The organism is Frankia sp. BMG5.60 (assembly GCF_059428125.1).
In genome coordinates this window covers 6,965,711-7,196,396 of sequence record NZ_CM182091.1, presented here as the reverse complement: position 1 = coordinate 7,196,396, position 230,686 = coordinate 6,965,711, and the positions used below count along the sequence as shown (strand labels likewise).

Below are 230,686 nucleotides of genomic sequence, written 5' to 3'. Positions count from 1 at the left end.
CGCGTGGTCGGCCGTCCCGGCCTCCGCGTGGTCGATCTCGTCCAGCTCCTGCCACTGCGACCAGGGGGCGAACCAGCGCGGCAGGTTCGGCGTCACCGAACGGCGGCGTTCGGCGTGGTCGGTCCGGCGGAACCAGACCTGGCCGATCTCGTCGATGCTGACCACCCCGCCGGACGCCTCGTGATTGGCGCACCAGCCGCGAAGATGCTCGTAGGCGGCGTGGTCGAGGTAGTCGACGATAAGTTCGATCGAGACGGGCGCGCCGAGCGGGATCCGACCGAGGACGCGGGCCAGGCGCGGCAGCGACAGGAAGCTCAGCGTCCCCTCGACCTCCACCTGCCACAGCTCGCCGGAGCGCACCAGGCGGACGCTCGACCACAGGACCCGACGCAGGACCAGGCCGAGCGCGGTGACCAGCCCGAGCGCGACGCCCTGCAGCAGGTCCAGGGAGACGACGCCGACCAGCGTCACCAGGTAGACGGGCAGCTCGCCGTGTCGGCGGACATGGCGCAGGTGGGCCACGTCGACCAGGCGCAACCCGACGACGACGAGCAGGCCGGCCAGGGCCGCCAGCGGAATCCACTCCACGGCGAACCCGAGGAACAGTGCGAACGCCAGCACCCAGACGCCGTGCAGGATCGCCGAGGCGCGGGTACGCCCGCCGGAGATGACATTGGTCGAGCTGCGCACGATGACGCCGGTGACCGGCAGACCGCCGATGAGGCCGGAGACGAGGTTGGCCGAACCCTGGCCCAGCAGCTCACGGTCCAGGTCGGCCCGCGGCCCCCGCCAGCCCTTCGAGGTCGCGAGCTGGTCGACGGCGACGGCGGACAGCAGCGACTCCACGCTGGCGACGATCGCCACGGTGAAGATTCCCAGCGCGATGCCGGACCAGTCGCCGTGTGGGAACTCGGGCAGGGCGATCGAGTCGAACAGGGAGGCGGGCAGGTCGACGCGCGGGACGTCGAAACCGACGGCGGCGGCGAACGCGGTGCCCACGACGACGGCGACGAGGTAGGCCGGGATGCGGCGGACGGCGCCCGGGACGGCCTGCGGCAACCGCGGCCAGAGCAGGATCGTCGCGATCGTGACCAGGCCGACGACGGTCGCCGGGCCGTGCGGGCTCGTGATCGCCTCGGGTATCGCCCGGATGTTCTCCAGGGCGTGGCTGTCGGCCTTCCCGCCGAGCACGACGTGGATCTGGCCGAGGACGATGGTGAGGCCGATACCGCCGAGCATGCCGTGGACGATGGCGGGCGAGACGGCGAGGGAGGCTCGGGCGACGCGGCACAGGCCGAGCAGGATCTGCAGCAGGCCGGCGGCCGCGGTGATCATGCAGGTGACCCGCCACCCGTAGGTGTTGACAAGATCGGCGACGATCACGGTCAGACCCGCGGCGGGGCCGCTGACCTGCAACGGGGCGCCGCCGAGGGCCCCCGCGACGATGCCGCCGACCACCGCGGCGAGCAGGCCGGCCGCGACCGGGGCACCGGAGGCGACGGCGATGCCCAGCGACAGCGGCAGGGCGACGACGAAGACGACGAGGGAGGCCTGCAGGTCGGGACGCCACCCCGGGTGGGGGGTGGCCGCCCGCCGCGACCGGCGCGAGCCGCGCGGCCGGCTGGTCGGGCTCGCCTCGACGGGCGGCGAGTGACTGTGCCGCGACGGCGACGGCGGGGTGACCGGTGGGGTCATGTCCAACTCCTCGAGGATCGGCGCGATGGCTGGGGCCACCCGAACGGGCGGCCCGAGGGTGGCGTCGTAGACGATGCTTCTCGCCTTGGTCACTACCAGCAGTCGGCGGCGCACGACGCCCACCTGCTCTACCGCGGATGGTGACGGGGTTTGCACTGAACCCAACGATCCGGACGGCCGACGAGTTTCTTTCTGTGATGGTCCACCCAGTCGCGCGTAACCATTGGACAGCAACGCCCGGCGCTGTCCCAGGGATCGGGCGGACCACCGCTATGGGACATCAGGTATATATGCCCCAAGGCGGAACGTATGGGACATGGATGACGTAAGGCTATAGAAGTCGCCACCCTCGGCGGGTTCGCGCCGCCCGGAATGGGCGGGTCCCGATTTCTGTCGGAGGTGCGGCCCAGCGTCCGGGCCATGCCGCCAGGCAGGCGGGCCACCACCGGGTGCCCACCCGGCGACCGATCCGTCGCTGTCGCCCATACTTGTCGTGACATGGGGTGAGAATGTCGCCCCGGACGACAGTCTGCGCGCCCGCCGGGGCGCGGGCGGGGGACGTCGCGCATGCATCGTCGTGGCCGGCTCGCCCGGCTCCTGCTCGTGGCGGGGTTCGGCCTGCTGCTCGCGGCGTGGGTCGGCAGCAACGCGCCGGGCTTCGGGCCGGACGAGCCGGCGAACTTCGTCAAGGAGGTCGGCGCCGGCACCGGCCAGTGGTCGGGCACGCCGGGGCGACTCGCGCATCCGACGTTCGGCGCGCAGCCCGGGGCTGCGGAGCGCATCGACTGGATCAACCGCAACAGCCGGGTCTTCCGGCTGCCGGCCGGTCTCGACCCGGGTCGGGCCGGCTTCCCCTGCAACCTGTTCCGCAACTGGCTGTCGGTGAGCTGCCTCGACCGGCCGCACCCCCGCCCGCCGGCGACGCGGGCCCTGAGCTATGTCGGGACCTACGAGCCGTACGTCTACGCCGTCCCGGGCGCGGCGATGGCGCGAACCCACACGGCACTCGGCGCGCTCTACACCGGCCGGGCGGTGACCGCCGCCCTCGTGGCCGGGCTGCTCGCCGTCGCCGTCGCCGCGGCGTGGAACGGCCCGGCCGGCACGCTCTCCGTCGCCGGGGTGCTGCTCGCCGCGTCGCCCATGGTGCTGTTCATGGGCTCCGTGCTCGGCACCAATGGCATCGAGATCGCGGCCGCCACCGCGCTGTTCGCGCTGGTGCTGCGGATGGGTCGCGCGACGGGTCCGCCCCGCTGGGCCTGGCCGGCGGTGGGCGTGGTCGGCGCACTGCTGGCGCTGTCGCGACCCACCGGACCCGCCTGGGTGCTGCTCGCCCCGCTCGTCGGCCTGGTGCTCGCCCAGCGGCGCGCCCGTGGCGGTGAATCCCCGCCGGCCGTGGCGGGCGAGGCCGCCCAGGCCGGCGGTCGCCGACGCTCCCGCCGCGAACAGTCGCGGCGAGCCGACCCGGGAACCTCCCGGGACGCGACACGGTGGCTGGGCGCGGACCGGTGGCGGCGGGCGTGGCCGGTGCTCTGGCTGGGTCTGGTTGCCGGCGGCGTCGTGGCGACGGCGCTGTGGGAACGGGCCATGCAGCCGCATCCGGGGATCCGCCGGGCGCTGGTCGTCGAGGGGCTGCATCGCCTGCCCCACGACGCCGACGCCTGGGTGCGGCAGTGGGTCGGCGTGTTCGGCTGGGCGAGCCTGCCGATGCCCACGTACGCGTACCGGATCTGGTGGCTCGCCGTCGTCGTCCTCGCCCTGGTGGCGCTCGCCGCCGGCCCGTGGCGGGCCCGGCTGGGGTTCGTGGCCGTGCTCGTCGGCGCCGCGGTGGTGGCCGTCGGCCTCGACGTCGTGGTGCTGCGCCAGACCCGCTTCCCGGTGTACGGGCGCTACCTGCTGCCCCTCGCGGTGCTGCTGCCGCTCGCCGCCGGGGAGATCATCACCCGGCAGGCAGCACGCCTGCCGGGGGTGGTCCGCCGGCTGATCCAGGTCGCGGTGCCGCTGGCGGTCGCGGCGGTCCATCTCGTCGGGCTGTGGGCGAACGCCCGCTGCTACGCCGTCGGCACGGGCGGCCCCGTCTGGTTCCTCGGGCGGTCGCAGTGGAACCCCCCGGGCGGCTGGCCGCCGTGGTTCACGCTCGCCGCGGCCGGGACCCTCTGTCTAATCGGATTTGCCCTGACCGGGCTGCGCGCGGCCCCTGCCACGCCCCGGGCACGGACCGCCGGCGGGCCCGGCACCGGCGACCCCACCGTCTACCCGACCAAGACCGACGACGGCCGCGCCAGCGACGACGGCTACGCACGCGACGACGGCTATGCACGTGACGACCGCCGAGCCTCCGGCCCCGCGGCTTCGGCCCGGGGGGTATCCGGCGCGGAGGTGGCGGACACCACCGGCCGAAATGCCCCTGGGAAACCGACCGACCCCGGCAGGCAGCGAGCCTCCCCGACGGGCGACGGCTGAAGGCAGGAGTCAACGTGGACTACCGGACGATGAGCCATTCCGGCCTCAAGGTCTCCCAGGCGTGCCTCGGCGCGATGAACTTCGGCGCGGTCGGCCTCGCGTCCTGCGACGAGACCGAGGCCACCCGGATCATCAACGCCTTTCTGGATGCCGGGCACAACTTCATCGACACCGCCGACATCTACAGCGGTGGGCAGTCGGAGCAGATCGTCGAGCGTGCCATCTCCGCCCGCCGTGACGAGGTCGTCCTCGCCACCAAGGGGCGGCACCTGCTGCTGGTCTAGCGCCAGGTAGAGCCGGATAGCGCTGTATGATGGTGGCGTGAACCTCAAGGAGTGGGCGGCCGCGAACGGGGTCGGGTATTCCACCGCCCGCCAGTGGTTCCTGGACGGCAAGCTCCCGGTCCCCGCGCGGAAGGTCGGTGGGCTGATCCTCATCGACCCGCCCGCGCAGCAGGTCCCGGTAGAGGCGGTGGCCGTGTATGCCCGCGTCTCGTCGGCCGATCAGAAGCCGGACCTTGACCGGCAGGTCGCCAGGATCGTCACCTGGGCGGCCAGTCGGAACCTGGCTGTCGGCAGGGTCGTGACCGAGGTCGGGTCGGCGCTCGACGGTCATCGGCGGAAGTTCCTCGGCCTGCTACGTGACCCGGCTGTGACGACGATCGTCGTCGAGCATCGGGACCGGTTCGCCCGGTTCGGTGCCGAGTACGTCGAGGCCGCGCTGTCCGCGCAGGGGCGGCGCCTGCTGGTGGTCGACCCGGCCGAGGTCGACGATGACCTGGTCTGTGACATCACCGAGATCCTGACCTCGATGTGCGCCCGGCTGTATGGCCGCCGGGCCGCGGCGAACCGGGCCGCCCGCGCGGTCGCCGCGGCCACCGAGGCCGGCGAGTGAAGGCTCTGCAGGCGTACCGGTTCGCGCTCGACCCGAACCAGGTCCAGCTCGCCGGCCTGCGCCGGCACGCCGGGGCGGCCCGGTTCGCCTACAACTGGGGTCTGGCCCGGGTGAAGGCCGCGCTCGGCCAGCGGGACGCCGAGAAGTCCTACGGCCTGACCGGCGACCTTCTCACCCCGGTGCCGTGGACGCTGCCCGCGTTGCGCCTCGCCTGGAACCAGGTCAAGCGAGACGTCGCCCCGTGGTGGGACGAATGTTCCAAGGAGGCGTTCTGCGCCGGTCTGGACCAGTTGGCCCGCGCGTTGAAGAACTTCACCGACTCCCGGAAGGGCAAGCGGAAGGGCCGCCGGGTCGGTTTTCCCCGGTTGAAGAAGAGCGGGAAGGCCCGCGACGGCTTCCGCTACACGACTGGCGCCTACGGCCCAGCGGACGAGGCGTACGCGAAGCTGCCCCGGATCGGCCGAGTCAAGGTCGGCGAACCGATGGGCGCGCTCACCGCCCGCCTCGTCGACGGCCGCGCCCGGCTGCTCGGCGCGACCGTGTCCCGGACCGCCGATCGCTGGTTCGTCTCGTTCACCATCGAGGTCGAGCGCGACGTTCCCGCCCGGCCGTCGCGGCGGCAGCGCACAGGCGGCCCGGTCGGGGTCGACCTGGGAGTGAAGACCCTCGCCGTCCTGTCGACCGGACAGAGCGTGGCCAACCCGAAGCACTACCAGCGGGCCGAACGGAAACTGCGCCGGGCGTCGCGGGCCTACGCCCGGTCGAAGCCCGGCTCCGCCGGCCGCCGGCAGCGGGCCGCCGCGCTCGCCCAGGTCCAGAACCGGATCGCCGACCAGCGCCGCGATGGCCTGCACAAGCTCACGACCCGGCTCGCCCGGTCCCATAACGTGATCGTGGTCGAGGATCTCAACGTGGCCGGGATGGTCCGCAACCGGCGGCTCGCGAAGGCCGTCGCGGGCGCCGGGTTCGCCGAGATCCGCCGCCAGCTCGCTTACAAGACCGGCTGGTACGGCTCGACGCTCGTCGTCGCGGACCGCTGGTACCCGTCATCGAAGACCTGTTCCGGCTGCGGCTGGCGAAACCCAAGCCTGACGCTGTCGGACCGCACGTTCACCTGCCAGTCCTGCCGGCTGGTCCTCGACCGCGACCACAACGCCGCGATCAACCTCAAACACCTCGTCGCCGCCAGTGCGGTGGAGACGAAAAACGCCCGCGGAGCCGACCAGAAGACCCGCGCAAGCGGGCAGGTGGCTGTGAAACGGGAACCCGGCACCGCGACAGCGGGTCAGACCGGGAGCGTCACCCCGCAAGAGGTGGCTGCGTGAAGCGCTACGCATCATCTGGCGCTCTCATGCAACGGCACATGCCCGCCGGCCCCGGCCCGAACGGCCGTGGCTCGTCCCGGGTGCATCTGACCCGCGCCCTGGACGCGAGCCTGAGCCGGCTCGGCACCGACTACGTCGATCTGTACCAGGTGCACCAGCCGGACGACGAGACGCCCATCGAGGAGACGATGGCGACCCTGGACGGATTCGTACGCGCCGGCAAGGTGCGCTACCTCGGCTGCTCGAACTACAACGCCAGCCGGATCGTCGAGGCGCAGTGGGCGGCCGAGCGCATCCACGGAACGCCGTTCGTGAGCCTTCAGCCGCAGTACTCCCTCGTCGCGCGCGGCATCGAGGCCGAGGTGCTGCCGGTCTGCGCCCGCCACGGCATGGGGACCCTGATCTACAGTCCCCTGGCCGGCGGCATCCTCGCCGGGCGCTACCGCCGCAGCGGAGACCCGGACGCCGACACCCGCGTCGCCCGCCTGCGCGCGTGGGGCGCCCCGGCCGCCCGGCGCTTCGCCGACGGGATAGTCACCGACCGCGGGCTGGACATCGCCGAGGCGGTGGCCGGGGTCGCCGCCGAGCTCGACACGACGTCCGCGGCGGTGGCGCTCGCCTGGGCCGCCGCCCGTCCCGGCGTCACGTCGGTCATCATCGGACCGCGCACCTTCGAACAGTACGAACAGAATCTCGCCGGGTTCGGGATCACCCTGCCCGCGCAGCATGTCGCCCGCCTCGACGAGATCTCCGGTCCCGCGCCGGGCCCGCTGGACGGTCGGATCGTCGACCGCTGACGCGCCCTACCGGCAAGCCGGGCCGCCGGCCCACTGCGGCCCGGCGGGTCGGCGGGTCGGCGACGGTGAGCGGCGGCCGGGCGTCGGGGTAGACCTCCCCTTCAGAGATGGCCGGCGTCCGTCGGCTGAGGGTGGCCGGTGCTGAGCTCAGTGCGAGCGTGCGCGAGGGTCTCCTGGACGTGCCGTTCGATCTCGTCGGGGTCCAGGCCCAGGGCGCGGCCGATGTGCACGGACCAGACCTCGGAGCGCAGGTTGGTCTCGAAGTCCAGATCGGCGCGCAGATTCTGCCGGGTGGCCTCCCGGTTCTGACTGACCATGACGAATGTCGACAGGAAGATCGCCTCCAGGCTGACGATCATCGTGAGGAGTCCGAACGGGTAGCGGTCGAACACCGCGGCGTCGCCGAACACGCCCTCGTTGAGCAGGATCCAGCCGGCGAACCAGACGGCGTGGAGGTACACGAAGGGCAGTGACCCGGCGAACGCCGTGATCAGGTCCGCCGCGCGGTCCTGGGGGGAGCTCATCCGGGTGAAGACGACCCGCTCGTTGCGGATTCGGGCGCGCGGATGCGGACGGCCCTCCGTACTCGGACGTCGATGCTGATCATGGGCGTCTTCGGGAGAACTCATGCGCTCCATGCTGATGTCCGAAGGTCCGGGCACCAGCGCCGCCCCCGCAGCCGCGCGTGATCTCACCATCCCGGTTCCCTGGGAGCCCGAGCCCGAGCCCGCTCCAGGCTGCGGGGGGCGCCGTCGTGTTGCGGAGGGTCACGGGCACTCCTACAGTCCGGAGGTGCCTACCGGCCGCCGCGCGGGCTGTACCCCGTTCCCGGCCGACCTTCTCATCCGGCGGGCCCGGAGCCGGCCGATGCGCCGCATTCGCGCGACGGTCGCGCGACCGTCGCGCGATCGAGTGATCCGAAACGGAGCCAGATGATGAGCACCGTCAGTGGGCTGGACGCCGCGGACCTGGCCCGGGAACAGGCGGAGCTGCTACCCGACCGCCTCACCCTCGCCGCCGTCGAGATCAACCGCCAAGAGTTCGACCCGGACAACTTCCTGGTCAACTCCCCGGGCAGCAACGCCTCGGACATCGAGAACCACGGCGAACCGCAGATCGCCTACAGCTCCGGTTCTTTCGTCGATTCCATCGTCAACGGCTGGACCCAGGTGAACCAGTGGTGACGTCCATGATCGGTCGAATGGCCGCTCATAGGGCATCCGACCACCGGGTTTCAGGCCCCCGACGATGAGGCCAACGGACGTGAGCCGACGGCGCACCAGTCTCGTCGCACCTGCGGTGTTGCTCCGAGGAATATTCGGCCGTACACAGAGCAGGACGTGACACGCCCGGTGAGGATCCTCGCCACAACGTTTCAACGCCGCTAGCGTGCCACCCGTCAGAGCAGTCCCGCGGACTGGATAACGACGGGGGCGAGAATGCACGATGAAATTCAGGAAGGACTCGACGGAAAACGTCAGAAATTTCCGCTGGAGCAGGCGGAACTGCTGCCCGAGCGACTGACCCTGGCAGCCCTGGAGATCGGTCGGAAGGAATTTGATCCCACCTTCTTTCCGGTCAATTCACCCTGGTCGAACATGGCCCACATCGACGCGCATGGCGAACCGCAGATCCTCGGCGGGATTTTGCCGATCCTCATCTCGCTGGTACCCAGCATCAACTTCATATTCGAGATCAACAACTCCTGATCGACCTGCGACGGACGGCCGAGAATGACCGATATCCGCCCGCGGCCCACGCCCGGCACGGTGCCCGCCCGACCGTGCCGGGCCGACGGCCTGGCCCTGCTCGGCGAGTTCGCCGACTCCGGCCTGGACCGGCCGGTCCAGCTTGCCCGCCGGGGCGACGGCCAGGTCGTCGCGCTCACCGAGCTGCTCGCGCACATCCTGGCGGCGGCCGACGGCACCCGCGACATCGAGGCGATCGCCGGCCAGGTGGCCGTACGCAACGGGCGAGCGGTCAGCGAGGCCGACGTCGGCTACCTGATCGCCGACCGGCTGATGCCGCTGGGCCTCATCGCCGCCGCGGAAGGCGCCACCCCGACGCCCCGGGCGGCGGCGATGTTCACCCTCGCCGCCCGCCGGACCCTGCTGCCCGCGCCGGTGGTGGCCCGGTTGGGCGGGGTCCTCGCCGTGCTGTTCCGGCCGGCGGTCATCGCCGGGCTGCTCGCCCTGCTGGTGGCGGCGGACATCTGGGTGTTTCGCCGGCACAGCGTCGCCGACAGCGCGGCCGCGGTGCTGGCCACCCCGACGCTGATGCTGGCGGTCGTCGGGCTGGCCCTGGCCGGAGCCCTGGTCCACGAGTCTGGGCACGCCGCCGCCTGCCGCTACGGCGGCGCCCGGCCCGGAGTGATCGGCTTCGGCATGTACCTGGTGTGGCCGGCGTTCTTCACCGACGTCACGGACTCCTACCGGCTCTCCCGGCGTGGCCGGCTGCGCACGGATCTCGGCGGCATCTACTTCAACGGGCTGTACGCGCTGGCGCTGTGCGGCGCACTCGCGGTCAGCCACGCAGAGGTCCTGGTGACCGCGATCGTGCTCGCCCACCTCGACGCCGCCCGCCAGCTCGCACCGTTCGTCCGCCTGGACGGCTACTACATCATGGGCGACCTCGCGGGAGTACCGGACCTGTTCAGCCGGATGGTTCCGGCGCTGCGCTCGGCCCTGCCCGGCCGGCGCCGGCCGCCGTCCCCCGGGAAGCCGGCCGGCGGCAGCGCCACCCCGGCCGCCGGTGCCGGAGATGCCGGGCGGATCGGCGGGGCGGGGCCTGCCGGACCGGGCGGCGGCGCACGGTTGACCGGCCTGACCCGGCGGGCTCGGCTGGTGGTGACCGCCTGGGCGCTGCTGGCCGCGCCCGCGATTCTGGTCAACCTGGTGCTGCTGCTCGTGTCGGTGCCGTTCGTCGTGCCCCGAACCGCGCGGGCCGTCTGGGCACAGCTCGCGCCGGCGGGTTCGGCACTCGGTGGCGGGCAGGTGCTGACCGCCGTCGCCGACGCCGCGGCCGCCGCCGTCCTGGCGCTGCCCGCCGCCGGGATGCTGTTCGTGCTGTTCCTGCTCGGCCGGGCGGTGACCCGCGGCCTCGCCGCGCACCGACAACGCCGCCGCGGGCCGGGGGTGGGCTGCGGGCGCACCGGGCCGGATGGGCGCCGTAAGGCCGCCGCCGGTGGGTCGAAGAACTCCAGCGCGATGCCGTCCGGGTCGCGGAATTCCACTCAGTAGGTGTGCTGGGACAGCACGGCGGCGACCTTCTGCGCGCCGCCGAGATGCACTCGGGGCACCTCGAAACGCCACGCCGTCCCGTCATGAAGGTGAATCTCGAACACGCCGGCCACCTTTGCCTTGGTGAGCTGGGCGAGTCGCACGGCGGGCCGCGGCGCCGCCGCGATCACCGTTTCGGTCGGCTTCGGCCGGAAGGCGCCCCGTTTGGCGGCGAAAAGGATGACCTCACCGGGGAAGACACCGAGGTAGCCGATCTGGCCCCGGGTCAGCACCGCGCCGTCCGCGGAGCCACTCGCGGCCACGGCCGCGCCCACGGCGCCCCCGATCGCGCCGCCCACCGCCGACCGGATCATGCCCATCGGCTCGACGAACGTGCCCACGATCGCCACGCGGTGATTCGCCACAACAGCCCTCCCGTTTCTCGTCAGGTTCTCGTCCTGGTGCTCGCCAGGCCGGGGCCGCGCCTGGCGGCCGTCGCCGACCGGTTCCGACCTCGGCAGTCGTCCGTCAGGGCGTGCCGCGGACGTGCCACGGGTGTGCCGCCGCCGGTGCGTCGCGCTGACGACAGGGCGGTCCGCGGGCGCCTGGGCGTTCCTAGGATCGGCGGGAGTGGCCGCGTTCGGCCGCATCGGCAGGGGCCACGCTGGGGAGAGGGCGACGTTGGCACAGGACTGCGTGGGTTCCGCCGCAGTGCTGCCCCACCCCGCGCTGCCCCACCCCGTGCCGCTTCGCCCGGTTGCGCGTCCCGCGGCTGAGGACCCGGCCCAGGAGCCGGGCGAGCCGGGGGTGTTCGTCGGCCGCCGGGAGGAGTTGGCGCTGCTGGCCCGGCTCGCGGCGCGGGCGGCGGCGGGGCGGCGCCAGGTCGTCGTCGTCTCCGGCGAAGCGGGAATCGGCAAGACGTACCTGTGCGAACGGGCCGCCGAGCAGGCCGAGCAGGCCGAGCAGGCCGGTCTACGGGTCGAGTGGGGACGCTGCTGGCCCTACGGCGGCGCGCCGCCCCTGTGGCCCTGGCCTGGGGTGCTGGCGGCGTTGAGCGGCACGCCGGGCGGCCATCCGCTGGCCGAGGGGCTCGGCGGCGAGTCGGCCGCGCCCGAGCGGTTCACCCGCTTCCAGGCAGTCGCCGATCTGGTGACGCGGCGGCTGGCCGGCCGGCCCACCATGATCGTGCTTGACGATGTACATGCCGCCGAGGCCGACGCCCTGCTGCTGACCCGTTTCCTCGCCCGGGCGCTGGACCGGGTTCCGCTGCTGCTGGTCCTTACGCGCCGTCCCGACGACCAGGGCGACCCGGCGCTGGCCCAGCTCGCCGCCGACGTGGAGCGGGAGGCGACGGTGCTCGCCCTGCGCCGGTTCACCCTTCCCGACGCGCAGGACTATCTCGCCGCGCACGGCCTGCAGGACCTGCCGGCCACCGACGCTCATCCGGTCGGCTCCCTCGGCCCGATCGGCGACGACGACCCGATCAGGGATGGGTACCGTCCGGGACAGGACCTGGCCCGGACGGTGCTCGCCATCACCGGCGGCAATCCGCTGTTCGTCAGCCGGGTCGTCGCCCACGGCTCCCCGCAGGCGGGCCGGGCCGGCGTGGAGCAGGCGGTGGCCGACAGCATCGGCCGGCTCGGCGCGGACACTCGCCGAACGCTGGCCCTGGCCGCCGTGCTCGGCCGGACCGTGGCCGTCCACGACATCGCCGCGCTGGCCGATCGGCCCGTCCCTGCCGTCCTCGACGCTCTCGCCGACGCGCGACGGATCGGGCTCGTCGAGTCGGCGGGCACCGACCGCTTCCGGTTCGGGCACGACGTCATCCTCGGCGCCGCCGCCGCGACGCTGCGGCCACGGGAGCGTCTGGACGCCCATGCCGCCGCCGCCGCGCTGCTCGGCGGGTCGAACCGGGCGGACCGGCTGGCGCTGCGCGCCCATCACGCGTTGCAGGCGGCCGCCCGCTCCGTCGAGGATGCTCAGCGCGCCGTGGCCGCCTGCCGGGCGGCGGCCCGCTCCATGCGCCGCGGCTTCGACTACCAGCAGGCCGCGGCGCTGCTCGACGCCGCCGTCACCGTGTCCGATCCGTGGCCGGCCATGGCGGTACCGGCCGCGCTGCTGGTCGAGCGGGCCGAGGCGATCCTCGCCTGCGGCCGGCTGTCCGCCGCCCGCGACGCCTTCGCCCGCGCCGCCGAGGCTCTCGATGGAGCCGACGACCCGATCCTGCTGGCCCGTGCGGCGCTGGGCCTGGGCGGCGTCTGGCTCAACGAGCATCGCGATCCCATCAACCGTCGACGCGTGCTGGCCCTGCAACGCAGCGCCCTCGACGCCCTGTCCGCAGTCGTCCCCGCAGCCGGCGAGGCGACGGAGGGCGAGGCGACGGCGGAGGGCAAGGCGACGGGCTCGGGGACGGCGAGTGTCCCGACTCTGCGGCAGGTGGTGTCACTGCGGGGGCGGCTGGCGGTCCGACTCGCCGCCGAGTCGGTCTACGACGGCGCGACGCCCGCGCGAGCGCTGGCGGAGCTCGCGGCGATCCGGGCGACGGGCGACGCCGCGGCCCTGGCGGAGGCGCTGTCGCTGACCCATCACGCGATGCTCGGACCCGAGCACAACCCGGTGAAGCTGGCCCTCGCGCAGGAGCTGCTCACGGTCGCCGCGAGCAGCGGAGACGGCATGCTGGCGCTGCTCGGACTGCTGTGGCGGACGGTGGACCTGTTCCACCTCGGCGAGCCGCGGGCCGAGCGGTCGCTCGCCGAGCTGCGGGCGCGGGCCGACGCCCTGGCCTGCCAGAGCGTCCTGTACATCGTCGCGGCGATGGACGTCATGCGGCTGGTGCGCGCGGGCCGGCTGGCGCAGGCGGAGGCCGCGGCCGGCGCCTGCCTGCAGCTCGGCCTGGCCGTCGGGGACGCGGACGCCGAGGCGTTCTACGGCGCCCAGCTCGCCAGCATCCGCTGGGTGCAGGGTCGCGACGGGGAACTGCTCGACCTCGCGGCCGAGGCGGCTGCCTCCACGACGCTGGCCGCGGGCGACTTCGCCTTCGCCGCCGGCGCCGCGATGATGGCGGCCCGCGCCGGCCGGCTCGACGAGGCCCGCGCCGCGCTGCACCGGCTCGTCGCCGCCGACGGTGGGCTGGCCGCCCTGCCCACGTCAAGCAGTTGGCTGACCGGGATGGTCGCCGTCACCGAGGCCGCCTGCCTGCTCGGCGAGCGGGCGATCGCGGAGCAGGTCCGTGGGCTCGTGGAACCGTTCGCCGACCTGCCGGTCATGCCGTCGCTCGCCGTCACCTGCTTCGGCTCCGCCGAGCGGGCGCTGGGCCTGGTCGCCCTGGCGCTCGGCGACGCCGACGGGGCCGTGCGCCACCACGAACGCGCCGTGGCCGCGAACCGGCGCTTCGGCAACCGTCCGGGCACCGCCCTGTCCCGCGTCGACCTCGCCGCCGCCCTGACCGCCCGAGCCGGCTCCGGGGACCGGGCACGGGCGCGGACGCTTCTGGCCGCCGCCCACGCGGAGGCGGTGGCGATGGACCTGCCGGTCCGCGCCGCCCAGTGGGCCGCCCCGCTGCAGATGGCCGCCGCCTCCGCCGCCGACACCGACGACACCGACGCAGACGCAGACGACACCGACGCAGACGCAGACGCCGTCGCCGCCGCCTCCGCCGACACCGAGCCCGCCGACGCCGAGACGACCGCCGGGTTCTCGGCCCTGCCTGCCGAGACAGAGGCCACCGGTCGCACGGGAACGCTGACGCGCCAGGACGACGGGTGGACGCTGGCCGCCGACGGCCGACGGCTGTTCCTGGGGGACCTGCAGGGGCTGCGCCATCTCGCGGTGCTGTTGGAACGCCCCGGCGAGGGGGTGACGGCCCTGGCCCTCTGCGGCGCCGCCCCGTTCGACGCCGGCCACCACGAGGTGATCGACCGGCAGGCCCTGGACGCCTACCGGCGGCGGCTGCGCGAGCTCGACGAGGAACGCGACGACGCCGAGGCCGACGGCGACACCGACCGGGCCCGCAAACTCCAGGCCGACTGGGACGCCCTGACCGACCACCTGCGCACCGTCGCCGGCCTCGGCGGGCGCAGCCGGGCGTTCCACACCTCGGCCGAACGCGCCCGCACCGCCGTGCGCAAAACGGTCAGGCGCGCCCTGGACGCGATCACCGCCGCCGATCCCGACCTCGGCGCCGAACTGCAGGCCACCATCACCACCGGCCTGACCTGCCGCTACATCCCCGCGACCACCAACCCCCGCCGCTGGACCGTCCGCCGCTGACCGACACCGATTCGCACCCTGCCACGACCATGCCGAGGATCCCGGCCGCAGTCTGCGAGCGGTTCGTCGGACGACAGAGCGCAGGGGGAATACGCCCGTTCAGCGCACCTGCTCGGTGGGGCGGATGAGCATCTCGTTGACGGCGACGCGGCGGGGGCGGGTCACGATGTAGGCGATCGCGTCGGCGATGTCCTCCGCCTGAAGGTTCTCGACGTCGGCGAACACGCGCGTCGCCGTCTCGCGGATCTCCTCGCGCAGGTGGTCGGCGAGCTCGGTCACGGTCGCGCCGGGCTCGACCACCGACACTCGCACGTGCCGCTCGGTGACCTCCTGGCGCAGCGACTCGGTGAAGGCGTTCACGCCGAACTTGGTGAGGTTGTAGACGCCGGAGTTCGGCGTCGCCCGCCGGCCCGCCACGGAGCTGATGTTGACCAGGTCCGCCACGTTGCGGGGGCCGGAGTCGGCGGCGGTGAGCAGGTGGGGCAGCGCGGCGTGCGCGACGTACAACAGTCCCTGCAGGTTGAGCGCGACCATCCGGTCCCACTCCACGGTGGGGGCGTCGACGATCGGGCCCAGCAGCATGACCCCGGCGTTGTTCACGACGGTGTCCAGCCGGCCGAGTTCGACGACGGTCCGCTCGACCGCGTCGATCGCCTGCCGCTGGTCGGTGATGTCGGCACCGAGGACGAGCGCCTTCCCGCCCTCGCCCTGGATCTCGGCGGCGAGCTGCTCCAGCCGGTCCTTGCGGCGCGCGACGAGCGCGACCGCCGCACCCCGGCGGGCCAGCTCCCGACCGGTCGCGGCTCCGATGCCGCTGCTCGCCCCGGTCACGAGTGCGACGGTGCCGGTCAATCGATCAGCCATCATGTTCTCCTACGCCTGCCGGACGGCACGAATTCATGCTCGGCGAGGACGCTATTGCTTCGAGCGCACGCCAGGTCAACGCGTACAGAGACGCTGTGCGCCGAAAAGAGCCATGCGCACGTCACGTCATTGCGGGCGGCGGGCCTCGATGAGGAAGCGGGTGGTGCGGGCGGTGAACGGGCCGGTCGTGCGGATCCGCTCGTGCAGTTCACCGAGGCGCTCGCGGTACCGCTCGACGGTGAACCCGGGAACGATCCAGATCACCTTGCGCAGAAAATAGATGACGGCGCCGACGTCGCGGAACTCGGTGTGCAGCGACTCCATCCGCAGGTCGACGACCTCCAGTCCGGCGGCGCGGGCGGCGGCGCGCGCGCCGTCGGGATGGCGCCGGCCACGCACGGCGGCCGGCTGGGGCCCGAGGAAGTACTCGGACAGCTCGCCGACGCTGGCCGGGCCGACCTGCTGGGACAGGTAACCGCCGCCGGGACGCAGCACCCGGGCGATCTCCGGCCAGCAGGTCGCCACCGGGTGCCGGCTGACGACGAGGTCGAACGTCGCGTCGGCGAACGGCAGGGTGTGATCACTGTCCGCGGCGACGAGATGGACGCCGCGGGGGCGCAGCAGCGCCGCCGCCCGCGCGATGTTCGGCGGCCAGGACTCGACGGCGACCGTGCGCCGCGCCAGGTGCGCGACCCCGGCGAGCACCTCACCGCCGCCGGTCTGCACGTCGAGGGCCACGTCGGCGCGGGCCATCCGCTCGCCCATCAGGCGGGCATATCCCCACGACGGCCGCTGCTCGCTGGCCCGGCCGTCCAGCCAGGAGAAGTCCCATCCGTCGACGGACGCGGCCGCGGCCTCGTCGACCAGCTCCTCGAATCCGCGCGGCATCGCCCGATCGTGGCAGACCGGTCGACCGCTGACGACCGGGTTTCCGCCGGTCACCGGTCACGCCATGCAGCGGCCCACAACCACGACCCGGCCACGACCCGGCCACGACCACGGCCGGACCGGACCGGACCGGACCCACGAACCGGCGGTTCCGCGGTTCCGCGGAACCGCGGAACCGCGGAACCGGTGGCCGGTGGCCGGTGGCCGGTGGCCGGTGGCCGGTGGCCGGTGGCGCGGTCAGTCGCGGCGAAGTGCGGCGATCACCGGGGCGAACGCCTCCAGCGCCGGCTGCAGGACGGTGAAGTAGGTGATGCCGAACCGTTCCCGCAGGCCGCGTACCTGGTCGGCGATCTGCTCGACGGTGCCGGCCAGCAGCGCCGGGACCGTGGGGATCTCCTCGGCGCTCAGGTACGGCAGCCGGGGCGCCCAGGCCGCCAGTGCCGCCTCCCGGTCGTCGGTGACGGTGACATCCTGGAGGAGCAGGTTGCGCTCCACCTCGCCGGTCCGGTCGCCGGCGACCTTGTCGAAGAACGCGATCCGCTCGGCGAACGCGGCGCCGGACAGCAGCCGCAGGTTCGTCGGGTTCGCCGGGTCGACGGTGGCGGCGGTGAACGCGGCGATGTCCGCCCGGCGCGCCGCCAGGGTGAGCATCCGGTTGCCGTTGCAGCCGACGACCAGCGGCACCGGCCGCTGCACCGGCTGCGGCGCGCTGGCGGGGTCGCCCAGCGCGCCGTACACCGCGTCGATGACCCGCTCGAGGGTCTCGACGCGGTCCCGCGCGGTACCGAACGGGATGCCGGCGGCGGCGAACTCCTCGGCGACGTAACCCGTGCCGACGCCGAGCTCCAGGCGCCCCGCCGTCAGCACGTCGGTGGTCGCGACCTCCCGGGCCAGCAGCACCGGATTGTGGAAGGCCGCGTTGAGGACGAAGGTGCCAAGCCGCAGGCCGGTGGCGGCCCCGGCCGCGACCAGCGCGGGGAAGGGCGCGGGCAGCCCGAGGTGGTCGGGGACGAGCAGCACGTCGTAGCCCAGTTCCTCGGCCCGGCGGGCAGCCGTCGACCACTCCCCCGGCGCCGAGACCGCGAACATGTTCACCCCGAACCGGAACGGCCGCACGGTCGACTTCCCCTCTGGCGCGCCTGCCGTCGTCGCGCCGGTTCCCGGGGCTCCCGTCCGCGCATCCACACCGATCGGCAGCGTCACGATGACCCTACTGCGCCGACGGCCGCGACCTGATCGTCGTCTGCCGCGGGCCGACAGGGACATCCATCGCATCGCCGGCCGAACCGACATACAGCGGTCGGGCTCGGTGTTGTATACCGGCGTGACCGCGACCCGAGCCGCCCGGCTTCGACCATGGGCACGACGGCTGCGCGTCGCCGTCGCCGTCGCCTCCACCCCAGTCGTCCTCGCCGAGGCGCTGAGCTGGGTGGCGTCGCGCCAGCGGCGCGGCGATGGACGGGCCCACCCGGCGGGGCGGGGCGCTCAGGCTGTCATCGTCCTCGGTTTCCCGTCGACCCGCGCGGGCACGCTGCATCCACTCCAACGCTGGCGCACGGAGATCGGCGTGCGCTCCCTCGCCCCGGACGCGGACAGCCTGCTGATCTTCACCGGCGGCGGGCCGCCTGGCGCGGTGACCGAGGCACAGGCCATGGCCGGGTACGCACGGGACACACTCGGCGTGCCCGCGGCGAAGATCCGGCTGGAGACCGCGGCCCGCACCACCTGGGAGAACATCACGTTCGCGGTGCCGTTCGCCGAGTCGGCGCCGACGCTCACGATCGCCTCGGATCCGCTGCACGCGGCGCGCGGGCGGCGGTACCTGCACCGGCTACGGCCCGACCTTGCCGACCGGCTCGTGCCCGCCGACGACTACCAGGTACTCGACCACTGGTGGCTCAAGCTGCCCATCGCCGGCTACGAGATCGCCCGGGCGGCGCTGCGCGCGGCCCAGCGGCACGCACCGGCCACGCCGCCCAAGGCCCGTCGCCCTCGGGGTTCGTAGAGTCGCGCCTATGGCGCCACCGGAGGACTCCGTCCGGGCCGACACGTGGATCTGGTGCGTGCGGCTGGTCAAGACGCGCTCGCAGGCGACGGAGGCCTGTCGCGCCGGGCACGTCCGGCTCAACGACGAGCGGATCAAACCCGCGCACCTGGTCCGTGCGGGCGATGAGATCCGGCTCCGGCTCGCCGGGCGGGAACGGATCGTCGTCATCACCAAGGTGCTGCGCAAGCGGGTCGGGGCGCCGGTCGCGGCCGAGTGCTTCGTCGACCACAGCCCCCCGGTGCCGCGCGATCCGACCCCGGCGGTGGCCGTGCGCGACCGGGGCGCGGGCCGGCCGACCAAGCGCGACCGCCGGGTGCTGGAACGGCTGCGCGACCAGCCCCGCCCGCCGGGACCGCCATGACCGCCCGGGATGGCCTGACCGCCCGGCGGTCCCGGCCGCTCGACGGTCCGGCCGCCCGGCGGTCCCTGCCGCTCGACGGCCCCGGACGGTCAGGGGCGGCCCCGGGCGCGACGGGACGAATCATCTCCCGGCGGGCGGACCGGCCCGGTCCGGCCGGTCAGCTCAGGCCGACCGCGCCGCGCACAAGCCGCTGGATGGCCCGGACAAGGCGGTCGTCGCTCAGCCGGTAGTCATGCCGGAACGCCCTGTCGAACGCGTGCATGGACGTGAAGAACAGCACCGCGGTCGCCTCCACGTCCTCGACGTGGTACGCGCCGGCGGCGACGCCGGCGGTGAGCAGAGCGGCGATCGCCTCGACGAGGCGGTGATGGGCGGCGGTGTGGCCCAACTCCTGCGCGGCGGGACCCTCCCGGGTGTCCGCGTGGGCGCCGGGCAGATGCTGGAACAGCACGTCGTGCAGCCCCTCTTCGGCCCGGAAATGCTCGCAGCAGACCAGAACTGCGGCGTCGAGCTTGCCCGGCCAGTCCGACCGCTCGGCCGCCGCGGTCGTGACGTGCGCGGCGAACTCGATGGCGAACTTCTCCTGTAGCGCGAAGACCAGCCCGTCCTTGGACGGGAAGTACTGGTAGAACAGGCCCTTGGAGACTCCGGCCCGCCGGGTGATGTCGCGGCCAGGCAAGGCACCGGTCGCAGAACCACCAACCACAGAACCACCCCGGCCGCAGAACCACCGACCCAGGCGACTCATCTATGACTTCCCCGTTACCCGGGCATACGGGAACTACTGATCTCACCTTCGCCGACCCCACCGTCGCGGCCCTGCCACCGCCGCACCCGGTCCGGTCACCTCGGGCCGGCGCGAAACGTCAGACCATCACCGCCCGCCGCCACGGGCCCTCCGGCCTGTTCCGTTGTCCGGACGCGGCGTGCGGCAACCGATGTTCCAGGCCTCAGGGAGAACAATGGATCGGAAGTGGTGGACGCTGCTGGTCGTCTGCGGCGCCACGTTCATGCTGCTGCTCGACGTGACGATCGTGATCGTCGCGCTGCCCGAGATCCAGAGTGGTCTGGACGCCGGCTTCGCCGACGTCCAGTGGGTCATCGACGCATACGCGCTGACCCTGGCCGCGCTGCTGCTGACGGCCGGCTCGCTCGCCGATCTCTACGGTCGCCGCCTGCTGTTCACCATCGGGTTCACGGTCTTCACGGCGGGGTCGCTGCTGTGCGGGCTCTCCCAGTCGGCGATCATGTTGATCATCTCGCGGGGCGTGCAGGGCGTGGGCGGCGCCGTGCTGTTCGCGACGTCGCTGGCGCTGCTCGCCCACAGCTTCCGCGGTCGCGACCGGGGGATCGCCTTCGGGGTGTGGGGCGCGGTCACCGGCATCGCCACGTCGCTGGGACCCATCCTCGGCGGCCTGATCACCAGCGGGATCAGTTGGCGGGGCATCTTCCTGGTCAACGTGCCGATCGGGATCGTCGCCGTCGCCCTGACGGTGTGGAAGGTCGAGGAGTCCCGGCCGCCGGCGGCGCACCGCCCCGACTGGCCCGGTTTCGCGGTGCTCACCGCGGGGCTGGTCGGTGTGGTCTACGGCCTGATTCGGGCGGGCGAGACGGCCTGGTCGGACACCGGTGTCGTGGTCAGCCTGGGCCTGGGCATCGCGTTCCTCGTGGCGTTCGTCGTCGTGGAGACCAGGGTCGCGAACCCGATGTTCGACCTGTCGCTGCTGCGCACCCCGACGTTCCTCGGCGGGTCGCTGGCCGCGGTCGCGATGAACGGCTCGCTGTTCGCGATGTTCGTCTACCTGGTCCTCTACCTGCAGAACGACCTGGGGTACTCCGCGCTCGGGTCGGGCGTGCGGCTGCTGATCGTGAGCGCGGGCAGCTTCGTCGCCGCGACCGCGGCCGGGCGGCTGAGCAGCGTGGTGCCGGCGCGGTGGCTCATCGGCCCCGGTCTGGCGCTGGTCGGCGTCGGCCTGCTGCTCATGTCCGGCCTGGACGCGGGCAGTTCGTGGACGCACCTGATCCCGGGCTTCGTCCTGGCGGGCATCGGCAGCGGAATGGTGAATCCGCCGCTGGCCTCGACGGCCGTCGGGGTGGTGCCGCCGGCGCGTTCCGGCATGGCGTCGGGCGCGAACACCACGTTCCGCCAGATCGGCATGGCGATCAGCATCGCGGCCCTCGGCTCGATCTTCGCGGCCCGGTTGGAAAGCGGCATCAACGGTGCCCTGCGGGGGGTCCCGGCGCTGCGCGGGCAGGGTGGGCAGATCGCCGACACGCTGCGCCGCGGCGACGCCGACCAGCTCTTCGCCGCCACGCCCCCGAGCGCCCGCGGCCCGCTGGCCGGCGCGGTCAAGGCCGGTTTCGCGGGTGCGATCAACGACCTGCTCCTCGTCACCGGCGTCGTCGCGCTCGTGGGCGCGGTCTGCGCGCTCGCCCTCATCCGCCGCAAGGACTTCGTCGCCCAGGGCCAGGCTGACCCCGCTCCGTCCGGCCCCGCTCCGACCGGCCCCACCCCGACCGGCCCCACCCCGACCGAGGCCACCTCGACCGAGGCCACCTCGACCGAGGCCACTCCGACCGGTGACGCTCCGACCGGTGCCACCTCGGCCGGCGGCGGGCCGGAGGATTCCCGGGCGCCCTCGGCCGTCGGCTCCGAGCCGCGACCGGGCGGCTGATCGTTCCGGGGTTGCCCGGCGCCCGGCCGGACGACGGCCCGCTCAGCGGATGGGGTCGGGGATGACCGCGACCGGGCAGCGCGCATGGTGCACGCACTGGTGCGCGACCGAGCCCAGCAGCAGGCCGGCGAAGCCGCCGTGACCACGGGCGCCGAGGACGAGCAGCCGGGCGTCGGCGGCCGCGGCGAGCAGGCTCTGCGCCGGCCCGCCCAGCGCCAGCCGGGTGTCGAGGGTGACGTCCGCCAACTCCCTGTCCGCCAGCCTCTCGTTGGTCAGATCCCTGGTGGCCGGTCCGCTGGCGGCTGGTTCCCTGGCGGCCGGTCCCCGGGTGGCAGATTCCCTGGTGGCCAGTCCCCCGGCGGGCAATCCCCTCGTGACACAGTCGTCGAGGACGGCGTGAGCGGCCTGTTCGAGCGCCGCCCGGTCGCGGGCGGCGCGGTGACCGAGGGGCAGCAGCGGGGTGGGCTGCCAGGCGTGCACGACCCGCAGCGGTGCCGCGTGCAGCGCCGCCTGCCCGGCGGCCCAGCGCAACGCGGCCAGCGACGCCGCCGACCCGTCCACGCCGACGAGCACGGGCCGGTCGCCGTCGCCGTCGTCGTCCTCGGCGGTCTGGCTGTCCGCCCGGACGACGACGACTGGCCGCGTCGCCTGGTGCAGGCAGGCCGCGGAGACCGACCCGACCAGGTACCGGCGCAGCCGGCTGGTCCCCCGGTAGCCGACGACGATCACGTCTGCGCCCGCGCCGGCCGACAGCAGCGCCTCGACGGCGTCGGCGTAGACGGCCCGCTCGGTGACGGGCACCGGCCGGCGCGGGTCCTGGGTTCGCTGGACGCACTCCCGCAACAGCGCCAGGGCGGTTCCCTCGATCGTGTGGGGGCCCGGCGCGTAGGCGCGGTCGAGTACCTCGCGCGGGCAGTCGTCCGGCGTCCAGGCCAGGATCGCCTCGAGGCGGTCGCGGCGCAGCCACGCCTCCCGGGCGGCCCAGCGCAGCGCCGCGTCGGCGTCCCTGGATCCGTCCACTCCCACCACGATGCAGCCCGACACCACAAGCTCCAGATCCCCGGTTGCCGGCTCCCCAGTCTCCTTTCCAGGGTGCCCGCCGCGGCCCGGGCCGGCGAGTGCGCGGTGGCCCTCGCGGGCGATCCGAACGGCCCGCCGCCGGCGGTGCGTTCGGCCGTCGTCTCCTCCCCGTTCGGGGGATACCGTGCGGCCGCGGGGCCACCTCGACTGGCCCGATCGGGGCAGGCAGTCCACTCCCCCGCCCCGTCGGGCGGGGCGGCGGCCCGTCCGGGGCATGGTCCGACGACCCGGCCGGTGGCGCCGGCGTCCGCAACGGACGCCCTGGCAGCGAGGGGTGGCCGGCCGCCCGGGCCGGTCTGCGGCCGCCACGGCGCGGATCTCGCGGTAGGAAGTGCTCCACGATGTACGCCTAAGGTCCCTGGGCACCGGGGTGGGGCGGGGCCGAACATGGCAGGTGACGTGAGGACCCGCCGCAGGTCGACCCGGGGCGCGCTGAGGCCGACCGCGCAGCGGCGAAACGGCGAAGGGCGCGGCGGGCCGGGATGGCTGACCCGGTGCTCCGGCCGCCGGTCCGGCCCGGACTCCGGTCAGTCGACATGGTGGACAGGAGACTGCCCGATGAGGGTGCGCGAAGTGAGGACGACGCGGATGCACGCCGTCGAGGCCACGGGACGAACCGCGCAAGCCGAACAGGCCGGGCGTGCCGGGCGTGCCGGGCGTGCCGGGCGGACGCGAACCCCCGCGGAACCGTCCGCACCAACTCCGCGATGACGTGGCGCCCACCACGGACGGATGGCCCCCGTCGGGACCGGCGGCCCATCCTCGCCGGGAACGTCTCGGCCGCGATCCGGATATCGGCCGCCACTCGACGCGGATCGGTTATCGTCCTGGAAGCATGGAGTCCGAACGGGACCTCGCGCCAGCCGGTGCAGGGACCTCCGGGGCGGCCTACGGGCAGGCTTCCCCGTCAGGGTCGTCGGGAGATCTGATCTTCCCCGCTGTCGCTCGGCTCGAACTGGACGAGCTTCTCTCCCAACTGGTGGAGCGGGCCCAGGATGTGCTGGCCACCCAGGGCCGGCTGCGCGGCTTGCTGCGGGCCAACCGGATGGTCACCGCCGACCTCAGCCTCGACGTGGTGCTGCGACGCATCGTCGAGTCCGCCTGCGAGCTGGTCGACGCCCGCTACGGCGCGCTCGGTGTCATCGCCCGCGACGGTCACCTCGAACAGTTCATCCACGTCGGGATGGACCCGGGCCGCGTCGAGGCGATCGGCCGGACCCCCCGCGGGGACGGGGTGCTCGGCCTGCTCATCGCCGAGCCGGGGCCGGTGCGCCTCGACGACATCGCCGACCATCCCCGGGCCGTCGGCTTCCCCGCCGGGCACCCGCCGATGCGGGCGTTCCTCGGCGTGCCGATCAGGGTCCGCAACGAGGTCTTCGGCAACCTCTACCTGACCGAGAAGCGCGGCGGGCGGATCTTCACGGCCGAGGACGAGGAGCTCGTGCTGGCGCTCGCCGCCAACGCCGGCGTGGCGATCGACAACGCCCGCCTGTTCGGCGAGGCCCAGCACCGTCAGCAGTGGTCGCAGGCGTCGGCGGACATCACCCGGCACCTGCTCGCCGACGGCGACGACCCGTTGGAGCTGATCGTCCAGCGGGCCCGCGACGTCGCCCGGGCGGACACGACGGCGCTGGCCCTGTGCGACCCGACCGCGCGGGAGCTGTCCTTCGACGTCGCCGAGGGCGACGACGCCGACCTGCTGCGCGGCCAGCGGGTGCCGCTGGAGACGTCGCTGGCCGGGCGGGCGGTGCACGACCGGGCCCCGCTCGTCGTCGCCGATGTGCGCACGCTCGGCGGCTCCGAGATCGACAAGCTCGACGTCGGCCCGATCATGATCGTGCCGCTGATCGCCTCGCAGGTCACCTCCGGGGCGCTGATCCTCGGCCGGCGCCGCGGCGGCGTGCTGTTCAGCGACGAGGACCTCGAACTCGCCGCCGCCTTCGCCGCCCACGTCGCGCTCGCCCTGGAGCTGGCTCGCTCGCGGGCGGCGCGGGGCCGGCTGTCGCTGCTGGAGGACCGCGACCGGATCGCCCGCGACCTGCACGACCACGTGATGCAGCGTCTGTTCGCGGTGGCGATGGGCCTGCAGGGCCTGGCCGCCAGCGAGGAGCGGGCGGCGCGCGCGGAGCGGATGAGCACCTATGTCGAGGACCTCGACGAGACCGTGCGGGAGATCCGCCAGACGATCTTCGAGCTGCGCGGCCGGGCCACCCCGGCCACGGGCAGCGGGCTGCGGGCGCAGATCCTCGGGATCATCGACGACATGGCCGGGGCGTTCGGCTTCACCCCGCGGCTGCACCTCGACGGCCCCGTCGACACGGCGATCGACGCCGCCGTCGGCGACCACCTCATCGCCGTGGTGCGCGAGACCCTGTCGAACGCCGCCCGCCACGCCCACGCCCGCGCCGTCGAGGTGACGGTGGCCGTCGCGGACGGCCGGGTGAGCGTGGACGTGGTGGACGACGGGGTCGGCATGGGACCGACGACGCGGCGCAGCGGTCTGGCGAACCTGCGCGGCCGGGCCGAGAGCCTGGGCGGAACCTTCACCGTGGAACCCGGCCCCGCCGGCGGCACCCGGGTGCGCTGGTCGGCACCCACCGGCTGAGCCGGCGCGCCCGCCTCCGGGCTGGGGTGCCGTCCCAGGTCGCCCGCCGGAACGCCGCCGCCCCGCCCCTCCCCCTCGGGCGGAGCGGGGAAGGGACGGGGCGCGGCGAGATCGGCTGCGGGGTCGGGTGTCAGGCGCTGCCGCTGCCCGCCGCCGCGCCGGAGACGGCGGCCGCATCGGACTCGACCTCTTCGTCTGCGAACTCGTTGTCACGGGACTCGACTGGACGAGAACCATGGTCCCGGGGTGGGCCGTCGGTCTCGGTGACCCCGCTGGTGGTGACGCCGCTGGTGGTGACGTGGTGCGGGCGGGTACCGGCGGCGGCCTCGGCCTGCTCGGCCTGGCGGGCCGCCATCGCCGCGCCCTGCGCGGCCAGCATCATCGAGACCGGCTTGCCGCGCTCGGCCCGCAGCCGGTTGCGGCGGTTGAAGTACGGCCGGCCGATCGCGGTGAGCACGATGCCGACCGCCGCGTAGACGCCGATGACCGTCGCGCCCCGGCCGATCCCCGGCCCGGCGTCGTAGACGATGCCGCGCAGCACGTCGAGGACACCGGTGCCGAACACGTACGGGTGCAGCCACTTGAAGGGCTCCGGCACGAACGCGGCCGGGAACGCTCCGCCCGACGCCGGGATGTTGAGGAACACGAACAGGATGAGCGCCGCGCCGGTGACGAATCGGCCGATGAAGTACGACAGGCCGTTGACCACCAGGCCGACCGAGATCGTCGTCAGCCAGCCGAGCAGCCACAGCGACAGGAAGTGGCCGTGCACGGCGCCCACCACCGGACCGGCGAACAGCGTGCCGAGCAGCGAGAACACGAAGCCGGATCCGACGATCAGGCCGAGACGGACGTGGTGTTTGAGCGTCTGGCCCATCATCCCGATGAACATGCCGACCATGTAGCCGGCGATGGTCCAGACCAGTGCGATGTAGAAGCCCGAGGTGCCATAGGAGTCGTGCTTGGGCAGCGGGGCGAGGTCGTCGACGGTGAGGGTGGTGCCTTCGGCCGCCGCCACCGGGGCGAACGTCTGCTGGACCACCTCGGCGAGCTGGAACTGGGCACCGCTGGCGATGAGCAGCCGGGCCGGCTGGTTGGCCGCGCCGGGGGTGAAGGCCGCCGCCAGGTCGCCGTCGTGCACATCGCCGCGGGCGGCGTCGACCGAGCCCGCCACCGACACCGACAGCATGCCGTTGCTGGTGCCCTCCAGCCGCTCGGCGAGGGTCGCCGCCGCCGGGCCCGTCCCGACCACCGCGACCTTGATGTCCTTCGGCGTCGGCTGGTGGAAGGCGTTGATGTAGCACAGGCAGAAGGCGATGACGAAGACCAGCGGCAGCCAGAGCTGCAGGCCGATCATCTGGACCGGCGGCGAGAGCCGGGAGTACTGCCGCCGGAAGCGCATCCACGGGCCGAGCCCGGACGAGGGCGACCCGCTGGACGCCAGTGTCTCCGCAGTCATAGATCACTTTCCCGCGCGTGAAGACCGATGAGGGTTGGAGGTCCAGCAGGCCGGCCGCTGTGCCCGGGATGACGCCGGGGGCTCGGTTCGCTGGCAAGGTTCGACCGAAGGTCGCAGTGGAACTTTAGCCCAAAGATGAGACTCAGTCCAACATGTGAGTCGAGATACCAGATCTGGTATCCTCGTCCCGTGGTGAAGAACCCCGCAGCAACCCCCGCCGACGCCGCAACCCCCGCGCGGGGCACCGATCTGCGCAGCAGGACGAGGCGGGCGTTGCAGGCGGAGATCACGGCCGTCGCCTTCGACCTGTTCGACCGGCAGGGCTTCGAAGCCACGACGATCAACCAGATCGCCGCCGAGGCCGGCCTGTCGCGCAGCAGCTTCTTCCGCTACTTCGCCACCAAGGAGGACGTCGTCCTGCTCGGGGTGGAGGAACGCGGCCTGGTCCTGCGCGACGCGCTCGCCGGCCGCCCCGCGGACGAGACGCCGTGGCAGGCGCTGCGCCAGGCGCTCAACGCGATCATCGGGTTCAACGCCGAGAACCCCGAACGGGCCCTGCGGCTGTCCCGGATGATGGTCGACACCCCGTCACTGCAGGGCCGCCAGTTGCAGCGCCAGAACAGTTGGCAGCGGCTGCTCGCCCCCGAGCTCGCCCGGCGCCTCGCCATCGCGCCGACGGAGACGGCCGACCCGCGCCCACGCGCGCTGGCCTCGGCCGCGCTCGGTTGCTACGACGCCGCCCTGACGGTCTGGCGCGACTCCGACGGGACGGCAGATCTCGCCGCCCTGCTCGACCGGGCGATGTCCGTCCTGACCGACTGAGTCCGTTCCGACCGGCTAAGCCCGTTCCGACCGGCTAAGCCCGCTCCGACCGGCCGAGTCCGTCCCGACCGGCTGGCTGCGGCGGGCGGTCAGGGATGCGTGGGCACGCCGTCGACGGACACCGTCACGCGCTCGTCGTAGAAGCAGACCAGGCCGGCGATCCGGGCGCTCTCCGGCAGCGGGGTGCGGTAGGTCCACACGACGTCGTCGTGCCGCCGGCCGTCGACCTCCACCGAGAAGTACTCGGCGTTGCCCTTGTACGGGCAGTGCGTGCGGGTGTCCGAGGGGCGCAGCAGCTCCTGGCGGACGTCGACCAGGGGCAGGTAGTAGCGCGGCACCAGGCCGGTCTCGAACAGGATGACCGGGCGGTGGGAGTCGGCGACGACCACCCCGTCGATCTCGACCCGGACGTGCCGGGAGCTGGGCAGCGCGTCGATGCGGGTGTAGGGGCTGCGCGGGTGGACGTAGACGGGCTCGTCCTCCTCCAGCCAGCGGTCCATCGCCTCCCAGTCGAGGCGGACCAGGTCGCGCAGACCCTCCAGCGGGGACTGCGGGTACGCCCAGGCCGCCGCCAGGGCGGTATGCCCCTCGACGACCACGTCGTAGTAGACGGCCTCGCCGCGGCTCGGGGAGTGCTCCGCGCGGGCGGTAGGGACCAGCTCGGCGACCACGTCGGCCCGCGGCAGGTAGTAGGCCGGATAGTGCGGGTTCTCCCAGACCAGCGCCGGGCTGGTGGTGTCGACGACCAGCCGCCCGGCGAGGTAGGCGCGGACCCGCTTGCGCCCCTGCTCCAGCCGGACCCGGCCCCGCGCCTGCTGCGTCGTCATCGGATCGTCTCCCGTCGCCTCGGCGTGCTCGCGCCGGCCCCTGGCGGGCCCACCCACCGCCGTGGCGCGGGGCGTCATCAGGCGCTGTCAGGGAGAAACCAGCGGCGGACCGGGAGCCTTCCCGTGCCCCGGCCGGCGTGGGCCACGGCGCGCCGGGGCGGCACCGACGGAGGCGCCGGCGTTCGCGGGGAGGCCCACCCGGGCGGGCTGATCCGCCGCGGGGGTCGTGGCCCGTGCGGGTGGGGCGAACTCGGCGGCCAGCAGGGCGACGTCGTCCCCCAGCGTCGCCTCGGTCCAGCGCCGCAGGGCCGCGACGAGGTCGGTCAGACCCGCGTCGAGCCGACGCGCCGGCCCGAGGGTGAGTCGGGCGGCGGGCAGCACCGGGAAGAACTCCCGGGTCCGTGGGTGGCGGGCCTCGGCCAGGCCGTCGGTGTAGAAGAGGATCCGGTCGCCCGCGACGAGGTGGCTGCGCACGACGGTGGTGCCGGTCGCGCCCAGGCCGAGCGGGGTGCGCCGGCCGGTGGCGTCGAGCAGGCGGGGCGCGCCGCGGCGCAGCAGCACCGGGTCGGGATGGCCCCCGTTGACCATCTCCAGGCGGGCGCCATCGATCTGCGCGAACACGGCGGTGACGAAGTCCTCCGGCCCGCCCGAGCGGACCACCTCGGCGTCGAGGGCGGCCACGATCTCGCGGTCACCCGCGGCCCGGTCAGCGCCGCGGCGAGCAGCGGGCTGATCACCAGACTGCGCGCCTGCGCCGCGGCGAGCACGCCCGAACAATGGCGAGGTTGCGCCAAGTGACACGTCGACGGACGAAAATCCGCAATGGTCATCGGCCCCCGGATGCGCGAGTCTGGCGGGACGGTAGCCGGCGTGGCGCCGGGCTGTCTGCGTCACCGCACGTCGGGGCCCAGCTACTTCCGCCCGAGCGATCAGCGCCTCGACCGTCCCCCGGAGGGCACCACCATGCAGATCACCGCCGCCGTCGCGCACGCCAGTGGCGGCCCGCTGGGGATCGAGACGATGGAGCTGGACGACCCCCGCCCGGACGAGATCCTGGTCCGGCTGGACGCGACCGGGTTGTGCCACACCGACCTCGCGATCCTGGACCAGGTGCCGCTGCGATGGCCGGCCGTGCTGGGCCATGAGGGGGCCGGCATCGTGGTGCGGGTAGGGGCGTCCGTACGGGCTCTGGCGCCCGGCGACCACGTCGTTCTGGTCGCCGCCTCCTGCGGGGACTGCGCGAGCTGCCGAGGCGGCCAGCCGTCCTACTGCCTGTGCTACCAGACCCTCAACATGGGCGGCGGGCGTCGACCGGACGGATCCTGGACCCATCGCCAGCACGGCCGGCCCGCCTTCGGCAGCTTCTTCGGCCAGTCCTCGTTCGCGACGTACGCGCTGGCCACTGAGCGCAACGCGGTCCGCGTTGACGCCGACCTTCCCCTTCAGCTGATGGCCACGCTCGGCTGCGGGGTCCTCACCGGAGCGGGCGCGGTCCTGAACACGCTGCGGGTCCGGCCGGCGTCGAGCGTGGCGGTGTTCGGGGCCGGGGCCGTGGGGCTGGCGGCCGTCATGGCGGCGCGCATCGCGGGCTGCGCGTCGATCACGGCCGTCGACACCCGGCCGCAGCGGCTGCGCCTGGCCGCCGAGCTCGGCGCGGACCGGACCATCGACGCCGGCGACACCGACGCCGTCGCCGTCCTCGAGAAGTCCGGCGGTGTGGACTACGCCGTCGAGGCCGCCGGCCACGTCGCCGTCATGCAGCAGGCCGTCACCGCGCTGGCCCCGGGCGGTGAGGCGGCGCTCGTCGGCGTGACCCTCGGCCAGTCGGTCCGCCTCGATCCGACCCTGCTGCAAAGCCGCGGGCTGACGGTCCGTGGCACGCTGGCGGCCGGCCGGGGGTCGCCCGCGGACCTCGTCGGGCGGCTCGCCGGCCATTGGCGCGAGGGCCGGCTGCCGATCGAACGGCTCGTGACGGTCTTCGACTTCGCCGATATCGGCACCGTCGTCGAGCGGGCGCGGGCGGGCAGCGTCCTCAAGGCGGTGCTGCGCATGCCGCACCTCGAGTGACAGTCCCTCGCACCGGTTCCGGAGCAGAGAGCCCCCGATGAGGAGAGCCATGACCACTGAGACCGAGAAGAAGCGTGACATCACCGACCTCACCGACCTCACCGGGATTTTCGAGGCGCAGCGCCGGCATCGCTGGGTCACGAAGACGTCGACCGTCGAGATGCGCACCGGGCATCTCACTCGCCTGCGGGCGGCGATCACCGGTCATCTCGACGAGATCCGGGCCGCGCTGCACGCCGACCTGCTGCGCCCCCCGCGCCCCCGGGTCCCGACCGAGGTGGCGGCGGTGCTCGCCGACATCGACGACGCCGTCGCCCACCTCGCCGAGTGGACGGCGCCGACCCCGCTGACCCCGCCGCCGTACTTCGGCGCCGGGGCCGAGGAGTTCGTGCAGTACGAGGCCCGCGGGGTCTGCCTGCTGTTCGCGCCGTGGAACTTCCCGTTCGGCCTGCTGTTCCAGCCGCTGGTTCCGATCATCGCCGCCGGGAACACCGCCATCGTCAAGCCGAACGAGCTCGCCCCGGCCACCTCCGCCATCAGCGCGCGGATCATCCGGGAGGTCTTCTCCCCGGAGCACGTCGCCGTGTTCACCGGCGGGGTCGAGCTGGCGAACACGCTGCTGGAACTGCCCGTCGACCACGTCTTCTTCACCGGCAGCCCCGCGGTCGGGCGGGTGGTCATGGCCGGCGCGGCCCGCCATCTCGCCTCGGTCACCCTCGAACTCGGCGGTAAGTGCCCGGCGATCGTCGACGGGACCACCGACCTCGCGACGGCCGCCGCCCAGATCGCGCAGGCCAAGCACAGCAACGCCGGGCAGATCTGCCTGTCGCCGGACCACCTGTGGGTCCGGCCGGAGGTCCGCGACGAGTTCCTCCGCCACTACCAGGCGTGGGTCGACCAGAACCTCTACCGCGAGGGGAGCCTTGTGCCCGAGGCCCTCGGTCGGATCGTCGACCGGCGCAACCTGGACCGGTTGACCGGCTACCTCGACGACGCGGTCGCCCGCGGCGCGACGCTGGTCGGCGGCGGGACGCCGGATCCCGCCGGGACGGTCCTGCCGCCCGCGGTCCTGCTCGACGTGACCCCCGACATGAAGATCATGACCGAGGAGATCTTCGGGCCGATCCTGCCCGTGCTGACCTTCACCGACCCGGCGCAGGTCGTCGAGCATGTCCGCGCGGGTGGCAAGCCGCTGGCGATGTACGTCTACAGCGGCGACCGGGCCCTGGTCGACGCGGTGCTGGGAGGCACGTCGTCCGGCGGGGTCACCGTCAACGGCTGGGCGCTGCACTTCGTCGACAGCCAGCTCCCCTTCGGCGGTGTCGGCAGCAGCGGGATGGGCCGCTACCACGGCGTGCACGGCTTCCGGGAGCTGTCCCACGCCCGATCGGTGTTCGTCGCCGCCAGCGAGCCCCCACCGCCGGCGGCCGGCATGACGGCATGACGGCATCCCGCCGCTCAACGATCCCGCCGACCCCGTCGGCGGGCGGGATCGACCTGGTATCGACCCTCCCGACATTTCGTCATCCGGTGTCAACTTCGACGTAGGGTGACATCCACACTGTGCAAGCAGGACGTCAGGAGCGACCATGCGAGTCCTGGTCACCGGATCCCGAGGGAAGATCGGTTCACGCGTCGTCGCGCGCCTGGGCACCGACGGCCACCAGGTCACCGGGACCGACATCGTCGCCGCCCACTACGGGCCGCCGTTCGACCCCTACCTGCGCGCCGACCTCACCGACTACGGGCAGGCCATCGCCGTCGTCCTGCGCACCCGCCCCGACGTCGTCATCCACACCGCCGGCATCCCCGAACCCTCGCACGACCCCGGGCACGTCATCTTCACGACCAACACCCAGTCCACGTACCACGTCGCCGAGGCGGTCGCCCGGACCGGCGTGCGACGCCTGATCTACACCTCCAGCGAGACCGCCCCCGGCTTCGTCACCGCCGAACGGCCGTTCCTGCCCGACTACCTGCCCGTCGACGAGGACCACCCGCTGCGTCCCCAGGACGCCTACGGCCTGTCCAAGGCCCTCGGGGAGAACATCTGCGACGCGCTCGTGCGCCGCAGCGACGCCACCGCCGTCTCCGTGCGCCCCAGCCTCGTGCTGACCCCCGACGCCTACGAGACCGTCCATGCCGGCGTCGCCGCGAACGCGCGCCGGGGTGCGTTCAACCAGTGGTCCTACGTCGACGCCGACGACCTCGCCGACCTGATCGCCCTGGCCGCGACCGCCGACACCCCCGGCCACGAGGTCGTCTACGCCGCCCAACCCGACAACATCGCCGGCCGCCCGCTCGCCGAGCTCGCCGCCGAGGTGTTCGGCCCGGACGCCCCACCGCTGCGGGAGCTGGACCGTCCCGACTCCGGCGGCATCTCCATCACGAAGGCCCGCGCCCTGTTCGGCTGGAAGCCCGAGCGTTCCTGGCGCGACCACGTCAGCGACGGCGGCTGAGCCACCCACCAACACCCATCCGAAGAGGACATGACGATGAAGCACGTACGGCTGGGCCGGACCGGCCTGCACGTCTCCCGTCTGTGCCTGGGCACGATGACCTTCGGCCTGCAGTGCGACGAGGAACGCTCCCGGGCCATCCTCGACCGCGCCGCCGACGGCGGCATCACGTTCCTCGACACCGCGGACGTCTACCCGCTCGGCGGGACGGTGCAGACCATCGGGCGCACCGAGGAGATCATCGGTAGCTGGCTCACCGGCCGCCGCCACGAGGTCGTCCTGGCCACCAAGTGCGTCGGGCCCACCAGCACCCGCCCGTGGGACCGGGGCGCGTCCCGGCGGCACATCCTCGACGCCGTCGACGCCTCCCTGCGCCGGCTGAACACCGACTTCATCGACCTCTACCAGCTCCACGGCTACGACCCGACCACCCCGATCGACGAGACGTTGCGGGCACTGGACGACGTCGTCCGCGCGGGCAAGGTGCGCTACGTCGGTGTCTCGAACTACCTGGCCTACCAGCTCGCCCGCGCGCTCGGCCGCAGCGAGACGCTCAACCTCGTCCGTTTCGACTCCGCACAGCCCCGCCACAGCCTGCTGTTCCGCGAGGTCGAACGCGAGCTGTTCCCCCTGTGCCAGGAGGAGGGCGTCGGGGTCATCCCCTACAACCCGCTGGCCGGCGGACTGCTGTCCGGCAAGCACGACCGCACGAAGCCCCCGACCGACGGCAGCCGGTTCACCCTCGGCACCGCCGCCGACCGCTACCAGCAGCGCTACTGGCAGGAGCGGATGTTCGACACCATCGACGAACTCGCCGCCGTCGCCGCCGACCTGGGCGTGACCCTGCCGACCCTCGCGGTCGCCTGGTCGCTGAGCCAGCCCGCGATCACCGCGCCGATCATCGGCGCCAGCCGCCCCGAGCAGCTCGACGCCACCCTCGCCGCCGTCGACCTGCACCTCGACGACGCGACCCGTGAACGCCTCGACAAGATCACCGTCGAATACCGCCGCGGTGACGCCGGGATCTGACCGCCACCGGCGCCAACGACACCGATGGCCGTCCCCGCTGGCCGTCCCGATCTGTGTCCCGGGCCAGCCCGACGGCGACCCGTTCAGCGACCCATTGACGAACCCTTCGGCGATCCCTCTGACCACAAGGAGTGACGATGAAGGTCGGTGACCTGACCGTTGAGCCCGTCTGGGACGGCGACGCCCGGGTGCGAGCCCGCGACGTGCTCACCCCACCCGGGGGCGACGAGGCGCACTGGGAGTGCAACGCCGAGCACTTCACCGCCGCCGGCGAGTTCGAGATGGCGCTCGGCGGCTTCCTGATCCGCACCGGCGACCGGGTCGTCCTCGTCGACGCCGGACTCGGCCCGTTCTCCGCCCGCGGCTTTCACGGCGGCCACCTCCTCGACAGCCTCAGCGCGCTCGGCGTGCAGCCCGCCGACGTCACCGACGTGCTGCTCACCCACCTGCACGGTGACCACACCGGCTGGACCGCGCTCGAGGACCGGCCGGTCTTCCCCAACGCCACCTACCGCTGCCACGCCGCCGACTGGCACCACTTCGTCGACGGGCCGCAACCCGACCGGCGCACCGCGTCGAAGCTGGCGCCGATCACCGGACAGGTCGAGCTGTTCGACACCGACGTCACCCTCGCCCCCGGCATCGACGCCCGCCACGCCCCCGGCCACACCCCCGGATCGACGATCTTCATCGTCTCCAGCGGCGAGCAGCGGGCCATGCTGCTCGGCGACGTCGCCCACTCCCCCGTCGAACTCCTCGACGCCGGCTGGGAGGCCGTCTACGACGCCGACAGCCCGACCGCCCAGGCCGCCCGCGCCCGCCTCATCGACGAGATCGAGGCCGACGGCACCCCCGTCGCCTCCCCGCACTTCGCCGGCCTGCGCTTCGGCCGCGTCCTCGCCGGCACCACCAGCCGCCGCTGGCTCTACCTCGACCACTGAGACCACTGACGACCTTCGACCCCCGACGGCCTCGATCCACTGACGGCCTCGATCCACTGACGGCCTCGATCCACTGACGGCCTCGACCCACCGACGCCGATCGCGGTGGGCGGCCGGTTTTGACAGCGGGTCGCCGCTCATGGTCACGTGAGACCGCCATGGAGATCGGACAGCTCAGAGCCTTCGTCACCGTCGCCGAGGAGGGCAACGTCGGCCGCGCGGCGACGCGGCTGCACCTGACCCCGTCGCCGGTCAGCCGCAGCATCCGCGCGCTGGAGCACGAACTGGGCGTGGAGCTGTTCGCCCGCGGCCATCACTCGCTGACGCTCACAGAGGCGGGCCGAGCCGCACTGCCACGGATCGAGGCGGCGCTGCGCAGTCTGGAGGAGGCGCGCTTCGCCGCCCGCCAGGCCGCCGGCCAGCTCACGCCGCTGCGCCTGGGGTCCACCCACTTCGCGCCGCCGCACGTCGTCGACCGCGTCGTCGCGACCATCACCTCGTTCCTGGCCGGCGCCTCGTTCCCGCCCGGCGCCTCGTTCCCGCCCGCCGCCTCGTTCCCGCCCGCCGCCTCGTTCCCGCCCGGCGCCGCATCCTTGCCCGGCGCCGCGGACCAGACCCGAGCCCCGGCCAACCCGGCCACTCAGACAGCCCAGGCCACCCAGACAGCCCAGGCCACCCAGACAGCCCAGACCGCCCCCGCTGCCTCGGACCGAGAACTGGCGGAGCTGGTCCACGGCCCGTCCAGCGAGCTGCTGCCGACCCTGGCCCGTGGCGAGCTGGACCTCGCCCTGGTGCACCTGCCCGTCGACGATCCGTCACTGGACGTGCTGCCCCTGGTCACCTACCGATTCCGCGTCGCGATGCGCGCCGACGACGAGCTGGCGACCCGCGCCTGCCTGTACCTGGCCGACCTGCGCGACCGGGAGATCCTGCTGGCCCCCACCCGGCTGCAGCCCATCGCCATGCGCCGGCTGCAGGACCGGCTGGAGCAGGCGGGTCACGCGCACGTCGTCACCATGCGCGAGCAGGACCTGCTGCTGCTCGCGACCACCATCCGCCGATCCCGTCAGCTCACCCTGACCGGCTCGGTGCACTCCGGGCCCGCCGGACGGGTGTTCGCCGACCCGGCGTTCGCCCTGGTCCCGTTGGCTCCCGGCGAGATCGACTTCCAGCTCGGCCTGGTCTGGTCGCGCGCCACGGCCGCCCGTGATGCACGGATCACCGCCGCCGTCGACCACCTTCGCGCCGCGTCCCCGTCCCGGTAAGACCGCCGCGCCGCACCGCGTCGGTCCGGAGTCCATACGGTCCGATCCGCCGGTCGCTTCGCGCAGGCAGGCCGCCAACGCGTCGACAGACGTCACGGAACGCCGTCGTCATCGAGGTGATCAGCGGACGGATCCCGGCTGGCACCGCCCCCATCGCGCCACGTATACGGGGAATCTCCTCGACACCCCTCAAGGTAAGCCAATAACCCATACGTGTTACTTTCCGCACTACGTCGGACCCTGCCCGCAGGGCCTCGAGGAAAGGCGGGAAGTGACCGCACCGCACCTGCAGTACGACGCCGTGGACAGCGCGCGGGTTCTCCCGCCCCGGTTGGATCCGCGGGGGTCAGGACCCGGCCGGTCGGGACGTGGCGCGGGGCCCGGCGGGCCTCCCCCGCGGCGCCGGCGCGGGTTGCTGACCTTCCTCTCCCTCGTGTCCTGCTGCGTGCTGCTGGTCACGGTCGGCGGCTGGGCCGCCTACTCGTTCATCAACGGCAAGGTCAACCGCATCGATCTCGGCCTCTCCGACGGCGGCTCGAGCGGGGTGGGGGTGGCGAACTACCTGCTCGTCGGCACCGACAGCCGGGCCGGCACCGGTGGGGAGTACGGCGACGTCGAGGGGCAGCGCTCCGACACGACGATCCTCGCCCACCTGGACAAGGACGGGACCACGACGATGATCTCGTTCCCCCGTGACATGTACGTGACGATCCCCGAGTACACCGACACGAACGGCAAGCGCCACGCGTCGACGAAGGACAAGTTCAACGCGGCCATCTCCTCGGGTGGCCCGCCACTGCTGGTCAAGACCATCGAGAGCCTCACGGGCATGCAGGTGGACCACTACATCTCGATGGACCTGCAGGGCTTCAAGAAGATCACCGATGCCATCGGGGGCGTCGAGGTGTGCATCAAACCGTCGAACGCGCCACCCCAGCGCTTCCAGGACGACAACGGCCGGTGGCGGGTCAGCACGAACACCAACGATCCGATGAGCGGCTTCCGCGGAGGCCCGGGAACCATCCAGGTCAACGGGGACCAGGCGTTGGCCTTCGTCCGCCAGCGCCACGGCCTGCCCGCCGGCGACACCGACCGGATCAGCCGCCAGCAGCAGTTCATCGGCGCCATGTTCCACAAGATCATGAATGGCGACACGCTGTCGAACCCCATCAAGGCCGAGCGGCTGGCGTCGACCGCGGCGGGCGCGCTCACCCTCGACGAGCACACGACCATCGCCGACCTGCGCGGCCTCGCGACCCGCATCAAGGGCCTCACGAACGGTGGAATCCGGATGCAGACCGTGCCCACCCACGCCCCGACCCGCGCCGAGGGCGCCGTCGACGACATGGGCGACATCCGCCTGCACGGCACCCGCGCGTCGGTGCAGTTCTACCAGCCCGACGACCTGCTGCGGATCGTCAGCCCGCTCGGCGGCCGCATCGAGGGCGCCAGCTCCTCGGGCGACGCGGGCGCGGGCGCGGGCCCCTCGCTCGCCCCGGGCGCCACCGCGGCCCCGTCGCAGGTGCGCGTCACCGTCTACAACGGCTCCTCCCGTTCCGGCCTCGCCTCCCAGGTCACCAGCGCGCTGACCCGCAAGGGCTTCCACGCGCGCAACGCCGGCAACGCCTCGGCGCTCACCCACGTGACATCCCGGGTCATCTACGGACCGGGCCAGGAGGCCGAGGCGCGCACCGTCGCCGCGGCCGTGCCGGGATCGAGCGTGCTGGCCGACTCCAGCGTCACCGGCGTCCAGCTCGTCCTCGGCTCCGGGTTCACCGAGGTCGTCACGCCGGCCGTCTCGTCGGGCACCGGGACGTCCAGCGCCAGCCCGGCCCCAGCGGCCGGCGCCACGGCCGGCGACGCGACGGCCGGCGCCACCCCCGCCGTCCAGGGCCCGACCGCCCCGCCCGAGGCCCCCACCTGCACCTACTGACCGGATCCGGCTGACCGATCCGGCGCGGCGAGCCGATCGCCAGCTCGACGCCGACCCGCTGGCCGGCCGGATCACCGACGGAATTGCGGGAGGTTGTCGACGGCCCCACCCACGCGCACCGTCCACAACCTCCTGCAAGCGCTGAACCGCTCCAGAACCTCATCCAGTCAGGCCGCTCCCACACCGCGGCGGCGTAGCCGTGCCGGCACCGCCGGCGGCGCATCGACGCCGTCGCCGGGCCGCCACGCCGGGCATTCCCCGGACAATGGAAAAACCGTGGCCAGGCCACATTGACGATCGACCAAAAAAGCACCGACGATTACCCCGACAAGGTAATGACGACCGCCGTACCGGTAGTTCTTCCGCACCGGAAATCGCAAGCTGAGCACGGGGCCCGGTAACGGGAGTGCCCGGCGGCGGGGGTACTCGGCGGCGGGGGTACTCGGCGCGTCCCGCGGCGGCCGCGTCAGCGGCCGCCCACCGGGGACGGGTGCGGCACCTCGGAGGGCGTGAACACCCGGCCGCACTCGGCGGCGGCGACGAGGGTGAGCACGCCGTCGCGCCAGACGGGTCGCACGTGGTTGCGGGTGCGCAGGAGGTCCGACCGGCGGGGCTCCGCCTGCCCGGTGGGCACGACGACCCGGCCTACCGCGGTCTGCCCGAGCACGGTCTCCACCAGCACGGTGCCGCGCAGCCGGCCGACCCCCGGGTAGACGACGGCTCGCCCGCCCTGCCGGCCGGCGTGGTCCGCGACGGCCTGCGCGGCGCCGTCCGCGAGCTCGGAGGGGCCGATCCGCTCAGCCCCGCAGGCCAGCCCCACCGGCCCCGAGACCAGCGCACCGATGCCGAGGAACTCGACCATCGCCCCGGCCACCGCACCGGGCGCGCCGGCGCTGTCAAGCCCGCCGACCCGATGTCCCGCGACCCGATGTCCCGCGACCAGGTGTCCCCCGACCGGGTGCCCCCCGACCGGGTCTGCCCCGGCCAGGCCTAGCCCGACCGGGCCCGCCCCGACCAGCGCGGCCGCGGCGGCGCGTCGGGCCGCCGCCAGCTCCACGATCGCGAGCTCACCGGCAAGGTGCGCCACGCGCCGCCAGCTACCCGGCTCGCGCCACGTCGGCGGCAGCGCGAACGACAGGGCCACGTGTGCACTGCGCGCGCCGACGAGGTGGGTGCAGGCGACGGTGTCCCCGGGCAGGTCCAGTAGCTCCACCAGCCGGTGGATCAGCAGGTCGGCGTCGTGCAGGGAGGCGCAGCCGGCATCGACCCCGACGATGAGCGACCCGGTCATCGCGCGGGCGCCAGCACGGCGGGCGCCACGGTGTCGGGTCGCGTCGGCGCGCCGGCCACGGTGTCGGGCGGCGTCAACCCGCCGGCCGCGACGTCGGGTCGCGTCAGCCCGCCGGCCGCGGCGTCCGGGCCCGGACGCCGACGCCTACCGCGACGATCCGCTCGGTGCTCGTGATCCCCCATGTCGATCCTTTCGATGACCGCCGCGCCGCACGTGAGCATCCGGCGCGCCGAGCAGAGGGTGGCAGCGCCGGATGAACGTCCGGCCAACAGGAGAGGGCCACACCGTTGTGACCACATCCTTTTTAGTCAGAAAACGGCAATGCGACTCGCTCCGTAGCCCATCTCGGCTATGACAAAGAGGCCGTTCCTAGTCACCTCACCTTTTGGTCAGTAGTTCCACGGATTCCGCCGGCCGATGGGGGACCACGATCGGGGGGGCCGAGCCGGCGGCGCGCCACCGTGCGTCCGGTGGCACGCCCAGTCGGCACGCAACGCAATGGCGTCGCCGCGACACCGGGTGTTCGCTGGATCCGGTGCAGACGATCGAGCGACGGCTCGGCCGGCAGGAGGGGACTCGTCCCCGCTCAGACCTCCTTCCAGCCGAGCGGCCAGGCAGCCGCGCGCGGTTCCCACCGCCGGCGCCGCGAAGGGAGACCGCATGACCGGCCGAGCTGGGCCCCCCGGCGTGGACCTACCGCTGGCGGGGGTGCGGGTGCTGGACCTGGCGGACGGCCGCTGCGAGTCGACCGGCCGCTACCTGGCCGACCTCGGCGCCGAGGTGCTGCGGATCGAACCGCCGGGCGGCGCGGCGTCGCGCCGGGTGGGGCCGTTCACCGAGGACGGGACGAGCCTGTCGTTCGCGGTCCACTCGATCAACAAGCGCGGCGTGGTGGTGGACCTGACCACGGCGGCGGGTCGGGAGCTCCTGGGTACGCTGGCGGCGACCGCGGACATCCTGCTGCACACCGCCCGTCCGGACCAGCAGGCGGCGCTGGGCCTCGACCCCGAGGGCCTGCTGGCCGCCCACCCGGGCCTCGTCGTCGTCTCCATCACCGACTTCGGCCTGACGGGCCCGTACCGGGACTGGACGGGCAGCAGTGACGTGCACGTGGCGATCGGCGGCCTGCTGTCCCGGTCGGGCCTGCCCGGCATGCCGCCGCTGCTGCCGCCGGCGTTCCTGGCCGACGAGTGCGCCGCCGCGCAGGCCGCCTGGGCCGCGCTGGTCGCGTACACCAACCGGCTGGACACGGGGCGCGGCGACGTCGTCGACTTCTCGGTGCTCACCGCGGTCGCCCAGGTCCTCGACCCGGGCTACGGCATCTCGGGCAGCGCCCGCGCGGGGGCCACGGTGCGCGACCTCCCGCGGGGGCGACCCGACGCCCGCCACCTGTACCCGATCTTCCGCGCGGCCGACGGCTGGGTGCGGATCTGCCTGCTCGCGGCGCGGCAGTGGCAGGGGATGTTTCGCTGGCTCGGCGAGCCGGCCCAGTTCGCCGATCCGAAGTACGACAACATCGGCGCCCGCTTCGCCGCCGCCGGCGAGCTCTACCCGCTGATCGGGAAGCTGTTCGCCGAGCGCACCATGGAGACGATCGTCGCCGAGTCGATCGGGTTCGGCGTGCCCGCCGCCGCCCTGCTCGACGCCGCCGCGACGGTGGCCGGCGAGCACGTCCGCGCACGGGGGACCTTCGTGCCCGTCGAGGTCGCCCCGGGCGTGACGGTGCCCGTCGCCGATGGCCTGGTGGAGATCGACGGCGTCCGGGCCGGCCGGCGATACGGTCCCCCGCCTCTCGGCGAGTGCGACCCCGCGGTCCTCGCCACCACCGCAGCCCCCGCGACCGCAGCCCCCGCGACCGCCCCGGGGCCAGGCGCCGGCGTCCCAGGGCCGAGTGCCGGCCTCTCGGGGCCGGACACCGGACGGGCGGCCGACCCGGCCGGTGCGGCGGCGCCGCGTCATCCGTTCGCCGGGCTGCGGGTGCTCGACCTCGGCGTGATCGTCGTCGGGGCGGAGCTGGGCCGGCTGTTCGGCGATCACGGCGCCGAGGTCATCAAGGTCGAGAACCGGGCGTTCCCGGACGGCTCGCGGCAGAGCCGCAGCGGCGCGGAGATCAGCGAGAGCTTCGCCTGGGGCCACCGCAACAAGTCGAGCCTGGGGCTGAACCTGCGCGACCCGCGCGGCCAGGCGATCTTCCTGCGGCTGGCCGCGTCCGCCGACGTCGTGCTGTCGAACTTCAAGCCGGGCACGATGGAGTCGCTCGGGCTCGGCTACGACGAGCTTGCCCGGGTCAATCCGGGAATCGTCGTCGCCGACAGCAGTGCGTTCGGCTCGACCGGGCCGTGGAGCCGCCGCCTCGGCTACGGGCCGCTGGTGCGGGCCACCGCCGGCCTCAGCGAGCTGTGGCGCTACCCGGACCTCCCGGACGGGTTCTGCGACGCGATCACGATCTACCCCGATCATGTCGCCGGCCGGGTGAGCGCGGTGGCGGTGCTGGCGCTGCTGCTGCGCCGGCGGCGCACCGGCCGCGGCGGCACGGTGAGCGCCGCCCAGATCGAGACGATCTTCTACCAGATGGGGGCCGCGCTCGCCGAGGAGTACCTGCGGCCCGGGTCGGTCCGGGCGGAGGGCAACGACCGGCGTGGCGACGCCCCGCGCGGCCTGTTCGCCTGCGCCGGGGACGACGAGTGGTGCGTCGTCGACGTGAGCGCCGGCGGCGACGGCGACGGGGCGTTCGGCCGGCTCGCGGGCGTCGTGGGCGAGCCGCAGTGGCGGAACGACCCCCGGTTCGCCACCGCCGCCGGCCGCGACGCCCACCGGGCGGAGATCAACGCTGCCGTGGACCGTTGGACCTCCACGCGCACCCCGGCGCAGACCGCCCGCCGGCTGCAGGAGCACGGCGTGCCCGCGGGGCAGATGCTGCGGGTGCACGAGCTGCCGGCCGATCCGCAGCTCGCCGCCTGGCGCCTGCTCGTCGAGCAGGACCAACCCCAGCTTCCGCCGCCGCTGCTGACGCTGGGCGGCGAGGCTCACTACCGGGGCGTCGCCGACCCGCTCACCGGTCCGGCGCCGCTGGTGGCCGAGCACACCCGCGAGCTGGCCGAACGCCTGCTCGGCCTGTCCGCCGACGAGGTGGAAGAACTGGTCGCCGCGGGCGTGCTCGAAGCCCCGCGCACCGCCCTGCCCGTGCCGTGACCGGCACCGGCACCGGCACCGGCACCGGCACCGGGATCGGGACCGGGACCGGTCCGCAGCCGTCCGCCTGCGTCGTCGACCGTCGACCCAGGCAGAGTGACCAGTACGTTCGGCACGACCAGGAGATGTGATGAGCACCCTCGACGACCTTGATCCCGCGACGCCGGTGCTGATCGGGGTCGGCCAGCACGCCGAGCAGCCCGGCCGGCCCGGCTACGCGCGGCTGTCCGCGGTGGAACTGGCGGCGGCGGCGGCCCGACGGGCGGTCGAGGACGCCGGCATCGATCCGGCCGCGATCGACACGGTGGCCGGGGTGCGCCAGTTCGAGATCTCCGGCGCCCGGGCGAAGGCCCCGCTGGGCCGGTCGGACAACTACCCGCGCTCGGTCGCCGCCCGCATCGGCGCGCAGCCCGCGCGCGCCGTGCTGGAGGTCGTCGGCGGCCAGTCGCCGCAGCACCTCGTCAACGAGTTCGCCGCGGCGATCGCGACCGGCGCCGGGCCCGAGGTCGTGCTGCTGTTCGGCTCGGAGGCGATCTCCACCACGCGGGCGCTCGCCGACGCCCCCGACCGGCCCGATTTCACCGAACACGTCGGCGGCCAGCTCGACGACCGCGGCTACGGGCTCGCCGGACTGTCATCGCGCTACCACGCCACCCACGGCCTCGTCGGCGCACCCAGCCAGTACGCGCTGTTCGAGAACGCCCGCCGGGCGCGACTGAAACTGTCCCGCGCCGACTACGCCCTCGCCATGGGCGCGCTGTTCGCTCCGTTCACGAAGGTCGCCGCCGCCAACCCCTACGCCGCCGCCCCCGTGGAACGCGACGCGACCGAGATCGCCACCGTCACCGAACGCAACCGGATGATCGCCGACCCGTTCCCGCGGTTCGTTGTCGCCCGCGACCAGGTCAACCAGGGCGCCGCCGTCCTGCTCACCTCCGTCGCCGCCGCTCGCCGCCTCGGCGTCCCACCCGAGAAATGGATCTTCCTGGCCGGCCACGCCGACCTGCGCGAACGCGACCTGCTCGCACGCGCCGACCTGTCGACCAGCCCCGCCGCGGTGATGGCCGTCCGCCACGCCCTCGACGTCGCCGGCCGCACCCTCGACCAGATCAGCACCTTCGACCTGTACAGCTGCTTCCCGATCGCCGTGTTCAACGTCTGCGACGGCCTCGGCCTCGCCCCCGACGACCCCCGCGGCCTCACCCTCACCGGCGGCCTGCCGTTCTTCGGCGGCGCCGGCAACAACTACTCCATGCACGCCATCGCCGAGACCGTCACCCGCCTGCGCGCCACCGGCGGCCACGGCCTCGTCGGCGCCAACGGCGGCTCCCTGTCGAAGTACTCCGTCGGCATCTACACCACCACCCCCACGCCGTGGCGGCCCGACCACAGCGCCACCCTCCAGGCGGAGATCGACTCCTGGGAGCCCGTCGAGGTCGCGACCCACGCCGACGGCCCGGCGACGATCGAGACCTTCACCATCACCCACGGCCGCGACGGAGGCCGCACCGGCATCATCGTCGGCCGCCTCGACCGCGACCACCGACGCTTCCTCGCCACCACCGTGCGCGGCGACACCGACCTGCTCGACCTGCTGGCCGGCGAGTCCCCGTTCGGCGAACAGATCGTCGTGCGCGCCACCGCCACCGGCAACCGGGCCGCCGTCAGCCGCGCCGCCCTGACCGCCCTGCTACCCACCCGCAGCCCTGGTTTCCGCGACGGCTACGAGCACATCCTCGTCCGCCGAGACGGCCATCTCCTCGAAGTCACCATCAACCGGCCCGACGCCCGCAACGCGCTGCACCCCCCGGCCAACCATGAACTCGCCGAGGTCTTCGACGCCTACTTCGCCGACCCCGACCTGTGGGTCGCGATCATCACCGGTGCCGGGGACAAGGCGTTCAGCGCCGGCAACGACCTGGTCTGGACAGCCAGCGGCAAACGCGGCTCAGTGCCGCTGACCGGCTTCGCCGGGCTCACCAGCCGCCGGCACATGACCAAACCGGTCATCGCCGCCGTCAACGGCTACGCCCTCGGCGGCGGCTGCGAGATCGCCCTCGCCTGCCACCTCGTCGTCGCCGACACCACCGCCCGGTTCGCCCTGAGCGAGGTCCGTGTCGGCCTCGTCGCCGGCGCCGGCGGCCTGGTCCGCCTCCCCCGCGCGCTGCCCCAGAAGCTCGCCACCGAGATGATCCTCACCGGCCGTCGCCTCGACGCCGCCGAGGCCCACGCCCACGGCCTTGTCAACCGGATCGTGCCCGCCGGCACCGCCCTCGACGGCGCCCGCGCGCTGGCCGCCGAGATCCTCGCCGGCTCACCGACCTCGATCCGCGCCTCCCTGCAGATCATGAACGAGACCGCCGGGATCACCGACCCCCACGACGCCGTCGCCCACGACTCCCCCGCCATGGACGATCTTCTTCTCAGCGAGGACATGCTCGAAGGCCTCGCCGCCTTCGCCGAGAAGCGCACCCCCCACTGGCACAACCGCTGACCGCACTCAGCCGTTGGTGTAGGTCGGCGGGCGCTTCTCGCGGAACGCCGAGATCTGCTCGGTGTGGTCCCGGGTGAAGGCGGTCATGATCTGAGTGCGGTTCTCCAGGTCGATGCCGGCCTGCAGGCTGCCGACCTCGAGCTGGCTCCAGGCCACCTCCTTGGTCATCCACACGCCCATCGGGCTGTTCGCCGTGATCTGCGCGGCGATCTCCAGGGCGGCGTCGAGCGTCTCGCCGTCGGGGACGACCCGGCTGACCAGGCCGAGCCGCTCCGCCTCGGCGGCGTCGACGAGCCGGCCGGTGAGCAGCAGCTCGTGTGACCGCCCGGCGCCGATCAGCCGGGGCAGCAGCCAGCTCACCCCGATGTCGCAGCCGGACAGACCGATGCGGACGAACGCGGCGTTGAACCGGGCGGAGGTGGCGGCGACCCGGATGTCGGCGGCCAGCGCCAGGCCGAATCCGCCGCCCGCCGCCGGCCCGTTCACCGCGGCGATCACCGGCTGTGCGAGGTTGCGCAGCCGGGGGACGAGGGCCGCGATGGCCTGCTGGGTGTGCAGGCGGGCCTGCGGGGAGGCGTCGGCCTCGCCCGCCCGCTTGCCCGGCATGCTGTACAGGTCCAGGCCGGCGCAGAACCCGCGCCCGGCGCCGGTCAGCACCACGACCCGGCAGTCCTCGTCGGCGGCCACCTCGTCGAGGGCGCGGTGCAGGTCGCGGATCAGCTCCCCGGACAGCGCGTTGAGCCGCTCCGGCCGGTTCATCGTCAGCACCCGCACGCCCGGCGCGGGCTCGGTCACCAGCACCGTGCGGCCCTCGGCCTCGGTGTCCCGCAGATACAGATCGCCGTTGAGGTACACGGGCCCGCCCTTCGCTCGGATCGGCCGTCTCGGATCGGGGCGCCGGCGTCGCGCCTTCGGGCGCCGGGGGCAACGCCGGGTCAGGCGGGCCAGGCGGGTCAGCCCGTCGTCGGGGGCATCGGCCTCGGCCTGCTGGACTCGCGGTGGACGCGGTAGAGCGCCTCCTGGCTCAGGCTCGCGCCGAGGACGCCGTCGACGGTGTGGATCGTGCCGGAGTACAGCCCGCGTCCCCCCGCCGCCGAGCGGGGGACCAGGTCGAGCAGCACCCAGTCGTCCATCCGGATCGGCCGGTGGAACCAGACGGCGTGGTCGAGGCTCGCGCCCGAGAGAGCCGCGCCGCCGGGGAAGGCCGCGAGGCCGGTGAAGGTGTCCGACAGGTACGTCAGGACGCAGGCGTGCAGCAGCCGGTCGTCGGGCAGCGCGACGGTGCTGCGCGCCCACACCCGGGTGGGCCACCCGGAGTTCTCGTAGGGCTGCTTCGGCAGCCGGCCCTCGATCGAGAACAGCCGACCAAAGCGCAGCAGGTCGGCCGTGTCCGGGTCGCCGGTGTCGGGCATCGGGTCGACCTGGTGGTCGGCGCCGTCCTCCGGCACCTGGAACGACACCGACATGTTGAAGATGACCTTGCCGCCCTGGACGGCGACGACCCGGCGGGCGGAGAACGACCGGCCGTCCCGGTCCCGCTCCACCCGGAAGATCGTCGGCCGGGAGGCGTCCCCGCTGCGCAGGTAGTAGCCGTGCAACGAGTGCGGGACGCGCCCGGCGGGCACCGTGCGCCCGGCGGCGAGCAGCGCCTGGGCGGCGACCTGCCCGCCGTAGAGGGAGTACCGGTCCTCGAACACCGTCAGGGCCCGGTAGAGGTCCTGGTCCAGCTCCTCCAACTCCAACAGATCGAGAATCGAGGCCGTCGGCTCGGCCGGCGGCGGCACGCTGTTCACATTCGTCTCCTGCGTCAGCCGGCGGTGGCCAGGCCCCAGGCCTGTCTCACCTGGGCGAGGGTGGAGCTGCCCACGGCCGGTCCCATCTCGGCGACCCGCCCCGGGGTGCGGGAGAAGCGCGGCGCCGGGGCCGGGGCCACCTCGTCGCCCAGGTCGACGAAGACCTCCCGGGCGGCCAGGTGCGGGTGTGCGCGAGCCTCCGACCAGCTCAACACGGGCGCCGCGCAGGCATCGGTGCCGTCGAACACCTGCTCCCACTCCGCCCGGGTGCGGCTGGCGAACACGGCGGCGAACGCCGCGCGCATCTGCGGCCAGCGGCCGGCGTCGTCCTGGGCGTCCGCCCACTCCGGCAGGCCAAGCAGCTCCACAAGCTTGGCGTAGAACTGCGCCTCGATGGCGCCGACGGAGAACCAGCCACCGTCGGCGGTCTCGTAGACGTCGTACCAGGGCCGGCCGGTGTCCAGCATGTTCGTGCCCCGCGGCTCGCCCCACTCCTTGCGGGAGATCATCGACCACATCATCGCCGACAGCGAGGCCACCCCGTCGACGATGGCGCAGTCGACGACCTGCCCCCGGCCGGAGTCGCGGGCCTCGTGCAGCGCGGCGAGGATGCCGACGACGAGGTACAGCGCGCCGCCGCCGAAGTCGCCGACCAGGTTCAGCGGCACCTGCGGCGGCCCGCCCGCCCGGCCGATGGCGCCCAGTGCCCCGGTGATCGCGACGTAGTTGATGTCGTGGCCGGCGGAGCGCGACCAGGGACCCTCCTGGCCCCAGCCGGTCATCCGGCCGTAGACCAGCGCGGGGTTGCGGGCGAGCAGCGCGTCGGGGCCGAGGCCGAGCCGCTCGGTGACCCCCGGCCGGTAGCCCTCAATGAACACGTGCGCGGCGTCGAGCAGCTCCAGCAGGCCGGCGTGGTCGTCGGGGTTCTTCAGGTCGAGCGCGATGGAACGCCGGCCGCGGGTCAGCCAGTCGGGCTGCGTGCCCACGGTGGCCGGCTTGTCCACCCGGATGACGTCCGCGCCGAGCTCGGTGAGCAGTGTGGCCGCGAACGGCGCCGGGCCGATGCCGGCCAGCTCGATGACCCGCACGCCGTGCAACGGGCCGTACGCGGCCGCGGGAGTGGGGGTCGAGGTGTCGGGCATCATCGCTCCTTCGGGTGGATCGCACCGACGAGGTGGATCGCGGCTGGCGGGTTGATCACGACTTCGGGACGGATCATGACTTCGGGCGAAACAGGTCCTCCGCTCGGATCATGCCGTCCCCGCCCGCATGATGCCTGCTCAGCCGGCGGTGGGGACGCCGGAGGCGGCCGGCGCAGGGACGGCCGGAGCAGTTGTCCGAGCCCGCATGAGACGCCGGGCGATGGCGTGCTTGTGCACCTCGGTCGGGCCGTCGTACAGGCGGAACGCCCGAATGTCCCGGAAGATCATCTCGACGACGGTCTCGTCGGTCACCCCGATGCCGCCGAGGACCTGCACGCAGCGGTCGGCGACCTTGAACAGCTCCTCGGACACGTAGCACTTGACCTTCGACGCCTCGTGCCGGCCCTGCTCCCCCTGGTCGAGCAGCCAGCAGGCGCGCCAGATCGCCAGCCGGCAGTTGTCCAGCGCGATCTCGTTGTCCGCGAGCTGGAAGCCGACCCCCTGGTGTTCCCCGATCGGCCGGCCGAACGCCGTGCGGGTGCGGGCGTGCTCGACGGCGATGCTGTGCGCCCGGTCCGCCGCGCCCAGCCAGCGCATGCAGTGCGTCAGCCGGGCCGGGGTGAGCCGCAACTGGGCGTAGCGGAAGGCGTCCCCGACCGCGCCGAGCACCGAGGAGGCGGGCAGCCGCAGGTCACGGAGGTTCACCACGCCGTGGCCCTCGACATAGTTGCGGTCCATGGTGTTCATGACCCGCTCCACCTCGATGCCGGGCGTGTCGCCCCGGGTGAGGAACAGCGTCGGACCGCCCACCCCGTCCGCGCCGGGGGCCACCCGGGCCATGATGATCCAGGTCTGCGCGCCGTTCGCCCCGGTGATCAGCCACTTGCGCCCGTTGAGCACGTAGTCGTCGCCGTCCCGGACGGCTTCGGTGAGCAACTGGTTCGGGTCGGAGCCGGCACCGCCGGGCTCGGTCATCGCGAACACCGAGCGCGCGACGCCCTCGATGACCGGCCGCAGGAACTCCTCCTGCTGCTCCGGGTCGGCGATCTTCGCCAGCAGCCCCATGTTCGCCTCGTCCGGGGCGGCGCAGTTCATCGCCACCGGCCCGAGCGTCGACCAGCCGGCCGCCTCGTAGACCACCGCCTGCTCGACGTGGGTGAGCTCCCGGCCGCCGAACCTCTTCGGCGCCTGGATGGTCAGCAGGCCCGCCTTGCGCGCCAGGCCCACGAGGTCCTGGCGCAGCTCGTCGGTGGGGCCGTGCGCGGTCAGCCGCGGATCGCGCTCGAACGGCACGATCTCGTTCTCGACGAACGACCGCACCCGCTCCCGAAGATCCACCAGTTCCTGCGGCAGACTGAAATCGATCATGATTCTTCCCTGCGGTCTCGTCGGAATGTCTCTGGTGCGCCGGGACGGCCGGTACCGGGCGCGGCGGGGCAGGCCCCCGGGCGGTCAGGGGTGGGCGGCGGTCAAGGGTGGGCGGCGGTGAGGTCCGCCGTCCAGCCGAGCACGGCGTCGGCGATCCGCGCGAAGCCGGCGTAGCGCGGGCCGGCCACCGGATCGTCGGCGAAGCGCCGGTGGAGCTGCATCCAGGCGATCGCCAGCCGCAGCCGGGCCAGCGCCAGGTGAAAACCCAGCTCGGCCGGCGGTCGGCCCGCCGCGGCGAAGTAGGCCGCGGCGACCTGCTCGCGCCGCGGGAAGCCGGGTTCGAGCGAGGGCACCTGGCGCAGCTCGTGCAGGGCCGGCGGGTCGTCCGGCTCGATCCAGTAGGACAGCAGCACCGCCAGATCGAAAAGGGGGTCGCCGCGGGTCGTCATGTCCCAGTCGAGGACGGCGACCGGGGCGAGGGTCACCGGGTCGACGAGCATGTTGTCGAACTTGAGGTCGCAGTGGATCAGGCGCGCCTCGCCCGCCGGCACGTCGGCGACGGCGTCGCGCAGCCAGCCGATCACCGCCTTGGCGGCGGCCGGCAGGCCGTCGGGGTATACCGCGGCGGCCCGCCGCGCCCAGCCCTCCACCTGCCGGCCGAGGAACCCCCCGGGCCGACCGAGCTCGCCGAGCCCGACCGACGCCGGGTCCAGGGCATGCAGGTCGGCCATCGCCGCCAGCAGGGTCGCGGTCAGCCGCCCGGGGACCGAGCCGGCGCCGGGCGGCGTGCCGAGTCCAGACGGCACGTGCGGTCCGGGCGGCCCAGGAGGTCCGGGAGGCTCTGCCGCGGCGAGCGCGGGCGGCACGGTCGCGCCGACGGTGACGCCGTCGCGGTACTCCAGTAACTGGAACTGGGCGCCGAGGACGCCGGTGTCGGTGCAGAAGTGCACCCCGCGCGGGGCGAGCGGGTAGCCCGCGCCGAGCCGGCACAGCACCCGCCACTCGCGCGCCATGTCGTTGGCGCCCTCCGCCGACGGCCCGGGCGGCGGCCGGCGCAGCACGGTCGGGCTGCCGTCCACGGACACCAGGTAGTTGAGGTTCGCCAGGCCGCCGGCGAACTGCCGGGGGGCGACGTCGGTGTCCAGGTGCAGCCCGTGGCGGGCCAGCTCGGTGGCGAGCCGATCCCAGGGCTGGGCGACGGTGGCCTCGGGCGGGCGGAACCGCGGGTCGACGTCGGTCACCCCGCGTCTCCCGAGCCGAACACGTCGGACGCGGCGGACGCGGCGGACGCGGCGGACGCGGCGGACGCGGCGGACGCGGCGAGGGTGCCGTCCGCGGCGGGCGCGCCGGCGAGCTGGCCCCGGTTCCCGGCGACGATGCCGGCGCGGCGGCCGGCGACGCCGCCGGGGTCGAAGCCGCGGTCCAGCCACGCGGCGGCGGCGCGCGACTCGGCGGCCAGCGCCTCGGTGGTGCCCAGCCCCGCGATGGTCCGCGCGGAGGCGAGGAACGCCAGCCGGGTCGCCGGGTCCGACGCGCGGATGCGCTGGCCGAGGCGGTGGGCGGCGGGCAGCAGGTCGTCGTGCGGGACGACCTCGCTGACCAGACCCGCGTCCCGGGCGGCCACCGGGTCGAGGAACTCCCCGGACAGGCTCATCCGCAGCGCCCGACGCTCACCGACCGCCCGCGGAAGCAGGACACTCATTCCCCAGCTCGGCAGAACGCCGACCCGGGTGTGGGTGTCGGCGAACGCCGCCTTTTCCGACGCGATGAGGATGTCGCAGTGCAGTGCCAGCTCGAACCCGCCGGTGATCGCCGGGCCGTTGACCGCGCCGATCAGCGGCTTGCCGGTCGGCTCCCAGGGCAGCCCGGGCGGCAGTCCGCCGTCGCCCGGGCGGGTCAGGGCCAGGCGGAGGTTCTCGCCGCTGCCGGCCACCTCGCCGAGGTCGAGGCCGGCGCAGAACGCCGGGTCGGCGCCGGTGAGGACGATGACGTCGATCGCGTCGTCGGCGTCCGCCGCGGCGAGCGCCGCCCGCAGGGCGCGGATCAGCCGGGCGGTCAGGGCGTTACGCGCCTTCGGTCGGTGCAGGGTGAGGACGGCGACCCCGTCCACCCGCTCCACCAGGAGATCATCGGTGCCGGGATCGGCGTCGACCATGGCAGCTCCTCGTTCGGAAGGTTCGGATCTCGGGCGGCGGGCGCCCATCACAGCGGGGGGACCGCCGGCAGGTCCGGGTAGTCGGGGACACGCCCGCCCGCGCGCCCGCGCATCGCCTCGGCGACCTCGTCGGCCTGGAAGGCCCCGGTCTGCCAGGTCGCGATCTGGTCCAGCCCGGCGGCGACGTCGTGGTCGCGGGCGTAGAGCAGGCTCTCCTTGCTGCCCCACACCGCCAGCGGGCTGCGTTCGGCGATCTCGGCGGCGATCTCGCGGACCCCCGCGAGCAGCGCGTCGTGGTCGCCGAACACCTCGTTGACGAGGCCGAGCTCCCGAGCCCGCGCGGCCGGCAGGCGCCGTCCGGTGTAGGCCAGTTCCCGGGCCACCCCGGCCGGGATGAGCGTCGGCAGGCGCTGCAGGGTGCCCAGGTCGGCAGTGATGCCGATGTTGGTCTCCTGGACGACGAAGAAGGCGTCGGCGGTGGCGTACCGCAGGTCGCAGGCGGTGATCAGGTCGAGGCCGCCGCCGAGGCAGCCGCCCTGCACGGCCGCGAGCACCGGCATCCGGGCCCGTTCCAGCGCGGTGAAGGCGTCCTGCATCCGGGCGATCAGCCGCTTGCGGCCGGCGTTGGCGCGGGCCGGATCGCCGCCGGGCAGCAGGTCGGTGTGCTCGAACGAGGACAGGTCCATCCCGGCGCAGAAGTGCCGGCCGGTCGAGGAGATGATCAGCGCCCGCACGTCACCGGCGTCGCTGAGCCGCGCGACGGCGTCGGGGAACTCCCGCCAGAACTCCGGCAGCAGGGTGTTGAGCGCGGCCGGCCGGTTGAGCACGAGCTGGGCGACCCGACCGGCGACGTCGACCTCGAAGCAGCGGTGGCCCACGGCGGACTCCTTATCTGTGCAGCACAGCTCCCCGGCGGTCCGACGACGACCAGCCCTCGGGGCCTCCCGAATCCCAGTCCCGTAAGAGTAAACTAAGTATACTAACTTGGCGACCATCGCCGGAGGTTCGCGCGGGCCCGTCGACCTGCCGTGGCCTCGCCCGCACGGGGCCGCGGTCGACCGACTCCGGGGGCGTGGCGCGCGGCACGACCGCCCTGCCGTGAGGTGGCCGACGCCGGCGGCCACATCCCCGGGCTGCCCGCCCCCCGCGGCGGGGATGTGCCGCGGGGGGCGGGTGGGATCGGGGCCCGGTGTGGTCAGGACAGGACGTAGCCCCCGTCGACGACGATCTGCTCGCCGGTCTGGTAGCGGGACGCCTCCGAGGCCAGGTAGACGGCGACGCCGCCCAGGTCCGCGGGGGTGCCCCAGCGCCGACCCAGCAGCCGCGGCAGCGAGCGGGCGGCGAACTTCTCGTCGTCGAGCAGGTCGTCGGCCAGCGCGGTGCGGATGTAGCCGGGCAGGATCGCGTTGACCCGGATGCCGTCGCGGCCCAGTTCCACCGCGCAGCTTCGGACCAGGCCGGACAGCGCCGCCTTCGCCGTGCCGTACGCCTGGGTCCGCGCGAAGCCCCGGTTGGTCCCGATGATGCTCGACACCGCGACGAGGCTGCCCGGCACTGCGGCGGCCACCATGTGCCGGGCCGCGGTGCGGAAGGTGAGGAACACGCCGTCCAGGTTGATCCGTAACACGTGGTGCCACTGGTCGAGGGTCAGGTCGGTGAAGCGCATCGGCTCCCCACCGATGCCGGCGTTCGCGAAGCAGGAGTCGATCCGCCCGAACGCGCCGATCGCCTGCTCGAACGCGCCGATGACCTGCGCCTCGTCGCCGACGTCGCAGCGCACCGCGAGCACCCTGCCGCCGCGGGCGGCGACGGTCTGCTCCGCGGCGGCGTTCTTGCGCTCGTTCGTGCCGAGGATGACGACGTCCGCTCCGGCGGCGGCCAGCGCGTCGGCGATGCCGAGGCCGATCCCGCTGTTGCCCCCGGTGACGAGCGAGACCCGGCCACGCAGGTCGAAGGAGGCGACGGCCGCGGGGTCCGGGTCCGGGCTCGGGCTCGGGCTCGCCGCCGCGGCGGCGGGACGGGCGGTCGTGGCGGGCTGGCTCATCGGGTCGCGTCGAGCAGCAGCGGCCACACCGCCGGGTCGGCCTTCCAGGTGTCGTAGAAGGCCGTCCGGGTGTAGATGCCGCTGATCTTCGCGATGAGGCCCTTGCCGACCTCCTCCGGCGTGCCGACCACCGAGAAGGTGTGCAGGATCTCGTCGGTGATGAGGTCGGCCATGCCGTCCCACTCGCCGCGCTTGGACAGGTTGGTCAGTTCCGGCTGCAGGTCGCCCCAGCCGTGCACGTCGAGGACGGCCTTGTAGGCCGGGGTGGAGGCGTAGAAGGCGATCTGCTTCTTGGTCCCGAAGACCGCCGCCGCCAGCTCCTCCTCGGTGCGCCCGACCGTCACGAACGACGGCCCGGCGATCGCGAAGCCGTCCAGATCGGTCCTGCCGGCCTTGGCCCGCCCGCGCAGCAGCGCCGGGAGGGTGACCTCCTCCAGGTACTTCTTCGTGCTGAACGGGTGGACGAAGAAGCCGTCGGCCACCTCGCCGGCAACCTCGGTCATGCCCTCCCCGACGCCGGCGAGGTACACCGGCGGCGGGCCGTAGGAGTGCGGCGACGGCGCGAAGAACGGCGTCATGAGGGTGTGGGTGTAGAAGTCGCCGCGGAAGGCGAGCTTGGTGCCGTTCTGCCAGGCGTCCCAGATCGCCCGGGTGGCCAGGACCAGCTCGCGCATCCGGGCGGCCGGGTGCGACCAGGTCATCGAGAACCGCTTCTCGATGTGCGGCTTGATCTGCGAGCCGAGGCCCAGGATGAACCGGCCCTCGCTGTACTGGGCCAGGTCGTAGCCGAGGTAGGCCAGCGTCATCGGGGTCCGCGCGAAGGCGATCGCGATCGACGTGCCGACGCTCGCGGTCGAGGTCGCGTTGGTGGCCTGCAGCGTCTGCAGGAACGGGTCGTGGCGGGTCTCCCCCACCCAGATTCCGGCGTAGCCCTCCTTCTCGATGCGCGCCGCGCCCGCCGGCGTCGCCGCGAGGTCGTCCGACAGGTTTGCGTCGATCTTCATCCGCTCTCCTCCTGATGGCGGGGCCTGCCGACGACCGCCGCGCCCGTCTCATCATGCCGCCAGGGGCCGCCAGATGACCTGCTGACGTAGTTAACAAAGTGTTCTTTGAAGGCGCCGGACCGCGTCGCGACGTACGCACCCCCGAGCAACCGCGACGATCGGTACGGACAGCACCCGGATGATTCCAGGCAGTACCTCCGACCGGGAGCTGCACGCCACCGCCGGCCGATCGATCACGACCGCGACATCCCGAGACCCCCACCTCCAAGAAGGTTTACACAGTTTACTAGGTAGTCGAAGATGGCCGCGACCACCACGGGACGCGGCGTCGTCGGCCGACCGTGGCGGTCCGGCCCGCCCCGGCCGGGCGGACCGATCCCTTCCACATCCCGCCTCCCGGCGGGGGCCGGACCGCCTGCCGGCGGGGGCCAGACCACCTGCCGGCGATGGGCCGGCAGGCCCCCCGCGGCATCCGCGACCTCGCCGCATTACCTGATTCGCGGGTAGGACGAGAGTGCCATCGCGGGCGACCTTCGACACGCGCGGTGTCCATCTGGTTCTGCATCGGCACGGCCGGGCGCCGCCCGGCGCGGGCCGGCGCGCTGTCCGCGGATCGCGACGCGGCCGCCTGAGCAGGGAATATGCCACGCTTCAAGACCGGACCTCGGCGAACCGTCCGGCGGAGCACGAGATGCTAGCCCGCATCTGGATTACCGCGGGTAGCTGCCCCCGGTCGGACTTTCGGCCCTATTACTGGCCGCTCACCCACAAATGTAGGATGTTCATGTCGATCAGTTATCGACATCCGGGCCGGGGCGATTACCGGCCTCAATCTTCTCCGCCGAGTGGCTGCCAGACGTCCGCGCGGCCACAGATCCCATAATTCCGCGTTTCCGACAATCGGAGGACGACGGCGTGACCGACAACGCCGCGGCAGCTCAGCCGCTGCACGTGCAGGGTCGAGATGCGGTGATCGCCGCATCGCAGGGCGTGACCTGGCGCGACGGGGAGCCCCCGGACTACCACCTGTCCCACCAGACCATGCCGACGGAACGCTCCGTGCACCACGAGCCCGGCTCACTCGCCGACATCGTGGAGCGGGTCGTCCAGGTCTTCGAGATGGAGCTGTCCCACAAGAAGAACCCGTCCGAGTGGGTCAGCATGGTCGCCGACAAGATCAAGGTCAGCGTCAACGGCGGGCCCCAGGTGGGCAGCGCCGAGCTGGCCGAGCGGGGCAGCTACAACGTCCTGATCGGGGAGAACCCGTACTACTCGGCCAATGAAGAGTCCTTCGAGTCGTCCCACGACGTGTTCCATGAGGCATTCCCCGGGGGCTTCTTCTGGGAGGTCCTGGAGGTCTACTCGCCGCCGCCCGTGATCACCTTCAAGTGGCGTCACTGGGGCACCTTCAGCGGCCCCTACAAGGGAGTCGAGCCGACCGGCGAGCGCATTGAGATGTATGGCGTGACGGTGGCCCACGTGACCGACGACCTGCGCCTCACCGATACACAGCACTTCTACGACAACACCGATTTCCTGGGCCAGCTCGCCCGCGGTCAGCTCGCGCCCAACCCACACGCCCACCAGTAGGAACCGCACCGCCGGGCCCCGGCCGGGCGGCGCGGTTCCGCGGAACACCGCGAGCGAGGCGCCAGAGCCCCGGAGGCGTGGTCAGGTTCCGCGAACACCGTGATCGCCGGTGTGGGGGCGGGGACTCGGGGTGCGGTTGCGCGCTGGCCGCGCTGATGTCCTGCTGAGGGCTGCCGCCCTGCTGAGAAGCGGCTTGATCGGCGGCGCCGCCACGTGCGGCGCCGCCGATCAGGGCCGTGAGCCGGTCCTGGGCCTCTCCCGGGTCGACCCGCCACCGCGGGCCGTGCCCGCCTCCGACATCAGGGCTTCGGCGGCGAGTCGGCGGTCGCGGCGCCGACTGCGGCGACCTCATCGTCGGTGAGCTCCACCCAGGCGGCGTCGACGTTGGCGTCGAGATGACGGATCTTCGACGCGCCGGGGATCGGCAGCAGCACCGGTGAGCGACGCAGCAGCCAGGCGAGTGCGACCTGCGCGGCCTGCGCGTCATGCGCGGCGGCGATGGTGTCGAGCACCGTGCCGAGGCGCTCGCCGACCAGCACCGGCGCCCACGGCAGGAACGCGAGTCCGTCGCGCTCGCAGACGGCCAGCACCGCCTCGGCCGCCCGGTCTCCGGCGTTGTATCGGTTCTGCACGCTGACCACCTCGCCGAGCGAGCGGGCGAGCGCGAGCTGGTCGGGCGTCACGTTCGACACGCCGATGTGGCGGACCTTCCCCTCCCGTTGGAGGTCGAGGAAGGCCCCGACGGTGTCCTCGTAGGGCACCTGCGGGTCGGGGACGTGCACCTGGTAGAGATCGATGGCCTCGACCCGCAGCCGGCGCAGGCTCTTGTCGCATTCGGCCCGGATGTGCTCGGGGCGGCCCAGCGGCGGCAGGCTCGTCGCCCCCGGGGCGACCTTTCCCGGCCGGAAGCCCGCCTTCGTGGTGATGAGCAGGTCGTCGGGATACGGGTGGAGCGCCTCGGCGATGATCTCCTCGGACTCGCCGTAGCCGTAGATGTTCGCGGTGTCGATGAGGTTGACGCCGCGCTCGTACACCCGGCGGGTGAGCGCGACGGCCTCCGCTCGGTCGCGGACCCCCTCGGCGTTGCGGGCGCCGGAGATCCGCATCGCACCGAAGCCGAGGCGGCGCACGGTCTGGCCAGCCAGGCGGAAGGTGCCGGTCGTGGTGTCGTCGAGGATGCGGTGGGCCATGTCTCGATCACAAGCCTCTCGCTGGCCGGATGGCGGCGGGTCCCTGCGCTGTTCGCCCGACAGCGGCACCAAACGGGGCGATGTGGGACCGTACGTCAGGTGGTCGTGCACACCCCGCCATTAGAGCACTAAGTTAACTACCAGAACGTGGATTCCGGCCCGCCGACCCGCCCGCCCGCCCTCCGGGGCGACCGCGGCCGAAGCAATACAGTTTACTGTTTATACTTTTAGTCGGTCCATTCGTCGCGAGCCCCACCCGCCGACGACCGGGCCGCCGCAGCAGTTGGCCTGGCCGGCCCCGGGCCACCGTCCTTCGAGAGGAACTCACGTGCAGATCGCGGATTCAGTCGCAGTGGTGACCGGCGGGGCGTCCGGCCTCGGCCTCGCCACCGCCACCCGGCTCGTCGACGCCGGCGCGAGCGTCGTCCTGCTCGATCTCCCGAGCTCCAACGGCGCCGCGGTCGCGGAGAAGTTCGGCAGCGCCGCGCGCTTCAGCCCCGGCGACGTCACCTCGCCCGAGGACGTCACCGCCGCGCTGGATGCGGCCGCCGAGCTCGGCCCGCTGCGGATCGCCGTCAACTGCGCGGGCATCGGCAACGCCGCCAAGACACTGGGCAAGGAGGGGCCGTTCCCGCTGGAGATCTTCGAGCGGGTCATCCGCGTGAACCTGATCGGCTCGTTCAACGTCATCCGGCTCGCGGCGGAGCGGATCAGCAAGGCCGAGGAGACCGAGGGCGAGCGCGGCGTCATCATCAACACCGCGTCGGTGGCGGCGTTCGAGGGTCAGATCGGCCAGGCGGCCTACTCCGCCTCCAAGGGCGGCATCGTCGGCATGACCCTGCCGATCGCCCGCGACCTGGCCAACCTGAAGATCCGCGTGGTCACCATCGCCCCCGGCCTGTTCGACACCCCGCTGCTCGCCTCCCTGCCGGAGCCGGCCCGCATCTCCCTCGGCCAGCAGGTGCCGCACCCCTCCCGGCTGGGCTCTCCCGACGAGTACGGCCTGCTCGCCACCCAGATCATCGCGAACCCGATGCTCAACGGCGAGACGATCCGCCTCGACGGCGCGATCCGGATGGCACCCAAGTAAATCGGCGCACCCCGCCAGATCGGCGCACCCCGCGGATCGGCGACCCCGCAGATCGGCGACCCCGGCGCGGCACGTCCATGACGGCGACCCGCGCCGGGAACCGCCGGCCGCACGACCGTCCCTCACCTGTCACCGGGTGCGGTACGCGCGGCGCATTGCGGTGCGTTGCGCGCGGTCTCCGGACTTCGGACCGGGCAGAGCGCACCGCAGTTCACCCCGGGCGGACGAGATGCCCCCGGACGGGGCGGCTAGGTTCCCTGTCCCGGGGCGGGGACAGGCTGGCCGGGGCTGCGTTGGGCGGGGACGGCAGGGCTCGCCGCCCACCTCGGCCGCCGCCGCTGCGCCGGGCGTTCGACCAGGTAGTAGGAGCCGGCGGCGAGCGCCGTGCTCAACACGATCGCGATCAGGACCTGCGGCAGGCTGCCCAACCGGTCACCGAGCCTGTCCCGGACGGTACCGGCGACCGGGAAGTGCCACAGGTAGAACGCATAGGAGATCCGGCCGAACCAGGCCATCGGCGCGCTGCCGAGCACGACCGCGAGCGGCGCGTCGCGGCGCCGGTCGACCGAGCAGATGACCAGCCCGGCGAGCAGCGCGACACCGGTGAAGCCGCCCAGGTCCATCGCGGTGATCCCGTCGCCGGGCTGGGGAGCGGTGACGGCGAGCACCACCAGGGCAGCCAGCGCCAGCGGGCCGCCCACCGCCAGCAGCGTCCCGGACGAGGCACGCAGGCGGGCGGCGAGCCCGGCCAGCCACACCGCGCCGGCGAACCGCCGCAGCCGGGTGCCCCGTGGACCCGCCGACGTGGGCAGCTTCGCGCCGGCCCAGCCCCAGGCGGCGAGGCCGGCGCCTACCAGCAGCGCATCGGCCCGGGTGTCCAGGCCGAAGTAGATCCGGGGGTCGCTCACCCCGGCGGCGATGAGGATCTCTCGCCAGGCGAACACGGCGACGGCCGCGGCCGCGAGGATCGCCGGCAGCCGCCTCCGGGCCGCCGGGCGCCGGCACAGCAGGACCAGCACCGCCGGCCAGATCAGGTAGAACTGCTCCTCCAGCGACAGCGACCAGGTGTGGCCGAACCACGCGCCGCCGGAGTCGGGCCGGAACACCCGGTAGTAGTTGTTGACGTAGAGCAGCGAGGTGACCGCGTTGTCGAGGAAGTCCCACTGGTCCGCGCGGGTCTTCACCGCGACGACGAGCACCGCCCCGACCGCGACGAAGACCCCGAACGCCGGCAGCAGCCGGAAGGCCCGCCGCACGTAGAACCGGCCCAGCGAGACGGCGCCAGCGCGATCCCGCTCGGCCAGCAGCAGGCCGGTGATGAGGAAACCGCTGAGCACGAGGAACACGTCGACGCCGAGGTAGCCGCCGGACAGGGCGTTCATGTGGAAGCAGAGCACCGCGAGGACCGCGAGCGCCCGCAGCCCGTCCAGCGCCGGGTTGTACCCCATGGCCCCCCGCGGGACGCGGCGCCAACCGAAACTCCCACCGGCTTCGCCAACCGCCGGATCGACGCCGACGGATTCGGCAGCGACCGGCTCGTCCGGCGCTGAATCGGCCGAAACCGGATCGGCCGAAACCGGATCGGCCGAAACCGGATCGGCCGAAACCGGATCGAGAGCGACCGGCTCGACAGCCACCGGCTCCGCGATCCGTGCCTCGGCAGCCGGCGACGCGCCGGGCGAGGCCCCGGATTCAGACGTCATTCTCCCACCCCCACGACAGAACGATCTGGTTCGCGCGGGGCCCGCGGACACGGGCCGCCACGCCTACACGTCCACATCCAGGCAGCTCACTCGGCCCTGTGCTACGCGACACATGCGGACTCTAGTGGGATGCCGCCATGGAACGTGGACGGCTCGGGCGGAACACGTCCGAAGGGTCCGGCCAGGCCAATGGCAGGGGCGTGACGTGCCGGATCTGCTGGGCCGCGTCAGCTACCTCGACGCGGACGTCCGCGACACCGACCGGATTCCCCGATCATGGCGGATTCCGCTAAACCGCATCGCGCTGCCGGACCTCAGCCTTCATGATCGTGATGTGCCACGGAACCGGGCTCCCGACGCGGCGCCTGGCGCTGCGGCGACGGGCCACCTGCGGCCGCTGCGGGAACTGGCGGCAGCGCGGACAGACCGAGCATGCGGGCGATGAGGTGATCGCGGACACGGGTGGGGAGACAGGCGAGTACGCCGACGAGCCGGGCGTCGAGTCCGGCCGGGTAGTGCGGCCGGGGCCGGCGGGCCAGGGTGGCCCGGACGATCACCCGGGCGGCGGTCTCGGCGGGGGCACTGCGCTGGCGGGCGAGGGTGGCGGCGACCGCGTCGAGCTGCCGGCGGTAGAGCGCCACCCGGTCGGGTTCGGCGTCGGCCAGGGCGGTGGCGGCCGACGCGGACGCCCTGGCGAAGATCCCGGTGTCCATCGCGCCCGGCTCGACGACCACCACCCGCACACCCCAGGGCGCAAGCTCGACCCGGGCCGCCGCCGACAGCGACACCAGCGCGGCCTTGCTCGCCGAGACGGCGCCGAGACCGAACCTCCCACCGAGACCGAACCTTCCGCCGAGACCGAGCGTCCCGCTGAGCAACCGGCCGCGCCGCCGGAGGGCCGCCCGGGCTCCGCATCGGCGTGACCGGCGGGCCCGGCCAGGCTCCTACGGCCGTGCTGTGCCGGACATCTCGCCCCGAGTGCGGGCATCAGGCGTCCAGGCAGGCAAAAGTGGGATGGAAGGTCGTGCCGCGGGGCGCGCGGCCCGACGACGGGAGGCACACGGTGGCAGACGGGAGAGACGCCGGCAGCGCCGAGAAGTCGGCCGCGGAGCACCGCGAGTTCGTCGACCTCATCGAGGCGCTGCGCGTGGCCCAGGACACGATCACCGGCGCCAGCCCGCCCGAGGACGTCGCCCGCAAGGCCCGAGAGGGGCTGGAGGAGGTGACCCGGCTGCTCGCCCCGTTCACCGTGAGCGAGTCCGAGCAGCTCGCCGGCTACCTGATCACCGAGCCCGGCCACGCCCAGGCGCTCGCGCCGGCTCTCCACGTCGACGAGAGCAGCACCGAGCACGTGCGGGGCCGGCTGGTGCTCGGGCGCTACTACCTGGGCGGCAACGGCGCCGCGCACGGCGGCAGCATCCCGCTGTTCTTCGACGACGTGCTGGGCCGGCTGGCGAACGCCGGCGGGCGGGGCACCTCCCGCACCGCCTACCTGCACGTCAACTATCGCAAGATCACGCCGATCGGCCCGGAGCTGCTCGTCGAGGCTCACGTCGACCGGGTGGAGGGTCGCAAGCGCTTCGTGGTCGGGACGATCCACGACCCCGAGGGTGACCTCACCGTCGACGCCGAGGGACTGTTCATCGCGTTGCGCCCCGGCCAGCCCTGATCGCCCCCGCCCGCCCGGAGCACACCGGCTGAGCTGGGCTTCTGCTTCAGCCTCGAGGCGAGGGGGTATGCGTGCCTGCATGAGGCACGATCCCGTCGGGCGCCCCCGTCGGCCGGCCCGCCCGAGCCGGGGCGGGCCCGCCGCCGGAGCGAGCGGTGCCGCGTTCTGATGCCGGGTGGGCGGGTGCCGCGGCGCTGGTTCACCCCGCTGCTGCCGCTGCTGCCGCTACTGCCGCTGCTCATGCTGGCCGTGGTCGTCGGGCTGCAGCTCGCCAACCGGGAGTGGACCGTCCTGGAGCTGGCGGTGCTCAGCCCGATGCTCGCGGCCACGTTCGCCGGTCCCCGCCTCACCACGCTGTACGGGTTGCTGGCGATCGTCGCGGGGATCGCGCTGGGCCTGCACGACGACCTGTTCGGGCAGGCCGGCGGCGGCCCGACCGCCCAGGCGGTGCGTCTCGGCGGGGTAGCGGTCGGCGGCGTGCTCGCCGTGCTGGTCAGCCGGTACAACACCCGGCGGGAGACGAAGCTGCAGAACGTCACCCGGGTGGCGGAGGTGGCACAGCAGTCGATCCTCGCCGCGGTGCCGCGCTCGTCCGGGGGCCTGCGCTTCGCGGTGCGCTACGAGAGCGCCGCGGCCGAGGCGCGGATCGGCGGGGACCTGTACGAGGTCGTCGACACCGCCTGGGGCACCCGCCTGCTCGTCGGCGACGTGCGCGGCAAGGGCCTCGACGCGGTACGTATCGCCAGCCGGGTGCTCGGCTGCTTCCGGTTCGTCGGCCGGGCCGCGGACGACCTGCCCGCGGTGCTGGCGGGCCTGAACGACGAGGTCGCCGAGGTCTGCGGACCCGACGATTTCGTCACCGCGGTGGTCGGGCAGGTCGACGGCCGCCAGCTGCGGCTGGCCAACGCGGGCCATCCCGATCCGGTGCTGGTGCGCGCCGGGCGGGCGAGCCTGCTCGGCGTCACGACCCGGCTGCCGCCGTTGGGCCTGCTCACCGACGCCGCGGGCGCCGGCGGGGACGCCACCGGGGACGCCGACAACACTCTCGAGGTCACGTTGCGGCCCGGGGATCGCCTGCTGCTCTACACCGACGGCATCACCGAGGCCCGCGACCCGACGACCGGCCGCTTCTTCCCGCTGCTGCCCGCGGCACAGGCGGCGCTGTCCCGCGGCACGCTGGAGGAGTCCGTCGCCGACCTGGTGGACCGGGTGCGGGCGTGGACCCGCTCGACCCTGAACGACGACGTGGCCCTGCTCGCCGCCGAGCTGCCCCACCCGGCGGGCCGACAACGCCGCGGCCCGCCGGGTGGCTGACCACCCGCCGGGTTACCGATCCCCGCCGGGTGGCCGGTGACGGCCGGATCAGGGGGAGCGGGCGACAGCGCCGTCGCGGAACCGGTTCATCCGTTCGAGCCGCTCGTCGATCTCGTCGCGGAAGGCCGCCAGTCGGCTGATCTTCTCGTCGATCTCCGCGCGGAGCTTGAGGTACGCGGTCTCGCCCTCGGACAGCAGCCGCAGCCGGTCGCCGTCGTCGGAGGCGGCGTGGAACTCCACCCGGACCTGGGCGAGCCGGTCCTCGTAGGCGAGGATGGTCCCGATCTCGTCCAGGTTGAAGCCGAGCAGGGTCTGCAGCTCCCGGATCCGGCGGACCCGGGCGAGGTCGGAGTCGGCGTAGAGCCGGTTGCCGCCGGAGGTACGCCCGGACGGGGTGAGCAGCCCCACCTCCTGGTAGTACCGCAGTGCCCGCACCGAGACCCCGAGCTCCTGCGCGGCCTGGCCGATGCCGCACAGCTCCCGCGCCGCCTTCTTCGTCCCGTCCTTGTCACGCACCCCACGATTGTTTCTCACGTTCGCGCCAGGGCCGGGTGGCGCCTCCTCGTCGTCGACGGTGTTGCCCATCGCCTGTCAGGACCTCTCTGGGCTGGGATGTGCCGAGTCAGGGGCCGCCCGTGACGTTGGGCCGGCCCTTGACCTTCGGCGGGCCTCGCCGTTCGGCGGGCCTTGACCTTCGGCGGGCCTTGACCTTCGGCGGGCCTTGACCTTCGGCGGGCCTCCTCGTTCGGCGGCCCTTATCGTTCGGCCGCCAGCGTGCCGCCGTCCGCGGGCAGGGGGCTTCCCGCGCCGTCCTCCATCGCCGCGATGTCGCCGGCACCGGCCAAGCCCTCGCCGGCGTCCTCGATCAGGGAGTGGCGCGCGTGCGGGGCGCCCTTGCCGCGCAGCCAGGACAGCACCGCGCCGAGCGCGCAGGCGATGGCGGCGAAGTAGAAGGCGAGGTGCAGGCCGTCGCCGAACGGACCGGAGATGAGGTTCGGGAAGAACGTGTGCCCGGTGAGGAAATGGGCCTTGCTCGGGTCGAGGGAGTTCAGCGTGTCCGGGCCGAGGAGCTGCTCGGTCGGGTTGATGCCGAGGAACGCGGAGAACAGGCTGCCGATCGGCGGCAGGTTCGCCAGCTCGTGGGCCTTCGCCGGGTTGACGCCCTGGGCGCTGAGGCCGGAGAACATCGCGTCCGGCAGGCTGGAGGCGAGGCCCAGCACGATGACGGTGAAGAACACGCCGATGGACAGCACGCTGGCCGAGTTCTGGAACGTGTTGAGCATCCCGGCGCCGGCGCCGCGCTGGTTCGGCGGCAACGTGTTCATCACGGCGGTGGTGTTCGGCGCGGCGAACAGGCCCATGGACAGGCCCATCAGCAGCAGGATGGCCGCGAACGCCACGTAGTTGAAGTCGATCGGGATCACGTTGAACAGCAGGAACGCGACGGCCGTGAGGACCAGTCCGATGGTGGCGAACGGGCGCGCGCCGTAACGGTCGGCGAGCCGGCCGGCCACCGGGCCGGAGAGCAGGAAGCCGACGGTGAGCGGGATCATGTAGATGCCGGCCCACAGCGGCGTCCGCTCGAAGCTGTAGCCGTGCAGCGGCAGCCAGATCCCCTGCAGCCAGATGATGATCATGAACTGCAGGCCGCCGCGAGCGAGCGCGGCGAGCAGCGCGGCCAGGCTACCCATCGTGAAAGCCCGGTTGCTGAACAGTTCCAGCTTGAACATCGGGTCCGGCGAGCGCAGCTCGATGAAAACAAACCCGATCAGCACGGCGAGCCCGCCGAACAGGCAGATCAGCACGAACGGCTTGGTCCAGCCCATCGTGTGGCCGCCGTAGGGCTGCAGGCCGTAGATGATGCCGGTCAGGATCGCGATGAGCCCGATGGCGAAGGTGATGTTACCGGCCCAGTCGATCTTCGCGTGAGTGCGCACGCCGTTGTCGCGCAGCTTCAGATACGCCCAGACCGTCCCGAAGATCCCGAACGGCACCGACACCAGGAACACCAGGTGCCATTCGACCGGGGCGAGCAGGCCGCCCACCAGCAGGCCGAGGAACGACCCGGCGATGGCCGCGACGCCGTTGATGCCCAGCGCCAGTCCACGCTCGTTCTCCGGGAACGCGTCGGCGATGATCGCGCTGGAGTTGGCGAACAGGAACGCGCCACCGATACCCTGCCCGACCCGCATGATGATGATCCACAATGCGGCGGTCGTGCCGTGCATCCAGGTGACGGCCAGCAGGATCGAGAACAGGGTGAAGACCGCGAAGCCGAGGTTGTACATCCGCACCCGGCCGAACATGTCGCCGACCCGGCCGAGGCTCACCACGAGCACCGACGTGACCAGCATGAAGCCCATCAGGGTCCACAGGAAGTACGAGGTGTTCCCCGGGGCGAGCGGGTCGACCTTGATGCCCCGGAAGATGTCCGGGAGCGCGATGATCAGGATCGAGCTGTTGATCGTCGCCATCAGGATGCCGATGGTCGTGTTCGACAGGGCGATCCACTTGTAGTTGTCCGAACCGGTCACGGTGGGGACGTCATCGGCCCCGGGCGGCGAGGTGCCGGCGGTGGTGTCGGAAGTCGTCACGGCTGGAAGGCTAGTGCCTCCATCTCACGTCAGCGGTAGATGTGATGCGGCTCATAGTGGCCGCGCGCACAAACGGGAACCATCCGCTCACCGCCACCTCCGTCCCACCCCGCCTGACGTGCGCACGCCACCCGTGGGCCATGAATTCCGCGGTACGCGGTTCAGACCCCGGCCAGTGCGGGCTGGGCGGGGGATGCTGGTTTCCAGCCCAGGGCGGGGGCGACCTCGGTGGCGATGAGTTCGAGCGCCCGGATCGCCGCGTCGTGGTCGACGACCGCCGGGTTGAACTGGGCGATCAGATCCGTGGCAACCGGCAGTACCCGCTCCTGCCGCAACTGCGCGACGATCTCCTCCGGGTGGCCGTAGAAGGAGTGGAACCGGCGTAGCGCCTCGTCGGTGTCGATCCCCTTCGGGAAGGCGCCGTGTCCCTTCGGGAAGGCGCCGTGCTCGGAGAATCGTTGCGCGGCCGCGAGCACGTGCGGGCCGATCTGGGCCAGTGCGGTCCGCCGGTCGGCCGCGGGAAAGATGAACCGGGACAGCCCGATGCGTGGTGGGCGGGGCCGGTTCCACGCGGCGAGGTACGCGTCGGCCCAGGGCCGCTGCACGGTGTCGGTGGGCTCGTCGTAGCCGTAGGCGGCGCGGTTGAGCAGCAGGTTCGAACCCGAGGCCGCGGCGTACTCGGCACCCGGTCCGCTGAACACCCCCTGCCAGATCCGGTCGGTGAAGTCCCGAGCCGGTGGCTGGATGGTGAAGCCCGGCGCGCCGACCTCCTCGTTCGCGAGCGCCTTGCGCAGCACCGCCAACCCCTCGCTGGTCAGCTCGCGCCGGCGACCCACGTCCCGGCCGAAGGCCGCGTACTCCAGCTCGCTGCCACCGCTGCCCACACCGATCTCGACCCGGCTGCCGCTGAGCGTGTCGACGACCGACACGTCCTCGGCCAACCGGACCGGGTCCTCCAGCGGCAGGATCGTGATCGCGGTGGCGAGCCGGATCCGCCGGGTGCGCGCCGCGGCGAAGGCCAGGAACGTCCAGGGTGAGGGCAGCCCGCCGCCGCCCAGGGACACGTGGTGCTGGGCCACCCAGCCGACGTCGAAGCCGAGTTCGTCGGCGACGACGAACAGCTCCTGCGCGTGGTCGTAGGTGGACGCCAGGTCGCCCGGGCCCTGGACGTGGGTGAGGAAGCCGAGCCGGAAGCGCGGCGAAGCGGGGCCGTCGGTAGCAGGGCCGCCGAGGGCGAGGACGTCGGTCATGTTTCCACGCCTCTCAGGAACGGACGGACGCGCTCGTACCGGCCAGGTCGACGCCGGTCGCCACGGCGACCTTCGCCGCCGCAAGACCCTGGTCCACCGCAGGACCCTGGTCCACCGCAGGACCCTGGTCCGCCGCGAGGTTCCCGTCCGCCGGGGGGACCTGGCCGGGGATGGTGCCGATCACCTGGCCGGCGCCGAGGACGAGGTCGAGGACGGCGCCGGCGCCGGCGGCGGGAAGCGCGGCGCCGCGCCAGGCGACGTGCTGGTCGGGGCGGACCAGCACGTTGTCGGCGCCGTAGAGCGCACGCACCGCCGGGTCGGTGAGGTGGACGACCGTGAACGGCAGCGCTCCAGCGCGTGGTCGGCGATCCGCCAGTTGTGCCGGCGGCGCTCCTGGTCGTAGGAGTCCAGCAGCTCCTCGGGGGCCTGACCGGCGAGCACGGCGGCGAGCTTCCAGCCGAGGTTGGCCACGTCGCCGAAGCCCTCGCCGAGGTTGCCGCCGGGGGTGCGCACGTGGGCGGCGTCGCCGGCCAGCAGCACCCGCCCGCGGCGGAACGTCCGCGCGATGCGGGTGGCGTCGTAGAAGGTCGTCGACGAGACCAGTTCCAGGTCGAGCTCGAACCCGAAGGCGGCCTGGGCGGCGTCGAGCAGTTCCGCCTCGGTGGGGGTGTGGTCGAGGGGGTAGGGCCCGGCGTACACGCGCCACTCGCGGGTGCTCACCGCGGCGAGGAAGCCGGCGGCCCGCTGGTTGAACACGATGTTGGTGCCGCTGGGCGCCGGGCCGACCCGGTCGGAGATGTCCTGGGTGCGGACGATGAGCCGCAGCCGCTTCTCGGTGGCGTGGGCGCCGTCGCGTTCGATGCCGGCGAGCCGGCGGACGGTGCTGCTGCCGCCGTCCGCGCCGAGCAGGTAGCGGGCCCGGACGGTGCGAGGCACGCCGGAGGCGTCGGACTCCGGGAGCACGTCGGCCACGGGGAGCACGTCGGCCACGGGGAGCACGTCGGCCACGGGGAGCAGGTCGGCCACGGGGAGCACGTCGGCCTCGATCCGGTCGACGCTCTCCCGCAGCGCCACCAGCCGCCAGCCGCCGGCCACCCCGACGCCACGCCGGTCGAGGTGGTCGAGGAAGACCCGCTGGAGCGCACTCTGCGGACGGCGCAGCGCCTCCTCGGCGGAGTGGCCGCCGCCGGACGAGCCCGCGAAGGACGGGCGGCGGGGGGCGAGAAGCTCGTGACCGACCAGCGAGGTGACCAGCCGGATGCCCTGGTTCCACTCCGGCGGGAACGTCCATTCGTCGCGGATGCGCTGCAGCAGGCCCCAACGGCGGAAGTGCTCCACCGTGCGCGGGCTGTGGCCCATCGCGCCGGCCCGGACCAGCGTCGCGGCGCGGGCGCGGTCGACGACGGCGACCCGCACCCCCCGGGCGGTGAGCTCCACCGCCGCCGACAGGCCCACGGGGCCGGCGCCGACGATCAGCACGTCGACCTCGGTCGGCGGCGTGGCGGTGGGAAAGTGCACGGTGTGGACGTCGCGCCCACCCGTGGCCGAATAGGCCTGGTCCGCATCACCCAGGCTCACGGAGGCCTGGTTCGCCGAATACTCAGTCATGGTGGTCCTTCCTCAGGCCTGTGCGGCCGCGGTCTCGCGCTCGCGCGAGTAGCGGTTGACCGGGATCGGCAGGCCGAGGTTGTCCCGCAGCGTGTCGCCCGTGTACTCGGTGCGGAACAGGCCGCGCTTCTGCAGCGACGGGACGACGTCGGCGACGAATCGCTCCAGGTCGTCGTGGGTGCGGAAGCGGAGGTTCAGCCCGTCGGCCGCGCCGGTGGTGAACCACTGCTCGATCGCGTCGACGACGGTGTCCGGCGCGCCGGTGAACGGCGACGGCGCGTACTCGGTCACCGTCTCGACGACCTGCCGCAGGGTGAGCCCCTCCTCCCGGGCGTGCCGGACGATCTCCAGGCCGCGGGTGCGCCCGCCCTTCTCGGCCAGGTGCGCGAGGTCGGGGAACGGCGCGTCGAGGTCGTGCCCGCTGAAGTCGTAGGCACCGAAGCTGCGGCCGAGGAAGCCGAGCTTGCGGTCGAAGTCGTTGTCGGCCTCGAAGATGTCGCGCGAGAGCCGGTGCGCGTCGGCGTCGGTGGCGGCGACGACGGGGCTGGCGCCGACGAGGATGACGACGTGGTCGGGATCGCGCCCGAGCGCCGCGGCCCGCCGCTTGATGTCGGCGTAGTAGTCCTGCGATTCCGCCAGCGACCCCCCGGGGGCGTAGATGCCCTCCGCGACGTGGGCGGCCAGGGTGCGGCCCTCCTCGGAGACGCCGGCCTGGAAGATCACCGGCTGGCCCTGCGGCGACCGGTCGAGGTTGAGCGGCCCGGCGACCTTGAAGTGCTCGCCGACGTGGTCGAGGGCGTGCAGCTTCGTCGGGTCGAGGAAGAGGTTGCGTTCGACGTCGGCGGGGAAGGCGTCGGGCTCGTAGGAGTCCCACAGCCCGCGCACGACCTCGACCGCCTCGAGCGCCCGGCCGTAGCGGGTGCCGTAGTCGAGGTGCTCGTCCAGCCCGTAGTTGCGCGAGGTGCCGGTGTCGAAGCTGGTCACGACGTTCCAGCCGGCGCGCCCGCCGCTGATGTGATCCAGCGAGGCGAACCGGCGGGCGAGGTTGAACGGCGAGTTGTACGTCGAACTCGCCGTGCCGATCAGGCCGATGTGGCGGGTGTGGGTCGCGACCGCCGACAGCAGCGTCAGCGGTTCGAGCCGGCTGAGGTAGTGCGCCGGGTAGCCGGCGTTGATGAACTGGCTGTCGACGATGAAGTACGCGTCGAACAGCGCCTGCTCGGCGGTCTGCGCCTGGCGGATGTAGTAGTTGATGTCGACGCTGGCGTTGTTCGGGACGCGCGGGTCCTTCCACAGGCCGTGCTGGCCGGGGCCGCCGACGCCGTAGGCGCTCAGGGCGAGGTGGAGCGTGCGGGCCATGTCCGGTTCCCTTCCGACGGATGACGTCCGGCCTGGTCAGGGGTCAGGCCGGACCGGGGTCAGGCGTGCAGCAGAGCGCGCAGCGCGTCGCGCTCGGCCCGGCTGGCAGCGGCGGAGCGCAGCGTCGGCGCCGAACCGACGAGCAGCCGGGCGTAGGGGTGCCGGGGGGCGCTGATGACCGCGCGGGCGTCCCCCACCTCGACGAACTCGCCCTGGTAGAGCACCGCGACGCGGTCGGCGACGCCGGCGACGGACCCGAGGTCGTGCGAGATGAAGATCAGTGCGACGCCGGCGTCGCGTAGCTCCTTGAGGATCTCCAGGATTCCGACCCGGTTGGCGGAGTCCAGGGCGCTCACCGGCTCGTCCAGGATGATCAGCGCGGGCTCGGTGACCAGGGCGCGGGCCACCGCGACGCGCTGGCGCTGGCCGCCGGAGAGCTCCCCGGGCAGGCGACCGAACAGCTCGCTGTCCAGGCGGACGCGCGCGAGGTAGGCGCGCCCGCGCTCGATCGCCTCCTTGCGGCCCATGCCCTGGACGAGCAACGGCTCGATGAGGGACTCCTCGATGGGCAGGTCGGGATCGAGGCTGCGCAGCGGATCCTGGAACACGTACTGGACGACGCCGCGGCGACGCAGCGCGCGCCACTGCCGGGGGGAGTACCGGGACACGTCCTCGCCGTCGATGAGGATCCGCCCGCCGGAGGCCCGCACCAGGCCGAGCACCGCACGGGCGAAGGTCGACTTGCCCGAGCCGGTCTCGCCGATCACGCCCACGGTCTCGCCGCGGCTCACCGACAGGGAGACGCCGTGCAACACCCGGCGCCGACGCCGCCGCAGCCCGTAGTGGACCTCGAGATCGGCGACTTCCAGGACCGGCCGGCCGTCAGTGGACACCGTCCAGCTCCTTCCGCTGCTCGCCGACGACGGGGCCGGCGACGGGGCCGACGACGGCATCCGGTTCGGCATCGGGATTGGCGTCGGGGCCGCCCAGGTAGCGGTCCAGGCCGTACTGCTCGTGTTCGGCGATCAGCAGGCGGGTGTACTCGTGGCGCGGGTGGTAGAGCACGTCCGCGGTCGCCCCGTGCTCGACGACCTCACCCGCGCGCATCACCAGCACCTCGTCGCAGACCTGCGCGACGACGGCGAGGTCGTGGGACACGACGACGAGGGCGAGGCCGCGGCGCTCCCGCAGGTCGGCGAGCAGGTCGAGGATCTCGGCCTGCACGGTCACGTCCAGGGCGGTGGTCGCCTCGTCGGCGATGAGCACCTGCGGGTCGGCGGCGATCGCGGTGGCGATGAGGACGCGCTGGAGCATCCCGCCGGACAGCTCGAAGGTGTACTGGTCGTAGACGAGCTCGGGGTCGCGCAGGTGCACGGCGGTCAGCAGCTCGAGCGCGCGGCGGCGAGCGGCCCGCCGCCGCAGCCCGGACTTGACCTGGATGACCTCCGCGATCTGCACGCCCACCTTGAGGGACGGGTTGAGGTAGGAGGCGGGGTCCTGGAACACCGCGCTGATCGTCGACCCGCGCAGGTCCGTCCACTGCGGGGTCGTCAGCCCGGCGATGTCGCGGCCGGCGATCTCGACCGAGCCGGCAGACACGGCGAAGTGCGCCGGCAGGATGCCGAGGATCGCGCGGCAGGTCAGCGTCTTGCCGCTGCCCGACTCCCCCACGATGCCGACGGCCCGGCCGGGCCGCAGCTCGAACGAGACGCCGTGCACGATCTCGCGGTCGTTGACCTCGTCGCGGATCCGCACGTCGCGGACCGCCAGCGTGGGACTGGTTCTCGTCATCGGGCGGCGCCTCCGGCGGGGATCGGTTCGGCTGGGTCGAGGCGGCGGGCGCGCGCCCGGCGGCGGTTCAGCAGCGCGCGCCCCGCCTCCCCGGACACGTCACGGATCGCGTCGGCCAGCAGGTTGCTGCCCCACACCGTGGCCATGATCAGCAGGGCGGGGACGGCCGGGGCCCACGGCTGGTAGGACAGGTAGCCGAGGTCGGAGGCGAGCAGGCCACCCCAGGTCGGCGCGGGCGGCTGCACCCCGATGCCGAGGAAGCTCAGGCTGGAGACGACGACGAAGCCGATGCCGATGGTCTGGGCCAGCGCCACCGCGACGGGCGGCAGCACCTTCCCCCACACGTGCCGGCGCGCGATCCAGCCGATCGACGCGCCGGAGATCAGCGCCGCCTCGACGTACTGCGAGCGGGCGACCGCCAGCGTCGCCGCCCGCGCGACCCGGTAGAACAGCGGGGAGACGAGCACGCCGACGGTGAACATCGCCTGCGGGATCCCGTTGCCGAGCAGCGCGGTGACGGCCACGGCGTAGATGAGGAACGGCAGGGCGATGAGCGTGTCGGCGATCCGCAGCGTGAACCACTCGAACACGCGGCCGAAGTACACCGACAGGATGCCCGGGACGACGCCGACGGCCAGCGCTATCAGTGCGACCTCGACCGAGCCGAGCACGCTGGTGCGCGACCCGGCGAGCAGCCGGCTGAAGACGTCCCGGCCGAGGTAGTCCGTCCCGAGCCAGTGCTCCCAGGAGGGGCCGGCCAGGGTCAGTGCACTCGTCCCCAGCGGGTTGTGCGGAGCCAGGGTCGGGCCGAGGATCGCCAGCAGGGCAATCAGGGACAGGATGCCGACGGCGAGCCGGCCGGTCGGCAGCGCCAGGACGCGACGGACCATGTCACACCCCCCGCTGCGAGGCCGGGGTGATCCGGCCCAGGACGATGTTGACGATCAGGTTGAACGTGACGACCAGCACGATCGAGACGACGAGCACGCCCTGGACCGCCGGCACGTCCCCGGCCTGCGCGGAGTCGTTCGCGAACCGGCCGAAGCCCTGCAGTCCGAAGATCCACTCGGTGACCACCGAGCCGCCGATGAGCGTGGGGAACCGCCAGCCGAGCACGCTCAGGGCCGGTCCCAGGCCGTTGCGCAGCACGTGCCGGAAGAAGATCCGCCGCGGGCTGAGCCCGCGCACGATCGCGCCGGTCACGAAGTTCTCCTGATAGGACGCGATGAGACCGGAGCGAAGCTGGCGGGCGACGTCGGCCATCGGATCGAGGCTGAGCGCCAGCGCCGGCAGCAGGATGTGGGTGAACCACGGCCACGTCCCCATGCTCGCCGGCACGTAGCCCGCGGCCGGCAGCCAGCCGAGCCCGACGGCGAAGACGGTCACCAGGACGATGCCGACCACGAAGGGCGGCATCACCGAGAAGACCGTCAGGAAGCCCGTGATCGTCCGGTCGATCCAGGTGGTGCGGCGCACCGCCGCCAGGGTGCCGAGCCCGAAGCCGAAGATCACGCCGATGATCAGCGCCAGCGTCACCACCGACAGGCTGATGGCCAGGCCGTTGCTGATCAGCTCGGCGATGTTCGCGCCGTTGGTCCAGCTCGCGCCGAGCTGGCCGTGCAGGATGTTGGTGAACCAGGTCCAGTACTGGGCGAGGAACGGGCGGTCCAGGCCCCACTGCTGCTCGATGCGGGCGACCGCGTCCGGAGTGGCGCTCTCCCCGAGCTGGATGTGGGCGGGGCTGAGCCCGCTGAGCGCCCGTAGTGCGAAGGTCAGGAAGGTCGCCACCAGGAAGACCGGGACGAAGATCGCGACCGAACGGGCGAGGGTGACCAGGACGCGGCCGGCGGCCCGCCGCGCCCTGGCAGCGGCGAGCGCTGCGCCCGGGTCGGCAACGACCGCGTGGTCAGCCGTGCTCACCGCCATGGGTTGCCTCCTCTCTCTTCAGGCCGGATGGGCGTGGATGGGCGTGGATGGACGTTGGATGGACGTTGGGTGGACGTCGCGGGTGGGCGCAGGTGCGGTCGGGTCGGCCGACCCGGTTGGGTGTCAGGTCGGCCGACCAGGCCCGGTCAGTCGCCGATCGTCACGCCGGTCCAGTCGATGTGGGCGGGGTTGGCGGGCAGCGCGGAGATCGCCTTGTTCTTGGCGAACAGGTTCGGGCTGGAGTAGGTGAAGACGAGCGCCTTGCTCTGCAGGCCCGCGCGGGTGGCCGCCTGGAGGACCTGCGGGTAGTCCGGCGCGTCCAGCGGCGTCTGGCGGACCTTGGCGATCGCGTCCTCGAAACCGTCCGGCTCGTAGGGCGAGCTGAGGTTCAGCGGACCGTTCGGCCCGAAGTGCGCCGTGAGCGTCTGGACGGCCGAGTCACGCCCGGTCGTGCCGTACAGCGAGAGCGTCAGATCCTTGGCGAAGAAGGGCGTCGCCCAGTTCTTGTCGATCTTGATGGTGACGGTGATACCGACCGCCGCGAGCTGCGACTGCACGATCTCCGCCGCCGGGTCATCCGCCATGATGACCAGGTCCAGCTTGATCTGGCCCGGCTTGATGCCGGCCTGTTCGAGAAGCTGCTTCGCCTTGGCCGGGTCGTAGGGGTAGAGGTTCGCCGACTTCGGGTCGTAGGCGACGTAACCCGACGGGAAAGGCTGGTTGGTCGTCTTCCCGTACCCGAACGTGAGCTTGTCGACGAACTCCTGCCGGTTGACGGCGTAACGAACGGCGTCGACGACCTTGGGGTTGTCGAATGGCGCCTTGTTGATGTTCAGGCTGATGTTCGAGGCGTTGAATCCCGGCTGCACGAAGACGTCGAGCCCGGCCGCCTTGGCGGCCTTCGCCTGGCTCGGGGCGAGGTCGGCGAAGTTGTAGACGCCCGTCTGCAGGCCGGAGACGACCGTGGCCTTGTCGGGCGCCGAAACCAGCTCCACGTTGTCGATGTGGATGTTCTTGGCGTCCCAGTAGTTCGGGTTCTTCTTCAGCACGACCTTCGTGCCCGGAATCAACTGCGTGACGACGAACGGTCCGGCGCCGACCGGATGCTGGTCGAGCTTCGCCGGGTCCGCCGCGGCCTTGGGACTCGCGATCTGCAGCACGCGCTCACCGAGCAGCAGGGGGATCTGGTGGTCGACCTGGGTGAGGTGGACGACCACGTCCAGGTCGCCGCCGGTCGTGACCGACTTGATCGAGGTGAGGTCGCCGAACAGCGCCGAGTTCTTCTGCGACTTGGCCCGGTCGATGGCGCTCTTGACCGCCGCGGCGTTGACCGGGGTGCCGTCGCTGAAGGTCAGGTTCGGGCGCAGGTGGAACGTGATCTCGTCCCCGGTGCCGTTGTAGGCCCAGCTCTCGGCAAGATCCGGGACCGCGTTGCCCTTCGCGTCCGTCTTCGTCAGCGCGGCATACGGCAGGGCGAGGATGCGGAACTGGGCGCCGCTGCCCCCGACCACCGGATCCCAGTGCGTCGGGAAGAAGGAGGATGCCCACTTCAGGGTGGCAGTCTTGCCGCCTCCGCCTCCGCCGCCGGCGGCGGCACCGGCGCCGGAACCGGAACCGCAGGCACTGAGAACGAGGGCCGCGAGGGCCAGCAGGGCCCCGAGGACGGCGCCGCGTCTCGTGCGGCGGGCGGATGGCAGGTGTCGCTCGGAGGTCATCTTCTTCTTTCCCTGTTCGGACTTCGACGAATGTGCGGTGGTTCAGGAATTACGTGCGGTGGCTCGGGAGGAAAGTGCGGTGGTTCAGGAGACGAGCGCCGAGGCCGCGCTGTCGGCGGCCACCGCCTCACCGGCGGCCACTGGCTCACGGGCGGCCGCTTCCTCACCAGCGGCCACCGCCTCGCCGACGGACCGCTCCTGGCGGCGGGCCGCCGTGTACCTGTTCTCCGGAACCGGCAGGCCGAGGTTGCCGCGCAGGGTGGTCGACTCGTACTCGCTGCGCACGACGCCCCGCTCGCGCAGGATCGGCAGCACCTGGTCGGTGAAGCGCGCGAACTCGCTCGGCGCGTTCACGGTGATGTTGACGCCGTCGAAGCCGCCGGCTTCGAACCAACGCTGAATCTCGTTCGCGACGGTCAGGGGCGAGCCCACGAACGGCGAGCGGCGGACCCGCAACTGGTGCTCGACCACCTGGCGCAGCGTCAGGCCGTTGTCCCGCGCCAGCTTCGTGATCCCCTCCGCGTGGGTGCGGAAGCTGCGCTCGGCGATCTCCCCCACCTCGGGGAACGGCGCGTCCAGGTCGTACTGCGAGAAGTCGTGCCAACCGAAGGGCCGGCCGAGCTCGGCCAGGGCCCGGTCAAAGCTTCCCTCGCCGAGGATCGCGTTCTCCTTGGCCCGGGCCTGCTCGTCGGTGTCGGCGATGATCGGGGAAATCCCCGGAACGATGAGCAGGTTCTCCGGGTCGCGGCCCTTGGCGGCCGCCCGAGCCCGCAGCTCGGTGCGGAATGCCTGCGCCTGCTCGAGCGTCTGCGAGTGCGTGAAGATGGCGTCGGCGATGCTCGCGCCGAGATCACGACCCTCCTCCGAGTCGCCCGCCTGGAAGATGACCGGCTGACCCTGGGGAGTGCGCTCCAGGTTCAGCGGTCCGACCACGGAGAAGAATTCGCCGGAGTGATTGAGCGCATGCTGACGGCTACGATCGAAGAACACACCACGCTCTTTGTCGCGGGGGAAGGCGTCCGCCTCGTAGGAATCCCACAAACCCTGCGCGACCCGCACGTGTTCGATCGCTCGTCCGTACCGAGTCGGATAGTCGTAGTGCTCGTCGCGGCTGTAGTTACCCGCCGTTCCGGAATCGCCACTCGTGACGACGTTCCAGCCGGCCCGACCGCCGCTGATGTGATCGAGTGAGGCGAGGCGGCGGGCGACGTTGAAGGGCTCGTTGTAGGACGTCGTGATCGTTCCCACCAGGCCGATGTGGCGGGTGTGGACGGCGATCGCGGACAGCAGCGTCAACGGCTCGAGGCGGCTGAGGTAGTGGTTCGGCGAGTCCGCGGTGATGAACTGGCTGTCGACGATGAAGACGTGATCGAACCTCGCGGCCTCCGCCTCCTGGGCGCGGGCGATGTACCAGCGGACATCCACGCTGGCATCGCCCGGGATCTCGGGGTCCAGCCACGTGTTGTGCTGCCCCGGACCGCCGACGCCGAAGAGGACGGCGCCCAGTTTGAGCGTGCGAACAGGCATGGTGGAACCTTCCCGGTCTGGGGGCGAAGCGCGCACGACGACGGCGTCGTCCGTCGGGCCGAATCCGGTTCCGGACACGGCACAATGACGCGCTGGGCGGGAGAGCGCGCTGGGCTGAGGAGCTCGGTGAACTACGGGGGCGCGGTTGCGAACGGCGGCGCGCCGAACTATGGGGCGCGCTGAAGTACGCGAGAAAGGGCGGAGATAGCTACAAGGAAGGAGATAGCTACATCGCGTCGCCGGAACGGGCGACGGCTTTGGCTGCGGCGGCGCAGCGACCGATCAGGTCAGCGACAGAGCGCTGCCTGGCCACGGGCGAGATCCAGCCAACGACAACACGTGAGCATCACGGCCGTCGACTGGGTCATGGGGATGAGCATGCTGGTCCGGCGCCCGGATGTCCAACGACGCTTCGTTATGGCGATCAATCGCGTTCGGTTATGAATGTCCAGTACCCTGACCGACATGCGACGGATACTGGACATCGCCCCGCTGCGCAGCTTCGTCGCTGTCGCGGAGTGTGGCGGTTTCCAGCGGGCCGCGACGTCGCTGCACCTCAGCCAGGCGGCGGTGAGCCAGCACGTGCGCCGGCTCGAGTCCGCCACCGGGCGCCCGCTCGTCGAACGCCAGGGACGCGGCTCCCGGCTGACCCTCGACGGCGAGCACCTGCTCCGCCAGGCCCGCCGGATCCTCGCCATCCACGACGAGACGCTGCACGGCTTCGGCATGGAGACCGAGGAGACGGTCGTGATCGGCTCGACGGAGCATGCCGCGGCGCAACTGCTGCCCTTCCTCGCCGCGGCGTTGGAGCAGTCGCTGCCCCGCTACCGCATCCGCTTCCGCATCGACCGCGGCACCAACCTGCGCGAGGGGCTCGAGGCGGGGCGGATCGATCTGGCGTTGCTGCTCGGCCCGGCCACCGACCCGCGCGCCACGCCGGTCGGCGACCTGGAGCTGACCTGGTACTCCTCCCCCCTGTGGCGGCGGCCGGCGGCGACGCAGCCGATGCCCGTGGTCGCCTTCGACCATCCCTGCGCGCTGCGCACCTGCGCGTTGGAGGCCCTGTCGTCGCAGGCGATCCCCGCGGTGATCGGCGCCGAGGCGATCCAGCTCGCCGGCGTCCAGGCGGCCGTGGGGGCCGGCCTGGGCGTCGCCCTGATGGCCACCCTGGGGCAGACGCCCGAGGGGCTCGTCGCCCGCGACGACCTGCCGAAGCCCGCCTCCCTGCCGCTCGCCGTCTGGTCCCGGCACGGCCTGGCCGCGATCATCTCGGAGCGGGTCGCGGCGGCGTTGGGGGGGCTGCTCGCCGAGCCGGCGGCGGCCGAGTCGGCCGTCGAAAGCCGCCAGCTCGCCAGGAGAGGCTGAGGCTCACCAGGAGGGGCTCAAGGCTCACCAGGAGGGGCTCAGGCTCACCAGGAGGGGCTGAGGCTCGCCGTTCCAGGCCGAGACCCGGCAGCCGCCGCCCGCCCGCTCAGACGTGCGGGAGCACCTCGGCGGCGATCAGGTCGAGGTGGTCGAGGTCCGCCAGGTCGAGGACCTGCAGGTAGATCCGGCTCGCCCCGGCGCCGTCGGGGCCGAAGGTCGCGAGCTTGGCCAGGATCTCCTCGGGGGTGCCGACGAAGCCGTTGGTGCGCAGCTCGTCGACCTCGCGGCCGATGCGCTCGGCCCGCCGGGCGAGGTCCGCGTCCGACTTCGCGCAGACGACGACGTTCGAGGTGGAGTAGACGAGGTCCCCCGGATCGCGCCCGGCCGCCGCGGCCACCTCCCGGACCCGGGCGAACCGCCGCCCGACCACCTCGGCGGAGGCGAAGGCGGCGTTGAACTCGGCCGCGTAGGTGGCGGCAAGCTGCGGGGTGCGCCGCGGCCCGGCTCCCCCGATGATGATCGGCGGCCGGGGCTGCTGCACCGGCTTCGGCAGCGCCGGGCTGTCGGCGAGCCGGTAGTACCGGCCGTCGTGGGAGAACGTCTCGCCGGGCGGGGTTCCCCACAGCCCGGTGATGATCGCAAGCTGCTCGGTCAGCCGGTCGAACCGCTCCTCGACCGACGGGAACGGGATGCCGTAGGCGGTGTGTTCCGCCTCGAACCACCCGGCGCCGAGGCCCAGCTCCACGCGGCCACCGCTCATCGCGTCCACCTGCGCGACGGCGATGGCCAGCGGCCCGGGCAGCCGGAAGGTCGCGGAGGTGACGAGGGTGCCCAGCCGGATCCGCGAGGTCTCGCGGGCCAGGGCCGCCAGCGTCACCCAGGAGTCCGAGGGCCCAGGCGACGAATCACCCGGCCCCATCCGCAGGTAGTGGTCGGAACGGAAGAATCCGTCGAAGCCGGCGTCCTCGGCCGCCCTCGCCACGGCGAGCTGCCGCTCGTAGGAGGCGCCCTGCTGAGGCTCGATGAAGATGCGCAGATCCATCCGTCCACCCTGGCAAACAGGCGCCGGATCTGCGCGGCGGCCCCCCGGCCGGGAGGTGGGGTCGGACCCGGGCGGGCGGCCCACCGGTCGGTAGGATGATCGTCTAGGTCATCCGGGAGGCGGTGGGGCCGGACGGGGGCATGGCCCGCGGCCGGACGTGGCGAGGACGAGGACGAGGAGGTGGCACGGTGGCGGTCCCGGACGACCAGGACGACGAGCGAGAAATGATCATGGACGCCGCCTACCGGTGCCTGCTCGCGAGCGAGGGCGTCTCCGTGTCGATCACCGACATCCTGCACGCGGCCGGCCTGTCGACGCGCGCCTTCTACCGCCACTTCGCGTCCAAGGACAGCCTGCTGCTGGCGCTGTTCCGCCGCGACTGCGAACGCGTCACCGCCGAGCTGACCGCGTCGATCGCCGCGGCCACGACCGCCCGCGAGGCGTTGCGCCGCTGGATCGACGGCGTGCTGCACCTGATGTCGGCGGAACCCCGCCGGCGCCGCGCGCTGATCCTCAGCTCCGAGGAGACCCGCCGGGCCCGTGGTTTCGCCGCGGAACGGGAACGGTTCCAGACCGACCAGGAGACGGCCCTTGCCGCGATCCTGCGCCGGGGCGTCGAGGACGGCTCCTTCCCCTGGGCGGATGCGCGGGCCGACGCCGAGCAGATCCAGGCGGTGCTCGGCCGGGCCCTGGACCGCCAGCTCCTGTGCCCGCCGGCCGAGCGCCCCGCCGAGACGGCGGACCGGGTCGCCGACTTCGTCTTCCGCGCCCTCGGCGCGTCCGCCGGCCGGCCCGCCACCGGCGTGGGCTGAGCCCGCCACCACCCGCGGCTGCGTGCGACGGCCCCCGTCCCGGGCGCGGCACCCGTTGACAGCCGGGCCGGCGGGAACAATTTTCTGAAAAAGACGTTTTCATTTGAGCAGCCCCGGGCATGGCCACCAGCCGGGACGCGGCGGGCCCGTCGGATCATCCGGCGGGTGGGTCTCGTCGAGGCTCGGGAACGCACACCGAGAGGGAGGTGCATCCGCCGATGGCGACGATTCCCCTGCGGACCCTGCATCCGCGACACGGCATCCACGAACCGACCAGCGGTACGCCCGCCCGCGCGGCCGGCTCGGTCCGCCGCACCACCACGATCGACATGCTGCGCCCCGAGGGGTTCGGCGGCCCGCTGCACCTCGTCGGGCGGGGCCGCGACCTGCGCACCGCCGACGCCCGACCGGGCGGCGACGGGCCGGGCGGCATTGCCGCGGGCGCCGAGGTGCTGGGCGAGGCGAAGGTGCATGCCGTGGTGGACTTCGCCGCCGGGCGGGAGCTACGGCAGATCATCAGTGCCCCGGCGCGACCGGCGTTGGCCGGGCTGGTCGGACTCTCGGTCGCCGCGGGCTTCCGCGCCCGGCTCGACGAGGCCGACCCGGCCGTGGCCGCCGAGGAGGACCTGCTCTACCTGCTGCTGGACGACCTGCCCGGCGCGGCGCTCGTCTCCGGCCACGCCTACGGCGCCGCCGCGCAGGACGCGCGGGAGACCGGTACCCCGGCGATCCCGCCGATGCGGCAGGGCGACTACCGGTACGTCACGGACCTGTGCGCGGGTTTCGCCACGGGTGGGACGATCATGAACGAGGTCGAGGCGTTCGGCCGCTCCCCGGTGGTGACCGGTCCGGTCGCCCCGTCGCTCGAACGTCCCGGTGACCCGTTGGCCTGGCACGACACCCCGCCGCTGCCCCCTCACGGCATGCGCCGGGCGCGCCGTGTCGACGTCCGTCTCGACGGCTCCGCCGCCCGCGCCCACGTGGACGCCCTGTTCCGGGACTCCTACGTCCTGCCCGAGGGCGTGGCGACCGTCATCCACGAGTACACCGTGACCGCCGAGGTCGACACGGCCACGTCGACGTTCCTGAGCTGCGAGGCCACGCCCCGCGCGCTGCCGTTCGTCGAGTGCCCGGCCGCCGCCGCCAGCGCCACCCGGCTCGCCGGGATGCCGCTGGCCGGGCTGCGCCCGTTCGTACGCCGGACCTTCCTCGGGACGTCGACCTGCACCCATCTCAACGACACGCTGCGCGTGCTGGAGGACGTCCAGGCGCTGCTCGGCCCGCTGCGGGCCGGCTGAACGCGCTGGCACCGAGCACAGCGCCGACACCGACGAAAGACGGAGAAGGATCATGAGCGACAGCGTGATGTACGACTCGCCGACCGAGTTCCTGCACGAGGCCGCCAACTCCGGCGACCTGTGCGTGGCCCAGTCGGTGCGGCCGAAGGACGACGGGACGTACACCATGGCCTGCTCGTGCGAGCGGTGGACGGCGAGCGCGCCCACCATGGAGGAGGGTCTGCGGCTGGCCCGGATGCACACCGGCTCGCAGCCCTGACCCCTCGTCTCGCGGCGGAGCCGCACCGCGCGGTGTAGGGGGAAGTCATTGACGTCGTAGGGGTTCGTCGCGCCCGACGTTCCGGACTCGGTTCCGTCGCGTCCGATCTTGGTGTCAAGCCATAGGCGGTGCCCCAATCGGGGTCGGGCGCTGATCCTTGGGGTGGTGTGCGACTTCGATCGCGCTCTTCATGATTGGCGCCTACGTCTTCGTCCGCATTGCCGAGAGTGCAAGATCGCCGGCTAGAGACTCGCAAACAGCGCAGCCGGCAGCCAACCATCAGCTCTGCCCTAAACCTCTCTCGTGTCGTTGGCCGATCTCGCGGCCTGACCCAACCGTCCGGGGTCCTGGGCGGCGTCATCGCTCGCCGGTCGAACAACGCGTCTACTGGCGAGCAGTCGGTTAACGACGTCTTCCAGGACTTCCCTGGGGGTCGGGGCCCCCTCCCGGTCCGTATCGATGGAGCTGCCAGGCTGGAACAATCGGGCGCGCGCCGCGTGCGGGATCGCTTCGCGGAGGCGCCGGGCCAACGTAACCGGGTCGTAGCCGGGTTCGGTCGCGTCGACCGTCACATGCGCGGTTGCCCGGTCGGGGTTCACGAAGTCGACGATGACCATCACGTGGCCTCACCGTCCGGCGGAACATCCTGGACGAACACGAGCATGGTGGAATCGCCGCTGCTGATCCCCTCGACCAGGCGAGCCCCAGGCGCCACGTCGCCCAGGGCAAGCAAGATGTCGGCCAGTCTCACGCCCGTATCGACGATCGCCGTGGTGCGGCCGGCCGAAGTGTGGCGCACATTGACGCCCGGCATCGCCGGTGCCCGTACCGGGCGGGGTGCCTGTGGCAGCGCGTCCGGGCTGGGGGTCCGACGGCGGCTCCGTTGTCCTGTCACCGTCGCATCCCTACGTCTCCCTGGCCATGCATTCCGTCTGTCCTCCCGTTGCACGTCGAGGGCACCGGACACGCCCGCCTGCGGACAGAAGCGCGCCCGGTGCCGGTAGGCGCTCCGCCCGGGGGTTGGCGCTGGGGAAAGCTGCCCGGACGCAACGCCACACGAGCGTCACGCAGTACGACGGACACCGCTACCGCCCGCATGGGACGATCGGGGACGTCCTACGCCTACAGCGTCCCTAGGTGTCCCAGCGGAGTCAACATGCGAAATGAGCGTCTGTATTCGGCGTTACTGGCGAAGCATTGGAAGCATTCTGACTTTGCTGACGCCCTAGGGGTGGATCAGAAGACCGTGGAACGGTGGATCTCCAAAGGTCGCGTACCACACCGCCGGACAGCCATTGAAGCGGCGGCGCTACTGAAAGAAAACCCCGCCTATCTCTGGCCGAACCTTGGCAACCGGCCCGACCAGGATGGGAACCGTGGCGAGGTCATAACGGTCTACACCGAGCGAAGCGCAGTCCCGAAATCACTATGGCTCTCCCTCTTGGACCAGGCAAAGGAGAGCGTTGACATTCTCGTCTACGCCGGCCTTCACCTTCCCGAAGCTAATCCTAACTGGGTCCGGGAACTGCGCCGAAAGTGCGAGAGTTCGGTCTCGATGCGAATTGCCTTCGGCGATCCCGACTCCGAACAGGTGAAAATCCGGGGAGATGAGGAAGGTGTCGGCGCCGGAATGGCGGCCCGGATCAGGTATGCCCTGGCATGGTATCAGCCGCTACTCGGCTGCGAGAACCTGAGCGTCGGGTTCCATTCTACCGTTCTGTATAACTCGATACTCAGATTCGACGACGAGATGCTCGTCAACCCGCATGTGCTAGGGATGCCCGCGTTCCGTGCCCCCGTGCTGCATCTACGCAGAATCCCCGGTGGCCCTCTATTCGAGACGTACGCCGAATGCTTCGAGAACGTATGGAAGACCTGTCGTCCCTACGAAAAAGGAGAATAGACGTGCCTCGCAAGGACTACCTCAACGACCCGAACGCGCCCACCGCGAACAGCATCGTCGCCGCGGTTAGCGCCATCGTGACAGACGATCAGGGGGCGCTGCTACTCATTCACCGGACCGACAATAAGTACTGGTCCATCCCGGGGGGAGGGATCGAGCCTGGCGAGACGGTACGGCAGGCAACCGCCCGCGAGGTGAAGGAAGAAACGGGCATCGACATCGAGGTAACCGGCATCGTGGGGATTTTTTCGAACCCCGGTCATGTGGCGGCCTACGACGATGGCGAGGTCCGCCAAGAGTTCTCCATCTGCTTCACTACGCGCATGCTGGGCGGCGAGATAGCCACGAGCTCGGAATCATCGGAAGTACGCTTCGTGGCACCACAAGACCTAAGCGAGTACCAGATTCACGAGTCCATACAGGCTCGCATTGATCAGTACCTGACCGGAGGCGCGCCGTACATCAGCTAGCACCACCCGCCGGGCAGAGCGGAGCCGGGCCCCGTTTGTCCACTCGACTTCAAAGGTGGGCACGGTCCGACCTCCCGGGGCGAGTCAGCTCCCTTGGGGCCAGGTTGTCCCTCGGTCAGTGGGGTCAGCCGACGACGGCACGGTCACGCAGGTCCTTGATCTCTTCGTCGCCGTAGCCGAGTTCGCGCAGGATGGCCTCGGTGTGCTCGCCGGCCAGGCAGCCGCCCGGGCTGCGGGTGGCCGACCGGGAGAAGCGCACCGGCGGGCCCATGCGCAGGTGGTCGTCGAAGATGGGGCTCACGGCGGGCGAGGCGTACTCGGCGGCGAGGACCGGGTCGGTCTGGAGCTGCAGCTCCGCGTCCATCTCCGTGACCTGGACGCAGCCCACGTCGGCCGCGGTCAGCCGCTGTTCCCACTCGGCCGCGGGGCGGGTGGCGAAGATCCGGCCGAGTTCGGCGGCCAGCTCGTGATCGTGCTCGGCGCGCGCGGCGGCCGTGGCGAACCGAGGGTCGGCGGCCAGGGCGCCGGCTGCGAGAGCGCCGGCGGCCAGCTCGACGGCCGGATCCGCCGCGAGGGCGGTGACGAGTGACGCCCACTCCCGCGGTGCGGGCGCGGCGAGGAACACCCAGCCCCGCGCCGCCGGGTACATCCGGTAGAGCGCGTTCAGGCCATGCCCACCCTCGTCGACGACGGGCCGCGCCGGCCGGCCCTCGTACTCGACGACCTGTTCCATCAGCGCGTGCATCCCAGTCGCGATCATGGTGACGGTCATCGGGCCGAGGGGACGGCCGCGGGTGCGGGCCAGCAGGCCGAGCGAGATCGCCGAGGCCACGCCGAGCGCGGCGAGCCCGTCGGCCTGCAGGCTCGTCACCGCCGAGGCCGACCTGAGCCGCACGGCGGCGGATGTGATCTCCGCGAGCGAGCTGACGTTCGCGGCGCGCGGCGCCTCGGTCATCGCGATTCCGGTGGCCGCGCCGATCGACGGCGCATAGGCGGGCTTGTCCCCGAAGGGGCCGTCGGTGCCGTATCCCGGGGCGTTGACGTAGACGAGGTCCGGGTTGACCGCCCGCAGCGTGGCCGCGTCGACGCCGGCCCGCTCGGCGGCGCCGGCGCGGAACGCCTGCAACACCACGTCGCTGCGGCGGGCCAGCTCGTGCACGATGCGCCGGCCCTCGTCGGTGCCGAGGTCGAGGGCGATGCTCTCCTTGCCCTGCATGACCCGCACCGCGCCGAGCTCCGGGAAGGGCAGGATCCGGCGGATGGTGTCGCCCGCCAACGTCTCGACCTTGATCACGCGGGCGCCGAGGTCGGCCAGCATGGTCGTGCCGAACGGGGCCGCGAACATCAGCCCGAACTCGAGAATGGTGACCCCGGTCAGCGGCGGACCGACCGGCGCCGACACGGCGGGGCCGGCAGCCGGGACGGCAGCAGGCGGGGCGGCAGCAGGCGGGGCGGCAGAGCGTGGGGCGCCAGTGTGCGGGGAGGCGGAGCGCGGGGAGGCGGCCGAGGCGCGCAGTTCGGCGCCGTGTTCGTCCGGCCGGGGGGCGGGGCGCGGCGTTGACAGCGGGGCACTGTCGACGTGCACGAGGGTGGTGGGGCGGCGGACCGGGCCGTGCTCGGCGGTGTCGAGGACGACGACGCGGCCGTCATACCGGATCTGCGGATGGTCTAGCACGCCCGAGGCGACGTTGAACACCTCGGCGTTGATGTCCGGGTTGGTCGCGAAGACGTGCTGCCAGTCCGCGAGGGTACGCTCCCCCACCTTACGGATCATGATCTCCCAGAGCTCGGTGCGTAACTCCTGGGTCTCCAGGACGGGTAGGCCCGCCCACTTCGGATCGTCCAGCAGCGGCGTGAGACCGAACTCCGCCAGCATCGCCGCGAACAGGCGGGGCTCGACCTGGGCGAACTGCAACCAGTGGCCATCCCTCGTCGGCGCCACGAGCAGGGGGTAGATCAGCGCGCTGACCGGGTCGCCCGCCGGGGTGGTGGCCTCGACGGATCGGTAGGCGTCGGGAAAGCGCACCGCGACGAGGTGCTCGAACCAGCTCCACGTATCGATCATGCTGACCCCGCGGACCAGGTCGGCCTCCACGTGCTGGCCGAGCCCGCTCGACTCCCGCTCGACCAGCGCGGCCACGATCCCCTGCACGGCGGTGTGGGCGGCACCCCAGGTGGCGAAGGCGACCGAGCAGTACGCCGGGCCGGGCCGGGAGACCAGCCGTCGCTTGGCGTGGAACATGCCGAGCTTCGCCATGACCAGGGCCTCGTAGCCCTTCAGGTCCGCCCAGGGCCCGGACGAACCCCAGCCCGTGATCGCCACGCTGACCAGGCGCGGACTGCGCCGGGCGAGGTCGTCGGGGCCGAGGCCGAGGCGACGGGCGGTCCTGGGGCGCAGCGTGGTCACCGCGACGTCGGCGCCGGCGAGCAGCCCGTCGAGCACGGCCCGGTCGGCCGGGTGGCGCAGGTCCACGATGACACTGCGCCGGCCGCCGCCGACGGCCGGCCAGGCCGGCGAGCGGCGCAGCGGGCTGCCCCCCGGCGGCTCGACCCCGACGACGTCGGCGCCGGCGTCGGCCAGGAACTGGGTCGCCAGCGCCCCGGGCATCGTCGTCGACAGGTCGATCACCCGCAGTCCGGCGAGCGGCGGCCTCGTCGCGGACGCCGGGCCGTCCGACCGCGACCGCGACCGCGGCCCGGACAGGGACTCTGTGCTCATTCGGACTCCAGACGCAGCCGCGGATCCGGGGAGGATTACCTAGAACACATAGTGCGACATGTTAGGTAGATCACAGCAGGTGTCAAGAGTCGGGATCGGCGGGCGGTCGGCACCATGACTGTTGTCATGCGGGAGCGGTGACGCTCATGACTGGGACCGTCGGCGCGCGGCCGGGATCCTCGGTCCATGACGAGGAACCCACCGCCGCCAGGCGCGCCGCCGCACAGCGTGCAGCTCGCCGGCCTCCGCAAGCGGTACGGCGGTGTGCAGGCCGTCGACGGCGTCGATCTGGTCGTGGCCCCGGGCGAGGTGGTCGCCCTGCTGGGTCCGAACGGCGCCGGCAAGTCGACGACGATCGACATGCTGCTGGGCCTGACCCGCCCCGATTCCGGCGAGGTCCGGCTGTTCGGCCGCGCCCCGCGCCAGGCGTGCACCGCCGGGCTGGTCGGCGCGATGTTGCAGAACGGCGGGCTGCTGCCCGAGATCACCGTGGGGAAGATGCTGACGGCCGTGCGCGCCCTGTACCCCCGCGCGCTGCCGACCCGGGAGGTGCTGGCCCGCGCCGGGGTCGACGATCTCGCCGACACCCGCACCGACCGGCTCTCCGGCGGCCAGCGCCAACGGGTCCGCTTCGCCCTGGCCCTGCTGCCCGACCCGGACCTGATCGTCCTCGACGAGCCGACGGCCGCGATGGATGTGGCGAGCCGCCGGGCGTTCTGGACGTCGATGCGAGCCTGGGCGGCCGGCGGGCGGACCGTGCTGTTCGCCACCCACTACCTGGAGGAGGCCGACGCCTTCGCCGACCGGATCGTCCTGCTGCGCCGCGGCCGAGTCATCGCCGACGGCCCGACCACCGAGGTCAAGGCGCTCGTCGGCGGCCGGACGATCCGGACCACGCTGCGCGGACTGGACGCGGCCGGGCTCGCCGGGCTCGGCCGGCTGCCGGGCGTGGCGCGGGTCGAGGGCCGCGGCGACGCGGTCACGCTCACCTGCCCCGACAGCGACGCGGCCCTGCGCGCGCTGCTCGCCGCCCACCCCGCGGCCGAGGACATCGAGGTCGTCGGCGCCGGCCTGGAGGACGCGTTCGTGGCGCTGACCACCGACGACGCCGACCTCACCGACGCAGCGGCCGCGCCGCCCGCCGTCCCGGTCCCCGCGCGGCCCGCCACCGCCGGCCGGCAGGAGACCACCCGATGACCGGCAGCCCCGCAACCGCCTCCCCCACGGACGCCACCTCCGCCTTCCCCGCCGCCGTCCCCGCCCCCGCCGCCGACGCTGGCGGCACCCGGGACGCGGTGATGACCTACGTCCGCTACGTCCGGTCCGAGGTCACCCGGGTCTGGCGCAACACCCGCCTGCTGATCTTCACTCTGCTCCTGCCGATCATCCTGTTCGGCGCGTTCAGCTCCGGGAGCGAAGACGACCGCCTCGGCGACCTCGCCGTCGCCCCCTACATCATGATCAGCATGGCGTCGTTCGGGGCGATGAACGCCGTCCTCGGCAGCGCCGGACGGATCGCGACCGAGCGGTCCATCGGCTGGAACCGGCAGCTACGGCTGACCGCCCTGACCGGACCGCAGTACGTGCTGGCCAAGGCGACCACCGGCTTCACCCTGGCCGTGCTGCCGATCGTCGCGGTGTTCGTGGCCGGCGACGCGATGCGCGGGGTCCGGCTGTCGGCCGGGACGTACCTCGGCGCGGGCGCGTCGATCCTGCTCGGCCTGGTGCCGCTCGCGGCGTTCGCGATCTGGCTCGGCTACCTCGTGCGCCCCGAGAACATGCAGGCGATCACCGGTGGCGTGTTCAGCCTGCTGGCGCTGGCCGGCGGGATCTGGGTGCCGGTGGAGAACTTCCCGGGCTGGCTCGCCGACGTCGTGAAGCTGCTGCCCATGTACTGGTCGGCACAGGCCGGGCGGGCGGTGCTTGCCGGCGGCTGGATCGGCGCGCGCGGCCTGGTGACCCTGGCGTTGTGGACCGCCGTGCTCGGCGCGGTCGCCGGCCGCGCCTACCTGCGCGACCAACTCCGCGCCTGATCAAGCCCACACGGCCATCAAGCCCGCGCTCAATCGAGCCCGCGCTCAATCAAGCCGGCGAGGAGTGAGGAGGAAGGGAGAATATCTACTCTCCTCCACTCTCAACCTATAGCACACTAGGGGGCTTGCGGCAAGACCCGGGTCGTGCCGCAGAATCGCTGGCCGAGGCCGGAAGCTGCGGAAAAGGGGAGTCACGGAATGCGGGTGTTGTCGTCGACGACGAGGTCGCGCGGGGTCACGAGCCTCAGATCGGAACTGATGCCGTGAACCCCCTGGCCACCAGCGCGTTCGACCTTCCCGACCACCTCGGCCCCAAGGCCGACCCGAAGCTGATCGCCGGCGACGAGCGGCACTTCGCGGCCATCGCGGAGAGCCTCGAACAGTCGATCGCCGACCTGTCCGGCCGCCTCGACGCCGAGCGTAGGGCGCCCGGCGGCATCGGCCAGGCGGCGATGGACCGGGACCTGGAGATCCACCGGCTGACCGCTCGGCTGCGCACCCTGCGGCGGTTCGGGTTGGACCTGTGCCTCGGCCACATCGTCCGTGCGGACGACCCCGAGCCCCTGTATGTCGGACGACTCGGCCTCACGGACAGCGCCGGTCGTCGGCTGCTGCTCGACTGGCGTTCCCCCGCGGCGGAGCCGTTCTTCGGCGCGACCCATGCCAACCCGATGGGTCTGGCCAGCCGCCGCAGGTATCGCTGGACCCGCGGCCTGATCAGCGACTACTGGGACGAGGTGTTCAGCACCCAGGCCATCGCTGCGCGAGTGGCCCGGGGCCCCGCGTCGGACGGGTTCGACGGGCGCGCCGCGCTCGACGACCAGTCCGCCTTCATCGCCAGCCTGGCCGGCAACCGGTCGCCCCGGATGCGAGACGTGCTCGGCACCATCCAGGCCGATCAGGACGCCATCATCCGCGCGGGATCCGACGGCGCTCTCGTCGTCGACGGCGGTCCGGGGACGGGGAAGACCGTCGTCGCGCTGCACCGCTCCGCCTACCTGCTCTACTCCGATCCCCGGCTCGGTCACCGCCGGGGCGGCGTGTTGTTCGTCGGTCCGCACCGGCCCTACCTGGCCTACGTCGCCGACGTCCTGCCCGGCCTCGGCGAGGAGGGCGTGCAGACCTGCACCCTGCGGGATCTCGTCGTCGAGGGAGCCGTGGCAGAGATCGAGACCGACCCGGACGTGGCCGCGCTGAAGTCGTCCGCGAGCCTGGTGAAGGCGATCGAGACGGCCGTGCGGTTCTACGAGGAACCGCCCACCAAGCCGATGACGGTCACGACCCACTGGTCCGACCTCCAGCTGAGCGCCGACGACTGGGCCGAGGCGTTCGACGTACCGACACCCGGTACCGCACACAACGAGGCGCGCCAGGAGGTCTGGGCGGAGCTACTCACGATTCTGCTGGACTCCCACGAGGCCTCCCACGGCAGCGACGTCCCGGCCGACCAGCTTCGCAGGTCGCTGCTGCAGAACAGGCAGCTGCGGGCGGCCTTCAACCGGGCGTGGCCGCTGCTCGACGCGACCGACCTCGTCGCGGACCTGTGGTCGGTGCCCGCCTACCTGCACAGATGCGCTCCCTGGCTCAGCCGCGACGAGGTGCGGCGGCTGCAGCGCGGCGACGCCCGGGCCTGGACGGTGTCCGACCTACCGCTGCTGGACGCGGCGCGGCAGCGGCTCGGCGACCCGGCGGCAGCCCGGCGTAAGCGTCAGCGGGACGCCGCCATCGCCGCCGAACGTGAGCACAAGGCCAGAGTCGTCGACAACCTGCTCGAGGCCGACGACGAGTACGGCATGGGCCTGGTGACGATGCTGCGCGGAGAGGACTTCCACGACGTCCTCGTCGACGAATCCGCACTAGCCAGCGCCGACCCGGACCTGCTCGCCGGCCCGTTCGCGCACATCGTCGTCGACGAGGCGCAGGAACTTACCGACGCGCAGTGGCAGATGCTGCTGCTGCGTTGCCCGTCCCGCAGCTTCACCATCGTCGGAGACCGCGCCCAGGCCCGGCACGGGTTCACCGAGTCGTGGCAGGAACGGCTGACGCGGGTCGGGTTCGACCGGATCAGGCAGGCCGGTCTGACCATCAACTACCGCACCCCGGAAGAGGTCATGGCGCAGGCCGAGCCGGTCATCCGGGCCGTGCTCCCGGACGCCAACGTGCCGACCTCCATCCGCAGCAGCGGCATCCCCGTCGTGCACGGAGCCGCTTCGGAGCTGGGCTCGATCCTCGAAACCTGGCTCGCCGCGCACGCAGACGGGATCGCCTGCGTCATCAGCGCTGGTGACGTCCAGGACGCGACGTTGCGGACGACGCCCCGCATCCGGTCGCTGACCCCGGAGCTGTCGAAGGGGCTCGAGTTCGACCTGGTCGTCCTCGTCGACCCGGAGGCGTTCGGCGACGGCATCGAAGGAGCCGTCGACCGGTATGTCGCGATGACCCGAGCGACCCAGCAACTAGTCATCCTCCAGCGGACCGAGCAGGCTGACTAGGCAGGACCGACTGAACAGGCAGGACCGACTGAACAGGCAGAGCCGACTGAACAGGCAGAGCCGACTGAACAGGCAGGGCGAGTGGGCGGGTGAGGACGATGTCCGGATTGGCCGGCTCGGGCGCGGGCGGGGCGTCCCCGGCGGGGGCGCTGCGCCGCTGGCTGTTGCAGCCGGCGCTGCCGCAGCCGGCGCGCCTGGATCAGCGGGGCGGCCTCCACAGAGACCCCTGGCGGTGGCGCCGGGTCGCCGGCATCTTCCTGATCTATCTCGGCTACGCCGTCTCGGACATGTTCGCCCTGCACGATGGCGCCGGCGTCGTCGTGTTCGGCTGCGCCGTGCTCGTCGGGTTCAGCCTGCTCTACCTGTGGGCGGTTCCGCTGGTCGCCTTCCGTGGCCGCCGGGAGCTGCGGGAGCCGCTGCTGCTCGGTCTGGCCGCCTGCATCGCCGTCTACCTGCCGGTCGCCGGCGGCGGCGGCCTGGTGATGACGATCTACCTGGCCGTCGCCCTCGTCCTGCTGCTGCGCCCGGTCGTCTCCGTCCCGCTGATCCTCGTGATCGCCGCCCTCGACACCTGGCTGCCCGAGCACGTCAGGTGGTGGCATTCCCACGGTGAGCAGTGGTCGCTGTCCGGGCCCGTGCTGTTGGGCGCGGTGACCATGCTCGTCCGCGCCGGCGCGCGTAACCAGGTCGAGCTGTCCCGCGCCCATCGGGAGATCGAACGGCTGGCCAAGGAGCAGGAACGGCTGCGGATCGCCCGCGACCTGCACGACCTGCTCGGCCACGCGCTGACCACGATCACGGTGAAGGCGGAGCTTGCCTCAAAGCTCGCGGCCCGGGACCCGGCGCGCGCAGCCGGCGAAATGGCGGAGGTCGCCGCGCTCGGCCGGCAGGGCCTGGCCGACGTGCGGGCCACCGTCGCCGGCTACCGGGAGGTGAGCCTGGTCACCGAGCTCGCCGCGGCCCGGCAGGTGCTCGCCGCGGCGGGGATCAGGGCCGAGCTGCCCGCGTCCGTCGACGAGGTGCCCGGGGGCCTGCGGGAGCTGTTCGGCTGGGTGGTCCGCGAGGGCGTGACCAACGCGGTGCGCCACAGCGGCGCGCACCACCTTCGCGTCACCGTCGACGACCGCAGCATCGAGGTCGTCGACGACGGCACCGGACCCGCCGACGGCGCGGGCCCCGGCGGGGGCGCCGGCCTGGCAGGGCTTTCCGAGCGGGTCGCGGCGTCGGGCGGCCGGATCGAAGCCGGGCCCGCGGCCACGACCGGCCCCACGCCCGTCCCTCCACACGGCCCCACGCCCGGCGCCTCACGCGACCCCTCACGCGACCCCTCACGCGGCCCTGAGACCGACCCCATACCCGGCCCCTCACGCGGCCCTGAGCCCGGCCCCACGCCCGGCTTCCGGCTGCGGGTGGTCGTCGCGCCACCCGCCCCCGCGGACAGCGCGAACCTCGAGGTCACGCAGACAACCGGCGGCCCCGCGCAACCGGCCACGGCCACGGCCACGGCGCGCCGATGATCAGGGTTCTCCTGGCCGACGACCAGCATCTCGTCCGCGGCGCGCTCGCCGCGCTGCTCTCCCTGGAGGACGACATCGAGGTCGTCGGCCAGGTCGGCCGCGGCGACGAGGTGGTCTCCCAGGTCGGCGCGCTGCACCCGGACGTCGTGCTGATGGACGTCGAGATGCCCGGCATCGACGGGCTGGCCGCCGCGGCGGCGGTGCGCGCCACCGCGCCGGCGACCCAGGTCCTGATCGTGACCACCTTCGGTCGCACCGGCTACCTGCGCCGGGCGATGGAGGCCGGCGCGCTCGGCTTCGTCGTCAAGGACGCGCCCGCCGAGACCCTCGCCGCCGCGATCCGGCGGGTCGCCCGCGGGGAGCGGGTCGTCGACCCGACCCTCGCCGCCGCCACCCTCGCCGGCGGGGCGAGCCCGCTCACCGGCCGTGAACGGGACGTCCTCGTCGCGGCCCGCGACGGCGCGACCGTCGCCGACATCGCCAAGCGGCTGTTCCTCTCCGAGGGCACCGTGCGCAACTACCTGTCGTCCGTGATCGCGAAAACCGGCACTCGCAACCGGATGGAGGCCCTGCGCGCCGCCGAGGAGTCCGGCTGGCTCTAAGTGCCCGCAGCAGCGGCGGCCCCGCCCCCGCGAGGAGGCGATGTGCAGGGCAGCGGCGCCTCCTGTCTCTTCCACAGGGATAAATCGGACGCCGAACCCTGTGGAAGAACCATGAAGGCGCTCTCCCATGCATCCTGGCTGTGCGGCTTGGGTGGTTCCGGGGTGGTTCGACTGTCGGCCGGGCGACGGAGGATTGCGCTCACGGCGGCGAGGGCATGATCCTCGCCTGTGGCGTGGGCCCGGTCCCGCCGCGTTCGATCTGGAGGAGTTCGATTCCGGAACGGTTCGGTTCCGGAGGGGGACGATCCCGAACGAGGACGATCCCGGAGGGGGACGACGGCCGTGCTGCTTGCCGAGGACCTGTTGCTGCTCGCGCTCGACCCGGGCCGCGGGACTCCGGTGAACTCCTCCCGCGAGCCGCTGGGGGTCGCCCTGTGCGGCGCGCTCGTCGCCGAGCTGGGGCTCGCGGGGCTGGTCGCGGAGGACGGCCGGCGGCTCGCGCCGATCGGTGTCCCTCCCGCGCACCCGCTGCTCGCCGACGTCCACGCGGCGCTCGGCACGGTCCGCGGGCGGCGGGCGGCCGACCAGCTCCATCGCCTGGACGGGGCGGTCGGCGGGGTCTGGTCCCGGGGCGTCGACGGGCTCGTCGACACCGGGGTGCTCGGGCGCCGGCGTGACCGGGTCCTGGTCGTGCGGATCACCCACCACCCCGTGCTGCGCGGCGAGGCACGCGACGAGGTGGTGAAGCGGATGCAGGCGGCCGCGGCCGGCGACGGGCCGCTGGACCCGCGCACGGCCACCGTGCTCGCCCTGTCCGGGCCGTCCCGCCTGCTGGAGGTGGTCGCTCCGCAGCGTGCCGACCGCCACCACGCCAAGGCCCGCATCGCCGCGGCGACCGAGCAGACGCCGATCGCGCCGATCGTCCGGAAGGTCATCCAGGAGGCGCAAAACGCGGCGGCCGCCGCCGCGACCACCGCGGTCATCGCCAGCACGGCGTCGAGCTGATCGGGACCTGATCGGGACTGGAACTCTCCCCGCTCGCCCTGTGCAGTAACCCAGGAAGGCCACACGCCACACGGCCGCCGCACCGTCGTCGTCCAAAAATCTCACCCTAAAGTCATCATCCGACTCCCCTGTGCAATCTCTCATCAGGAGTGACGCCGGATGACGCATGCCCGTGGCGCCGCCGATCCCGGCGGTCGCCCCCGCCGATCCCACGCCGCCCGCCGGTCGGGGCGGCCCTCCGCCCGGGCCACCAGCGGGCCGGAGCCGGGCGGAGCAGTCGAGGTAGGTGGAGCAGCCGAGGCGGGCGGGGCCGGCGGGACAGGCGGGCTCGTCGCGCGGACCGTCTCCGCGGGCGTGCTCGCGGTGCAGGTCGTCGCCCTGCTCCTGGTCGGCACCTACGCGCGGCGAGGTCCGCGGCTGTGGGGATTCCCGTTCTTCTACTGGTACACGCTGCTGTGGCTCCTGCTCGGCGCCACCGGGATGGCCGGCTGCACCTGGCTGCTGGGCCTGGCCGCTCGACCCCCCGCCGAGGCGGGCGCCCAGGCCGGTCAGGCCGGTCAGGCCGGTCAGGCCGGTCAGGCCGGTCAGGACCGACGGGACGCCACCCGCCCTGACCGGGGGGACCGGTGACGCGGGGCGGCGCCGGGCTGACGCCGACCGGCGGTGCTCCGCTCGCCGCGCAGCCGCTTCACACTCCCTTCCACGGGGTGGAGTTCGCGGTGTTCACCGCCCTGTTCGCCGCGGTGGCCATCCTCGGTTTCGGCGCGGTCCGCTGGCGACGCACCGGGCCGGGGCCGCTGACGAGCCTCGACGAGTGGGGGCTCGGCGGGCGCGGATTCGGCTCGTTCGTCGCCTGGTTCCTCATCGGCGGCGACATCTTCACCGCGTACACGTTCGTCGCCGTGCCCGGCGCGATGTATGCGGCGGGCGCCGTGTCCGGCTGGTTCGCCGTCGCCTACACCACGATCGTCTGGCCGATGGTCTTCGTCCTGATGCCGCGGCTGTGGACGGTGGCGCACCGGCACGGCTACGTCACCCCGGCCGACCTCGTCCGCGGCCGGTACGGCTCGCGTGCGCTGGCCCTCGCGGTCGCCGTCACCGGCATCGTCGCGACCATGCCCTACATCGCCCTGCAGCTCGTCGGCATGCAGGCGGTGCTGGAGGTGATGGGCGTCGGGACGAACAGCGACAACCCGTTCGTCCGCGACCTGCCGATCATCGTGGCGTTCGGCATCCTCGCCGCCTGCACCTACACCGCCGGGCTGCGGGCGCCGGCCCTCATCGCGTTCGCCAAGGACCTGCTCATCTACGCCGTCGTGCTGGTCGCCGTCGTCGTCCTCCCGCACCGGCTCGGCGGCTTCGGCGCGATCTTCGACGCGGCCGAGCGGAAGTTCGACGCGGCGAACGCCGTCGCGGCCGGGGCCGGTCGGCCGGCGACGGCCGTGTTCATCCCCGGGCCGAAGGACTTCCTCGCCTACGGCACCCTCGCGCTCGGCTCGGCGATGGCGCTGTTCCTGTACCCGCACGCGATCACCGGCGTGCTGGCGACCCGCGGTCGGGAGGTCATCCGCCGCAACACCACCGTCCTGCCGCTGTACTCACTGCTGCTGGCCTTCCTCGCGCTGCTCGGCTATGTGGCGATCGCCGCCGGGGTGCACACCACGAACCCGCGCCTCGCGGTGCCGCTGCTGTTCGAGCAGGAGTTCCCGGCATGGTTCACCGGCATCGCGTTCGCCGCGGTCGCGATCGGCGCGCTGGTTCCCGCCGCCATCATGTCGATTGCGGCGGCGAACCTGTTCACCCGCACCATCTACGTCGGGCACCTGCGGCCGGGGGCGACGGCGGCCGAGCAGACCGCCGTGTCGAAGGTCGCGTCGCTGCTGGTGAAGGCCGGGGCGCTGGTGTTCGTCCTCGGTCTGGACACCCAGAACTCGATCAATCTGCAGCTCCTCGGCGGGGTCTGGATCCTGCAGACGTTCCCGGCGGTCGTCCTCGCCCTGTGGCGGCCCCGGCTGCACCGGCGGGCGCTGCTCGCCGGCTGGCTGGTGGGCATGTGCTACGGCACCGCCGAGGCGTACGCGCAGCACAGCGCGGCCGCCCGCCACTTCGGCGGGTCGCTGGCAACCGTGCCGGGGCTCGGCCACGCCGGCTACATCGCCGTGACGGCGTTCGCGCTCAACCTGGCCGTCGCCCTGCTCGGCACCCTGGTGCTGCGCGCCGTCGGCGTCCCGAACGGACCCGACGAGACCGCCTCCGCACCCGACGCCGACGACCCCCACACCACCGAACGCGATGCGAACGCACCCGATGCGAACGAACCCGATGCGAACGAGCCCGGCGGGACCGTGCCCGAGCAGTCCCGTCAGGCGGTGGAGGTCGACGGCTCGCCGCCGTCGTAGGTGCTGATCTCGATCAGGTTGTCCTCGGGGTCGCGGACGGTTCGACGTCGGCCACGGTCAGCACGAGGTGGTCGATGCGGTCGATGTGCATCTCGGTCCGCCTCCGGAGTTAGCTGATCCCACGGCCACCGTAGGTCCGCTCACGGCGCCCGGCTGGATCATTGTCCGGCGCGGGTCACCACACTCTCGTGCAGGCTCAGTCTGGGCACCGTCGCACCGCACCGGTGTCCGAGCCCTGCTCCTCCCCGCCCACCCGAGAGGACCAGCCATGTCCGTGCTCGACGACGCGCGATCCCTGTCGGACGATCTCGTGCACCTGCGGCGTCGCCTGCACCGCGAGCCGGAGATCGGCCTGGATCTGCCGCGGACGCAGGACAAGGTGCTCGCCGCCCTCGACGGGCTCCCGCTGGAGGTCACCACCGGCCGCGGCGCGAGTTCGGTGACCGCCGTCCTGCGCGGCACCGGCGAAGGAGCGGGTCCGGGGCACGCGCCGTCGGTGCTGCTGCGCGGGGACATGGACGCGCTGCCGGTGCAGGAGAGCGCCGGGTTCGACCACGCCTCCACCGTCGAGGGCGTGATGCACGCCTGCGGCCATGACCTGCACACCGCCATGCTGGTCGGCGCGGCACACCTGCTCAGCGCGCGCCGCGATCGGCTGCCCGGCGACGTCGTGTTCATGTTCCAGCCCGGGGAGGAGGGCTGGGAGGGCGCGCAGCAGATGATCGACGAGGGGGTGCTCGACGCCTCCGGGCGGCGGGTGTCGGCGGCCTACGGGCTGCACGTGTTCTCCGCGGCGCTGCCCCGCGGCCAGTTCGGCGGCCGGACGGGCGCGATCACCTCGGCGTCCGCGATGCTGCGCGTCACCGTGCGCGGCGAGGGCGGGCACGGCTCGATGCCACACCGCGCGCACGACCCCGTCATCGCCACCGCCGAGATGGTCCTCGCCCTGCAGACGATGGTGACCCGCCGGTTCGACGTGTTCGACCCGGTGGTGCTGACGGTCGGCGTCCTGCGGGCCGGAACCCGGCGCACCGTGATCCCCGACGAGGCGTACTTCGAGGCGACCGTGCGCACCTTCTCCCCGGGCACCGACGAGCTGGTCGAGCAGGCCGCTCGCCGGCTGCTGCGGGGCATCGCCGACGGGCACGGCGTCACCGCGGACGTCGAGTTCGTACCCGAACGACCGGCGACCGTGAACCATCCGGCCGAGACGGCGCTCGCCGCCCGCGCCGTCGCCGAGACGTTCGGTGAAAGCCGCTACACCGACCTCGCGCACCCGCTGGCCTGCTCGGAGGACTTCTCCCGGGTGCTGGCGCAGGTGCCCGGCAGCTTCGTCGCCATCGGCGCGACCGCCCCGGGCGCCGACCCGCACACCGCGCCGTTCAACCACAGCCCCCGCGCCCGGTTCGACGAGACCGTCCTGCCCGACGGCGCCGCGCTCTACGCCGAGCTCGCCACCCGCACCCTCGCCGCCGCCGGCACCCCGGAGCCGGACCCGCGCCCCGGCCCGGCCCGGCGCTGACCCAACGGCGGGGTCTCCACGCCGTTGGGGCTGGAGTCCGGCCCGGTCGGCCGCTGAGGGGCCTCGACCCGCGGCGACGACGGAGACCACGTCTCTGCCCGAGCACCTCTGCCCGAGCACCTCATCTCGGCACAATGTCCGGGGCCGATCGCCGACCCGTCGCCCGGCTGTCACCGCGGCGTACCCGGCGGCCGCGCCGGGAATGGCACAGCCCGTGCCATCATGAGGCCGTGGGATTCGCGGGCCGCCCGACCGGCCGCCCCGACCACGCACCGACGACGAGTGCCGACGATGCGTACCGACGATGCGTACCGATGATGAATGAGGATTACAGATTGAATGATCGGGTGATCTCCGTGGTTCGGGACTATCTGGTCGCGTACCCGGCGGAGGCCGAGGGGCTGATCCCGCTGCTCGACCTGGCGGCCACCGCGGCGCCGGTCACCGCCCGCACCACCCTGCCAGGCCACGTGACCTGCGGGGCGATCGCCGTGGACACGACATTTCGTGTTCTACAGGTCCGCCACCGCACCCTCGACCGCTGGCTTTTCCCGGGCGGGCATGTCGACGACGACGATGCCACCCTCGCGGCCGCCGCCCTGCGGGAGCTCGCCGAGGAGACCGGCGTTCTCCCCTCGGCGGTCCGGCCCCTGCGTAATCTCCCGGTCGACATTGACGTCCATGCGATTCCCCAGAATCCGGAGAAGGGCGAGCCGGAACACACCCACTATGATTTCCGGTTCATTTTCCAGATCCTGCGGTCCACGGGTCCGGGCACGGTGGACCTGCGCCTCGACGAGGTCACCGACCACCGGTGGATACCGGTGTCGGATCTGGGCGGACCCACCGGGGCGAGAATCTCCGCCGTGCTTGCCGGCTGACCTACCGCGTCGCGGTCGTCCGCCCGCGCTCGTCCGCCCCGCGCACGTCCATCCCGCCGTCGCCCTGCCCGCCGGCGCCGCCCGCCCGGTCCTCGAGGGCATGCTGGGGAGGCTGGGCATGCCGGGGAGGCTGGGCATGCTGGGATGCCTGGGCATGCTGGGGATGCCGCCGCGACCACAGCCACCGGCCGCCCTCGATCGCCACGGTGACCGTCCCCGCCAGCCCGAACGCGAGCAGGAATCCCTTCCACGGCGCGTCGGTGAAGGTGGACCCGCCCACGAAGCCGAGCAACGCGTTGTAGCCGCTCCAACCGAGGGCGCCGACGGCGGCCGCCGGAACGAACCGCCGGTAGTCGAAGTGGGTGGTGCCGGCCACCAGGGTGGTGGCGGTCCGGCCGCCCGGCACGAACCTGGCAGCGATGATCAGGGTGACGCCGCGGCGGTCGAGGGTTCGCCGGGCCCAGTCGAGCGTCCGTTCCCCACGAGGCCCCCGGACGACCAGGCGGGCGACGCGCTCGCCGAACAGGCGCCCCAGGCCGTAGGCGAGGTTGTCGCCCGCGAACGCCCCGACGGCCCCGACAACCATGATCAGTAGAAGGTTGAGGTCGCCGGAGCTCGCCAGCACCCCGCCGGTGATGACCATCGTCTCGCTGGGGACGACCGGCAGGACCGCGTCGAGCAGGCAGATCCCCCAGACCAGCAGATAGGTCCACCAGGCACCGGACATCGCGTCCACAAGTTGGTCGAACACAGCATGGGTCGTTTCCCGCCGGAGCCCGCGCAATCCGGCTGGGCGATACCGGTCACGACCTTCGCCGCCGGAGACGACCGGGTCAGCGAGGGCTCTGCCCGCGGAAGGCCGGCACGTGGTCCGCGACCCAGGTGGCGAAGGTCCGCGCCGGGCGGCCCGTGACCGCGGCGACGGTGTCCGACACCGCGACCGGCCTGCCGTCGCTGTCCGCCTGGTACCGCAGCAACGTGTCGACGATCCCGGGCCAGGCGGAGGGGCCCATCTGGGCCAGCATCCGAGCCCGTGCCTCGTCGAGCGAAAGGGCCTCGAAGCGCAGGGGGCGGCCGATCGCCGCACCGATCACCTCGACCTGCTCACGCGCCGTCGACGACTCCGGGCCGGTGAGGGCGTACCGCTTCCCCTCGTGACCGGGTTCCAGCAGCGCGCGGGCGGCCACCGCGGCCATGTCCCGCTCGTGGATCGGCGCGGAGTGGGACTCGGGATACGCACCGCGCACCACGCCCTCGGCCCGGATCGACGGCGCCCAGGCCAGCGTGTTCGTGGCGAACGCCCCGGGCCGGACGAAGGTCCACGCCAGCCCGGACGCCGCGATCGCCTCCTCCACCACCACGTGGCGGTGGGCGATCGGGGTCGAGGTGTCGGGATCCTCGGCCGACAGCGAGGACAGCAGCACGATCCGTTCGACCTTCGCCGCCGCGGCGGCGTCGAGGAAGCCGTCGATGCCCGCCGGTTCCGCGTAGAGGAACACGGCGGTCACGCCGTCGAGCACCGCCGGGATCGACTCCGGCCGGGCCAGGTCGGCCGCCGCGACCTGCACCCCCGCCGGCACGTCCGCCTGGGCCGGATCCCGGCTCACCACCCGCACCGCTGCGTCCGCGGCCAGCAGTTCGTCGATCAGCGCGCGGGCGACCGACCCGCGCCCACCCGTCACCAGAACCGTCATTCGCCCTCAGCCTCCTCGCGGTGCACGGACTGATCCATCCTGTCGGTCCGCCCCGATCCGGCATCCGGCATCCGGCATCACGCTCGGCGACCATCGCCACCTGACGTGCCGCCGGATCCGCCATGACCGTCAGCCGAGCCAGTCCTCGTCGGGTCCAGCCTTCACGATGAAGTCCTGTTCACGTCCATCCGACGCGCCGGATGACTTTGTCCGGTGGACACTGTCGAGTTCCGCATCAAACCCGCGGCGTTCCCGGCCGGCGCGGACACTGCCGTCGAGCCGTGGGTCAACGGAGTCCCCCTGCGGGATCTCGCCCGCGCAGTCGAGCTTCCGTTCGTCGAAGCGTGGGCTGTCACTGCGGAGACCCAGGTTGCTGGCCGCTGACCGCCGACATTGTGCTGACCCCGAGACGGTCGGGTGGCAGCATTTCCGAAACGGTCATCGATCCTGGGACCTCCATGCTCTCGGGCCCTTCCGGTTCGCCGCCTCGGACTACCTGGCCGCCCTTGACCGGACCAGCGACGGGCCCGATTCGACCCGGTGACGGACGGGACGCCCGGCACTGTCCGACGAGGTCTCCGCGCGGCAGGACGCGCCCCTGCGGTACTACCGTTGCGGCCATGGTGCGGCCGGCTCCCGTAATCGTGTCGAACGGTGTGGTGGCGCCCGCGGAGGCGGAGGCGGTGCTGCGTGGTCAGGGCCTCGACCCGCAGCGCTGGTCTGCCGGCCCCGCCGCCTGGTTCGCCGCGCATACCCACCCGGAACACAAGATCCTCGTGTGCGTGGCCGGGGAGATCACCTTCTTCGCCGGCGACGAGCGGTGGCCGATGGCTCCGGGCGACCGCCTCGACCTGCCGGCCGGGACGCGCCACGAGGCGTCGGCCGGCCCGGCGGGCGTGACCTGCGTCGAGGCGTTCCGAGCCGACTAGAGCCGATCAGCGGCCCAGGCATCCGCGGGTCCCGAGAAACTCCGTCGGCGCGTCGGCCGCGAAACCAGACGACGACATCCCGTTCCCTCCCGCCGAACGCGCGCCCCGGCCGGGTCAGGCAGCGCGGTCGGGTGGCGTGGGCGTCCAGATTCCGGCGTGGCGCTCGAGGACGACGGGAACGAGGCCGAACGGATCCGGGTGCAGGCGGCGGGTGAAGTCCATCAGCTCCAGCCGCAGGGGGTCGAGCCTCAGCAGCACGAAGTCGTCCCCGAGCGGGCCGGCGGGGAAGAAGGCGGCCAGCCCGTCCTCCCACTTCGCGGCGCGCTCGCGCTCGTCGTCGACCACGCTGACGGTCGCCGAGACGCTCAGGTACGCGAAGGCCGCCCGGTCCTCGACCGCGTACGCCACCCGGCTGTCGGGGTTCGCGGCGATGTCTGCGACCTTGCGGGAGCGCGGGCTGGTGCCGATCCACACGGTGAGGTCGTCGGTCACGGCGAGATGCTGGACGAGCCGGGCGTGGGAGGCGACCCCGTGGGAGGCGACCCCGTGGGAGGCGACCCCGTCGTGGGCGACCCGGCCGGACGCCTCGCCGCGAGCCGCGGCGCCCACGGTGGTCAGGAAGCCGTAGGGATTGCGGCGCAGCAGGGCCTGCGCCGCCGCCAGGGCCTCCTCGACGGGCCCCGCCCCGGGCGCGGACTCGGGAACGACATCGGGCATGGGACGGACGATAGCGACCGGCCGGGGCAACCACCCCGGCGCCCCGATCATCCCGGATCGGATAGCGTCCCGGTGGTAGGTACGGTTCCGTCCGGGCCACGGTCGGATCGCACCCGCGGTGGGCAACCGCCGGGATTACCGTCAGGGAGGCGTGGGACCGTGCGAGCGACCCTGCTGGAGGATGTCGGGAAGATCGCGCTGCGGGAGTTTCCCGACCCGGTCATCCAGCGCCCCACCGACGCGGTGGTGCGCGTGACCGCGAGCTGCATCTGCGGCTCCGACCTGCACCCCTACCGCGGCAAGATGCCCAGTGTGTTCCCGAAGCGCGTCGGGCACGAGTTCGTCGGCGTCGTCGAGGACGTCGGCGACGAGGTCACGACGGTGCGGCCGGGCGACGTGGTCGTCGCCCCCTTCCTGATCAGCGACGGCACCTGCCGGTACTGCCGCGCCGGCCTGCACACCTCCTGCGAGAACGGCTCGGTCTGGGGAACCGACGACAGGTCCGGCGCCCGCTCCGACGCCTGCCAGGGCGACCTGATCCGTGCGCCGTTGGCCGACGGGACCCTGGTGCGGGTCGGCACCGAGCTGCCCGACGCGTTGCTGCCCGACGTCCTGGCGCTGTCCGACGTGATGGGCACCGGTCATCACGCCGCGGTCTGCGCGGGGGTGGGTCCGGGTTCCACCGTCGTGGTCGTCGGCGACGGCGCCGTGGGCCTGTGCGCGGTGCTCGCCGCCCGCCGCCTCGGGGCGGAGCGCGTCGTGGCGATGTCGCGGACGCCGAGCCGGCAGGAGCTGGCGGCCGAGTTCGGCGCCACCGACATCGTCGCCGGTCGGGGCGCGGAGGGCATCGCGCAGGTGGCCGAGCTGCTCGGCGATGGAGCCGACGCCGTCCTGGAGTGCGTCGGCTCGCAGGAGTCGCTGGAGCAGGCCGCCGCGGTCGCCCACCCCGGTGGACGGCTGGGCTGCGTCGGCGCCCCGCTGGGCAACCTGCCCCTGGGCCCGTTGTTCATGAAGAACGTGCGGCTGGCGGGCGGGGTCGCGCCGGTGCGCGCCTACCTGCCCGAGCTGCTCGACGACGTGCTCGCCGGCCGGGTGCGGCCGGGGCGGATCTTCGATCTGGAACTGCCGTTGGACGAGGTCGCCGAGGGCTATCGGGCGATGGACGAGCGCCGGGCGATCAAGGTGCTGCTGCGTCCCTGAGCGCCGCCGCCCCTGAGCCCCCTCCGTCAGCCGCACCGCTCCGTCAGCCGCACCGCTCCTTGAGCCGCACCTCCTGAGCCGTGCCGCATCTGAGTCGCGCCCGTTCGGACGTCTGACTGTCCGGATCGCTTTCGTGCCCACGGATGCGGCGACTCACCGCGTGCGGCGTTTCACCGGGCGCGGCGATGGACTGGACCCCGGCAGGGGAATACCGTTGGGTCATGCGCGGAGATCCCACCCTGGTCTGCCGCCTGCACGTGGATTTCGCCCGGGTGGCCAGCGCGCTGTGTCGCGCCCCGCGCCGCCCGGTGTCGCCCTGACCGGTGCCGCGGCTGGCCCGTCGAGCGGCTGATCCACCGACAGGATCGCGGGACACACGTCCACCGGTCCGGACGCACCGCCGATGCGCACCTCAGGCCGCCGATTCCTGGCTCAGGCCCGCCGATCCGCCCCTCGCCCGCCCCTCGCCTCCGGCCATCCGGGAGACTCGCGTGAGCGTGCACGCCCACTGGTTCCTGCCCACCTCGGGGGACAGCCGCAACCTCGACGCCGCCGCGGTGAGCGCCAAGGAAACCCCCCACCTGCAACCGGCCGCCCAGCGGCCGCCGAGCATCGGCTACCTCGCCCAGATCGCCGCCGCGGCGGAGTATCTCGGGTACGAGGCCGTGCTCACCCCGACCGGGACCTGGTGTGAGGACGCCTGGCTCACCACCGCGGCCCTGCTGCGCGAGACCACCCGGCTGCGTTTCCTCGTGGCGCTGCGGCCCGGTTTCCTCAGCCCCACCCTCGCCGCGCAGATGGCGGCGACCTACCAGCGCATCTCCGGCGGCCGGCTGCTGCTCAACGTGGTCACCGGCGGCGACGCCGACGAGCAGCAGCGCTTCGGCGACTGGCTGAACCACGACGCCCGCTACCGGCGTACCGAGGAGTTCCTGCAGGTCGTCCGGGGGGCGTGGACGGGCCGGCCGTTCACCTACGACGGCGAGCACTACGCGGTGCGGGGCGCCACCGTCCGTGAGCGTCCCGATCCGACGCCACCGATCTTCTTCGGCGGCGCCTCCCCCGCGGCCGAACTCGTCGCCGCCCGGCAGGCCGACATCTACCTGCTCTGGGGCGAGCCGCCGGCCGCCGTCGCCGAACGGCTCGACCGGATGCGAGCCCTGGCCAAGGACCAGGACCGCGAGCTGCAGTTCGGCATCCGGCTACACGTCATCACCCGGGACACCGCCGACGCCGCCTGGGCGGTCGCCGACGAGTTGCTCGCCCAGCTCGACCCGGCGGCGATCGCCGCGGCGCAGCGGCGCTTCGCCGGGACCGAGTCCGTCGGGCAGCAGCGGATGGCGGCCCTGCACCGCGGCAGCCTCGACGCGCTGGAGATCTCCCCGAACCTCTGGGCGGGTTTCGGCCTCGTCCGCGGCGGCGCCGGCACCGCGCTCGTCGGCAGCCACGCCGAGGTCGCGGACCGCATCGCCGAGTACCACGATCTCGGCATCGAGCACGTCATCCTCTCCGGCCATCCCCATCTCGAGGAGGCGTACTGGTTCGCCGAGGGCGTCCTGCCGCTGCTGCGCCGCCGCGGACTGCTCGCGCCGGTGCCGGGGCCGGCGGACGCAATCCGGGCCTGACCGCGCGGTCGGACCGGCGGCGGGCGAGGAGCCGACGAGAAGGGTCAGGGGAACGGGGGCGCTCGTCGAGTCGACGGCGGTCGGGGCGCCGGCGCCGGGGATGAGATTCCCGAGCGGGGCACCTCGTCGGGCTGCCGCCACACTGGTCAGGCGGCTCTCCACGTCGCGACGTCAGTCGATCGTCCGCCAGCGCAGCGGGCTCACCCCGTCGAGCCGGACGACCTGCTCGACGTCAAAATGGATCACGCGGAGCGCGCCCGGGCGGCTGGCCGCCTGCGCCGGATCCCAGTCGATGCCGCAGCGGCCGCTGACCTGCAGGGTGTCACCCGTCTCCCAGCGCACGAACAACAGCCCGCTTCGCGCGTCGAGTTCGACGTTGCCGAGGGTCATGTAGAAGGAATTTCCGACGTAGTCGGGCCAGCTCACCCGGGTCGGCGTCTCGACGGCGACGAATCCGGGCGGCCCGCCGCGGTGCGACGCGTCGGCACCGAGACCGTCCGCCCGGCTGGCGATGAAGAACGTGTCGGCCGCACCGATCCACCGACGCTCGTCGTCCGAGAGGCCGGACCGACGTCCCGCATCGCCGGCCCCCGTGCCCGACTCGGGCGGTGCGCTCACCGCCGGCGGGTCCAGCGCCGACGGGTCCACGGCCACGCGCCGGTGGATGTACTTGGGACAGTTGCCGAGGACCTGGTCCGTCCGTACCTCGAGCGTGTCGGCGACCCGACGGGCGCGTCCGTTGAGACGGATCCTGCGCCGGCGCGCGAAGTCGATGGAGATCATGCCGACGTCCGTGTCGGTCTCGAACGCGTCGCGCAGGGGGTCGCCCGGCGGCGGCAGAGCGTGCAGGACCGCCGTCCGGGGGTCGGTCGCCACGGCGAAGCCCACCCCGCCGACGAGCATCGTGGTCCAGACGGCTCCGTCCCCGTCGGCGGCCCCGACAAACACCATCGGCTGCTGGTACAGGAACGCGGCGAACGCGGCGGAGATGGTGCCGTCGAACATGGGCGAGCCCCAGTCCTCGTTGCCCTCTCCCGCGCGGCGTTGGACCGCCTGCTCTCCTCGGTGGCGGATGCCCGGTTTCACTGACTCCACGGCGACACCTCAGGACCCGGAGCCGACGAGGGAGACGGTGTCGGCGAGCCGGTTGGAGAAGCCCCACTCGTTGTCGTACCAGCCGATGACCTTCAGGGTCTCGCCGACGAGAGTGGTGAGGCCGCCGTCGATGACGCAGGAGGCGGGGTTGGTGACGATGTCGCTGGAGACGATCGGCGCCTCCGTGTAGTCCAGGATCCCGGCGAGTGGTCCCGCCGCCGCCGCGCGGAGGGCGTCGTTCACCTCGTCCACCGACGTCGGACGGCTCACGGTGACGGTCAGGTCGGTCGCCGAGCCCGTGATGACCGGAACCCGCAGCGCGAAGCCGGTCAGGCGTCCGTCCAACTCCGGCAGTACCCGCCCGATCGCCTTGGCGGCGCCGCTGCTGGTCGGGACGATGTTGTTGGTGGCCGAACGCGCTCGGCGCAGGTCGCGGTGGGGGCCGTCCTGGAGGTTCTGGTCCTGGGTGAAGGCGTGCACGGTCGTCATGGCGCCGTGGTTGATGCCCACCGCGTCGTTGATCACCTTGGCCATCGGGGCGAGGCAGTTCGTCGTGCACGAGGCGTTCGAGATGATGTGGTGCCGCGCGGGGTCGTACCTGTCATGGTTGACGCCGAAGACGATGGTGATGTCCTCACCGGATGCCGGCGCGGAGATGATCACTTTGCGTGCCCCGGCCTCGATGTGGCGCTGGGCGGCGCCCGCCTTGGTGAAGGCGCCCGTGGACTCCACGACGACCTCGACGCCGAGTTCCGCCCACGGCAGCTCGGCGGGGTCGCGCTCGGCGAGGACTCTGATCTTTCTGCCCTCGACGACGAGACCGTCGCTGGTGACCTCGACCTCGCTCGGGAAGCGGCCGAGCACGGTGTCGTATCGCAGCAGATGGGCCAGCGTCTCGGGATCGGTCAGGTCGTTGACGGCGACGACCTCGATGTCCGCGTGCTCTGCCAGAAGCACCCGGAAGAAGCTCCGGCCGATCCTGCCGAACCCGTTGATAGCGATCTTGATAGTCATTCGGTCTCTCTTCTCATCGGTCAGGTTCCGCCTCGATGTGCCGGGATGGGCATGATCGGGACGTCGCGCCGGAGGGCCGGAGGGCCGAGTCGCCGCGCGAGCGGCATCTCGAACAGACTAACAAGTTGGTTGGATCGTGTCGACCGGCACGCGAACGCGGCGACGCATCCACACGCGCCGTCAGCGGCGCCGCTGTTGATCGGGCACACGGCGCTCGGCCCGAGCGTTCTTACGACACTGCTGGGGCGTGATGCCGTAACGGTCGCGGAAGGCGTGGCTGAAGTGCGAGTTCCCCCGCAGGCCGTGGCGTTCGCCGATCTGGGCGATCGGGACGAGGGCGAGCCGGGGATTCTCCAGGTCGGCGCGACACCGGGCTAGCCGCTCGTGGCGAATCCACGTGGACGGTCCGATCCCCGCACTCTTGAAGAGCTTCTGCAGGTACCGCAGCGAGATGTGGTGTTCGGCCGCGAGGGTCGCAGGCGAGAGGGTCTCGTCGTCGAGGTGCTCGCGGGCATAGGCCTGGATGCGCGTCAGCATGCCGCCGTGCGCGGTCTGCTCCGCCTCGTTGGCCAGCAGCTCGACGAAGAAGCGCTCCACGAACCTGGCGATCCCGTCGACGATGAACTCGGTGCCGGATGTGTGCACGTCGTTCATCTGGTCCCCCAGGATGGTGAGCAGTCGGGACAGCACCCCCGGCGTGCCCTGGCCACCGCTCCACCGCAGCGCGGTGAACGGGGCCGCGTCGTCCGGCGTCAGGCCGAGCCGGCGATGGGGAATCGCCACAATGATCATGGCAAATCGCCGCGGCATGATGAGGCTGTACGGCTTGGTGCTGTCGAAGGCCACGAGGTCGCCGGGCCCCACGGTGGCCACCCTGCCGTCCTGATGGACCTCAACCCTGCCGGATCCCACCCGGCAGAAGTAGAAGGCGGGTTCGTGATCCGCGGCCGCCTCGCGGCCGTGCATGATCTCGTGCGGATCCGCCAACATGACGACGGCGCGCAGCGGCCCGAACTGCCCGTTGATGATCCGCCCGGCGAAGAATCCCAGCGTCCGGCTTGTCACGACAACGGGGCCGCAGGCAGCCCGGACGTGGTGACGCCAAACCTCGAATGTCTCGTTTGCCCTTCTGTCCCAGGTCCTTAGCAATTCCACCATGCTTCCAGACGGTTCGTCGTAGGCCGATTCCGATCGAGATTCGGGACGAGCGACAGGGTTTCGTCAACCGATCCGGAGCTCTCCCGCCAGTCGGATCAACAAGAATGCGAATCCAAAGGGATCCTCTTCATTGCTACGCAGCACCCCCGAAACGAAGAATGGTCACCGACGCCACGTCGAGGGCGACCTTGACCGCCACCACAGACTCGTCACCCCACCCGACGCCGCCCCCGCGCTGACGGCACAGGTTGATCTCAGTGCAGCGCGACGGAAACGTCAACCCTTTTCTCTCCGAAGCCGAGGTGTCGCATTCGAGACAACCGCCACTCGATCTCCTTGCCGATCAGCAAGATCGGCGACCATTCACATCCAGGTGTTCACCTCGCGTCCAGCCGAAACCGCTGGACACCAGCGCCGACACCCAGGCAGTACAGGTCCTTTCGGAACCGTCGTGGGCGGCGGCCAGTACCGCTCAGGTCGCCAACGTCGGCGTGACCCTCACCAACCCGCCGCCCCCCCATGATCGAGGACGCCCGAGGGCGACTGCGCCGGGGCCTGCCTCGGACCGACCCGACACGTCCTCGCGTGAGCGGGACGCGTACGAAAGCCGCCCCGGACCAGGCGTCACTCGGGCATCGACACGATCAGAACCGCCCTCCACCAGGCGACCTGGACCGTTCGCGAATCGACAAAATCCGGTGCGCGTTAGCGGCATGACGGGTTGGCAGCGACAGGTAGCTTGACGTCACCCAACCGCACGGTTGGGCGCAATTCGGTGTAGAGCTCCGACCGCATACCGGGAAGGGCCGCTCCAGGCCTCCCACCGGGCGGCGCGTCTACGCCGACCCCAATGGAAACCGGAGAAGAGGTCCAATTCCCATGACCACCGAGGCGATGATCAACGATGCGTCGGCAGTTCTGCGACATGACGGCACCCGCGCCGCCGTGGACCCGGCGGCGGCCCCGAACGACCTGCTCACCGGCGATTCCTACCTGGAGAGCCTGCGCGACGGACGGGAAGTCTACATTTACGGCGAGCGGGTCTCCGACGTGACCACGCATCCCGCCTTCCGGGAGGCGGCGCGTTCCACCGCGCACCTCTACGACGCCCTGCACGACCCGAGCAGCCAGGACCTGATGACGACGGTCGACCGCTACACGGGAGCACGCGTGCACCGGTTCTTCACACCGAGCCATTCGGCGGAGGAGCTGCTGCTGGCACGCGACGCGATCGAGCACTGGGCGCGGCTGAGCTACGGATTCATGAACCGTACACCGGACTACAAGGCGTCGTTCATGGCCGGGCTCGCGGTCACCCAGGACTTCTACGAGCCCTTCGGTGACAGCGCGCGCGGTTGGTACGAACGGTACGCCCGGCAGGGCCTGTCCATCAGCCACGTGATCGTCAATCCGCCGGTCGACCGGAACAAGCCCGCCCACGACATCCGGGACGTCTACCTCAAGGTCGTCGAGGAGCGGGACGGCGGCATCGTGGTCGAGGGCGCCAAGCTGATGGGTACCGCCGCCGCGCTGACGCACGCGTCGTTCGTCGGCCAGATCCATCTCGCCAACCTGGAGCCGGGCAAGGCCGAGGACATGGCGCTCGCCTTCATCGCGCCGCTGAACACACCGGGGATGAAGGTCATCTGCCGCCCGTCCTACGAGCGGAAGGCCAACAGCCCGTACGACAACCCGCTCTCGGCGCGGTTCGACGAGAACGACTCGGTGCTGGTGTTCGACAAGGCCTTCATCCCCTGGGAAAACATCCTGATCTACCGCGACACCGAGAAGATCCACCAGTACTTCCCCCGGTCCGGGCTGCTCAGCCGCGGCTTCTTCCAGGGCGCCATCCGCATGGCCGTGAAGCTCGAGTTCATGGCCGGTCTGCTCGACCGGGGCACCCAGATGAACGGCACGCACGAGTTCCGTGGCGTGCGTGCCGGCCTCGGGGAGCTGCTGGCCTGGCGTCACCTCACCTGGGCCGTCACCACGGCGATGGCGACCGACCCGGAGCAGGGGCCCGGCGGCACCGTCCTGCCCCGCATGGACTACTCCGCCGGCTACCGGGCGCTGGCGCCGCTGAGCTGGGAGCGCACCCACAACTTCTTCGAGGAGCACCTGGCGGCGGCGTTGCTGATGACGCCGGCCAGCGACGCGGACCTGAGGAACACGGAGCTGCGGCCCCTCATCGACCGCTACTACCGCGGTTCGGCGGGCACGGCCGAGGAGCGGATCAAGTTGTTCAAGCTCGCCTGGGACGCGCTTGGATCCGAGTTCGGCGGCCGGCACGAACTGTACGAGCGCAACTACGCGGGCGGACCCGACCAGGTCCGGTTGGACACGCTCGACTGGTCGCGGGGCAAGGGCCTGCTCGACGAGTACGGCGCGTTCGTTCAGCAGTGCATGGACGACTACGACCTCGACGGGTGGCGTCGCGGCCGCTGGACCCGCAACCCCTGACCGGTGGCGATCTCCGGTGGACGTCGGCCGAACACGAAAGGAATTTCCATGAAGGGAAACGACCTGCGCCGGGTCATGCGCTCCTTTGCCACGGGCGTCTGCGTCGTCACAACCTATCGCGACGGTCCCGACGGACGACACCACGACGCCATGACCGCGAACTCGCTGTTGTCGGTGTCACTGGATCCGCCACTCGTGTCCCTTTCGCTGGGGCAGGGCTCGCGCTTTCTCGCGGATCTCATGAGCTCCCGGGTCTGGGCCGTGTCGATTCTCGACGAACGACGAGAGGACCTCGCCCGTTTCTTCGCGCGTGGACGAGCGGCCAGGCAGGGCAGCGTGACCGAACTCGTCACCGACCAGGGGCCGCACACCGGCTCTCTGCTCGTCGGCGCCACCAGCTGGCTGGAATGCCGGTACACCAGCCATCTGGACGTCGGTGACCACGTGCTGGTCATCGGCGAGGTGGTAGCGCTCGAAACGGAGGACGACACCGACCCGCTCATCTTCGTTCACGGCGGCTACCACACTCTTGGTGAGGTCACACGTCATGAGAAGGATACGCTTCCTGCTGTTCCTCGCCCCGCTCGTGGTGACGAGCCTGCTGACAGCCGGCGCGATAGCCATGGCCGACAGCCCGAAAGACGTCACCGTCTGCTCGGTCAGCCGCTCTGATCCAGCCCGGGAGAGGACCGTTCACGTTTCGCCGCGCGCCGCGACGCAGCTGCTCGCCCGGACCCCCTCCTACTCCGATCCGTGCGCGACGTACGGAAAGAGCGAGCCGCTCGGCGACGGTTCGGTCCGGACGTACGTGCAGCGGCAGGACCGCATTCCGCTGACGGTCGGGGTGGTGTTCCCGCGGTCGGCCCTTTCCGGGCTGCCCCAGGAGCACACCGACGGGCTCCGCTGCTACGACGTCAACGGCGACGGATCCCTCGATCCGATGAACGACTGCGCGGGAGGTTGGGAGCACCCGCTGGAGCTCGTACCCCAGCAGGACGTTCCCCTGCGGTGGTCGCTGGTGAACTGGAACCCGCACGGGCACGGCCTGCCCGGCGTCTACACCTACCCGCACTTCGACTTCCATTTCTACATCCAATCGAAGGCCGACCGGGACGCCATCCGTGTGGGTCCGTGCGGCGTGGTGGTGAACTGCGAGGACTACGCGCGCGGCAGGATCCCGGTGCCGGCAGAGTACATGCCGCCGGGATACACCGACATCGGTGCCGTCGAGGTCGCCATGGGAAATCACCTGGTCGACCAGAGCGGCCCCGAATGGCGGGGCGAGCCGTTCATGAAAACCATGATCTTCGGCGCCTACAACGGGAAGATCACTTTCATCGAGCCGATGATCTCACTGGAATACCTGAACCGAGTCCGCGCCACCCCGTCGATGAGCGGCTGCTTCCCCATCCCCCAGCCCTCGGGATGGCAGGAGGCCGGCTGGTATCCCCGGGTGTACTGCGTGCGATACCGCGCGAACCGCGATGACTTCACCGTCTCGCTGGAGTCCTTCAGCCACACCTGATCGGCGCGAACCTTCCACCCGGGTGATGTGGCCGGTTCGGCCGGCCACATCACCCGCCCGCCCGCCCGCCAACCAGCCGGCGGGGCCCCGCGCCGCAGCCACTCATCCTTCATCGGCTCGTATCGTTCGCCGGAGGAGCAATGCACGCTGAATCCGATATTTCCACCGCCTTGACCGCGCCGGTCCGCCTCGGGACGGGCAACGTCAGACCAGCTGACCCACGACGCTCGTTCACTAGTGGGTGTCGCCGTTAGTTCGTCGGTGATCGGTGGTGCCGGGTAGGTAGAGGCCTGCGGCGAGGTCGAGCGCGGCTTCGGCGGTGCCGCTGGGGGATCCGTCGGGCAGGTAGGAGTCGTCGTAGTCGTCGTGGCTGGCGCGCCAGATCGCGAAGCCCCAGTCGTTGGCGTAGCCGTGGTAGCGCAGCCGGCACAGTGGCTGGGGGGCGCCGTCGGGGTCGGTGGCGGTGACGTAGGCGAACGCGCCGTGGTAGCGGGTGGAGATCTCGCGGATCCCGGGCCAGTTCTCGGCCGCGTGCGCGACGAGCCGCTGGCGCAGGGAGATCTTCGTCGATGCCGGGATACCTGCCACGGCTCTCATTGTCGCCGTCAGTTGAGGGCGGGTTGCCCGCGGGTGTGGTGGCGGCGATGGTCGGGTGCGACCTGCCCGATAGGACATCAGGGTGTCTCGCCGTGCTACCGCGGTCATCCTGACCGACGACGTCCGTGCCGAACTGGCCAGCCGTGCCCGGTCGGCGACCGTGCCGCGCCGTGACTGGCTGCGCGCGAGGATCGTGCTCGCCGCCGCGGACGGGCTGGGCAACGCCGCGATCGCCGCCGGGTTGGGTGTCTGCGAGGACACCGTCTGCACGTGGCGGGGCCGGTTCGCCCGGGAAGGTCTCGCGGGCCTGCGTGACCGGCCCCGGTCGGGCCGGCCGGCCCGGTTCACCGCGGTGCAGGTCGCCGAGGTCAAGGCGCTGGCCTGCACCCGGCCCGCCGACGTCGACGTGCCGCTGGAACGCTGGTCGGCGGCCGAGCTCGCCGCCCACGCGGTCCGCGAGGGCATCGTCGAGGAGGTGTCCGCCTCGACGGTGACCCGCTGGCTCGACGCCGACGCGATCCGCCCCTGGCGGCACCGGTCGTGGATCTTCCCGCGGGACCCGGCGTTCGTGGCGAAGGCGTCCCGGGTCCTGGACCTCTATGCCCGCCGCTGGGACGGCGAGCCGCTCGGCCCGGACGACTATGTGATCAGCGCGGACGAGAAGTCCCAGCTGCAGGCCCTGCACCGCTGCCACCCGACCGCGCCGGCGATGCCCGGCCACGGCCCGCGGGTGGAGTTCGAGTACACCCGTGGGGGCACGCTGGCGTACTTCGCCGCCTACGACGTCCACCGCGCCGAGGTGATCGGCCGGATCGAGGACACCACCGGGATCGCCCCGTTCGGTCGGCTCGCCGCCCAGGTCATGGCCCAGGAGCCCTACGCGTCGGCGCGGCGGGTGTTCTGGATCGTCGACAACGGCTCGTCTCACCGAGGCCAGGCCTCGATCGACCGGATGCGCGCCGCCCACCCGACCGCGACGCTGGTCCACCTGCCCGTACACGCCTCCTGGCTCAACCAGGTCGAGGTATTCTTCTCGATCTTGCAGCGCAAGGCCATCGAGCGCGGTGACTTCGCCGACCTCGACACGCTCGCGGCCCGGGTCATGGGCTTCCAGGCGCTCTACAACCAGGCCGCGACCCCGTTCGACTGGAAGTACACCCGCGCCGATCTCCTGAAGACCGCCAGCCGCCTCGGCCTCGCCGCATAACCGACGAACTTGCGGCGGCACCCACTAGGACCACGTCGCCGGCGCCGGACGGGCCCGGCGCACCCGCTGTGCTCGACGGTGGGCCCGGTGTCGACCATGGCCTGCGCCATCTCGGCGAGGCGCTGGTCAGGGCCGCGGCCTCACCCGACGCTGGCCGGGTGGTGTACCTGCGCGAGGACGGAACCCGGCTGCGTCAGGACTACGCCGCGCTGCTGGACGACGCCGCCAGGCTGCTCGGAGGCCTGCGCCGTGCCGCCGAGGAGCACGCCGGCACCACGGGGATCCAGGTCGACCCACTGGCTGCCGGCTCCCCAGTCGTTCTCCAGATCGGCGACGAACCGGATCTCCTCGCGGCCTTCTGGGCCTGCCAGCTCGGCGGGTACGTACCGGTGCCGGTGCGCCGCGGAGGCACCGAACGGGAGCGCCAGGAGGCCGAGCGAACCCTGCACTCGGTGTGCGACCTGCTCGGCGACCCCTGGGTGGTCACCGGTCGGACGAATCCGGGCGGAGCACGCGACACCGACCAGCCGCGTGACAGTGCGCCCGGCCGGTGGCTCGGCGACGTCGAGAACCTGCGTGCGGCCGCGCCGGACCGTTCCTGGCACGACAGCCAGCCCGACGATCTCGCTGTGCTGCTGCTGACCTCGGGCAGCACAGGTCGTCCCAAGGCGGTGAGGCTCACGCACGCCAACATCCTCAGCAGATGCGCGGCCACCGCCGCCGTGCACCACCTGACCGCCGAGCAGCGCTCGTTCAACTGGATGCCGCTCGACCACGTCGGCGGTCTGGTGATGTTCCATGTCCGTGACGTCTGGCTGGGCTGCGTCCAGGTGCACGCGCCGATGCAGTGGATCCTCGCCGATCCGACGCGGTGGCTGGACTGCCTGCACACCCACGGTTCGACCGTCACCTGGGCTCCGAACTTCGCCTTCGCCCTGGTTGTCGACCACGCAGAGGCGCTGACCGGCCGCGCCTGGGATCTGAGCCGGCTTGGCTACATCATGAACGGCGGCGAGCCGGTCAAGCCCCGGGTTGCCGCCCGGTTTCTCTCGCTGCTCGCCCCCTGCGGGCTGCCCGCAACCGCGATGTACCCGGGCTGGGGCATGTCGGAGACCTCCTCGGGAGTTGTCGACCGGGTCTTCGACCCCCGTGCCCCGGAACGGGACGAACGCTTCGTCAGCGTCGGTCGACCCCATCCGGGGGTGCGTCTGCGCGTGGTGGACGAGCGCCAGCAGGTCGTCGACACGGGAACGATCGGCAGACTGCAGGTCAGCGGCGAGCCGATCACCTCCGGCTACTACGGCCATCCCGCGCAGAACCGCCAGTCGTTCACCGACGGGTGGTTCAAGACGGGCGACCTGGCCTACATCGCCGACGGAACACTGACCGTCACCGGACGCATCGACGACCTGATCGAGGTCGGCGCGGTGACCTACCACGGACACGAGATCGAGTCGGCGGTCGAGGAGCTCGGCGTCGTCGCTCCCTCGTACACGGTGGCCTGCTCGGCGCCGGACCCCGTCACCGGCAACGACCGCCTGTCCGTGTTCGTGCACCCCCGCGACGGGGTTCCCGCCGCCGAGGCGAGCGCGGCGGTACGCGAGCTCGTACGTCGACGTTTCGCGGGACTGGAGGCCGAGGTGTTCACGGTCGAGCGCCAGGACATCCCGAAGACCGGGATCGGCAAACTGCGCCGCGCCCTGCTGCGCGACCGCCTCGTCTCCGAGGCAGGTTCCCCGCACGACCCGTCTCGACAGGGACGCGACCCGTCCTGACGGGGACGCGTTGGCGCTCTCCCCGCGAACGCCTCCGCCCTCCAGCGGTCGCACTCCCAAGCGCCGCCGTGCACCCGCGCGTGCGGCACCCCCACAGACAGGAGATGCCTCATGAATGCCGTCAGGCCGCGGGACGTTCCCGCATACCGCGGCGCCGTCGGCGGCCACGAACCCGTACGCGGACCTCTCCACGGGCGCCGTCCCGACAGCCTCCCCGGAGTTCGTTCCACCAGCACCGCCGCGGCGACCCGGCTACGCGCCCGTGTCCTGAGCAGCATGGAGATCGGAGTCGTGGGAGCCGGCGCCTCGGCCGTGTGCCTGCTCGACGCCCTGTCGCAGCTCGACAGCCCGGTCGGTCGCATCACCGTCTTCGATCCCGCGCCGCGGCCCTGGCGGGGACGTCCGTACCGCGAGGACCTACCCGCCGTGCGCGTGAACGCGATCCCGCAGGACATGTCGGTCCGCCACGGCGATCCCGGCCACTTCGCCCGCTGGCTGGAACGGACCGGCGTCGACACGCCACCCGACCCGTGGATCGGAACACCGTTCGTGCCACGCACCGTCTACGGCGACTACCTGGGAGACAGCGCGATGGCCGCCATCGCGCGGCTGCGCCTGCGCGGCTGGCACGTCGCGCTGGAACGCACCGCGGTGACCGCCGTGCTGAACACGGACGAACGTGCGGTCCTGCGCACCGCGCAGGGTCGCCACCACGCCATGGACTACGCGGTCCTGTGCGTCGGGGTGGGCCGGCCCCAGGACGTCTACGGTCTGCGGGACAGCCCCGCATTCGTGCCCGACCCCTATCCGGTGGCGACGACGCTCGCCGGGATCGACCCGGACTCCCACGTCGCCGTCCTGGGCAGCGGGCTCACCGCGGTGGACGTGGTGCTCGGTCTGACCGCCCACGGGCATCGCGGTCCGATCAGCCTGACGTCCCGGCAGGGCTTCCTGCCCGCGGTGCGCCAGCGGCCGGTCGAGATCGAGCTGCGGCACTTCACCCCCGAGGTGCTGCGGACGTGGGGCCGCCGGGGCGATCGTGTGCCGCTGACACGGATCGTCGAGCTGATGCGTCGCGAACTGGCCGAGGGCGGCCACAGCGAGGCGAAGGTGGCCGAGGAGATCTTCGCGATGGGCCGCGAGCACCCCGTGGACCGCATCCGCCGCCAGCTCTCCGAGGTGGGCGCCGCAGATCTCGGACTGCGGATCCTGCAGCGGGCGGTACCCGAGACGGGTCCCGACGTGTGGCCGTTGTTGTCACACGCCGACCGGACACACGTTCTCACCCACCACTACCGGTCGCTGATGAGCCTGTGCTGCCCGATGCCGCCGACCACCGCGGCGGCCCTGCTGCGGCTCGTCGACAGCGGTCAGTTGCGGATCCGCGCCGGCCTGCGCACGGTGCGTCCCACCCCCGGCGGGGGCTTCGCCCTGACCACCGCCACCGATGACCTCTCCTGCGCTGTCGTCGTCAACGCGGTGAGTCCCCCGGCGGACCGGATACCGCCGCCGGCCCGTCCCCTGGTCACGTCGCTCACCGAGGCGGGAACGGCGTCCATCCATCCGCATGGCGGTCTCTCCGTCGAGCGTGCGACCAGCCGGCTCACCGTCGCCGGCAACCCTCATCCGCGGCTGTACGTGCTGGGGGATCTCGCCGCCGGCACGCTGTTCTTCACCTTCGGTATTCCGTCCCTGGTCGACCGGGGCGTCGACATCGCGCAGGCGATGGTGACCCACGCCGAAGCCACCCGCCGGAGGTCTCCCAGGGTCCTCGCGCTGCGTTGATCCCCCCGGTGAACCACCACTGCATCGACGACAGGGGCCGGCCCGCGCTATCCCTCCCCGCGACAGACGTCCGACCGCAAGCCGTCCGATCCGCAAGCCAGTCCACCTTCGATGTGCGTCCGACAGAGGAGTGCTCATGACCACCACCGCCGAGATCGGCAGGGACGACGTCGCCACGAGCGACGCCCGGCCCGACTACCTCGCCGATACCGCCACCGGACTGCCGATGCCGTCCGAGCCGGTGTTCGCCTCGGTCGACGAGGCCCGCCGCCACCACCAGCAGCGGCTGGCCGCGGCCCTACGCCTGTTCGGCAAGTACGGTTTCGGCGAGGGGATCTCCGGCCACATCTCCGTGCGCGACCCCGCCGACCAGGACCTGTTCTGGGTCAACCCGTTCGGGGTCTCGTTCAATCACGTCCGGGTGCGCGACCTGATCTGCGTGGATTCGTCGGGCCGGGTCGTGCGGGGCAGCCATCCGGTCAACCCGAGCGCGTTCGCCATCCATTCACGCATTCACCAGGCCCGGCCGGACGCCGTCGCGGCCGCGCACGGCCACACCCTGCACACCCGCACCCTCGGGGCGATCGGCGAGCTGCTCGAGCCGATCGACCAGGAGGCCGCCGCGTTCTACGAGAATCAGGTCTACTTCGACGGCTATGACGGACCCTCCGTCGCCGTCGAGCAGGGCCAGCGCATTGCCGACGAACTGGGCGAACGACGAGCGATCCTGCTGCGTCACCACGGGCTGATCACCGTGGGCGGCTCGGTGGACGAGGCGCTGCACTGGTTCCTCACCTACGACAACTGTGCCCGGGTGCAGCTGATGGCCCGCGCCGCCGGACGACCGCGTCCGATGACCCACGAGCAGGCGACGGCCGCGCGGGCCGGATTCGGCGATCCCCAGCTCGGCTGGTTCAGCTTTCAGCTGCTCTGGGAGGAGATCACCTCGGAGCAACCGGATCTGCTCGAGGAGTAGGCGCGGTCCCACCAGCCGTCCGAGCGACGTCACGGAAAGGCATCGACCATGTCCACCTTCGAGTTTCCCGGCCGGTACTACGAGGTCATCCGCTCCAACCTGCGAGACCTGGACGGGGAGACCGGCTTCCTCGGCTCGCTGCTGCCGCCCGGCGGTCACGTCCTGGACCTTGGCTGCGGCACCGGCGTCAACCTGCGTGCGCTGCGCGAGCGCGGCTACACCGGCGTCGGCGTGGATCACAGCGCCAGCTTCATCGACCACGCGAAGAACGCCGGTGATTCCGGCATCGAGTACGTACGCGAGGACCTCGAACTCTTCGACACCGACGAGACGTTCGATCTGATCTACAGCATCTTCGCCACGGTGAACCTGGTACCGCGCAAGCACCTCGGCGGGCTGCTGTCGTCGGTGTCCCGATGGCTGCGTCCCGGCGGACGGCTCGTGCTCGACGTCGCCCACCTGCTCAGCTTCGTCGACGTCTTCCAGCCGTCCATGATCCAACATCATCGTCGGGACGGCATCCTGATCACCCAGATGGCCCGCCAGAGCGTCTCGCCGCACCGCGCCACCTGGCGACACGAGGAGACCCTGCTCGTCCGGGAGTCCGACGGTCGAGTCTCGATGTACGACAACGTCCTCGAGCAGTCGGTACTGACCCTCCCAGAGCTGGAGGATCTGCTCTCCGCAGCGGGACTGACCGTGCTGGACCGCCACGGCGGGTTCCGCGGGGAACCCGCCCCCCTCCTGGGGCGCGGCCCACTTGTCCTGGTGACCGCCCACGCGGACACCATCGCCTGACCACACACCTCCTCTACCACCCCCAGCAGCGGGCGCCGCGCACCTCGGCGCCAACCGGAGGGAGGGCGACGTCTCGTCGCCCTCCCTCCCGGCCGTCATCGGTCGCTCGACCACTGTCGCCACATGCGGGTCCGCCTGCCATCGCGGAGGCCGCGCGTGAAGGAGTCTCGCCATGACCCTGACCAACATCCAATCCCTCTGGGCAGCGCAACAGCCGCAGACACCGAACATCACCACGCTGGGCACCGTCCGCGTCGTCGGCACCGGTCTGCTCGGCACCAGCGTGGGATTCGGCCTACGAACGGCCGGGGTGCGCGTTCTGCTGGACGATGCCTCACCCACCGCGCTGGCGCTCGCCGCGGACCTCGGTGCCGGCGAGCCGGATCCCGGAGCGGGATCGGAGCCCGTCGACGTCGTCGTCGTGGCCGCCCCGCCCGACGTGACCGCCGATGTGATCCTCGCCGAGCTGCACCGACATCCGACCGCGACCGTGACCGACGTCGCCAGCGTCAAGACCAAGGTCATGGCCGGGCTGCGGGACCGACACGCCGACCTGACCCGTTACGTCGGTGGTCACCCGATGGCCGGGCGGGAACGCTCCGGATCCATCGCGGCCAGAGGGGACCTCTTCACCGGACGCCCCTGGGTGGTGTGCCCGTTCCCGGAGAGCGACCCCGGACGGGTGGAAGTGATCCGACGGCTGGTGTCGGTCCTCGGCGCCCATCCCATCCTGATGGCTCCCGAGGAGCACGACGCCGCCGCCGCGCTGGTTTCCCACATGCCGCAGCTCGTGGCGAGTCTCGTGGCGGCGCGGTTGGCCCAGGCACCCGAGCACGCGCTGTCCCTCGCCGGCCAGGGTCTGTCCGACGTGACCCGCCTCGCCGCCAGCGATCCCGCGCTGTGGGCACAGATCTTCTCGGCCAACGCCGTTCCGATCGTCGACGTTCTGGAGCCGCTGCGCCAGGACCTCGACAACGTCATCGGCGCGCTGCGCTCGCTGAGCCCGGTCGGCGACGACAACAGCCCCAGCCCCGGCTCGCGTGTGACCGTCTCGCGGGTCGTGGCGGACGGCAACGTCGGTCGGGAACGTCTGCCGGGCAAACACGGCAACACGCGGGCGGTCTACACGTCCATGGCCGTTCTCGTGCCCGACTCGCCGGGCGCGCTGGGCGAGCTGCTCACCGACATCGGGCACGCCGGGATCAACATCGAGGAGCTGCTGCTGGAGCACTCGCCCGGCCGGGCGTGCGGCCTGCTGGAACTTTCCGTGCTGCCCGCCGTGCGTCAACGGCTCGAGGACGTCCTGGTCACCCACGGGTGGCGTGTCGTGGCCTGAGACCGTGCGCGGCCCGGACCGTCCGTTCCGATCGCCGCCTCTTTGACGCCCGCCGCCTCTTTGACGCCCATGGCGCTTCTCGTAGGTCACGAGAAGCGCCATGTCGCATGTCAGAGCCCCGAGGATGGTGTGGTCGCGGTACCCGGGGACTGGTCGAGCGAGCCCCGGCACAGGGTGAGCAGCGTCAGAGCCATCTCTGCGCCCTGTCGCCCGAGCTCCCGTGACCAGGCCGTCATGATCTCCATTTCGCGGGTGTGTTCCACCCGCGGACCGCCGATGGAGGAACGGATCCGCTGGATCTGACGCGAGACGTCGAGACGCGTCGAGATCAGTGCGCGGATCTGGACGTCGACGGAGTCGATGATCGCTCGGCCGTCGGCGATCGAGGTGACTGTGGATGTCACGAAGCTGGCCGGTGTCGTCGCGTTCGCCGGTACCGGAGGGCTGGCCGACACCGGAGGGCTGGCCGACACCGGAGGGCTGGTCGATGTCAATGTCGTCGGGTCGAGTGCAGGCATCGTCATGGGGCTCGTCCGTTCGTGGAAGGGCTTCCCGCGCCCCGAGGGACGCGGCCGACGGTCTCTCCGGACCGGGACGACGGGACAGCCGACCCGCGAGGCGGGACCCTGCTCGAAGTCCCGGCTCAGGAAAGGGCCTCGGGACAGGGCCTCAGGACCGGGTGGTGGCGCCGGCCGCCGGCTGACCCGACGCTTCGAGCACGACGGCGCTGGCGGAGCCCGTCGGGGGACGGGTAAGGCCGAGGAAGGCCGCCAGCGCGGCCACACCCAGTACGGCGATGACAATGGCCATCGGCCCCGCATCGTCGTTTCCGGCGACACCGACCAGCGGGGCGACGCTGCCACCGATGAGAAACTGCGCGCAGCCCAGCACGGCCGAGGCGGCGCCGGCCACGTCGCCGTGCTCCTCGAGCGCCAGCGCGGCCGCGTTCGGCATGACCAGACCGACGCTGGCGACGACGACGAAGAGCGCGATCAGGAGTGCGGCGATCCCCGCGTCCATGAGCACCACGATCCCGACACCGACACCGCCCACGGTCGACCCGAGCAGCCCGAGCCGCAGGAGGAAACGTCCACCGACGAGGTGCACGACCCGGCCGCTCACCTGCGCCGCCACCACGAGTCCGAGTGCGTTGATCGCGAACACCACGCTGTATTCCTGTGGGGACAGCCCATGAATGTCCTGCAGGACGAAGGGCGATCCCGAGATATAGGCGAACATCGCCGCGAAGGCAAGGCCGTTGGCCAGGGTGTAACCGACGAACACCCGGTCGGACAGGAGTCGGCGGAAGACCGGTCCCATCTGCCGCAGACCGCCGCTCTGCCGGTTCTCCGGGCGAAGCGTCTCCGGCAGGCCGGCTCCCGCCGCGAGCAGCAGCAGCCCACTCAGCACCGCGAGGGCTACGAAGATCCCCTCCCACGTGGTCAACCGCAGCATCTGCCCGCCGGCGAGTGGGGACAGTACCGGGGCGAGTCCCGTGACGAGGAGAAGCATGGCGAAGTAGCGGGCTGCGGCCGTCCCGGAATACTGGTCGCGCACCGCCGCGTAGGCGATGACGATGCCGAAAGCACCACCGACGCCTTGGATTCCACGCAGGGTGACGAGTACCCAGATCGACGGCGCGATGGCGCAGAGCAGTCCCGCGACCGTGTACAGGGTGAGTCCGATGAGCAACGGACGGCGACGGCCGTAGGCGTCACTCAGCGGCCCGGCGAGTATCTGCCCCACAGCCAGACCGATCAGGCAGGTCGTGATGCTCAGCTGCGCGCTCGACGCTGTCGTGTCGAGGTCGGAGGCGAGGTCGGGCAGGGCCGGAACGTAGGCGTCCGTGGACAGCGGCCCGAGTGCGACGAGCGCACCGAGAATCACGAGTACCCGTGTTCTCGAGGAGCGCGCGCCGCCGGCGGGCCGCACGACGGTGTTGATCATCTCCTTGCTGTTCCCTTCGACCCAGAGAAGAGATGCGGATGGATGACGACGCGGTCAGTACGCCACGCAGATCCGCCGGCGTGGGGCGGTCGTCTGCTCGAGTTCGTCGGCGAACGCCACCGCGTAGTCGGGAATGCTGATGTGGCTCCTGCCGGCCTCGTCGGCCAGAAGGTCGTCGCCCCCGACCCGGAACACTCCGGTGCGCGGGCCGGGCTCGATGTGGACGGGCGGCGAGATGAAGGTCCACTCCAGGTCGTCCACCCCGCGGTAGACGGCGAGGGCGTCGTTCTGCGCGGTCGCGTTGGCGCGCCACATCTCGGGAAATCCCGGGGTGTTCAGCAGGATCTGGTCCGGCGCCACACGCAGGCTTCCCGCGCCCCCGAGAACGACGAGGCGCCGGACGTCGGTCTTGCGCAGACCGTCGATGAGCCCGCTGGTGGCACCCAGCAGGATGTCGCGGTCGTCGTCTTGACCGTGGCGCGGGCCGACGGCCGAGGCCACCGCGTCGTGGGCGGGAGCCAGCGCGGCGACCGTCCCCGCGTCCCGGACGTCGCCCGGGCGCACCGTCAGGTTCACGTGAGCGACGGCGTCCGTGCCGCCGCTTCGCGAGACGCCGGTGACCCGGTGTCCACGGGCGAGGAGTTCGGCCGCGATCACACTACCGATCTGGCCGCTGACGCCGAAGAGAAGGACCTTCATGATGATCTCCTTGTTCACGGGTTCGAGGTGGTCGCGGGTCGAGTTGTCCGCGGTGCGAGTCGCTCGCGAGCAGGACCTGAGCAGCACAAAGAGAGCTCCCGTCGACGGTGCGACGGCCGCGGGAATCCGACCCGTCTCGCGCGGGAGGAGGTCGGGTGACCAAGAGGAAGCTAACACACCAACCAGTTGGTTTGAAGTGCCCGTCCGAGTTCCGGGCCATACGCTGGTCCTATGCCACGCGACGCTCAGGCCACCCGACGATCAATCCTGCAGGCCGCACGAGCCGAGTTCTCGGCCTACGGATTGGCGGGGGCACGCATCGACCGCATCGCCGCGAGGGCGGGTTGCAACAAGGAACGGATCTACTCGAGCTTCGGCGACAAGGAACAGCTCTACCGGCGCGTCCTGGCGGACATGCTGGAGGAGATGAGAACCGCGACGATCGTGGAGATCGACGAGGGCATCGCGGAGTACATCCGCAAGTCCTATGACTTCCAGCGCACCAACCCCGACCTGCTGCGCATGCTGCTCTGGGAGGCCCTGGAGTGCACCGGCGACCGGCCGCTGCCCGACGAGGACGGCCGCCGCGAGTGCTACAGCCTCAGCGCACGGGCCCTCAAACCGCACGTCGAGGCGGAGAGCGAGATGCCGGCGCGGTGGCTGCTGCTCACGCTGATCGGTCTGAGCGCGTGGCCACACGCCGTTCCGACGCTCGCCCGCCTCGTCACCGAAGACGAATCCAGCACCGAGGAGGGGCAGCACCGGCTGCGCGAGTTCATCGCCGAGTTCGCCGCCGGCGGGGCGGCCGCGACGGGCGGACTCCGGTCCAGGGGGACATCCGGCGACGCAGCGTAACAGGTTGACATCGACCCGTGGTCTCGGGGGCAAGCCGCCGGCCACCACCGAGGGGCTCGCCCGATTGCGAGCCCTGGCCAGGGACCAGGACCGCGCAGCGGCGCTTCGCCGGTGGACACCCGTACGGCCGGCCTCGCCTCGTCCGCCGAGGCGGGATACGTCTGGATACACCAGGTCTCTCACCGCAGTTGCGGCATTACCCACTAGGGTGAATACCTAATAACAATCCGCCAAGACGGAGGGCGCGACGCGGTGCCGGAGATCGAGAACGTGCTGACCACGGCCGACGAGGGCCTCGGCGGCCCGCGGGCCGAACAGGTCCCGGAGGGCGCCGGCGTCGACCTGAAGATCGACGTACCACATCCGGCCCGCATGTACGACTACTTCCTCGGCGGGAAGGACAACTTCCCCGCCGACCGGAAGATCGCGGAACAGGTCCTCGACGTGTTTCCGAACTCCCGGATCGTGGTCCGGCAGAACCGCCTGTTCATGACCCGGACGACCCGCTACCTGGCCGCCGAGCTCGGGGTACGTCAGTTCCTCGACATCGGCACGGGCATCCCGACCTCGCCGAACCTGCACGAGGTCGCCCAGGGCGTCGCCCCAGACGCGCGGATCGTCTACACCGACAACGATCCGATCGTGCTCGCCCACGCCCGCGCCCTGCTGGCCAGCACCCCGCAGGGACGCACCGCCTACGTCGACGCGGACCTGCGCGACACCCGCCGCATCCTCACCGCTCCTGAGCTGCACGAGACTCTCGACCTCACCAGGCCGGTCGCGCTGTCGCTGATCGCGATCTTCCACTTCATCCCGGACGGCGACGACCCGTACGGGATCATGCGCCGCCTCGTCGACCTGCTCCCGTCGGGCAGCTACGTCTCGCTGACCCACCTGACCGCCGACTTCGACCCGGCGATGCGCGAGGTCGAGCGGGCCTACCTGGCCAGCGGCGTCCCCATGCACCTGCGCACCCGCGCCCAGTTCGAACGGTTCTTCGAGGGCCTGGACCTCGTGGAGCCCGGGCTGCAGGTCGTCCACCGCTGGCGGCCCGAGCTCGCCGACCTGGCCGAGACGGACCCGGCCGGCGACGGCGCGACCGCGACAGACCCCGCCTCACGGGTGAAGGCCATCCCGCTGTCGGAGCTGACCGACGCCCAGGTCAGCATCTACGGCGCGGTCGGCTACAAACCCTGATGCTCGGCTACAAGCCCTGATCCACTGCGCCGGCCATCCTTTTCGGACACCTCGCCGACAACGGGCGCCGTCCTACAGAACCAGGCCGGCAGGCCGGCGCCTGTTCGACAGCGAATTCGAGGAGGAAAACGGCGATCGCCAGACAATATCCAGGCCGTTCATCCGTCGGTGACAGGCGGGGGTCGTATCGTATCCTGGGGATATGATCGCGCCGGTGGGCGGTGGAGACGTACTCGGCGAGGCCGAGCCTCTCTCCTACCGCCTTGCACGCCCCGATGACGATGAGATCATCGCAACCATCGACGGATCCTTCACCTCGAACTCCGTATTCGAGGTGAAGGCGACCGCCGAAGGTTTTTCGATCTGCGAGAAACCGGCGACTCCCCCGATCCACAAGATGTTTCCGGTGGAGGACGATGACGAAGAACAGGAGGAAGACGATCCCGCGCTGACCCGGAAGATCGTCGCCTGCGCCGGCGAAGAACTGTGTGGGTTCGTCGAGGCATCCTTCGATCCCTGGAATTCGCGCCTCACCATCTCCGACCTCGAGGTAGCCCCCAGCCATCGCCGGCGAGGGGTCGGCCGCACCCTGGTGGACCACGCATTCGACTTCGCGCGGGAGTGTGGAGCAGGTCACGTCTGGCTCGAAGTCACCAACATCAACGCCCCCGCGATCCACGCCTATCTCCGCATGGGGTTCACCCTCTGCGGCCTCGACCTCCTGCTCTATGAAGGCACCGAATCGGCTGGCGAACGGGCCCTGTTCATGAGCAGACAGCTCCCCTGACGACCGAAATTCCCCTCCTCCGCCTGCCGGTCAGGTCGATGCCCCGGACTGGGACGCCCCGGACTGGGACGCGTAGCGGCTGGGTGGGCGCGGCAGGCCGAGGTGCTCGCGCAGGGTGCGGCCGGTGTAGGCGGCGCGGAACAGGCCGCGGCGGCGCAGCTCGGGGATGACCAGGTCCACGAAGTCGTCCAGCGCATCCGGGAGATACGGAAAGATCACGTTGAAGCCGTCGGCGGCGCGCTGCTCGAACCACTCCTGGATGTGGTCGGCCATGGTCGTCGGCGTGCCGACGAGGGTCCGGTCGTCCCGGGCGATCTGGTCGGCGAGCTGGCGGATGGTCAGGTTGTCCGCCCGGGCCTGGTCGAGGATCTGCCGCTGGCCGCTGAGGCTCTGGTTGGACGGCGGCAGTTCGGGCAGCGGGCCGTCGAGGGGGAAGCGGGTGAGATCGAACCCGCCGAGCCGGTAGGTGAGGTCGGCGAGCGCCACCCGCGGGTCGAGCAACGACCGCAGCGCGGCGATCTTGTCCTCCGCCTCGGCCTGGGTCCGCCCCACGATCGTGGACAGCGCGGGCAGCACGATCACGTGGTCGGGGTCGCGTCCGGCGGCCGCCGCCCGCGTCTTGATGTCGGTGTAGTACGCCTGCGCCGCCGGCAGGGTCGGATGCGCGGTGAAGATGACCTCACCGACCCGGGCCGCGAGGTCCCGGCCCGTCTCGGACGCGCCGGCCTGGACGACGACCGGGCGGCCCTGCGGCGGCCGCGCGATGTTCAGCGGCCCGCCGACCCGGAAGTGCGTCCCGGCGTGGTTCAGCCAGTGGACCTTGTCGGCGTCGAAGTAGACCCCGCTGGCCTGGTCGTGGCGGAAGGCGTCGTCGTCGAAGCTGTCCCACAGCCCGGTCACCACGTCGTGGAACTCGGCGGCCCGGGCGTAGCGCAGCTCGTGCTCGACGTGGCTGTCCAGCCCGAAGTTGCGCGCCTCCGCGTCGTTGAGGGAGGTGACGAGGTTCCAGCCGGCCCGCCCACCGGACAGGTGGTCCAGCGAGGCGAACGTCCGGGCCAGGTGGTAGGGCTCGTTGTAGGTCGTCGACGCCGTCGCGACGAGCCCGATGCGGGTGGTGGCGGTGGCGAGCGCGGCGAGCAGGGTCGTCGGTTCGAAGGAGTCGTTGACGACCGAGACGCGGGAGAGCACCTCCTGGCTGGTCAGCGGGACGCCGACCAGGTCGGCGAGGAAGATCGCATCGAACGTCCCCCGCTCGGCGGTGCGGGCCAGCTCGATCACGTGCCGGATGTTCACCCCGGCGTCGGCGACGGCGTGGGGGTGCCGCCAGGCGGCGAGGAACTCCCCCGGCGGCTTGAGGAAGGCGTTGAGATGGACTTGGCCGCCGCGGCGAGGCTGCGTCGACGTCATCGGATTCCCGCCCCGCTCGTCTCGACGCCGGCCGCGGCGCCCGGCTGTGTGCCTGGTGGGGTGCCCGGCTGTGTGCCTGGTGGGGTGCCCGGCTGTGTGCCTGGTGGGGTGCTCGGCTCGGCCGCGAGCGGCTCGCCCGGGTGGGTGGGGTCGTCCCGCCGCGGGACGGCGACCGGCCGCGGCAGGCCGAGATGCCCGCGAAGCGTGGTCTCGGTGTAGGACTCGCGGAACAGGCCGCGGCGGCGCAGTTCCGGCACGACCTGGTCGACGAAGTCCTCGGCGGCGCCCGGCAGGTAGGGGAAGCCGACGTTGAAGCCGTCCGCGCCCCGCCCGGTGAACCATTCCTCGACGTGGTCGGCGATCGTCTCCGGCGTGCCGGTGATCATGCCGCCGGAGGATCGCCGGGCGAGCCCGCGGATCGTCAGGTTCTCGTGGCGGGCGAGGTCGAGCATCTGTTCGGAGCGGCTGCGGCTGCGGTTCGTCTCGCCGATCTCGGGCAACGGTCCGTCCAGCGGATAGCCCGAGAGATCCACGTCGCCGACGGTGTCCTGGACGAGTCGACGGGCGACGTCGTCGTGGATGAGCTCCAGCAGTTCGTCGCGCCGCGCGCGGGCGGCGGCCTCGGTGTCGCCGACGATCGGCGCGAGGATCGGCCAGACCAGCAGGTGGTCCGGGTTGCGCCCGTGCGCCGCGGCCCGCGCCTTCACGTCGGCGTAGAACCGCTGGGCACCGGCCAGGGTGCCCTGCCCGGTGAACACCACCTCGCCGTAGCGGGCGGCGAAGTCCTTGCCCGCCTCCGACGAACCGGCCTGGAAGACGACCGGGTGGCCCTGCGGGGGCCGGGAGATGCTCAGCGGCCCGCGCACGGCGAAATGCTCGCCGCGGTGGTGCGGGGTGCGCAGGCCGGCGGGGTCGTAGTAGCGACCCGCCGCGGTGTCGCGCCGCACGGCGCCGTCGTCGAAGCTGTCCCACAGCTCGCGGACGACTTCGACGAACTCCTCGGCGCGCCGGTAGCGCAGCCCGTGTTCGAGGTGGGCGTCGCGGCCGAAGTTCGCGGCCTCCTGCGGCAGCACCGAGGTCACCGCGTTCCAGCCGGCGCGCCCGGCGCTGAGATGGTCGAGCGAGGCGAACTTGCGGGCGACGTGGAACGGCTCGTTGTAGGTCGTGCTGGCCGTGCCGACCAGGCCGATCCGCTCGGTCACCGTCGACAGCGCGGCCAGCAGGGTCAGGGGCTCGAACCGGACCGACCGGGCGGTGCGGTGCAGCGAGTCCAGGTCCGTGCCCGAGATCGCGACGACGTCGGCGATGAACAGGGCGTCGAAGGTGCCGCGTTCCAGTGTCTGGGCGACCCTGATGTGATGGGCGAGGTCGAGTTCGCCGTCGGGTGGGGACAGCGGATGGCGCCAGCCGGCGATGTGACCGCCGGCGCCCTGCAGCACGGCGCCGAGCGTCAGCATCCGCCGCGGACGCCCGTCGGGGATGGTGGTCATCGGGTCCTCTCCGGGCCGGCGGGAGTCGGCTCTGCGGCTACGGGTCGGGCCGCGGGCCGCCAGCCCAGCGCGGGGGCGATCTCGGTGGCGATGAGCTCCATGCGGCGCAGGGTCGCGTCGAGGTCGGCCGCCGCGCCGGCCTCGCCCTGCACCGCGGCGATGAAGTACGACACGGCGGCGGGGCCGACCGGGTTGGTCGCGAGGCTGTGGATCACCACGCCGACCGGGCCGTGGTGGACGTTCATCGCGTCGAGCGCGGCTCCGTCGTCGAGGTCGGCGGGGAACCCGAAGTTCCCCAGCCAGGGCCGGAACCGGGCGATGTCGGGGGCCAGGTCCACCCGGGCGGCCAGCCGGTCCGGTCCCGGGAACACCCCGTGCGAGACGGCGAGGCGCGCGCCCGCGGGAGCCCGGCCGGCGGCGCGGTGGGCGGCATGGTGGGCGGCATGGTGGGCGGCGAGGTAGACGTCGGCGAGGGGTCGCTGCGCGGACCCCGCCGGGCCGATGCCCAGCAGCAGGCCGTCGCCGGCCCGCGCCGCCGCCCGCGCCCCGTCGGCGCTCGTCGTCGAGTCCCAGAGCCGGCCGGTGAGGGTCGGCGCGGGCGGGTGCAGCCGCAGCCCGGCGGTCCCGGTGATCGGCTCGCCGGCGAGCAGCTCCCGCAGCCGTCCGCGCGCCTCGTCGAACAGGTCCCGGCGGCGGGCGACGTCACGGTCGAAGGCGCCGAAGGCGGGCGCGCTCGGGCCGCCGGTGCCGAGCCCGAGCTGCAGGCGACCGCCGCTGAGCGCGTCGAGGACGGCGGCGTCCTCGGCGAGGCGGACGGGGTCCTCCAGCGGCAGGACCACGACCGCGGTGCCCAGCTCGATGCGCCGGGTCGCCTGGGCGGCCGCGGCGAGCAGCAGCAGCGGCGACGGCAGCCGACCGTAGTCGGGGGAGAAGTGATGCTGGGCGATCCAGCCGCCGTCGAACCCGAGCTCCTCCCCGGCGACGAACAGCTCCACCAGCTCGCGGTAGACGGCGCCGGCCGGCCGCCCGCGGCCGTGCACATGGGTCAGGAAACCCAGCCTGAACGGCCCGGGGCCGCCAGGTGCGGTCAATGCGTCCTCCCTCGTCGAACCTCCGACAATGATGCCGGCGGGCGTGCGAGAATCAGCGCCCGGCGACCGGAGGATTGACGGCGGCAGGACAGAGTTGGCCACGCCGAGAATGCGCCCCCACCGGCGGCGAAGCCATCCGTCGACGGAGCGTTCGCCATGGGAGAGGGCAGCGTGAACAGCCAGGTGGACGGCGTCGGCGCACCGATCCGGGAACGGCTGCCGGCCGACCCTAAAAAGGCGCCGTCAGACGGCGATCAACAACAGATCTGGTCGAAGTGGTGCGCGCGACGGGAACTCCAGAACACGTCCAGAACCGCCAACCGTGGCGGCCGCCCAGTTCCCACGACCTGACTGTAACCAAGTGCGCGGCGATCGGTCCAGAGGCGCGCAGAACGCCCCGGAACGCCTGGGCCGTGGGTCTGCGGACGCCGCACGGACCGCGCCGCCGCCTGGCACAGTGACGGGGTGGCTTCGCGCATACGCCTCACTCGGTGTCGCCCGGTCGATCACATGCAGGTGGCCAGCCGGCTCTGTCCCTGACCGCCCGCGCCGCTCCCCCACCGTGCCACCGACGCGCCGGGAGGCGAACCGCTGTGACCACAGCCCACACCAACACCAGCGGCCACACCAACACCAGCGGCCACACCGACACCAGCGGCCACACCAAGGCCAGGACGCTGCCCACGCTCGACATCGGCCCGTTCCTGGCCGGCACCGCCGGCCGCGCGCGGTTCCTCGCGGCACTGCGCGCGGCCTGCCACGGTCCCGGTTTCTTCTACCTGACCGGGCACGGGATCCCCGCCGCGCGGACCGCCGCCGTGCTCGACGTCAGCCGCCGTTTCTTCCATCTCGCCGAGGCGGCGAAGCTGGAGATCGAAAACGTTCATTCGCCACATTTCCGCGGCTACACCCGGCTCGGCCACGAGATCACCCGCGGCAATCCCGACATCCGCGAACAGATCGACATCTCCGACGAACGCCCGGCCCGGGTGCTCGGCCCCGACGACCCGGCGTACCTGCGCCTCGACGGTCCGAACCAGTGGCCGGCCCAGGTCCCCGAGCTGCGCGCAAGCGTGCTGGCCTACATGGCCGAGCTCGGCGGGCTGTCCCGCCTGCTGGTCCGGGCCTTCGCCGAGTCGCTGGGGCTGCCGGCCGACCATCTCGACCGGACCTTTGCCGTCGAACCCCGCTCGCACCTCAAGCTGATCCGCTACCTCACCGCGCCCCCGGCCCACCCGGCCGGCTACGACCAGGGCGTCGGCTCCCACAAGGACGGCGGCTTCCTCACCTTCGTCCTGCAGGACGACGTCCGGATGCTGGACGAGGGCCGCGCCGGCACACCCGACCCGCCGGAAAACCCGCTCGCGCCGGTCGCGGGACCGCCGGTTGCGGGGCTGCAGGTCGCCGACGGCGAGGGCGGCTGGATCGACGCGGCCCCCCGGCCCGGCACCTTCGTCGTCAACATCGGCGAGATGTTCGAACTGGCGACCCGCGGCTACTACCGTGCCACCGTGCACCGGGTCGTCAGCCCACCGCCGGGCCACGAACGGCTGTCGGTGGCGTTCTTCTTCGGCCCGCGGCTGTCGGCCACCCTCGAACCCGTCCCCCTGCCCGCGGAGCTGGTCCGCGAGATCGGCGACGCTCCCCCACCCGACCCGCACAACCCGATCTTCGCCCAGCACGGCGTGAACACGCTGAAGAGCTGGCTGCGCAGCCATCCGGAGGTGGCCCGCCGCCACTATTCCGACGTGGAACAGCCGACTGCGGAACAGCCGACTGCGGAACAGCCGACTGCGGAACAGCCGACTGCGGAACAGCCCACTGCGGAACAGCCGACTGCCGAGCAGCCCACCGGTCGCGGCACCTACTGACCCGAGAACGAGAGGAATCCCGTGACGACCTCCCCGACCGGCTGGAGCTTCGAGACCCGGCAGATCCACGCCGGGGCGGCGCCCGACGCGGCCACCGGTGCCCGCGCGGTGCCGATCTACCAGACCACGTCGTTCGTGTTCGACGACACCCGGCACGCGGCCGATCTGTTCTCCCTCGCCGAGGTCGGCTTCACCTACACCCGGGTCGTCAATCCCACCCAGGATGCCCTGGAACAGCGGGTCGCGGACCTGGAGGGCGGGGTCGCGGCGCTGGCGACCGCGAGCGGCCAGGCGGCGCAGACCCTGGCGGTGCTCAACCTGGCCGGCGCCGGCAGCCACCTGGTGTCGTCGACGTCGCTGTACGGGGGGACGTACGCGCTGTTCAAGCACACGCTGGCCGAGCTCGGCATCGCCACGACGTTCGTCGACGACCCGGACGATCTGGATGCGTGGCGGTCGGCGATCCGCCCGAACACCGTCGCGCTGTACGGCGAGACGATCGGCAACCCGCGGGGGAACGTCCTGGACATCGCCGGCGTCGCCGAGGTCGGGCACGCCGCCGGGGTGCCGCTGATCGTCGACAACACGCTCGCCTCGCCGTACCTGAACCGTCCCCTCGAACACGGCGCCGACATCGTGCTGCACTCGGCCACCAAGTTCATCGGCGGGCACGGAACGACGATCGGCGGGATCATCGTCGACGGCGGACGGTTCGACTGGACGGCCGGGCGCCATCCCCGCTTCACCACGCCCGACCCCGCGTACCACGGCCTGGTCTTCCACGAGGCGTTCGCCGAGACCGCCTTCATCGTGCGGGCCCGCGCCCGGCTGCTGCGCGACCTGGGCCCGGCGCTGTCCCCGGTGAACGCGTTCCTGCTGCTGCAGGGGCTGGAGACGTTGTCGCTGCGGATGGAGCGCCACAGCGCCAACGCGGCCCGGGTGGCCGCCTGGCTCGCCGAGCGTCCCGAGGTCACCTGGGTGGCGTACCCGGGCCTGGCGGACAGCCGCTGGTACCCGGCGGCCCAGCGCTACCTGCCCCGCGGGGCCGGTGCGGTGCTGGCGTTCGGGATCCGCGGCGGCGCGGCGGCCGGGCGGGCCTTCATCGAGGGCCTGGAACTGCACAGCCATCTCGCCAACGTCGGCGACGTCCGCTCGCTGGCGATCCACCCGGCGTCCACGACGCACGCCCAGCTCACCCCCGACGAGCAGGTCGACAGCGGGGTGAGCGAGGAACTCGTCCGGCTGTCGGTGGGCATCGAGGGCGTCGAGGACATCCTCGCTGACCTGGACCGGGGCTTCCGCGCGGCCAAGGAACGCTGACCCGCCGGCTCCTCGGGGGTTCCCCCGGCGGTGGCGCCGTCGACCGACCGGCGGGATTGAATCCGCCTTCGCCGGGTGATAACGGACTCGCGTCGGGCGGGTCAGGCGCCATCCCGGGCCGCCGGCCGCCCGCCGCGGGCGGCATGCCCGACGGGTCCGTGCAGAGCAGGCGAGGAGATGGCGTGTTCGGCTTCAACAAGATCATCGGTCGGAGTCGGGAAATGGTCGAGCCGTCCGTGCGGCTGATCCGGCCGGGTCTCGGGGGCTTCAAGCAGTTCCTCATGCGCGGGAACATCGTCGACCTGGCCGTCGCCGTGATCATCGGTACCGCGTTCACCGCCGTCGTCAAGGCGATGGTCGACGACCTGCTCACGCCACTGATCGCCGCGGTGGGCGGCAAGCCGGACTTCGCCGGGTTGTCATTCACCATCAACCACAGCGTGTTCCGCTACGGCCTGTTCCTCAACGCCGTGGTTGCCTTCCTGCTCGTCGCCTCAGTCGTCTACTTCGTGGTCGTCCTGCCACTGGCGAAGGCGAACGAACTGCGCCGGCGCGGCCACCCCGTGCCCGAGGCGGAGCCGGCGATCAGCGACGAGACGCGCCTGCTCACCGAGATCCGCGACCTGCTCGCCGGCGACGGCCGCCGCCTGCCCGACCAGCCGAGCGAGGCGACGCAGGCAGGCGCGGTGATCACCGCCGAGGAGACCCAGCACTGACCTGCGCCCCAGCGGGCGTCGCCTACGACTTGCGAGCGATCAGGGCGTAGGCGCTGATGTCGGCGTCGGAGTACTGGTCCGGGTCGCTGCCTGGCTCGGGGCGCCAGCGGTGCAGCACCTCGATACCGGGTTCGACCAGCTCCCACCCGGCGGGCAGCAGGGCGGTGAGCTCGGCGCGGTCGCGGGTCTGAAACGGGATGCCGCGGCTGTTGTAGACCTCGACGACCCGGGCCGCGGCCTGCGGCGCGAGCTCGGCGGTGCCGTGGCTGACGACGAGGAAGCTGCCGGCGGGCAGCCGCTCGCACAGCCGGGCGACGATGTCCGCGGGCCGGTCGGCGTCGGGGAAGAAGTGCAGGATCGCGATGAGCGACAGCGCGATCGGCCGCGCCGGGTCGAGGGTGGCGGCGAACTCCGGCACGGCGATCATCTCGTCGGGGCGACGCAGGTCCGCGTCGACGTAGGCGGTCCGGCCCTGCGGGGTGCCGGTCAGCAGGGCCCGCGCGTGGACGAGCACGATCGGATCGTTGTCGACGTAGACGATCCGCGCGTCCGGGGCGACCTGCTGGGCGATCTCGTGCAGGTTCGGCGAGGTCGGGATGCCGGTGCCCACGTCGACGAACTGCCGCACCCCGGCCTCGGCCGCCAGGTACCGCACGGCCCGGTGCAGGAAGGCCCGGTTCTGCCCGGCGTAGGTGCGCAGGTGGGGAAAGACCGCCAGCGCCTGCTCGGCCGCCTCCCGGTCCGCCGCGTAGTTGTCCTTGCCGCCGAGGTAGTAGTCGTACATCCGGGCCGAGTGCGGGATGTCCTCCCGCAGGTCGACCGATCGCGCGCGTCCGCTCGTCCCTGCGTCTGCCTGCACGTCCGCCCCGCCCCTCTGCTCCCTGACACGTGGCCGCGGCGTCCACGCCCCGGCGCGCGTCGCCCGCACAACCGGATCTTTCCATCCCCGCGGGCGGCACGGTCCACCGGGCAGGAACATCACATGCGCGACGTCCGGCCGGGGTTCGGAACCACTCGTCTCGAGGCGGCCACGGGCACCCCCGTCGCCGCCCGGCGGCTCGGCCCGGCTCGGGCTCGGCTCGGTGACTGAACCCAGTGGGCCCACGCACCCCGGTGGTCCGCCGGACTCCAGCGGGCCTATGGACATAGTCGACTTTCGCGATTAACTTGACCCTGGTCAGGCCGCTGCGCCGGGCCCGGGGGACGCCTCGCCGGACTGCGGTTCGCGGTCACGGCCGGCCGGTCGTCGGCGTGCCTGTGGCGGCTTGGCCACGTTCCCCAGCGGCCCGCGCACGAACCGGCTTCGTGGCCCGGGTCGAACGCAGGCCCGAGTCGAGGGAGTGGTGCGATGCCGCCGGCACCCGATCGGCGTCCCGCGAGCGCACGGTGGGGCCTGCCGCGCAGCCGGTCCGCCCGGTGGCGGCTCACCCGGCGGCTCGTGATCGATCTGCGCCGTTCGTCCAGCAGTCGCTGTCCCGCTCCCTGACCGGTCCGACCCCGCGGTCCGCCTGCGCCGCATCGCGGCCGCAGCCTCGGTCACGGTCCGCTCCGCCGCGCCGCGCCGCGCCGCCTCATCCGACCGCCCCGGACCGTCCCGCGGGTCCAGGCCGCCGGCCGGGGAGCCCCGCGACACGATCGGCCGGGGCCCGACAGCGCGGGACCCGCCGGATCGGCGGCCGCCGACTGGACCGCCCGGATCGCCAGGGCCGCACCGGTCTCCCGGCCGGCATCCCACGCCACCGCGCGGAACCCACCCGGACGGCTGTCGGGACGATGCCCACGGCTCGAGCGGGGCCCACTGCGGGAGCAACTCGGCGCCGGTCCAAGCCGCCCCACCCGCCTCGACCGAAAGGCCAGACATGTCAGACATTCCGTTGGCCGTCCTCGATCTCGTTCCGGTCAGCGCCGGTGACACCCCGAACGACGCACTGCGCAACACCGTCGACCTGGCCCGGCGGGCGGAGGAGTTCGGTTACCGGCGGTACTGGTTCGCCGAGCATCACCTCAACCCCGGCCTGCTCGGCGTGTCTCCCGCGGTGGCGATCGCGTTGGTGGCCGGGGCGACGTCGACGATCCGGCTCGGCTCGGCCGGCGTGCAGAGCGGGCATCGCACCCCGCTGTCCGTCGTCGAGGAGTTCGGGCTGATCGACGCGCTGCACCCCGGCCGCCTGGACCTCGGCATCGGCCGCTCACCGGGCCGGCCGGCACCGACGAACGGCGCGACCCGCAACGGCTCCTCCCCGGCCGGCGCGGACGGCGGACCCACGGACGGCGGACCCGCCAACGGCGGACCCGGGGACGGCGCGGCCGCACCCACCCCGGCCCCGGCGCTCGTCACGGCCGCGGCGGCCGCCTACCAGGCCAGCCTCGGCGGGGTCGATCACAGCACCGAGCAGCGGGCCGCCAACGGCCTGCTGATCCCCCGCCGGTTCGACTTCAGCCGGCTGCTCGGCTCCCCCCGGCTGGGGGTGACCCTGTCGCTGCTGCAGCAGCCGGGCGCCTACACCCCGGAGTACGCCGACCAGGTCGACGACGTCCTCGCCCTGCTGCGCGACAGTTACCACACCGCAGACGGTCAGACGGCCCGCGCCTGGCCCGGGGCCGGTGCGCCGCTGGAGGTGTGGATCCTAGGGGCGTCCGGGGGCTCGAGCGCGTCCGTGGCGGGTTCGCGGGGGCTGCGCTTCGCCGCGTCCTACCACCACAGTCCCAGCACGGTGCTCGACGCGGTCGAGGCCTACCGGGCGGCGTTCGAGCCGTCGACGGATCTCACCGCACCGTACGTCTCGGTTTCCGCCGACGTCGTCGTCGGCGAGGACGACGCCAGCGCGGCCCGGCTGGCCTCCGGCTACGGGCTGTGGGTGCGCAGCATCCGCAGCGGCGCGGGGGCGATCCCGTTCCCCACTCCCGAGCAGGCCGCCGCGCACACCTGGAGCGACGACGATCGGGAGCTGGTCGCCGACCGGGTCGCCACCCAGCTCGTCGGCTCCCCGTCGACCGTCGCCGACCGGCTCGAACAGCTCGCGGCGGCGACCGGCGCGGACGAGGTGGCCGTCACCACGATCACCCACCGGCACGCCGACCGGGTGCGTTCCTACGAACTGCTGGCCGCGGAGTGGGCCCGCCGCCACGGCTGAGGCGTCCCGGGGCGAACGGGGACCGAACCGGGCGGCACGGTGACGGGTCCGGCGGCCCGGCCGACGATGCGGAAGGCGACGGCCGCGGCCGTTGTTGAAGCGGACCGTTGAAGCGGACCGTTGAAGCGGGACCGCTTGACAGGACCGTGCAGCGGTCCGTTGACGTGGACCAGTGACGAAGGGAAGGACTGCGGTGCCGAAGGCATACGTCTATACCGCGAACGGCGGCCCCGAGGTGGAGACGTTCACCGACCTGCCGGCCCCCGAGCCCGGCCCGGGTCAGCTCGCGATCGCGGTGCGCGCGGTGGGCGTCAACCCCGCGGACTGGAAGCTGCGCGACGGGCTGTCGATACCCGGCCTGCCCGACCCGGTGTTCCCCGTCGTGCTGGGGCTGGAGGCGGCCGGCGTGGTCACCGGCGTCGGCCCGCAGGTGGCGGGATTCGCGGTGGGCGACGAGGTCCTCGGGATCACGGTCGGCGGCGCCTACGCCGAGTACACCCTGCTCGCGGCCGCGTTGGCCACGCACAAGCCGGCAGCGGTGAGCTTCCGCGACGCGGCCGCCCTACCGGTCGCGGCGGCGACCGCCTACGACGGCGTGCACCAGTTCGCGCTGCCGCCGGGCGCGACCCTGCTGATCACCGGCGTCGGCGGTGGGGTGGGCGTGGCCGCCGCGCAGATCGCCCGGCACGCCGGGCTCACCGTCGTCGGCACGGCCAGCGCCGGGAAAAAGGACCTCGTCGAGTCCCTCGGGGTCGCCTGGGTCGAGCCGGGACCCGGCGTCGTCGACCGGGTCCGCGCGGTCGCGCCGCAGGGCGTCGACGCGGTCTACGATCTCGTCGGCGGTGCGGCGCTCGAGGAGATCGCCGGGGTGCTGACCCCGGCGGCCGCCGCCGACGACGCCCCGCCGCGCCTGGTCACGGCCGCGGACACGGCGACGGTCACCCGCCTCGGCGGGGTGGCCGTGCAGCGGGCCCGCAACGCGGACGTGCTCGACGCCGTCGCCGGCCTCGTCGCGGCCGGGGTGCTCGACCCCCAGGTCAGCGACGTCTACCCGCTGGACCGGGCGGACGCGGCCCTGCGGGCGGTGGAGACCGGTCACGCCCGCGGCAAGATCGTGATCGAGGTCGCCGGGTGACGAACCGGCATGTCCTGGACAACCCCGCCCGCTCGGCCCTGCTCGGCCCGCACGCGCACCTCGCCGAGCGGCGCGGGGAGGTGCTGCGCTACCCGGCGGACGTCTGCCCGTTCGTCGCCCTGCCGGACGAGCCGGACGAGAACACCTGGCGGGACGCGGCGGCGCTGCTCGGCCCGGGCGCCCTGGTGCCGTTCACCGGCGTCGACGCGGCCGTGCCGCCCGGGTGGGAGGAGGTCGGCTTCGGCCCGGGGGTCCAGATGATCGACGCCGGGATCGACGCGGTCGGCGACGACGACGCGGTGCGCCTCGGCCCGGCGGACGTCGCGGAGATGCTCGACCTGGTGGCCCGCACGCGCCCCGGCCCGTTCCTGCCCCGCACCATCGCGCTGGGCACCTACCTCGGCATCCGCCGCGGCGGGGCGCTGGTCGCCATGGCCGGGGAGCGGCTGCACCCACCGGGCTGGACCGAGATCAGCGCCGTCTGCACCGACCCGGATCATCAGGGGTCGGGGCTGGCGTCCCGGCTCGTGCGGGCGGTCGCCGCCGGGATCCGCGCCCGCGGCGAGACCCCCTTCCTGCACGCCGCCGCGACGAACACGAACGCGATCCGCCTCTACGAGGCCCTCGGCTTCCGGCAGCGGCGCACGGTGACCTTCCGCGCCGCCCGGATCCCTGGCGCCGTGCCCGTGCCCGCCCAGGCCGACGGGCCGCTCGCCGCGCGCCCGGGCGCCGGCGCGGGCGAGCCGGCGGTATGAGCGGTGCCGACACGTCGGCGGGTCAGCGGGTCGCCGCCCGCGAGGTGGTGGCGATGGCCAGCGACCTCATCGCGTTCGACACCAGCAACCACGGCGACCCGCACGCCCGGGGCATCGAGCGGCCCGCGGCCGAGTACGTCGCCGGCCGCCTGGCCGACGTCGGCTACGACGTCACCTACCTGGAGTCCGGCGCACCCGGGCGCGGCAACGTCGTCGCTCGGCTGACCGGCGCCGACCCGTCGCGGGGTGCCCTGCTCCTGCACGGTCACCTCGACGTCGTCCCGGCGGACGCGGCCGACTGGACGGTCCACCCGTTCTCCGGCGAGGTGCGCGACGGGTACGTGTGGGGGCGCGGCGCCGTCGACATGAAGGGCGCGGTGGCGATCATGCTGGCGGTGGCACGCCGCCTGCGCCGGGAGGGGGTCACCCCGCCACGGGATCTGATCTTCGCGTTCGTCGCCGACGAGGAGGCCGGCGGCTGGTACGGGGCCCGCTGGCTGGTGGACAACCGCCCCGATCTGTTCGAGGGCGCCACCGAGGCGATCGGCGAGGTCGGCGGCTTCTCCGTCACCATCGGCTCCACCGCCATCGGCGAGGACGTGCGCGCCTACCTGGTCCAGACGGCGGAGAAGGGCAGCATGTGGCTGCGGCTGGCGGCCCGTGGCCGCGGCGGGCACGGGTCGATGCTGCACGACGACAACGCGATCGCGGCTCTGGCGGCGGCCGTCGCCCGCCTCGACGCCCACCGCTTCCCGCTGGTGCTCACCGATCCGGTCCGGGCGTTGCTCACCGGGATCGCGGACATCACCGGGGCCCCGTTCGACGAGGCCGATCCGCAGGCCGCCGTCGACCGCCTCGGCCCGCTGGCACGCCTGGTCGGGGCGGCGCTGCGGGACACGGCGAACGTGACCCTGTTCGACGCCGGCTATCGGTCGAACGTCGTGCCCGCCACGGCCCGCGCCACCGTGGACGGCCGGTTTCTGCCCGGGCGGGAGGAGGCGTTCGGCCGCGAGCTGGTCGAGGTGCTCGGCCCGCGGGTGCTGGCCGAATGGGACACCCTGCCGCCGGTCGGGACGAGCTTCGACGGCGCCCTGGTGGCGGCGATCGAAGCGGCGATCGAAGCGGAGGACCCGGGCGCGCGCGTCCTGCCCTACCTGCTGGCCGCGGGGACGGACGCGAAGTCGTTTCAGCGGCTGGGGATCCGCCACCTCGGGTTCACGCCGCTGCGCCTGCCGCCGGAGCTGGACTTCAGCGCCCTGTTCCACGGGGTCGACGAACGGGTCCCCGTCGCGGCCCTGGAGTTCGGCACCCGCGTGCTGGATCGGCTGCTGCGGGCCTGCTGACCCGCACCGCGCGCCCACGGATCCGCACCGGCCGACCGTGCGCATCCCCCGCCAGCGGGTAGGACTGCGGTGTCGGCGCCGGGCAACGGCGCTGACACCGGGCGCTGGACCGACACCGGGCACGGGGCCGACCGCACAGAACCGACACGGCACACAGAACCGACACCGCGCACGGCACCGACCGGACGGGCACGGCACCGACCGGACGGGCACGGCACCGACCGGACGGGCGCGGCCGTGCCGGAGGGCCCGGCGGGCGGACGACGATCGGCCCTGATCTCCCGATGCGCACCGATCTACCGTCGAACCGGGCATCGCCGAAGCGGTCCGGACGCCCACCAGCGGACGAGGGGAACACACGATGACATCGACGAGTGTGGGTGCGCCAGGTTTCACCACCAGCGCCAGCGACAAGACCACCGTCACCCTCGACCATGCCGGGGGTGGTGTCCTGCCCGCGGCCACCTGCCTGTGGCTGCTCGCCGGCGAGCAGGTGGGCCGGGTCGCGTTCCGCGCGGACGGGGAGATCCTCGTCCTGCCGGTGAACTACGTGCTGGACGGGGACGCCATCGCGTTTCGCACGGCCACCGGTTCCAAGCTGGCCGCGGCGCTCGAGGAGGACGCCGTCGGATTCGAGGTCGACGGCCATGACCCGGTGGCCCGCGCGGGCTGGAGCGTTCTGATCAACGGCAGGGCGGTGGCGGTCACCGATCAGCAGACTCTGGCCAGGCTGGAGAAGACCGGGCTCGCCCCGTGGGCGGACCGCATCGAGCACCCGCACTGGGTGCGCATCCTGCCCGAGTCGATGACCGGCCGGGTCGTCGCCCACTCCTGATGCGCCCACTCCCTGGCGCGCCTGGTCCTGATGCGCCCGACCCTGACGGGCCACCGCCTGACGGGCCAGTCCCTGACGGGCCAGCGCCGACCGGCCGGGCGAGCGGGTGTCAGTCCAGGCCGACGGCGAGCAGGCACACGTCGTCGTCGCGCCCGGAGGGAGCGGTGATCTCGGCGAGAATCCCGTCGCACAGGTCCTCCAACCCACCGCCGGACCCGAGCCCACCGCCTGGGTCGGGGCCGGGCGCGGTCCCGGCACTCGCGGCGGCGGCGAACGCGTCGAGGCCCAGCGACAGGGACGTCCCCCGCCGTTCCACCAACCCGTCGCTGTAGAGCAGCAGCCGGCAGCCGGGCGGCAGCGACAGCTCGCTCTGTCCGTACCGGTGGCCCGGCGCCGCGCCGAGAATCGGGCCGTGCACCTGTTCGAGGTAGCGCGTGGACGGCCCGGCGATCAGCAGCGGCGGCGGGTGTCCCGCGCAGGACCAGGTCAGCCGCCGCTCGCCCGGCGTGAGGTGGGCGACGACGGCGGTGGCCAGCGTCTCGTCGCCCTGGCCGGCGAGGTTCGCGGCGAGCTGGGTGGTGATCTCCGCCGGGCTCCGGCCCTGCAGCGCGTATGCCCGGGTGGCCTGGTGGAGCTCCGCCATGATCGCGATCGCGCCGAGGCCGTGGCCGCCGACGTCCCCGACGACGACCATGAGCGCGCCGTCGGGCAACACGATGGCGTCGTACCAGTCGCCGCCGATGCCGACGTCCCGGCTCGCCGGCAGGTACCGGGCGCTGAGTCGCACACCGGCCGGATCGGGCAGCCGCTGCGGCAGGATCGCCCGTTGCAGGACGGTGACCAGTGTCGTCTGGCGCTCGTACAGCCGGGCCCGCTCGAAGGCGTGGGCGCAGATCCCGGCGAGGGTCTGCAGGAACGCCTGATCGCCCGGGTCGAAGTCGCGGGGCACGTCCCAGACGAGCACGAGGACGCCGATGAGCCGACCGGAGACGACCAACGGCAGGTGGGCGCTGGCGTTCAGCCCGAGGACCCGCACCGTCTGGTCCCGGTCCGGGTAGTCGGCGAGGTAATCGGCCCGGCTGGGGTGATAGCGGGGCCGCCGATCGCGCACGACGTCGGCGGCGGCGGCCGGCCCGCGGATCGGCAGGGCCTGCCACATCGCGAGGACCGGCGAGGTCGCCGGGTGCACGATGCTGCGGTACTGCTCGCCGTCGTCGCCGTGGAGCATGACCGCGGCGAAGACGATCCCGAGGTCGGCGGCGGCGGTGTGCACGACCACGTCGCCGAGCTCGTCGACGGTCAGGGCCTGCCCGATCGCGTGGGTGAGGTCGAGCAGGCGGGCGGCGCGCCACAGCGCGGTGGATCCGGGGCCCGCGCCGTCGCGGTCCGTCTGCACCGAGCTGACATCGCCGACCAGCCCGACCATCCGTGCCGCGCCGTCCGTGCCGTCCCGCACCACGGCCCCGCGGACCTGGATCCAGCGGATCGAGCCGTCCGGGCGCAGGATCCGGTACTCCTCCAAAACGGCGCCGGCGGTACGGGCGGCGTCCGACAGGGTCGTGCGCACGCCCGCCACGTCCTCCGGATGGACCATGGCGAGGGCGGCGTCGATGGTCCCGTCGAACTCGCCCGGGGCGAGACCGCACAGCGCGGCAGCCTGTTCGTCGCAGACGAGCCGACCGCTGGCCGGCTCCCAGCTCCACACGCCGATCCCGGCGCCGGCCAAGATCAGCGACAGATCGGCGACCTCGGCCGTGGGACGTGTCACCGCCCGGCCGGCCGGGGCGGTGCGTCCGCCGGCGTCACCCACCGGACCGGCGCCGTCCACCGGACCCGCGCCACCCGTGGGACCGGCGGTGGCGCGACCTGCCCGCAGTCCCACCTCCGCGCCGCCCTCCCCCCGCGCATCGACGCCCGCCCGCGGCCGCGCTTTGGGCGGGCCGGAAACCGATGCTCCGGCCTGCCCGGTAATCCTCCCCCGGCGCACCGCTGGGCACACTTTGAGGTCCGCATCCGACCGGCCCGGCCGCGACGCTCGCGCCGGCGGAACCGAGGGTGGGCCCCGCTGCGCGCGGGGCTACTCGAGGATGTCGATGACGCCGGCCGCGTCGAAACCGCGCAGCAGCGACTCGTTGGCGGAGATCAGGTGGCGCCGCCAGAACCGCTCCGCCTCGTCCGCCTCGCCGGCCCGGACCAGGCTGATCAGCTTCTCGTAGGCCCGGACCGCCCGGCGGTACTGCAACTGCACCTCGTCCGGCTCGGACTCGTAGTGCGACCTCGTCGCGGTCGCCATGTGCCGCGCGAGAATCTCCTGGATCATGCCGGCCGTGACCACGAGCGCGCGGTTGCCGGACTGCTCGACGACGACCTCGTGGAACCGGGCGAAGCCCGCCCCGACAATGGCCCCGCCGTCGTCCTTGGCCAGGTTGGCGGTCAGGTCGTCGAGCGCCGTGACGAGCGCCTGGATCGCGTCGTCGGAACCCCGGTCGGCGACCAGCCACGCGGCCAGCGGTTCGATCCCGAGGCGCGCGATGAGCACTTCACCGAGGGTGGTGCCCGAGACGGCGAGCAGCAGCCCGGCCGGGCGGGCGACCATCTCGGGGCCCGGTACCCGGACGCGGGCGCCGGTGCGGGAGCCGCGGCGGACCTCGACGAGGGACTCGGCCTCCAGCACCCGCACGGCCTCGCGCAGCGTCGGGCGGGAGACCCCGAAGTGGGCCATGAGCTCGGCCTCGCGGGGCAGGTAGTCGCCGTCGCGCAGTTCCCCGGTGACGATCATTCGCCGGAGCCTGCGGGTGAGTAGTTCGGCCGTCTTCGGGGACCGCACGTCCGCCCCGGACCGGCCCTCCGGCAGAGAGAAGACCGGCGCGGCCATGGGATCGACTCCTCGTGTTGCATGGAACGTCGGACGCTGCGGACCACCGCTGCGATCCCGGTCAGGGCCACGGGATCACGGCTCCGCGTCCATGCTACTACAGAGTAAACCTAGTTAGCTTTGAGGCGATTACCACCTCGGTGACCCGTGATGCGTGCCCAGTCGCAAAACGATACCTGCCGGATCGGACCGGGCGGCGGGCACGCCTGGCGACGTGACCATTACCGCACCTCATACCCGCCGCGGGTCGCCGGCTGGGTGCGTGACGTGCCCGGCGGGGTCGCGACCTGCACGTAGAGAAGGCCGGTGCGCAGGGCCTGCGTCCGCGTGGAGTCCAGGGACTCCCAGATCGCCCGCACGGTCTGCTGGACCGCCACGGTCGGGTGGCGGGCGATGCGCTCCGCGATGTCCTGCGCCCGCGACCACAGCCGGTCACGAGGGACGACCTCGCTGACGAAGCCGATCTCGTGGGCACGCCTGGCCGACATCCGCTCGTCGTTGCCGAGCAGCGCCATGCGCAGCACCTCGCCGATCGGGATGCGGCGGGCCAGCCCGATCGGCTCCAACGCCGCGGTCATGCCGAAAGTGACATGCGGGTCGAAGAAGGTCGCGTCCTCACCGGCGATGATGATGTCGGCCTCGTTCAGCCAGTACAGCGCGCCACCCGCGGCCATGCCGTGCACCGCGCACACGAGCGGCTTCCAGCACTGGTTGAACTTCGGGGAGAGGTAGGCGGCCGGATCCACCTGCTTGAGGGGCTCCTTCGCGAGGTCGTAGCCCTCGACCACGTCGACGCCGGTGCTGAAGGCGCGCTCGCCCTGCGCCCGCAGGACGACGACGTGCACGTCGTCGGCGACGGCGGCGAAGTCCCAGATCGCCCGGAAGTCGTCCAGCACCTCCTGGTTGAACGAGTTGAGCCGGTCGGGCCGGTTGAGCGTGAGGGTGAGAACGTGATCATCACCCAGAGTGGCGAGGACGCTCTTCAGCGCGGGTACCTCGGCTGGCATCTCGTTGCCTCCTCGTGATCGGCGTGGCCGTACGACCACCGGCCCGGCCGGTGCGGCGAGGACGGGACCGGGTTTGGCAGCGCGCCCTCCGACATCTCTAACTCAGTACACGAGGATAGTCCACCCCCGGCCGTCCCCGTGCCACGGACGCACAGGACCCGGCGGCCGGCCGAGCAGCCGACCCGGGCGGCCGACCCGGGCAGCGCGGCAGATCGCGCCGGCTCCACCGTCCACACCGCCCCCACCGCCCCACCGCCCACCCGGACCATTTCCCGAGCCGCCCCGACCCGAGCCCGGGACCGCCCCCGCGCGCCACAACCGGCCGCGCCCGCCGAACTCCCCTCAGGCCGGAGCTCATGGTGCGTGCCCACCGGGATCGACGGCGTCATCGAGGCCATCACCCTGCCATTCGGCTCCCCGGACAAAGCGCGGGTCGGCGCCGCGGCGCCACTCCGGGCACCCACTTCCCGCGATGCACACAAGACCGACGACCACGCGGCCGGCGCCGCCGGGCCCACCATCGTCCGTGCCCCGACCGACGTGACCACACAATCACAAGGAGGGGACAACCCGGTGACACCGCGCGTCGCACCGCCAACCCGGGAACACCCCCGGATTGCGCGCGCCACTATCGCCGCGCGCGCCGATTCCACGCGCCGGACCGACCTCCGCCCCACTCGATGCCGAATTCTCGACGTCGACCCACCCGGAACGCGACAGACACTCAGGCAGACCCCGGATCGAACCTCCACACCCGCCGGAGCGCCCCCCGGAAGATGATGGTCGAAAGGTCGCTGACCAGCACGGCGACAATCTCCGGGAGCAGCGGCGGGACTCGCCACGGCAGGGGGAGAATGCGGCGCCACCGCCTGGTTGATCAGGCCGCCGCGCACACCATCGCGACCCGGGGCGAACCGACGGACATCCCGCTGCCGGACCGGGAGGACGGAACACGAGCCGTCGGCCGGCCCCGTTGATTCTCCCTAGTGCGGCACCGGAACACCGTGCCGGGTCCGGAAAAGTCGACCTGACCTCTCCGGACCCGGCACGGACGTCTGAACACGCGGCGTCGGACGACGACGGGTGCGGGCACGGCGAGCGTTCCCAGGACCGCCGCGGGACCGCGACGAGCCCTCCACCACGGCTGACAGCCGCGCCGCCGCCGGCTCGGCGGGCCCCTGACACACCTCCTGACCAGCGAAGATGCGCAACGGCGCCCGTCGTGTTCCCGGCCCGCCGGCGTTGGGCCGGCGTCGTCGTGCTCGGCTCCCCGCCAGCCGCCCGGTCCTGGTGCCCCTCGCCGATCCACCGGCGGGCACGGCCCACCAGCCGGCGTCGGACCGGGGGCCGCCGAACCCGCGAAAGTCGTCGACCTGCGGCGGCAACGCACCGGCCGGTTCGTCCCGCGCGGCCCTGAACCCGTGTCCCGGCGTCCCGGAGAACCTGCGCGGCCGCCTGCCGTGGCGGCGAGAGACGGTTTTCCGGACGGGGCCGGGGGCCGACCTGACCGCATCACCGCGATTGGCATTCGACGGCCGATCCACCGGTTCCTGAACAGCGGCGGCTACACCGGCAGATCGACTCGAAAGGTTCGGCCTCGCGGATCAGACGACAAAAGTACGTGAGCCAACCGCGGGGCAAGTACGAGAACGTGCACGGGCCATGCCCACCCGCCGCCTGAGACGGGCCACGAACTTGGTAACCGATGATGCCATCGGCGACCGACACTCGGTCGCGCGGAGGTAATCCGTACTCCTTTGTTCCGGTGATTTCGGTACGTCGTTCCGCACGGTTTCAGGACGGTGATATATCCGAGCTGGCGGCCCGGGTCGAGTTCAAGAACCATCTTCTCGTCCTGGACCGTATGGGCGAGACTCGACGGCCCGCGGAAGCGACGACGTCGGCCGACACGGAAATTCGCCGCTTTCGTGGTAGGGCGTCGATCCCGCCGCGGGCCGACAGCCGAGAGGATCCGGCGACGCCGGGCCGCAGAAGTCATCCGCGCACGCGGGGCAGGGCGGGGGTGAAGGCTCGACGAAAGGGCATCCGCAACGATCCTGAAATCGCCGACGACGGGCGGGCCGGCGACGCCGGCCGCGGTCTTCGGCAAGCCTCCCGGCGGACCGAACGCGAGGCCGGGGGCGACCCGGCCCCCGCTCCACCGGCGGCGAGCGCGGACCGCCCAGGCGTGGTGAGGGCCGTGATCGCCGCGCTGTCGGCCGGCCGGGGTGCGGCCGGGCATCCGCAGGCCGGCCGCCGCGATCGGTGGTCGGGGGCGCTGAAGTTGGCCGGGTTGGGAGCATCGAACACCTGGATGTGCTACGAACTACGCACCCGAGCGGAGCGCGGCGGCGTAGTAGATGTCGTCGTAACCGCCGCGGTCCGGGTGCGCGGAGTTCGGGGATCTCCTCGAAGATCAGGACTGCGGTCAGTGCCACCCATTCCAGGGGTGGCGGTGAGCGGATTCCCGTGCATCCGCCCACCTCGACCGCCCCCGGCCCGCCTAATAAACACGCGGGCTCGTCGGATAACCTGGCAGAGCAGTTTTCGTCGCCGGCCAGCGCGCCGGCAACCCGCCTGTCGAGGTGGTCCCATGAATCTCCTTCCGTGCCCCTCGCAAACCGATGGGACGTGCGACCGGCGGCTCGACCAGTCGCAGCGGGCGGACCCCCGTTCGGGGGAGGGGATCAGGATCCTCATTGGGTCTCCCCGACGCCCCGAGAGTCGGTTCTCGCACATCGGAGCGGGCGGCATTGACGGCATGGGCGGGCGGCGGGATAACCTTTTCGATGTAGCCGACAGTGGGGCCCGGCTAAGGCATGCCGAGCCCGGAGGGAGTTGGTGTGGCGGCGCGCCACTTCACCCGGGGTCGGGCCATGCAGGGCCACCCACAAAGGTGGTGTACGGCTGATCCCCTGCTCGACCCTCGGATGAATCTGCCGGACTGCCGGCGATGAGCCGGTGATCCTCATCCGGAGTGGTCGGGTAAACCGGAGTGGACAGGGAGAGGAGCACGATGGGCCCACTGGTTTCGGACTCGTCCGCTGTGCAGGTGCGCCTGCACCGGACGATGACCGCCGCCGGCTTCGACCGAGCGTCGGGTCCGTTCACCGCCGACAACCAACCAACCGACGCGCGGACCCAGCGGGAACGGGTTCGCCTGGCCCAGATCGAGCTGCTGGAGCTCAGCGCGCAGCTCACGACGCCCCACCTGCGACGCCAGATCCTGCGCATCTACTCGCTGCTACGCAGCGAGCCGGTGGTGCAGAGCCCGGCGAAGCCACCGCCCTTCCGCCTCACCCTGCGTGAGATGGAGGTGCTCACTCTGGTGGCCACGGGGTGCTCCAACGTCGAGGCGGCGGAGCAGCTCACCATCCGGGCCGAGACGGTCAAGACCTACATGCGCAGCATCATGCGCAAGATGGGCGTCCGGAACCGGACCGCGGCGGTGCACACCGCCCGGCAGATCGGCCTGCTGGACTGAACGGACGCCGATCGGGTCGGCATGGCGGCTCACTCCCACCGCCCGCGCCGCCCCAGCACCGCAACGCCGGCATCCGCGACACCGGCACCCGCGGCACCGGCACCCGCAACACCGGCACCACAGTGCCGCAAGCAGCATCGGCGCTGTCAGGCGCCATCACCGACGGGCCACCGCAGCCACCGCCCGGCACTGCCCCCTCCGGGCCATGCCGCGATCCGTCGGCCCGCTCCGGCACTCCCTCCATGCCGGATCGCGACCACTCCGGAACCTGAAGAAGGGCTCGGATCGGACCTCATCGTCCGATCCGAGCCCCGGTCGTCGGTGCCCGGATGGCACCGTCGGGTATGACGGGTCTGCCTACCCGGCGGCGAACAGGCTGGCCGCGTCGACCGTCCGGAAGTCGGTCGCCCTGGTGCCCTTGAGGGTCGCCTCGACGGAGCTGGCCGAGCACAGCGCCTTCAGGCTCGGGATGGCACTGCCGTCGCAGGAGAACGTCAGCCCGTGACCGGCGGGCATCGCGATGTTCCTGGCCGCCTTGAGGGTCGCGGTCACCGAGGCCGGGGTGACGTCGCCGCTGATGCCCTTGAGCGCCCGCGCGAGGCCGAGGACCGTCTGGTAGCCGGTGACCGCGTAGCCGTCGGTCTGCGTCTTGGGCGTGTACCTGGCCATCACCGTGCGGTACAGCTTCGCCTCCGCGTCGTCGGAGTCGGTGTCGGACGGCGTGAACACGATCGAGCCGTCGAGCTGGCCCGGCGCCGCGTCGTCGACGGTCTTCGACACGCACGGCTGGATCACGAACTTCGGCTGGGTGGCGCCCACGGCCTGGAACGCCTTGAACACCGAGGTGCAGTGGGTGGCGTCGCCGACGAGGGCGAGCGCGTCCGGCTTCTTGCCGATCGCCGAGGTCACCTGGGAGGTGGCGTCGGCCGCGCCCCGCGGGATGGAGATCACGTCCAGGTCCACGCCGGACTTCTGGAACACCGGCTTGCCCAGGGCGTTCGCCCCGGTGATCGCGGCCGGCACGTCCGTGACGAACAGCGCCACCCGCTTGTAGCCCTTCTCCTTCGCGTAGCTCGCCATCGTGCCCAGCGTGGCGGGGAAGGCCCCGGTCCAGGAGAACACGCCGTCGGTGGCGAACTCGGAGCCGGCGGTCGCGGTGCCCGTCACATACGGGATCTTCGCCCCGGTGATGACCGGCACGAGGGTGTCACCGAAGCCGGTGGTACCGGTGCCGACCGCGGTGACCTTCTGCTCGACCATCTCGTTGGCGCAGGTGCGGGCGGAGGCCGCGTCCTCCTGCGACTTGCAGACGACGAGCTGGATGGGCCGCCCGCCGATGCCGCCGAGGTAGTCGTTGGCGTAGGCGACGGCGGCCTGGGCGCCCTCGCGGACCTCGGGCAGGGACACCGCGCTGCCGCCCTCCGCGGTGATGAAACCGATCTTCACCGGCGCCCCGGCCGCCTTCGTGCCCGGCGGCAGCGTCGCGGTCGACGCGGTGGGGCCGGACGAGCCGCCCGCGTCGTCGCCGCCGCTCCCGCTGCCGCAGGCCGCCGGTAGCAGGGCCAGGCCGAGGACTAAGAACGCCGCTCCCGCCCGCACACCGCGGCGTCCGCCGTGCCAGTACCCGCTCCTCGCACCCACTGTTCCTCCATCTCACCGTCCGGCCGTCCCGCAGGTGGCGGGGTATCCCCGCCGGTCGGGCGACCCGGCCGATCGCCGGGTGCCCGGCCGGCCGTCGCCGGCGCGACGACCGCAGACCTCACAAGGGTCACCAAAATTACTTAGTGCACTATGTTAGTGATTGCGTAGTTCGTCAAGCGAACCGAACTCGTGGGCGCGGCCTTCACCTGGACGCGGCTCTCCGGCGGGTGCGGCCCGCAGGCGCGCCGGAATAGGCCAGCGGGCACCGGAATGGGCCAGCGGGCGCCGGAACGGATTGCCGAACGGCCAGGACGGCGAAGGCCGCCGTGCCAGGACCGGGGATGCGACGAAGGCGATTCGCCCACGCTCAGGCGGCCGCCTCCCGCGGGGCGTGGCGCTCGCTGAGGTAGGCCCGCTCCAGCAGCTCGGGCTTCGCCCGCAGCTCGGCCGCGGGCCCGGACAGCACCTCCTCGCCGTGGGCGAGCACGATCGCGTGGTCGGCGATGCCCATGACGAGGTGCACGTGCTGCTCGACGAGTACCACCGCCGCCGACGTGTCCGTGGCCACCGCCCGCACGACCGGCAGGAGCTCCTGCACGATCACCGGGGCGAGCCCCATGCTGAGCTCGTCGATCAGCAGGATGCGCGGGCGCTGTACGAGCGCCCGCCCGATGGCGAGCATCTGCTGCTCCCCGCCGGAGAGCATCCCCGCCCGGACGTCGAGCCGCTTGCGCAGCGCCGGGAAGTAGTCCAGCACCTCGTCGACACTCAGCCCACCCTTGACCCGCCCGAGCTGGAGGTTCTCCCGGGAGGTCAACGTGGTGAACAGGGACCGGTCGTCGGGCACGAGCACCACGCCGAGCCTGGACAGCGCCCGCGGGCTGGCCCGGCGCACGTCCTGCCCGTGCACGGCGACCTCGCCGCCGAGCGCGGGCAGCAGTCCGGCGAGCGTCAGCAGGACCGTGGTCTTGCCGGCGCCGTTCGGCCCGAGCAGGGCGACGACCTCGCCCTCCCGCAGCGTCAGCTCGAAGCCGCGCACCACCGGTACCCGGTCGTAGCCCGCGTTCAGTCCGCGGGTCTGCAGCAGGACGCTCAACCGACGCTCTCCTTCTCCAGCGGTGCGGACGGTCCGGGCGGGGTCGCCGCGGTGGACGTGGTCGTACCGGCGCCGGCGTCCGCCGGGTCGGCGGGCGTGTCGGCCGCCGTCGCGGACTGCGACGCGACGGGCGCGCTGCCGAGGTACGCCTCGGCGACCGCCGGATGGTTCTTGATCTCCTCGGGCGTGCCGCTGGCGATCACCGCGCCGAGGGCCAGCACGACGATCCGGTCGCAGACGCCGAGCACGAGGTTCATGTCGTGGTCGACGAGCACGATCGTCACCCCGGTGCGGGCCACCTCCCGCAGCCGCTCACCGAGCCAGAGGCTCTCGGTGCTGTCCAGACCGCCGGCCGGTTCGTCGAGCAGGAGCACCCGCGGCCGGCCGGCGAGCGCTCGGGCGATCGAGACGAGCTGGCGGTGGCCCTGCGACAGCTCGCGGACGGGGCGCTCGCGGACCTCGTGCAGCTGCAGCGCGCGGTAGAGCCGGTCGAGGTAGTCGGCGTGGTCGGCGGGCAGCCGCCCGCCGCCGCCGCGGGCCGCGGTCTCCCCGACGGAGACGTTCTCGGCGACCGAGAGGTCCTCGTACAGCTCGATGCCCTGGAAGGTACGGCCCAGACCCTTGCGGATCCGGTGGTGCGGCTTGAGCCCGTCGAGCCGGATGCCCTCGAACTCGACCTCGCCGCTGGCGGCGGTGAACCCGCTGATCGCGTCGATCAGGGTGGTCTTACCGGCGCCGTTGGGGCCGATCAGGCCGATGACCTGGCCATGGCCGAAGTCGAGGCTGACGTCCTGCACGGCCCGCACGCCGCCGTACTGCACCCCGACCGAGCGCAGGGTGAGCAGGATCCGCTCGGCGTCGGCGCTCGCCGCCGCCGCGACGGAGGCGGCGCCGACCGGCACCACCGCGGGAGCCGCACCCGGTTCGGCGGCGTCGGCCGGTTCGCCCGCGGGGATGATCGCCGGGATGGCGTCGGCGGTGGGCAGGACCGGCGGCTCGGCGCGCGGCCGCTTCGCCCGCTGCGCCGACCACCAGGCGTGCACGGGGCCGACGGCGCCCTCCGGGTTGAGCAGCACCGACAGGACCAGGGCGACACCCGTGATGACCTGGTACCAGCTCCCGAGGTCGACCGCCTTGTCCAGCGCGACGAACAGCAGCCCGCCCGCACCGAGCACGCCGGCGAGCAGACCGCCGGAGACCGAGGTGATGCCGGCAAGGTAGGCGGTGGCGAACAGGGCCAGGCCGCCGACGACGGAGAAGGACTCCGCGTCCACGAGGGTCTGCTGGTAGGCCATCAGCGCGCCGCCGAGGCCGGCGATGAAGGACCCGATCGCGAAGGCCGCGATCTTGACCCGGGCGACGTCGATGCCGGCGGCCGCCGCCGAGCGCTCGTTGGCGCGCACGGCGAGCATGGCCGCGCCCAGCCGGCTGCGCCGCAGTTCCGCGACGGCCAGCCCGACGAGGATGAGGACCACGAGGCAGAGCAGGCCGAACTGGATGCGGGGGTAGTTCTCACCCGCGCCGATGCGCAGGTTGAGCCCCCACAGCTTCGGGTCGGCGACCTTCGCGCCGCCGGTCCCGCCGTTGACGTCCGGGTTGCGGAACCAGATCGACTCGACCGCCATGCCCAGGGCGAGCGTCACCACGGCGACCGGGAGGCCGCGGATGCGTAGCGCGGGCAGGCCGACGACGACCCCGATGATCATCGCGCCGAGCGCGGCGAGCAGCGGGGCGAGAGGGAACGGGATGTTCCAGTCGGTCGTCATCCGGCTGACGAGGAAGCCGCCGACCCCGGCGAGGGTGAGCTGCGCGAGCGAGACCTGGCCGGCGTAGCCGGTGACGACCACCAGCGACAGCGTGACGATGCCGAGCAGCATCGAGGTGACGACCGCGGCCCGCATCGAGCCCGAGGTGACGACCAGCAGCACGACCGCGACGACGGCCGGGATGACGACGTTCAGCAGCCGGTGGCGCGGCCGGGGAGCCTGGCCGAGGTTGGCGCGGATGAGCATGCCGCGCGTCGGCAGCGGCCGGCCGCGCAGGACCAGGTACGCCAGGATGACGACGAGCGGGACGAGCTGGCCCAGGCCCTGCTGCGGCAGCCAGGAGTGCTGGGACTGCAGGTACTGCAGCTCGGACTGCACCATGCCGATGAGCAGGCCGGCGCCGACGGCGAGGCCCAGGGAGTTGAAGCCGGCGACCAGGGCGGCGGCGAGCGCCGGCACGATGAACAGGGTGTAGGAGACGGGGATGAGCGGCACGATCGGTGAGATCAGGATGCCGGACAGGCCGGCGACCACGGCGCCGATGGCCCAGTTCGCCAGCGCGATGCGGTCCGGCGACAGGCCGGTGACCAGCGCGCCCTTCTCGGTCTCGGCGGCGGCCCGGGTGGCCAGGCCGAAGCGGGTGAAGCGGAACACGCCGGCGAGGGCGAGCGCGAGGACGACGATCGTCAGGGCGAACCACAGCTTGTCACCCTGGATGCGCAGATCGCCGATCGTGTAGTTGTCGCTGGGCAGGATCCGCTTCACCGACACGGGCGTCGTGCCGACCCGCTGGGCGAGCAGCGCCTGGAAGACGATGAGCAGACCGATCGAGGCGACCGCCTTGGCGACCGGCGGCGCGGTGCGCAACCACCGGAACACCAGCACGTAGAGCAGGACCCCGAGCAACGCGGCGATGACCAGCGAAACGCCCAGGGCGGGCCACAGCCCCCAGTCGGAGCCGACGGAGACGGTCTTCGGTAAGCCGGGGATCGGCAGCAGCAGCTCGCCCCGGCGCAGGAACGCATACGTGTAGGCGGTGTACAGCGCGATCGCGCCGGTGGCGAAGTTGACCACGCCCGAACTGCGATATGTGACCACCAGGCCGAGCGCGAGCGCCCCGAAGACGGCTCCGCTCCCCAGCCCGAGTAGCAGGAAGACGATGTGTTGGGTCATCGCAGGCGATGTCTCCCCTCACCCTCCGTCGGCACGGCCGCGAAGTGATCGAGTGCAGATGGATCCGGGCGGCCTGACGCGCCGACCCGGACGCCGCGGGACGCCAGCACCGGGTGCGAGTGCCAGTCGGTTCGGGCCGGGCGCGCGGCGATCCGATCGGGACGGGTCAGCCCTTCGGCACGTCGGGGCTCGACGCGTCCGGTCGACGACCGGTGAGACGTGCGGCACACCGCTATCTTTGTAAACTAGGTGGTCGATCTGGTCAAGCGAGCGACATCCGTCGTGCCGCGCCTGCGGGACTGGTCAGGTCGTCTGCCAGGGTGTTCGGCCCCCGAAACGGCAAACGTCCCCACCGGGCGAAGCACCTGCCTTCGTCCGGTGGGGACGTCTCACGTGTCCGGGAGCGTCAGGCCCCGGCGTCCGCCTCCGCCGCGATGCGGTCCATCTCGTGGCGGACGATGCCCTCGGCCGAGTCGGCCGGCGGGGCGGGCAGGACGACCTGGCCACCCGTCCGGCTCGGCAGCAGCACCACCGCCTTCGCCGGCGACGTCGTCACCCCGCGCTGGTTCTCCGCCCACACCTCGATCTCGACCTCGTTGCGGACGTCGGCCCCGTCAGGCCCGGTCACCTGCCGCTTGTCCGTCACCCGCCCCTTCAACCACGTCGTGTCTCCCACGAAGTTGAACCGGCGGTGCTGCACCGACAGCTTCCACAGCCAGCCCTCGTCACCGATCCAGTCCGTCAGCAGGTGGCACAGCCACGTCTCCCGCATGCCGCCGTAGTCGTAGGACGTCGGCAACCCCAGCTCCTGCGCCCGCGCCGGCTCCCAGTGCAGCCGCTGCACCGTGTCCGGGATGTTCAGGGCGTTCGCGGGATACAGCCCCGGCGCCTTCGCCCGCACCCGGTACGCCAGCCGGAACGCACCCGGCGGAGTGAGCTGCATCCCCCAGCCCAGGTGCCACACCACCACGTCCGTCGTCGTCAACGGACCCTTCACCTTCGTCGGCAGCTCCTCCCCCACCACCACATCCTCGAAGTACCGCGGCTGCCCACCCCGCCGGGACTCCGCCGCGTACAGGGCATCGATCTGCGCCAACTGCTCCGCCGAGTACGGCTCCGGCAGATCGTGCTCCTTCTTGCGTTCCCGCGACGTGTGCCGCTCGGCGTTGATCCAGGTCCCGCGCTGCAGGCAGGTGGGCTCGCCGTGCTGGTTGGCGAAGATGAAGTCGTGGGTGACGTGCGCGGTGCGCCCGCCGAAGGAGCTGGGCTTCGCCACCACCCCGACCTGGGTACGCAGGCAGCGGGCCCGGTCGCCGAGGGTGAACGGCCGCCACCACTCGAACTCCATCACCGCCTGGTAGGAACCCAGACCCGCGAACGGATCGCCCTTGAGCAGCGCCTTCGTCTCCGGGTCGGGCCTGGGCGCCGCGTCCTCACCCATCGTGTACAGGAAGGTCGGCGGCGCGATGAGCGTCCCCCACCGGGTGCCCTTGGCGTAGTCCGGATCGCAGTACAGCGGGTTGTCGTCGCCGTAGCCGTAGGCGAAGTGCCGGGAGGCGTCCCAGGTCACCTCGTAGTTGTGCGGCGGGTTCGGCAGGGGTTGCGGCACCCCGATCCGCCTGCGCGACCGCTCGAAGGCCGCGTCCGTCAGGACACCGAAGCGCTCAGCACTCTCATCCACCACCTAGTTATAACAGATAACTATGTCCCCGTCTTATCTCCGCGGAGCACCGGGGACGCCGGGGATGGCGCCTGTCCGGCCTGGTCGGCGCACTCTCCCCGCCGGACGCCGCCGCATCCTGCGCCTCCCCCGGCGTCGCGAAGGACCAGATCAAGCTGGGTTTCATCTACCCCGACACCGGGGTCGGGTCGGCACTTTTCGCCTCGGCCCGGGCAGGCGTCGACGCCCGGCTGGGACTCGCGAACGCCGAGGGCGGGGTGAACGGCCGCCGCGTCACCTATGACTGGCGCGATGACGCGGCGAACCCGGACACGAACGCACGGGTGGCGCGCGACCTCGTCGAGAATGCCGGGGTCTTCGGGTTGATCATGTCGTCCACGAGCGTCTCGGGCAGCGCGAGGTACCTCAGCGAGCAGGGCGTTCCCGTCACCGGTCTCGATGCGGAACCGGTGTGGTCGCAGTACCGGAACATGTTCTCCTTCGTCTACCCGACGGAATCCGCGGTCGACACGTTCGGCACCTACGTCCGGCAGAGCGGCGGCAGGAAGGCCGTCATGCTCACGCAGCCGCTGTCCGGCGCCGTGACGAGCTTCGGCGACAAGGTCATCCGGAGCATGCGGGCCGCCGGAATCGAGGCGAGCGGGCTCACCTACACCGAGGGCGTCGACGACGCCGCGGCCACCGGCCGCCGGCTCGCCGCCGAGGGGACCGACGTCCTGCTCAGTCTGCTCGACGCCCGCTCCCTCGCCGAGATCCTGGGGTCCATGCGGTCAGCCGGCGCGGCGCCGACGTCCACCCTGTCCTTCACCGGGTACGACACCGGCCTGCTGCGGCAGCTCGGCCCGGTGATGGCCGGAGTGTCGATACCGCTGTACTTCCTGCCGTTCGAGGCCGGCGGCCCACCGCTGGAGGAGTACCGCCATGCCATGCGCCAGTACGCGCCCCAGCTGAGCTCGCCGGACCAGGAGTTCGCGCTGCACTCCTACATCGAGACCGACCTGTTCCTGCGGGGCCTGTCCGACGCCGGCGACTGCCCGACCCGCGCGTCGTTCATCCGCAGCCTGCGCAACGTCACGAACTACAACGCGCGCGGGCTGATCGCGCCGATCAGCATCAGAGACGACTTCGGCCGGCAGCAGACCTGCTACGCCTTCGTGCGGGCGAACGCCACGGCGACCGCCTTCGAGGTGACCCAGAAGCAGCTCTGCGGGCGGATCCTGCCGGACTGACCGCCGGGGAAGCCAGCGATCGCCCGCCCGGCTCACCCGCGCAACGGCGCGACCGCGCCCATCGCCTCGTCGAGCAGCGCCGCGAGCGACGCGTGGCCGCCGGCGTCGCACCACGCGTTCTGGGCGGCGTCGAGGCAGGCCAGCGCGGCCGCGACGACCGCGGCGGCGCGCCGCTCGACCCCGCCGACACCGCCGGCCCACTCGTCGGCCTCGGGTGGACCAGCCGGAGGCTCCGTCCTCGCCGAGGGGACGGACCCCGCCGACAGATCAGACCCGCTCGACAGATCAGGCCCGATCGGGGCGGCCGCGCGGGTGAGGCGATCGATGACCCCGGGAACCAGCATCTCCCGCCACCGGGACTGCTTCTCCAGGTGCGCGGCCTTGAGCGCCGGGGTCTCGTGCAGCATCCGCAGCAGGACGAACGTGCGCCCCGGATCGAGGCGGTTGCGCTCCTCGATGAGGTCGAAGGCGCGGCGCAGCGCCAGCCACGCGCCCTCCTGGGGCGGGCGTCGCCCGACGGCGTCGGCGAGCGCCCGGCCGAACGTCTCGAAGTTGACCAGAATCACCTCCTCCTTCGACGCGAAGTAGCGGAAGAAGCTGCGCTTGGACAGTCCGGCGGCGGAGGCGATCTGGTCGATCGTGGTCGCGTCGTAACCCTGCTCGGCGAACAGGCTCATCGCCACGGTCATGAGCTCGGAGCGCACGGCACGGCGGGTGCGTTCCCGCAGGCCGGGAGGCGGCTCCATCATCATCCGCCGATGGTACGCCGTGACCGACCTGTCATCGGGTGACGTTTCCAGCGTACGGTGTTGCGAACAGCGGTCACCGCCGGGACATCAGGCCGGGCTGGCCGGGACAGACTCGGTACTCAGGAAGGGAACGCCATGAGCAGGATCTGGTTCGTCACCGGAGCGTCCAGAGGCTTCGGCCGCGTGTTCGTGGAGTCCGCTGTGCAGGCCGGCGACCAGGTGGTCGCCACCGCCCGTAAGATCGATGCGGTGGCCGACCTGGCTCAGACCCATGGTGACGCCGTGCTGCCGCTCGCGCTGGACGTCACCGACCGGGCCGCCGTGGACGCCGCGGTCAAGGCGGCGATCGCCCACTTCGGACGGCTCGACGTCGTCGTGAACAACGCGGGCTACGGCCACTTCGGCGCGGTCGAGGAACTCACCGAGAGCGACATCCGCGACCAGCTCGAGACGAACTTCTTCGGCGCCCTGTGGGTCACCCAGGCGGTGCTGCCGCAGTTGCGGTCGCAGGGCAGCGGCCACATCATCCAGATCTCCACGATCGGCGGGATCGCCGCCTTCCCGTCCCTCGGCGCCTACCACGCGTCGAAGTGGGCGCTGGAGGGACTCAGCGAGGCCCTCGCCCAGGAGGTGGCCGGCTTCGGGATCAAGGTGACCCTCGTCGAGCCGGGCGGTTTCAGCACCGACTGGGGTGGATCCTCGGCGGTGCACTCGGCCCCGTCGCCGGCCTACGACGACCTGCGCAAGGCGATGGCCGAGCGGCGTGCCAACGCCGGGTCCGCGATCGGTGACCCGGCGGCGACCGGAGCGGCCCTACTGAAGATCGTCAACGCCGAGAACCCGCCGCTGCGGGTGCTGTTCGGTACCCCGCCGACCCAGATCGTCAAGGCGGTCTACCAGCAGCGGCTGGACACCTGGGCGCAGTGGGAGCAGGTCTCGATCGAGGCCCAGGGCAGCTAGCGAGACGCTCCCGGGCCGGCGTCCCCAGGCCGTCGCGCCCGGGCCGACGTCCCCGGGCCGACGTCCTCGGGTCGTCAGCCGGCGGTGGCGATCAGGCGCTCGCGGTGCTGGCGGGGCGTGCCGCGGACCAGCTCGTCCACCTTGACTCGGCGCAGGAACAGGTGCAGGTCGTGCTCCCAGGTGAAGCCCATGCCGCCGTGGAGCTGCAGCGCCGTGCTGGCCGCGCGGCTGGTCCCCTCGCCGGCCACGGAGCCGGCGACCGCGACGGCGGTGCCGGCGGCGACCAGATCGCCGCTGTCGAGCGTGCGGGCGGCGTCATGGGCGCACAGCCGCGCCGCCTCGATGTCGACGGCCATGGTCGCCGCATGGTGCTTGACCGCCTGGAACGAGCCGACCGGACGGCCGAACTGCTCACGTTCCTTGACGTACCCGACGGTCATGTCCAGCAGGCGGCCGGCGGCGCCGACCGCGTCCAGGGTGTGGATGATCGCCAGGGCCTGGTCCAGGGTCTCGGCGACGTCCGCGCCGACCCGGGCCCAGTCACCCGCCGGAACGGTGACGCCGTGCAGGTCGACGGCGGCGATGTCCCGGCTCAGGTCGAGGGTGGTGCGGGCGGTACGGGTGGCGTTCGCGGCGGGAACGAGCGCCAGGGCGCGGTCCCCGTCGACGGCGGCGCCGACCAGGAGCCACTCCGCGCCAAGGCCGCCGACGACGGCGGCCGCCCGGCCGGCGAGGGTGAGCGTGCCGTCGGATCCGGGCAGGCCGCTGATCGCGGCGTCGTCCGGCTCGGCCGTCGCCGGGACCGCGAGCGCCGCGCCCTCGGCCACCGCGTCGGACACGGCCGCCCCGATACCGATCTGGTCGAGCAGCCGGGCGACCAGGGCGGCCTGGCCGAGCGGCAGCGGCGAGCCGGCGCGGCCGAGTTCCTCCACGACGACCGCGAGATCGGCGAAGGTCCCCCCCTCCGCGGGCCGAAGCAGCGAGGTGAGTCCGAGTTCGGCGGCGGCGCGCACGTCGTCCGCGGAGTACAGCGCCGCGAGCGCCGCGCCGTCGGCACGGGCCGCCGACAGATCGGTGCGTTTCGCAAGCCAGTCGCGGGCCGCCTCGGCCAGGCTTTCCTGTTCGTCGCTGAGAAGCATGTCGCCGGTTCCTTCCCCCGACCGCAGCGGTCGGGCGCGCGGGTCGTCGGGCCAGCAGGTCGTCGGGCTAGCGGGTTGTCGGGCTAGCGGGGCAGGCCGAGGGCGCGTTCGGCGATGAGGTTGCGCATGATCTCCGAGCTGCCGCCGGCGATCGTGTACGCGCGGGCGTAGAGATAGGCGTCCTGCCAGCGGCCGCCCTCGACGGCGTCGACGTCGCCCTCGGTGAGGATGCCGCGCGCGCCGAGCAGGTCCACGGCGAACTCGTGTAGCCGCAGGTTGAGCTCGCTGAACCACAGCTTGCCCGCCGGGGCGTCGATCACCCGTTCCCGGCCGGCCCGCCAGCGGGCGAACGAGGACTGCCCGAGCAGCGCACAGGCGCGGATCTCGGCGCGCAACGCCCCCAGGCGCTGGCGGATGTCGGCCTGCTCCAGCGCCGGCCGACCCTCGATCTCGATCTTCTGCGCGAGCGCGTAGAGGTCCTCCCAGGCGAGCTGGAGGTCGACGACCGCGGCGCTGACGCCGTTGCGCTCCTCGGCCAGCGACGCGTTCGCGACGATCCAGCCCTGCCCGGGCGTGCCGATCACGGCGGAGGCCGGGATGCGTGCCCCGTCGAAGAACACCTCGTTGAAGTCGGAGGTGCCGGTGAGCTCGCGCAGCGGCCGGACGTCGATGCCCGGGGTGTCCATGTCGATCGCGAACGCGGTGATGCCCTTGTGTTTGGGCACGTCCGGGTTGGTGCGGGCGAGCAGATACCCGCGGTTGGCCCAGTGACCGTTGGTGGTCCACACCTTCTGCCCGGTCACGACGTAGGAGTCGCCGTCGGCGACCGCGCGGGTCCGCATCCCGCCCAGGTCGCTGCCCGCATCGGGCTCGCTGAAAAGCTGGCACCACAGGTCTTCGTTGGAGCGGATGGCGGGCAGCAGCTTCGCCTTCTGCTCGTCGGTGCCGTAGCGGATCAGCGCGCTGGCGGCGAGCCCGTTCGCTCCGGAGTGCATGGGCGCGCGCGCCCGGGCGATCTCCTCGGAGACGACGACGTCGCGGCGCGGGTCGTGCTCGGCCTCGCCACCGAACTCCACCGGCCAGTCAGCGCCCAGGTAGCCTGCCTCGAACAGCGCGGCAGTCCAGCGCCGCAGTTCCGCAAGCTCCTCGGCGGTCTCGGGGCTGCGCACCCCCGCCTTGGCCTGCCGCCCGGGCGCGTGGCCGGCGATGAACGCCCGCACCTGCGTCCGGAACTCACCGAGTTCGGTCCCCGAACCCCAGTCCACGCCCATGACTCCTGCTCCTACCCGAGGACGATGGTTGCGGCGGCAATCCGCCCGTGTATCTGAGCCGAGCCGTCACACGCCCAGCGAACGACCGATGATCTCCTTCATGATCTCCGTCGTGCCGCCGTAGATGGTCTGGATGCGCGCATCCGTGAACGCCTTGGCGACGGGGTACTCCATCATGTAGCCGTACCCGCCGTGCAGTTGCAGGCAGCGGTCGACGACCTTCTGCTGCAGCTCCGTGGCCCACCACTTCGCCTTGGAGGCGTCGACGGTGGTCAGCTTCTGCTCGAACGACGCCTTCAGGCAGCGGTCGATGTACACCTGGGCGATGTCGATCTCGGTGGCGAGCTCGGCCAGCAGGAAGCGGTTGTGCTGGAACCCGCCGATCGGCTGGCCGAAGGCGGTGCGGGTCTTCGTGTACTCCAGCGTGGAGTCGAACACCGCCCGGGCCCCGGCGACCGCGGAGATCGCGATCGACAGTCGCTCCTCGGGCAGGTTCTCCATCAGGTGGACGAACCCGCCGCCCAGCTTGCCCAGCACGTTGCGGGCGGGCACCCGGACGGCGTCGAAGAACAGCTCGGCGGTGTCCTGCGCGTGCAGGCCGATCTTGTCGAGGTTGCGGCCGCGGGAGAAGCCGGGCATGTCCCGCTCCACGACGAGCAGGGAGATGCCCCGGCTGCCCGCCGACGGGTCGGTTCGCGCCACGACGATGACGTAGTCGGAGTGGATCCCGTTCGTGATGAAGGTCTTGGCCCCGGAGACGAGCCAGTCGTCACCGTCGCGCACCGCCGAGGTCCGGATGCCCTGCAGGTCGCTGCCGGCACCCGGCTCGGTCATCGCGATCGCCCAGATCGCCTCGCCGGAGGCGAAGCCGGGCAGCCAGCGCGCCTTCTGCTCGTCGTCGGGCAGCCGGCTCAGGTAGGAGCCGACGACGTCGTTGTGGAGCAGGAAACCCGGACCGGTCACGAACGCGGCCGCGAGCTCCTCGGCGACGACGGCGTTGAACCGGAAGTCACGGACCCCGCCGCCGCCGAACTCCTCGGCGACGTTGAACCCGATGACGCCGTGCTTGGCCGCCTTGGCGAACACCGCTCGGTCGACGATCCCGTCGGCCTCCCACCCGGCGTGATACGGGGTGATCTCGCGGGCGACGAACTCCCGGACGACCTCCCGGAACTGCCGGTGCTCATACTCGAAGATCTCGCGTTCCACGGTCGTCTCCTTGCTCGGCGAACAACGCCAGCAGGTCAGGCATGCTGACCTTCTGGGACACCCCGCGGGGCAGCTCCGGCACGGTCAGCGCCCGCGCCGGCACCTCGTAGGGCAGCATCCGGGGCCGGCACCAGTCGCGCAGCTCCTGCTCGCCGATCGGCCCGGCGTCGGGCGCCAGCTCCACCACGGCGACGGGCACCTGGCCGAGACGCTCGTCGGGCAGGCCGAACACCGCCGCCTCGACCACCGCGGGGTGCTCTTCCAGCACCTCCCTGACGGTGAGCGGTCGGATCTTGAATCCGCCCCGGATGATCACGTCGTCGGCGCGGCCCTCGATGTAGAGGAAACCGTCGTCGTCGAGGTGAGCGAGGTCGCTGGTCCGGGTCCAGCCGTCCGCGTCCGCCCGCGCGCCGGCCTGGTCGGTCCTGATCTCCAGCAGTCCGCTGGTACCCGTCGGCAGCACCGCGCCGTCCTCCGCCACGACGCGCAGCCCCACCCCCGGGAAGGCACGCCCGACGCTGCCCCGCTTCTTCGCCCACCACTGCCGATGATCCGGCAGCGACCAGCCCGCCACCGCGCCGGAGAACTCGGTCGCGCCGTACACGCCGAGCACGTGGATGCCGTAGCGCTCCAGCACCGCGTCGACCAGGTCGGGCGACACCGGGGCGGTCCCGCAGGTCAGCGCGCGCAGGCTGGCGAGGTCCTCGGCGGGCACGTCCGCACTCATCAGGGTGCGCAGCGCCGCCGGCGGCAGCGCGCCGAGGCGGGGCCGGTGCTCCCGGATGACGTCAAGCCACCGGTCCAGGGTCCAGCGCTCCAGCAGCACGATGCGCCGCGCGTCGCCGAGGGCCTGCAGCGCCCCCCACAACCCGCCGATGTGCACCAGCGGCACGGAGACGATGGCCACGCCGCCCTCGAAGTAGGACCGTTCGCCGCCGCCGGGCTTCATGTGGCCCCGGGCGGACCCGACCGACGCCTCGAGCTGGCGGTAGGTCAACGGGATGCGCTTGGGCGGGCCGGTGGTGCCCGAGGTGGTGAGTTCGACGGCGACGCCCGGCGCGTCGACCGCGGTGACCGCGGCGTCGGCGCGGCCGGCCCGCACCGACGCGATCCCCTCGGGCGAGGTGTGAAGGAGGCTGATGCCGAGCCGCTCGACCGGCTCCGCGAGCCCCGAGGACGCCCAGGCCCGCACCGGCACGATGATCGCCGGCGGGGTGGCCCGCTCCAGGTCGCCGGCCAGGCGCTCGGCCGGCTGCAGCGGGTTGAAGACCGTCAGGCAGCGCTCGGTGCCGAGGATCGCGAGAATCGCCGCAATGGACTCGGTCCAGTTTCCGAGCAGGACGCCGATGCGAGCGCCGCGACCGAGGCCGAGCCCGTCGAGGCTGCGGGTGATCTCGTCGGCAAGCGCGCGCACGGTCCCCCAGGACACCCAGGCACCGTCGAGCTCAAGGGCGGGGGCGGAGTCGGGCGCCGACCGCAACGCCCGCAGGCGGCCCGGCAGGTCGGCGGGCTCGGTCATCGGGCGTGACCCCACGCGACGACATCCGACCCGCTAGGGGCACGCGGAAGGCCGGGTTGTTCGATGACCTCGATCACAGGGGCCCGCATCATCACTCCTTGCCGCCGGGACGGATCGGTGCGGCTCCGGACGGGTCCGGAGAGCCGCCGAGAGGGCCCGTTCGCCCAGGCTATCGCTAGATGAGTTTATTAGGTTTAAGGAATTGATGCCGGCCGGTCGTCCGACCCGGGCGCCGACACCGTCTCAGCGCCGGGCGGCCGCGACCAGCCGGGACGCGGCCTGCTCGCGCAGCCGGTCCGGGGCCGCGATCAACGCCTCGCTGGACTTCGCCCGGCGCAGGTAGTGATGCACGGGGTGCTCCCAGGTGAAGCCGATCCCGCCGTGCACCTGCAGGCTGCCCTGGGCGGCGCCGACCGCGGCGTCGAGTGCCTCGGCGGCGGCCAGGGCCACCGCCACGTCAAGCTCACCGGCGTCCGCCGGCCCACCGGCCTCGTCGAGGGCCTGCGCCGCGGCGGCGACCAGGGCGCGGGCCGCCTCGGTGCCGACGAACATGTCGGCGCAGCGATGCGAGATCGCCTGGTAGGTGCCGATCGGGCGGCCGAACTGGTGCCGGATGCCGGCGTAGGCGACGGCCAGCTCGGTGCACTGCGCCGAGATCCCGACGGCCTCGGCCGCCAGCAGCGTCAGCGCCACCCGCCGGGCGGCGGCGAACACCGCGGCGAACTCGGCCGGCCCGGCGAGCAGGGTCGCGGGCGTGTCCAGGGTGACCCGGGCGAGCGGGCGGGTCGCATCGAGGACGTCGAGCGACTCGACCTGGACCAGGACCTCCGCCAGGCCGACCTCGCCGCCGCCCGCCTCCCCGACGCCGCCCGCCTCCTCTACGCCGCCCGCCTCCTCTACGCCGACAGCCTCCTCTACGCCGCCACCGCTGCCGGCGCCCTCGGCGCCGCCGGTCGACGCGGGGACGTCGACGGCGAACAACGCGGGGCCGGTCCCGGTCGTGGCGGCGACGAGCAGTGCCCGCGCGGCGGTGGCGTCCGCGACGACGGGAGCCGTCCCCGTCAGCCGCCAGCCGCCGGCGGCCTCCTCGGCGCGCACGGTCGCCAGCGGCGTCCAACCGTCGACGGTGCGCCCGACCGCGACGGCCGCCGGCGTCCGGCCCGACGCGATCGCCGGCAGCAGCGCGGCCGCGGCGGCCGCCCCCGGCGCGGTCCCCGCCACGACGGCGAGCAGCGCGGCCTGGGCGGTCGCGCTGGACAGCAGCGGCACCGGTGCCAGCCGGCGGCCCAGCTCCTCCTGGGCGACGGCCAGCAGCGCCAGCCCCGCCCCCTCACCGCCGTGCTCCGGCGGGGCGGCGAACCCCACCACACCCATGGCCGAAAGCTCCGACCACAGCCGTCGATCCCAGCCGCCCGGCGCGGCCGCGATACTCCTGACCTGCTCGATATCGCAGCGCTCGCGCAGCAGCCGCGCCAGCGCGTCGCGCAGCTCGCCCTCCGCCTCGGCGGTGTCCACGTTCACCTCACTCCTCGTCACTCCTCGTCGTCCCGCGCCCCGGCGCGGCGACCCGCGCCGCCGCCATGGCCCCTCACCCGCGCCCGGTTCCCGGCGCCGGCGGCGGGGTGGGCAGCCCCAGCACCCGCTCGGCGATCGTGTTGCGCTGGATCTCGGCGGTGCCGGCGCCGATCGTCGACGACCGGCTCATCAGGTAGCCGTAGGTCCACCGGCCGCCCTCGGGCGCGGTCGGCTCGCGGTTGCCGAGCACCGCGTCCGGGCCGATCACCCGCAGTGCCACCTCGTGCAGGCGCTGGTCGAACTCCGCGCGCATCAGCCGGTTGACCGAGGAGGCGGGCCCGGGATCGCGCCCGGCGAGCACGGTCTCCAGGGCCCGGCGGCTGTTCGAGGCCAGGATGCGCACCCCGGCCTCCATCCGCGCGAGGTCCTGGCGCACCACCGGGTCGTCCCCGGCCGGCGACCCGGCGGCGAGCGCGATCAGCTCGCTGACCACCCGGCGGTAGCGGAACTCGTCCGACAGGAACGCGGTGGCCCGCTCGTGGCCCAGGCTCGTGCGCGCGATCGACCAGCCGTCGTCCTCCCGGCCGACCAGGTTCTCGACCGGCACGCGCACCTCGTCGAGGAACACCTCGGCGAAGTGCGTTCCGCCGCTGATGTCGCGCAGCGGGCGCACCGTCAGCCCCGGCGAGGTCATCGACAGCAGCAGGTAGCTGATCCCCTTCGGCCCCGGTTCACCGGTGCGCACCAGTGCGAACATCCAGTCGGCGAGGTGCGCCTGGCTGGTCCACACCTTCTGGCCGGTGACGACGTAGTGGTCGCCGTCGCGCACGGCCCTCGTCGACAGCGCCGTCAGCTCGCTGCCGGCGCCGGGCTCCGAGAAGCCCTGGCACCAGAACTCGTCCGCGCGCAGCAGTGGACGCAGGAAGCGGTCCTTCTGCGCGGGCGTGCCATGGCGGATCAGGGTGGGGGCCACGATGAACGACAGGCCGCACGGGTGCCGGGGGGCCCGGGCCCTCGTCATCTCCCGGTGGTAGGCGATCTGGTCGGGCAGCGACAGATCCATGCCGCCGACCTCCTTCGGCCACCCCGGCGCCGCGAGCCCCGCGTCGGTCAGGTCGGCATGGAAGGCGCGGGCCCAGGTGAGCCGCGCACTGCCGCCACGGGGCGGCGGGCTCGCGTGCGCGGCCAGGAACTCCCGCAGCGGGCCGAGGAACTCGCCCTGCCGGGGCCGGTCGACGGTCTCCACGGCTGCCACCACGCCTCCTCCTCGTCTGCGGACCCCGCGTCCGTCGGCGGGCCCTGTTCGTCGGTCGGAGCCCTGCTCATCGCCTGGGCTCAGGTCGTCGGGGCCCCGCGTTGCACGGACCCCGTCCGCGGCGACGGCCGCCGCCACGTGAACGTCGTTGCGAGGTTACATGGTTTACTAAGTTCGCGAGGAAGACAAGAACTGGAGCGGCGGTTCTCACCGGCCGATCGGCGCCCGTGGCGCCGGCGGGGCGCCATGCTCCCGACGCGGAGGTGTCGAGACGTGCAGTGGGGACTTCCCTGGCCGGGCCCGCAGGTCGCGGAGCTGGCCGAAAAGGCCGGGGCCACCGCCTTCTGCGCCGGCGAGTTCGCCGACACGAACTCCTACCTGACAACGGGCGAGATGGTCGCCGCCACCCACCGGGCCCTGGTCGGGCCGGGCATCGCCTACGCGTTCGCCCGCTCACCCTTCGTACACGCCTCGGCGCTGCGGCACCTGTCCGCACGCGCCCCCGGGCGGATCTTCCTCGGCCTCGGGTCCGGCACCTACCGGATGAACACCGAGTGGTTCGCGTCTGCGGCCAGCGAGCCGGTGCGCCGGATGGAGGACCTCGTCGGGGCGATCCGCGCCTACCTGACCGCGGAGAACGGTCGGCCCGTGGTGCACGAGGGCGAGTTCTACCCGATCCACGCCGACATCCGCGCCCCCGTCCTCGGCCGGCTCGACGTGCCGATCCTGCTCGGCTCGTTCAACCGGCGGATGGTGACCGCCGCCGGGCGGACCGCCGACGGCATCCTCGGCCACGGCATCTTCACCGACCGGTGGTGGGCGGAGACGATTCGCCCGAACCTGCACGAGGGCGCCACCGCGGCCGGGCGGGACCCGGAGTCGCTGCGCCGCTGGGGCTGGCTCATCACCGCCGTCGACGAACAGGACCCGGAGCGGGGACGGCGCGACGCCCGGCTCCAGATCGCCTTCTACCTCACGGTGAAGACCTACGACACCCTCGTCGAGCTGCACGGCTGGGGTGACGAGGTGGCCGCGATCCGCACCGCGTTCCGCTCCGGGGACATCCCGGGGATGGCCGCGGCCGTCAGCGACGAGATGCTCGACGCGATCGCCCTGTGCGGCGACCCCGAAGAGGCCGCCCAGCGCCTGGCGACCCGCAAGGCCCTGCCCGACCTCGCGTTCCTGTCCAGCCCGGCCTTCATGGTCAGCGACCGGCGCCGCGCCCGCTACGCCGAGTCGGCGGTGCGTCTCATGAGCGCCGTCGCCGCCGCCTGACCGCTGGGCCGACCCGGCGCGGAGCACCCCGGACCGCGCCGGGAACCGTCACGGCTCCGGCGGGCACACCGGACCCGGGTGCGGGCTCACCAGCCGAGAAGGTCCTCGGGGAGGTCGCGGATGTAGCGGACCCGCGCGTCGCCGTGCTCGCGGGACAGCGCCGCCGCGGTGTCGGCGTCCCCGTCGCCGACCGCCTCGGCGACCTGCCGCCACTGCTCGCAGGCCAGCGCGATGCTGTCCGGGTCCAGCAGGAGCGGCCGAGTGGTCGGGTAACGCGACAACGAGCCGAGCACGTCCTCGAACAGCTGCAGGGTGGGGCTGCGCGCGAGCTCGGCGAGCAGGATCCCCCACTGCACCCGGGCCCGGGCATGGTCGCGCTGGCTGCCGCCGGCGGCCTGCTCGACGAAGGTCAGCAGCCGACGGCGCTCGACCCCGTCCGGGTTGAGGGCGGCCAGCCGAGCACACTCCGTGGTGATGAGCGTGTAGGTGGCGCTGATGTCGGCGAGGGAGGCCCGCCGGGTCCGCAGGAACACCGAGGCCACGTGGGCGACGCCGGCCGCGTCGGGCCGCTGCCCGTACAGCCCGCCGTGATGGCCGCGGCGGACGGTCAGGATCCCCTCGGCCTGCAGCAGCCGCACGGCCTGGCGCAGCGACGGCCGGCTCACCCCGAACCGGGCCAGCAGCTCGTCCTCCTGCCCCAGGTAGAGGTCACCGTCCTGGCGGCTGAGAATCTCCTCGCGCAGCACATGGGCGACCGCCGACGCGGTGCTCACCGCGGCCACCCGCTCCATGCGCCCCCCTCCCACGCGTGACGTACGCGACATAATACTTTCAGGTATCTGAGAGTCGCGCGTTCTCGGCGACCGGCGGGTGCTCACCGGTCGGCGGGGGCTCCGTCGGCCGCGACCCGGAACACGGGCAGCTTCCACCCGTCGGCGATCTCGATGAACTCGACGGTGAGCGGCGTCCCGATCCGGACCTCGTCCGGATCGGCGTCGATGACGTTGCTCACCAGCCGGGCGCCCGGTGCGTCGGGCAGGTCCACGACGACGGCGGCCAGGGTCAGCTCCGGCTGGCCGGGCACGCCCGTGACGATGCTGAAGCTGTACACCGTTGCCCGTCCGGACAGGGTCACCCAGTCGACGTTCTGCGACTGGCAGTTCGGACAGAAGGGCGACGGCGGCAGCCGGAAGGTCCCGCAGTCGGCGCACTTCGGCGCGACCAGCCGGCTCTCCTTCGCCGCCTGCCAGAACGGCTCGGTCGCCGAGTCGGTGGTGATCTGGATGCCGGCGGGCGGCAGGGTCGTCGTCAGGGTGCTCATCGCATCCGTCCCAGGATCAGGCCGCTGACCGGCAGGGCGGCCGGCCCGCCGGTGACGAGCGCGAGCTTCGCGTCCGGCACCTGGTTGACGGCGGTGCCGCGGATCTGTTCGACGCCTTCCACGATGTGCGTCATGCCGATGATGTAGGCCTCCGAGAGCTGGCCGCCGTGCGTGTTGACCGGGATCGAGCCGCCCTTGTACCGGATCGCGCCGGACTCGACGAACGGGCCGCCCTCCCCCTTCTTGCAGAAGCCGTAGTCCTCGAGCTGCATGAGGACCATCGGGGTGAAGTGGTCGTAGATCAGCGCCACGTCGATGTCGTCGGGGGTGATCCCGGCCCGGTCGTAGAGCCGCCGGGCGATCGGGGCGTGTCCGGAGGAGGCGAAGTACTCGTCGGGCATCCCGTACCAGGCGAACGCCCGGCCCCACTCGCGCACGCCGCCGTGCGCCGCGGCGACCACGCCGACCGGCGTGCGCCGCAGGTCCTTCGCCCGCTCCGCGCTGGTCGTGAGGACCGCGACGGCGCCCTCGGTCTCCAGGCAGAAGTCGAACAGGCACAGCGGGTCGGCGATCATCCGGGCGTTGAAGTAGTCGTCCAGTGTCAGCGGGGTGCGCATGATCGCCTTGGGCCGGGTGAGTGCGTTCGCCCGGCTGGACAGGGCGATCTCGGCGAACGCCTCCCGGCGGGTGCCGTAGTCGTGCATGTGCCGCCGGGCCAGCACCGACATCAGATGCCCGGGGCCGACCAGGCCCGACGGCTGCAGAAACGAGTTCTCCGGACTCGGCGCGACCGCGCCGAAGACCGTGCCGAGACGCTGCTTGACCTGCTGCAGCGCCATCACGGTGACGACGACGGTGGCGTCCCCGGCGAGGATCGCCGCGCGGGCCAGCCCGATCGACCCCGCCGACCCGCCGCCACCCGAGGTGAGGGCGGCGGAGAAGGTCACCTCGGGGATGCCGAGGGTCTCCATGAACGTGGCGGTGTCCATCGACTGGCCGTAGCCGGCGCCCGCCCCCGAGTAGTAGGCGAAGCCGTCGATGTCCCTGACCGACAGGCCGGCGTCCTCGCAGGCGGCGAGGATCGCCTTGCCGGCGAGCTCGGTGATGGTCTGCGGCGCGGAGCCCCCGCGCCGGTAGTACGGCGTGGCGCCGACCCCGACGATCGCCGTGTCGAACGGACCCGACGCGCTCACGCGGCCGCTGCCACGGCCGGCTCACCGACGCCCGGGAACAGCTCCAGGAACGTGTCGATGGTGATCCGCTTACGGACGTCGTCCGACACGCCGTCGAACAGCCCGTGCAGCGTCTCCTGGGTGTGGCCGAACGTGCCCTCCATGTGCGGGTAGTCGCTGCCCCACATGACGTTGCGGTAGCCCATGCCGGTCAGCGCGGCGACCGCGGAGGCGTCGTGCTGGAAGGAGGCGTAGACCTGCGAGTAGAGGATCTCCTTGGGGCTGCGCTTCAGCTTGGGCCGCACCGCCATGTGGTGCTGGCGGTAGCCCTCGGTCATGCGGTCGGCGAGGAAGGGCACCCAGGTCGCACCGCCCTCGGCGACGAGGACCTTCAGGTCCGGATGCCGGTCGAGCGCGCCGGAGGCGACGAGCTTCATCGCGGCCCGCTGGCCGGAGAACGTCGTCTCGGTGTAGTTCAGCACCGCGCCGCCGGGGCCGCGGTAGACGACGCCGACCTGCTGGCTGCCGATGTCGATCGGGTCGGTGCCGACGTGGAAGGCGAGCACCATGTTCGCCGCCTCCGCCGCCGCCCAGAACGGCTCCCAGGAGTCACGGTTCCAGTCGTCGGCCAGCGGGTGCGGGGTGGTCGGCAGGAACACCGCGCGGTAGCCGAGCTCGGCGGTGCGCTCCAGCTCGGCCACCGCGTCGTCGACCTGCAGCGTGGAGACCTGCGCGGTCGGGACCAGCCGCGGCGAGACCTTCATGATCGCTTCAATCGCCCAGTCGTTGCTGACCCGCAGTGCCTCGCGCAGCACCTCGGGGGTGCGGAACGACGAGCTCCACAGGCCCAGCGACGGGAACACCAGCTCGCCCCAGACGCCCTCGGTGTCGAGGTCGGCCAGGCGCAGAGTCGCGTCCCGCGCGCCGGGCGCCCGGCTGCTCTCGTCGAGGAACTCCTGGGCCTGCACGTTCGGCAGCTTGCGCCGGAAGGACTGGCCGTCGACGTAGACGGTCTCGTAGGTGCCGTCGGGGTCCTTCTCCGCCCTCGGCACGAGCTCGGCCAGCCGCGGCGGCAGGTTCGACCGCCACAGGTCGTCGGGCTCCAGGAAGTGCGAGTCGCCGGAGTTCGCCCAGATCTTTGCCATGTCGTCCTGCCTCCGCATGGGGTTGCGCCGTGCAGACGGTTGCCTGCCGCTCAGATCGCGTGCTGTCGACTCGCGCGCTGTCGACGGACCTCGATGGCACGGAACTCGACGACATCGATCGCGACCCAGTTGACATGGTTATTTTAGATACCTGAAAGAACCGCAGGCAAGTGCACGCCACTCGGAGCCCCGGCTCCACGACATCTCCCAACGGAGCGCGGGTGCCGGGACGGTGCGTGGCGGCGGCAGCCGCTCGCCGCGCCACGACGTGGGAGTTGCTCCTGCGACGACCACCCGCCCCTAGTGAACTAGGTATATCTTCCTGGATGTGGCGGCCGCCATACTCTCGCCACTCTCGCCGACCCGAGGAGCGCCGGTGAACCTGGAGAACGCGGGTCCTGCCCACCTGACCGAGCCGGCCACGACAGGCGGGGCACCGTCGACCACCAGCCCGCCGCGGTCGCTCACGCCGGTCCGGCCGCTGCCCGAGATCGCGCCACTCCCGCTCGCCGAGCTGCTGCACCTGGGCGCGGCGGACCATCCGGCCACCCGGCTGGTCTTCCGCAGTCCGGTCCGCACCCTCGTCACGGATCTGGGCACGCTGTACGAGCGGGCCGCGCGGGTCGCCGGCGGCCTCGCCGCACGCGGGATCGGCCCGGCAGACGTCGTGGCGCTGCAGTTGACCAGCCGGGTGGAGAGCGCGATCGCGCACGCCGCGGTGCTGTTACGCGGGGCGGTGCTGCTGCCGATCGTGCCCATCTACGGGATCCGCGAGGTCGCCTTCATCCTGCGGCAGTCGGGGGCGAGCGCGATCATCCTGCCGGCGCAGCGGGCGGCGGAGATCACCGAGCTGCGCGGGGCGCCCGACGGGCTGCCGGCCCTGCGCCACATCGTCACCGTCGCCGACGGCACCGCCTCACCGTCCGCCACCCCATCGATCGCCACATCGCCGGCCGCCACATCGCCGGCCGCCGCATCGCCGGCCGGCACCGGCGCCGCACCGGCCAGCACCGTGCCATGGCAGGAGCTCGAACTGGCCCCGCCGCTGGCGCCGTGCACCCGGCCGCTCGACGAGGTCGCCGTACTCGTCTACACGTCGGGGACGACCGCCGCGCCCAAGGGCGTCACCCACACCCACCGCTCGGTCGCCTCGGAGGTCGCCTCGTTGCGCGGCCTGCGCGCCGGCCAACCCGACTTCGGCTACCTCGACCTGTTCCCGCCCGGCCACATCGCCGGGCTGAGCGTGCTGCTGCGGACCCTCGTCGACGGGCTGCCGACCGTCTTCCTCGAACGGTTCGACGCGGCGGAGGCGATCGAGCTCGTCCATGCCCACGGCGTGACCGCGTCCGCGGGAGTGCCGTTTCACCTGACCGCTCTGCTGGACGCGGCCCAGCGCGACGGCCGCGGCCTCGGCCCTCTGCGCGACTTCCTCGTCGGCGGGGCCAGTGTGTCTCCCGCGCTCGTCGAGCGGGCCGAGCGAGCCGGCGTCAGCGCCTACCGCGCCTACGGTTCCAGCGAGCATCCGACGATCAGCTCGGGCAGCGCGGCCGACCCGCTCGACCGGCGGGCCGCCACGGACGGGCTGGTGCTGCCGGGCAGCGAGGTACGCATCCTCGACCCCGCCGGCCACGATCTCGGCCCCGGCGAGGAGGGCGAGATCGTCACCCGCGGCCCGGAGCAGTTCGCTGGCTACCGCGATCCGGCGCTCGACGCGACCGCGTTCACCGCCGACGGCTGGCTGCGCACCGGGGACATCGGCCGGGTCGACGCCGACGGCTACCTCACGATCACCGATCGCATCAAGGACATCATCGTCCGCAACGGGGAGAACGTCTCCTCGAAGGAGGTCGAGGACCTGCTCCTGACGCACCCGGCCGTCGCGGAGGCGGCCGCCGTGGCCGAACCGGACGACCGCACCGGCGAACGCGTCTGCGTCTTCGTCCTGCCGCGGCCGGGGTCGGTCCTCGACCTTGACGACGTGCGGGCGCACTTCGCCGCCGCCGGCGCCGCGAAGCAGAAGACCCCGGAACGACTCGTGCTCGTCACCGATCTGCCGCGGACCGCGGCGGGCAAGGTCCGCAAGCACAAGCTGCGCGCGGACCTGCATGCCGGCGGAGCCCACCACCTCGCCGAAACGGGCGGACCACGCCGACCGGCGGGCGGCTGACGCGCGGCAGGCCGACGAGCGTGACGCCCGCGGCCTGCGGTCAGCCGGTCCCGCGGTCAGCCTGCCGCGCCGACCAGGGTCAGCGCGAACCGACCGTACGTGTAGACGATCTCGTCCTCGCTCAGGTCGCCGTCCTCGCGGTACCAGGCGGCCACCCCCATCCCGAGGTCGAGCAGGGCGTAGGAAGCGAGCTTGACCGAGGCCACGTGGAACCGGGAGGCGGCGACCCCCTCCTCGATCAGCCCCCGGATGAGCCGCTCGTAGCTGCTGCGCCGGGCGACGACCACCGCCCGGTTGGCCTCGTCGAGACTGCGGATCTCCCGGTTGCCGACGAACGCCTCCAGCCGGTGGCGGGTGTGGAAGCGCACGTGGGCCTCCACGGCGCGGCGCAGCCGGTCCGCGACGTCGTCGACATCGGCGACGGCGAGGGCGTGGACGTCGTGCAGGACGTCCATCGCGTCGAGCATGATCGCGACGAGCAGGTCCTGCTTGGAGCTCACGTGCTTGTACAGGCTCGGACCCCGGATGCCGACCGCCGCGCCGATCTCGGTCGTGGTGGTGGCCTCGTAGCCGCGTTCGGCGAACAGCTTCAGCGCCGCGTCGCGGATCGCCCGCCCGCGCGGGGTGAGCTGTGGCCGCGCAAGCACGGCCCGGTCCGATCCACTCATGCATCCCCGCCCACGAGAACCGCCGCGACTAAGAACCGGTAGCCGCGGGCATGCGGACTGCACCCCGCACAACACCCATGCTAGCAGGGTTGATTTTCCCTCAAGGCTGGCGGATCGCGGCCACCCCTGTTATCAAGGCTACTGAGCATTAGCCTTTTCCGCCGACCCGTCCAGCCGGGGGCCGGCGCTCGCACCGAGGCGGGAGATCGTCATGACCATTGATTTTTCGCAGCCACCGGAGGTCGTCGACCTCGTCGAACGCACGGCTGCCTTCGTCCGCGACGTCGTGATCCCGGAGGAGGAGCGGTACGCCGGAGTGGTCTCGGCCGGCGGGGAGGCACTGCGCACGCGACTGCAGGCGGCGGCCCGCGACGCCGGGCTGTTCGCCCCGCACGTCTCCCAGGAGTACGGCGGCCTCGGGCTCGGCATGACGGCGCGGGCACCCGTGTTCGAGGCCGCCGGCTACTCCTTGTTCGGGCCGCTGGCGCTGAACTGCTCCGCGCCCGACGAGGGCAACATGCACATGCTCGAAATCATCGCGACCGACGAGCAGAAGGAGCGGTACCTGCGCCCCCTCGCGAGCGGCGAGATCCGGTCCTTCTTCGCGATGACGGAGCCGGCGCCCGGGGCCGGCTCGGATCCGGCGGCACTGACGACGACGGCCGTCCGGGTCGACGACGGCTGGCGCATCGACGGCCACAAGTGGTTCTCCACCGGCGCGGACGGCGCGGCCTACGCGATCTGCTTCGCCCGTACCTCCGGCAAGGTCGGCACCGTCGGCGGCGCGACGATGTTCCTCGTCGACGCCGACAATCCCGGCCTGAAGGTCGTCCGGCACATCGACACCCTCGACCAGGCCATGATCGGCGGCCACTGCGAAGTGATCTTCGACAACTGCGTGGTGCCGGACTCGGCGATCCTCGGCGAGCTCGACCAGGGCTTCGCCTACGCGCAGGTGCGCCTCGGCCCGGCCCGGATGACGCACTGCATGCGCTGGCTCGGCATCGCGCGGCGGGCCCAGGACATCGCCATCGACCGGATCGCCGAACGCCGCCTGTTCGGCTCGAAGCTCGTCGAGCTCGGCATGGCGCAGCAGATGATCGCCGACTCGGAGATCGACATCGCCGCCTCCCGCAGCCTCATCCTGCAGGCCTGCTGGGAGCTCGATCAGGGACAGCGCGCGGCGCAGTCCACCGCGATGACCAAGACGTTCGTCGCCGAGGCGATCTGGCGGGTCGTCGACCGGGCCATCCAGCTCTGCGGCGCCGCCGGCGTCTCCGGCGAGCTGCTGCTGGGCCGCTACCTCAACGAGGTCCGCGCCTTCCGGATCTACGACGGAGCATCGGAGACCCATCGCTGGGCGCTCGCCCGGCGCGCGGTCAAGCAGCGGCTGAAGGCGACCGGCGCCCTGGAGTCGGCCTCATGACCCCGCTCGATCCCCCGCACGGCGCCGAGGAGGGGCTGGTCTCCCCGCCGGGCCTGGACCTGGCGGCGCTGTCCGCCTACCTCGACGCCGCCGTCCCCGGCCGGTCCGGGCCGCTGCGGGCCACCCTGCTCAGCGGCGGCCGGTCGAACCTGACCTACCACGTGTGGGACGACGCCGCGCACTGGGCGCTGCGCCGGCCCCCGCTGGGGAACCTGACGCCCTCGGCCCACGACATGCGACGCGAGTACCGGGTGGTGGCCGCGCTGCGCCAGACGCCGATTCCGGTGGCCGAGGCGGTCGTCTACTGCGACGACCCCGCCGTGCTCGGGGTGCCGTTCGCGATGGTCTCCCTGGTCGACGGGGTGGTCCTGCGCAGCCGCGCCGACCTGGCCCCCTACTCCGACGCCGACGTGCGCCGCTGCGCCGAGAACCTGCTGCGCACCCTCGCCCGGCTGCACGCCGTGGACCACCGTGCCGTCGGGCTGGAGCGGTTCGGCCGACCCGAGGGCTACCTGCGCCGCCAGGTCGACCGCTGGTGGGGGCAGTGGGATCGGGTGCGGACCCGGCCGCTGCCGGACCTCGACGCGCTGCACGCCCGGCTGGACGCCGCGGTGCCGGCGGAGAGTGACGCGTCGATCGTGCACGGCGACGCCCGCATCGACAACTTCGTGCTGGACCCGGCCGACATCGGCGCCGTGCGGGCCCTGCTGGACTGGGAGATGGCGACCCTCGGCGACCCGCTGGCCGACCTGGGGCTCACCGTCGTCTACCGCGACCCGGACTTCGATCCGGTGCTCGGCGGCTCGGCGGCCGCGGCGAGCGACCGGATGCCCGGCGGGGACGAGATGATCGAGATCTACGCGCGCGAGTCCGGCCGGGACATCGTGAACATGGACTTCTACCTGGCGCTCGGCTACTTCAAGCTGGTGGTGATCGCCGAGGGCATCCATGCCCGGCATCTCGCCGGCAACACCGTCGGAGAGGGTTTCGACCTCGTCGGCCAGGCCGTGCCGGCGCTTGCCGCGGGCGGGCTTCGCGCACTCGCCGGCTGAACCGCCCCCGGCCGGGGCTCAGCAGAAACCGCCCCCGGCCGGGGCCGGCACCCCCACCCGGAGCCGGCACCCACCCGGAGCCGGCACCCACCCGCAGTCGGCACCCACCCACAGTCGGCTCAGCCGGGCAGCTCCAGGCCGAGATGCTCGCGCAGGGTCGTGCCGGTGTACTCGGAGCGGAAGACGCCTCGTTCCTGTAGCAGCGGCACGACCTGGTCGGCGAACTCGTCCAGCCCGCCCGGGACGATGTGCGGGACGAGGATGAAGCCGTCGCTGGCGTCCTGTTGGACGAACCGGTTGATGGTCTCGGCGACCGTGGCGGCCGAACCGATGAAGGACTGCCGCCCGGTGACCTCGATGACCACCTCGCGCAGCGAGAGCTTCTTCGCCTCACCCAGCTCGCGCCAGCGACGCGCCGTGGCCAGCCGGTCGTCGAACATCCGCACGCTGGCCCGCCCCTTGGAGATCGTGTTCTCCCCCGGCAGCGGGTCGACCTCGGGGACCGGCCCGTCCGGGTCGTAGGCCGACAGGTCGCGGTTCCACAACTGCTCGGCGAACAGGATCGCCGTCGCCCCGCTGACCTGCTGGTGGCGGATCACCTCGGCCCGCTCGCGCGCCTCGGCGTCGGTGTCGCCGAGGACGAACGTCGCCGCCGGCAGGACCACCAACTGGTCGGGCCGGCGGCCGAACTTGGCGAGCCGGCCCTTGATGTCGGCGTAGAACGCCTGTCCGTCCTCGAACGTGCTGTGCCGGCTGAAGATCGCGTCCGCCGAGGAGGCGGCGAACTCCCGGCCGGCCTCGGAGTCACCGGCCTGGAAGATCACCGGCCGGCCCTGCGGGCTGCGCGGGACGTTGAACTGCCCGCTGATGTCGAAGAAGTCGTCGTGGTGCGCGAACGTCCCCGGCCGCGGCTCGCGCAGGAACTGCCCGGTGTCCTTGTCCGCGACGATCTCGTCGCCGTGCCAGGAGTCGAACAGCTCCCAGGCCGTGTTCAGGAAGCGCCGGGCCCGCTCGTAGCGATCCTGCTCCGCGAGGTAGCCGCCGCGGCGGAAGTTCTCCCCGGTGAAGGCGTCCCAGGAGGTGACGACGTTCCAGGCGGCCCGCCCGGCGGAGAGGTGGTCGAGGCTGGCGAACTGCCGGGCGACCTCGTAGGGCTCGTTGAAGGTGGAGTTGATGGTGCCGGCGAGCCCCAGACGGTCGGTGACCGCCGCGATCGCGGCCAGGACGGTGAACGTGTCGGGCCGGCCGACGACGTCCAGGTCGTGGATGCGACCGTTCTGTTCGCGCAGGCGCAGGCCCTCGGCGAGGAAGAAGAAGTCGAACTTGGCGCGCTCGGCCGCGCGGGCGAGGTGGGCGAACGAGCTGAACTCGATCTGGCTGCCCGCCGCGGGGTCGCTCCACACCGTCGTGTTGTTCACCCCGGGGAAGTGCGCCGCCAGGTGGATCTGCTTGGTCGGCCTGCTCATGGAGGTCCTCCGCTGATGTGTGCAGGGCTGCCGGCTGCCGGCTCGGCCGGCGGCGGGCTGGACGGCGGCGGGCTAGACGGCGGCGGTGGCGGTGGAGGTGGTGGCGGTGGAGGTGGTGGCGGCCGCGGCGTAGCGGTTGACGGGTCGGGGCAGGCCGAGCAGGCCCCGGAGCGTGGCGGCCTCGTAGGCGGTGCGGAACGCCCCGCGGGACTGGAGTTCACCGACGAGCCCCCGGGTGATGCCCTCCAGGTCGTGCGGGATGGCCGCCGGACGCAGCCGGAAGCCCGACAGCCCGGCCGGTTGCCAGTCGAGCAGGAGATCGGCGAGTTCGGCGGGGGTACCGGCGACGATGAGCGCGTCGCTGACCTGGGGCGCGCCGGCCCGCTCGTCGAGCCGCGCACGGTTGTCGGCGGCCTGCGCCGCCGAGTCGGCGAGGTGGACGACCAGATCGGCGAACACGTGCACGGTCTCGTCGCCCCGACCGGCCGCAGCCTGCTCGGCCCGGATCTCCTCGACGATCCGGCGGGCGTCGTCGGCGTCGCGAGGCGTCACGTAGACGACGTCGCCCTGGCGCGCCCCGAGCCGGTAGGGCACCGTGCCGTGACCGAGGACGGTCACCGGCGGCTGGCCCTGCGGCGGGCGGGGCACGATCGAGGGCCCGCGCACGCTGAACCAGCGTCCCTCGAAGTCGATGTAGTGCAGCTTGTCCCGGTCGACGAACCGACCGGTGGCGAGATCGCGGATCTCGGCGTCGTCCTCCCAGCTGTCCCAGAGCCGGCGGACGACCTCGACATAGTCCGCCGCCTCGTCGAACAACTCGGTGATCAGCGCGACGACCTCGGGCCGCCCCAGGTCAGCCGCCGCGATCCCGGGAATCGTCCGCCGGCCGAACAGCTCGGCCTCGGCCCCACCGGTGCCGGCCCGCACCCGGACCCCGCCCCGCCCGGAGCTGACGTAGTCCAGCGTCGCGATGGCCTTGGAGATGTGGAAGGGCTCGGTGTGCCCGGCGACGATCGACGGGACGAGACCGATCCGCGAGGTCAGCGGGGCGACCCGAGCGGCGATGAGCACGGCGTCGAGCCGGCCGCGAACCCGATCGGTCCGGTCGTCCGGCCCGTCGAACCGGTCCGACTGCAGGCCGAGGGAGTCCTCGATCGTGACGAAGTCGAGCAGGCCACGCTCGGCCTCCTGGACCAGGTCGGTCCAGTACCGGGCGTCGAGCAGCTCCGCGGTCCGCGCGCGCGGCTCCCGCCAGGCTGCCGGATGCCAACCGGCCCCGTCCAGCGCGAGGGCGAGGTGCAGCGGTGGGCGGGGGGTCATCGGGCGCAATCCTGCACGAGACGCAACGGGCACTCCTCGGACGATGGGAACCGGCTGGCGAACGGCGGGCGCAGGGCTTTCGAGCTGCAGGCGCAGAACTTTCGCGGCGGTCGTGGGGCCTGGGCCGCAGGCGCTGGGCCTGGGCTCGGGGGGCGCTGGGCCTGGGTTGGAGGCGAAGGATTCCCGACACCCCACACGGACGGATCCCGGCTCACGCGGGAACGCCGGTTACCTCCGCATCAACGACAGCGGCTGGATTCGGCGCGTCCGAAATCGATGCAGCGGCGGCACGTCAACAACAGCGAGGTGCGCACCCTTTTCACTCTGAGTAGGTCGGCTTTCCTCGGTCAAGAGCACATAATGTGACGTGCAGCACAGCACGTTCAACCATGGCGTTCGCCCGGCGATCCGTTTCCGCCGCGACGGCCGAGCCGGGACGACCAACCCGCGCCCGCCGCGAAGCGCGGTACCGTGTCGCCCGCGCGACCGGCGGACGAGGGGGTGGACATCGTGACCACGGTCAATTTGTCCGGATTCGCTGACGTTCTGAACATCTCCCCGGGCCTCAGCGCGTACCTGGCCCGACCGGCCGCCGTCGGCCCGACCCCGGCCCCGGCCCCCGGTGACGCGCCGTTCATCAAGGGCGCCCTGCGTCCCGGCGTGATCGTGCTGCACGAGGCGTGGGGTCTGGACGAGACCGTACGCGCGATCGCCGACCGCCTCGCCGGCCTCGGCTACTTCGCCCTCGCCCCGGACCTGTTCAGCGCGGGCGGCGCCCGCCGCTGCCTGGTGGCCACGGTGCGGGCGCTGTCCTCCGGGCGTGGGCGGGCGTTCGACGACATCGAGGCGGCGCGGCGATGGCTGACCGCGCTGCCGGCATGCAACGGAAGGGTGGGCGTGATCGGCTTCTGCCTCGGTGGCGGCCTCGCCCTGCTCAGCGCGGGCCGGGGCTTCGAGGTCGCGGCGGTCAACTACGGTCCGCTTCCCCGCGAGCTCGACGCCTCGCTGCGGGCGGCGTGCCCGGTGGTGGCGAGCTACGGCGGCCGGGACCGGACCCTACGGGGGGCCGCCGGGCGGCTTTCCTCGGCATTGGACCGGGCCGGCGTCCCGCACGACGTCAAGGAGTACCCGACGGCCGGACACGCGTTCCTCAGCGCCCGGCCGGACGGCAGCCCGAGCGGCCCGCGGGTCCTGCACCCGGTGCTGCGCGCCGCCGGGATCGGTCCCGAGCCGGTCGCCGCCGCCGATGCCTGGGTTCGGATCGAACGATTCCTGACGGAGCATCTCGGCGCCTGACGCCGCGCGGGAATCGCGAGTCGGCTCGCTACCGGCCGCTCGGAGGCCATGACCGGCGTGTTTGTTCAGTCCCACGGTGGGAATGTGATATGGGTCACTTATCCTCGCGGTTGGCGAAACGGTCTCCCGGTGTTTCGGTTCGTACATGCCGACTCCGCCTCCGCTGGCGCACAGACGGCACGTCGACCTGTTGCTCGTCTCCACGGCCAGTTGTTCCGGCGGCCGCTCGGCTTCCTTCGGCTGACGGGCCCCACCCCGGCACCGGTGCACGGCCGTCGAGCGTCGTTCGGCGACGTCCCTGTCGGAGGCGTCACGGGTCCGCAGCGTCACGGGTCCGCAGCGTCACGGGTCACGCAATGCCGCCCGTCTTCATCGCGGCACCACGGCCAGCCATGCGGCAGGCCGCCCGAACTCCGTCTGGAGCAGCGAGATGACCGTCACCGACGACCTACTCGGCAACGCCGCCCGGTACGCCCGCGACTTCACCGCCGGCGACCTGCCGCTGCCCCCGAAGCTGAGGGTCGCGGTCGTGGCGTGCACGGACGCCCGGCTGAACGTCTACGGCGTGCTGGGCCTGACCGAGGGTGACGCACACGTGATCCGCAACGCGGGCGGGGCGGTGACCGACGACGAGATCAGGTCGCTCGCCATCAGCCAACGGCTGCTGGGAACTGAGGAGATCATCCTCATCCACCACACCGACTGCGGCATGCTCACGTTCACCGACGAGGCGTTCAAGGCGCAGATCGCCGCGGAGACGGGCATTCGCCCCCCGTGGGCCGTCGAGACCTTCACGATCCTGGAGGACGACGTCCGGCAGTCGATCGCCCGCATCACGGCCAGCCCCTTCATCCCGCACAAGGACTCGGTCCGTGGGTTCGTCTACTCCGTCGAGAAGGGCACGCTCACCGAGGTGCGCTGAGCGCACCGGTATCCGCCGGATCCATGACGGCCGTCGCACCCGTGACGGCCGTCGGCTGCCGCGCGGAGGTACGCAGGTCGTACGCCTGCTCTGCCGCACGGATCGCCTCGACGTTGTTCTCGGCCCAGGCCTTGAGGGGCGTGATCAGGGGATAGAGGTCACGACCGAGTGCCGTCAGCTCGTAGTCGACGCGCACGGGAACCGACGCGGTGACCGTCCGGTCGACCAACCCGCTGCGCTCCAACGTCCGCAGGGTCTGGGTGAGCATCTTCGGGCTGACCCCGGCGATCTCCGTCTTCAGCTCGCCGTACCGGCGCGGTCCCGCCGAGATCGCGGCCAGCACCAGGCCGACCCACTTGTCGCTGAGTGTCTCGAACACCTTGCGAGACGGGCAGGCCGCCATGAAGGCGTCATAGGCCTCCTTCGCCTCGGCCCGCCGCTGCGCGGCCGTCCGGGTCGCCATAGAGATTCCTCCAGGAGACTAGGGAACTCTTGGGTAACTACTACCTAAAGGATACTCACGCTCGTAGCGTTCGGACCACCGCCGCGGCACCCGCCGCGGCACCGAACCGGAGGACAACCGATGCGAGCGCTCACGATCCCGGCCTACGGCGAGACCAGCCCGCTGACCCTGACGGAGCTTGCGACGCCGCAGCCCGGCCCGGGGGAGGTCCGGGTCCGGGTCGAGGCCGCGGGGGTGAACCCGGTCGACCCCTTCATCCGCGCCGGCGGTTTCGCCGCGCTGTCCACCCAGCAGCTGCCGCAGGTGGTGGCCGGGTGGGAGCTGGCGGGTGTCGTCGACGCGCTCGGTGCGGGGGTGACGGGATGGCCGGTCGGCACGGCGGTCGTCGCCCTGATCGACTGGGTCGGCGCGCGGAGCGGGGCCCACGCCGAGCAGGTCGTGCTGCCGGCCGACCTCCTTGCCGCGCGCCCGCCCGCGGTGGCTCCCGCACTGGCCGCGACCGTCCCGCTCAACGCGCTCACGGCGCATCAGGCGGTGACGGAGCTGCACCGGGGGACGGGTGCCACCGTCCTCGTCACCGGGGCGGCGGGGGCCGTGGGTGCCTTCGCCGTCCAGTTCGCCGCCGGCACCGGGGCGCGCGTCGCGGCGCTCGCCGGACCCGAGGACGAGCAGGCGGTCCGGCGACTGGGCGCGGAGATCTTCGTCGCCCGCACCGACGAGCCGGCAGCGGCCGTGCGCGCGGCGCTCCCCGACGGGGTGGACGGCGTCGTCGATGCCGCCCTGCTCGGCGAGTCAATCATCGATCTGGTCCGGCCCGGTGGCACCTTCGTCGGGCTCACCCCGCCCACGACCCCGGCGCCACGGGCCGAGGTGGCGACCCATGCCCTGAACGTCCACGGGGACGGCCGGACGCTCGCCACGATCATGGACGCGATCGCGCGGGGGGAGATCGTGCTCCGCGAGGTGGAGACCTACCCCGCCACCGAGGGGGCGGCCGCGTATGCCCGCCTGACCAAGAGCGGCCGGCGAACGGGCATCAGCCTCGAGTTCTGAGCACGGGCGGTACCCGCCCCCGCCCGCGCGAGCGCCAGGGCCGGCGGGGGCGAGTACCGCGCCCACGGCGGATCGGCCACGGGCTGGTCGGGTCACGTCGTACGCTTGTCCAATGAGTGAGACAGCAATCTCATATTCTGAGACTCCCATCTGGGATCCCGCCACCTACGACGCGGAGCGCCGCCGCCTCGTCCCCTCGTTCGACCTGCTGTACGGGGCGGTCGGCGACCTGGTGGCACGGCTTGGCGGGACCCGGCCCAGGGTGCTCGACCTCGGCGCGGGAACCGGGCTGCTGGCCACCGCCGTGGTCGCCGCGGTGCCCGGGGTACGCCTGCACCTGTTCGACGGCGCCGCCCCCATGCTCGCCAAGGCGCGGGCCCGGCTGTCCGCCGACAACGTCGAGGCCGCCACCGTGGCGGACCTCTCCACGGCGCTGCCGCCCGGACCCCACGACGCCGTCGTCTCCGCGCTCGCCATCCATCACCTCGACGATCCCGGCAAGCGGGACCTGTTCCGGCGGGTGCACGCAGCACTGCGGCCGGGCGGTCTCTTCGTGAACCTGGAGCAGGTCGACGGGCCGACCCCGGCCCTGACCCGGCAGTACGAGGAGATGCACGAGCGGCACGCGCGGGCGGCGGGCTCGGACGACGCCGAATGGCAGGCCGCCCTGGGCCGGATGGCCTTCGACCGCTGCGCGCCGCTCGCCGACCAGCTCGCCTGGCTGACCGGGGCCGGCTTCGATCCGGTCGACTGCATCGTCAAGAACGGCCGGTTCGCCGTCTACGCCGGCTGGCGTGCCTGACCCCCTCAACCGGCCGCATGACCCGACCGATCCGGCCGGCCTGGGTCATGCGGCCCGCTCCGGGCCCGCCACTCCGGACTCGCCGCGCTCCGGACCCGCCGCGCTCCGGACCCGCCACTCCGGACGTCATCGGCTCACAGGAGCGACTGGGCGACCTCCAGGCGAACGGCGTCCAGCGCCGTGTACAGGACCGCCCCCGGGCACTCGGTGGCCATCCAGTCACGATGCCCGCTGATCGCCGACACCCGGCGTCGGGCGCCGCCGACCGGATTGACGTAGTCGACGCTGCCGACGGGGTTCAGGCTGTGGGCGCCGGAGAGCGCCAGCAGAACCAGCACGAGCGAGCGGCGCGCGGCTGCCGTCGGGGCCCGGGTCCGGTGGTCGCCGAGCAGCGCGACCCCGACGTTGCCGGCGTTGAATCCGCCGACGTGCGCGCCGGTGACCACCTGGCCGTCCGGACGGTGGCCGGGAACCCCGTCGGTCCCGGACCAACGTCCCTCGTAGAGGGTGCCCGCCTCGTCGATGAGGAAGTGGTAGCCGATGTCCGCCCAGCCGCGTTCCACCGTGTGGAAGTGGTAGATCGCCCGCACGGTCGCGGCCGGGTCCGGATCGTCGTTCGGCGTCACGGTGTGGTGCACGGTGATCACCTGGCCGGGATGGTAGCTCGTTTGCCAGGGCTGGCCGGTGGCGGGATCGAGCCGCAGCGACTCATCGGCGCCCCAGGCCGCTCGAGGCAGGTAAACCAGCCCGAGGGCCGACGGCGCCGCACCCGCGGGTGCGGTGGGTGCGGACGGCGGCGCAACAGTCTGGCCCGCCGGCGCGGGTCCGGCCGCCGGAACCGATCCCACCGCCGCGGCGAGGGGTGCGCGCCGCGGCCGTGGCACCGCTCGGGCCCGCACCGGGCTCCTCGGTTCGGCCGCGGCGGCCGCGGCGGACAGTCCGGCCACGGCGGCGAGGGCGGCCTGGGCCGTCACGTCCGGGACCGTCAGTCGCCGGTACGGGCCGGACGTCGTGTTCAGCGCCGTGACGGCCACCCCGGAGGCTCCCGGCGGCACCCGAAGTTCGTAGCCGGTGGCGGTCCTGGCCCCCATCAGGACCGCATGGGCGGAGGAGGCGCCGGCCGGTCGGTCGTCCCGCTCCGCGGGGCAGCCGACGGCCAGCGGGCTCCACGAGCCGTAGCCACCGTTCGCCCGCCGTAGGCGGATCGCGGCGCCTCCGCTCCCCGACCCGGCCGCCGCCCCCGGGCGCGGGCCCGGGCCGCCGGGACCGCTCCAGCGGACCGCCAGGTAGCCGATGCGAAAGGCCGGGGTCGCCGGGCCCGTTCCCGTCGACGTCGCGCTCAGCGTCCGCGGGATGAGCACCACCCGGGTCCCCGCGGAGCCCGTCGGGCCCGCGGCGGCCGCGATCGGCAGGCCGACGGTGCTCGCCGCCACCGGACCGGCAGCGAACCCCATGACCGCCCACCCCCCGACGCCCGCACCGGCCAGGCCGAGGATCCTGCGCCGGGAGGGAGGGGCCGGATAGCGCAGGTGGCGGGGCGGATCGGCGGCGGGCATGGCGTCCTCCGTGTTCACGTGGTCGGGTCAGCGGGCACGCTACGACAGTCAGAGCATCACCCTGTGTATCGAAGCGCCGGCCGGTTCGAGCCAGGCCACGTGGTCTTCCGGACCACCCCCGACCGGCCCGCCGGGATGCACCCGGATCTGCCCCGCCGGAGTGGCAACCCGCTCGGCGGCGCACGGGCCGCCGCGGCGGCCGAAAAGTCCCCTTCTCCTTGAGTCCGCCCGTGAGCTGGGCATCCCAGGTCGGTCGAAGATGTCGAAGAGAGAGCTCGTCGGCGCGGCGCAGAAGGCCAACCGTCGCGAGACGGCACGGGCTCGCGGGTCCGGCCGTCAGCCTCGGCCGGCCGGCCCCGCGGGCGGGCTACCCGTGCGTCAGCGGTGCGAGTCCGCGTCGAGGACCGTGGGGTCGTCCACCTGGATGCCATCGATGACGAACCCGCGTGTCCCGGTCACGACCTGCGGAGCGGAGCCGTCGGCCCGCCAGCGGTTACGCAGGAAGTAGTGCCAGGTCGGCGTCTGGGCGGTGCCGGTTCTGTCCCACCGGGCGGACTCGGCACGCCCTCGCTGATACGTGATCTTGGTGGTCATCCTGACCCCCGGGTCGGGCTGTCCGCCCGTGGCCGGGCCACCGTTGGTCACGTAGGCCGCATACGACGGCACCGCCGGGAGCCGACGATCGTCGTCCTCGGGACCGGCGAAACCAGCCGGCCGATCGGTCCTGCCGACGGGCAGTTGCGCCCCGCCCCGCCCCAGCGCCCCGCCCCGTCCGAGGGCCCCGCCCCGTCCTGCGCCCGGATGTGTCGACCCCGATGAGCCCGGGCCCGGCAGACCATAGGCCAGCACGCCGTACCCGCCCCCACGGCCGGCCGGCGCGGCCACGCCGTTCATCTCGGCCAGCCCGGGCTGCCCCGGCACCGTGTGCGGGCCGCCACCCGGACCGGCGCCGACAGCCGTCTCGCCGGAGTCCTCGCGCAGACCGAAGCGGTCGTGCAGGCGTCGCAGCGGCGCCGGAGCCCACCAGTTGTACTTGCCGGCGAGGGCCATGAACGCCGGGACAAGGATCGCCCGCACGACGGTGACGTCGAGCGTGATCGCGACGGTCAGGCCCACGCCGACGAGCTTGATCATGCTGATGTGGGAGGTGGACAGCGCGACCATGACCACCACGAGGGCGAGTGCCACGCTGGTGATCAGCGGGCCGGTCACTCCCAGCCCGATGGCCACGGATTCCTTGTTGTCGCCGGTGCGCTGGTACTCCTCGCGGATGCGGGCGAGCAGGAAGATCTCGTAGTCCATACTCAACCCGAACGCGATGAAGAACATCAGCACCGGGCTCGTCATCTCCAGCGTTCCCGAGACCTGGAAGTCGCCGACCAGGCTGTGGAGGTGACCCTCCTGGAAGACGAAGGCGAGCAGGCCGATCGTCGCGGCGAGGTTGAGCGAGTTCAGGAACATCGCCTTGAGTGGAAGCAGCACGCTGCCGGTGAACAGGAACAACAGGATGAAGGTGGCGGCCATCACAACCGCGAAGGCGATGGGAAGACGATGCAGGATCGTGCGCGAGGTGTCCAGGAAATGGGGAGCAAGACCACCCATGAGGACATCGAAGGGCGCCGGGGTCGCCTTCAGCTCCCGGACCAGGCCTTTCGCCTCCTCGGACACCGGAGAAGTGTCGCCCTGCCACACCGACAGCCAGGCTCCACCGTGGGTGCCCACATATCCCGTCGGCGCCTTGGGTACCTCACCGATCCGTTTTCCCTGCATGAAGCTGCCGGTGACGGTGTCGATGCGAGCAATACCCGGAAGCGCGGACAGTCGAGTCGCGTAATCGGTCAGTCTGGCGGCGTTGACCGGGTCGCGTGCGTCCACCCCCGGCACGACGATGGGAATCTGGCAGGGCAGGCAGACGATGAAGTCGTCGCGCATCGCGTCGTTCACGACGTGGGATTCCGCGGTGGCCGGCAGCACCGTGTCGTCGGCCAACGCCAGATTGAGGTGGCGCAGCGGCGAGGCACAGATCAGCAGGATGGCGACGGCCGCGCCGCCGTACAGCAGTGGCCGGCGCATGACCCGGCGGGCCAGCGCCGTCCAGCCGCGGCCGGCGGCGGAGACCTCCCGCGAGCGGTGGCCACCCGCGCGGCGGGTACCGGCAGGTCGGCGACCACCGTTGCCTCGCCGCCGGGACAACGCCGCCCGGATGTCCCCGCGATCGAGGCGGTCCCCCAGGACCATCAGCGCCGCGGGCAGCACGAGCAGCGCCGCGACCTCCGAGGTCACGACGACGATGATGCCGGCGAAGGCGAACGAGCGCAGGTAGTAGAGCGGGAAGACGAGGGCCGCGGTCAGCGACAGCGCCACGGTCACACCGGAGAAGAACACCGTGCGCCCGGCCGTCTCCAGCGTGCGGCGCAGCGCCGCGCCCGGGAACAGGCCGCGGTCCTGCTCCTCTCGGAACCGTCTGAGGATGAACAGGCTGTAGTCAACCGCGAGGCCGAAGCCCAGCGCGGTGGTCAGGTTCACCGAGAAGACGGAGACGTCGGTGAGCGTCGCGGCCAGCCGCAACAGCGCCAGACTCGACACCACTGACACCACGCCGACCAGTACCGGTAGAAGGGCTGCCGCCACCGTCCCGAAGGCGTAGAGCAGAACGAGGAAAACCAGCGGGGCAGCCGTCGTCTCTCCGCGCTCCAGGTCGACCCGGCTGCGTTCGGTGACGTCTCGCATGACCGCCGGGGCGCCCCCGAAACGAACCTGCACGCCCGGCCCCACGTGGGAGTACCGCTCGTGCAGCACGTTCAGGCGATCCTGGATGTGATCCTCGGATCCGGTGAGCCGGAACACGATGAGCGCCGAGCGACCGTCCTTCGCGCGCAGCAGCGGATTGCCCGCCTCGGAGCCGTTCGGCCAGTACGACAGGACGGAGGTCACCCCGTTCTCCGCCGCGAGCTGCCTGGTGAGCTCGCGGCCGAGGTGGACGGGCGTCGGGCCGTCGATCCCGGCGTCCGACGTGAGCATGACGGCGATGTTCGGGGGCGCGTCGGGAAACTCCGCGTCGAGCAACTGCTCGGCCTGGGTCGAGGGGTCCCCCGGCGCGTAGAAGCCGCCGGTGGCGAGCTGATGGTAGATCCCGGCGTTCCACGGCAGCAGGACCACTACGAGCAGGCAGGCGGCCGCGAGCAGCCGGCCACGGTGCAGCACGGCCGCGTCCGCCGCGACCGTGAACAGGGAACGCGGAGGTGCGGGAACGCCGGCCATGGAGGCCACCGAGGCCATGACCCGGCGCGGCACTCGCGGCGGGCCAGCGCCGCCGGTTCCTGTTTCCGCAGGTAGATGACCCACCCATTCGTCTTCCTCATCGCGTCCGCGTGGCAACGCGGCATACGCCACCCGATCAGTTCGGGATTCGCGTTGCTGCGCCGAATCGGCGAACGACGGCATGACGCTCCCTTCGAGGATCCCCCGCAATGGTGGATCTCCCGGCAGCCCGGTGATCGCACGACGGCGCCGAGACGACCGCGTGGCCGGACGTGCAGTACGGCGAGGACGTCCCGGGTCGCTACCTCAAAACTAGACCTCCGCGAGGTCCTCGATTCCGAAATACCCCCGTACGGGGGTAGGGAAAGGTGTGGTCGTCGGCGGGGCGGCATTCAGTACCCGGAATCCAGATCTGTGGTCGAGCGGATCGCGTGAGGGGGATCGGCTCCGGCGGCGTACCACTGACGGGAGGGAATGCCGGGGGGCCAATCTCGAAGGTGGTACGGCAATGCCTCAGGCTCAGACCATGGTTCGACAGGTCGACACCGCGGTTCCGCAACTCGTGCCCGCACAGCGGGGCAGCACGATCGCGGCCCCGGCGACGCACCGGGTCGACGCCTGGTCGAGAATCTCCTACGCCTGCATGAAGAAGGTACTGAGTCCGATATGCCAAGCCTTCTGGCATCCACTGGTCGAAGGTCTCGAGAACATTCCGACCGATGGTCCTGCCATTATCGCCGGCAACCATCTTTCGGTGCTCGACGCCGCGTTCCTCGCGGTCGCGTCCAACCGGCGGATCACCTTCCTGGCGAAGAGTGAGTACTTCAACACGCCGGGCCTGAAGGGCATGGCCGGGAAGATGTTCGTCGCCGCCACCGGTCAGATCGCCGTGGACCGCAACAACCGCCGGAAGGCGACCGCGGCGCTGCAGGCCGGCGCGGGTGTGCTGAGCCGGGGCGGCCTGCTGGGGATCTTTCCGGAGGGGACCCGCTCACCGGACGGTCGGCTGTACCGCGGCAAGCACGGCGTGGCACGGCTGGCGCTGCAGACCGGTGTGCCCGTCATTCCGGTGGGGCTGGTCGGCACCTTCCAGGTCCTGCCCATGGACCGTCGGCTGCCACGCGGCGGACGCGTCCAGGTCCGGTTCGGCACACCACTGAACTTCCCGCGTATGACGGGCGAACGGACCGGGCTGGCGCAGCGGGCCGCGACCGAGCAGATCATGAGGTCCATCCAGGAACTGTCCGGGCAGCGTCAGGCGGACATCTACGCCGAGCGCTTCAAGGCCTCCCTGGGACTCGTCAGCCGATGACCATCCGATGATCGGCTGACAACAGGCCGTCCATTCCGCCGCATCTCCCTGGTCGGTGCGGCGGCATGGACGAAGCGGGGCCGGTGCGGCGGAGCGGGCCGCACCGGCCCCGCGCATGCCCGCGTGAACCTCGCGGACGGACGCCGACGCTACGGATTCCGGTCGGCCACTTCAACGAGACCGACGGACGGTCGGGCCACCGCCGGCGGGTTTCCGACACCGGGAAGCCCGGCCGTCCTGGGTCCACTCCCCCGCCGACCTCCGGGTTCGGCGGCAGGTGGGTGCAGCGGGGACGGCCACGACCCTGGTCGGTCCGTTACCGACCGCTCGGGCACCTTCGGGCCGCGCAGGTGGAGGAGATCCTGTGCCAGGTTGATTCGACCGAAACCGCGCCAGACCACCGAGACGCGGCCCAGGCTCCGCATCCAAGTGATCCGCATCCGCGGGAGGAGCGGCACAGGTCCGGCGGTACCGGTCGGCCCGTCGACCGCAGGTCTACGGGACCACGCGGCGGCGCGGGAGATCGCGGGGCGTCCGGGCAGGCGACGGCGCCGGTTGGCCCGGCGCAGGCCGGACGGTCGCCGGCTCGTGCCGTTCGGCACGGTCCGCCGGGCCTGCCATCATGCCTGCCCGAGCGGAGCCGACCGGCCCAGCAGGAAACCCCGACGCCACGCACGACGACCAGCCCGGCCATCGGGTACGCCGGTCCTGCCGTGGACCGAAAGATCACTGCCGTGGACCGAAAGATCACTGGTGTGGCCGACGGTGCAGCACCGTCCGCTCCGTTGCCGGCGCGTCCGACCGTCGACCCATCCCGCGCCGGCGGATCCGGTGGATCCCGGATCCGCCGGTGCGGGATGAGGCGTCCCCAGAACGGGAGCCAGTCCGACCCGCAGCTTCGGTGCAGGCTGCGCGCCGTATCAGAAGGGCGGCTTCGCGCGACCAGCGGCTTCCCGGACAAGGCCCGGGAGCCGCCGCCGGGTCAGGGAAGCATGCCGAGCTGGCGAGCAGCATGCACCGCCGCGGTCCGGTTACGGACCCCGAGCTTGCGCATGATGCTGCGCAGATATGCCTTCACCGTCTCCGGCGAGACGGTGAGACGCCGCGCGGTCTCGACGTTGGACAGGCCGAGTGCGACCTGTGCCAGCACCTCGAGCTCACGCGGGGTCAACGCCAACCGGCCGCCGACCTTCGCCTCCTGGTCCAGCAGACCGCGCAGCAGCTCCGATACGCCCCCGATCCGGCCACGCAGCAACGGGTCGGCCACATGTTCGGTGACCTCCTGAAGCTCCCGGTAGGCCAGCCGCAGACTCTCCTGTGGCTGGCCGGGCGAACGCGGCAGCGGCACGGCGCCGACCGCTCTGGTTGCCGGCGCACGATGCCCTGGTGGCATCGCCGTCGACAGCGGCTCCGTACGCGCTGCGACTGCGCCCAGCTCGCGTTCCATCAGCCGAGCCGTGGCGATGGCCGCGTGAATCGCGGCCTCGGTGAACGGCGCCTCGGTCCGCATGGCTCCATACAGCACGGCGACCACCACGCTGTCCATGCAGACCGGCACGGCGAGAATCGCTCCCAGCTCACTGCTCTCGATCGTTGGGGCAGTGGAGCGAAGAACCCTTCTCGCCGCAGCCGGGTCGTTGATGACGACCGGGCGGCAATGACGCACCACCTGCCCGCCGATTCCCGTCCCGGGCGGGACGGAGTGACCGAGCAGTCCGCTCGGTGCGGGTCCGTCCACGTTAGTGACGGTCAAACGACCGGAATGTGGTGTGACCATTCCACCGAATGTGAGATGGGCTCCCGATGAAGCGCGCAGCCGGGCGATCGCCCGCGGCAGGACTGTCTGCACGCGACTGGGGGCCGACACGTCCACTGTCACGAGCGTCCCCTTCCCCGACCTGTAGAAGACGAAGGGAATCGTAGCACCCGTTTTACGATAAGCACAAATAAGTGCACAAACGGCATGACGCCGAATGTTGTCCGAGAGTCGGGGCCCGTTCGCGCGTAACAGCCTTTCCCCACCCGAACCCAACCTCAGGAAAAGGGCAGATGCATCTGCGTGGGCGGCCCACCGGACACGCGGGCGCCCTCGGTCACCGGCTCGGCGACCCCGGCCCCGACCCCGACCCCGGCCCCGGCCCCGGCCCCGGGACCGTCGTCCCCCGCGGCGGCCACCGCCGGCTCGCCGGGACGAGGAGCCGGCACCGCGAACAGGTCGCTGCGGGCCATCGCCCGCAGCCGGGCCAGTCCGGCGAGCAGGTGGAGCTCCGCGACGCTGCGTGGAGAGCTGTCGAGCAACGCCGGCGACATCACCAGAACCGCCGCTACCTGGGCCCGGGACAGCGCGACGTTGAGCCGGTTGCGGGAGAGCAGAAAGTCGAGCCCGCGTGGCGCCTCGGCGGCGCTGGAGGTCGTCAACGACGTGACCACCACCGCCGCCTCCTGGCCCTGGAAGCGGTCCACCGTGCCGACCCGCACGCCCGGCAGGCCGGCGGCCTCGAGCGCACGTTCGATCGCTCGGACCTGGCGGTTGTACGGCGCGACCACGAGTACGTCCGCCCCGGTCAGCGGGCGGGAACCCCCACCGTCGGTGATCAGCCGAGCCATCAGGTGTCGGACGATCGCGCCCACCGCGGCCACCTCCTCGTCGGAGCGGGTGCCGTTGTCGGTGTGGACGACGTCGTGCAGATACAGCCCGGCAGGCACGCCGGCGACGGCCCGGGTCGCGGCAATCGGGTGGGACCGCAGCAGGCCACGGTAGGCAAGGGCGGACACCGGCGCGCACACCGCCGGGTGTAGCCGGCGGGTCCGATCCAGGAAGTAGCCGAGCGCGGGTGGGATCACCTCGGCGTCGCCCAGCAGGTGTGACAGGGCAGAGGCGTCAGCACCCTCGGGGTGGATGCCCGCCACGACCTGCGGCAACTGCTGCGGATCTCCGAGCAGGACCAGGTTGCGGGCCGCTGGGGCCACCGCGAGGGTGTCGGCCAGCGCGAACTGCCCCGCCTCGTCGATGATCAGGACATCGAACGGCACGGCCGCGAGCGTCGGATTGGCGAAGGCCCAGGCGGTGTCGCCGACGAGGTGGCCGTCCGGATGGGCCTCCCGCCATGCCGCCAGCGCCCGCAGGTCGCGCGGCGTGTCCCAGGGTGGACGGCGCGCCGGTTCCGCCGGCGCACCGGAGCGCTGCTTCTTGGCCGCGGCGACCAGCGGACGCCACGGCGAAGCACCCTCGGCACCCCCAGCACCCCCAGCACCCCCAGCACCCCCAGCACCCTCGGCATCGTCCGACTCGGCGTGGGCGGTGGGCGGCGGGGGCTGACCGGTGGCGGCGAGCATGGCGTTTTCGATCGCCTTGTGGCTGGTCGAGCAGATTCCCACCGACTTGCCCTGCGCGATGAGGTGCTGGATCAGCCGGCCGGCCAGATAGGTCTTGCCGGCGCCGGGCGGCCCCTGCACGGCCAGATACGAACCGTCGAGGGCGCTGACCGCGGCCAGGACGGCGGTGACCTGGTCGTCGCCGTCCTCGGGCACCGGTAGGCCGGCGGTCGGGCCGATGAGTCGGGGCGGCTCGCGACGCAGCAGGTCCGTCGCCGACTCCGCGGGCAGGTGGCCGGGCAGCGCGGCGACGGCCCGGCGGGCAAGTTCACGGACCGCGGTGGGTTTCGGTTCGGGCCGCACCGGAGCGCCGGGCAGCACGGCCGTCGGCAGCGCGCGGCTGACCGCGTCCGGTGCCACGCTCTCCCTCAGGAGCAGTACGTGCGGCTCGGCCCGTTCGACCACGGCGTCGGTGGTCCCACCGGCAGCGCCCGGCGGACCCGGGTACAGCAGCCGCACGGACTCGCCCCGGTCGAACGGATGCGGGCGGTTCGGGTCGACGCGCGCCTGCAGCAGCCGGCGACTGCGCCGCCGCCGCCCTGACGGCTCCTCCCAGTCCTCGATCACGGCCCACCCGGTCGGCACGGCACAGTCGTCGGCCGCCTCCAGGCTCGCCCGATCGGCGATCAACGCCGCGAAGTAGGTCCACCAGGCCGGCTTGTTCTCTCGCCGGTGATAGCCCACCGCCGCGGCGAGCAGGGCCCGAGCCCGCTGGTCGGCCGACCAGGCCGCCGGCTCGGGGGGCAGCCCCGCGACCAGCGCGTCGACGAGGGCGTCGGGATCGTCGTCACCGGTCAGCGACGCCGGCTCGGCCGCGCCCGGAACGTCGGCTCCCAGGGCGCCCGGATCCACCGCGACACTCCCCCGGGCCGCGACCCCCTCCTGCTGGCGCAGCCGGAGCAGCCAGCGGTGCAGCCGGTGGGTCGACACGCAGTCCACCCGGTTGTATTCGGCGATCTCCGCGAGCACCCGATCGGCCTCGGCCGTCTCCCCCGCGGCCCGGTGCGCCAGGAAGGACTCGTACGCCACGATGCTGTCCGCGGCGTTCTTCACCGCCGCCTGCCGCGCGTCCGGGAAGAACAGCGGCTCGAGATACTTGATCGAATAGGATGGCTGGGAGATCCGCAGACTGCGCCGGACCACCGCGTAGAGGTCGATCAGCCGGTTGCCGGCGAGCAGCTCGTCGACCTGCCGCTCCCGGGTTCCGTGCCGTGCCGCCAGCCGCCGCAGCGCGTTGAGCTCGTAGGGCGCGTAGTGGTAGATGTGGGCGCCGGGATGCTCGCGCAATCGCGCCACGGCCCAGTCGACGAAGGACTCGAACGCCAGCCGCTCGCCGTGCCGGTCATGCGCCCAGAACGCTCGGAAGGTCTCCGCCGCGGCGTCGGCGGGGCTACACCCGCTCGGGGGCCCGGTCAGCGTGACGGCCCCGAAGAGGTACTCCAGACCGGCGGCGTCCAACGCATACGGATCGCCCTCCATGTCGAAGTAGATGTCGGCCGGGTCCGCCACCGGGAGTGACGCGAGGCCCGCCGCATCGACCATCCGCACGGTCACCGTCCCCAACGGGTCGTCCGCGCTGCGGGTCGCATCCTGCGCCGCCTGCAATTCGGCCTGAAGGCGCAGGCCGGCGAACGCCGCGGCGGACATCGCCGCGGGCCGTTGCTCGTCGCGCGCGGCGGCGAGCTCCTCGACGGACGTGATGCCCGCCCCGCGCAGCACGCGCCGCTGCTCGGTCCGCAGCCCCGCGACCAGGGACAGATCGCGGGCCGCCGCCCGACCCTCGGTGCAGTGCTCCGAGAAGGCACAGCTTGCGCACTCCGGACGGGGCTGCGCCCACGACGGGTCGGGAACAACCGCCGCCGCGGCCAGCCGGGCGTCGAGGCGGCTGCGAGCATGGCGCACCATCGGCACGACGTCATCGACCCGGAACGAGCGCACCACGCCGACGGCGCCCGTCCGGTCATCCCGACCGTCGCGCCCACCCCCGGCGCGGCCCGGTTCCGTCGGCGCGCCGGCGCCGGCCAGGCCCGATTCCCGCGCGGGATGCAGCAGGTGCATCATGCGCGGCACCGCCACACCGACCGACGGCAACGCCACGGCGTACGCGGCGAGCTGCAGGACGGCCCCGGGCCGGGCCTGCCGGGCGAGCTTGGCATCGTAGGGCTCGTAGTGACCCGGCTGGGCGGGCCCGCTGGGCGCGCCGGTTCTCGGGTCGCGGTGCGCCGCGATCAGGAAGTCCGGCCGGCCCTGGAAGGAGCCGTCGAACAGCACACCCTGGTAGACGACCGGAGCGCCGGCGGCGAGCGCGCGGCGCGTCCGCTCGCTGGCCTCGGCGAGAGCGTCGGGGGTCGGCGCCGGACGAGGGATCTCCACCACCCCGGCGGTGCCGAAACACCGCCGAAGATGCGCCAGCACACGTCGTTCGTGAGCCTCACCATGCCGGACCGCGGTCGGATCCGGGGCGCTGACCCGCAGCCGCCCACTCAGGCCAGCCGTCGCACCCGCCGGCACCGTCTGGGCGACGGGGGTGGTGGCGGCAGGCCGATCTGGACTGCCGGCATCCACGCCGCCGGCACTCCCGCCCCCGACGGACAGCAGACCGGTGGCCAGCGCGTGCGCAAGCCCGACCCGGTGCCCGCATTCGAGGTCGTCAACAAGATCGCCCGCGGAGACAACCCAGCGATCGTCGAACCTCTGCACGTCACCATCCCGTCCGGACCATCCGTCCGGTCCGGTCGCATATTGTCCCGCGTCCCCCCTTCGGCATTCGGCCGGGTCCGGAGCACGCAGAACGCCGGCACGGACGGTCCCGGGCAACCGAGTCCCGCAGGTCACCATCACGGCGCGGCCCGTCCGTTCGGGCCACCACGATCAGGTGCACCATGCCCGCGCGGGTGGGCGGGTGCGGGGTCGAGCCATATGTGGCATTCGTCATACCAAGGTGCGACGGTGGCCGCTCCGGAGCCGTACCGCCACGCATGGCAAGGACCTTCCGGGGCCGCCCGAGGGTCACGGTGCGAACCGACCGAGGCCGCCGTCGCCACCAGGTATTACGATGGAACCGAAGAGGATCATGAAATGGGGCGGATGGCCGCGGTCGCTCCTCGCGGTCCGGCCTGGAGATGCGGGGTCGCTGCCGCGCATGGCCAGACATAGCCGCCTGGCGACGAGCGGACGTTCAGCCCCGGGAGGACGCATCGTGGCAGCTTCCCGGACAGCGAAGGCGGAGCAGGACCGCCGGGTCGAGGACGTCGTGCTGGCCGACGGCGGGTCGGTCACGGTGCGGCCGCTGGGCCCCGACGACGCCGGCCGGCTGAGTGCCTTCCATCTGCGCCTGAGCGAGGCGAATCCCCACGACCCGGATCTCGCCGGCGCCGCGGGGGATCCCGCGCTGCTGGCCGGGCGGGTCGCCTCACCCGGCAGCCGGGCGTCCGCGGTGCTCGGCGCGCTCGTCGGCGACGAGATCGTCGGGTTGGTCGAGTACAGCAGGATCGGCGACGTCGGCGACGCACGGTTCGGAATTCTCGTCGAGAACCCGCATCAGGGACGAGGGCTCGGCACGCTGCTCATCGACATCCTCATCGACACCGCCGGGGAGGCCGGTGTGCGCCGGCTTGTCGCGGACGTGCCGGCGAGCAGTCGACGGGTTCTGGAGGTTCTGCGTTCGATCGGCTTCGACCTCACCCCCGCGGACGACACCCAGATCCGGGTGAGCTACCCGGTGGAACCGGGAGACGGCCCTCCGAGCAGTACCACCCGATCGCGCCGGGGGCGGATCGGCGCCGGTCTGGACCATCCGGACGGGTCCCGAAGCATCGACCGGCTGCTGCACCCTCGGGCGGTCGCCGTGATCGGGGCGAGTCGCGAGCCCACAACGGTCGGTCACGAGGTCTTCCGCCGCCTGCTCCGCAGCGGGTTCACCGGAGCGGTCTATCCCGTCAACGCCGCGGCGACCCATGTCGCCTCGGTCTACGCCTACCAGGATCTGCGTGCGGTGCCCGCCGAGATCGACCTGGCCGTCGTGGCGGTGCCGGCGCACCGGGTGACCGAGGTTCTGCGGGCCTGCGCGCAGAAGCGGGTCCGCGGTGTCATCGTCGTGTCGGCCGGCTTCGCGGACGGCGGAGACGAGGGCCGGGCCCTGCTTGCGGACGCCATCCGGATTGCCCGGGACGGCGGCATGCGCCTGATCGGCCCGAACGCGATGGGTGTCATCAACACCGCGCCGACCACCCGGCTGCATGCCACCTTCGCCGTCGGGGAACCCCCGGCCGGCCGGGTCGGCGTGTTCACCCAGTCCGGCGCCCTCGCCGGCACGTTCCTCACCGACGCCGCCCGCCGTGCGGTGGGCTTCTCCACCTTCGTCTCGGCCGGAGACCGATCCGACGTCTCGACGAACGACCTCCTGGAGTACTGGCAGTCCGATCCGCGAACCGACGTGATCATGCTTCATCTGCAGAGCTTCGGCAATCCGCGGCGCTTCGCCCGGATTGCTCGCCAGCTCGGTCGGCACAAGCCCGTCGTGGCGTTGAAGAGCGGCCAGGAGTCCGCGGACACGGGGGTGGACGCGCTTTTCACCAGCGCCGGAGTGGTCCGCGCCGACACCCTGAACCAGCTCTTCGACGCCGTGCAGCTCCTGGCCCACCAACCACTGCCCGCCGGACGACGGGTCGGCATCGTGGGAACAAGCAGCGCGCTCGCGGCGCTGGCCACGGACGCCTGCCGTACCTACGGACTCGAGGTTCCCTCACTGTCCGAGGAGACCTGGTCCGATCTCGCCGCACTCGTCGGCCACCGGTACGCCACCAACCCGGTCGACCTCGGTCCGCTGGCCGATCCCGAGCGGTTCGACGCCGCGTTGCGCCTGGTCGCGGCCTCGGGTGACGTCGACGCGATCATCGCGCTGGTGACCCCACACGCTCAGGTCGACCGGCTTGGAGCCGCGGTGCGGCAGGTTGCGGCCGACAGCGGCCTGCCGGTGCTCGCCTCCTACCTCGGCCAGGACGGCATGCCCGCCGCGCTCGCGGTGGCGGACCCGAGCGGCTCCGCCGGCCGAGGCTCGGTGCCGTCCTACTCCTCACCGGAGTCGGCCGCGCTGGCGCTCTCGCGCGCCGCCGACCACGCTGCCTGGCGTGCGCGGGATCACGGCCGGGTGCCCGCGCTGGACCACATCGACCCGGACGGCGCCCGCGCGGAGGTCGAACGCCACCCGAAGAACGGCACCTGGCTGCCGGAACCGGCTGTGGCCACGTTGCTGGCCGGGGTCGGGCTGCGGGCATGGCCCAGTATCCGCGTCGCCGACGAGGCGCAGGCGCGGGCGGCGGCGGAGGCACTCGGCTGGCCGGTGGCCCTCAAGATCTCCGATGAACGCTTCCGTAGCAGGCTCGACGTCGGGGCGGTCCAACTCGGGCTGGGTAACCCGGATGAGCTCGCGGGTGCCTGGCGGGCCGTGCGGGCCGCAGTCGGCCCCGGCGACATGCTCGTGCAGCCGATGGCACCTGCCGGGGTGTCCACCGTCGTACGGTTGCGTCAGGATCCGACCGTCGGCCCGCTGCTCTCCCTTCGGCTGGGCGGCGCCGTCGCGGACCTGCTCGTCGATCCGCTGGCACGCACCCTGCCCCTGACGGACCGGGACGCCGAGGACCTGATCCATGAGATCCGTGGCAGCGTGCTGCTGGTCGGGGGGTCCGGCGCGCCCGCCGCCGACACCGACGCTCTGGCAGATCTCCTGCACCGGGTCGCCCGGCTCGCGGAGGAACTTCCGGCCATCGGCGAGATCCTGCTCGATCCGGTACTCGTCGGCCGTCGCGGCGTGGTGCTGCTCCACGCCGGGATCCGCCTGCTACCGCCCGAGACCGAGTCGCGCACTCTCCTGCAAGCGCTTGCCGCCGCGCCCTGACCGCCCGGTACGGTCGTGAGTATGACCGCACGACAGAGGATCGCGTTCCAGGGTGAGCGGGGAGCCAACTCGCACATCGCCTGCCGGGATGTCTATCCGGACTACGACGCGGTCCCCTACCAGACCTTCGACGAGTGCTTCGCCGCGCTGGAGGACGGTGCGGTGGACCTTGCGATGATTCCGGTCGAGAACTCCACCGCGGGTCGGGTCGCCGACATCCACCACCTGCTGCCCAGGCCGGCGGTGCACATCATCGGCGAGTTCTTTCTCCCCATCCGCCACCAGTTGCTGGCGATCCCCGGCACGTCCCTCGACGACGTGAAGACGGTGCACAGCCACCCGCAGGCACTCGCCCAGTGTCGCGAGGCGCTGCGCGAGCTGGGAGTCGTCGCCGTCGCCGCCGCCGACACCGCGGGCTCCGCACGGGAGATCAGCGAAGCGGGCGATCCCTCCCGGGCGGCGATCGCCTCCCGGCTCGCGGCCGAGGCGTACGGTCTCCAGATCCTGCGTGCGGATATCGAGGACGAAGAGCACAACACGACGCGCTTCCTCATTCTCTCCGGCGAGAACCTCCGTGCCGCGTCCGGGGTCGGACCACTCGTGACCACGTTCGTCTTCAAGGTCCACAATCGTCCGGCCGCGCTGTACAAGGCGCTCGGCGGGTTCGCCACCAACGGTGTCAACATGACGAAGCTGGAAAGCTACATGGTGGGTGGTGAGTTTGTGGCCACCCAGTTCCTCGCCGACATCGAAGGCAGCCCCGAGGACTCCACCGTCGCCAGCGCGTTCGAGGAACTGTCGTTCTACGCGGACTACCGCATCCTCGGGGTCTACCGGGCGAGCCGGTATCGGGAACGCGAACGTATCGGCGCACGCGCCGGCCTCTGATCCCGAAGGCTTGCCCCTGCTCCGATGGACGATTCGGCCCCGGGTCCCGGAAGACCGGAAGAGAGGTGTGGGAGGTGACTGCGCCGCCGCGGCCAGGCCCCGGGCTTCGGGTGCGGTTGCCGCAGGTCGCCCCATCGGTGCGGGAGTTCCTCGCGACCGAAGCCGGCGGCGCCGTACTCCTCCTCCTCGCCGCGGTCGCCGCCCTCGTCTGGGCGAACTCCCCATGGTCGGGCAGCTACGACAGATTCTGGAGTACCACGGCGGAGCTTCGCGTCGGGGACGCCGGGTTCGACATGACGCTGCACCACTGGGTGAACGACGGCGCCATGGCGATCTTCTTCGCCGTCGTGGGCCTGGAGATCAGCCGCGAGTTCACGACGGGTGAGCTGCGCGACCGGCGCACGATCGCCGTGCCCGCCCTCGGTGCCATCGGTGGGTTGACCCTGCCGGCGGTGATCTATTTCGTCGTCAACCGCTCCGGGCCCGAATCGAGCGGGTGGGGCATCCCGATGTCCACCGACACCGCGTTCGTCATCGGGATCCTCGCCCTGTTCGGCCCCCGGTGTCCCGACCGACTTCGGCTGTTCCTGCTCACCCTCGCGATCGTCGACGACATCGGCGCGATCACCGTAGTAGGGATCTTTTACACGGATCACCTGAATCCTGCCGGTCTTGCGGTTGCGGGCGCGATGGTGCTGGCGATCCTCGCCCTGCGCTGGCTGCGGGTGTGGCAGCTTCCCCCGTACATCCTCGCGTCGCTTGTGCTCTGGGGTGCGATCCACGTCTCCGGCGTCCACGCGACGCTGGCGGGAGTTCTCGTGGGCCTTCTCGTTCCCGCCGTCCCGCCCCGCCCCGACCAGGTCGAGGAGGTACCGATCTACGTCCGGGCTCTGCAGGAGGACTCCAACGCCACCAGAGTGGGCCTCGCGGTGGCGGCGGCGAAGGCAACGGTGCCGGCCAACGACCGGTTGCAGCGCGTGCTACACCCCATCAGCGCGTTCGTCGTCGTTCCCGTGTTCGGACTGGCGAACGCGGGCGTGCACCTGGACGGCTCGGCCCTGCGGACGGCGGCGACGTCATCGGTGACGCTGGGGGTGGCCGCGGCCCTGGTCGCCGGAAATGCCTGCGGGATCTCCGTGGCAGGCATGGTGGCGATCCGGACCGGGCTGGGTCAACTGCCCGGTCGAGTGCGGTACGGGCACCTCCTCGGCGCGGCCACCCTGGCCGGCATCGGCTTCACCATCTCGTTGTTCATCACGGAACTGGCATTCACGGACGAGGCCCTGCAGGAACAAGCCAAGATCGGCATTCTCGCCGGCTCGCTCCTGGCCGCCATCGCCGGAACCGTCGTCCTTCGGGTGCTCGGCGAACGGATGCCGCTGTGCTCGCCGCTGACCGACGAACCCGTGCCCCGCCTACCTCCGCGACCATGGCGCGCGCCGGTGCCGGCGAAGTGACAGACTCGCCGCCTTGCGCAACGGGGCTATCTCCGTGCGCCCCCGATAGGGCTCACCGTTGATGTAGATCGTCGGCGTGCCGCGCACTCCCTGCTCGATCCCGCGCGCGTAGTCGGCCTCCACCGCATCCCCGAACGGCTGCGCGGCGTCCCCGATGACCCGATCCCCGTCGATGCCGAGTGACGCGGCGTAGGCGTGGAGAAACTTGTCGGCAAGCCGGTCCTGGCGGGCGAACAGGAGGTCGTGCATCTCCCAGAACCGACCCTGCAGGCCAGCGGCCTCCGCGGCAAGCGCAGCGGTGAGGGCGTAGGGATGGATGTCGAAGACGGGGAAGTGTCGAAAAACGAGCCGAACCTGGCCCTCCGAGGTCTCGGCGAACTCATGCAGGACGGGCTCCGCCCGGGCGCAGTAGGGACACTGGAAGTCGGCGTACTCCACGACCACGATGGGCGCGTCCGCAGGCCCTCGGGTGTGCCGGAACGGATCGATCGGCACCGCGGCCGATGCTCCGCGCCCGTCCCGACCGGCCGGCGACCGCAACCGGTTCCACCTCCCGGTCTCCCCCAGCGAACAGGATTCGGCCGTACCCGGGGGCTCGGTGCGCTCGGAGGACGGCGACGGGCTCTCCGAGCCGGACCACATCCCCACCGACGTCGATGCGTCCTCCATGGTGCGATTATCCCGCCGCCCGACGGAAGGCGATGCCGAGCCAGGAATCGGACACCGAATTCTGTGTCGCGGGTCACATTCACCCGTGGGGCCCTGCTCGACCCGCTGCGGTGTATGTGACCATCGCCCCGTTGCCTGGCGTCGTCGAGGCCGCCGTCCACAGGCGCGGCTCGCCGGTGAGACGAACCGACTCACACCAGCGTGCCCATCAGACGCGAGGAGCACCATGCTCGACACGCCGGCGGGACCGTACGCCGATCCACACCTCCGCCCGGGCCTCGACCTGGCCGCCGACGTCGGAAGGCACGGGGCCGTCGACCCCGGGTCGCCGGTCGACGGAGCATCGGGGGCCGCGCGCGGGTTGCGCATCGACCGCATCCACACGACGCCGGGCGTTCATCCCTTCGACGAGGTCCGATGGGACCGGCGGGACGTCGTCACGACCAACTGGCGGGACGGTTCGGCCAACTTCCGGCAGGGCGGGGTCGAGTTTCCCTCGTACTGGTCGGCCGCGGCGGCGACCATCGTTGCCAGCAGGTACTTCCACGGCGCACCGGGCAGCAGGGAACGGGAGTGGTCCCTGCGGCAGCTCATCGAGCGGGTGGTGCGTCCCTACGTTCACGCCGGCCGTGAGCACGGATACTTCGCGTCCGACGACGACGCGGAGACATTTGAACACGAGCTGATCTGGCTGCTGCTCCACCAGGCGTTCAGCTTCAACAGCCCGGTGTGGTTCAACGTGGGCACCGACCTGCCCCAACAGGTCGCCTCGTGCTTCATCCTCGCCGCCGACGACAGTCTGGACTCCGTCCTTGACTGGTATCGCGACGAGGCGTTGCTCTTCCGGGGCGGTGCCGGCTCGGGGGTGAACCTCTCCCGGTTGCGATCCACGGCCGAACTGCTGCCCTCGGGGCGGCCCGCGCCGGGTCCGGTGAGCATCATGCGCGGGGCTGATGCATCGGCGGGGAGCATCCGCACGGGGGGAGCCCCTCGGCCAGCCGCGAAGATCGTCGTCCTCGACGTGGATCATCCCGACATCGTCGACTTCATCGAGTGCAAGGCACGCGAGGAGCGAAAGATCCGCGCCCTGCGTGACGCCGGATTCGACATGGACGTCGGCGGCCGGGACATCGATTCCGTCCAGTTCCAGAACGCCAACAACGCGGTGCGGGTCAGCGACGCCTTCATGCGCGCCGTCGCGGCGGACCAGACCATCGAGCTGCGCGCCCGAGGCGACGGGCAGACCGTAGGAACGGTCTCCGCCCGCAAGATCTTCCGCATGATTGCGCAGGCCGCCTGGGAATGCGCCGATCCGGGACTGCACTTCGACGACACGATCAACAGCTGGCACACCTGTCCCGCGAGTGGCCGGATCAGTGCCAGCAACTCCTGCAGCGAATACATGCACCTGGACAATTCCTCGTGCACGCTGGGGTCGCTGAACCTCTTGCGGTTCCTGGGCAGGGATCGCCGCTTCGACGCGACGAGTTTTGCCGCCGCCGTCGAACTGGTGGTGCTCGCCATGGACATCTCGCTGTGCTTCGCCGAGGTGCCGTCCCAACAGATCGGCGGCGTCACCCGTTCCTTTCGTCAGCTCGGCGTCGGCCACGCCAACCTCGGGGCCCTGCTCATGGCCACCGGTCAGGCCTACGACAGCGAGGAGGGTCGAGCCACCGCGGCCGCGATCACCTCGCTGATGTCGGCGACGGCATATCGACGCTCGGCGGAGATCGCCGCGGTACTCGGGCCCTACACCGGCTTCACCGCGAACGCCGCCGCGCACCGCCGGGTGGTGGCCCGCCATGCCGCCGCACACGCCGCGATCCGTCAGCCGCCGGCGGCCCGGCGATCGATGGAGGAGAGCATCCACGAACAGGTCCTCGCGCGCGCGGGGCTGGAGTGGAAGCGGGCCGTACTTCTCGGCGAGCGGTACGGCTGGCGCAACGCCCATCTCACCCTGATCGCGCCCACCGGGACGACCGGCCTCGCGATGGACTGCGCCACGATGGGAATCGAACCCGATCTCGCTCTCGTCAAGGTCAGGAAGAACGCGACGGGCTCGGCCATGCGTCTCGTGAACACGACGGTGCCGACGGCACTGCACGCCCTCGGGTATCCACGGGCCGCGGTGGCCCGCATCGTGAGCTTCATCGCGGCGCACGGTCACGCCGTGGATGCTCCCGGTCTACTCCCCGAGCATCAGGCGGTCTTCGACTGCGCCCTCGGTCCACGTGCCATCGATCCGATGGGCCACATCCGGATGATGGCCGCCGTACAACCGTTCCTGTCCGGGGCGATCTCGAAGACGGTCAATCTCCCGGCGTCGGCCACGGTCGACGATGTCGCCGCCCTGTTGTACGCCGGATGGCGCAAGGGGCTGAAGGCATTGGCCGTGTACCGGGATTCCGCCAAGGTCGGCCAACCGATTTCCGGTGTCACGCTCCCGGTCGGGCCGGCCGGACCTGCAGACGAATACCTGGGCCCGCGAACGACCGGAGCATCAACGTGTCCACGGTGATCAGCGGGCAGCGGGCAGCGGACAGCGGGCCGCCGGCACAGCCCACCGGCATCTCGCCTGATCAGCGCGGGGCAGCGGGCCGACATGGTGAACAATCGAGGGCATGGCCGACGCCGGAGCTGCCCATCACCTCGAGGAAGGCCCGCGGCACCGTAACGCGGTCGCCGCCGACGTGGCGGGCTCCACGACGGAGCCGGCCGCCGACAGACCGTCCGGCGGCCGGCCAACGGCTGGTTCCGAGGGGCGCCTGCTGGACCTCAACGCCGACCTCGGTGAGGGCTTCGGCGTCTGGCGCCTCACCGACGACGAGGCGCTGCTCGGCCTGGTGACAAGCGCCAACGTGGCCTGCGGCTTCCACGCCGGTGATCCGGCGACCATGCGACGGACCTGCGAGCACGCTGTCCGGCTCGGGGTACGGATCGGCGCTCAGGTCAGCTATCGGGACCTCGCCGGATTCGGCCGGCGACGCATCGACATGGATCCGGCCGACCTGCGTGACGACGTCACCTACCAGCTCGGCGCGCTCGACGCCTTCGCCCGGGTCGCCGGCGATCGAGTGCGCTACGTCAAGCCGCACGGGGCGCTCTACAACACGATCGTCGCCGACGAGGACCAGGCGCAGGCGGTGGTCGACGCGGTCCGCGGATACGACGCGACACTGCCGGTCCTCGGTCTGCCCGGCTCGGTCTGGTTGCGGCAGGCCGCCGCTGCCGGCCTCGTGACAGTCGGCGAGGCGTTCGCGGATCGCGCCTACACGCCGGCGGGCACGCTCGTCTCGCGCCGTAGCCCTGGGGCCGTCCTGCACGACCCGGACGCCGTGGTGGCCCGAGGCGTCCGGATGGCCACCGAGGGAACCGTGCTCAGCGAGCAGGGCACACCGGTACGGATACTCGCCCGATCCCTGTGCGTCCACGGCGACACCCCCGGCGCCGTGGAGGTGGTCAGGCGGCTGCGCCATGCCCTGCACCACGCCGGTGTCGCGCTGTCGCCGTTCTGCTGAAGGGACCGTGTGAAGGGACCGTGATGCGCATCCTGCCCTGCGGGGACGAAGCACTGCTCGTCGAGGTTGCGAACCTGCGGGAGGCCGAGGTCCTCTATGGACGGCTACGGCGGGACGCTCCGCCGGGGGTCACCGACCTGGTGCCCGCGGCGCGTACCGTCCTCATCGCCTTCGACCCGGCGGCCACCGGTCCAGCCCGGCTCCGGGCCCTGCTGCACGGGTTGTCACCCGCGCCGGCTGACCGGGAGTCGGAGGAGTCACCGGCGACCGTGACCATTCCCGTGCGTTACGACGGGCCCGACCTGGTCGACCTCGCGCGGCTCACGGGGCTGACACCGGCACAGATCATCGAACGGCATCTGCAGGGCCGGCACCGGGTTGCGTTCTGCGGGTTCGCGCCGGGGTTCGCCTACATCGCCGGTCTGGATCCTGCCCTGCGGGTTCCCCGCCGGGACAGCCCACGCACGCGGGTGCCGGCAGGCGCCGTCGCGATCGCCGACGAGTTCTCCGGCGTGTACCCCCGTGCCTCGCCCGGCGGGTGGCATCTGATCGGCCAGACGGATCTGGCCGTCTTCGACCTCACGCGCGATCCGCCCGCTCTGCTGGCACCAGGCACCACGGTGCACTTCGTCGCGGTGGGTGTCGCCCAGGCGGTGTGGGCGTGACAGGATCGGGGGAACCGTCCGGCGAGATCGCGATCGTGGCCTCGGGGCCGCTTGCCACCGTGCAGGATCTTGGCCGACCCGGACTCGCGCACCTGGGAATCACCCGATCCGGCGCCGTCGACCGCCCCAGCCTGCTCCTGGCGAACCGGCTGGTGGGCAACCTGACCGGCGCGGCGGCTGTCGAACTCACCTATGGCGGGCTGATCGCCCGCTTCACCTACCCCACAATGATCGCCGTCACCGGCGCGCCCTGCCCGCTCGAGCTCGCGGGCCGTGAGATCGGGATGTACGCGCCGGTCGACGTGCAGGCGGGCGCGCTGCTTCGGGTCGGCGCCCCCGCCCGGGGAGTGCGCACGTATCTGGGAATCCGCGGTGGCGTGGACGTCCCGGCCGTGCTGGGCTCCAGGTCCCGGGACACCCTCGCCGGCATCGGGCCCGAACCACTGGTGGCCGGTGCTCGCCTTCCGCTCGGCCGGGAGAAGTCCGATCCACCCACGGTCGATCTCGCCCCGCATGCCCGCTATGTCGACGAGCCCGAGCTTCGGGTGCTGGCCGGTCCGCGCGCGGACTGGTTCACCGCGGACGCAGTTTCGACGTTGTGGGCGAAAACCTACGAGGTCACGACCGACAGCGATCGCGTCGGTGTCCGGCTGCGCGGTCCCGCCCTGCGTCGGCACATCACCGCCGAGCTGCCCTCCGAGGCGGTCGTCGCCGGCGGCATTCAGATTCCCCCGAGCGGCCAACCGATGATCTTTCTCGCCGATCATCCCGTCACGGGCGGTTATCCCGTCCTGGGCGTCGTCTCGGCGGAGGATCTTCCGCTGGCCGCGCAGTGCCGGCCCGGTCAGCGCCTTCGATTCCGACCGGCCCGCCGAGCCGTGAACGGCCTGCCCGCCCGCTGACCTCGCTGGATCAGAACCTGCCGGGGATGAGCGTCGTCCGGGACCGGAATCTCACGGGACAGGTCAGCGCCAGGCGAAGACGGGCTGTTCGTACTCGGCGACCCGGGTGTGCCGGCCGCGCAGCACCAGCTCGGCGAACTGGTAGAGGATGGCGCCCGTCGGGGCGTGGATGAGGCTGCCGAGCAGCGGAAGCTGAATGACGGGCCGGTCGGATTCGGGAATGGCGACAAAGCGTGGCCGCACGTCCAGCTCGTCGAGCGGTACGACGTGGACCGAGGCGACCTCTCGAGCCTCCGGGCTGGTGACCTGCAACCGCGAACCCGCCCAGAGCACCACCGGGGTCATCACGAAACCAGATCGGGTCGCGTAGTCGTCGAGGGTGCCGAGCACCTCCGCTGCCGGTAGTTCGACACCGACCTCCTCGGCGAGCTCGCGGCGTGCGGTGGTGGCGGCATCCTCGCCGTCCTCCGCCCGACCGCCGGGCAACGCCCACTGCCCCGCGTGCGTCCGCATGCGGGCGGCCCGGCGGGTGAGCAGAAAGCTGGGCCGGCCCTGCGCGTCCTCGCCGAGAGTCACCGCGACGGCGGCGAGACGGCGACCCTCGGCGGGCAGTCCCTGCCGAGGGAAGCCGGCCACGGCCGCCGTCACCCTGGTTCGCAGGTCGACCCCATCGTCAGGGGTCACCTTGCCGTCACGGGCCACCTTGTCGTCACAGGTCACCCTGACATGCATACCAGCACGCGTGCCGACGTGGCGCCGGACGACTTTCCCGCGGCGGCGCGAGCGCCCCGCCGCGGTTCGCTCACCTCAGTTGTGGTCGCGGCGTCGATGGCGTCCGAGGGCAGTGCGTTCGCGCTCCGGAAGGGCCGATCCCGCCGAGTCGACCCCGGCCGGCGTTCCCTGCCCTGCCGCGGGAGCTGACGGACGGTCGCTCGGATACACCTCCGGCTCGGACACGGGCGGCGGCAGCGTCTCCTCGCGGGCGCCACGCGACTGCAGTGTCGTTTGCTCGCGGCGCCGGCGGGCCGCGGCGACATCACGAACTCCGCGGACGCTCAGCCTGCCCCAGGCCGTCGAGCCCAGGAAGAGAATCACGGCGCCCAGGCCGTAGAAGAAACTGATCCACTCGAGAGCCTGCTGCGCGGACCCGCCGAGAGGCGCCCCGATCGAGCCGAGGTGCCACGGTCCGGCGAGGGTTGGACCGATGATGAACCAGGCGCCGGCCGCGATCGCCAACCAGGCGCCGAGCGCAGCGGTTCCCCTGTTGGTACTCGTCAGCAGCAGCAGTCCGCCGACGAACGCCGCGAGGCCCGGCAGTACCTCCAGCCAGAACCGCGCGGCGGTCCAGGTCCATGCGTCATTCGGGGTGAACCCGAAATCAAAGTAAGGGCCGACAAAGGGGATGAGTGCGCCCCAGATACCCAGGAGCATCAGCAGCAGGCCAGTGACAGCGCCACGGCTGCGGGGCATGTGCCAGGCGCCCAGCCCGCGGGCGTCCGCGTTGACGACGTCAGCCATCGGTTGCTCCCTCTCCTCGACCTACAGCAGGGAGGGTGCCCCGCGAGATGGTCAACGAACCACCTGGTCAGGGCCCTGCCGGAGCACTGGCCGGGCGGGGGCGGCCGGCGGCCGGTCAGAGTGGAACGAAGGAGAGCCCCCGCGCCCGTAGCAGGGGCAGTACCCGCCGCAGGGCCGCCACGGTCTGCGCGCGGTTTCCGCCGCCGTCGTGGCAGAGCAGGATGTCGCCGGGACGGGCGCGGCCCAGGGACTGCCGGATGGACGCGGTTCCCGGGCGCGCCCAGTCCCGGGGATCCACATCCCAGCCCAGGGAGGTCATGCCCAGGCCGGCTGCAGCCGCGAGGACGGCCGGGGACCAGTCTCCGCCCGGCGCGCGGAACAGCCGGGGCGGCTCAGCGCCCGCGTCCACTATCGCCGACTGGGCACGGGTCATCTCGACACGGATCTGCTCCGGTGTGCGGCGACCGAACGGCTGCGGATGGGTCATCGAGTGATTACAGAGCGAATGGCCTTCCGCGACGATACGACGCACCAGCGCCGGGTTCGCCACCGCCTGCGCGCCCACCACCGAGAAGGTGGCCGAGACCCGGTTGACGCGCAGGACATCGAGGATCCGGGGAGTCCACACCGGATGCGGACCATCATCGATCGTCAGCGCGACGGAGTCCGTCGGCGCATCCGGCCGCAGGTCGTGGATGCGGTAGGCGGGTACCTTCGGCGCCGCCACCGCCGCGGGGGTGGCGGGTACCTCGGGAGCCGTCACCGCCGCGGGGGTGACCGTGGTGCTCGCGGCCACCCCCGATCCGCGTGCGGCGCCGGCGCGGCCGGCGGTCTGCTGGCCTGCGGGGCGGGCGGCACCCTGGCCCGCTCGGGACGCTTCCCCGATCGCCCGCGCCGGCTCGGCAGCGGTGAGCAGCACGATGCCCGCCGCGCTCGAAGCCGACCAGGCGAACAGTCGTCGACGGGAGACACGCGGCTCCGAGCGGTCGACTCCGATCCGGATGCCCGCCGTCGGGTCGCCGTCAGACGACAGGGCCCGCCCGGACGACAGGGGCCGCCCGGACGACCCGACCCCCTCGAACGACCCAGGATTCTGGTCGCCGCTACTCATCCGGTGTCCCCCCACCGCACCTGGCCCTGCCGCTCATCGCACCGCTCCCCCGCTCTGCCCCGTGGCCGACGCATCCGTCCGGCGAGGGCACCTCCGCGAGCCGGAGCCGCCGACGCCACCAATCGGCCCACCCCGATGTGGTCAAAGGGATGCCGGTAGACCATACGACGAAAATGCCTACCGAAAGCAAGAGCGACCCCACAATCAGGCAGATACCTGACGGGATTCGTAGATACCGGCGCCCAGCGTCATGAATCTGCTTCTCAGAGCACATTCGCACCGCACCCGCGGCCGTTGACTCCGGCTCAGCGCCCGCTCGGGCCGAATCGTTCGGTCCTGACCCGGGCCGGGTCATGGCCGAGCGTGACGAGCATGTCCGCGACGGACTCGACGAAGCCGTTCGGCCCGCAGACGTAGCACGTCGGCGCGAACTCGGCGGGCCACGCGACCGCGGACAGCTCGGCGAGACCGAGGCGATGCGGCGGGCTCGGCCAGTCCGGCGGCGTCGCCCTGGTGTAGACCCGCGTGAGGTCGAGGCCCGGGTCGGCTCGGGCGCGGTGGCGCAGCTCCTCCGAGTAGTAGGCGTCGCCCGGCGTGCGCACCGAGTACGCCAGGCGGAACGGCGCCCGGCTCGCCGCGGCGGCGCGAGCCCGCACCATGGCCATCAGGGGAACGATGCCCGAGCCGCCGGCGACGAGGAGCACCGGTTCTCGGTCCTGCGGACGCCAGACGAACCAGCCGCCGATCGGGCCGCGGATCTCCACCGGGTCGCCGACGGCGAAAACCTGAGTGAGGTACGGCGAGACCTCGCCGTCCGCGACCCGCTGAACCGTGAGGACGACGCGCGAACCGTCGGTGGGGGCCGCCAGCGAGTAGCTGCGGCGCGCGGTGTAGCCGTCCTCGGCGGTGAGGCGCACATCAACCCGTTGACCGGCGAGATGCCCCGGCCACCGCGGCACCTCGAGCACGAGAGTCCGCGCGCTCGGCGTCTCGTCGCGCACCTCGGCCAGGCGGGCGACGCGCCAGGGCATCCGGCCAGCCGCCGTCGGCCGAGCCGCCGGCTCCCGCAACGGCCCCGTCACCGTCCCCGTCCTACCTTTCTGCCCTGCACGACCCCAGCTCTGCCCTGCACGACCCCAGCTCTGCTCTACACGACCCCAGCTCTGCTCTACAAGGCCCCAGTTCTGCTCTGCCCCCCTGCACGGACCCGCGTCGACCGGTGCCGGGACGGCCGATCCCCGTGGTTCCGTCAGTCGCCGCGATACCTCTGTTCGAGCCAGGGATCACCGCGCTCGTGATATCCGGCGGCCTCCCAGAAGCCCGGCTCGTCCTCGGGCAGGAGGCGGATGCCGCGGACCCACTTCGCGGACTTCCAGAAATACAGGTGGGGCACGAGCAGGCGAGCCGGGCCGCCATGCTCGGGGTCCAGATCGTCGCCATCACAGCGATGGACGACCCAGGCCCGCCCGTCCAACAGGTCGTCGAGCGGCAGATTGGTGGTGTAGCCACCGTAGGAGTAGGCGACGGCGAAGTCCGCCGAGGTCTCGACCTCGGCGAGCAACACGTCCAGCGAGACGCCCTGCCACACCGTGTCCAGCTTGGACCACTGGGTGACACAGTGGATGTCGACCGTCGGCGTCTCGCTCGGCAGGGCCAGAAACTCCGGCCAGCTCCAGCGATACCGGCGTCCGACCTCGTTGGTGATCACGAACTCCCACTGGTCGCGCGTCACCCGGGGGGTCGGCCCCGCGGAGAGGACCGGGAACCCAGTTTCCAGGTACTGACCCGGCGGCAGGCGGGAGCGACCAGACCGCCGGCGGCCGTGAAAGCCCGGCGAGACGATGCCCATGGACCACACGTACCACAGCCGGACCCATCAGGGCGCTCGGTGTATTCGCCGCCGCGCGAGAGGGATATCACCTCGAGCACCCGGGCGACCCTCTCCAGACCGAAGCCGGACGCGTCCCTCCGACAACCACAACCGCGCCGGCGATCGCCCGGCAATCCGGGCGAAAGGCGTCTGTTAACATAAACAGCCCGCACAGTCCACCGATACTCGACGATCATCGATCGGCGACCGACGCGCGCCTTTGCAGGAGGACCGCTCATGGCCCGGCCAGCCGCCCCGGCGGCATCCCGCCCAGGCTCATCGCAGGCACCATCCGCACCGGTCGGCGGCCGAGCGGCGGCCGAGCCACCGGGCTCCCGGCCGGCCGACGACGATCCGATCGCGCGAGTTGCTCCGCCCACCGGTTCGGTCCCGGTGAGCGCGGCACCGGTGGGCCGGCGGGTCCGTGTCCCCAAGACGGCGGAGCTCGTCGCCAGCCAACTGCGGCGGCGGATCATCCGCGGCGAACTCACCGAGGGTGACGCCCTTCCTCCCGAACCCACCCTGATGACGCAGTTCGGCGTCTCCCGGCCCACCCTGCGCGAGGCCTTTCGGGTCCTCGAGGCGGAGGCGCTGATCTCGGTGCGCCGCGGGGCCCATGGCGGGGCACGGGTCCATCTCCCGAGTCCAGCGGTCGCCGCCCGCTATGCCGGCCTCGTCCTCGAACATCGCGGTGCCACCCTGGGCGACGTCCATCAGGCCAGCGCCGTCATCGAGCCACCGTGCGCGGCCCTGCTCGCCGAGCGGCACAGTCCGGCAGACGTGTCGGTCCTACGCGGCATCCTCGCCGAGGCCGACGCGGTCGCCGACGATCCCGCCGCACTCGCGGCGGCGCAGGCGGCCTTTCACCTGGCCGTGGTCGAGCTCACCGGCAACAAGTCCCTGTCCGTGGTCACCGGCATGCTGCAACATCTCGTCGAGTTGACCAACGCCCAGCACGGGCATGCGGTCGTCGGCGCGGGTCCCGACGCCTCGCCCGCGCCGGCGGCGGCCGACGACCGGACGACCGACGCCCGGCTGAGCGTCGATGCCACCCGGCAGGTCCACGCCACGCTCGTCGACCTCGTCGAGATCGGCGATGCGACGGGCGCCGACCGCCACTGGCGGCTGCACCTGGCCGCACCCGATCACGCGATACCGGGAGGGCCGGCCGACCGCTGCGTCCTGGATCTGCTCGGCTGATCAGCGGTCGCCGTCCGCGGCGCGGTCGCCCGGCCAGACCGTCCACTGGGTGACCGGCATGGCCGAGCGCCACCCGGTGAAGCCACCGACCGGTGAGGCTCGGCTCACCGACAGGCGGATCAGATCCCCGCCCCGCCGTGCGTACCAGGCCGCGAGCACAGCCTCGGACTCGAGGGTCACCGCGTTGACGACGAGCCGGCCGCGGCCCTGCAGCGCAGCCCAGCAGGCTTCGAGCAGCCCGACGGCCGTGGCACCGCCGCCGACGAAGATCGCATCGGGCGCCGGCAGCCCCGCCAGCACCTGCGGGGCGCGACCCGCGACGACCCGCAGCCCGGGTACGCCCAGGCTCGTGGCATTACGACGGATACGCTCCGCTCGATCGGCGCGGGGCTCGATGGCGATCGCCCGACAGGTGGCATGGGCGCGCATCCACTCGATGGCGATGCTGCCGGAGCCCGCCCCCACGTCCCACAGCAGCTCGCCCGGAGCAGGGCCGAGCCTGGCCAGGGTGACCGCCCGGATCTCGCGCTTGGTGATCTGACCATCGTGCTCGAAAGCGTCGTCGGGCAACCCGGGTGTGCGCGGCCGGTGGGCGGCACCGGGCCCGGGTCGCGGCTCGACGGCGGCCACGTTGAGGTCGGCCGGGGGGCGCAGTGCCCGCACCGTCGGCTCGCTGCGAGAGGCGGCGTCGCGCCAGCCGGCGGACGCGGCCGCCCATTCGTGGACGGCCGCCCGCTGCTGAGCCTCGTCGGCCGCGCCGAGCCGTTCCAGCACCGTCATCGGACTCGCGCCATAGCCGCGGTCGACCAGCAGATCGGCGAGCGCGAGGGGCGTGGTCCCGTCAGCGCTGAGAACCAGCAGTCGGCGATGCGGCGCAAGTACGGCGTGCACCTGAGCCAGCGGGCGGCCCACCGCACTCACGACGTCGACCCCGTCCATGGCCCAGCCCAGGCGGGCGCAGGCCAGGGACACCGACGAGGGATGAGTGAACACCCGTACCCGATCCGCCCCGAGCAGGCGAACGAGCGTGGTGCCGATCCCGTGGAACATCGGATCGCCACTGGCGAGGACACAGACGTCGCCGACGTGCTGCGAGCCCCGCGCCGCCGGACGCCGGGGATCGCCGCCGGACCGTGCGCCCGTGTCCGCGTCGGCGCCGCTCGTCCCGGCCACCGGTATGCCGTGCTCCGCGAGCAGGCCGGCGAGGGCTGGCAGCAGCGGCGACGGCCAGGTCACCCTGCGCGCGGCGATCCGGTGCCCCCCGGCCCGTCGCGGGATGAGATCGAGCTGTCGCTGCGCCCCCAGCAGTACGTCGGCGCAGCGGACGGCGTCACGCGCCGCCGTGGACAGGCCGGTCCAGCCATCCGCGCCCACACCGACGACGGTCACCCGCGCTGAGGACCGCGGATCCGCGGTCCTCAGGTCGGCCGAGGGCTCGGACACCGACAATGGACCCGGCACCGACGCTGGATCTACCGATGACGCTGGATCTGGCACAGCACGCCAGCGTAGTCCCGGGCCGGACCACAGGCCCACGGCTGAATGTCCACGGCCGCCGAGACGCGCACCGCGGTTCCCGATGCGGCGAGAGGATCCGGACGTGACACTGCTGTTCCCATCCCTGGACGTCGATCACGATGCGCCTGCCGTGCAGGTCGGGGATGTGATCCTCTCCCGGGCCGAGCTGCTGGAGGCCGCGGCGACCGTCGCCGGTCGCGTCGCGGGAGCCGGGACCGTCGCGGTGCACGCCGAGGCCTCGATGGCCACTGTCGTGTCCGTCGTCGGCTGCCTGCTCGCCGGGGTGCCCGCGGTCCCGGTGCCACCGGATTCCGGGCCGCGGGAGCGCGGCCACATCCTGCGGGACTCGCGCGCCGAGCTGCTGCTCGGCAGCCCGGGCTGGGATGACCTGGCGATCCCGGCGGTGCCGGTCGATCCCACCGTCCGCACGGCGTTGCCGTCCGCCACGAACAGGGCGACCGCCACGAACAGGGCGACCGCGAGCGCGGCGGGCATCGATGAACCGGTCGCGGTCGCGGCCGCCCCGCCGGCGCTCATCCTGTACACCTCCGGCACGACCGGGGCGCCCAAAGGCGTCATGGTGCCCGCCGCGGCCATCGCCGCCGACCTCGACGCCCTCGCCGAGGCATGGGCCTGGACCCCGCAGGACACCCTCGTGCACGGGCTGCCGCTGTTCCACGTGCACGGCCTCGTCCTGGGTGTTCTCGGCGCGCTGCGGGTCGGCAGCCGACTGGTTCACACCGTCCGGCCGACACCGACCGCGTATGCGGCGGCCGGCGGCAGCCTGTACTTCGGCGTGCCGACCGTCTGGTCCCGGGTCTGCGACGACCCGGTCAGCGCCCGGGCCCTGGCCACGGCTCGGCTGCTCGTCTCCGGCAGTGCACCCCTGCCGGCGCCGATCCTGAATCGGCTCGCCACGCTCACCGGCCTGGCACCCATAGAGCGCTACGGCATGACCGAGACGCTGATCACGACGAGCAGCCGCGCCGATGGCGAGCGCCGCGCCGGCTGGGTCGGCCCGCCGCTGACGGACGTACGCACCAGGCTCGTCGACGACGAGACCGGCGCCCCGCTGCCGACCGACGGGCAGAGCATCGGCGAGTTGCAGGTCCAGGGGCCAACCCTGTACGGGGGCTACCTGGGCAACCCGGAGGTCACCGCCGACTCCTTCACGGCCGACGGCTGGTTCCGTACCGGTGACGCCGCGGTGATCGCGCCGGATGGGCACCACCGGATCGTCGGACGGCGGTCGACCGACCTCATCAAGTCCGGGGGCTATCGAATAGGCGCGGGTGAGGTGGAGGCGGCGCTGCTGGCCCATCCGGAGGTGCGGGAGGCCGCCGTCGTCGGCCTTCCCGACGACGACCTCGGCCAGCGGATCACCGCCTTCGTCGTCGCCCCGGATCTGCTCGGTGGCGGGAGGAGCAGCAGGTCGGCCGCCGGAGACCTCACCGACTTCGTGGCCCGGGAACTGTCCGTCCACAAGCGACCTCGGGAGATCCACTTCGTCACCGAGCTACCTCGCAATCCCATGGGCAAGGTCCGCAAGTCCGCCCTGGCCCCTCCGGCGGCGCGATAGCAGCACCGGCAGGATCGAGGCCGGGTGGAGCGAGGACGGGGACGGGGTCGAGGAGGGATGCTCGGCTCGTTCACCCCACGGGGGCACGACGCCCTGCCCGACGGCGCCCCAGCGGACCGAGCGCCCCCGGGCGGCTGTCGCCGCCGTCCGTCGGCGGCGGTCCGAACGGACCTGCCGGCGGCCGCCGCTCGTCGCGCGCGGTCCGTTCTCCCGCCGCTCCCTCAGACCGCGCCGGCGGGGCTGTGGCGAGCCCCCGATAGAAGGCACTGGTCGCCATCAGCTCGTCGTGGGTGCCCTCCGCAACGACCCGGCCCTCGTCCAGCACGATGATGCGGTCGGCCGCCCGGACCGTGGAGATGCGGTGCGCGATGACGAGCAGGGCGCGCTCGGCGGCGATCCGGCGCATCGCCTGGGTGAGCGCACGCTCGTTGACGGCATCGAGCTGCGAGGTCGGCTCGTCCAGCAGCAGTACGGCAGGGCTCGGCAGCAGCGCACGGGCGATCGCCACCCGCTGCCGCTCGCCGCCGGAGAGCAGCACGCCGTGATCGCCTACCGGGGTGTGCAGCCCATCCGGCAGCCGGTTGACGAGATCCCTCAGCCCAGCCGTCGCCACCACCTGCGCAATCTCGTCCTCGCCCGCGTCCGGCATCGCGTAAACGATGTTGTCCCGCAGGGTGCCGTGCAGCACCGGTGTGTTCTGTTCGACCAGGTTCACCCAGGTCCGGGCACTGCCGCGGGGGATGGAACGGACATCGCGGCCGGCGAAGAGGATCTGTCCCTCGTCCGGATCGTAGAACCGCTCCACGAGTTCCAGAACGGTCGACTTGCCGGCTCCCGAGGCACCGACCAGCGCGACATGGCCCCGCCGGGGCACCTGGAACGACACTCCACACAGCACCGGCGTCGCGGTGTAGGCGAAATGCACCTCTCGCAGCTCGATCGCCGCCGCCCGGTCGCCCTCACCCGCCGTCTCCCGCGCTGCGGCCACCGCGAACCGTTCCCCTCCGACCCCTCCGACTGCTTCGACCGCTTCGACCGCTCCGGCCGCTTCGGCCGCTTCGGCCGCCTGTTCAGGCGAGGGGTAGTACGTGCCCTGGGCCTGCCCCGGCGCCCCCCGCGCGAGCAGGCACACGGCGGGTGGTGTCGACCCGGCGGGCCAGGCGGTCGCGATCGTGCGCAGCGGACCGCGCACCACGATGTCGTCGTCCTCCCGCGGCAGTGCGAACACGGCGTTGACCCGTGCGAGCGCCCCGAGACCGCGCTGGATCGTGGCGGCGGACTCGATGAGCTGAGACAACGGCATGACCAGGTAGGTCGCGTAGAGGAGGAAGGCTACGAGGCTGCCGAGCGAGACCGAGCCCCGAGCCACCAGCACCCCACCGGCCAGCAGGACGGCGAGGACGCTGCCCTGCACGGCCAGTTGCATGGCGGGCGCGATGATCGAGTCCAGCTTCGCCATGCGGACGCCTGCCTGGTAGGCGGCGGCGGCATGATCGCCTATTCTCTCGGCCTCGCGGGCCTCGGCCCGGTTCGCCCGCACGGTACGGATCGCGACCAGGGCCCGTTCCAGATCCGCGGTCATGCCTCCCACGCTGGCCTGCCCGCGCTCGGACACCGCGCGGATGCGGGACAGCGCACCGAGGACCACCACCCCGGCCACCGCGACCACCGCGACGACGAGCAGGAACAGCCACGGATTGAGCCACACCATCAGGGCGACGGCGCCGGCCACCCCGATCAGGCTGGTGACGAGCGAGGTGAAGCTGTAGGCCACCGCCTCCCGAACCACGGTGGTGTCCGTGTTCGCCCGCGAGATGAGGTCCCCGATCCGCCGGGTGTCGAAGATCTGCACCCGCAGCGCCAGCAGATGGCCGATAAGCCGCCGGCGCAGGCCGAGCAGGATCCCCTGACCGGCTCGTTCCAGCAGGTAGTGCCCGGTGGTGTCAATGATCGCTTGGCAGACGAACAGGCCCAGAAGCGCCCCTACCAGCCACAACGGGATACCACCGGCCTGCGCGGTGTCGATCACCCTCATCACGAGCAGTGGTTGGAGCACCCCGACGCCGGTGCCGATCACGGTCAGCACCGTGGCGATCAGCACGGGCCGTCTGTGCCCACGCAACAACGCCCAGAGCTCGGCCAGCCCCCTCACCACGGTTCGGTCCCCGGCCCGACGGCAAGCAGCACACGCAGGTATCCGGGCGGCACCGACTCCCCGACGATCACACCATCCGCTTCGACCCAGGCATGCGCGGCGAACGGCGCGACGGTCCGCACCCCGACGCACCAGGTCGGCACGCTGCCCGTCATCCGGCACAGCAGGGTGGTGGCGATCGAGCGGGGAACGCAGCCTCGCTCCTCCCGACAGGTGAGGCTCACGGCCATCACCGCCTGGCGTGCGGCGAGCGCGCTGGCGTAGTCGGCCGGCCGAGCGCCGTCGCCAAGCCGGGCCAGCACCCGACGGATGCGTGCCGGCGACTGGGTAGCGAGCAGCCGTGCCGCCCCGACCGCGGCCATCGCCTCCAGCCGACGCCAGGGGCGCAGCACGACCTCCGACCGTTCGACCGCCATCGGCGCCGTCACCGCCGTGCCTCCGGCCTGCCCGCGTCGTCACCGGGGCATCCCCCCTCGACCTCGGGCGACCAGCGAGCCTCGGACTCCGGCTCGATCAGGCCGACGTCGGCGAGCTGGGCCAGCAGACCCTCGACATCGCGGCGCGCGACCTGCGGATCGACCTCCACGGTCGTGCACAGCTCCCGCACGGCGGCGGCGACGTCTCCCCCGTCCAGCAGGACGCGGAGAACGAGATCACCCGAGGGGTTGAGCGTCCAGTACCGCCCATCGTCGGTGTGCAGCAGCACGGCGCCGTACTCCGTCGGCGCCCGCACCACGTCGGATCGCAACATCACCATGTCCACTCCCGCTGGTCCTCGATCTTCGGCAGATCTCCGGCGGCCATCCGTGCCGACGCCGGGCGCCCGCGACCCGCCTGCGCTCAGCCGCGGCGGCCGGCGAGGGTGCGTAGCCAGGCGTCGGCCGCGAAGGTCGGTCGGAGGGCCTGGGGCCGGCGGTCCGCCGCGGCCCCTTCCCGGCACGCCTCCCGGAGCGTCTCCGGCTCGATGAGTCCGAGGTCGGCCAGCGGCGAGTCATCGCACAGCCCGGCCAGGACGCCACGGTTCGCGTGCAACCCCCGGCCCTGCTCGGCGCCGGTGTCGGCGCCGCCAGAGATCTCCCGGTGCAGGCAGTTCGCCGGTACCACCTGCCGCATCGCCTCCTTGAGCAGCGGTTCGTCCTCCCAGGGGGAGGCGCGCTCCTCCGCCCGGACGGCGAGCGCGGCGCGGACGACCCGGTCGTCGAGGAACGGCGCGCTCAGCGGCGGGCCGATCGGGCTGGCCATCTGGTCGAGCAGCCGGAACGCGGACGCGGTGGCCCGGATCGCGACCAGGTCGGCGTGGCCGTCCCGCGTCGGCGCCAGGGGGCCGTCTCGGCGAGCCGCGTCGGCGACGGCCTCGGCGATGAGCCTCCGGGCGGCGCTGGTCAGCCAGCTCGGGACGGCCGGCGGCAGCGTCCAGTCCAGGGCCGCCGTCGCGTGGGGGGGCTCGGGCCGCGCGGGGCCTCCCCCGAGCGGAGCCTGCTCGAGGGCCCGGGCCAGGTCGAACAGGCAGTCGCGGTAGTCCCGACGGCGCATCATCCGCACGCTCGCGGCCCACGGCCAACCCTCCCGGGCACGGAAGCCGCGCAGGTGCCGCACCGCGGTCCAGGGCCGTCGGCGCGCCAGTCGAGGCAGGTAGTTCGGCGCCCCCTGGGCGACCTGCTCACCGCCGAGGCCGGTCAGGTGCAGGCGAGGGCCGTAGAGGGCGACGCGGTCGAGGCCCGCTCGCAGCTTCGCCCGATCCACGAGACCGACGAAGGGACGGTCGAGCGCCTCATCGGCGGAGGCGATGCCGTCGAAGACGGCAGGGAGCTCGCTTGTGGGCAGAATCTCGCGAGCGACGCCGGGCAGCGAGCCCGCCGCGTCGGCTGTCCAGCGCGCATCGTCGCCGTCGGGGTCCCGGGCGATCCCGGTGACCGCGACGATGTCGGCGGGGCCGCGGGCCGCCAGGCAGCACACGCAGGCCGCGGCCAGCCCGCCGGACAGGTCGGCGCTGACGGTGCGCCCCGCTGCCACCCGCACGGACACCGCCTCGGCGAGGGCCGCTCGCAGGATCGGCGCGCCCTCGGCCCGTGACCGCGTCGACGCCGGCTGCCGCCACCAGCGCATCCGCTCGACCCGTCCATCACGATCCAGGAACAGGTAGTGGTCGGGTGGCACGGCCTCGACCGACACCCACGGGACAAGGTCGTCGAGCGGATATGGCGGGGATGGGTCCAGCAGCGACAGGGCCAGCGCCGTGGGGTCCAGCTCGCCGCCGGTCAGCTCGGCAAGGACGTCGGCGCGGTCCGCGGCGACGTGCTGCCCCCCGGACACCGCGGTGAAGATCCGCCGCGTGCCGGTCGGGCTGCCCTGGAGCCTGCACTGCCCGTTGATCTCGGCGATGACGTGGTAGTCCCCGGCCACGGCGCGCGCGACGTCGAGGGAATGCACGTCCCGCGCGGCCACCAGCAGGCGTAGGAGCTGGCTGGAATTCGCCGCGGCTCGACCGACCAGTGCTATCCGGGCACGACTGGTTGCCGCGTTGACCATCGCGTCATCCGGCCAGTCGCCGACGAGCCATGGTCGCCCCGAGGGGTATCGCAGCACCCGGCGGACCCCGGCGGGCAGCACCACCGGATCCCGGTCCGACAGGGCGACAAACCAGCAGCTCGGCCGGGATGACGCGAGCCGGGCGTCGCGGCCCGGCCGCCGAGCCGTGATGGGCGTGGTCACCGCAGCCTCAGGTGCCCGGCAGCGGAGGAGCCCGCCGCCATCGAATCCGCCATCGGCGCGGTCGCGTTCCCGGCCCCGGGTCGCCGCCGCAGATCAACCGGCCGCCGCCAGGCGCTGGGACAGGTCGCCGTCATGGGTGCCCTCCCTGTTCGCGTTCCTCCGCGTGGCGGGCACACAAGACAAAGTCCGCCGCACGACGGTCGGCATCCGAAAGGTGTCCCGCCACGCGGCGGATGGGCCGGCCCCACTCCTGCGAGCACTACCGCAGATCAGCGGACCGGACGATCGGTCCCACCCACGCCCGAGGGGATTCCCGCCGGGCGTTCAGTGGCGGTTCAGCGGTGCCGGCAGGCCCGTCCGCTCCGAGGAGGGCCGCGGCCAGGCGCGCTCCGGGTCCAGGACCTCCTGATGGACCCGGCGCAGCTCCGCACCGGGTTCGATGCCGAGTTCAGTGACCATCCGTCGGTACAGGCCGCGGTACTCACGCAGCGCCTCGGCCCGGCGACCGCTGCGCTCCAGGGCGACGAGGAGCTGCGCCCAGAGACGCTCGCGGGTCGGGTACTCCACAGCGAGCGCGCGCAACGCCGGAAGCACCTGGTCGTGTTCACCGAGTGCGAGGCGAGCGTCTATCAGCGCCTCGCGGGCCGACCACCGGGCCTCCTCCAGACGGAGGCTCTCGGCCCCACCGACCTCGGCCGGCAACTCGTCGAACGCGCTTCCGCGCCACCATCCGAGCGCCTGCTCCAGCAGCTCGGCGGCCTGGGCGGGCGCGCCGGCGCGGGCCGCGCCCCGGCCCCGTTCGACTGCCTGCTCGAAGCGGACGACGTCGATCTCCTCGGGGGCGACGATCAGGCGGTACTCCCCTGGGCGGCTCTCGATGCGTCCTGGGCCGGCCGGTCGGCGAAGGACCGCGGCCCGCGGGCCCACCGCCCTGATCGACACCGGCACGGCCGGATCCCCGACCGGCGTGGGCAGCGTGTGCCGCAGCTCGGACAGGTAGGTCTTGATGTTGCCGAGGGCGGACCTGGGCGCGTCGTCCTGCCAGAGCGCCAGACGCATCTCCTCCACCGAGGTCCACCGTCCGGCGTGCAGAAGCAGCGTGAGCAGCAGCGCCCGCTTCTTGCGCTGGTCGATGCGGACGCGCTCCCCCGGCCCGCGCCAGACCTCAAGCGGCCCCAGCACGGCAAACACGACACCTGACCCGGGCCCGAAGGCCGCCGGTGCGGGACCGGACCACCGGGAGCCGTGACCTGGTTCGCCGGGAGTCCGGACGCCGGGACGGGCGATCGGGCCCGCAACGGTTCCGAGCTCGTCGACCATGATGATCCTCGTCGGTCGGAGATCCTCGCTGATCGGGCCCCGTGCCACACCTTGCTCGGGGACCGGCGGCCCCGTCTGGGCCGGTGCAGGGAATACCCCGTTCGACCGGCGGATAGTCCTCTGCCCCGGCCTCCCGGCGGGATGCGTCCTCCCTGCAGTGGGCGTCCTCCCGGCGGGAGGCGTCCTCCCGGCGGGAGCCGACGGCGTCCGGCTGCCACACACGACAGCGCCGCCGGGTGAGGCTGGGGAGCGTCACCCGGCGGCGCCGCGCCACCCCGCGATTCGTCAGATGCCGAGGCTGGCGCGGGTCTGGGGCCCGACGACGCCGTCCACCAGCAGACCGTGCTTGAGCTGGTAGTCCTTGACCATGTGGTTCGTCTGGTAGCCGAACTGGCCGTCGACCTGGATCGGGTAACCGAGGTTGGCCAGCTTCTGCTGAATCTGCTGGACGTCCTGCCGGTAGCCGAGGCCGGAGGCGAGCGACGGATACCCGGTCGGGGACGCCGGCGCGGGAGCGGGCGCCGCGGGAGCGGGCGCCGCGGGCGCGGTGTAGGAGACGGTGCGCACGCTGATGCCGCCGGAGACGGCGGCCGCCGCGGCCTGGCCACGACCCAGGTACCGGTTGTGCATGCCGCGGGCGTACGTGGTCCAGGCCGAGGGGCCCTGGCTGTCGCAGACTCGCTTCGCCGCCCAGGCGTTGGTGGCGGGGTCGTAGAGGTTGCGGTTGCCCACCCAGCCGGCGTGCGCACGCATGTTGATCTGCCAGAGTCCGCGGGAGTCCTCACCGACCGTGGCGTGGGCGAAGGTGTTGCCGCCGGACTCGGCGAGAGCGACCGCCACCCAGGTGGACAGCGGGACGCCGCGGCAGCCGGCGAGGCCCGCATTCGCCGCCGCGCTGGCGATCGTCACGTCCGAGACGGCGCCGGTGGCGGCGCTCGCCGGGCTCGCGGTGGCGAGCATGCTGGCTCCGGCACCGATCACGCCGGCGGCGGCGATGACGGCGCCGCGGTGCCGGGTGGAACGCTTCCGATGCTTTCCCTTAGCCATTCTTTGACATCTCATTTCGGTGTCGTCGAACACAGGTTTGGAATCGGTGACGGCTTCCGCTCAACGGAGGGGAGCGGTTCTCACTAACCAGATACAGGCAGCACGGACTATCTGGTTTCGAAGCTGCACCCGGCAAAACGGCGCAAAGAAACGGCGGGGGCGGGCTCCGAGATTGGTGAGAGTTCCGGCCCGATCAGCGCGGCGGCCGCATCACGCCTGGCCGCCCGATGCGGGCGGTCCGGGGATCGCGGCCGACCGCCGACGGCGACCCGTGCGGTCCGTCAGGTGGGCCGGTGATGTCGTGCGCGCGTGTTCGGCCGGCGAGTGCCGGCCGGTGGCACGTTCCCGCGGCTAAGTCAGGGCGAGAACGGCGCCCGTCGTGGCGAGGGCGCGTCGCAGAAAACGCAGGTCGCCAGGGCGGTCATCGAGACCGCAGCCGAGCGTTCCCGATACACAGGCAACGTCGAATCCTTCCCGTACGCCTGCGAGGTTAGCTGTCGGGTTCGGGCCGGGAAGCCCGGTCGTCTCCGTGGAGGCGACTTAACCCCGAGGGCGGCCGTGACGGGGCCACCCGGAGGAACCTGGTTCCCCCGCTTCTGCCCAAGCTGTCTTGGAGGGACCCCGGAACCGTGGGCAGAACTCGGCGTCGGCCCGGAGCGACTAGTGCCCGGCAACCGTAGCGAACTACGTACCGTAGTGACAAGTACTAGTTCTGCACGAATTTTGGCGCGCGTCTGTCACCGTGCGTGCATAGTGCTGCGATACCGCAACACTCGGACATCAACCGAACCTTCGGACGATACGAAGGATCACCGGATGTCGGAGGTTCGCCCCGGTCTGCCCGGGCGGGATGAGGCGCGATCGGAGGAGGAGGTCGGGACCGCGGGTCGGAAGGACCACGCACGGCATCACTCCGGCCGCGCGGGGGCGCAACGCGGTGGCAGCACCGGAACCCACGCCGACGCCGGACCGACAGCGCCGGATTCAAGGCTCACGGCGGCGGGGCGACGAACGACGTCGACGGTGGACGGGGCGGCGGCGATGAGGGAACGCCGGGCCACGCGGGGACGCGGGCTCGCGGGCTCGGGGGGACGCCGGGCCACGCGGGGACGCGGGGACGCGGGGCGACGAGGGAACTGGCGCGCCGCCCGGCGAGTCAGGACGCGTTCGGTGTGGTCAGGCTGGGGAGGCGGACCGCGGCGCGGGGGCCAGCCCCCGCGTCCGCAGGTTCTCCAGGAAGAGCACGATGTGCGCGCCGGCGGCGCGGCGGCCCGGGCCGGACAGCACGCCCCGGCCACCGGGCGGGGACGCGAGCCTGGCCCCGCGGGCGGTGCGCGTCGCCATGCGAACGAGCGGAAACGGAATCACCCGGTCGTCCTCGCCATGCAGCAGCAGGATGGGCAGGTCCGGAAGCGACCGTGGGATCGGCTGGTCCGGAGGCTCTCCGGCGACCGCGCGGTGCAGCAGCGGGAGGTCCACCAGGATGAGCGCGTCCGGGCGAACGGCGGGCGACGCGGCGCCGACCAGCGCACGCAGGGCGCCGCTGTCCGAACCGAGCAGAACGAACGGCAGTCCCGGTTCGCGCGCCTCGCCAAGGGCGAGGATGCTGTCCCTCCCATGGTCGAGAAACGTCACCTGGTAGCCGTCGAGTGCCAGCCGAAAGGCCAGGTTCTCGAAGATTTCGGCGGATTCCCCGCGGCCGGGAAGAAGGACCACGTTCGCCCCCGCACGCCGGGTCGGATCGCCGCTCGGCCAGTAGCGGGAACCAGGACCGCCGACGTAGCCACGTGGACGCGGATGGGAGGGAGGCGACGAGAGGGGAATGGACACAACATGCTCCGATCAGAGCCGTCCGGACGCGGATGGCGGCGCGCTCCAGCACGGCGGAAATGGCGCGTGCGAGGCTGCGGGAACCCGACCGGCGCAGCCAGGCCGCGCGGCTGTGGATGCGGCGGCTGTGGGCGCGACGGCGAGGCACCGGTGAGGCGCCGGGAAACGCTGACGGCGCGCCGGCAAGGCTGGATTAGCGAGACACCCGGACCGGACAGACCGCGGAAGCGACACGCAGGAAGCCGATGTGGCCACGGATGACCAGAACGGTCGGCCGTCGCGCCGGATGAGGCATGGTCGGATTCTGGCGGCGCTCCGATCGGATGTCAACATGCTTAATGCTGACTACCGAAACGTTTCCGTCGGCCGCCTCCGGGGCCCAGCACTTCCCCCTGGGCCCCGGAGGACGACGGACGATGCTCGACGGAACCGGAACCGCGGGCAGGTCAGGCAGCGGCACCCGCCATCGCGTTGCAGCTGTCCAGGCAGGACCGGCAGGCCCGGGCAAGGCGGGCGAGCTGGGCGTCGCGCGGCATCTTCTCGCACATATCGGCGCAGGCACGGCAGACCCGTGCACACATGGCACACATCTCGGCGTGGAACGGCGACATCCGGCACATCAAGTCGGCACAGGTCCTGGTGACCGCCGCGCAGTCCATCATGAGACGCATGTCCGCGGCGTCCATCATCGTGCCGGGCATGTCCATGCAGTAGGAGATGGTCTCCTCACACAGCGCCGAGCACGACATACACTCATCGATAGCTTTCCGCATGTTCTCGTTGATTGTTTCGGCGTGCTGCATCGGACACCTCCGAGGTGCGGGCGACGGCTCATCCGCCATGCCGGGAAGCCCGCGGCAGGCGGCTGTTCCCGCCTGGCCGGGCTCCTCCGACGATAGCTTTCGCAAGCGGATCCGCATCTCGGCGGACAGCCGCCGCCGAATACTCCAAGAAATAGTCGGAAATTTGGCGGGGAAATACCTCCGAAGAGGCCGGTCGGCTTTCCGGTGCTGGTGGCCGGCGCTCAGCGATCCCGGCGGGCCGTCGCCCCCGGTCAGCCGGTGGCGGGCCCCGACGGGAGCACCCGCGGGCCGGCGGCGGCGCGGTCCGCGCCGTCCGGCACCGGGCGCGCGGGCGGCGCGGCCGGGGCCACCTTCGAGGCGGGCAGCCGCGGATGCGCCAGTACCGGGCGGCCGCCGAGGAAGACGCCGCTGACCGCGTCCGGGTGTTCGAAGATCCTCAGCTCCGCCGGATCCTCGTCGAGCAGGATCGCGTCGAACGTGTAGCCGACTGCGATCCGCCCCAACCGATCCCCCACCCCGCACAGCCTCGCCCCGGTGGCGGTCGCCGCGAGCAACGCCTCGGGGGCGGTGAGCCCCGCCCGTCGCAACTGGCTGATCTCGGCGAGGTTGGCGCCGTGGCGGGTGCGATGGCGGGCGTCGCTGCCCAGCGCGATGGGAACCCCCGCCGCGCGGGCGACGGCGATCGTGTCGGTGAGTGAGGCCGCGGTGGCCTCCGCCCGATCCACGGCCCAGCCCGGCAGCATTCCGGTGGTCGCCAGCGCGGCCAGGTCACGATAGGGCGTCAGAGTCGGGACCAGCGTGACCCCCCGGGCGGCCATCGCCGCGGCCGCCCGCTCACTCAGCCCGAGGCCGTGCTCGACGGAACGCGCGCCGGCGTCGACCGCCGCCTCGACCGCCCGCTCGCCCAGGGCGTGCATCATCACCGGACGGCCGTAGCGGGCCGCCTCAGCGACCGCGGCGGCCAGTTCCGACCGGCCGAACTGGAAGTCCGGACTGCCCGGACGCGCGGACATCACCCCACCGCTGGCGTAGATCATCACCCAGTCGGCGCCGGCCCGCAGGACGCCACGCACCGCGGCGGGCAGGCCACCGGCCTCGATCACCGAATGCGGCGGCCGGCCCGGGTAGTCGGGTCCGAGGACGTCGTCGGCGGACTCCAACCCGGGGCCGAGAATGCCGCCGTCGCCGTGGCGCCCGGAACGGCTCAGCGCGACGATGCAGACCGCGAGCCGTGGACCCGGCACGCTGCCCGCCACGAGCGCGTCGCGGACACCCGCGTCGGCGCCGCCGGCGTCGCGCAGGTAGGTGACGCCCGCCTGCAACGACGCCCGAAGCGCATCGGCCGTCTGCAGGTATCGCGCGGACAGCGGGGCCGTCACCAGCTCGAACTGGTCGTAGGTCGCCTGGGTCACGTGGGCGTGGCAGTCGACGACGCCGGGCATCAGCCACAGCCCGCGGGCATCGACGTCGACGGTGTCCGGGTCGAGAGCGAGCCGCGGTCCGACGGCCCGCACGACGCCGTCGCGCACCGCCACGTCACGCGGCTCGCCGAAACGGCCGGTCACGTCGAGGACGTGCGCCTCGCGCAGCGTGAAGCTGGTCGCCGCGAGCCCCCGCGGCGAGCCGGGCCGCACGGGTCCCGCGGCCCGGCCGGCCGCCGGGCGTCCAGCGGACTCGGGCTGGCCCGCGGGAACGGGCCGGCCCGGCGGATCCGGGTGTTCGGATGATGCAAGGGGATCGGTCATGACCAACGCCGTTCCTGCCGGTGTCGACGACCTCCCGCCGCCGGTTCACGGATCGGGTCCGGGCTCTGGTCCGGCGACGGTGCGACCCGAGGGTCGGGCGGCGCCGGCGAACCCGGGGCGCGGGAAGGTCAGGGAGGCTGGGGACGTCAGCGGGTACAGGCGGCCGCGTTGACCCTGCAGGTGTCGATGTGCCGACGGTGCGTGAGCTCGTGCATCCCGCCGCCCGACCGAGGACGCGGCGCCGCCGCGCTCCCGGTCCAGTCGTCGGACACGATGCCTCCTCCGTCACGCGCGGGCCGGACATCCGCCGACGGCGGTCACCGCCGGCGGTGTCACGCGTCGCTGTCCACGGTAACCAGCGGTCAGGAACGACGCAAAGCGATGCCGACCCCGGCCTCGAGGCCGGCGGCCCCGGAGGGTCAGTGCCACACGTCGGCGAGGAGCTCGTACGAGCGCACCCGGTCCGCATGATCATGCGCGATCGTTGTGATGATCAACTCGTCGGCCCCGGTCACGTTCCGCAACGTCTCCAACTTGCGCGCGACGGTGGCGGGACCGCCGACGAACTGGGTCTCGACCCGGTCCGCGACGAGGGTGCGTTCCTCCGCGGTCCACGGGTGCGCCGCCGCCTGCGCCGGGCTCGGGAAGGGACGGGCCCCCTGCCCGGACCGGATGCTCAGCACCCACAGTCCGTAGGGCGAGGCGAGCTCGGCGGCCGTGTCGTCGTCCGGGCCGACCACCACGTCCGCCGAGACCATCACGTAGGGCCGGTCGAACGACGCCGACGGGACGAAGGCGTCCCGGTAGGCCTGCACCGCCTCGAGCACCGAGGACGGCGAGACGTGGTAGTTCGCGACGAACGGCAGTCCCAGCTCGCCGGCCGTCCGGGCGCTTGCGCCCGGGCTGGAGCCGAGGACCCAGATCTGCAGGTCGGCACCCTCGGCGGCCGGCACCGTCAGGTGCTCGCCCTCGGCGGTCCGGTAGTCGCCCCGCAGGAACGCCTGGATGTCGCGGACCTGCTGGCCGTACTCGTCCCCGGCGCCCGGCCGGTAGCCGATGAGTGCGAACTGGCGACGCAGCCGGTCGGCGTTCAGCCGCATCCGGGGCGGCGCCGGCAACAACAGCCCGTCGACGACGGTCGCCGTACGGCCAGGCGCGGCCCCGCCGGAGGCGGCGCCATCAGACGCAGCCAGCCCAGACACGACGCCACCAGACACGGCGCCACCGGACACGGCGGCCGGCTGGTCCGACCCGGACGGCGAGCCACCGCCGTCCGCCGGGGCGAACAGCCGGTCGACGGCGGGACGCCCCAGTCCGAGGTCGATCCGGCCCGGATGGATCTGGGCGAGGGTGCCGAACTCCTCGGCGACTGTCACCGCCGTGTGATGACCCATCTGGACCGCTCCCGAGCCGACCCGGATCCGGGTCGTGGCATCGGCCACGAGCGCGATGACGACCGCCGGTGCCGAGGAGACGACACCGGGCACCAGATGATGCTCGGCGAGCCAGTATCGGTGGAAGCCGAGCTCCTCGGTGCGACGGGCGAGGTCGATGGTGTTACGCAACGCGTCACCCGCGGACGCGCCCTCCGACCGGGGCGACAGATCAAGTACGGACAAGGGCACGCGATCGGCCTGGGACACGCGATCGGCCTGGGACATGAGCACGCCACCTCCGCACGGCGACCCGGTCCCGACGGGGACGACCGACCCACGAGGCGGGACGCCACATGACAGTGAGTAGGGGTGCGCCGGACGCCAGCCCGCTCCGACCCGGGCGCCCGATCGCGGCTGGATGGCGGCACGCGGCGCCATGAACCAGCGACGGGTCAGCTACAGAGGCGACTGGCGACCCGCATGAGGTCGACCGCCCGCCGGCGCACGAGCGGGATCCGGCGGCGCATCGTCACCGCCGGCCGGCCGCGACCCGGGACGTCGGGTCGTCCGGGCTCGGCATGATCCCACTCTGGCATGGCGGCCTCGGTGAGACAAGGCACGCCCACGGCCAGGCGTTGTTGACGCCGCCGCGGCGCCCGTGATGGGATCATCGCGTGCAGTGCTCGGCCGTCCTCGTCACGCGTG

The 230,686-nt window shown here is 72.5% G+C and carries 185 protein-coding genes and 1 riboswitch (1 of these 186 only partly in view); of the genes, 89 read left to right on the top strand and 96 right to left on the bottom strand.

Translation table 11 applies throughout. The annotated features are described in order from the left end of the window. A protein-coding gene (locus tag AC5R91_RS29485; RefSeq protein ID WP_495398084.1) for a SulP family inorganic anion transporter crosses the window boundary here: on the bottom strand, positions 1 to 1,695 show its 5' portion. The gene continues 984 nt to the left of window position 1, outside the view; only the first 1,695 of its 2,679 coding nucleotides appear in the window; the start codon lies at positions 1,693 to 1,695; its stop codon lies off the left edge, out of view. 567 nt (positions 1,696 to 2,262) lie between these two features. Here AC5R91_RS29485 and AC5R91_RS29480 point away from each other — a divergent pair. The 5 genes from AC5R91_RS29480 to AC5R91_RS29460 are packed head-to-tail and all read left to right on the top strand — an operon-like array spanning position 2,263 to position 7,171. Beyond that, the gene (locus tag AC5R91_RS29480; RefSeq protein WP_495394560.1) at positions 2,263 to 4,155 is read left to right on the top strand and encodes a DUF2142 domain-containing protein; all 1,893 of its coding nucleotides are present in this window, start codon (positions 2,263 to 2,265) and stop codon (positions 4,153 to 4,155) included. A gap of 14 nt (positions 4,156 to 4,169) precedes the next feature. Next, a complete protein-coding gene (locus tag AC5R91_RS29475) occupies positions 4,170 to 4,439 on the top strand; it encodes an aldo/keto reductase (protein WP_495394559.1) in 270 nt (89 codons plus the stop codon). Positions 4,440 to 4,476: 37 nt separating this feature from the next. Next, positions 4,477 to 5,049, top strand: coding sequence for an IS607 family transposase (locus tag AC5R91_RS29470; RefSeq protein ID WP_495394558.1), 573 nt, complete (start codon positions 4,477 to 4,479; stop codon positions 5,047 to 5,049). After that, on the top strand, positions 5,046 to 6,374 hold the full coding sequence (gene tnpB / locus AC5R91_RS29465; protein WP_495394557.1) for an IS607 family element RNA-guided endonuclease TnpB: 1,329 nt from the start codon (positions 5,046 to 5,048) through the stop codon (positions 6,372 to 6,374). The genes AC5R91_RS29470 and tnpB overlap by 4 nt, the downstream gene beginning before the upstream one ends. Continuing rightward, a complete protein-coding gene (locus tag AC5R91_RS29460) occupies positions 6,371 to 7,171 on the top strand; it encodes an aldo/keto reductase (protein WP_495394556.1) in 801 nt (266 codons plus the stop codon). The genes tnpB and AC5R91_RS29460 overlap by 4 nt, the downstream gene beginning before the upstream one ends. A 101-nt stretch (positions 7,172 to 7,272) precedes the next feature. On the opposite strand, the gene AC5R91_RS29455 is transcribed toward AC5R91_RS29460, so the two are convergent. Beyond that, a complete protein-coding gene (locus AC5R91_RS29455) occupies positions 7,273 to 7,800 on the bottom strand; it encodes a DUF1003 domain-containing protein (protein ID WP_495394555.1) in 528 nt (175 codons plus the stop codon). Between the two features lie 306 nt (positions 7,801 to 8,106). On the opposite strand from AC5R91_RS29455, the gene AC5R91_RS29450 reads away from it, so the two are divergent. The 3 genes from AC5R91_RS29450 (at position 8,107) to AC5R91_RS29440 (ending at position 10,410) form a co-directional block, all read left to right on the top strand. After that, positions 8,107 to 8,355 (top strand): hypothetical protein, encoded by a 249-nt coding sequence (locus AC5R91_RS29450; protein WP_495394554.1) that lies wholly within the window; start codon positions 8,107 to 8,109, stop codon positions 8,353 to 8,355. Positions 8,356 to 8,610: 255 nt separating this feature from the next. Next, the gene (locus tag AC5R91_RS29445; RefSeq protein WP_495394553.1) at positions 8,611 to 8,880 is read left to right on the top strand and encodes a hypothetical protein; all 270 of its coding nucleotides are present in this window, start codon (positions 8,611 to 8,613) and stop codon (positions 8,878 to 8,880) included. A gap of 24 nt (positions 8,881 to 8,904) precedes the next feature. Continuing rightward, on the top strand, positions 8,905 to 10,410 hold the full coding sequence (locus tag AC5R91_RS29440) for a hypothetical protein (protein ID WP_495394552.1): 1,506 nt from the start codon (positions 8,905 to 8,907) through the stop codon (positions 10,408 to 10,410). On the opposite strand, the gene AC5R91_RS29435 is transcribed toward AC5R91_RS29440, so the two are convergent. Continuing rightward, positions 10,404 to 10,799, bottom strand: coding sequence for a hypothetical protein (locus AC5R91_RS29435; RefSeq protein ID WP_495394551.1), 396 nt, complete (start codon positions 10,797 to 10,799; stop codon positions 10,404 to 10,406). The two genes, AC5R91_RS29440 and AC5R91_RS29435, sit on opposite strands and share 7 nt — an antisense overlap. Before the next feature lie 271 nt (positions 10,800 to 11,070). On the opposite strand from AC5R91_RS29435, the gene AC5R91_RS29430 reads away from it, so the two are divergent. After that, positions 11,071 to 14,658, top strand: coding sequence for an AAA family ATPase (locus AC5R91_RS29430; RefSeq protein ID WP_495394550.1), 3,588 nt, complete (start codon positions 11,071 to 11,073; stop codon positions 14,656 to 14,658). Positions 14,659 to 14,757: 99 nt separating this feature from the next. Here AC5R91_RS29430 and AC5R91_RS29425 read toward each other — a convergent pair whose 3' ends face one another. From AC5R91_RS29425 to AC5R91_RS29415, 3 genes are all read right to left on the bottom strand, one after another. Continuing rightward, positions 14,758 to 15,522 carry an SDR family oxidoreductase gene (locus tag AC5R91_RS29425; RefSeq protein ID WP_495394549.1) on the bottom strand — a complete coding sequence of 255 codons (765 nt, stop codon included), beginning with the start codon at positions 15,520 to 15,522 and terminating at the stop codon, positions 14,758 to 14,760. 126 nt (positions 15,523 to 15,648) lie between these two features. After that, positions 15,649 to 16,410 carry a class I SAM-dependent methyltransferase gene (locus AC5R91_RS29420; RefSeq protein ID WP_495394548.1) on the bottom strand — a complete coding sequence of 254 codons (762 nt, stop codon included), beginning with the start codon at positions 16,408 to 16,410 and terminating at the stop codon, positions 15,649 to 15,651. 237 nt (positions 16,411 to 16,647) lie between these two features. Further along, positions 16,648 to 17,613: a TIGR03621 family F420-dependent LLM class oxidoreductase gene (locus AC5R91_RS29415; protein WP_495394547.1), complete on the bottom strand. Its 966-nt coding sequence runs from the start codon at positions 17,611 to 17,613 to the stop codon at positions 16,648 to 16,650. A gap of 121 nt (positions 17,614 to 17,734) precedes the next feature. Here AC5R91_RS29415 and AC5R91_RS29410 point away from each other — a divergent pair, with 121 nt between their 5' ends. Together AC5R91_RS29410 and AC5R91_RS29405 are read left to right on the top strand one after the other, a co-directional pair. Continuing rightward, entirely contained in the window at positions 17,735 to 18,415 is a 681-nt protein-coding gene (locus tag AC5R91_RS29410) for a YdcF family protein (RefSeq protein ID WP_495394546.1), read from the top strand. A gap of 10 nt (positions 18,416 to 18,425) precedes the next feature. After that, a complete protein-coding gene (locus AC5R91_RS29405; protein WP_495394545.1) occupies positions 18,426 to 18,818 on the top strand; it encodes an RNA-binding S4 domain-containing protein in 393 nt (130 codons plus the stop codon). A 157-nt stretch (positions 18,819 to 18,975) separates the two neighbouring features. On the opposite strand, the gene AC5R91_RS29400 is transcribed toward AC5R91_RS29405, so the two are convergent. Further along, positions 18,976 to 19,524 carry a TetR/AcrR family transcriptional regulator gene (locus tag AC5R91_RS29400; protein WP_495394544.1) on the bottom strand — a complete coding sequence of 183 codons (549 nt, stop codon included), beginning with the start codon at positions 19,522 to 19,524 and terminating at the stop codon, positions 18,976 to 18,978. Positions 19,525 to 19,780: 256 nt separating this feature from the next. On the opposite strand from AC5R91_RS29400, the gene AC5R91_RS29395 reads away from it, so the two are divergent. Further along, positions 19,781 to 21,493, top strand: a complete 1,713-nt coding sequence (locus AC5R91_RS29395; RefSeq protein WP_495394543.1) for an MFS transporter — start codon at positions 19,781 to 19,783, stop codon at positions 21,491 to 21,493. A 42-nt stretch (positions 21,494 to 21,535) separates the two neighbouring features. Here the strand turns inward: AC5R91_RS29395 and AC5R91_RS29390 are convergent, their stop codons facing one another. After that, positions 21,536 to 22,513, bottom strand: a complete 978-nt coding sequence (locus AC5R91_RS29390) for a universal stress protein (RefSeq protein ID WP_495394542.1) — start codon at positions 22,511 to 22,513, stop codon at positions 21,536 to 21,538. Positions 22,514 to 23,408: 895 nt separating this feature from the next. Here AC5R91_RS29390 and AC5R91_RS29385 point away from each other — a divergent pair. Beyond that, on the top strand, positions 23,409 to 25,178 hold the full coding sequence (locus AC5R91_RS29385) for a sensor histidine kinase (protein WP_495394541.1): 1,770 nt from the start codon (positions 23,409 to 23,411) through the stop codon (positions 25,176 to 25,178). Positions 25,179 to 25,308: 130 nt separating this feature from the next. On the opposite strand, the gene AC5R91_RS29380 is transcribed toward AC5R91_RS29385, so the two are convergent. Beyond that, on the bottom strand, positions 25,309 to 26,637 hold the full coding sequence (locus AC5R91_RS29380; RefSeq protein WP_495394540.1) for an ABC transporter permease: 1,329 nt from the start codon (positions 26,635 to 26,637) through the stop codon (positions 25,309 to 25,311). A gap of 192 nt (positions 26,638 to 26,829) precedes the next feature. On the opposite strand from AC5R91_RS29380, the gene AC5R91_RS29375 reads away from it, so the two are divergent. Next, on the top strand, positions 26,830 to 27,459 hold the full coding sequence (locus tag AC5R91_RS29375) for a TetR/AcrR family transcriptional regulator (protein WP_495394539.1): 630 nt from the start codon (positions 26,830 to 26,832) through the stop codon (positions 27,457 to 27,459). 89 nt (positions 27,460 to 27,548) lie between these two features. Here AC5R91_RS29375 and AC5R91_RS29370 read toward each other — a convergent pair whose 3' ends face one another. After that, positions 27,549 to 28,286 (bottom strand): DUF427 domain-containing protein, encoded by a 738-nt coding sequence (locus AC5R91_RS29370; RefSeq protein ID WP_495394538.1) that lies wholly within the window; start codon positions 28,284 to 28,286, stop codon positions 27,549 to 27,551. An 87-nt stretch (positions 28,287 to 28,373) separates the two neighbouring features. Next, positions 28,374 to 28,967 (bottom strand): PP2C family protein-serine/threonine phosphatase, encoded by a 594-nt coding sequence (locus AC5R91_RS29365; RefSeq protein WP_495394537.1) that lies wholly within the window; start codon positions 28,965 to 28,967, stop codon positions 28,374 to 28,376. Positions 28,968 to 29,156: 189 nt separating this feature from the next. Here AC5R91_RS29365 and AC5R91_RS29360 point away from each other — a divergent pair, with 189 nt between their 5' ends. From AC5R91_RS29360 to AC5R91_RS29330, 7 genes are all read left to right on the top strand, one after another. After that, positions 29,157 to 30,353 (top strand): NAD(P)-dependent alcohol dehydrogenase, encoded by a 1,197-nt coding sequence (locus AC5R91_RS29360; protein WP_495394536.1) that lies wholly within the window; start codon positions 29,157 to 29,159, stop codon positions 30,351 to 30,353. A gap of 49 nt (positions 30,354 to 30,402) precedes the next feature. Further along, a complete protein-coding gene (locus tag AC5R91_RS29355; RefSeq protein ID WP_495394535.1) occupies positions 30,403 to 31,797 on the top strand; it encodes an aldehyde dehydrogenase family protein in 1,395 nt (464 codons plus the stop codon). A 145-nt stretch (positions 31,798 to 31,942) separates the two neighbouring features. Continuing rightward, positions 31,943 to 32,812: an NAD-dependent epimerase/dehydratase family protein gene (locus tag AC5R91_RS29350; protein WP_495394534.1), complete on the top strand. Its 870-nt coding sequence runs from the start codon at positions 31,943 to 31,945 to the stop codon at positions 32,810 to 32,812. 36 nt (positions 32,813 to 32,848) lie between these two features. Then, positions 32,849 to 33,841, top strand: a complete 993-nt coding sequence (locus AC5R91_RS29345) for an aldo/keto reductase (RefSeq protein ID WP_495394533.1) — start codon at positions 32,849 to 32,851, stop codon at positions 33,839 to 33,841. Positions 33,842 to 33,978: 137 nt separating this feature from the next. After that, positions 33,979 to 34,782 carry an MBL fold metallo-hydrolase gene (locus AC5R91_RS29340; protein ID WP_495394532.1) on the top strand — a complete coding sequence of 268 codons (804 nt, stop codon included), beginning with the start codon at positions 33,979 to 33,981 and terminating at the stop codon, positions 34,780 to 34,782. Between the two features lie 158 nt (positions 34,783 to 34,940). Next, positions 34,941 to 36,047, top strand: a complete 1,107-nt coding sequence (locus AC5R91_RS29335) for a LysR family transcriptional regulator (protein ID WP_495394531.1) — start codon at positions 34,941 to 34,943, stop codon at positions 36,045 to 36,047. 271 nt (positions 36,048 to 36,318) lie between these two features. Then, positions 36,319 to 37,980: an LCP family protein gene (locus AC5R91_RS29330; protein ID WP_495394530.1), complete on the top strand. Its 1,662-nt coding sequence runs from the start codon at positions 36,319 to 36,321 to the stop codon at positions 37,978 to 37,980. 466 nt (positions 37,981 to 38,446) lie between these two features. On the opposite strand, the gene AC5R91_RS29325 is transcribed toward AC5R91_RS29330, so the two are convergent. Further along, positions 38,447 to 39,271 carry a hypothetical protein gene (locus AC5R91_RS29325; RefSeq protein ID WP_495394529.1) on the bottom strand — a complete coding sequence of 275 codons (825 nt, stop codon included), beginning with the start codon at positions 39,269 to 39,271 and terminating at the stop codon, positions 38,447 to 38,449. A gap of 660 nt (positions 39,272 to 39,931) precedes the next feature. Between AC5R91_RS29325 and AC5R91_RS29320 the strand changes: the two genes are divergently transcribed. Both AC5R91_RS29320 and AC5R91_RS29315 read left to right on the top strand, forming a co-directional pair. Beyond that, positions 39,932 to 42,463 (top strand): CaiB/BaiF CoA-transferase family protein, encoded by a 2,532-nt coding sequence (locus AC5R91_RS29320; protein WP_495394528.1) that lies wholly within the window; start codon positions 39,932 to 39,934, stop codon positions 42,461 to 42,463. A 130-nt stretch (positions 42,464 to 42,593) separates the two neighbouring features. Next, on the top strand, positions 42,594 to 44,957 hold the full coding sequence (locus AC5R91_RS29315; protein ID WP_495394527.1) for an acetyl-CoA acetyltransferase: 2,364 nt from the start codon (positions 42,594 to 42,596) through the stop codon (positions 44,955 to 44,957). A gap of 6 nt (positions 44,958 to 44,963) precedes the next feature. On the opposite strand, the gene AC5R91_RS29310 is transcribed toward AC5R91_RS29315, so the two are convergent. From AC5R91_RS29310 to AC5R91_RS29270, 9 genes are all read right to left on the bottom strand, one after another. Further along, a complete protein-coding gene (locus tag AC5R91_RS29310) occupies positions 44,964 to 45,812 on the bottom strand; it encodes an enoyl-CoA hydratase/isomerase family protein (RefSeq protein ID WP_495394526.1) in 849 nt (282 codons plus the stop codon). 98 nt (positions 45,813 to 45,910) lie between these two features. Further along, positions 45,911 to 46,750: an acyl-CoA thioesterase gene (locus tag AC5R91_RS29305; RefSeq protein ID WP_495394525.1), complete on the bottom strand. Its 840-nt coding sequence runs from the start codon at positions 46,748 to 46,750 to the stop codon at positions 45,911 to 45,913. 14 nt (positions 46,751 to 46,764) lie between these two features. Next, positions 46,765 to 47,892, bottom strand: coding sequence for a CaiB/BaiF CoA transferase family protein (locus tag AC5R91_RS29300; RefSeq protein WP_495394524.1), 1,128 nt, complete (start codon positions 47,890 to 47,892; stop codon positions 46,765 to 46,767). A 138-nt stretch (positions 47,893 to 48,030) separates the two neighbouring features. Next, a complete protein-coding gene (locus tag AC5R91_RS29295) occupies positions 48,031 to 49,260 on the bottom strand; it encodes an acyl-CoA dehydrogenase family protein (RefSeq protein ID WP_495394523.1) in 1,230 nt (409 codons plus the stop codon). 101 nt (positions 49,261 to 49,361) lie between these two features. Beyond that, positions 49,362 to 50,501, bottom strand: a complete 1,140-nt coding sequence (locus AC5R91_RS29290; RefSeq protein WP_495394522.1) for a phosphotransferase family protein — start codon at positions 50,499 to 50,501, stop codon at positions 49,362 to 49,364. Further along, positions 50,498 to 51,415 (bottom strand): enoyl-CoA hydratase, encoded by a 918-nt coding sequence (locus AC5R91_RS29285; protein WP_495394521.1) that lies wholly within the window; start codon positions 51,413 to 51,415, stop codon positions 50,498 to 50,500. The genes AC5R91_RS29290 and AC5R91_RS29285 overlap by 4 nt, the downstream gene beginning before the upstream one ends. A 47-nt stretch (positions 51,416 to 51,462) precedes the next feature. Next, positions 51,463 to 52,293 carry an enoyl-CoA hydratase-related protein gene (locus AC5R91_RS29280; protein WP_495394520.1) on the bottom strand — a complete coding sequence of 277 codons (831 nt, stop codon included), beginning with the start codon at positions 52,291 to 52,293 and terminating at the stop codon, positions 51,463 to 51,465. 317 nt (positions 52,294 to 52,610) lie between these two features. Further along, positions 52,611 to 53,459 (bottom strand): SDR family NAD(P)-dependent oxidoreductase, encoded by an 849-nt coding sequence (locus AC5R91_RS29275; protein ID WP_495394519.1) that lies wholly within the window; start codon positions 53,457 to 53,459, stop codon positions 52,611 to 52,613. Next, complete coding sequence (locus AC5R91_RS29270; RefSeq protein WP_495394518.1) at positions 53,456 to 54,463, bottom strand: LLM class F420-dependent oxidoreductase; 1,008 nt, start codon at positions 54,461 to 54,463, stop codon at positions 53,456 to 53,458. Before AC5R91_RS29270 ends, AC5R91_RS29275 begins: the two co-directional genes overlap by 4 nt. Positions 54,464 to 55,378: 915 nt before the next feature. Here AC5R91_RS29270 and AC5R91_RS29265 point away from each other — a divergent pair. Further along, positions 55,379 to 56,053, top strand: a complete 675-nt coding sequence (locus AC5R91_RS29265; protein WP_495394517.1) for a SnoaL-like polyketide cyclase — start codon at positions 55,379 to 55,381, stop codon at positions 56,051 to 56,053. 299 nt (positions 56,054 to 56,352) lie between these two features. On the opposite strand, the gene AC5R91_RS29260 is transcribed toward AC5R91_RS29265, so the two are convergent. Next, complete coding sequence (locus AC5R91_RS29260; protein WP_495394516.1) at positions 56,353 to 57,243, bottom strand: aldo/keto reductase; 891 nt, start codon at positions 57,241 to 57,243, stop codon at positions 56,353 to 56,355. Between the two features lie 328 nt (positions 57,244 to 57,571). Here AC5R91_RS29260 and AC5R91_RS29255 point away from each other — a divergent pair, with 328 nt between their 5' ends. Further along, positions 57,572 to 58,333, top strand: a complete 762-nt coding sequence (locus AC5R91_RS29255) for a 3-hydroxyacyl-CoA dehydrogenase (RefSeq protein ID WP_495394515.1) — start codon at positions 57,572 to 57,574, stop codon at positions 58,331 to 58,333. A gap of 248 nt (positions 58,334 to 58,581) precedes the next feature. On the opposite strand, the gene AC5R91_RS29250 is transcribed toward AC5R91_RS29255, so the two are convergent. Continuing rightward, complete coding sequence (locus AC5R91_RS29250) at positions 58,582 to 59,781, bottom strand: acyltransferase family protein (protein WP_495394514.1); 1,200 nt, start codon at positions 59,779 to 59,781, stop codon at positions 58,582 to 58,584. A gap of 569 nt (positions 59,782 to 60,350) precedes the next feature. Then, the gene (locus tag AC5R91_RS29245) at positions 60,351 to 60,914 is read right to left on the bottom strand and encodes an SDR family NAD(P)-dependent oxidoreductase (protein WP_495394513.1); all 564 of its coding nucleotides are present in this window, start codon (positions 60,912 to 60,914) and stop codon (positions 60,351 to 60,353) included. 185 nt (positions 60,915 to 61,099) lie between these two features. Here AC5R91_RS29245 and AC5R91_RS29240 point away from each other — a divergent pair, with 185 nt between their 5' ends. Next, a complete protein-coding gene (locus AC5R91_RS29240; RefSeq protein ID WP_495394512.1) occupies positions 61,100 to 61,705 on the top strand; it encodes a PaaI family thioesterase in 606 nt (201 codons plus the stop codon). Between the two features lie 168 nt (positions 61,706 to 61,873). Beyond that, positions 61,874 to 63,019 (top strand): PP2C family protein-serine/threonine phosphatase, encoded by a 1,146-nt coding sequence (locus AC5R91_RS29235; protein ID WP_495394511.1) that lies wholly within the window; start codon positions 61,874 to 61,876, stop codon positions 63,017 to 63,019. A 48-nt stretch (positions 63,020 to 63,067) separates the two neighbouring features. On the opposite strand, the gene AC5R91_RS29230 is transcribed toward AC5R91_RS29235, so the two are convergent. From AC5R91_RS29230 to AC5R91_RS29180, 11 genes are all read right to left on the bottom strand, one after another. Beyond that, on the bottom strand, positions 63,068 to 63,604 hold the full coding sequence (locus tag AC5R91_RS29230; RefSeq protein ID WP_495394510.1) for a MerR family transcriptional regulator: 537 nt from the start codon (positions 63,602 to 63,604) through the stop codon (positions 63,068 to 63,070). Between the two features lie 170 nt (positions 63,605 to 63,774). Then, on the bottom strand, positions 63,775 to 65,613 hold the full coding sequence (locus tag AC5R91_RS29225; protein WP_495394509.1) for an MFS transporter: 1,839 nt from the start codon (positions 65,611 to 65,613) through the stop codon (positions 63,775 to 63,777). Positions 65,614 to 65,774: 161 nt separating this feature from the next. Beyond that, positions 65,775 to 66,863 (bottom strand): LLM class flavin-dependent oxidoreductase, encoded by a 1,089-nt coding sequence (locus AC5R91_RS29220; protein ID WP_495394508.1) that lies wholly within the window; start codon positions 66,861 to 66,863, stop codon positions 65,775 to 65,777. A 180-nt stretch (positions 66,864 to 67,043) separates the two neighbouring features. Beyond that, positions 67,044 to 68,471 carry an FAD-dependent oxidoreductase gene (locus AC5R91_RS29215; RefSeq protein WP_495394507.1) on the bottom strand — a complete coding sequence of 476 codons (1,428 nt, stop codon included), beginning with the start codon at positions 68,469 to 68,471 and terminating at the stop codon, positions 67,044 to 67,046. A gap of 12 nt (positions 68,472 to 68,483) precedes the next feature. After that, on the bottom strand, positions 68,484 to 69,830 hold the full coding sequence (locus tag AC5R91_RS29210) for an NtaA/DmoA family FMN-dependent monooxygenase (protein ID WP_495394506.1): 1,347 nt from the start codon (positions 69,828 to 69,830) through the stop codon (positions 68,484 to 68,486). Positions 69,831 to 69,889: 59 nt separating this feature from the next. Then, positions 69,890 to 70,723 (bottom strand): ABC transporter ATP-binding protein, encoded by an 834-nt coding sequence (locus AC5R91_RS29205; protein WP_495394505.1) that lies wholly within the window; start codon positions 70,721 to 70,723, stop codon positions 69,890 to 69,892. Then, complete coding sequence (locus AC5R91_RS29200; RefSeq protein WP_495394504.1) at positions 70,713 to 71,621, bottom strand: ABC transporter ATP-binding protein; 909 nt, start codon at positions 71,619 to 71,621, stop codon at positions 70,713 to 70,715. The genes AC5R91_RS29205 and AC5R91_RS29200 overlap by 11 nt, the downstream gene beginning before the upstream one ends. Then, complete coding sequence (locus tag AC5R91_RS29195; RefSeq protein WP_495394503.1) at positions 71,618 to 72,511, bottom strand: ABC transporter permease; 894 nt, start codon at positions 72,509 to 72,511, stop codon at positions 71,618 to 71,620. The genes AC5R91_RS29200 and AC5R91_RS29195 overlap by 4 nt, the downstream gene beginning before the upstream one ends. Position 72,512: 1 nt before the next feature. Then, a complete protein-coding gene (locus AC5R91_RS29190; protein ID WP_495394502.1) occupies positions 72,513 to 73,547 on the bottom strand; it encodes an ABC transporter permease in 1,035 nt (344 codons plus the stop codon). Positions 73,548 to 73,693: 146 nt separating this feature from the next. Next, a complete protein-coding gene (locus AC5R91_RS29185; protein ID WP_495394501.1) occupies positions 73,694 to 75,262 on the bottom strand; it encodes an ABC transporter substrate-binding protein in 1,569 nt (522 codons plus the stop codon). Positions 75,263 to 75,346: 84 nt separating this feature from the next. Further along, the gene (locus AC5R91_RS29180) at positions 75,347 to 76,789 is read right to left on the bottom strand and encodes an NtaA/DmoA family FMN-dependent monooxygenase (RefSeq protein WP_495394500.1); all 1,443 of its coding nucleotides are present in this window, start codon (positions 76,787 to 76,789) and stop codon (positions 75,347 to 75,349) included. A gap of 444 nt (positions 76,790 to 77,233) precedes the next feature. On the opposite strand from AC5R91_RS29180, the gene AC5R91_RS29175 reads away from it, so the two are divergent. Further along, complete coding sequence (locus AC5R91_RS29175; RefSeq protein ID WP_495394499.1) at positions 77,234 to 78,154, top strand: LysR family transcriptional regulator; 921 nt, start codon at positions 77,234 to 77,236, stop codon at positions 78,152 to 78,154. A gap of 106 nt (positions 78,155 to 78,260) precedes the next feature. On the opposite strand, the gene AC5R91_RS29170 is transcribed toward AC5R91_RS29175, so the two are convergent. Next, positions 78,261 to 79,196: an LLM class F420-dependent oxidoreductase gene (locus tag AC5R91_RS29170; RefSeq protein WP_495394498.1), complete on the bottom strand. Its 936-nt coding sequence runs from the start codon at positions 79,194 to 79,196 to the stop codon at positions 78,261 to 78,263. Positions 79,197 to 79,384: 188 nt separating this feature from the next. On the opposite strand from AC5R91_RS29170, the gene AC5R91_RS29165 reads away from it, so the two are divergent. The 3 genes from AC5R91_RS29165 to AC5R91_RS29155 all read left to right on the top strand — a co-directional run bounded on the left by AC5R91_RS29165 (position 79,385) and on the right by AC5R91_RS29155 (position 81,565). Beyond that, on the top strand, positions 79,385 to 80,008 hold the full coding sequence (locus tag AC5R91_RS29165; protein WP_495394497.1) for a TetR/AcrR family transcriptional regulator: 624 nt from the start codon (positions 79,385 to 79,387) through the stop codon (positions 80,006 to 80,008). Between the two features lie 218 nt (positions 80,009 to 80,226). Beyond that, positions 80,227 to 81,306: a DUF2889 domain-containing protein gene (locus AC5R91_RS29160; RefSeq protein ID WP_495394496.1), complete on the top strand. Its 1,080-nt coding sequence runs from the start codon at positions 80,227 to 80,229 to the stop codon at positions 81,304 to 81,306. A gap of 52 nt (positions 81,307 to 81,358) precedes the next feature. After that, the gene (locus AC5R91_RS29155; protein WP_495394495.1) at positions 81,359 to 81,565 is read left to right on the top strand and encodes a hypothetical protein; all 207 of its coding nucleotides are present in this window, start codon (positions 81,359 to 81,361) and stop codon (positions 81,563 to 81,565) included. Positions 81,566 to 81,855: 290 nt separating this feature from the next. Here the strand turns inward: AC5R91_RS29155 and AC5R91_RS29150 are convergent, their stop codons facing one another. Continuing rightward, positions 81,856 to 82,182 (bottom strand): hypothetical protein, encoded by a 327-nt coding sequence (locus AC5R91_RS29150; RefSeq protein WP_495394494.1) that lies wholly within the window; start codon positions 82,180 to 82,182, stop codon positions 81,856 to 81,858. Continuing rightward, complete coding sequence (locus AC5R91_RS29145) at positions 82,182 to 82,379, bottom strand: hypothetical protein (RefSeq protein ID WP_495394493.1); 198 nt, start codon at positions 82,377 to 82,379, stop codon at positions 82,182 to 82,184. Before AC5R91_RS29145 ends, AC5R91_RS29150 begins: the two co-directional genes overlap by 1 nt. A 417-nt stretch (positions 82,380 to 82,796) precedes the next feature. Between AC5R91_RS29145 and AC5R91_RS29140 the strand changes: the two genes are divergently transcribed. Together AC5R91_RS29140 and AC5R91_RS29135 are read left to right on the top strand one after the other, a co-directional pair. After that, on the top strand, positions 82,797 to 83,468 hold the full coding sequence (locus AC5R91_RS29140) for an XRE family transcriptional regulator (protein ID WP_495394492.1): 672 nt from the start codon (positions 82,797 to 82,799) through the stop codon (positions 83,466 to 83,468). 2 nt (positions 83,469 to 83,470) lie between these two features. Further along, positions 83,471 to 83,938 (top strand): NUDIX hydrolase, encoded by a 468-nt coding sequence (locus tag AC5R91_RS29135; protein WP_495394491.1) that lies wholly within the window; start codon positions 83,471 to 83,473, stop codon positions 83,936 to 83,938. A 124-nt stretch (positions 83,939 to 84,062) separates the two neighbouring features. On the opposite strand, the gene AC5R91_RS29130 is transcribed toward AC5R91_RS29135, so the two are convergent. Continuing rightward, complete coding sequence (locus tag AC5R91_RS29130) at positions 84,063 to 86,657, bottom strand: CaiB/BaiF CoA transferase family protein (RefSeq protein WP_495394490.1); 2,595 nt, start codon at positions 86,655 to 86,657, stop codon at positions 84,063 to 84,065. A 186-nt stretch (positions 86,658 to 86,843) separates the two neighbouring features. Between AC5R91_RS29130 and AC5R91_RS29125 the strand changes: the two genes are divergently transcribed. From AC5R91_RS29125 to AC5R91_RS29080, 10 genes are all read left to right on the top strand, one after another. Continuing rightward, the gene (locus AC5R91_RS29125; protein ID WP_495394489.1) at positions 86,844 to 87,854 is read left to right on the top strand and encodes an ABC transporter ATP-binding protein; all 1,011 of its coding nucleotides are present in this window, start codon (positions 86,844 to 86,846) and stop codon (positions 87,852 to 87,854) included. After that, the gene (locus AC5R91_RS29120; RefSeq protein ID WP_495394488.1) at positions 87,851 to 88,690 is read left to right on the top strand and encodes an ABC transporter permease; all 840 of its coding nucleotides are present in this window, start codon (positions 87,851 to 87,853) and stop codon (positions 88,688 to 88,690) included. The genes AC5R91_RS29125 and AC5R91_RS29120 overlap by 4 nt, the downstream gene beginning before the upstream one ends. 263 nt (positions 88,691 to 88,953) lie before the next feature. Continuing rightward, complete coding sequence (gene helR, locus AC5R91_RS29115; RefSeq protein ID WP_495394487.1) at positions 88,954 to 91,182, top strand: RNA polymerase recycling motor ATPase HelR; 2,229 nt, start codon at positions 88,954 to 88,956, stop codon at positions 91,180 to 91,182. A gap of 98 nt (positions 91,183 to 91,280) precedes the next feature. Next, positions 91,281 to 92,699 (top strand): histidine kinase, encoded by a 1,419-nt coding sequence (locus tag AC5R91_RS29110; RefSeq protein WP_495394486.1) that lies wholly within the window; start codon positions 91,281 to 91,283, stop codon positions 92,697 to 92,699. Continuing rightward, on the top strand, positions 92,696 to 93,301 hold the full coding sequence (locus AC5R91_RS29105) for a response regulator transcription factor (RefSeq protein WP_495394485.1): 606 nt from the start codon (positions 92,696 to 92,698) through the stop codon (positions 93,299 to 93,301). Before AC5R91_RS29110 ends, AC5R91_RS29105 begins: the two co-directional genes overlap by 4 nt. Positions 93,302 to 93,643: 342 nt before the next feature. After that, positions 93,644 to 94,306 (top strand): GOLPH3/VPS74 family protein, encoded by a 663-nt coding sequence (locus AC5R91_RS29100; protein ID WP_495394484.1) that lies wholly within the window; start codon positions 93,644 to 93,646, stop codon positions 94,304 to 94,306. Between the two features lie 159 nt (positions 94,307 to 94,465). After that, positions 94,466 to 94,936, top strand: coding sequence for a DUF3311 domain-containing protein (locus AC5R91_RS29095; protein ID WP_495394483.1), 471 nt, complete (start codon positions 94,466 to 94,468; stop codon positions 94,934 to 94,936). Beyond that, positions 94,933 to 96,705, top strand: coding sequence for a monocarboxylate uptake permease MctP (gene mctP / locus AC5R91_RS29090; RefSeq protein WP_495394482.1), 1,773 nt, complete (start codon positions 94,933 to 94,935; stop codon positions 96,703 to 96,705). Before AC5R91_RS29095 ends, mctP begins: the two co-directional genes overlap by 4 nt. 268 nt (positions 96,706 to 96,973) lie before the next feature. Continuing rightward, positions 96,974 to 98,227, top strand: coding sequence for a M20 metallopeptidase family protein (locus tag AC5R91_RS29085; protein ID WP_495394481.1), 1,254 nt, complete (start codon positions 96,974 to 96,976; stop codon positions 98,225 to 98,227). A 335-nt stretch (positions 98,228 to 98,562) separates the two neighbouring features. Then, on the top strand, positions 98,563 to 99,108 hold the full coding sequence (locus AC5R91_RS29080; protein WP_495394480.1) for an NUDIX domain-containing protein: 546 nt from the start codon (positions 98,563 to 98,565) through the stop codon (positions 99,106 to 99,108). Position 99,109: 1 nt separating this feature from the next. Here the strand turns inward: AC5R91_RS29080 and AC5R91_RS29075 are convergent, their stop codons facing one another. Next, positions 99,110 to 99,859 carry a DedA family protein gene (locus AC5R91_RS29075; protein WP_495394479.1) on the bottom strand — a complete coding sequence of 250 codons (750 nt, stop codon included), beginning with the start codon at positions 99,857 to 99,859 and terminating at the stop codon, positions 99,110 to 99,112. An 82-nt stretch (positions 99,860 to 99,941) separates the two neighbouring features. Then, the gene (locus AC5R91_RS29070; RefSeq protein WP_495394478.1) at positions 99,942 to 100,802 is read right to left on the bottom strand and encodes an NAD(P)H-binding protein; all 861 of its coding nucleotides are present in this window, start codon (positions 100,800 to 100,802) and stop codon (positions 99,942 to 99,944) included. A gap of 213 nt (positions 100,803 to 101,015) precedes the next feature. Between AC5R91_RS29070 and AC5R91_RS29065 the strand changes: the two genes are divergently transcribed. Continuing rightward, positions 101,016 to 101,186 (top strand): hypothetical protein, encoded by a 171-nt coding sequence (locus AC5R91_RS29065; RefSeq protein WP_495394477.1) that lies wholly within the window; start codon positions 101,016 to 101,018, stop codon positions 101,184 to 101,186. A 260-nt stretch (positions 101,187 to 101,446) separates the two neighbouring features. Beyond that, on the top strand, positions 101,447 to 101,731 hold the full coding sequence (locus AC5R91_RS29060) for a cupin domain-containing protein (RefSeq protein ID WP_495394476.1): 285 nt from the start codon (positions 101,447 to 101,449) through the stop codon (positions 101,729 to 101,731). A 114-nt stretch (positions 101,732 to 101,845) separates the two neighbouring features. On the opposite strand, the gene AC5R91_RS29055 is transcribed toward AC5R91_RS29060, so the two are convergent. Further along, complete coding sequence (locus AC5R91_RS29055; RefSeq protein WP_495394475.1) at positions 101,846 to 102,448, bottom strand: pyridoxamine 5'-phosphate oxidase family protein; 603 nt, start codon at positions 102,446 to 102,448, stop codon at positions 101,846 to 101,848. A gap of 159 nt (positions 102,449 to 102,607) precedes the next feature. On the opposite strand from AC5R91_RS29055, the gene AC5R91_RS29050 reads away from it, so the two are divergent. Next, complete coding sequence (locus tag AC5R91_RS29050; protein WP_495394474.1) at positions 102,608 to 103,648, top strand: zinc-dependent alcohol dehydrogenase family protein; 1,041 nt, start codon at positions 102,608 to 102,610, stop codon at positions 103,646 to 103,648. A gap of 491 nt (positions 103,649 to 104,139) precedes the next feature. Further along, on the top strand, positions 104,140 to 105,273 hold the full coding sequence (locus tag AC5R91_RS29045; protein WP_495394473.1) for an LLM class flavin-dependent oxidoreductase: 1,134 nt from the start codon (positions 104,140 to 104,142) through the stop codon (positions 105,271 to 105,273). A gap of 171 nt (positions 105,274 to 105,444) precedes the next feature. On the opposite strand, the gene AC5R91_RS29040 is transcribed toward AC5R91_RS29045, so the two are convergent. The 3 genes from AC5R91_RS29040 to AC5R91_RS29030 form a co-directional block, all read right to left on the bottom strand. Continuing rightward, entirely contained in the window at positions 105,445 to 106,368 is a 924-nt protein-coding gene (locus AC5R91_RS29040) for a pyridoxamine 5'-phosphate oxidase family protein (RefSeq protein WP_495394472.1), read from the bottom strand. A 9-nt stretch (positions 106,369 to 106,377) separates the two neighbouring features. After that, positions 106,378 to 107,382, bottom strand: a complete 1,005-nt coding sequence (gene gap / locus AC5R91_RS29035; protein WP_495394471.1) for a type I glyceraldehyde-3-phosphate dehydrogenase — start codon at positions 107,380 to 107,382, stop codon at positions 106,378 to 106,380. 180 nt (positions 107,383 to 107,562) lie between these two features. Beyond that, on the bottom strand, positions 107,563 to 108,540 hold the full coding sequence (locus AC5R91_RS29030; protein ID WP_495394470.1) for an AraC-like ligand-binding domain-containing protein: 978 nt from the start codon (positions 108,538 to 108,540) through the stop codon (positions 107,563 to 107,565). 879 nt (positions 108,541 to 109,419) lie between these two features. Between AC5R91_RS29030 and AC5R91_RS29025 the strand changes: the two genes are divergently transcribed. Together AC5R91_RS29025 and AC5R91_RS29020 are read left to right on the top strand one after the other, a co-directional pair. Then, positions 109,420 to 111,000 carry a 4-hydroxyphenylacetate 3-hydroxylase family protein gene (locus AC5R91_RS29025; protein ID WP_495394469.1) on the top strand — a complete coding sequence of 527 codons (1,581 nt, stop codon included), beginning with the start codon at positions 109,420 to 109,422 and terminating at the stop codon, positions 110,998 to 111,000. A 48-nt stretch (positions 111,001 to 111,048) separates the two neighbouring features. Beyond that, positions 111,049 to 111,672, top strand: coding sequence for a flavin reductase family protein (locus AC5R91_RS29020; RefSeq protein WP_495394468.1), 624 nt, complete (start codon positions 111,049 to 111,051; stop codon positions 111,670 to 111,672). 1,087 nt (positions 111,673 to 112,759) lie between these two features. On the opposite strand, the gene AC5R91_RS29015 is transcribed toward AC5R91_RS29020, so the two are convergent. Then, positions 112,760 to 113,122: a hypothetical protein gene (locus AC5R91_RS29015; RefSeq protein ID WP_495394467.1), complete on the bottom strand. Its 363-nt coding sequence runs from the start codon at positions 113,120 to 113,122 to the stop codon at positions 112,760 to 112,762. An 82-nt stretch (positions 113,123 to 113,204) separates the two neighbouring features. On the opposite strand from AC5R91_RS29015, the gene AC5R91_RS29010 reads away from it, so the two are divergent. From AC5R91_RS29010 to AC5R91_RS28985, 6 genes are all read left to right on the top strand, one after another. Continuing rightward, positions 113,205 to 114,329, top strand: a complete 1,125-nt coding sequence (locus AC5R91_RS29010) for an IS630 family transposase (protein ID WP_495393400.1) — start codon at positions 113,205 to 113,207, stop codon at positions 114,327 to 114,329. 68 nt (positions 114,330 to 114,397) lie between these two features. After that, on the top strand, positions 114,398 to 116,104 hold the full coding sequence (locus tag AC5R91_RS29005) for an AMP-binding protein (RefSeq protein ID WP_495394466.1): 1,707 nt from the start codon (positions 114,398 to 114,400) through the stop codon (positions 116,102 to 116,104). Positions 116,105 to 116,215: 111 nt separating this feature from the next. After that, positions 116,216 to 117,889: an FAD/NAD(P)-binding protein gene (locus AC5R91_RS29000; protein WP_495394465.1), complete on the top strand. Its 1,674-nt coding sequence runs from the start codon at positions 116,216 to 116,218 to the stop codon at positions 117,887 to 117,889. Between the two features lie 136 nt (positions 117,890 to 118,025). Continuing rightward, the gene (locus AC5R91_RS28995) at positions 118,026 to 118,865 is read left to right on the top strand and encodes a class II aldolase/adducin family protein (RefSeq protein ID WP_495394464.1); all 840 of its coding nucleotides are present in this window, start codon (positions 118,026 to 118,028) and stop codon (positions 118,863 to 118,865) included. A 48-nt stretch (positions 118,866 to 118,913) separates the two neighbouring features. After that, a complete protein-coding gene (locus AC5R91_RS28990; RefSeq protein ID WP_495394463.1) occupies positions 118,914 to 119,663 on the top strand; it encodes a class I SAM-dependent methyltransferase in 750 nt (249 codons plus the stop codon). A gap of 172 nt (positions 119,664 to 119,835) precedes the next feature. Beyond that, the gene (locus tag AC5R91_RS28985) at positions 119,836 to 120,999 is read left to right on the top strand and encodes a prephenate dehydrogenase (protein WP_495394462.1); all 1,164 of its coding nucleotides are present in this window, start codon (positions 119,836 to 119,838) and stop codon (positions 120,997 to 120,999) included. 110 nt (positions 121,000 to 121,109) lie between these two features. On the opposite strand, the gene AC5R91_RS28980 is transcribed toward AC5R91_RS28985, so the two are convergent. From AC5R91_RS28980 to AC5R91_RS28970, 3 genes are all read right to left on the bottom strand, one after another. Beyond that, complete coding sequence (locus tag AC5R91_RS28980; RefSeq protein WP_495394461.1) at positions 121,110 to 121,403, bottom strand: chorismate mutase; 294 nt, start codon at positions 121,401 to 121,403, stop codon at positions 121,110 to 121,112. A 265-nt stretch (positions 121,404 to 121,668) separates the two neighbouring features. Beyond that, a complete protein-coding gene (locus AC5R91_RS28975; RefSeq protein WP_495394460.1) occupies positions 121,669 to 122,946 on the bottom strand; it encodes a multidrug effflux MFS transporter in 1,278 nt (425 codons plus the stop codon). A 54-nt stretch (positions 122,947 to 123,000) separates the two neighbouring features. Continuing rightward, a complete protein-coding gene (locus AC5R91_RS28970) occupies positions 123,001 to 123,645 on the bottom strand; it encodes an NAD(P)-dependent oxidoreductase (protein ID WP_495394459.1) in 645 nt (214 codons plus the stop codon). Positions 123,646 to 123,876: 231 nt separating this feature from the next. Between AC5R91_RS28970 and AC5R91_RS28965 the strand changes: the two genes are divergently transcribed. From AC5R91_RS28965 to AC5R91_RS28955, 3 genes are all read left to right on the top strand, one after another. Then, complete coding sequence (locus AC5R91_RS28965; protein WP_495394458.1) at positions 123,877 to 124,500, top strand: TetR/AcrR family transcriptional regulator; 624 nt, start codon at positions 123,877 to 123,879, stop codon at positions 124,498 to 124,500. A gap of 252 nt (positions 124,501 to 124,752) precedes the next feature. Continuing rightward, the gene (locus AC5R91_RS28960) at positions 124,753 to 125,697 is read left to right on the top strand and encodes an SAM-dependent methyltransferase (RefSeq protein WP_495394457.1); all 945 of its coding nucleotides are present in this window, start codon (positions 124,753 to 124,755) and stop codon (positions 125,695 to 125,697) included. Positions 125,698 to 125,911: 214 nt separating this feature from the next. Continuing rightward, positions 125,912 to 126,484, top strand: a complete 573-nt coding sequence (locus AC5R91_RS28955) for a GNAT family N-acetyltransferase (RefSeq protein ID WP_495394456.1) — start codon at positions 125,912 to 125,914, stop codon at positions 126,482 to 126,484. Between the two features lie 30 nt (positions 126,485 to 126,514). On the opposite strand, the gene AC5R91_RS28950 is transcribed toward AC5R91_RS28955, so the two are convergent. Genes AC5R91_RS28950 through AC5R91_RS28940 form a run of 3 tightly spaced genes read right to left on the bottom strand, consistent with a single transcriptional unit; the run spans position 126,515 to position 130,472 of the window. Continuing rightward, positions 126,515 to 127,891: an LLM class flavin-dependent oxidoreductase gene (locus tag AC5R91_RS28950; RefSeq protein ID WP_495394455.1), complete on the bottom strand. Its 1,377-nt coding sequence runs from the start codon at positions 127,889 to 127,891 to the stop codon at positions 126,515 to 126,517. Then, positions 127,888 to 129,381 carry an LLM class flavin-dependent oxidoreductase gene (locus tag AC5R91_RS28945; RefSeq protein ID WP_495394454.1) on the bottom strand — a complete coding sequence of 498 codons (1,494 nt, stop codon included), beginning with the start codon at positions 129,379 to 129,381 and terminating at the stop codon, positions 127,888 to 127,890. The genes AC5R91_RS28950 and AC5R91_RS28945 overlap by 4 nt, the downstream gene beginning before the upstream one ends. Then, the gene (locus AC5R91_RS28940) at positions 129,378 to 130,472 is read right to left on the bottom strand and encodes an LLM class flavin-dependent oxidoreductase (RefSeq protein WP_495394453.1); all 1,095 of its coding nucleotides are present in this window, start codon (positions 130,470 to 130,472) and stop codon (positions 129,378 to 129,380) included. The genes AC5R91_RS28945 and AC5R91_RS28940 overlap by 4 nt, the downstream gene beginning before the upstream one ends. Positions 130,473 to 130,628: 156 nt before the next feature. On the opposite strand from AC5R91_RS28940, the gene AC5R91_RS28935 reads away from it, so the two are divergent. From AC5R91_RS28935 to mscL, 4 genes are all read left to right on the top strand, one after another. Then, on the top strand, positions 130,629 to 130,823 hold the full coding sequence (locus AC5R91_RS28935; protein WP_495394452.1) for a hypothetical protein: 195 nt from the start codon (positions 130,629 to 130,631) through the stop codon (positions 130,821 to 130,823). A gap of 242 nt (positions 130,824 to 131,065) precedes the next feature. Further along, a complete protein-coding gene (locus AC5R91_RS28930) occupies positions 131,066 to 132,343 on the top strand; it encodes an isopenicillin N synthase family dioxygenase (RefSeq protein WP_495394451.1) in 1,278 nt (425 codons plus the stop codon). Between the two features lie 21 nt (positions 132,344 to 132,364). Further along, a complete protein-coding gene (locus AC5R91_RS28925) occupies positions 132,365 to 133,663 on the top strand; it encodes a bifunctional o-acetylhomoserine/o-acetylserine sulfhydrylase (RefSeq protein ID WP_495394450.1) in 1,299 nt (432 codons plus the stop codon). A gap of 182 nt (positions 133,664 to 133,845) precedes the next feature. Continuing rightward, on the top strand, positions 133,846 to 134,379 hold the full coding sequence (gene mscL, locus AC5R91_RS28920) for a large conductance mechanosensitive channel protein MscL (RefSeq protein ID WP_495394449.1): 534 nt from the start codon (positions 133,846 to 133,848) through the stop codon (positions 134,377 to 134,379). A gap of 22 nt (positions 134,380 to 134,401) precedes the next feature. Here mscL and AC5R91_RS28915 read toward each other — a convergent pair whose 3' ends face one another. Beyond that, positions 134,402 to 135,238 carry an SAM-dependent methyltransferase gene (locus AC5R91_RS28915; protein WP_495394448.1) on the bottom strand — a complete coding sequence of 279 codons (837 nt, stop codon included), beginning with the start codon at positions 135,236 to 135,238 and terminating at the stop codon, positions 134,402 to 134,404. A gap of 1,000 nt (positions 135,239 to 136,238) precedes the next feature. Between AC5R91_RS28915 and AC5R91_RS28910 the strand changes: the two genes are divergently transcribed. The 5 genes from AC5R91_RS28910 (at position 136,239) to AC5R91_RS28890 (ending at position 141,581) form a co-directional block, all read left to right on the top strand. After that, positions 136,239 to 137,513 (top strand): LLM class flavin-dependent oxidoreductase, encoded by a 1,275-nt coding sequence (locus tag AC5R91_RS28910; protein WP_495394447.1) that lies wholly within the window; start codon positions 136,239 to 136,241, stop codon positions 137,511 to 137,513. A gap of 193 nt (positions 137,514 to 137,706) precedes the next feature. Then, complete coding sequence (locus tag AC5R91_RS28905) at positions 137,707 to 138,648, top strand: NADP-dependent oxidoreductase (protein WP_495394446.1); 942 nt, start codon at positions 137,707 to 137,709, stop codon at positions 138,646 to 138,648. Then, positions 138,645 to 139,403: a GNAT family N-acetyltransferase gene (locus AC5R91_RS28900; protein WP_495394445.1), complete on the top strand. Its 759-nt coding sequence runs from the start codon at positions 138,645 to 138,647 to the stop codon at positions 139,401 to 139,403. The genes AC5R91_RS28905 and AC5R91_RS28900 overlap by 4 nt, the downstream gene beginning before the upstream one ends. Beyond that, on the top strand, positions 139,400 to 140,746 hold the full coding sequence (locus tag AC5R91_RS28895) for a M20/M25/M40 family metallo-hydrolase (protein WP_495394444.1): 1,347 nt from the start codon (positions 139,400 to 139,402) through the stop codon (positions 140,744 to 140,746). Before AC5R91_RS28900 ends, AC5R91_RS28895 begins: the two co-directional genes overlap by 4 nt. Positions 140,747 to 141,107: 361 nt before the next feature. Continuing rightward, positions 141,108 to 141,581, top strand: a complete 474-nt coding sequence (locus AC5R91_RS28890; protein WP_495394443.1) for a pyridoxamine 5'-phosphate oxidase family protein — start codon at positions 141,108 to 141,110, stop codon at positions 141,579 to 141,581. A gap of 109 nt (positions 141,582 to 141,690) precedes the next feature. Here AC5R91_RS28890 and AC5R91_RS28885 read toward each other — a convergent pair whose 3' ends face one another. The 3 genes from AC5R91_RS28885 to AC5R91_RS28875 form a co-directional block, all read right to left on the bottom strand. Then, positions 141,691 to 143,349, bottom strand: coding sequence for a SpoIIE family protein phosphatase (locus tag AC5R91_RS28885; protein ID WP_495394442.1), 1,659 nt, complete (start codon positions 143,347 to 143,349; stop codon positions 141,691 to 141,693). A gap of 309 nt (positions 143,350 to 143,658) precedes the next feature. Continuing rightward, complete coding sequence (locus AC5R91_RS28880) at positions 143,659 to 144,456, bottom strand: FadR/GntR family transcriptional regulator (protein WP_495394440.1); 798 nt, start codon at positions 144,454 to 144,456, stop codon at positions 143,659 to 143,661. A gap of 221 nt (positions 144,457 to 144,677) precedes the next feature. Continuing rightward, entirely contained in the window at positions 144,678 to 145,463 is a 786-nt protein-coding gene (locus AC5R91_RS28875) for an enoyl-CoA hydratase/isomerase family protein (protein WP_495394439.1), read from the bottom strand. Between the two features lie 3,016 nt (positions 145,464 to 148,479). Between AC5R91_RS28875 and AC5R91_RS28870 the strand changes: the two genes are divergently transcribed. Then, positions 148,480 to 148,947 (top strand): helix-turn-helix transcriptional regulator, encoded by a 468-nt coding sequence (locus AC5R91_RS28870; protein WP_495394438.1) that lies wholly within the window; start codon positions 148,480 to 148,482, stop codon positions 148,945 to 148,947. A gap of 357 nt (positions 148,948 to 149,304) precedes the next feature. On the opposite strand, the gene AC5R91_RS28865 is transcribed toward AC5R91_RS28870, so the two are convergent. The 4 genes from AC5R91_RS28865 to AC5R91_RS28850 all read right to left on the bottom strand — a co-directional run bounded on the left by AC5R91_RS28865 (position 149,305) and on the right by AC5R91_RS28850 (position 156,304). Then, the gene (locus tag AC5R91_RS28865; protein ID WP_495394437.1) at positions 149,305 to 150,588 is read right to left on the bottom strand and encodes an ABC transporter substrate-binding protein; all 1,284 of its coding nucleotides are present in this window, start codon (positions 150,586 to 150,588) and stop codon (positions 149,305 to 149,307) included. A gap of 367 nt (positions 150,589 to 150,955) precedes the next feature. Beyond that, positions 150,956 to 151,684, bottom strand: coding sequence for an ABC transporter ATP-binding protein (locus tag AC5R91_RS28860; RefSeq protein WP_495394436.1), 729 nt, complete (start codon positions 151,682 to 151,684; stop codon positions 150,956 to 150,958). Next, a complete protein-coding gene (locus AC5R91_RS28855; protein WP_495394435.1) occupies positions 151,681 to 154,623 on the bottom strand; it encodes an ABC transporter permease subunit in 2,943 nt (980 codons plus the stop codon). The genes AC5R91_RS28860 and AC5R91_RS28855 overlap by 4 nt, the downstream gene beginning before the upstream one ends. 406 nt (positions 154,624 to 155,029) lie before the next feature. Next, positions 155,030 to 156,304 (bottom strand): FAS1-like dehydratase domain-containing protein, encoded by a 1,275-nt coding sequence (locus AC5R91_RS28850; RefSeq protein ID WP_495394434.1) that lies wholly within the window; start codon positions 156,302 to 156,304, stop codon positions 155,030 to 155,032. Between the two features lie 35 nt (positions 156,305 to 156,339). Here AC5R91_RS28850 and AC5R91_RS28845 point away from each other — a divergent pair, with 35 nt between their 5' ends. Further along, complete coding sequence (locus AC5R91_RS28845) at positions 156,340 to 157,533, top strand: ABC transporter substrate-binding protein (RefSeq protein ID WP_495398083.1); 1,194 nt, start codon at positions 156,340 to 156,342, stop codon at positions 157,531 to 157,533. 32 nt (positions 157,534 to 157,565) lie between these two features. Here the strand turns inward: AC5R91_RS28845 and AC5R91_RS28840 are convergent, their stop codons facing one another. Then, entirely contained in the window at positions 157,566 to 158,279 is a 714-nt protein-coding gene (locus AC5R91_RS28840) for a TetR/AcrR family transcriptional regulator (RefSeq protein ID WP_495394433.1), read from the bottom strand. 138 nt (positions 158,280 to 158,417) lie between these two features. On the opposite strand from AC5R91_RS28840, the gene AC5R91_RS28835 reads away from it, so the two are divergent. After that, complete coding sequence (locus AC5R91_RS28835) at positions 158,418 to 159,242, top strand: SDR family oxidoreductase (protein WP_495394432.1); 825 nt, start codon at positions 158,418 to 158,420, stop codon at positions 159,240 to 159,242. A 74-nt stretch (positions 159,243 to 159,316) separates the two neighbouring features. On the opposite strand, the gene AC5R91_RS28830 is transcribed toward AC5R91_RS28835, so the two are convergent. The 6 genes from AC5R91_RS28830 to AC5R91_RS28805 form a co-directional block, all read right to left on the bottom strand. Beyond that, the gene (locus tag AC5R91_RS28830) at positions 159,317 to 160,381 is read right to left on the bottom strand and encodes an acyl-CoA dehydrogenase family protein (protein WP_495394431.1); all 1,065 of its coding nucleotides are present in this window, start codon (positions 160,379 to 160,381) and stop codon (positions 159,317 to 159,319) included. An 83-nt stretch (positions 160,382 to 160,464) separates the two neighbouring features. After that, entirely contained in the window at positions 160,465 to 161,652 is a 1,188-nt protein-coding gene (locus AC5R91_RS28825; protein ID WP_495394430.1) for an acyl-CoA dehydrogenase family protein, read from the bottom strand. 66 nt (positions 161,653 to 161,718) lie between these two features. Continuing rightward, positions 161,719 to 162,861, bottom strand: coding sequence for an acyl-CoA dehydrogenase family protein (locus AC5R91_RS28820; RefSeq protein ID WP_495394429.1), 1,143 nt, complete (start codon positions 162,859 to 162,861; stop codon positions 161,719 to 161,721). Continuing rightward, positions 162,836 to 164,380, bottom strand: a complete 1,545-nt coding sequence (locus AC5R91_RS28815) for a class I adenylate-forming enzyme family protein (protein ID WP_495394428.1) — start codon at positions 164,378 to 164,380, stop codon at positions 162,836 to 162,838. The genes AC5R91_RS28820 and AC5R91_RS28815 overlap by 26 nt, the downstream gene beginning before the upstream one ends. A gap of 243 nt (positions 164,381 to 164,623) precedes the next feature. Next, a complete protein-coding gene (locus AC5R91_RS28810) occupies positions 164,624 to 165,901 on the bottom strand; it encodes an acyl-CoA dehydrogenase family protein (protein WP_495394427.1) in 1,278 nt (425 codons plus the stop codon). A 67-nt stretch (positions 165,902 to 165,968) separates the two neighbouring features. Beyond that, the gene (locus AC5R91_RS28805; protein ID WP_495394426.1) at positions 165,969 to 167,150 is read right to left on the bottom strand and encodes an acyl-CoA dehydrogenase family protein; all 1,182 of its coding nucleotides are present in this window, start codon (positions 167,148 to 167,150) and stop codon (positions 165,969 to 165,971) included. Positions 167,151 to 167,423: 273 nt separating this feature from the next. Here AC5R91_RS28805 and AC5R91_RS28800 point away from each other — a divergent pair, with 273 nt between their 5' ends. Continuing rightward, on the top strand, positions 167,424 to 168,425 hold the full coding sequence (locus AC5R91_RS28800) for an LLM class flavin-dependent oxidoreductase (RefSeq protein WP_495394425.1): 1,002 nt from the start codon (positions 167,424 to 167,426) through the stop codon (positions 168,423 to 168,425). An 86-nt stretch (positions 168,426 to 168,511) separates the two neighbouring features. Here AC5R91_RS28800 and AC5R91_RS28795 read toward each other — a convergent pair whose 3' ends face one another. From AC5R91_RS28795 to AC5R91_RS28780, 4 genes are all read right to left on the bottom strand, one after another. Beyond that, positions 168,512 to 169,198, bottom strand: coding sequence for a FadR/GntR family transcriptional regulator (locus tag AC5R91_RS28795; protein ID WP_495394424.1), 687 nt, complete (start codon positions 169,196 to 169,198; stop codon positions 168,512 to 168,514). Between the two features lie 101 nt (positions 169,199 to 169,299). Beyond that, positions 169,300 to 169,746, bottom strand: a complete 447-nt coding sequence (locus AC5R91_RS28790) for a Zn-ribbon domain-containing OB-fold protein (RefSeq protein WP_495394423.1) — start codon at positions 169,744 to 169,746, stop codon at positions 169,300 to 169,302. After that, positions 169,743 to 170,939: a thiolase C-terminal domain-containing protein gene (locus tag AC5R91_RS28785; protein WP_495394422.1), complete on the bottom strand. Its 1,197-nt coding sequence runs from the start codon at positions 170,937 to 170,939 to the stop codon at positions 169,743 to 169,745. Before AC5R91_RS28785 ends, AC5R91_RS28790 begins: the two co-directional genes overlap by 4 nt. Beyond that, complete coding sequence (locus AC5R91_RS28780; RefSeq protein WP_495394421.1) at positions 170,936 to 172,063, bottom strand: amidohydrolase family protein; 1,128 nt, start codon at positions 172,061 to 172,063, stop codon at positions 170,936 to 170,938. Before AC5R91_RS28780 ends, AC5R91_RS28785 begins: the two co-directional genes overlap by 4 nt. A gap of 29 nt (positions 172,064 to 172,092) precedes the next feature. On the opposite strand from AC5R91_RS28780, the gene AC5R91_RS28775 reads away from it, so the two are divergent. Next, a complete protein-coding gene (locus AC5R91_RS28775) occupies positions 172,093 to 172,218 on the top strand; it encodes a hypothetical protein (protein ID WP_495394420.1) in 126 nt (41 codons plus the stop codon). Positions 172,219 to 172,439: 221 nt separating this feature from the next. Next, complete coding sequence (locus tag AC5R91_RS28770) at positions 172,440 to 174,230, top strand: class I adenylate-forming enzyme family protein (protein ID WP_495394419.1); 1,791 nt, start codon at positions 172,440 to 172,442, stop codon at positions 174,228 to 174,230. 56 nt (positions 174,231 to 174,286) lie between these two features. On the opposite strand, the gene AC5R91_RS28765 is transcribed toward AC5R91_RS28770, so the two are convergent. Then, the gene (locus AC5R91_RS28765) at positions 174,287 to 174,898 is read right to left on the bottom strand and encodes a TetR/AcrR family transcriptional regulator (RefSeq protein WP_495394418.1); all 612 of its coding nucleotides are present in this window, start codon (positions 174,896 to 174,898) and stop codon (positions 174,287 to 174,289) included. Positions 174,899 to 175,109: 211 nt separating this feature from the next. On the opposite strand from AC5R91_RS28765, the gene AC5R91_RS28760 reads away from it, so the two are divergent. After that, positions 175,110 to 176,324 carry an acyl-CoA dehydrogenase family protein gene (locus tag AC5R91_RS28760; RefSeq protein ID WP_495394417.1) on the top strand — a complete coding sequence of 405 codons (1,215 nt, stop codon included), beginning with the start codon at positions 175,110 to 175,112 and terminating at the stop codon, positions 176,322 to 176,324. Then, positions 176,321 to 177,376, top strand: a complete 1,056-nt coding sequence (locus AC5R91_RS28755; RefSeq protein WP_495394416.1) for a phosphotransferase family protein — start codon at positions 176,321 to 176,323, stop codon at positions 177,374 to 177,376. The genes AC5R91_RS28760 and AC5R91_RS28755 overlap by 4 nt, the downstream gene beginning before the upstream one ends. Positions 177,377 to 177,495: 119 nt before the next feature. Here the strand turns inward: AC5R91_RS28755 and AC5R91_RS28750 are convergent, their stop codons facing one another. Both AC5R91_RS28750 and AC5R91_RS28745 read right to left on the bottom strand, forming a co-directional pair. Then, positions 177,496 to 178,842: an NtaA/DmoA family FMN-dependent monooxygenase gene (locus AC5R91_RS28750; RefSeq protein WP_495394415.1), complete on the bottom strand. Its 1,347-nt coding sequence runs from the start codon at positions 178,840 to 178,842 to the stop codon at positions 177,496 to 177,498. Positions 178,843 to 178,914: 72 nt separating this feature from the next. Continuing rightward, positions 178,915 to 180,162: an LLM class flavin-dependent oxidoreductase gene (locus AC5R91_RS28745; protein WP_495394414.1), complete on the bottom strand. Its 1,248-nt coding sequence runs from the start codon at positions 180,160 to 180,162 to the stop codon at positions 178,915 to 178,917. Positions 180,163 to 180,672: 510 nt separating this feature from the next. Here AC5R91_RS28745 and AC5R91_RS28740 point away from each other — a divergent pair. Both AC5R91_RS28740 and AC5R91_RS28735 read left to right on the top strand, forming a co-directional pair. Then, positions 180,673 to 181,458 carry a dienelactone hydrolase family protein gene (locus tag AC5R91_RS28740; protein ID WP_495394413.1) on the top strand — a complete coding sequence of 262 codons (786 nt, stop codon included), beginning with the start codon at positions 180,673 to 180,675 and terminating at the stop codon, positions 181,456 to 181,458. Between the two features lie 430 nt (positions 181,459 to 181,888). Then, positions 181,889 to 182,380 (top strand): beta-class carbonic anhydrase, encoded by a 492-nt coding sequence (locus AC5R91_RS28735; protein ID WP_495394412.1) that lies wholly within the window; start codon positions 181,889 to 181,891, stop codon positions 182,378 to 182,380. On the opposite strand, the gene AC5R91_RS28730 is transcribed toward AC5R91_RS28735, so the two are convergent. Beyond that, positions 182,364 to 182,843, bottom strand: a complete 480-nt coding sequence (locus tag AC5R91_RS28730) for a winged helix-turn-helix transcriptional regulator (RefSeq protein WP_495394411.1) — start codon at positions 182,841 to 182,843, stop codon at positions 182,364 to 182,366. The two genes, AC5R91_RS28735 and AC5R91_RS28730, sit on opposite strands and share 17 nt — an antisense overlap. Before the next feature lie 120 nt (positions 182,844 to 182,963). On the opposite strand from AC5R91_RS28730, the gene AC5R91_RS28725 reads away from it, so the two are divergent. Next, complete coding sequence (locus AC5R91_RS28725; RefSeq protein WP_495394410.1) at positions 182,964 to 183,896, top strand: NADP-dependent oxidoreductase; 933 nt, start codon at positions 182,964 to 182,966, stop codon at positions 183,894 to 183,896. A gap of 112 nt (positions 183,897 to 184,008) precedes the next feature. Then, the gene (locus AC5R91_RS28720) at positions 184,009 to 184,698 is read left to right on the top strand and encodes a class I SAM-dependent methyltransferase (protein ID WP_495394409.1); all 690 of its coding nucleotides are present in this window, start codon (positions 184,009 to 184,011) and stop codon (positions 184,696 to 184,698) included. A gap of 134 nt (positions 184,699 to 184,832) precedes the next feature. Here the strand turns inward: AC5R91_RS28720 and AC5R91_RS28715 are convergent, their stop codons facing one another. Together AC5R91_RS28715 and AC5R91_RS28710 are read right to left on the bottom strand one after the other, a co-directional pair. Further along, the gene (locus AC5R91_RS28715; protein ID WP_495394408.1) at positions 184,833 to 186,254 is read right to left on the bottom strand and encodes an N-acetylmuramoyl-L-alanine amidase; all 1,422 of its coding nucleotides are present in this window, start codon (positions 186,252 to 186,254) and stop codon (positions 184,833 to 184,835) included. Positions 186,255 to 186,632: 378 nt separating this feature from the next. Then, positions 186,633 to 189,515, bottom strand: coding sequence for an MMPL family transporter (locus tag AC5R91_RS28710; protein ID WP_495394407.1), 2,883 nt, complete (start codon positions 189,513 to 189,515; stop codon positions 186,633 to 186,635). A gap of 526 nt (positions 189,516 to 190,041) precedes the next feature. Between AC5R91_RS28710 and AC5R91_RS28705 the strand changes: the two genes are divergently transcribed. Beyond that, positions 190,042 to 190,827 carry a lysophospholipid acyltransferase family protein gene (locus AC5R91_RS28705; RefSeq protein WP_495394406.1) on the top strand — a complete coding sequence of 262 codons (786 nt, stop codon included), beginning with the start codon at positions 190,042 to 190,044 and terminating at the stop codon, positions 190,825 to 190,827. Positions 190,828 to 191,809: 982 nt separating this feature from the next. Here AC5R91_RS28705 and AC5R91_RS28700 read toward each other — a convergent pair. Together AC5R91_RS28700 and AC5R91_RS28695 are read right to left on the bottom strand one after the other, a co-directional pair. After that, positions 191,810 to 192,565 carry a LuxR C-terminal-related transcriptional regulator gene (locus AC5R91_RS28700; RefSeq protein WP_374215995.1) on the bottom strand — a complete coding sequence of 252 codons (756 nt, stop codon included), beginning with the start codon at positions 192,563 to 192,565 and terminating at the stop codon, positions 191,810 to 191,812. Between the two features lie 296 nt (positions 192,566 to 192,861). Then, on the bottom strand, positions 192,862 to 196,902 hold the full coding sequence (locus tag AC5R91_RS28695; RefSeq protein WP_495394405.1) for a TM0106 family RecB-like putative nuclease: 4,041 nt from the start codon (positions 196,900 to 196,902) through the stop codon (positions 192,862 to 192,864). 442 nt (positions 196,903 to 197,344) lie between these two features. Here AC5R91_RS28695 and AC5R91_RS28690 point away from each other — a divergent pair, with 442 nt between their 5' ends. The 3 genes from AC5R91_RS28690 (at position 197,345) to nhaA (ending at position 202,443) form a co-directional block, all read left to right on the top strand. Next, on the top strand, positions 197,345 to 200,098 hold the full coding sequence (locus tag AC5R91_RS28690; RefSeq protein ID WP_495394404.1) for a bifunctional acetate--CoA ligase family protein/GNAT family N-acetyltransferase: 2,754 nt from the start codon (positions 197,345 to 197,347) through the stop codon (positions 200,096 to 200,098). Between the two features lie 21 nt (positions 200,099 to 200,119). Then, positions 200,120 to 200,986: a prephenate dehydratase gene (locus tag AC5R91_RS28685; RefSeq protein WP_495394403.1), complete on the top strand. Its 867-nt coding sequence runs from the start codon at positions 200,120 to 200,122 to the stop codon at positions 200,984 to 200,986. A 74-nt stretch (positions 200,987 to 201,060) separates the two neighbouring features. Next, positions 201,061 to 202,443 (top strand): Na+/H+ antiporter NhaA, encoded by a 1,383-nt coding sequence (gene nhaA, locus AC5R91_RS28680; protein ID WP_495394402.1) that lies wholly within the window; start codon positions 201,061 to 201,063, stop codon positions 202,441 to 202,443. Here nhaA and AC5R91_RS28675 read toward each other — a convergent pair. Beyond that, complete coding sequence (locus AC5R91_RS28675) at positions 202,402 to 202,938, bottom strand: DsbA family protein (protein WP_495394401.1); 537 nt, start codon at positions 202,936 to 202,938, stop codon at positions 202,402 to 202,404. The two genes, nhaA and AC5R91_RS28675, sit on opposite strands and share 42 nt — an antisense overlap. A gap of 400 nt (positions 202,939 to 203,338) precedes the next feature. On the opposite strand from AC5R91_RS28675, the gene AC5R91_RS28670 reads away from it, so the two are divergent. The 4 genes from AC5R91_RS28670 (at position 203,339) to AC5R91_RS28655 (ending at position 208,197) form a co-directional block, all read left to right on the top strand. After that, a complete protein-coding gene (locus AC5R91_RS28670) occupies positions 203,339 to 205,630 on the top strand; it encodes a vitamin B12-dependent ribonucleotide reductase (RefSeq protein WP_495394400.1) in 2,292 nt (763 codons plus the stop codon). A gap of 103 nt (positions 205,631 to 205,733) precedes the next feature. Then, a complete protein-coding gene (locus AC5R91_RS28665; RefSeq protein WP_495394399.1) occupies positions 205,734 to 206,630 on the top strand; it encodes a LamB/YcsF family protein in 897 nt (298 codons plus the stop codon). 23 nt (positions 206,631 to 206,653) lie between these two features. Then, on the top strand, positions 206,654 to 207,295 hold the full coding sequence (locus AC5R91_RS28660; protein WP_495394398.1) for a 5-oxoprolinase subunit B family protein: 642 nt from the start codon (positions 206,654 to 206,656) through the stop codon (positions 207,293 to 207,295). Then, positions 207,292 to 208,197 (top strand): 5-oxoprolinase subunit C family protein, encoded by a 906-nt coding sequence (locus tag AC5R91_RS28655; protein ID WP_495394397.1) that lies wholly within the window; start codon positions 207,292 to 207,294, stop codon positions 208,195 to 208,197. Before AC5R91_RS28660 ends, AC5R91_RS28655 begins: the two co-directional genes overlap by 4 nt. A 63-nt stretch (positions 208,198 to 208,260) precedes the next feature. On the opposite strand, the gene AC5R91_RS28650 is transcribed toward AC5R91_RS28655, so the two are convergent. The 5 genes from AC5R91_RS28650 to AC5R91_RS28630 form a co-directional block, all read right to left on the bottom strand. Next, a complete protein-coding gene (locus tag AC5R91_RS28650; RefSeq protein ID WP_495394396.1) occupies positions 208,261 to 208,917 on the bottom strand; it encodes an NUDIX hydrolase in 657 nt (218 codons plus the stop codon). 87 nt (positions 208,918 to 209,004) lie between these two features. After that, positions 209,005 to 209,715: a hypothetical protein gene (locus AC5R91_RS28645; RefSeq protein ID WP_495394395.1), complete on the bottom strand. Its 711-nt coding sequence runs from the start codon at positions 209,713 to 209,715 to the stop codon at positions 209,005 to 209,007. 115 nt (positions 209,716 to 209,830) lie between these two features. Continuing rightward, on the bottom strand, positions 209,831 to 210,826 hold the full coding sequence (locus tag AC5R91_RS28640) for a polysaccharide deacetylase family protein (protein WP_495394394.1): 996 nt from the start codon (positions 210,824 to 210,826) through the stop codon (positions 209,831 to 209,833). Positions 210,827 to 211,131: 305 nt separating this feature from the next. Then, positions 211,132 to 211,908: a ferredoxin reductase gene (locus AC5R91_RS28635; RefSeq protein ID WP_495394393.1), complete on the bottom strand. Its 777-nt coding sequence runs from the start codon at positions 211,906 to 211,908 to the stop codon at positions 211,132 to 211,134. Positions 211,909 to 212,075: 167 nt separating this feature from the next. Continuing rightward, the gene (locus AC5R91_RS28630) at positions 212,076 to 212,675 is read right to left on the bottom strand and encodes a sulfite oxidase-like oxidoreductase (RefSeq protein ID WP_495394392.1); all 600 of its coding nucleotides are present in this window, start codon (positions 212,673 to 212,675) and stop codon (positions 212,076 to 212,078) included. Between the two features lie 414 nt (positions 212,676 to 213,089). On the opposite strand from AC5R91_RS28630, the gene AC5R91_RS28625 reads away from it, so the two are divergent. After that, a complete protein-coding gene (locus tag AC5R91_RS28625) occupies positions 213,090 to 213,896 on the top strand; it encodes a FadR/GntR family transcriptional regulator (RefSeq protein WP_495394391.1) in 807 nt (268 codons plus the stop codon). Here the strand turns inward: AC5R91_RS28625 and cbiE are convergent, their stop codons facing one another. Next, on the bottom strand, positions 213,897 to 215,285 hold the full coding sequence (cbiE, locus tag AC5R91_RS28620; protein WP_495394390.1) for a precorrin-6y C5,15-methyltransferase (decarboxylating) subunit CbiE: 1,389 nt from the start codon (positions 215,283 to 215,285) through the stop codon (positions 213,897 to 213,899). It lies immediately after the preceding gene. Positions 215,286 to 215,496: 211 nt separating this feature from the next. Between cbiE and AC5R91_RS28615 the strand changes: the two genes are divergently transcribed. Further along, positions 215,497 to 216,993: an acyl-CoA synthetase gene (locus AC5R91_RS28615; RefSeq protein WP_495394389.1), complete on the top strand. Its 1,497-nt coding sequence runs from the start codon at positions 215,497 to 215,499 to the stop codon at positions 216,991 to 216,993. A 70-nt stretch (positions 216,994 to 217,063) separates the two neighbouring features. Here the strand turns inward: AC5R91_RS28615 and AC5R91_RS28610 are convergent, their stop codons facing one another. From AC5R91_RS28610 to AC5R91_RS28565, 10 genes are all read right to left on the bottom strand, one after another. Then, complete coding sequence (locus AC5R91_RS28610) at positions 217,064 to 219,148, bottom strand: ABC transporter ATP-binding protein (RefSeq protein ID WP_495394388.1); 2,085 nt, start codon at positions 219,146 to 219,148, stop codon at positions 217,064 to 217,066. Continuing rightward, positions 219,142 to 219,576 carry a lasso peptide biosynthesis B2 protein gene (locus tag AC5R91_RS28605; RefSeq protein WP_495394387.1) on the bottom strand — a complete coding sequence of 145 codons (435 nt, stop codon included), beginning with the start codon at positions 219,574 to 219,576 and terminating at the stop codon, positions 219,142 to 219,144. Before AC5R91_RS28605 ends, AC5R91_RS28610 begins: the two co-directional genes overlap by 7 nt. Continuing rightward, entirely contained in the window at positions 219,573 to 219,899 is a 327-nt protein-coding gene (locus AC5R91_RS28600; RefSeq protein ID WP_495394386.1) for a lasso peptide biosynthesis PqqD family chaperone, read from the bottom strand. Before AC5R91_RS28600 ends, AC5R91_RS28605 begins: the two co-directional genes overlap by 4 nt. Positions 219,900 to 219,988: 89 nt before the next feature. After that, positions 219,989 to 221,860: an asparagine synthase-related protein gene (locus AC5R91_RS28595; RefSeq protein ID WP_495394385.1), complete on the bottom strand. Its 1,872-nt coding sequence runs from the start codon at positions 221,858 to 221,860 to the stop codon at positions 219,989 to 219,991. A 324-nt stretch (positions 221,861 to 222,184) separates the two neighbouring features. Continuing rightward, positions 222,185 to 223,042 carry an AfsR/SARP family transcriptional regulator gene (locus AC5R91_RS28590; protein ID WP_495394384.1) on the bottom strand — a complete coding sequence of 286 codons (858 nt, stop codon included), beginning with the start codon at positions 223,040 to 223,042 and terminating at the stop codon, positions 222,185 to 222,187. A gap of 423 nt (positions 223,043 to 223,465) precedes the next feature. Beyond that, positions 223,466 to 224,227 carry a peptidoglycan-binding protein gene (locus AC5R91_RS28585; protein WP_495394383.1) on the bottom strand — a complete coding sequence of 254 codons (762 nt, stop codon included), beginning with the start codon at positions 224,225 to 224,227 and terminating at the stop codon, positions 223,466 to 223,468. Between the two features lie 465 nt (positions 224,228 to 224,692). Then, positions 224,693 to 224,844, bottom strand: a riboswitch (cyclic di-AMP (ydaO/yuaA leader). Between the two features lie 559 nt (positions 224,845 to 225,403). After that, entirely contained in the window at positions 225,404 to 226,057 is a 654-nt protein-coding gene (locus tag AC5R91_RS28580) for an alpha/beta hydrolase (RefSeq protein ID WP_495394382.1), read from the bottom strand. 446 nt (positions 226,058 to 226,503) lie between these two features. Beyond that, positions 226,504 to 226,860, bottom strand: coding sequence for a four-helix bundle copper-binding protein (locus AC5R91_RS28575; RefSeq protein ID WP_495394381.1), 357 nt, complete (start codon positions 226,858 to 226,860; stop codon positions 226,504 to 226,506). A 251-nt stretch (positions 226,861 to 227,111) separates the two neighbouring features. Beyond that, on the bottom strand, positions 227,112 to 228,605 hold the full coding sequence (locus AC5R91_RS28570; RefSeq protein WP_495394380.1) for an amidohydrolase family protein: 1,494 nt from the start codon (positions 228,603 to 228,605) through the stop codon (positions 227,112 to 227,114). Between the two features lie 419 nt (positions 228,606 to 229,024). Then, positions 229,025 to 230,266 (bottom strand): LLM class flavin-dependent oxidoreductase, encoded by a 1,242-nt coding sequence (locus AC5R91_RS28565; protein ID WP_495394379.1) that lies wholly within the window; start codon positions 230,264 to 230,266, stop codon positions 229,025 to 229,027. Positions 230,267 to 230,686: the final 420 nt, after the last annotated feature.

Coding starts and splice junctions, on each gene's coding strand:
- AC5R91_RS29260 (WP_495394516.1), bottom strand. CDS start 57,243: ATGGCCCACCGCATCCTCGACGACACCACGACCGGCACCTTCCGCCTG.
- AC5R91_RS29370 (WP_495394538.1), bottom strand. CDS start 28,286: ATGACGACGCAGCAGGCGCGGGGCCGGGTCCGGCTGGAGCAGGGGCGC.
- AC5R91_RS29155 (WP_495394495.1), top strand. CDS start 81,359: ATGAGCGACAGCGTGATGTACGACTCGCCGACCGAGTTCCTGCACGAG.
- AC5R91_RS28895 (WP_495394444.1), top strand. CDS start 139,400: ATGAGCGGTGCCGACACGTCGGCGGGTCAGCGGGTCGCCGCCCGCGAG.
- AC5R91_RS29250 (WP_495394514.1), bottom strand. CDS start 59,781: ATGGGGTACAACCCGGCGCTGGACGGGCTGCGGGCGCTCGCGGTCCTC.
- AC5R91_RS28995 (WP_495394464.1), top strand. CDS start 118,026: ATGACCACCACCGCCGAGATCGGCAGGGACGACGTCGCCACGAGCGAC.
- AC5R91_RS28975 (WP_495394460.1), bottom strand. CDS start 122,946: ATGATCAACACCGTCGTGCGGCCCGCCGGCGGCGCGCGCTCCTCGAGA.
- AC5R91_RS29105 (WP_495394485.1), top strand. CDS start 92,696: ATGATCAGGGTTCTCCTGGCCGACGACCAGCATCTCGTCCGCGGCGCG.
- AC5R91_RS28765 (WP_495394418.1), bottom strand. CDS start 174,898: ATGAGTGGATCGGACCGGGCCGTGCTTGCGCGGCCACAGCTCACCCCG.
- AC5R91_RS29480 (WP_495394560.1), top strand. CDS start 2,263: ATGCATCGTCGTGGCCGGCTCGCCCGGCTCCTGCTCGTGGCGGGGTTC.
- AC5R91_RS29380 (WP_495394540.1), bottom strand. CDS start 26,637: ATGACTGCGGAGACACTGGCGTCCAGCGGGTCGCCCTCGTCCGGGCTC.
- AC5R91_RS29215 (WP_495394507.1), bottom strand. CDS start 68,471: ATGACTGAGTATTCGGCGAACCAGGCCTCCGTGAGCCTGGGTGATGCG.
- AC5R91_RS28645 (WP_495394395.1), bottom strand. CDS start 209,715: ATGGCTGACGTCGTCAACGCGGACGCCCGCGGGCTGGGCGCCTGGCAC.
- AC5R91_RS29320 (WP_495394528.1), top strand. CDS start 39,932: ATGACCGGCCGAGCTGGGCCCCCCGGCGTGGACCTACCGCTGGCGGGG.
- AC5R91_RS28945 (WP_495394454.1), bottom strand. CDS start 129,381: ATGACCACCATCCCCGACGGGCGTCCGCGGCGGATGCTGACGCTCGGC.
- AC5R91_RS28730 (WP_495394411.1), bottom strand. CDS start 182,843: ATGGCGACCCGGACGGCCGCGCAGCGGCGGGCCGAGGCGAAGGAGGCC.
- gap (WP_495394471.1), bottom strand. CDS start 107,382: ATGACTATCAAGATCGCTATCAACGGGTTCGGCAGGATCGGCCGGAGC.
- AC5R91_RS28585 (WP_495394383.1), bottom strand. CDS start 224,227: ATGGCTAAGGGAAAGCATCGGAAGCGTTCCACCCGGCACCGCGGCGCC.
- AC5R91_RS29420 (WP_495394548.1), bottom strand. CDS start 16,410: ATGCCGCGCGGATTCGAGGAGCTGGTCGACGAGGCCGCGGCCGCGTCC.
- AC5R91_RS28790 (WP_495394423.1), bottom strand. CDS start 169,746: ATGAGCACCCTGACGACGACCCTGCCGCCCGCCGGCATCCAGATCACC.
- AC5R91_RS28745 (WP_495394414.1), bottom strand. CDS start 180,162: ATGACCCCCCGCCCACCGCTGCACCTCGCCCTCGCGCTGGACGGGGCC.
- AC5R91_RS29070 (WP_495394478.1), bottom strand. CDS start 100,802: ATGACGGTTCTGGTGACGGGTGGGCGCGGGTCGGTCGCCCGCGCGCTG.
- AC5R91_RS29355 (WP_495394535.1), top strand. CDS start 30,403: ATGACCACTGAGACCGAGAAGAAGCGTGACATCACCGACCTCACCGAC.
- AC5R91_RS28825 (WP_495394430.1), bottom strand. CDS start 161,652: ATGGGCGTGGACTGGGGTTCGGGGACCGAACTCGGTGAGTTCCGGACG.
- AC5R91_RS28660 (WP_495394398.1), top strand. CDS start 206,654: ATGCGCATCCTGCCCTGCGGGGACGAAGCACTGCTCGTCGAGGTTGCG.
- AC5R91_RS29395 (WP_495394543.1), top strand. CDS start 19,781: ATGGATCGGAAGTGGTGGACGCTGCTGGTCGTCTGCGGCGCCACGTTC.
- AC5R91_RS29210 (WP_495394506.1), bottom strand. CDS start 69,830: ATGGCCCGCACGCTCCACCTCGCCCTGAGCGCCTACGGCGTCGGCGGC.
- AC5R91_RS28890 (WP_495394443.1), top strand. CDS start 141,108: ATGACATCGACGAGTGTGGGTGCGCCAGGTTTCACCACCAGCGCCAGC.
- AC5R91_RS28710 (WP_495394407.1), bottom strand. CDS start 189,515: ATGGCCGGCGTTCCCGCACCTCCGCGTTCCCTGTTCACGGTCGCGGCG.
- AC5R91_RS29145 (WP_495394493.1), bottom strand. CDS start 82,379: ATGCCGGGCGTCAATGTGCGCCACACTTCGGCCGGCCGCACCACGGCG.
- AC5R91_RS29315 (WP_495394527.1), top strand. CDS start 42,594: ATGAGCACCCTCGACGACCTTGATCCCGCGACGCCGGTGCTGATCGGG.
- AC5R91_RS29020 (WP_495394468.1), top strand. CDS start 111,049: ATGAAGGGAAACGACCTGCGCCGGGTCATGCGCTCCTTTGCCACGGGC.
- AC5R91_RS29130 (WP_495394490.1), bottom strand. CDS start 86,657: ATGAGCACAGAGTCCCTGTCCGGGCCGCGGTCGCGGTCGCGGTCGGAC.
- AC5R91_RS29180 (WP_495394500.1), bottom strand. CDS start 76,789: ATGCCTGTTCGCACGCTCAAACTGGGCGCCGTCCTCTTCGGCGTCGGC.
- AC5R91_RS29160 (WP_495394496.1), top strand. CDS start 80,227: ATGGCGACGATTCCCCTGCGGACCCTGCATCCGCGACACGGCATCCAC.
- AC5R91_RS29230 (WP_495394510.1), bottom strand. CDS start 63,604: ATGGGCAACACCGTCGACGACGAGGAGGCGCCACCCGGCCCTGGCGCG.
- AC5R91_RS29030 (WP_495394470.1), bottom strand. CDS start 108,540: ATGGTGGAATTGCTAAGGACCTGGGACAGAAGGGCAAACGAGACATTC.
- AC5R91_RS29110 (WP_495394486.1), top strand. CDS start 91,281: ATGTCCGGATTGGCCGGCTCGGGCGCGGGCGGGGCGTCCCCGGCGGGG.
- AC5R91_RS29300 (WP_495394524.1), bottom strand. CDS start 47,892: ATGCCCGACACCTCGACCCCCACTCCCGCGGCCGCGTACGGCCCGTTG.
- AC5R91_RS28630 (WP_495394392.1), bottom strand. CDS start 212,675: ATGGGCATCGTCTCGCCGGGCTTTCACGGCCGCCGGCGGTCTGGTCGC.
- AC5R91_RS28870 (WP_495394438.1), top strand. CDS start 148,480: ATGGGCCCACTGGTTTCGGACTCGTCCGCTGTGCAGGTGCGCCTGCAC.
- AC5R91_RS28755 (WP_495394416.1), top strand. CDS start 176,321: ATGACCCCGCTCGATCCCCCGCACGGCGCCGAGGAGGGGCTGGTCTCC.
- AC5R91_RS28600 (WP_495394386.1), bottom strand. CDS start 219,899: ATGTTGCGATCCGACGTGGTGCGGGCGCCGACGGAGTACGGCGCCGTG.
- AC5R91_RS28840 (WP_495394433.1), bottom strand. CDS start 158,279: ATGGAGCCGCCTCCCGGCCTGCGGGAACGCACCCGCCGTGCCGTGCGC.
- AC5R91_RS29335 (WP_495394531.1), top strand. CDS start 34,941: ATGGAGATCGGACAGCTCAGAGCCTTCGTCACCGTCGCCGAGGAGGGC.
- AC5R91_RS29350 (WP_495394534.1), top strand. CDS start 31,943: ATGCGAGTCCTGGTCACCGGATCCCGAGGGAAGATCGGTTCACGCGTC.
- AC5R91_RS29405 (WP_495394545.1), top strand. CDS start 18,426: ATGGCGCCACCGGAGGACTCCGTCCGGGCCGACACGTGGATCTGGTGC.
- AC5R91_RS29455 (WP_495394555.1), bottom strand. CDS start 7,800: ATGAGTTCTCCCGAAGACGCCCATGATCAGCATCGACGTCCGAGTACG.
- AC5R91_RS28685 (WP_495394403.1), top strand. CDS start 200,120: ATGACCGCACGACAGAGGATCGCGTTCCAGGGTGAGCGGGGAGCCAAC.
- AC5R91_RS29185 (WP_495394501.1), bottom strand. CDS start 75,262: ATGACCTCCGAGCGACACCTGCCATCCGCCCGCCGCACGAGACGCGGC.
- AC5R91_RS28910 (WP_495394447.1), top strand. CDS start 136,239: ATGTCAGACATTCCGTTGGCCGTCCTCGATCTCGTTCCGGTCAGCGCC.
- AC5R91_RS29425 (WP_495394549.1), bottom strand. CDS start 15,522: ATGGCTGATCGATTGACCGGCACCGTCGCACTCGTGACCGGGGCGAGC.
- AC5R91_RS28665 (WP_495394399.1), top strand. CDS start 205,734: ATGGCCGACGCCGGAGCTGCCCATCACCTCGAGGAAGGCCCGCGGCAC.
- AC5R91_RS29450 (WP_495394554.1), top strand. CDS start 8,107: ATGAGCACCGTCAGTGGGCTGGACGCCGCGGACCTGGCCCGGGAACAG.
- AC5R91_RS29025 (WP_495394469.1), top strand. CDS start 109,420: ATGACCACCGAGGCGATGATCAACGATGCGTCGGCAGTTCTGCGACAT.
- AC5R91_RS28760 (WP_495394417.1), top strand. CDS start 175,110: ATGACCATTGATTTTTCGCAGCCACCGGAGGTCGTCGACCTCGTCGAA.
- AC5R91_RS29175 (WP_495394499.1), top strand. CDS start 77,234: ATGTCCAGTACCCTGACCGACATGCGACGGATACTGGACATCGCCCCG.
- AC5R91_RS28855 (WP_495394435.1), bottom strand. CDS start 154,623: ATGACCCAACACATCGTCTTCCTGCTACTCGGGCTGGGGAGCGGAGCC.
- AC5R91_RS29325 (WP_495394529.1), bottom strand. CDS start 39,271: ATGACCGGGTCGCTCATCGTCGGGGTCGATGCCGGCTGCGCCTCCCTG.
- AC5R91_RS28875 (WP_495394439.1), bottom strand. CDS start 145,463: ATGCCAGCCGAGGTACCCGCGCTGAAGAGCGTCCTCGCCACTCTGGGT.
- AC5R91_RS29055 (WP_495394475.1), bottom strand. CDS start 102,448: ATGCCCGATGTCGTTCCCGAGTCCGCGCCCGGGGCGGGGCCCGTCGAG.
- AC5R91_RS29000 (WP_495394465.1), top strand. CDS start 116,216: ATGAATGCCGTCAGGCCGCGGGACGTTCCCGCATACCGCGGCGCCGTC.
- AC5R91_RS28690 (WP_495394404.1), top strand. CDS start 197,345: ATGGCCAGACATAGCCGCCTGGCGACGAGCGGACGTTCAGCCCCGGGA.
- AC5R91_RS28720 (WP_495394409.1), top strand. CDS start 184,009: ATGAGTGAGACAGCAATCTCATATTCTGAGACTCCCATCTGGGATCCC.
- AC5R91_RS29270 (WP_495394518.1), bottom strand. CDS start 54,463: ATGAAGATCGACGCAAACCTGTCGGACGACCTCGCGGCGACGCCGGCG.
- AC5R91_RS29125 (WP_495394489.1), top strand. CDS start 86,844: ATGACGAGGAACCCACCGCCGCCAGGCGCGCCGCCGCACAGCGTGCAG.
- AC5R91_RS29275 (WP_495394519.1), bottom strand. CDS start 53,459: ATGAGCCAGCCCGCCACGACCGCCCGTCCCGCCGCCGCGGCGGCGAGC.
- AC5R91_RS29445 (WP_495394553.1), top strand. CDS start 8,611: ATGCACGATGAAATTCAGGAAGGACTCGACGGAAAACGTCAGAAATTT.
- AC5R91_RS29150 (WP_495394494.1), bottom strand. CDS start 82,182: ATGGTCATCGTCGACTTCGTGAACCCCGACCGGGCAACCGCGCATGTG.
- AC5R91_RS29200 (WP_495394504.1), bottom strand. CDS start 71,621: ATGACGAGAACCAGTCCCACGCTGGCGGTCCGCGACGTGCGGATCCGC.
- AC5R91_RS28935 (WP_495394452.1), top strand. CDS start 130,629: ATGGGAGAGGGCAGCGTGAACAGCCAGGTGGACGGCGTCGGCGCACCG.
- AC5R91_RS29340 (WP_495394532.1), top strand. CDS start 33,979: ATGAAGGTCGGTGACCTGACCGTTGAGCCCGTCTGGGACGGCGACGCC.
- AC5R91_RS29015 (WP_495394467.1), bottom strand. CDS start 113,122: ATGAGAGCCGTGGCAGGTATCCCGGCATCGACGAAGATCTCCCTGCGC.
- AC5R91_RS29085 (WP_495394481.1), top strand. CDS start 96,974: ATGTCCGTGCTCGACGACGCGCGATCCCTGTCGGACGATCTCGTGCAC.
- AC5R91_RS28725 (WP_495394410.1), top strand. CDS start 182,964: ATGCGAGCGCTCACGATCCCGGCCTACGGCGAGACCAGCCCGCTGACC.
- AC5R91_RS28640 (WP_495394394.1), bottom strand. CDS start 210,826: ATGAGTAGCGGCGACCAGAATCCTGGGTCGTTCGAGGGGGTCGGGTCG.
- AC5R91_RS28970 (WP_495394459.1), bottom strand. CDS start 123,645: ATGAAGGTCCTTCTCTTCGGCGTCAGCGGCCAGATCGGTAGTGTGATC.
- AC5R91_RS29095 (WP_495394483.1), top strand. CDS start 94,466: ATGACGCATGCCCGTGGCGCCGCCGATCCCGGCGGTCGCCCCCGCCGA.
- AC5R91_RS28990 (WP_495394463.1), top strand. CDS start 118,914: ATGTCCACCTTCGAGTTTCCCGGCCGGTACTACGAGGTCATCCGCTCC.
- AC5R91_RS28835 (WP_495394432.1), top strand. CDS start 158,418: ATGAGCAGGATCTGGTTCGTCACCGGAGCGTCCAGAGGCTTCGGCCGC.
- AC5R91_RS28830 (WP_495394431.1), bottom strand. CDS start 160,381: ATGCTTCTCAGCGACGAACAGGAAAGCCTGGCCGAGGCGGCCCGCGAC.
- AC5R91_RS28570 (WP_495394380.1), bottom strand. CDS start 228,605: ATGACCGATCCCCTTGCATCATCCGAACACCCGGATCCGCCGGGCCGG.
- AC5R91_RS29190 (WP_495394502.1), bottom strand. CDS start 73,547: ATGGCGGTGAGCACGGCTGACCACGCGGTCGTTGCCGACCCGGGCGCA.
- AC5R91_RS28565 (WP_495394379.1), bottom strand. CDS start 230,266: ATGTCCCAGGCCGATCGCGTGTCCCAGGCCGATCGCGTGCCCTTGTCC.
- AC5R91_RS29385 (WP_495394541.1), top strand. CDS start 23,409: ATGGAGTCCGAACGGGACCTCGCGCCAGCCGGTGCAGGGACCTCCGGG.
- AC5R91_RS28780 (WP_495394421.1), bottom strand. CDS start 172,063: ATGGCAAAGATCTGGGCGAACTCCGGCGACTCGCACTTCCTGGAGCCC.
- AC5R91_RS28575 (WP_495394381.1), bottom strand. CDS start 226,860: ATGCAGCACGCCGAAACAATCAACGAGAACATGCGGAAAGCTATCGAT.
- AC5R91_RS28735 (WP_495394412.1), top strand. CDS start 181,889: ATGACCGTCACCGACGACCTACTCGGCAACGCCGCCCGGTACGCCCGC.
- AC5R91_RS28750 (WP_495394415.1), bottom strand. CDS start 178,842: ATGAGCAGGCCGACCAAGCAGATCCACCTGGCGGCGCACTTCCCCGGG.
- AC5R91_RS29285 (WP_495394521.1), bottom strand. CDS start 51,415: ATGGTCGACGCCGATCCCGGCACCGATGATCTCCTGGTGGAGCGGGTG.
- AC5R91_RS29170 (WP_495394498.1), bottom strand. CDS start 79,196: ATGGATCTGCGCATCTTCATCGAGCCTCAGCAGGGCGCCTCCTACGAG.
- AC5R91_RS29120 (WP_495394488.1), top strand. CDS start 87,851: ATGACCGGCAGCCCCGCAACCGCCTCCCCCACGGACGCCACCTCCGCC.
- AC5R91_RS29195 (WP_495394503.1), bottom strand. CDS start 72,511: ATGGTCCGTCGCGTCCTGGCGCTGCCGACCGGCCGGCTCGCCGTCGGC.
- AC5R91_RS28965 (WP_495394458.1), top strand. CDS start 123,877: ATGCCACGCGACGCTCAGGCCACCCGACGATCAATCCTGCAGGCCGCA.
- AC5R91_RS28950 (WP_495394455.1), bottom strand. CDS start 127,891: ATGACGTCGACGCAGCCTCGCCGCGGCGGCCAAGTCCATCTCAACGCC.
- AC5R91_RS29220 (WP_495394508.1), bottom strand. CDS start 66,863: ATGACCGACGTCCTCGCCCTCGGCGGCCCTGCTACCGACGGCCCCGCT.
- AC5R91_RS29345 (WP_495394533.1), top strand. CDS start 32,849: ATGAAGCACGTACGGCTGGGCCGGACCGGCCTGCACGTCTCCCGTCTG.
- AC5R91_RS28985 (WP_495394462.1), top strand. CDS start 119,836: ATGACCCTGACCAACATCCAATCCCTCTGGGCAGCGCAACAGCCGCAG.
- AC5R91_RS29440 (WP_495394552.1), top strand. CDS start 8,905: ATGACCGATATCCGCCCGCGGCCCACGCCCGGCACGGTGCCCGCCCGA.
- AC5R91_RS28815 (WP_495394428.1), bottom strand. CDS start 164,380: ATGACCGAGCCCGCCGACCTGCCGGGCCGCCTGCGGGCGTTGCGGTCG.
- AC5R91_RS28715 (WP_495394408.1), bottom strand. CDS start 186,254: ATGCCCGCCGCCGATCCGCCCCGCCACCTGCGCTATCCGGCCCCTCCC.
- AC5R91_RS29295 (WP_495394523.1), bottom strand. CDS start 49,260: ATGATCGATTTCAGTCTGCCGCAGGAACTGGTGGATCTTCGGGAGCGG.
- AC5R91_RS28880 (WP_495394440.1), bottom strand. CDS start 144,456: ATGGCCGCGCCGGTCTTCTCTCTGCCGGAGGGCCGGTCCGGGGCGGAC.
- AC5R91_RS28670 (WP_495394400.1), top strand. CDS start 203,339: ATGCTCGACACGCCGGCGGGACCGTACGCCGATCCACACCTCCGCCCG.
- AC5R91_RS29235 (WP_495394511.1), top strand. CDS start 61,874: ATGCCGGGTGGGCGGGTGCCGCGGCGCTGGTTCACCCCGCTGCTGCCG.
- AC5R91_RS28705 (WP_495394406.1), top strand. CDS start 190,042: ATGGTTCGACAGGTCGACACCGCGGTTCCGCAACTCGTGCCCGCACAG.